Annotated in this window: 154 protein-coding genes, 1 tRNA gene and 1 pseudogene (2 of these 156 cut by a window edge); 102 read left to right on the top strand and 54 right to left on the bottom strand. The window is 57.3% G+C overall.

The features are described 5' to 3' along the window. Positions 1 to 576, top strand: partial view of a S8 family peptidase gene (locus tag AC0V6Q_RS08225; protein WP_486167908.1) — the 3' end only. 1,896 nt of this gene lie to the left of the window's left edge; the window shows 576 of its 2,472 coding nt (coding positions 1,897-2,472); its start codon lies off the left edge, out of view; its stop codon occupies positions 574 to 576. 21 nt (positions 577 to 597) lie between these two features. On the opposite strand, the gene AC0V6Q_RS08220 is transcribed toward AC0V6Q_RS08225, so the two are convergent. From AC0V6Q_RS08220 to AC0V6Q_RS08205, 4 genes are all read right to left on the bottom strand, one after another. Further along, positions 598 to 1,668, bottom strand: a complete 1,071-nt coding sequence (locus AC0V6Q_RS08220) for a phosphotransferase family protein (RefSeq protein ID WP_486167907.1) — start codon at positions 1,666 to 1,668, stop codon at positions 598 to 600. A gap of 71 nt (positions 1,669 to 1,739) precedes the next feature. After that, the gene (locus AC0V6Q_RS08215) at positions 1,740 to 3,074 is read right to left on the bottom strand and encodes an acyl-CoA dehydrogenase family protein (protein WP_034958554.1); all 1,335 of its coding nucleotides are present in this window, start codon (positions 3,072 to 3,074) and stop codon (positions 1,740 to 1,742) included. Between the two features lie 95 nt (positions 3,075 to 3,169). Continuing rightward, positions 3,170 to 4,609, bottom strand: a complete 1,440-nt coding sequence (locus AC0V6Q_RS08210) for an MFS transporter (protein ID WP_486167906.1) — start codon at positions 4,607 to 4,609, stop codon at positions 3,170 to 3,172. Next, the gene (locus tag AC0V6Q_RS08205) at positions 4,609 to 5,484 is read right to left on the bottom strand and encodes an SDR family NAD(P)-dependent oxidoreductase (protein ID WP_486167905.1); all 876 of its coding nucleotides are present in this window, start codon (positions 5,482 to 5,484) and stop codon (positions 4,609 to 4,611) included. Before AC0V6Q_RS08205 ends, AC0V6Q_RS08210 begins: the two co-directional genes overlap by 1 nt. 189 nt (positions 5,485 to 5,673) lie before the next feature. Between AC0V6Q_RS08205 and AC0V6Q_RS08200 the strand changes: the two genes are divergently transcribed. The 3 genes from AC0V6Q_RS08200 (at position 5,674) to AC0V6Q_RS08190 (ending at position 8,913) form a co-directional block, all read left to right on the top strand. After that, positions 5,674 to 6,867 carry an acyl-CoA dehydrogenase family protein gene (locus tag AC0V6Q_RS08200; RefSeq protein ID WP_486167904.1) on the top strand — a complete coding sequence of 398 codons (1,194 nt, stop codon included), beginning with the start codon at positions 5,674 to 5,676 and terminating at the stop codon, positions 6,865 to 6,867. 84 nt (positions 6,868 to 6,951) lie between these two features. Then, on the top strand, positions 6,952 to 8,091 hold the full coding sequence (locus tag AC0V6Q_RS08195; RefSeq protein WP_486167903.1) for an acyl-CoA dehydrogenase family protein: 1,140 nt from the start codon (positions 6,952 to 6,954) through the stop codon (positions 8,089 to 8,091). A gap of 15 nt (positions 8,092 to 8,106) precedes the next feature. Next, on the top strand, positions 8,107 to 8,913 hold the full coding sequence (locus AC0V6Q_RS08190; RefSeq protein WP_486167902.1) for an SDR family oxidoreductase: 807 nt from the start codon (positions 8,107 to 8,109) through the stop codon (positions 8,911 to 8,913). 76 nt (positions 8,914 to 8,989) lie between these two features. On the opposite strand, the gene AC0V6Q_RS08185 is transcribed toward AC0V6Q_RS08190, so the two are convergent. The 4 genes from AC0V6Q_RS08185 to AC0V6Q_RS08170 form a co-directional block, all read right to left on the bottom strand. Then, the gene (locus AC0V6Q_RS08185; RefSeq protein WP_486167901.1) at positions 8,990 to 9,385 is read right to left on the bottom strand and encodes a dihydroneopterin aldolase; all 396 of its coding nucleotides are present in this window, start codon (positions 9,383 to 9,385) and stop codon (positions 8,990 to 8,992) included. An 8-nt stretch (positions 9,386 to 9,393) separates the two neighbouring features. Further along, positions 9,394 to 10,038: a guanylate kinase gene (gene gmk, locus AC0V6Q_RS08180; RefSeq protein ID WP_486167900.1), complete on the bottom strand. Its 645-nt coding sequence runs from the start codon at positions 10,036 to 10,038 to the stop codon at positions 9,394 to 9,396. A 61-nt stretch (positions 10,039 to 10,099) separates the two neighbouring features. Beyond that, positions 10,100 to 10,459, bottom strand: coding sequence for a hypothetical protein (locus AC0V6Q_RS08175; protein WP_486167899.1), 360 nt, complete (start codon positions 10,457 to 10,459; stop codon positions 10,100 to 10,102). A 13-nt stretch (positions 10,460 to 10,472) separates the two neighbouring features. Then, complete coding sequence (locus tag AC0V6Q_RS08170; protein WP_486167898.1) at positions 10,473 to 11,003, bottom strand: SspB family protein; 531 nt, start codon at positions 11,001 to 11,003, stop codon at positions 10,473 to 10,475. Between the two features lie 150 nt (positions 11,004 to 11,153). Between AC0V6Q_RS08170 and hisB the strand changes: the two genes are divergently transcribed. The 13 genes from hisB to pal all read left to right on the top strand — a co-directional run bounded on the left by hisB (position 11,154) and on the right by pal (position 19,478). After that, positions 11,154 to 11,759 carry an imidazoleglycerol-phosphate dehydratase HisB gene (hisB, locus tag AC0V6Q_RS08165; protein WP_486167897.1) on the top strand — a complete coding sequence of 202 codons (606 nt, stop codon included), beginning with the start codon at positions 11,154 to 11,156 and terminating at the stop codon, positions 11,757 to 11,759. After that, on the top strand, positions 11,752 to 12,378 hold the full coding sequence (hisH, locus tag AC0V6Q_RS08160; RefSeq protein ID WP_486167896.1) for an imidazole glycerol phosphate synthase subunit HisH: 627 nt from the start codon (positions 11,752 to 11,754) through the stop codon (positions 12,376 to 12,378). The genes hisB and hisH overlap by 8 nt, the downstream gene beginning before the upstream one ends. Continuing rightward, positions 12,375 to 13,103: a 1-(5-phosphoribosyl)-5-[(5-phosphoribosylamino)methylideneamino]imidazole-4-carboxamide isomerase gene (gene hisA, locus AC0V6Q_RS08155; protein WP_486167895.1), complete on the top strand. Its 729-nt coding sequence runs from the start codon at positions 12,375 to 12,377 to the stop codon at positions 13,101 to 13,103. Before hisH ends, hisA begins: the two co-directional genes overlap by 4 nt. Positions 13,104 to 13,106: 3 nt before the next feature. Beyond that, the gene (locus AC0V6Q_RS08150; protein WP_486167894.1) at positions 13,107 to 13,412 is read left to right on the top strand and encodes a hypothetical protein; all 306 of its coding nucleotides are present in this window, start codon (positions 13,107 to 13,109) and stop codon (positions 13,410 to 13,412) included. After that, the gene (gene hisF / locus AC0V6Q_RS08145) at positions 13,409 to 14,209 is read left to right on the top strand and encodes an imidazole glycerol phosphate synthase subunit HisF (RefSeq protein WP_486167893.1); all 801 of its coding nucleotides are present in this window, start codon (positions 13,409 to 13,411) and stop codon (positions 14,207 to 14,209) included. The genes AC0V6Q_RS08150 and hisF overlap by 4 nt, the downstream gene beginning before the upstream one ends. 15 nt (positions 14,210 to 14,224) lie before the next feature. Next, entirely contained in the window at positions 14,225 to 14,539 is a 315-nt protein-coding gene (locus AC0V6Q_RS08140) for a phosphoribosyl-ATP diphosphatase (protein WP_486167892.1), read from the top strand. Positions 14,540 to 14,554: 15 nt separating this feature from the next. Then, positions 14,555 to 14,932, top strand: a complete 378-nt coding sequence (locus tag AC0V6Q_RS08135) for a histidine triad nucleotide-binding protein (protein WP_486167891.1) — start codon at positions 14,555 to 14,557, stop codon at positions 14,930 to 14,932. Between the two features lie 115 nt (positions 14,933 to 15,047). Continuing rightward, positions 15,048 to 15,503 (top strand): YbgC/FadM family acyl-CoA thioesterase, encoded by a 456-nt coding sequence (locus AC0V6Q_RS08130; RefSeq protein ID WP_486167890.1) that lies wholly within the window; start codon positions 15,048 to 15,050, stop codon positions 15,501 to 15,503. A gap of 7 nt (positions 15,504 to 15,510) precedes the next feature. After that, positions 15,511 to 16,227, top strand: a complete 717-nt coding sequence (tolQ, locus tag AC0V6Q_RS08125) for a protein TolQ (RefSeq protein ID WP_486169279.1) — start codon at positions 15,511 to 15,513, stop codon at positions 16,225 to 16,227. Next, the gene (locus AC0V6Q_RS08120; protein WP_486167889.1) at positions 16,227 to 16,673 is read left to right on the top strand and encodes an ExbD/TolR family protein; all 447 of its coding nucleotides are present in this window, start codon (positions 16,227 to 16,229) and stop codon (positions 16,671 to 16,673) included. Before tolQ ends, AC0V6Q_RS08120 begins: the two co-directional genes overlap by 1 nt. A 12-nt stretch (positions 16,674 to 16,685) precedes the next feature. Further along, positions 16,686 to 17,429 carry a hypothetical protein gene (locus AC0V6Q_RS08115; RefSeq protein ID WP_486167888.1) on the top strand — a complete coding sequence of 248 codons (744 nt, stop codon included), beginning with the start codon at positions 16,686 to 16,688 and terminating at the stop codon, positions 17,427 to 17,429. A 16-nt stretch (positions 17,430 to 17,445) separates the two neighbouring features. Then, positions 17,446 to 18,840 (top strand): Tol-Pal system beta propeller repeat protein TolB, encoded by a 1,395-nt coding sequence (gene tolB / locus AC0V6Q_RS08110; RefSeq protein WP_486167887.1) that lies wholly within the window; start codon positions 17,446 to 17,448, stop codon positions 18,838 to 18,840. 107 nt (positions 18,841 to 18,947) lie between these two features. Further along, the gene (pal, locus tag AC0V6Q_RS08105; RefSeq protein WP_486167886.1) at positions 18,948 to 19,478 is read left to right on the top strand and encodes a peptidoglycan-associated lipoprotein Pal; all 531 of its coding nucleotides are present in this window, start codon (positions 18,948 to 18,950) and stop codon (positions 19,476 to 19,478) included. A gap of 64 nt (positions 19,479 to 19,542) precedes the next feature. Here pal and AC0V6Q_RS08100 read toward each other — a convergent pair whose 3' ends face one another. Next, positions 19,543 to 19,698, bottom strand: a complete 156-nt coding sequence (locus AC0V6Q_RS08100; RefSeq protein WP_486167885.1) for a hypothetical protein — start codon at positions 19,696 to 19,698, stop codon at positions 19,543 to 19,545. Positions 19,699 to 19,894: 196 nt separating this feature from the next. On the opposite strand from AC0V6Q_RS08100, the gene AC0V6Q_RS08095 reads away from it, so the two are divergent. After that, the gene (locus tag AC0V6Q_RS08095; RefSeq protein WP_486167884.1) at positions 19,895 to 20,428 is read left to right on the top strand and encodes a J domain-containing protein; all 534 of its coding nucleotides are present in this window, start codon (positions 19,895 to 19,897) and stop codon (positions 20,426 to 20,428) included. A 5-nt stretch (positions 20,429 to 20,433) separates the two neighbouring features. Further along, entirely contained in the window at positions 20,434 to 20,964 is a 531-nt protein-coding gene (locus AC0V6Q_RS08090; protein WP_486167883.1) for an NADPH-dependent FMN reductase, read from the top strand. Positions 20,965 to 20,981: 17 nt separating this feature from the next. On the opposite strand, the gene AC0V6Q_RS08085 is transcribed toward AC0V6Q_RS08090, so the two are convergent. From AC0V6Q_RS08085 to AC0V6Q_RS08070, 4 genes are all read right to left on the bottom strand, one after another. After that, positions 20,982 to 22,967: a DUF1963 domain-containing protein gene (locus AC0V6Q_RS08085; protein WP_486167882.1), complete on the bottom strand. Its 1,986-nt coding sequence runs from the start codon at positions 22,965 to 22,967 to the stop codon at positions 20,982 to 20,984. A gap of 177 nt (positions 22,968 to 23,144) precedes the next feature. Next, positions 23,145 to 23,954, bottom strand: coding sequence for an SDR family NAD(P)-dependent oxidoreductase (locus tag AC0V6Q_RS08080; protein WP_486167881.1), 810 nt, complete (start codon positions 23,952 to 23,954; stop codon positions 23,145 to 23,147). 49 nt (positions 23,955 to 24,003) lie between these two features. Next, positions 24,004 to 25,320, bottom strand: coding sequence for a cystathionine gamma-synthase family protein (locus AC0V6Q_RS08075; RefSeq protein WP_486167880.1), 1,317 nt, complete (start codon positions 25,318 to 25,320; stop codon positions 24,004 to 24,006). A gap of 266 nt (positions 25,321 to 25,586) precedes the next feature. Next, positions 25,587 to 27,035 (bottom strand): SLC13 family permease, encoded by a 1,449-nt coding sequence (locus tag AC0V6Q_RS08070; RefSeq protein WP_486167879.1) that lies wholly within the window; start codon positions 27,033 to 27,035, stop codon positions 25,587 to 25,589. Positions 27,036 to 27,166: 131 nt separating this feature from the next. Between AC0V6Q_RS08070 and AC0V6Q_RS08065 the strand changes: the two genes are divergently transcribed. Beyond that, positions 27,167 to 27,769 carry a GNAT family N-acetyltransferase gene (locus AC0V6Q_RS08065; RefSeq protein WP_486167878.1) on the top strand — a complete coding sequence of 201 codons (603 nt, stop codon included), beginning with the start codon at positions 27,167 to 27,169 and terminating at the stop codon, positions 27,767 to 27,769. 3 nt (positions 27,770 to 27,772) lie between these two features. Here AC0V6Q_RS08065 and AC0V6Q_RS08060 read toward each other — a convergent pair whose 3' ends face one another. The 3 genes from AC0V6Q_RS08060 to pdeM all read right to left on the bottom strand — a co-directional run bounded on the left by AC0V6Q_RS08060 (position 27,773) and on the right by pdeM (position 29,625). Beyond that, positions 27,773 to 28,261, bottom strand: a complete 489-nt coding sequence (locus tag AC0V6Q_RS08060; RefSeq protein WP_486167877.1) for a hypothetical protein — start codon at positions 28,259 to 28,261, stop codon at positions 27,773 to 27,775. A gap of 8 nt (positions 28,262 to 28,269) precedes the next feature. Then, positions 28,270 to 28,788, bottom strand: coding sequence for a translation initiation factor IF-3 (infC, locus tag AC0V6Q_RS08055; RefSeq protein ID WP_486167876.1), 519 nt, complete (start codon positions 28,786 to 28,788; stop codon positions 28,270 to 28,272). Positions 28,789 to 28,887: 99 nt separating this feature from the next. Beyond that, on the bottom strand, positions 28,888 to 29,625 hold the full coding sequence (gene pdeM, locus AC0V6Q_RS08050; protein ID WP_486167875.1) for a ligase-associated DNA damage response endonuclease PdeM: 738 nt from the start codon (positions 29,623 to 29,625) through the stop codon (positions 28,888 to 28,890). 104 nt (positions 29,626 to 29,729) lie between these two features. On the opposite strand from pdeM, the gene hemF reads away from it, so the two are divergent. Continuing rightward, positions 29,730 to 30,587: an oxygen-dependent coproporphyrinogen oxidase gene (hemF, locus tag AC0V6Q_RS08045; RefSeq protein ID WP_486167874.1), complete on the top strand. Its 858-nt coding sequence runs from the start codon at positions 29,730 to 29,732 to the stop codon at positions 30,585 to 30,587. A 63-nt stretch (positions 30,588 to 30,650) separates the two neighbouring features. Here the strand turns inward: hemF and AC0V6Q_RS08040 are convergent, their stop codons facing one another. Continuing rightward, a complete protein-coding gene (locus AC0V6Q_RS08040; protein WP_486167873.1) occupies positions 30,651 to 30,869 on the bottom strand; it encodes a hypothetical protein in 219 nt (72 codons plus the stop codon). Positions 30,870 to 31,215: 346 nt separating this feature from the next. Between AC0V6Q_RS08040 and AC0V6Q_RS08035 the strand changes: the two genes are divergently transcribed. From AC0V6Q_RS08035 to AC0V6Q_RS08025, 3 genes are all read left to right on the top strand, one after another. Continuing rightward, positions 31,216 to 33,303 carry a RelA/SpoT family protein gene (locus tag AC0V6Q_RS08035; RefSeq protein ID WP_486167872.1) on the top strand — a complete coding sequence of 696 codons (2,088 nt, stop codon included), beginning with the start codon at positions 31,216 to 31,218 and terminating at the stop codon, positions 33,301 to 33,303. Further along, positions 33,303 to 33,662: a VOC family protein gene (locus tag AC0V6Q_RS08030; protein WP_486169278.1), complete on the top strand. Its 360-nt coding sequence runs from the start codon at positions 33,303 to 33,305 to the stop codon at positions 33,660 to 33,662. Before AC0V6Q_RS08035 ends, AC0V6Q_RS08030 begins: the two co-directional genes overlap by 1 nt. A gap of 182 nt (positions 33,663 to 33,844) precedes the next feature. After that, on the top strand, positions 33,845 to 35,632 hold the full coding sequence (locus AC0V6Q_RS08025) for a methyl-accepting chemotaxis protein (protein ID WP_486167871.1): 1,788 nt from the start codon (positions 33,845 to 33,847) through the stop codon (positions 35,630 to 35,632). Positions 35,633 to 35,642: 10 nt separating this feature from the next. On the opposite strand, the gene AC0V6Q_RS08020 is transcribed toward AC0V6Q_RS08025, so the two are convergent. Both AC0V6Q_RS08020 and AC0V6Q_RS08015 read right to left on the bottom strand, forming a co-directional pair. Then, a complete protein-coding gene (locus AC0V6Q_RS08020; protein ID WP_486167870.1) occupies positions 35,643 to 35,960 on the bottom strand; it encodes a DUF1905 domain-containing protein in 318 nt (105 codons plus the stop codon). After that, entirely contained in the window at positions 35,953 to 37,032 is a 1,080-nt protein-coding gene (locus AC0V6Q_RS08015) for a peptidylprolyl isomerase (RefSeq protein WP_486167869.1), read from the bottom strand. Before AC0V6Q_RS08015 ends, AC0V6Q_RS08020 begins: the two co-directional genes overlap by 8 nt. A 65-nt stretch (positions 37,033 to 37,097) precedes the next feature. Between AC0V6Q_RS08015 and AC0V6Q_RS08010 the strand changes: the two genes are divergently transcribed. Beyond that, positions 37,098 to 37,188: transfer RNA gene (locus AC0V6Q_RS08010), tRNA-Ser, on the top strand. Between the two features lie 398 nt (positions 37,189 to 37,586). Here the strand turns inward: AC0V6Q_RS08010 and AC0V6Q_RS08005 are convergent. Beyond that, positions 37,587 to 38,186, bottom strand: coding sequence for a TetR/AcrR family transcriptional regulator (locus AC0V6Q_RS08005; RefSeq protein ID WP_486167868.1), 600 nt, complete (start codon positions 38,184 to 38,186; stop codon positions 37,587 to 37,589). 105 nt (positions 38,187 to 38,291) lie between these two features. Between AC0V6Q_RS08005 and AC0V6Q_RS08000 the strand changes: the two genes are divergently transcribed. The 11 genes from AC0V6Q_RS08000 to AC0V6Q_RS07950 all read left to right on the top strand — a co-directional run bounded on the left by AC0V6Q_RS08000 (position 38,292) and on the right by AC0V6Q_RS07950 (position 69,954). After that, positions 38,292 to 41,345, top strand: coding sequence for a DUF2339 domain-containing protein (locus tag AC0V6Q_RS08000; RefSeq protein ID WP_486167867.1), 3,054 nt, complete (start codon positions 38,292 to 38,294; stop codon positions 41,343 to 41,345). Positions 41,346 to 41,674: 329 nt separating this feature from the next. After that, positions 41,675 to 42,352, top strand: a complete 678-nt coding sequence (locus tag AC0V6Q_RS07995; RefSeq protein ID WP_486167866.1) for a Fe2+-dependent dioxygenase — start codon at positions 41,675 to 41,677, stop codon at positions 42,350 to 42,352. Continuing rightward, complete coding sequence (locus tag AC0V6Q_RS07990) at positions 42,349 to 43,932, top strand: bifunctional AfsR/SARP family transcriptional regulator/alpha/beta hydrolase (RefSeq protein WP_486167865.1); 1,584 nt, start codon at positions 42,349 to 42,351, stop codon at positions 43,930 to 43,932. The genes AC0V6Q_RS07995 and AC0V6Q_RS07990 overlap by 4 nt, the downstream gene beginning before the upstream one ends. Before the next feature lie 150 nt (positions 43,933 to 44,082). Beyond that, a complete protein-coding gene (locus AC0V6Q_RS07985; RefSeq protein ID WP_486167864.1) occupies positions 44,083 to 45,309 on the top strand; it encodes a TIGR03032 family protein in 1,227 nt (408 codons plus the stop codon). Between the two features lie 105 nt (positions 45,310 to 45,414). Next, the gene (locus tag AC0V6Q_RS07980; protein ID WP_486167863.1) at positions 45,415 to 54,762 is read left to right on the top strand and encodes a hypothetical protein; all 9,348 of its coding nucleotides are present in this window, start codon (positions 45,415 to 45,417) and stop codon (positions 54,760 to 54,762) included. Between the two features lie 208 nt (positions 54,763 to 54,970). Next, positions 54,971 to 58,384, top strand: a complete 3,414-nt coding sequence (locus tag AC0V6Q_RS07975; protein WP_486167862.1) for a beta strand repeat-containing protein — start codon at positions 54,971 to 54,973, stop codon at positions 58,382 to 58,384. Between the two features lie 173 nt (positions 58,385 to 58,557). Next, entirely contained in the window at positions 58,558 to 62,214 is a 3,657-nt protein-coding gene (locus tag AC0V6Q_RS07970) for an autotransporter domain-containing protein (RefSeq protein ID WP_486167861.1), read from the top strand. Between the two features lie 541 nt (positions 62,215 to 62,755). Further along, entirely contained in the window at positions 62,756 to 63,727 is a 972-nt protein-coding gene (locus tag AC0V6Q_RS07965) for a LysR family transcriptional regulator (RefSeq protein ID WP_486167860.1), read from the top strand. A 183-nt stretch (positions 63,728 to 63,910) separates the two neighbouring features. Further along, complete coding sequence (locus AC0V6Q_RS07960) at positions 63,911 to 67,024, top strand: TonB-dependent receptor domain-containing protein (protein ID WP_486167859.1); 3,114 nt, start codon at positions 63,911 to 63,913, stop codon at positions 67,022 to 67,024. Between the two features lie 72 nt (positions 67,025 to 67,096). Beyond that, entirely contained in the window at positions 67,097 to 68,338 is a 1,242-nt protein-coding gene (locus AC0V6Q_RS07955; RefSeq protein ID WP_486167858.1) for a M14 family metallopeptidase, read from the top strand. After that, complete coding sequence (locus AC0V6Q_RS07950) at positions 68,335 to 69,954, top strand: N-acyl-D-amino-acid deacylase family protein (protein ID WP_486167857.1); 1,620 nt, start codon at positions 68,335 to 68,337, stop codon at positions 69,952 to 69,954. Before AC0V6Q_RS07955 ends, AC0V6Q_RS07950 begins: the two co-directional genes overlap by 4 nt. A gap of 39 nt (positions 69,955 to 69,993) precedes the next feature. Here the strand turns inward: AC0V6Q_RS07950 and AC0V6Q_RS07945 are convergent, their stop codons facing one another. After that, complete coding sequence (locus tag AC0V6Q_RS07945) at positions 69,994 to 71,202, bottom strand: FAD-dependent oxidoreductase (RefSeq protein ID WP_486167856.1); 1,209 nt, start codon at positions 71,200 to 71,202, stop codon at positions 69,994 to 69,996. A 218-nt stretch (positions 71,203 to 71,420) separates the two neighbouring features. On the opposite strand from AC0V6Q_RS07945, the gene AC0V6Q_RS07940 reads away from it, so the two are divergent. Next, complete coding sequence (locus tag AC0V6Q_RS07940; RefSeq protein ID WP_486167855.1) at positions 71,421 to 72,950, top strand: SLC13 family permease; 1,530 nt, start codon at positions 71,421 to 71,423, stop codon at positions 72,948 to 72,950. 12 nt (positions 72,951 to 72,962) lie between these two features. On the opposite strand, the gene AC0V6Q_RS07935 is transcribed toward AC0V6Q_RS07940, so the two are convergent. Together AC0V6Q_RS07935 and AC0V6Q_RS07930 are read right to left on the bottom strand one after the other, a co-directional pair. Then, the gene (locus AC0V6Q_RS07935; protein WP_486167854.1) at positions 72,963 to 73,904 is read right to left on the bottom strand and encodes an alpha/beta hydrolase family protein; all 942 of its coding nucleotides are present in this window, start codon (positions 73,902 to 73,904) and stop codon (positions 72,963 to 72,965) included. 22 nt (positions 73,905 to 73,926) lie between these two features. Next, positions 73,927 to 75,894 carry a hypothetical protein gene (locus AC0V6Q_RS07930; protein WP_486167853.1) on the bottom strand — a complete coding sequence of 656 codons (1,968 nt, stop codon included), beginning with the start codon at positions 75,892 to 75,894 and terminating at the stop codon, positions 73,927 to 73,929. Between the two features lie 126 nt (positions 75,895 to 76,020). Between AC0V6Q_RS07930 and AC0V6Q_RS07925 the strand changes: the two genes are divergently transcribed. Then, a complete protein-coding gene (locus AC0V6Q_RS07925) occupies positions 76,021 to 78,372 on the top strand; it encodes a trypsin-like serine protease (RefSeq protein WP_486167852.1) in 2,352 nt (783 codons plus the stop codon). An 83-nt stretch (positions 78,373 to 78,455) separates the two neighbouring features. On the opposite strand, the gene AC0V6Q_RS07920 is transcribed toward AC0V6Q_RS07925, so the two are convergent. Both AC0V6Q_RS07920 and AC0V6Q_RS07915 read right to left on the bottom strand, forming a co-directional pair. Next, the gene (locus AC0V6Q_RS07920) at positions 78,456 to 78,710 is read right to left on the bottom strand and encodes a hypothetical protein (protein WP_486167851.1); all 255 of its coding nucleotides are present in this window, start codon (positions 78,708 to 78,710) and stop codon (positions 78,456 to 78,458) included. A gap of 40 nt (positions 78,711 to 78,750) precedes the next feature. Continuing rightward, the gene (locus AC0V6Q_RS07915; protein WP_486167850.1) at positions 78,751 to 80,754 is read right to left on the bottom strand and encodes a TIR domain-containing protein; all 2,004 of its coding nucleotides are present in this window, start codon (positions 80,752 to 80,754) and stop codon (positions 78,751 to 78,753) included. Positions 80,755 to 80,995: 241 nt separating this feature from the next. On the opposite strand from AC0V6Q_RS07915, the gene AC0V6Q_RS07910 reads away from it, so the two are divergent. From AC0V6Q_RS07910 to AC0V6Q_RS07845, 14 genes and pseudogenes are all read left to right on the top strand, one after another. Next, the gene (locus tag AC0V6Q_RS07910) at positions 80,996 to 82,348 is read left to right on the top strand and encodes a glycosyltransferase family 4 protein (RefSeq protein ID WP_486167849.1); all 1,353 of its coding nucleotides are present in this window, start codon (positions 80,996 to 80,998) and stop codon (positions 82,346 to 82,348) included. Positions 82,349 to 82,425: 77 nt separating this feature from the next. Then, a complete protein-coding gene (locus AC0V6Q_RS07905; protein ID WP_486167848.1) occupies positions 82,426 to 83,796 on the top strand; it encodes a TolC family protein in 1,371 nt (456 codons plus the stop codon). An 11-nt stretch (positions 83,797 to 83,807) separates the two neighbouring features. Then, positions 83,808 to 85,922 carry an ATP-binding cassette domain-containing protein gene (locus AC0V6Q_RS07900; protein ID WP_486167847.1) on the top strand — a complete coding sequence of 705 codons (2,115 nt, stop codon included), beginning with the start codon at positions 83,808 to 83,810 and terminating at the stop codon, positions 85,920 to 85,922. Next, positions 85,919 to 87,073 carry a beta-barrel domain-containing protein gene (locus tag AC0V6Q_RS07895; RefSeq protein WP_486167846.1) on the top strand — a complete coding sequence of 385 codons (1,155 nt, stop codon included), beginning with the start codon at positions 85,919 to 85,921 and terminating at the stop codon, positions 87,071 to 87,073. The genes AC0V6Q_RS07900 and AC0V6Q_RS07895 overlap by 4 nt, the downstream gene beginning before the upstream one ends. Before the next feature lie 107 nt (positions 87,074 to 87,180). Next, on the top strand, positions 87,181 to 90,888 hold the full coding sequence (locus AC0V6Q_RS07890) for a beta strand repeat-containing protein (RefSeq protein ID WP_486167845.1): 3,708 nt from the start codon (positions 87,181 to 87,183) through the stop codon (positions 90,886 to 90,888). 115 nt (positions 90,889 to 91,003) lie between these two features. After that, positions 91,004 to 91,222: pseudogene (locus AC0V6Q_RS07885) on the top strand (transposase); the annotation flags it as partial. Positions 91,223 to 91,653: 431 nt separating this feature from the next. Beyond that, on the top strand, positions 91,654 to 93,981 hold the full coding sequence (locus AC0V6Q_RS07880; protein ID WP_486167844.1) for a hypothetical protein: 2,328 nt from the start codon (positions 91,654 to 91,656) through the stop codon (positions 93,979 to 93,981). Positions 93,982 to 94,078: 97 nt separating this feature from the next. Beyond that, entirely contained in the window at positions 94,079 to 96,304 is a 2,226-nt protein-coding gene (locus tag AC0V6Q_RS07875; protein WP_486167843.1) for a calcium-binding protein, read from the top strand. A 151-nt stretch (positions 96,305 to 96,455) separates the two neighbouring features. Further along, positions 96,456 to 102,311, top strand: coding sequence for a beta strand repeat-containing protein (locus AC0V6Q_RS07870; RefSeq protein WP_486167842.1), 5,856 nt, complete (start codon positions 96,456 to 96,458; stop codon positions 102,309 to 102,311). Between the two features lie 72 nt (positions 102,312 to 102,383). Further along, the gene (locus tag AC0V6Q_RS07865) at positions 102,384 to 103,484 is read left to right on the top strand and encodes a CaiB/BaiF CoA transferase family protein (protein WP_486167841.1); all 1,101 of its coding nucleotides are present in this window, start codon (positions 102,384 to 102,386) and stop codon (positions 103,482 to 103,484) included. Continuing rightward, positions 103,481 to 104,239 carry an enoyl-CoA hydratase/isomerase family protein gene (locus tag AC0V6Q_RS07860; protein WP_486167840.1) on the top strand — a complete coding sequence of 253 codons (759 nt, stop codon included), beginning with the start codon at positions 103,481 to 103,483 and terminating at the stop codon, positions 104,237 to 104,239. The genes AC0V6Q_RS07865 and AC0V6Q_RS07860 overlap by 4 nt, the downstream gene beginning before the upstream one ends. 110 nt (positions 104,240 to 104,349) lie before the next feature. After that, positions 104,350 to 106,287 (top strand): DUF3604 domain-containing protein, encoded by a 1,938-nt coding sequence (locus tag AC0V6Q_RS07855; RefSeq protein ID WP_486167839.1) that lies wholly within the window; start codon positions 104,350 to 104,352, stop codon positions 106,285 to 106,287. 13 nt (positions 106,288 to 106,300) lie between these two features. After that, positions 106,301 to 107,101 carry a peptidyl-prolyl cis-trans isomerase gene (locus AC0V6Q_RS07850; protein ID WP_486167838.1) on the top strand — a complete coding sequence of 267 codons (801 nt, stop codon included), beginning with the start codon at positions 106,301 to 106,303 and terminating at the stop codon, positions 107,099 to 107,101. Positions 107,102 to 107,106: 5 nt separating this feature from the next. Then, the gene (locus AC0V6Q_RS07845) at positions 107,107 to 108,099 is read left to right on the top strand and encodes a HupE/UreJ family protein (RefSeq protein WP_486167837.1); all 993 of its coding nucleotides are present in this window, start codon (positions 107,107 to 107,109) and stop codon (positions 108,097 to 108,099) included. Between the two features lie 6 nt (positions 108,100 to 108,105). On the opposite strand, the gene AC0V6Q_RS07840 is transcribed toward AC0V6Q_RS07845, so the two are convergent. Both AC0V6Q_RS07840 and AC0V6Q_RS07835 read right to left on the bottom strand, forming a co-directional pair. Then, the gene (locus AC0V6Q_RS07840) at positions 108,106 to 109,593 is read right to left on the bottom strand and encodes a tryptophan halogenase family protein (protein ID WP_486167836.1); all 1,488 of its coding nucleotides are present in this window, start codon (positions 109,591 to 109,593) and stop codon (positions 108,106 to 108,108) included. A gap of 9 nt (positions 109,594 to 109,602) precedes the next feature. Further along, positions 109,603 to 110,373, bottom strand: coding sequence for a DUF6445 family protein (locus AC0V6Q_RS07835; RefSeq protein WP_486167835.1), 771 nt, complete (start codon positions 110,371 to 110,373; stop codon positions 109,603 to 109,605). A gap of 328 nt (positions 110,374 to 110,701) precedes the next feature. Between AC0V6Q_RS07835 and AC0V6Q_RS07830 the strand changes: the two genes are divergently transcribed. After that, on the top strand, positions 110,702 to 113,494 hold the full coding sequence (locus AC0V6Q_RS07830; RefSeq protein WP_486167834.1) for a TonB-dependent receptor: 2,793 nt from the start codon (positions 110,702 to 110,704) through the stop codon (positions 113,492 to 113,494). 105 nt (positions 113,495 to 113,599) lie between these two features. Here AC0V6Q_RS07830 and AC0V6Q_RS07825 read toward each other — a convergent pair whose 3' ends face one another. Genes AC0V6Q_RS07825 through AC0V6Q_RS07810 form a run of 4 tightly spaced genes read right to left on the bottom strand, consistent with a single transcriptional unit; the run spans position 113,600 to position 119,687 of the window. After that, a complete protein-coding gene (locus AC0V6Q_RS07825) occupies positions 113,600 to 115,135 on the bottom strand; it encodes a tryptophan halogenase family protein (protein WP_486167833.1) in 1,536 nt (511 codons plus the stop codon). Position 115,136: 1 nt separating this feature from the next. Then, the gene (locus tag AC0V6Q_RS07820; protein WP_486167832.1) at positions 115,137 to 116,165 is read right to left on the bottom strand and encodes a LacI family DNA-binding transcriptional regulator; all 1,029 of its coding nucleotides are present in this window, start codon (positions 116,163 to 116,165) and stop codon (positions 115,137 to 115,139) included. Positions 116,166 to 116,169: 4 nt separating this feature from the next. Further along, positions 116,170 to 117,831, bottom strand: coding sequence for an alpha-glucosidase (locus tag AC0V6Q_RS07815; protein ID WP_486167831.1), 1,662 nt, complete (start codon positions 117,829 to 117,831; stop codon positions 116,170 to 116,172). After that, the gene (locus tag AC0V6Q_RS07810; RefSeq protein ID WP_486167830.1) at positions 117,828 to 119,687 is read right to left on the bottom strand and encodes an alpha-amylase family glycosyl hydrolase; all 1,860 of its coding nucleotides are present in this window, start codon (positions 119,685 to 119,687) and stop codon (positions 117,828 to 117,830) included. Before AC0V6Q_RS07810 ends, AC0V6Q_RS07815 begins: the two co-directional genes overlap by 4 nt. A 321-nt stretch (positions 119,688 to 120,008) precedes the next feature. On the opposite strand from AC0V6Q_RS07810, the gene AC0V6Q_RS07805 reads away from it, so the two are divergent. Next, a complete protein-coding gene (locus AC0V6Q_RS07805) occupies positions 120,009 to 121,628 on the top strand; it encodes an MFS transporter (RefSeq protein WP_486167829.1) in 1,620 nt (539 codons plus the stop codon). After that, complete coding sequence (locus tag AC0V6Q_RS07800; protein ID WP_486167828.1) at positions 121,625 to 123,001, top strand: alpha-amylase family glycosyl hydrolase; 1,377 nt, start codon at positions 121,625 to 121,627, stop codon at positions 122,999 to 123,001. Before AC0V6Q_RS07805 ends, AC0V6Q_RS07800 begins: the two co-directional genes overlap by 4 nt. Positions 123,002 to 123,010: 9 nt before the next feature. On the opposite strand, the gene AC0V6Q_RS07795 is transcribed toward AC0V6Q_RS07800, so the two are convergent. Beyond that, positions 123,011 to 124,699 carry a CRTAC1 family protein gene (locus AC0V6Q_RS07795; protein WP_486167827.1) on the bottom strand — a complete coding sequence of 563 codons (1,689 nt, stop codon included), beginning with the start codon at positions 124,697 to 124,699 and terminating at the stop codon, positions 123,011 to 123,013. Between the two features lie 156 nt (positions 124,700 to 124,855). On the opposite strand from AC0V6Q_RS07795, the gene AC0V6Q_RS07790 reads away from it, so the two are divergent. Next, a complete protein-coding gene (locus tag AC0V6Q_RS07790; protein WP_486167826.1) occupies positions 124,856 to 126,928 on the top strand; it encodes a glycoside hydrolase family 97 protein in 2,073 nt (690 codons plus the stop codon). 13 nt (positions 126,929 to 126,941) lie between these two features. On the opposite strand, the gene AC0V6Q_RS07785 is transcribed toward AC0V6Q_RS07790, so the two are convergent. The 5 genes from AC0V6Q_RS07785 to AC0V6Q_RS07765 form a co-directional block, all read right to left on the bottom strand. Further along, a complete protein-coding gene (locus tag AC0V6Q_RS07785; protein ID WP_486167825.1) occupies positions 126,942 to 127,847 on the bottom strand; it encodes an alpha/beta hydrolase in 906 nt (301 codons plus the stop codon). A gap of 53 nt (positions 127,848 to 127,900) precedes the next feature. Beyond that, positions 127,901 to 129,484, bottom strand: a complete 1,584-nt coding sequence (locus AC0V6Q_RS07780; protein WP_486167824.1) for a sodium/sugar symporter — start codon at positions 129,482 to 129,484, stop codon at positions 127,901 to 127,903. A gap of 54 nt (positions 129,485 to 129,538) precedes the next feature. Next, positions 129,539 to 131,932, bottom strand: coding sequence for a glycoside hydrolase family 3 protein (locus tag AC0V6Q_RS07775; protein WP_486167823.1), 2,394 nt, complete (start codon positions 131,930 to 131,932; stop codon positions 129,539 to 129,541). Positions 131,933 to 132,044: 112 nt separating this feature from the next. Next, positions 132,045 to 133,001, bottom strand: coding sequence for a glycoside hydrolase family 16 protein (locus AC0V6Q_RS07770; protein WP_486167822.1), 957 nt, complete (start codon positions 132,999 to 133,001; stop codon positions 132,045 to 132,047). 78 nt (positions 133,002 to 133,079) lie between these two features. Next, positions 133,080 to 135,866: a TonB-dependent receptor gene (locus AC0V6Q_RS07765; protein WP_486167821.1), complete on the bottom strand. Its 2,787-nt coding sequence runs from the start codon at positions 135,864 to 135,866 to the stop codon at positions 133,080 to 133,082. Between the two features lie 169 nt (positions 135,867 to 136,035). Here AC0V6Q_RS07765 and AC0V6Q_RS07760 point away from each other — a divergent pair, with 169 nt between their 5' ends. From AC0V6Q_RS07760 to AC0V6Q_RS07725, 8 genes are all read left to right on the top strand, one after another. Further along, positions 136,036 to 137,082, top strand: coding sequence for a LacI family DNA-binding transcriptional regulator (locus tag AC0V6Q_RS07760; RefSeq protein ID WP_486167820.1), 1,047 nt, complete (start codon positions 136,036 to 136,038; stop codon positions 137,080 to 137,082). A 19-nt stretch (positions 137,083 to 137,101) separates the two neighbouring features. Beyond that, positions 137,102 to 138,316, top strand: coding sequence for an MFS transporter (locus AC0V6Q_RS07755; RefSeq protein WP_486167819.1), 1,215 nt, complete (start codon positions 137,102 to 137,104; stop codon positions 138,314 to 138,316). A 213-nt stretch (positions 138,317 to 138,529) separates the two neighbouring features. Then, on the top strand, positions 138,530 to 141,289 hold the full coding sequence (locus tag AC0V6Q_RS07750) for a bifunctional aconitate hydratase 2/2-methylisocitrate dehydratase (RefSeq protein WP_486167818.1): 2,760 nt from the start codon (positions 138,530 to 138,532) through the stop codon (positions 141,287 to 141,289). Continuing rightward, on the top strand, positions 141,289 to 142,566 hold the full coding sequence (locus AC0V6Q_RS07745; protein WP_486167817.1) for an adenosylhomocysteinase: 1,278 nt from the start codon (positions 141,289 to 141,291) through the stop codon (positions 142,564 to 142,566). The genes AC0V6Q_RS07750 and AC0V6Q_RS07745 overlap by 1 nt, the downstream gene beginning before the upstream one ends. After that, positions 142,566 to 143,645, top strand: coding sequence for an NAD(P)-dependent oxidoreductase (locus AC0V6Q_RS07740; protein ID WP_486167816.1), 1,080 nt, complete (start codon positions 142,566 to 142,568; stop codon positions 143,643 to 143,645). Before AC0V6Q_RS07745 ends, AC0V6Q_RS07740 begins: the two co-directional genes overlap by 1 nt. Before the next feature lie 155 nt (positions 143,646 to 143,800). Beyond that, positions 143,801 to 145,066 (top strand): serine hydrolase domain-containing protein, encoded by a 1,266-nt coding sequence (locus AC0V6Q_RS07735; protein WP_486167815.1) that lies wholly within the window; start codon positions 143,801 to 143,803, stop codon positions 145,064 to 145,066. Then, positions 145,063 to 146,496: a metallophosphoesterase gene (locus AC0V6Q_RS07730; protein WP_486167814.1), complete on the top strand. Its 1,434-nt coding sequence runs from the start codon at positions 145,063 to 145,065 to the stop codon at positions 146,494 to 146,496. Before AC0V6Q_RS07735 ends, AC0V6Q_RS07730 begins: the two co-directional genes overlap by 4 nt. After that, positions 146,493 to 150,305 (top strand): GMC family oxidoreductase N-terminal domain-containing protein, encoded by a 3,813-nt coding sequence (locus AC0V6Q_RS07725; protein WP_486167813.1) that lies wholly within the window; start codon positions 146,493 to 146,495, stop codon positions 150,303 to 150,305. Before AC0V6Q_RS07730 ends, AC0V6Q_RS07725 begins: the two co-directional genes overlap by 4 nt. Here AC0V6Q_RS07725 and AC0V6Q_RS07720 read toward each other — a convergent pair. Continuing rightward, complete coding sequence (locus tag AC0V6Q_RS07720) at positions 150,302 to 152,221, bottom strand: autotransporter domain-containing protein (protein WP_486167812.1); 1,920 nt, start codon at positions 152,219 to 152,221, stop codon at positions 150,302 to 150,304. The two genes, AC0V6Q_RS07725 and AC0V6Q_RS07720, sit on opposite strands and share 4 nt — an antisense overlap. 183 nt (positions 152,222 to 152,404) lie before the next feature. Between AC0V6Q_RS07720 and phhA the strand changes: the two genes are divergently transcribed. The 5 genes from phhA to AC0V6Q_RS07695 all read left to right on the top strand — a co-directional run bounded on the left by phhA (position 152,405) and on the right by AC0V6Q_RS07695 (position 156,872). Then, on the top strand, positions 152,405 to 153,253 hold the full coding sequence (phhA, locus tag AC0V6Q_RS07715) for a phenylalanine 4-monooxygenase (protein ID WP_486167811.1): 849 nt from the start codon (positions 152,405 to 152,407) through the stop codon (positions 153,251 to 153,253). Then, positions 153,250 to 154,173 carry a tryptophan 2,3-dioxygenase gene (locus AC0V6Q_RS07710; RefSeq protein ID WP_486167810.1) on the top strand — a complete coding sequence of 308 codons (924 nt, stop codon included), beginning with the start codon at positions 153,250 to 153,252 and terminating at the stop codon, positions 154,171 to 154,173. The genes phhA and AC0V6Q_RS07710 overlap by 4 nt, the downstream gene beginning before the upstream one ends. Next, positions 154,163 to 154,798 (top strand): arylformamidase, encoded by a 636-nt coding sequence (gene kynB / locus AC0V6Q_RS07705; protein ID WP_486167809.1) that lies wholly within the window; start codon positions 154,163 to 154,165, stop codon positions 154,796 to 154,798. Before AC0V6Q_RS07710 ends, kynB begins: the two co-directional genes overlap by 11 nt. Next, positions 154,795 to 156,024, top strand: a complete 1,230-nt coding sequence (gene kynU, locus AC0V6Q_RS07700; protein WP_486167808.1) for a kynureninase — start codon at positions 154,795 to 154,797, stop codon at positions 156,022 to 156,024. Before kynB ends, kynU begins: the two co-directional genes overlap by 4 nt. Before the next feature lie 176 nt (positions 156,025 to 156,200). Then, positions 156,201 to 156,872 carry an SDR family oxidoreductase gene (locus tag AC0V6Q_RS07695; RefSeq protein WP_486167807.1) on the top strand — a complete coding sequence of 224 codons (672 nt, stop codon included), beginning with the start codon at positions 156,201 to 156,203 and terminating at the stop codon, positions 156,870 to 156,872. Here AC0V6Q_RS07695 and AC0V6Q_RS07690 read toward each other — a convergent pair. Beyond that, positions 156,869 to 157,330 (bottom strand): Lrp/AsnC family transcriptional regulator, encoded by a 462-nt coding sequence (locus tag AC0V6Q_RS07690; protein ID WP_486167806.1) that lies wholly within the window; start codon positions 157,328 to 157,330, stop codon positions 156,869 to 156,871. The two genes, AC0V6Q_RS07695 and AC0V6Q_RS07690, sit on opposite strands and share 4 nt — an antisense overlap. Positions 157,331 to 157,456: 126 nt before the next feature. Here AC0V6Q_RS07690 and ald point away from each other — a divergent pair, with 126 nt between their 5' ends. Then, positions 157,457 to 158,572, top strand: coding sequence for an alanine dehydrogenase (ald, locus tag AC0V6Q_RS07685; protein WP_486167805.1), 1,116 nt, complete (start codon positions 157,457 to 157,459; stop codon positions 158,570 to 158,572). A 20-nt stretch (positions 158,573 to 158,592) separates the two neighbouring features. Here ald and AC0V6Q_RS07680 read toward each other — a convergent pair whose 3' ends face one another. Then, positions 158,593 to 159,801, bottom strand: a complete 1,209-nt coding sequence (locus AC0V6Q_RS07680; protein WP_486167804.1) for a methyl-accepting chemotaxis protein — start codon at positions 159,799 to 159,801, stop codon at positions 158,593 to 158,595. Positions 159,802 to 160,748: 947 nt separating this feature from the next. On the opposite strand from AC0V6Q_RS07680, the gene AC0V6Q_RS07675 reads away from it, so the two are divergent. The 4 genes from AC0V6Q_RS07675 to AC0V6Q_RS07660 all read left to right on the top strand — a co-directional run bounded on the left by AC0V6Q_RS07675 (position 160,749) and on the right by AC0V6Q_RS07660 (position 179,431). Next, positions 160,749 to 162,980, top strand: a complete 2,232-nt coding sequence (locus tag AC0V6Q_RS07675) for a TonB-dependent receptor (RefSeq protein WP_486167803.1) — start codon at positions 160,749 to 160,751, stop codon at positions 162,978 to 162,980. Positions 162,981 to 163,356: 376 nt separating this feature from the next. Beyond that, a complete protein-coding gene (locus tag AC0V6Q_RS07670; protein ID WP_486167802.1) occupies positions 163,357 to 166,488 on the top strand; it encodes a CHAT domain-containing protein in 3,132 nt (1,043 codons plus the stop codon). Then, the gene (locus tag AC0V6Q_RS07665; protein ID WP_486167801.1) at positions 166,488 to 168,284 is read left to right on the top strand and encodes a ShlB/FhaC/HecB family hemolysin secretion/activation protein; all 1,797 of its coding nucleotides are present in this window, start codon (positions 166,488 to 166,490) and stop codon (positions 168,282 to 168,284) included. Before AC0V6Q_RS07670 ends, AC0V6Q_RS07665 begins: the two co-directional genes overlap by 1 nt. Positions 168,285 to 168,304: 20 nt before the next feature. Continuing rightward, positions 168,305 to 179,431 carry a hypothetical protein gene (locus tag AC0V6Q_RS07660; protein WP_486167800.1) on the top strand — a complete coding sequence of 3,709 codons (11,127 nt, stop codon included), beginning with the start codon at positions 168,305 to 168,307 and terminating at the stop codon, positions 179,429 to 179,431. A gap of 48 nt (positions 179,432 to 179,479) precedes the next feature. On the opposite strand, the gene AC0V6Q_RS07655 is transcribed toward AC0V6Q_RS07660, so the two are convergent. Then, positions 179,480 to 180,280, bottom strand: a complete 801-nt coding sequence (locus tag AC0V6Q_RS07655) for an SDR family oxidoreductase (RefSeq protein ID WP_486167799.1) — start codon at positions 180,278 to 180,280, stop codon at positions 179,480 to 179,482. Positions 180,281 to 180,464: 184 nt separating this feature from the next. On the opposite strand from AC0V6Q_RS07655, the gene AC0V6Q_RS07650 reads away from it, so the two are divergent. The 4 genes from AC0V6Q_RS07650 (at position 180,465) to AC0V6Q_RS07635 (ending at position 186,569) form a co-directional block, all read left to right on the top strand. Beyond that, positions 180,465 to 181,847, top strand: coding sequence for a hypothetical protein (locus AC0V6Q_RS07650; RefSeq protein ID WP_486167798.1), 1,383 nt, complete (start codon positions 180,465 to 180,467; stop codon positions 181,845 to 181,847). Positions 181,848 to 181,850: 3 nt separating this feature from the next. After that, the gene (locus AC0V6Q_RS07645) at positions 181,851 to 182,909 is read left to right on the top strand and encodes a hypothetical protein (protein ID WP_486167797.1); all 1,059 of its coding nucleotides are present in this window, start codon (positions 181,851 to 181,853) and stop codon (positions 182,907 to 182,909) included. A 133-nt stretch (positions 182,910 to 183,042) separates the two neighbouring features. Further along, positions 183,043 to 184,371 (top strand): FecR domain-containing protein, encoded by a 1,329-nt coding sequence (locus tag AC0V6Q_RS07640; protein WP_486167796.1) that lies wholly within the window; start codon positions 183,043 to 183,045, stop codon positions 184,369 to 184,371. 8 nt (positions 184,372 to 184,379) lie between these two features. Beyond that, positions 184,380 to 186,569 carry a CHASE2 domain-containing protein gene (locus AC0V6Q_RS07635; RefSeq protein ID WP_486167795.1) on the top strand — a complete coding sequence of 730 codons (2,190 nt, stop codon included), beginning with the start codon at positions 184,380 to 184,382 and terminating at the stop codon, positions 186,567 to 186,569. Positions 186,570 to 186,583: 14 nt separating this feature from the next. On the opposite strand, the gene AC0V6Q_RS07630 is transcribed toward AC0V6Q_RS07635, so the two are convergent. From AC0V6Q_RS07630 to AC0V6Q_RS07615, 4 genes are all read right to left on the bottom strand, one after another. Beyond that, on the bottom strand, positions 186,584 to 187,117 hold the full coding sequence (locus AC0V6Q_RS07630; RefSeq protein WP_486167794.1) for a hypothetical protein: 534 nt from the start codon (positions 187,115 to 187,117) through the stop codon (positions 186,584 to 186,586). Positions 187,118 to 187,161: 44 nt separating this feature from the next. Then, positions 187,162 to 187,863 (bottom strand): response regulator transcription factor, encoded by a 702-nt coding sequence (locus AC0V6Q_RS07625; RefSeq protein WP_486167793.1) that lies wholly within the window; start codon positions 187,861 to 187,863, stop codon positions 187,162 to 187,164. A gap of 285 nt (positions 187,864 to 188,148) precedes the next feature. Next, on the bottom strand, positions 188,149 to 188,334 hold the full coding sequence (locus tag AC0V6Q_RS07620) for a hypothetical protein (protein ID WP_486167792.1): 186 nt from the start codon (positions 188,332 to 188,334) through the stop codon (positions 188,149 to 188,151). Positions 188,335 to 188,441: 107 nt separating this feature from the next. Then, on the bottom strand, positions 188,442 to 189,074 hold the full coding sequence (locus AC0V6Q_RS07615) for an isochorismatase family protein (protein WP_486167791.1): 633 nt from the start codon (positions 189,072 to 189,074) through the stop codon (positions 188,442 to 188,444). A gap of 181 nt (positions 189,075 to 189,255) precedes the next feature. Between AC0V6Q_RS07615 and AC0V6Q_RS07610 the strand changes: the two genes are divergently transcribed. Then, the gene (locus AC0V6Q_RS07610) at positions 189,256 to 192,546 is read left to right on the top strand and encodes a glycosyl hydrolase (protein WP_486167790.1); all 3,291 of its coding nucleotides are present in this window, start codon (positions 189,256 to 189,258) and stop codon (positions 192,544 to 192,546) included. Positions 192,547 to 192,583: 37 nt separating this feature from the next. Here AC0V6Q_RS07610 and AC0V6Q_RS07605 read toward each other — a convergent pair whose 3' ends face one another. Together AC0V6Q_RS07605 and AC0V6Q_RS07600 are read right to left on the bottom strand one after the other, a co-directional pair. Continuing rightward, on the bottom strand, positions 192,584 to 194,182 hold the full coding sequence (locus AC0V6Q_RS07605; protein ID WP_486167789.1) for an alkaline phosphatase D family protein: 1,599 nt from the start codon (positions 194,180 to 194,182) through the stop codon (positions 192,584 to 192,586). A gap of 391 nt (positions 194,183 to 194,573) precedes the next feature. Then, positions 194,574 to 197,087 (bottom strand): TonB-dependent receptor, encoded by a 2,514-nt coding sequence (locus AC0V6Q_RS07600; RefSeq protein WP_486167788.1) that lies wholly within the window; start codon positions 197,085 to 197,087, stop codon positions 194,574 to 194,576. A 227-nt stretch (positions 197,088 to 197,314) separates the two neighbouring features. Here AC0V6Q_RS07600 and AC0V6Q_RS07595 point away from each other — a divergent pair, with 227 nt between their 5' ends. The 5 genes from AC0V6Q_RS07595 to AC0V6Q_RS07575 are packed head-to-tail and all read left to right on the top strand — an operon-like array spanning position 197,315 to position 204,075. Next, positions 197,315 to 197,983 carry a GntR family transcriptional regulator gene (locus tag AC0V6Q_RS07595; RefSeq protein ID WP_486167787.1) on the top strand — a complete coding sequence of 223 codons (669 nt, stop codon included), beginning with the start codon at positions 197,315 to 197,317 and terminating at the stop codon, positions 197,981 to 197,983. Beyond that, on the top strand, positions 197,983 to 198,921 hold the full coding sequence (locus AC0V6Q_RS07590; RefSeq protein ID WP_486167786.1) for a hydroxymethylglutaryl-CoA lyase: 939 nt from the start codon (positions 197,983 to 197,985) through the stop codon (positions 198,919 to 198,921). The genes AC0V6Q_RS07595 and AC0V6Q_RS07590 overlap by 1 nt, the downstream gene beginning before the upstream one ends. Beyond that, the gene (locus AC0V6Q_RS07585; protein ID WP_486167785.1) at positions 198,921 to 200,984 is read left to right on the top strand and encodes a hydantoinase/oxoprolinase family protein; all 2,064 of its coding nucleotides are present in this window, start codon (positions 198,921 to 198,923) and stop codon (positions 200,982 to 200,984) included. The genes AC0V6Q_RS07590 and AC0V6Q_RS07585 overlap by 1 nt, the downstream gene beginning before the upstream one ends. Positions 200,985 to 200,987: 3 nt before the next feature. After that, a complete protein-coding gene (locus tag AC0V6Q_RS07580; protein ID WP_486167784.1) occupies positions 200,988 to 202,871 on the top strand; it encodes a hydantoinase B/oxoprolinase family protein in 1,884 nt (627 codons plus the stop codon). Then, positions 202,864 to 204,075, top strand: a complete 1,212-nt coding sequence (locus AC0V6Q_RS07575) for a CaiB/BaiF CoA transferase family protein (RefSeq protein ID WP_486167783.1) — start codon at positions 202,864 to 202,866, stop codon at positions 204,073 to 204,075. The genes AC0V6Q_RS07580 and AC0V6Q_RS07575 overlap by 8 nt, the downstream gene beginning before the upstream one ends. Positions 204,076 to 204,105: 30 nt before the next feature. On the opposite strand, the gene AC0V6Q_RS07570 is transcribed toward AC0V6Q_RS07575, so the two are convergent. Beyond that, positions 204,106 to 204,864 carry a DUF2490 domain-containing protein gene (locus tag AC0V6Q_RS07570; protein ID WP_486167782.1) on the bottom strand — a complete coding sequence of 253 codons (759 nt, stop codon included), beginning with the start codon at positions 204,862 to 204,864 and terminating at the stop codon, positions 204,106 to 204,108. A gap of 209 nt (positions 204,865 to 205,073) precedes the next feature. On the opposite strand from AC0V6Q_RS07570, the gene AC0V6Q_RS07565 reads away from it, so the two are divergent. From AC0V6Q_RS07565 to AC0V6Q_RS07550, 4 genes are read left to right on the top strand one after another with little or no spacing between them, the layout of a single operon-like run. Continuing rightward, the gene (locus AC0V6Q_RS07565; protein ID WP_486167781.1) at positions 205,074 to 206,189 is read left to right on the top strand and encodes a sensor histidine kinase; all 1,116 of its coding nucleotides are present in this window, start codon (positions 205,074 to 205,076) and stop codon (positions 206,187 to 206,189) included. A gap of 16 nt (positions 206,190 to 206,205) precedes the next feature. Then, positions 206,206 to 206,871, top strand: a complete 666-nt coding sequence (locus AC0V6Q_RS07560; protein WP_486167780.1) for a response regulator — start codon at positions 206,206 to 206,208, stop codon at positions 206,869 to 206,871. Positions 206,872 to 206,878: 7 nt separating this feature from the next. Continuing rightward, positions 206,879 to 208,816 carry a sensor histidine kinase gene (locus tag AC0V6Q_RS07555; protein ID WP_486167779.1) on the top strand — a complete coding sequence of 646 codons (1,938 nt, stop codon included), beginning with the start codon at positions 206,879 to 206,881 and terminating at the stop codon, positions 208,814 to 208,816. Beyond that, complete coding sequence (locus tag AC0V6Q_RS07550) at positions 208,817 to 209,263, top strand: response regulator (protein ID WP_486167778.1); 447 nt, start codon at positions 208,817 to 208,819, stop codon at positions 209,261 to 209,263. It abuts the gene before it with no gap. An 8-nt stretch (positions 209,264 to 209,271) separates the two neighbouring features. Here AC0V6Q_RS07550 and eda read toward each other — a convergent pair whose 3' ends face one another. Beyond that, positions 209,272 to 209,907 (bottom strand): bifunctional 4-hydroxy-2-oxoglutarate aldolase/2-dehydro-3-deoxy-phosphogluconate aldolase, encoded by a 636-nt coding sequence (gene eda / locus AC0V6Q_RS07545; protein ID WP_486167777.1) that lies wholly within the window; start codon positions 209,905 to 209,907, stop codon positions 209,272 to 209,274. Between the two features lie 227 nt (positions 209,908 to 210,134). Between eda and AC0V6Q_RS07540 the strand changes: the two genes are divergently transcribed. The 7 genes from AC0V6Q_RS07540 to AC0V6Q_RS07510 are packed head-to-tail and all read left to right on the top strand — an operon-like array spanning position 210,135 to position 219,057. After that, positions 210,135 to 211,130 carry an NAD-dependent epimerase/dehydratase family protein gene (locus AC0V6Q_RS07540; RefSeq protein WP_486167776.1) on the top strand — a complete coding sequence of 332 codons (996 nt, stop codon included), beginning with the start codon at positions 210,135 to 210,137 and terminating at the stop codon, positions 211,128 to 211,130. 8 nt (positions 211,131 to 211,138) lie between these two features. Further along, complete coding sequence (locus tag AC0V6Q_RS07535; RefSeq protein ID WP_486167775.1) at positions 211,139 to 211,984, top strand: sugar phosphate isomerase/epimerase family protein; 846 nt, start codon at positions 211,139 to 211,141, stop codon at positions 211,982 to 211,984. After that, on the top strand, positions 211,977 to 213,026 hold the full coding sequence (locus tag AC0V6Q_RS07530) for a hypothetical protein (RefSeq protein WP_486167774.1): 1,050 nt from the start codon (positions 211,977 to 211,979) through the stop codon (positions 213,024 to 213,026). Before AC0V6Q_RS07535 ends, AC0V6Q_RS07530 begins: the two co-directional genes overlap by 8 nt. Further along, positions 213,026 to 214,198 carry an FAD-dependent oxidoreductase gene (locus AC0V6Q_RS07525; protein ID WP_486167773.1) on the top strand — a complete coding sequence of 391 codons (1,173 nt, stop codon included), beginning with the start codon at positions 213,026 to 213,028 and terminating at the stop codon, positions 214,196 to 214,198. Before AC0V6Q_RS07530 ends, AC0V6Q_RS07525 begins: the two co-directional genes overlap by 1 nt. Beyond that, positions 214,191 to 216,281 (top strand): hypothetical protein, encoded by a 2,091-nt coding sequence (locus AC0V6Q_RS07520; protein ID WP_486167772.1) that lies wholly within the window; start codon positions 214,191 to 214,193, stop codon positions 216,279 to 216,281. The genes AC0V6Q_RS07525 and AC0V6Q_RS07520 overlap by 8 nt, the downstream gene beginning before the upstream one ends. Continuing rightward, positions 216,278 to 216,679: a GtrA family protein gene (locus AC0V6Q_RS07515; protein ID WP_486167771.1), complete on the top strand. Its 402-nt coding sequence runs from the start codon at positions 216,278 to 216,280 to the stop codon at positions 216,677 to 216,679. Before AC0V6Q_RS07520 ends, AC0V6Q_RS07515 begins: the two co-directional genes overlap by 4 nt. Beyond that, complete coding sequence (locus tag AC0V6Q_RS07510; protein WP_486167770.1) at positions 216,676 to 219,057, top strand: glycosyltransferase family 2 protein; 2,382 nt, start codon at positions 216,676 to 216,678, stop codon at positions 219,055 to 219,057. Before AC0V6Q_RS07515 ends, AC0V6Q_RS07510 begins: the two co-directional genes overlap by 4 nt. 3 nt (positions 219,058 to 219,060) lie before the next feature. Here the strand turns inward: AC0V6Q_RS07510 and AC0V6Q_RS07505 are convergent, their stop codons facing one another. Next, positions 219,061 to 219,489, bottom strand: a complete 429-nt coding sequence (locus AC0V6Q_RS07505) for an ATP-binding protein (protein WP_486167769.1) — start codon at positions 219,487 to 219,489, stop codon at positions 219,061 to 219,063. A 37-nt stretch (positions 219,490 to 219,526) separates the two neighbouring features. On the opposite strand from AC0V6Q_RS07505, the gene AC0V6Q_RS07500 reads away from it, so the two are divergent. Both AC0V6Q_RS07500 and AC0V6Q_RS07495 read left to right on the top strand, forming a co-directional pair. Continuing rightward, positions 219,527 to 219,961 (top strand): FecR domain-containing protein, encoded by a 435-nt coding sequence (locus tag AC0V6Q_RS07500; RefSeq protein WP_486167768.1) that lies wholly within the window; start codon positions 219,527 to 219,529, stop codon positions 219,959 to 219,961. After that, the gene (locus AC0V6Q_RS07495) at positions 219,958 to 220,590 is read left to right on the top strand and encodes an OmpA family protein (protein ID WP_486167767.1); all 633 of its coding nucleotides are present in this window, start codon (positions 219,958 to 219,960) and stop codon (positions 220,588 to 220,590) included. Before AC0V6Q_RS07500 ends, AC0V6Q_RS07495 begins: the two co-directional genes overlap by 4 nt. Here the strand turns inward: AC0V6Q_RS07495 and AC0V6Q_RS07490 are convergent. Genes AC0V6Q_RS07490 through AC0V6Q_RS07480 form a run of 3 tightly spaced genes read right to left on the bottom strand, consistent with a single transcriptional unit; the run spans position 220,587 to position 224,130 of the window. Beyond that, complete coding sequence (locus AC0V6Q_RS07490) at positions 220,587 to 222,623, bottom strand: CHASE2 domain-containing protein (protein WP_486167766.1); 2,037 nt, start codon at positions 222,621 to 222,623, stop codon at positions 220,587 to 220,589. The two genes, AC0V6Q_RS07495 and AC0V6Q_RS07490, sit on opposite strands and share 4 nt — an antisense overlap. A gap of 20 nt (positions 222,624 to 222,643) precedes the next feature. Further along, positions 222,644 to 223,609, bottom strand: a complete 966-nt coding sequence (locus AC0V6Q_RS07485) for an MBL fold metallo-hydrolase (protein ID WP_486167765.1) — start codon at positions 223,607 to 223,609, stop codon at positions 222,644 to 222,646. A 20-nt stretch (positions 223,610 to 223,629) separates the two neighbouring features. Beyond that, positions 223,630 to 224,130, bottom strand: coding sequence for an STAS domain-containing protein (locus AC0V6Q_RS07480; RefSeq protein WP_486167764.1), 501 nt, complete (start codon positions 224,128 to 224,130; stop codon positions 223,630 to 223,632). Between the two features lie 214 nt (positions 224,131 to 224,344). Between AC0V6Q_RS07480 and AC0V6Q_RS07475 the strand changes: the two genes are divergently transcribed. The 5 genes from AC0V6Q_RS07475 to AC0V6Q_RS07455 all read left to right on the top strand — a co-directional run bounded on the left by AC0V6Q_RS07475 (position 224,345) and on the right by AC0V6Q_RS07455 (position 229,254). Next, a complete protein-coding gene (locus tag AC0V6Q_RS07475) occupies positions 224,345 to 226,453 on the top strand; it encodes a CHASE2 domain-containing protein (RefSeq protein WP_486167763.1) in 2,109 nt (702 codons plus the stop codon). After that, a complete protein-coding gene (locus AC0V6Q_RS07470; RefSeq protein ID WP_486167762.1) occupies positions 226,440 to 227,186 on the top strand; it encodes a hypothetical protein in 747 nt (248 codons plus the stop codon). The genes AC0V6Q_RS07475 and AC0V6Q_RS07470 overlap by 14 nt, the downstream gene beginning before the upstream one ends. Before the next feature lie 115 nt (positions 227,187 to 227,301). After that, complete coding sequence (locus tag AC0V6Q_RS07465; RefSeq protein WP_486169277.1) at positions 227,302 to 227,664, top strand: thiol-disulfide oxidoreductase DCC family protein; 363 nt, start codon at positions 227,302 to 227,304, stop codon at positions 227,662 to 227,664. 90 nt (positions 227,665 to 227,754) lie between these two features. Continuing rightward, on the top strand, positions 227,755 to 228,924 hold the full coding sequence (locus AC0V6Q_RS07460) for an alpha-hydroxy-acid oxidizing protein (protein ID WP_486167761.1): 1,170 nt from the start codon (positions 227,755 to 227,757) through the stop codon (positions 228,922 to 228,924). Between the two features lie 168 nt (positions 228,925 to 229,092). Continuing rightward, a complete protein-coding gene (locus AC0V6Q_RS07455; RefSeq protein ID WP_486167760.1) occupies positions 229,093 to 229,254 on the top strand; it encodes a hypothetical protein in 162 nt (53 codons plus the stop codon). Positions 229,255 to 229,294: 40 nt separating this feature from the next. On the opposite strand, the gene AC0V6Q_RS07450 is transcribed toward AC0V6Q_RS07455, so the two are convergent. Next, on the bottom strand, positions 229,295 to 230,686 hold the 3' portion of the coding sequence (locus tag AC0V6Q_RS07450) for an NAD-dependent succinate-semialdehyde dehydrogenase (protein WP_486167759.1). The gene runs 60 nt beyond the window's last position; the window shows 1,392 of its 1,452 coding nt (coding positions 61-1,452); its start codon lies beyond the right edge, outside the window — the gene reads right to left on this strand; its stop codon occupies positions 229,295 to 229,297.

Genomic DNA, 230,686 nt, shown 5'->3' with positions numbered 1-230,686 from the left:
GCGGATCGTCAATGGGCAGGATTTGACCTTAACGCTGGCGCGACGATCTTGCTCGAAGAAGACACGCTGCTTGGTGCGCACTTCAACCCGTTTCTGGGTCTTCAAGGCGCCCAAAGCGTGTTTCTCGACGGAAGAGTATCAAAGGTTCTGAGCGAGCATTGGCGGGTAGGAGCAAGCTACAGGTCCGGCTTTACCCGCCCACGAGGCGGCGCAGTGATCGGCGCAGGTTCTCAAATCAATACGGCAGGATGGTCATTCGACGTGACCCGCTTCGGGGTGTTCTCGAAGTCCGACGGCCTTGGTCTTCGCTTGAGCCAGCCTTTGCGGGTGAGCGGCGGCGCGCTGCAATTGGAGCTTCCGGTGGACTACGATTACGCCACTGAAAGCGCTGTTCTCGGGCGACAGGCATTGTCTTTGACCCCATCTGGCCGCGAGATCATTGGCGAGCTTGGCTGGAGCGGGCGTCTGCCTGTAGGTACGGTTTCGACCAGCATCTATTACCGCAATCAACCCGGCCACTTCCGCGACGCGCCAAGTGATATTGGCGCGCTTGTATCGGTTAGCTCATACTTCTGAAGACGACGAAGCGGCGATGATCTATTTGGGCATTCCGGCTTCAAGGGCGAATTGATACGCCCGGTCCACCAGCGGCGCGACGCGGTCGCTCATAGACTTGGCGTGGGCGGAGGATGCGGTTCCGTCAATGACGCGCTTCTTGATGCCCTGAATAATGCCTGCAAGCCGGAAGAGGTTGTACGCAAAATACCACTCCATCGGCGGCACCGGATAACCCGTGCGCGCGACATAGCGGTCAACCGCTTCTTTCACCGAAGGGATGCCTAGTGCCTCAAGATCAAGACCCAAGAGCCCCGCACGCCCGTCACCGGGCTGGAACCAGTTGAGCATGAGGTAGGAGAAATCGGCAATTGGATCGCCCAATGTCGACAACTCCCAATCGAGCACAGCGATGATGCGCGGCTCGGTCTTGTGGAAGATCACGTTGTCGAGACGGTAATCACCGTGAACAACGCTGCTTTCGTGCTGCGGTGGAATCGTCTGAGGCAGCCATTCGATCAGCCGCTCCATCTTGGGCATATGCTCTGTTTCAGAGAGCTTATATTGCTTTGACCAGCGCGCAATTTGCCGCGCGCAATAGTCGGTTGGTTTGCCATAGTCGCCAAGACCGATTTCCTCGGGCTTGTTGAGGTGCAGATCGGCCATTGTATCGATCAGAGCGTTGTAAAGCTCGCGCCGCTGCTCTGGCTCCATGCCCGGAAGCGAGCCATTCCAAAGCGAGCGTCCATCCGCCATGCTCATAACGAAGAATTTGGAGCCAATGACGTCTGTGTCCTCGCAAAGGCCATAGGTTTTGGGCACGGGGAAGCCGGTGGGGTGAAGCCCCGTCATCGCGGCATATTCGCGGTCCACGGCGTGCGCAGAAGGCAGCAATTTGCCAAAGGGTTGGCGGCGAAGGACGTAGTTGGTCGAGGGAGTTTCGATCTTATAGGTCGGGTTCGATTGGCCACCCTTGAACTTGGTGTAGCTGATCGGACCTTCGAACCCTTCGACATTGGCCTCAAACCAAGCGGTAAGAGCCTCAAGGTCGAGCTTGTCCTTGTCAGTCACCTCAACGGTGCCGACCATTTCCTTGTCGAAATCGATTTCCATCAGACGTCCCTGCTGTTTTTCATTACCGCTTGAGTGGGAGGCGTCGCCACGAATGGCGACGCCTCATCCAATCAGCGTGCTACGCCCATGTCGCCTGAGCTAAAGCTGCTTCCATCATTGGCAGCCTTTGCGCCGCCGCGAAGAGCGTTGGCAGTTGGCCCTTCATTGGGCGCGTGCTTGCCAAATTCCATCCGAGCGATGGAACGCGCGTGCACTTCATCAGGACCATCCGCGAGGCGCAGTGTGCGCTGATGCGCGTAAGCGTTGGCGAGGCCGTAGTCGTTTGACACACCGCCGCCGCCGTGGGCCTGGATCGCGTCATCAATGATCTTCAGGGCCATGTTCGGCGCTTGAACCTTGATCATGGCGATCTCTTGCTTGGCCGCTTTGTTGCCGACCTTGTCCATCATGTCCGCGGCTTTCAGGCACAGGAGACGGGTCATGTCGATGTCGATGCGGGCACGCGCAACGCGCTCTTCCCAAACCGAGTGCTTGTAGATCGGCTTGCCAAACGCTTCCCGCTCTTGCAGGCGCTTGCACATCTTCTCCAGCGCCTCTTCAGCAACGCCGATCGTGCGCATGCAGTGGTGGATACGGCCTGGACCAAGGCGCCCTTGAGCGATCTCGAACCCGCGACCTTCGCCAAGAAGCATATTGGTGACAGGAACGCGAACGTCCTTCATTTCCACTTCCATGTGGCCGTGCGGGGCATCGTCATAGCCAAAGACCGGCAGGTGACGGATGATGTTCACACCCGGCGCATCATTTGGCATGAGCAGCATGGATTGCTGAGCATGGCGACCAGCGGTCGGGTCGGTCTTACCCATCACGATTGACACTTTGCAGCGCGGATCGCCGAGGCCTGAAGACCACCATTTGCGGCCATTGATGACGTATTCGTCGCCATCGCGCTCAATGCGTGTTTCGATGTTAGTCGCGTCGGATGAAGCGGTGAAGGGCTCCGTCATAAGGAAGGCAGAACGGATTTCGCCGTTCATGATCGGACGCAGCCACTGTTCCTTTTGCTCAAGCGTACCGTAGCGGTGGAATACTTCCATATTACCGGTATCGGGTGCAGAGCAGTTGAACACTTCCGAAGCCCAGCCAATGCGGCCCATTTCTTCGGCACAAAGAGCATATTCGAGGTTGGTGAGGCCGGGACCTTCGAACTCGAACGTTTCTTCGACGTGATGGTGGCCGTCATTGCGCGGAGGCATAAAGAGGTTCCAAATACCCTCTTCCTTGGCGATAGCCTTCTTGTCTTCGATAATCTGGATGACTTTCCAACGGTCACCTTCGGCGTCCTGCGCTTTGTAGACATCCATGTTCGGGCGCACGTGCTTTTCGATGAAATTGCGTACGCGGTCGCGCCAATAGACCTGGCGTTCTGTGGGTTCAAAATCCATTTCGGGGTTACCTCTCTTGCCTCAATCGGTTTGTAGAAATTTGAATTTACCGTGGCATGGCTTTGCGCCTGCGCCAAGGGCTCTTTTGGTGTAATTTATGCAGCACTCTTGCTCAGCCGTTGAACACGCGCCTCGTGTTCTTGGCGGGTGATGGGGAAACGCCACAGCCAATAGGCCGAATTGGCCAGCAGAGCCGCCGTCCCAAGGGCATAGAACAGCACAAGATTGCCGATGACGGCTTCCGGCACTTCGCCCGGTTTTGCATCTGTTGCAAATTGGATGGCGGTCAAAAACTGTCCGGTGATGAAAATGCCAAGACCCGTTGCGCACTTTTGGACAAGCCAGTTACCCGAGTAAAATGCACCCTCTGCGCGGCGACCGGTGCGCTCCAGATAGGCTTCGACAATTTCGGCCAACATGGATGACGCCGAAATCAGGGTCACAATGGAAAGCGTATTGCCGACAAGCAGCATTGCATAAAGGATCGCGGCTGACACCAGTGTGTCGAGTGGTGGCCAAAATCCGAAATACAGCGCCATGTAGGGAAGCAGCGTAAAGATGGCCGTCCCAAGGGCGGCCAAAGCCGCGCTCACCGGTTTGCCATACCGTGCGTGCATCGGCCCCACGAGGAAGAACATCGCAAAGGCCGATATCGCAAGGATCAAAGGATACAGGCTGAGCGCGGTGATGCTTTCAGGCAGACCGGGAATGACCACCGTGTCCAGCCGCCAGATATATGCGGTCACGTAAGGGGTGAGCGAGAAGCTGATCCCTTGATTCACATAAGCGGTGAGCGCGCCTGCCGCAAAAATGAGGAAGGCGCGTTCTTTGAACGCTTCGGTGATTTCGCTGAAACAGGCTTTTAGTGTGAAAGGCTCTGGTTTTACCTCGGGCAAACGGGCAAGCACCTTGTGCTGTCCCAAAGCCGATCCGATGACCGAGACAACCATTAAGATGCCGCCGAAAATGGCGAAATCCTGATAGCCCTCGCGGTTGAGCTGTCCGTTCTCGCCCGCAAGAAAGATCGTATACGACAATGTCAGCATCAAAATTCCGCCCAGCCATCCTTCGATATAGCGGAAGCGGAAGAGCGTTGTGCGCTCGTCATAATCGGCGGTGATTTCCGGGATGAGCGAGGCAGAGGGCACTTCGCAGCAAGACAACAGCACACGGACGACCACAGCAATCCCGAGCAATTCCCAAAACGTTGGCACGCTGCCGCCCGGCGCTGACCATAACACCACCCAGGCAAAGGCGAGCGGGACGGGCGCTGCGTAAAGCCACGGCAATCGTCTGCCCCATTTGGTGTAAGTGCGGTCGGATAAATTGCCGAGGATGGGATCAACCACCGCGTCAATCAGTAGGGCGCAAAGCAGCGCCAGACTGACGAGAGAGGCATCCATGCCCATGACCTGGCTGTAATAGAACAGCAGGAAGAACTGGAACCCTATGTCTTTCACGCCAAAGGCGACAGCGCCGAAGCCGTGGATCAGCTTGAATTTTGTAGGAATGGGCCCCTGAATTGCGCTTTGCATCAGCTGGCTGCCGCTTCGCTCGCCTGCGCGGCAGCCTTGGCTTCCTCTTCCATCTTCTTAAGGCCCGCAAACAAAGTCTCTTCCTCTTCGTCCCAGCAATGGCGCGGTCCGATGGTGATGCCGCCATCTACGATAAGCGAGGTGCCGGTCACAAAGCCTGCCGCATCGCTGGCCAAATAGGCGACAGCCTCTGCGATATCGCTGGGCTGACCGCCGCGCTTTACCGGCTGCGCGTTGGAAGACATCTGCGCGATCATGCCTTTGGCAGCCGTTTTCATCTCTTCGGGCACTTCGATCGAGGCAGTAAAGATGTTGGTGTTGATGAAACCGGGTTGCACAGCATTCACGCGGATATTGTACCGCGCAAGGTCGGCTGCTGCGCATTTGGTGAGGTGCAGAACGCCGGCTTTTGCCACGGCATATGCGGTGGGCGAATATCCCGGACCAACCGCCGCAACGCTCGAAACATTGACGATAGAGGCGCCTTTGCGCCCCTTCATGTGCGGGGCCGCATAACGGATGCCAAAGGCGACAGAGCGAAGGACCAGGTCCATCGTCATATCCCATTCCTCAGGCTCGATCTCATCAATCGAGGGGCGTGCGCCGCCTGCGGCTGCATTGTTGAACACCACATCAATCCCGCCAGTTTCAGCAGCAGCGTGATCCATCAGCGCTTTGATCGATTGGGGGTCGGTCACATCACAATGAACGAAACGGACATCGCCTTGCGTTTCGGCGGCAAGTGTCTTCCCGCCTTCTTCATCAACATCACTGGCGAAAACCACTGCGCCTTCACGGGCAAAGAGCCGCGCACTTTCAGCGCCAATTCCTGACGCAGCGCCAGTGACGACTACGGTTCTCCCTGAGAATCGCATAATCCCATTTCCTCTCTCAATCTCGATTTGCAACCTAACGGGAAGCACAGGGCCGTCAACGCTCATGCAAGTGACGTTACGGAATGCCGATGTTTGCAAAATTCGCGCGTTTGGAAGCTTGCAGGCGACGCGCAAATGACCATAACGTAAGCGTCAACTAGGGATCAAATGAGAGAGGAGTCGGCCAACATGTCCGATCTTGAGAACTTCCGCGAAGAGACGAAGCGCTGGCTTGAAGCCAACTGCCCCGAAGAAATGCGCAAGCCTGTTCGCGATGATAGCGACGTTTACTGGGGTGGTCGTAACGCCACTTTCAAAAACGACGCGCAAAAGGCATGGTTCGAGGCTGCCCGCGACAAGGGTTACACCGTGCCATCATGGCCCAAGGAATATGGCGGCGCTGGACTCTCGCCCGCTGAAGCCAAAATCCTGCGCCAGGAAATGGCCGCGATTGGCGCGCGTCCTCCGCTCAGCTCTTTCGGCATCTGGATGCTCGGCCCGGCGCTTCTCAAATTTGGCACCGAGGGCCAGAAGAAGCGTTTTCTCAACGAAATCGCACGCGGCGAAATTCGCTGGTGTCAGGGCTATTCCGAGCCCGGCTCAGGCTCCGACCTTGTCTCGATGCAGACATACGGCGAAGATCAGGGCGATCACTGGGTGGTGAACGGCCAGAAAATCTGGACTTCTTATGCCGACAAGGCCGACTGGATTTTCTGCCTTGTACGCACCAACAAAGACGACAAATACAAGGGCATCACCTTCATGCTCTTCGACATGGCGGGTGAGGGTGTGACCACCAAGCCGATCCTGCTGATCAGCGGCAACAGCCCGTTTTGCGAGACCTTCTTTGACAATGTGAAAGTGCCCAAGTCTTACGGCGAAGACTGCCCCGGCTACGTCGGGGAAATCAATCGCGGTTGGGATGTGGCGAAGTACCTTCTTGGTCACGAGCGCGAGATGATTTCTGGCATGGGTGGCGGTGATCGCACCACCGCTATCGGCACCGCGATGAAGCGTCACGCTGGCAAGAACGGCGATGAACTCGATCCGATCCTGCGCAGCGAAATGGCTCTGTTTGATGTGGACGCGCTCGCCTTCACCGCGATGGCGGAAAAGTTCATGGACGAGATGAAAGCGGGCAAGGGCCACCCGGCACAGCCCAACATGATGAAATACGCCGGCACCGAGATCAACAAGCGCCGCCATGAGCTAATGATGAGCGCTGGCGGTTCGCGCAGCCTTGAATGGGAAAGCGAAGAAACGCGCGGCGGTAAGCCTTCGCGTGAGTGGCTTCGCACCAAGGCAAACTCGATTGAGGGCGGCACTTCGGAAGTGATGCTCAACGTCATTTCGAAGCGTATTCTTGAGCTGCCAGGCGGATAAAATACGCGGCTGAACGACGATAAAAAATGTACTGCCGCGCGCTTCGCTGCTCACGAGCGGGGCGGCGGTTTGGGAGAACAAACAATGCCTCTGTTCCTTGACGAAGATCAGGCGATGCTCGCCGACAGCGCCTCCGGCTTCATGGCCGAAGAAGGCAACATCAACAAACAATTGCGCCATTGGCGTGACCGCGATTGCAAAGACGGTTTTGGCCACGGGCTGTGGAAGCAAATGGCCGAAATGGGCTTTACCGGAATGCTGGTTGCCGAAGACGACGGCGGGCTTGGCATGGGCCATGTCGAAGCGGGGATCGTGCTCGAAGAGATCGGTCGCAATCTGACGCCTTCGCCGTTCCTGACCTCGTCTGTTCTTGCCGCAACCGCGCTTGGCCATGCATCATCCGACCTCAAAGGTCGCTACCTTCCAGGGCTCATTGAAGGGGACAGCGTCTTTGCGGTTGCCATCGATGAAACTGCCAAACACCGGCCAAGCCGCATTGCGACAAAGGCGGAAAAGTCTGGCAATGGCTTCAAGCTCACCGGCTCCAAAAGCTTCGTCATCCAAGGCGCAAGCTCGGACATGATCGTTGTCGCTGCTCGCACCAGCGGCTCGGATGAAGACGAGCACGGGATCACCCTCTTCGCCGTTCCGAAGGACGCGAACGGCATGAGCCAAAACCCGGTTCGTCTTGTCGACAGTTCCATGGCCAGCCACATCGCCTTCGACGGCGTAGAGCTTGATGGTGATGCTGTCATCGGCGAGGTCGATGGCGGACGTGAAGTCTTGAACGCCATGCTCGCCGCGGGCCGTGTGGGCGCTGCTGCCGAAGGCGTTGGCGTTGCCCAAGGGGCGATGGATATGACCGTCGATTACCTCAAGCAGCGCAAGCAGTTTGGCAAGATGATCGGTGAGTTCCAGGCGCTACAGCACCGTGCAGCCCACCTCTATTCCGAGGTTGAAATCGCTCGCGCTGCAACGATCAAGGCTCAGCAATTGCTCGACGAAGGCGCCCCATCTGCTGATCTTATGACATCCGTTGCCAAGGCAAAGGTTTCCAAAGCCGCTGGCCTTGCGGTCAAGGAAGGCGTCCAGATGCACGGCGGGATCGGCATGACCGACGAATACGACATTGGCCTCTACATGAAACGCGACCGGGCACTGCAGGAGTTCCTCGGCGATGCGTACTTCCATGCCAATCGCGTGGCTGAGCTTAGCGGCTACTAAGAGAGAGAATAACACATGGATATCAATTCACTTTTCAGCCTTGAGGGACGCGTTGCCCTTGTCACAGGCGGTTCGCGCGGCATTGGCAAAATGATTGTCGAAGGCCTCCTCGCAGCAGGTGCGGAGCGCGTTTACATCTGCGCACGGAAAAAAGAACAAGTCGACGCGACCACCGCCGAGCTTGGTGACAAAGTCATCGGACTTGTTGCCGACCTTAGCCAGATGGACGGCATTCAAGCGCTCGCCGACGAGATTGCTTCGCGCGAGGACAAGCTCGACATTCTCGTGAACAATGCCGGCGCTGCATGGGGTGAACCCTTCACCAAGTTCAGCGAAGCGGGCTGGCACCGCACGATGGATCTGAACGTCAAAACCCCGTTCTTCCTGACCCAGAAACTACACGGGCTTCTCAAAGCGGCTGGTACGGTTGAGCGCCCAGCAAAAGTGCTTATGATCGCTTCGATTGACGGTATGAAAACCAACCCTTGGCCGACCTACCCTTATCAGGCGTCGAAAGCCGGCCTTATCCATCTTACTCGCCGCATGGCAGCCGAGCTTGTAAATGATAATATCATTGTCAACGGCATTGGCCCGGGCGCCTTCCCAAGCGAAATGAACAAGGCAGCGCGCGACAACCAAGATATGGTCGAACGCGGCATTCCGTCAAAGCGCGTGGGCGATACGATGGATATGGCAGGCGGCGCGATTTACCTGCTCAGCCGCGCAGGCGATTATGTGGTGGGCACGACCCTTGCCATCGACGGCGGCGTGGTGAACGCCAATGTGGGGGCTGGCAATTTTGTCGACCCATCGGGCGAGTAATTCCGCCACCGCATTAAAACACAAAAGCCCCGCCTAACCAGCGGGGCTTTTTGGTGTGGAGATAGGGGCGGACGCTCTAGTTGAGGCTGTCCAACTCCGCGCGGTCAAGCGAAAGCGTCACGCCAAGAGTACCGGTCTTGCGGCCTTCGGGTCCAATGCGCACCGGGCGTTTGTAAAGCTTAAGCCAAATGGCCTGGATCGCAGGCTCGAGTGCGCACGCCTTCGCAATGCGCGAGAGCAGATATTCCTGCGTCTCGTAATGGCCATCGCGTGCCAGCGCCTCAATTGCAGCGATCAGCGGGTCGTAGTCGTAAATCCGCTCCATCGCGTCTTTATCAACCAGCACAAGAGCCGGGTCGATTGTAAGCGTCGCATCCAGTAAATGCGCCTCTGGCACTACGTCGCCGGGGGCATAGGTGCCAAGATCAAGCGGGAGCTCCAGCGCTTCAAGCACTATGGTGGCGTGAGCCATAAAAGGGTTCACCCCATCAATTCGCGCACAAACGGGATAAGCCCCGTTTGGCGCGTGCGGCGCATGCGTTCTGCGTCGAGTATCTTGCGCACCTGGGCAAAGCAGTCCCCCATATCGTCATTAACGACGACATAGTCATACTCTGCCCAGTGGCTGATTTCATCGCGCGCGCGCTGCATTCGGCCATCGATCACTTCGGCGGTGTCCTGTCCGCGGCTTTCAAGACGGCGGCGCAACTCGGTGAGGCTGGGGGGAAGAACAAAGACTGTGACGACGTCTTGGTCGTCCTTCTGCTTCAATTGCTGCGTGCCCTGCCAGTCAATGTCGAACAGATAATCCTGTCCGCGTTTCAGGCCCTCACGGATCGCACCCTTTGGCGTGCCATACCGGTGATCGAATACGGGCGCCCATTCGTAAAAGTCGTCTTCTTCGATCATGCGATCAAATTCTGCATCGGAGACGAAGTAGTAGTCCTTGCCATCGACCTCTCCGGGACGTGGAGGACGGGTGGTGGCGGAAACCGACAACTGGATGTCTTCATCCTGGGCAAGCAATTCGCGCGACAAGGTGGTTTTGCCCGCGCCAGAGGGCGAGGAAAGGATGAAGAGTAGCCCACGGCGGGCGAGTTTATCGGTGCTCTTGATATCGCTCATCGGCTGTGCCCTTGCGCGCGGCTGAGATTTAAATCAAGTGCCACGCAAAGGTTGCCAGCCTCTATCGCCCGCGTTTCGCGCGTCTTTCACGCACCGCCTTGCCTCTTTCATAGAGCGATTTTGCCAGAAGCCCGCCAGCAACAAGGCCAAGCCCTGCGCGCGACTTCGTAGCGAGGCGTGAAGCGCCATAAAGACCCACCGATGTCAGCAATGATCGGCCATCGACCGCATCGCGTACTCCCGTCTCGCGCTTTTGTTTGTCGACTGCCAAAAGGTCGGCATTAACGCGCCCGCGCATCCGGTCGGCGAGCCCGCGCAGCACGATCTCGGCAATGGCAAGGTTGACCGCTGTCCCTGTGGTGGGCGCAGGGGGAAGCTTGCTTTTCTTGGGTGTTTTAGCGGGCTTGGCAGATTTGCTCATGGGTTCACCGACCCTATTTCTTACGCCCGAAATCGACGGTCACAACATTCGAGCCGCCGTCCTCGCCGGAGCCCTCTTCGCCGCCAACTTGCGGGCTGACCTTGGCCGTTGCAGCGGCGGTCTCCCCATCGTTTTCGGCAAGGTCATGCTCTTCGGGTTGAAGCTCGTCACCGGAGGCTTGGAATTGCAGGCCGAAATCGACCGCCGGGTCCACAAATGCCGTGATTGCGGCAAAGGGAATGTCGAGCTTTGCCGGGATTTGGTTGAAGGAAAGACCAACACCAAATCCATCATCGCGCACTTCAAGCTCCCAGAATTTATTCTGGAGCACGATGGTCATTTCATCGGGGAAGCGTTCGCGCAGGTGGTCGGGGATCGATACGCCTGCCGCTCCTGTCTTGAAAGTGATGTAGAAGTGGTGATTGCCCGGAAGCTCGCTCCCGCTGGCGACAATTTCGCCGAGCACACGCCCAACAACGGCGCGAAGCGCTTCTTGTACGATCTCATCATAGGGGATGAGGCTGTCGGGTGTTTCATCAGTCATTACAGGATTTATTCGTGACGAGAGGCGCGCCCTTGGTCAAGCACTTCGTGCAAGAATGGCCGTCACATTTCATAAGCCAAGCAAATGCGCGACCAATTCTCCGGGTGTGAGCGCTTGCATGCGAGTGCAGCGGGTTTATAGGCTCTCACTATGAGCAATGCACCGCGCACAGGCAAAGTCGAGCGGAAAACCGCTGAGACGTCGATTCTGATCAATGTCGATCTGGACGGGACCGGGAAATATGATGTTTCCACCGGGATTGGCTTTCTGGATCATATGGTTGAGCAGTTTTCCAAGCATTCTCTCATTGATGTGACGATGAAGGTCGAAGGCGATTTGCATGTCGATCAGCATCACACGACCGAAGATTCGGCGATTGCTTTGGGGCAAGCTTTGACGCAGGCGCTTGGCGATAAGGCAGGTATTGGCCGTTATGGCAGTGCCTATTCGCCGATGGACGAGACATTGAGCCGCGTGGCGCTCGACATTTCCGGCCGGCCCTATTGCGTGTGGAACGCCAAGTTTTCTCAGGAGAAACTGGGCGAATGGGACACTGAGCTGATCCAGCACTGGTTTGAAAGCGTTGCGCAATCAGCGGGCCTGACGCTGCATCTGGAGCTACTCTACGGCACCAACAACCACCACATTTGTGAAAGCCTTTACAAGGGCTTTGCGCGCGCGATGAGAATTGCGGTTGAGCGCGACCCAAGGAAGGGCGAGGCAATCCCTAGCACCAAAGGGCAGCTTGGTGGGTAACACGGTTGCCCTGATCGACTACGGGGCAGGCAACCTCCATTCGGTGCACAACGCACTCAAAGCGGTGGGCGCGAATGTGCGCGTCACAGCGGATGCCGATTTGGTACGCAAAGCCGATCGCATTGTGCTTCCCGGTGTTGGCGCGTTCAAGGCGTGCGCGGATGGTCTTCGCGCTGTGCCTGGCATGGTTGAGGCGCTTGAAGAGCGGGTCAAGAACGGCGGCGCGCCTTTCCTTGGAATTTGTGTCGGCATGCAACTGCTTGCGGACCGTGGGCTTGAACATGGCAGCCACAAAGGGCTCGGCTGGATTCCCGGTGAGGTCAAGCTCATTACTCCGCACGATCCGGCGATCAAAATCCCGCATATGGGCTGGAATGATGTCGCGCTGATGCCCCATGCAAAACACCATGAGGTTGTGGAGGCGGGCGAGGCCTATTTCCTCCATTCCTATCATTTTGTCGCCGAAGACCCCTATCATGTAACGGCTCTGACCGATCACGGAGAAGGGCTTGTCGCGGCGGTAACGCGCGGCAATATTTGCGGGGTGCAATACCATCCTGAGAAAAGCCAAGATTTCGGGCTGGCGACCCTCGCACGTTTTCTGGAGTGGAAACCATGATCATATTCCCGGCCATCGACTTAAAAGGCGGTGAAGTCGTGCGGCTTGCCGAGGGCGATATGGACCGCGCCACAATCTATGGCGATGACCCGGCGGCCCAAGCGATGATCTTTGCAGAAAGCGGGGCAGAGCACCTGCATGTGGTTGACCTCGACGGTTCGTTCGCGGGCGAGGCGCGCAATGTCGAAGCGGTCAAAGCCATTATCGAGCAATTCCCCGGCTATGTGCAGCTTGGCGGAGGCATCCGCGATGCGAGCGCAGTGGAAGGTTGGTTCAACCTTGGCGTTGCCCGCATTGTTATGGGCTCAGCGGCGCTCAAAGACCCTGAATTCGTGAAAGAAATGGCCCGCGAATGGGAAGGCGGTATTGTCGTTGCCGTGGACGCGAAAGACGGCATGGTCGCAACCGAAGGCTGGGCTGAGGTGTCCGATGTGCCGGTGGTGGACCTTGCGCGCCGGTTTGAGGATGCAGGCGTTGCCTCGCTTCTCTTTACCGATATTGGCCGCGATGGCTTGCTCAAAGGCGTCAACATTGATGCGACAGTGGAGCTTGCCCAGCGCGTCGACATTCCCGTGATTGCCAGCGGCGGGGTGAAGGGCATTTCCGACATCCACATCCTCTCAATCCAAGCGCACCTTGGGATTGAAGGCGTGATCACGGGGCGAGCGCTCTATGAGGGCAAGCTTGATCTGGCCGCCGCAATCCAGATGGGCGCGCGGGCCTGACCCATGCGCTTGATCGGCTTCCTTTTTCTCATTTTTAGCGCCCTGGGTGGCTATACCGTTTCCGGCGGTTATTTTGAGGTGGCGCTGATTAATGCCGTTATCTTTCTGGTGCTGGCCTTATGTGTAGAGCGCTTTCTCGCTCCCAGGTTTGGCCAAAATGGAGTCGTTTACGGAATGGGTGGCGCCTTTTTCGTCAGCCTAATCTGGCCAATGGCGTTTATGCCTGTGATTGTGGGTCCAGCCTGCGCAGGCGAGGGCTGTTCAGAAAATGACGTGATGTCAGCAACATCAGGAGCACCAGCGCCGTGACCGTCCGTATCCGCGTCATCCCTTGCCTCGACGTCGCCGATGGGCGCGTTGTCAAAGGCGTCAACTTCGTCGATCTCAAAGACGCTGGCGATCCTGTTGAACAAGCGCGCGCCTATGATGCGGCAGGCGCAGATGAGCTGTGCTTCCTCGATATCTCTGCCAGCCACGAGGGACGCGGTACACTGCTCGATATCGTCAAGCGCACGGCAGAAGTGTGCTTTATGCCGCTGACCGTGGGCGGCGGGGTGCGCAGCGTCGAGGATGCGCGCGCGCTTTTGCTGGCGGGGGCAGATAAGGTTGCGATCAATTCGGCGGCGGTCGCTCGGCCAGAGCTGGTGAGCGAGATCGCCGAGAAATTCGGCAGCCAGTGCGTGGTCGCGAGTGTTGATGCGCGGCGGGTTGCGCCAAAGGTTCCCATGATGGGCGAAAAGCCCGAGGCGGGCCCTCGCTGGGAAATCTTCACTCACGGCGGGCGCAAACCCACCGGGATTGACGCGGTAGAATACGCCAAGAGGGTCGCAGAATTGGGCGCAGGCGAATTGCTTGTCACCTCCATGGACGGCGACGGGACGCAGGCAGGTTATGACTTGGAGCTTACCCGAACAATTGCGGACGCTGTCTCCATCCCCGTTGTCGCCAGTGGGGGCGTCGGCAATCTGCAACACCTTGTGGACGGCGTGACCAAAGGCGGGGCGAGCGCGGTTCTTGCTGCCTCCATCTTCCACTTCGGCACGCATTCCATCGCAGAGGCGCACGACGCTTTGCGACAAGCAGGCTTGCCTGCGCGCAGCACTTGAGGAAAGAGGGCGGATATGGACACACTCAAACGCCTTGAAGCCACGATTGCGGAGCGCATGGGCGCCTCACCGGACAGCTCTTACGTGGCGAAACTGAACGCCAAGGGCGTGAGCAAGATCGCCCAGAAGGTCGGCGAAGAGGCGACCGAAACAGTGATCGCGGCGGTTTCCGGCTCGAGCCAGGAACTGGTCAGCGAAAGCGCAGACCTCCTCTTCCACCTCCTCGTGCTGCTCAAGGCCAAAGGCGTGGGGCTGGACGAAGTGTGCGCAGAACTTGACCGTCGAGAAGGCCTGTCAGGGCTCGACGAAAAAGCTCAAAGAACTCAATGACGCGGAGCGACTAAGATGCCCATCGACCCAACGCTTCCCTATGATCCGAACAACATTTTCGCCAAAATCCTGCGCGGGGAAATCCCTTCGAATAAAGTCTATGAGGACGAGTGGGCCTATGCGTTTGAGGACATCAACCCTCAGGCCGAAGTGCACACACTGGTCATCCCCAAAGGCGAATATGTGAGCTGGGACGATTTCAGCACCAAAGCATCCGATGCGGAAATCGGCGGATTTGTGCGTGCCGTGGGCGCCGTTGCCCGGGCTAAAGGCTTGGTGGAGCCAGGTTATCGCCTGCTTGCCAATATCGGCGTACATAGTGGGCAAGAAGTCCCGCATCTGCACGTCCACATCTTTGGCGGGCAGCCCCTGGGGAGGATGATCGGCGCATGATCGCCTGATCGAGCGCTCGCCTTACCGTATGGGCGATTCATTCTGTCGACATTCATGTCAGTCCATGCAGTTGCGGCTGGAATGCTGGAACCACACGCGCTAACTCACTCGTCTTATGGTTAAACCAACTCTTCCGGGAGGTATCCTCGATGGACCGCGACACCTTTATGCGGTGCGCGTCTATTACGAGGACACAGATTTGTCCGGAATAACCTATCACGCCAACTACTTGCGCTGGTTTGAGCGGGCGCGTTCGGACTTGCTGCGGATGCTGGACATTGATCAGCGCGCCGCGATTGAAGCGGGGGAAGGCGCATGGGCTCTATCCGAGGTGAATCTCAAATATCTGCGTCCTGCACGGCTTGATGACGATGTTGTGATCGAAACCACCTGCACTGAGCTTGGCGCAGCGTCGTGCCGGATGCACCAGATCGCGCGGCGCAATGGCGAGGCGCTTTGCGAGGCAAACCTTCGCGTCGGCTTTATCTCTCTCGATGGCCGCCCCAAACGACAGCCAGCCGGATGGCGCGCGGCATTTCAGAATTTCATGGACCAGAAGGACAATTCATAGCGTGGATTTGAACCAACTAAGCGCTGTTGCAGCCGAGACCGCAGGCAATGTGGCGGGTGCGACCCGGCTCGATCCGGTGGAGCTGTTTCTTGACGCCGACATCGTAGTGCAGGCCGTGATGATCGGCCTGATCCTCGCCAGCATCTGGAGCTGGGCAATTATTGTCGCCTTCTTCCTGAGGCTCGGCAAACTGAACAGCGCATCGCGCGAATATGAAGGCGATTTCTGGTCGACCAATGACCGCGAGGGCGCTTTGTCCAAAAGCAAGCGCGCCTCTATCCCTTCCGCCCGTGTGGCAGGGGCCGGGCTGGATGAATGGAAGCGCTCGACCAAGAATGGCTCCCCTGACCGGGGTGCGGCGCGCGAACGCATCGGCCAAGCCATGGAAAGCCAGGTTGCCGAGGAGGCAGATGAACTTGCAGGCAAGCTCACCTTCCTTGCAACCACGGGTTCGGTCGCGCCCTTCGTTGGCCTGTTTGGAACCGTGTGGGGGATCATGAACAGCTTCTTCCAAATCGGTGAAACGCAATCCGCATCACTTGCAGTCGTTGCGCCTGGCATTGCCGAGGCGCTTTTTGCGACCGCAATCGGCCTTTTTGCAGCGATCCCGGCGGTCATTTTCTACAATCGCTTTTCAAATTCGGTGAACCAGTATGAGGCAAAGCTCCAACGCTTTGCCGACAAGGTTCACGCAGGGCTGAGCCGCGAACTGGATAAAGCGTAATGGGGATGGGCGTTGCCTCTTCCGGTCGCAGGCGGGGCAAACGCACCCGGCGCGACGCTATGGCCGAGATCAATGTCACGCCTCTGGTCGATGTGATGCTGGTGCTGCTCATCATCTTTATGGTGACCGTGACTCTGCCAGCGGTCGGCGTTCCGATCGAGCTTCCCGAAAGCCGCGCCAATCCGGTTGAGGAATTGCCCGATCAGGTGAACATCTCGGTCGACAATGCAGGGCGTATCTATGTCGAGGATGAGCCTGTGGTGGCAGGCGGTTTTGCCGATGCTCTGGCATCGATCCGCCGCGATGATGGCGAGCAGCCCGTGATCGTTCTTCGCGGTGATACGGCTCTAGATTACGGCAGAGTGATGGCTGTGATGGGCGAGCTGAACCGTGCAGGGTTCAAATCCATATCGTTGGTCACCGACGGTTCAGACGCAGCGCCATAGCGAACAGGAGCAATGACCCAAAGGACCTATCACAAAGAGGATGGAGCCGGCCTTGGTGTCGCTATCATCCTGCATGCTGCTCTCGCGGCGGTCCTTGTCATGCAATTTCAACAATCCAAACCGGTAACCTTCGGCGGAGACGGCGCGATTGCGGTCACGATCGAAGATGGCTTCGACGAAGCGGGCAGCTCAACCTCGCTTGGTATTCCCGATGCGCTTGATACGTTTGAGGAACCCACACCAGAAACGCCCGAAGTGGCCGAAGAGCCTTTGCCTGATGAAGCGCCAACCCGCGCAGATCCCGCGCCGCGTCCGCAGCCAACCCAGCGGGCCGAGAGAAATCCCTCTCAAACTTCTCGCGGGCAACAAACGGGCCAACGCGACAGCAACGGTGATACAGGCTTTTCCGACGCTTTTGGCGAAGGTGAAGGAACAGGCAGCGCAGAGGCGGTCAAGGCAGACATCAAGGTCAGCATCGGCCAGCAGGTTTCCCCGCAATGGAACCGCTGCCGTGTAACAGGGCTGGACATCGACAAGCTTAGCGCCACAGTCTCCTTCAGCATGGATCGCAGCGGCAAGATCACAAATATCGGTGAGCCCCGCGTGAGTGGCACCAACCCCAGCAATTCTGCGCAAGCCGGGCGATTTGGGGAATGTGCCGAGCGTGCGCTAAAACTGGTCGGAACTTTCCGCGGGCTTCCGCCCGAGCATTACGATTTGTGGCGCAATTACCAATTCAGATTTGTGAAGAAATAGGTTGAAACGGCAGAACATGAGAATTCTTCTTACCATTTCCGCACTCGTAGCGCTTGGCGCTGCACCGGCTTTGCATGCACAGGACGAGGGGACACCGTTCCCGGCAAGCGATGTCGCCGATGCGCAAAGTGACGATCAAGAGCCCATCGGCACGGAAACCGTTGTCGGTTCGCTTGACGGGGATGACTTGGAGATTGCGATTGCCGCTTTTGCGCCTGACCGCGATGTGGCGACTCCTGCCAATGCGAACGGGACCCGCGCTCTGGGTGTGGAATTGGCCCGTGTTATCACCGCAAACTTGCGCAATAATGGCCTGTTTCGGCCAACGGGTCCGGATGCTCTTCCGCGCCCTGAATTCGGGCAAATCCGCGCGCCCAGTTGGGGCGTTTGGACGCGCCGCGATAGCGAAATGCTGGTCCAGGGCTATGTACAGGCTCGCGATGACGGAAAGCTCGTGGTCGGCTGTTATCTGTTCGACGTGGCGCTTCAGGAAGAGTTGATCCGCGAAGGATACGTCGTTGTCCCTTCCGATTGGCGCCGCGCTGCGCACAAATGCTCCGACCTCATCTATGCGCGCCTGACCGGGGAAAGCCCGTTCTTCGACAGCCGAATCGCTTACATCGCTGAAACGGGTCCCAAGGATAACCGGGTAAAGCGTCTGGCTGTTATGGATTCAGACGGGGCAAACCACCGGTTCCTGACATTGGGCAGCGCAACCGCGCTAACCCCACGATATTCGCCTGATTATTCCAAGATCATGTATCTGTCCTACGTAGATGGGAACCCGCGCATCTATGTCTATGATATTGATAGCGGCAAGCAGACACTGGTGACAGAAAACCGCAACCCTACACTCGCGCCGCGATGGGCGCCTGATGGGGAGAGCATCCTGTATTCCATGGCTGTTGCAGGCAACACCGACATTTACCGCGTGTCCGTCAACGGAGGGCGGGCGACGCGCCTGACCGATACGCCTGGGATCGACATTGGCGGGTCCTATTCACCCGATGGCCGCCAGATCGTGTTTGAAAGCGACCGTTCCGGCACACAGCAATGCTATGTTATGAACGCCGACGGTTCCAACCAGCGCCGCATCAGCTTCTTCGGCGGCCGGTGCGCAACACCGGAGTGGAGCCCGCGCGGGGACCAGATTGCCTTCACGCGGATTGCCGGTGATTTCAATGTGGCTGTAATGACACCTTCTGGTGGTTCACTGCGCGTCCTGACCAACGGATGGCAGGACGAGGCACCGACCTGGGCTCCCAATGGTCGCATCATCCAATTCTTCCGGACTACGCGCAATTCAGGGCGTTCTTCGCTGTGGCAGGTTGATCTGACGGGCCGCAATGAACGGCGCTTGCCGACCCCTGTTGATGCATCCGACCCTGCGTGGGGGCCTATTCGTCCATAAACCTCACATAAATATACGCTTTGCTTATACCGTTGACCCTGTATCCTTGTGATCACTTACCCTTGCCCGCTCATCATTGCGCAGGCCAATAACCGGAGAGTAAACCTATGACCTTCTCTGCAAGCAAAACCGCCACTATTGTATTGATGACCTCTGCGCTCGCTCTTGGGGCCTGTGCAAAGAAGGCGCCTGAAGAGTTGCCTCCGGCACCTGTAACAGTTCCAACTCCAGCTCCAACGCAAACGGGGCCGACCGGACCTGTTGGCCCAACCGTTGGCACTCAAGGACATTTCGAACAGGCAGTGGGATCGTCAACGACGATCTTCTTCGACACCGACCGCTTTAACATTGACAGCACCGATGCCGCCGCTTTGCAGGCGCAGGCACAGTATTTCGCGCAATTCCCGCAAGTAACCTTCACCATCGAAGGACACACCGACGAGCGTGGGACACGCGAATACAACGTGGCTTTGGGTGAACGGCGCGCCAATTCGGCGAAGAACTATCTTGTCAGCCTTGGTGTCGACGCAAACCGCATTCGCACTGTCAGCTATGGCAAAGAACGCCCGGTAGCGCTCGCATCGAATGCGGCCGCTTGGGCGCAAAACCGCCGCGCGGCGAGCGTCATCATCAACTAGTCATTGGTGTTGAAAATTTGGCGCGCTCGCTCTCTTGTGGGGGCGGGCGCGTTTGTTTTGCGGCTTAGCGCACGTCTTCGATTTGGGAGAGGACTTGCAAAATCGAGCCTTCGCCGCTGCCAATGTGCAATTCGCGTTCGCTGCTCACGCGCGCGAACAGGCACAGGCAGACGAGCGCAAATACGCTAAACAGGCTGGAGATTTGCAATTGCTGGCTCATGAAACTGGCCTGATATCCCTTTGATCGAGCGAAGCTCTCTAACGAGCATAGGTGAACGAGTTATTGCAATGCAACATTTCGTTTCGCAACTTGTTCCCAAGGCGACTCACATATCTTCCCTTTATCCGCCAGAACCCCTAGATAGCCCGCGTGACTGATCCGACGAACGACTTGGTTGACCCTTGCGGGAAGCCTCATGCCTAAGGCGACGCGCTCAAACGACTGGGGGTTCCCCCGCTGGCGTGGTTATTCCGCATCGCGCGAGGCGACGAATGTGCGCATTTGCGATCGGCACGGTTGTGATGAACCGGGCGATTGTCCTGCTCCCAAGGCTCCTAACAGTCCTGACCGTTGGTATTTTTGTCAAAAGCATGCGGCCGAATACAATTCCAAATGGGATTATTTCGAAGGCCTCGACAAAGCCGAAAAGGCCGCGCGGGCCAAGGCGGAGCGGCAAGAGTCGGAGGGTTATGCCGAGGCTTCGCATTATGGCTGGACGGGGTCCGGCGATGGATCACGAAGCGCGGATGAGATGCGCGCGCTCGAACTGCTTGAGCTTGAAGTCGATGCCGATTTTGCCGCAATCAAAAAGGCCTACCGTGCCAAAGCAAAGCTGGTCCATCCCGATGTGAAGCCGGGTGACGAGGAAGCGGCGCAAGAATTTCAAAAGTTACAGGTCGCCTATGACGTGCTGCGAATTGCGGAAGAACGCCGCGAATGGAAAGGTTAGTTTCAATGCGTATCTTGGCTTTTGCCGCCAGTAATTCGAGCGTGTCCATCAACCAGCAATTGGCGCAATATGCAGCCAGCCTAGCCGAAGCCGCTGAGGTCGAAACTCTCGATATCCATGACTACGAAATGCCGATCTATCGCCACGACCGCGAAGAAGAGAACGGCATCCCCGAGCTAGCCCACGATTTCCTCGCTCGGATCGGGGAGGCCGATGCGCTGATTATCTCCTTCGCAGAACACAACAGCACTTATAGTGCTGCGTTCAAGAACCTGTTTGACTGGTGCAGCCGGGTAGATGGCGAAGTTTGGCAGGACAAGCCCATGCTTTTGCTGGCGACATCACCTGGAAAACGCGGCGCCCAAAGCGTGCTGGAGTTTGCTGTCAATTCTGCTCCGCGCTTTGGCGCAAATGTGGTTGGCAGTCTGTCTGTTCCAAGCTTCGGTGAGAATTTCGACAGCGATGCCGGACGTCTTACCAATGACGAGCTTGACGCTGAATTGCGCGAACTCGTCGGCAAGCTTGTGACCGCCTGATTGCGCCAAGCCTTGGGTCAATAGGCGCTGATTACGGACTTCACCTGATCGAAACGACCAGCGGCAAGGTCTTGTGGCGTAATCAGATACTGCAACACACCCTCACCGAAATTGTGCCCCGGTTCTGCCCCGCCGTGCAGCTCTAGCAACAGGACATGGTCGTCGATCAACTCGTCCACATAGCCTTGCACAAAGCTTGGCGGGCCGAATATGCGGGCAGGGGTTCCTGCAGAAACCTTGCGAACGCGGTCAAGTTTGCCCTCTTCTGAAAGCTTGAGATAGTCCTCGCGGCTGCCATGCTTGTCAGGATCGAAATCCTCATTGGACATATATTCGCGTGCAACAACGTGATTGCTCATCGCTTTTTCGATAAGATCAGCGGGGATTGCGCCAAGCGCTTCACTCCCGACACCAAGGCTTAGCTCGATGGATTGAGGAACGGTTTTGCCGTTGAACATGAGGTCGATCATGTCCTTGCGACCTTCGACCCATTGCCAGATGTCATCTGCGATCTGCTGCTCGACCGGGTGACCCAATGGCCGCTGTGTCCCGAGAAGATAGAGCTCCCTCGCTTCGCCTTTCCATGTCTCGAAAAGGGCGTCCAACTCCTCTTTGGAATGGTCAGGGAAGACCCTGTCCAGCTTGTACTTCGGTGGCCGCTGCAATGCTTTCAGCATCGTCGCTGCAAGAACGCGAATAGCTCCAAAATCGTGAGGGAAGGCGTCGAATGGTCGGGCAAATGGTTGGTGAGGCGTTTCGATATCGGAAATATCGCCCAATGCGTCTTTGCCGCTTTGTTGAACAGCCAGAAGCGCTTCTGCGGTTTGTTCCGCGTCGGACCAGAAACGGTCAGCGTCCGCGTCTTGATCTGGTCCGGCCATCGGATACTCAAAGGCAATCGGCTCAAACGGAAAGCGCGGCATCAGGCGCGGGACATAGTCTTTTGCGTTCTCGACCTCCGGAGTGCATCCGGTGACCCCCCATGGACCTTGTGACCCGAAAACTGGCGGTGCATCAGACGGGGGCGTGACCGGCGACCAGTCATCGGTCGGGCCGGAATGGTGGACAAATGCATGAGCGTGCTCAGAGCCGCCCTCGGCCCCCCAGTTTAGATTGATGAAGCAATAGAGCACTCCATCATCTGGAAGAAGGCCGGAAGCATCCTGGATGGATAGCTGCGTGCAGTCCCACTGCATCATAAAAGTGAGTGGAACTCCTCCTTGGCGAGGCCATTCAAAATCTGCAGGGCCTATTGGCTGGCCACCATAGAACGAGAGCCCATCTTCGGCAGGTGAATGCGGCATAAATTGCCGAAATACAATCGGGTTTGCCCTCGCAAGAGCGATTTCGGCAGGCAAAGATGTGTCTGGTTCGGAAGGTTCGGTGTGCTCCTCAACCGGGAATTGAGGGACTTTTGAGTCTTCTATTGCCGCCGCAGCAACCGAGGCCTCCGCAGTTTCGGGCAGTGCGGCTTCCTCGAACTCTGGCTCGAACTCTGGCTCGAACTCTGGCTCGAACTCGTGTTCAGATTCGGCATCGTATGCTTCGCCAAGGTCTTCTTGCGGCTCGATCTCGGAGAACTCTGCCTCAGACGCTCCGTCACTATCGCCTTGTTCGCCCTCAGCAGCGTCTTCCACCTGATCGTAATCGTCGAGAGGTTCCTGACCATCCGGCTCTTCGTCCGCTGCATCGTCCGCGCTCACTGAAACGCCTGCCGGGGTGCCGTTGTCGCGTTCTGCGCCGCCGACCAAGGATCTGCGCCGTCTGCCCTCGGGGACTGCGGGAGCTGGAGTTGAAGCGGGAGCATCAACGACTTCTGCAGTCGGGTTATCGAGTGCCTCTTGATCGACCACAGTTGGGCTTGGTGCGGGCTTTGAGAGCTTTTTGCGGCGCCAAAGCAGAACAGTGAGCCCTCCAACAGCAAGTACAAATCCGCCAATCATGAGCGCCAAAGCTGCGTATAGTCCCGGGTTGGACGTGGCGAGCAAAAGGTCAAAGCGCATTACAGCATCTCCATTGAGATCACCCAAAAATGACCCTGCGCACGGGCGCGAAGGACCCGAACCGGGCTATTAGTCTGTTTGCACCTAGTAAAAGTTGGTCAATTCCTGGTTAACGCAATTCCCCGCTAAGGCTATGGTTTGCGTAGTTTTACCAGGGTTTCGGTACTGGATGATGCGCTATTCCGGCTTGCGGGAACTGGTATTTATCGCAGGCGGGGGATTGTCATTCCACCAAGGAGCGTCGGTCCACGGACGCACATCAACCTCGAAGCTCCAACAGCTGCGATGCTGATGGGCAAGGTGCCAATAAGTCTCGGCGAGGGCTGCGGGGTCCACCACCCCGTCCTCGCCCTTGGACGCCTTGTAGGCCTCGAACTTGTCGCCCAGCAGCCGCCCGAGCGTGTCAGGCGCATCAACCGGTCCGTCGACCATAATATGGCTGATGTGGATGCCTTGGGGCGCAAATTCGGCGTTGAGCGTCTGGCACAGCATACGCCGACCCCCGATAGCCGCTGCGTGGCTGTGCTGTCCGGCATTGCCGCGCATTGCCGAGGTTGCCGATGTGACAAGCAAGACCCCGTGCCCGCGTTCCACCATCGCTGGAAGCATCGCTTGCCCCAAACGGAAAAGCGCGAAAGAGGTCATGCGCCAGCCCAGTTCGAACGCCTTGTGCGGTGTGTCGAAGAACTTCCGGTTGCCGATCTGCGCGCCAAGATTGAACAGGCAAACCTCGATCGGGCCAATGTTGCGTTCGGTCCGCTCTACCAACTCTTCGATTGTGCCGTCTTCGGCCGCATTGATGAGCACTCCGGTGGCGCTGCCGCCTTCCGCTTCAATCTGTGATACTAAATGGTTGAGGCCGTCTTCGTCAGAACGCCTTGCCAGCACTGCATGATAGCCGCCTTTGGCAAAGCGTTTTGCTGTGTTGCCGCCAATCCCAGCGCCCGCACCAAGGATCAAAACCACCGGTTTGCGACTATCATCCATCCAGACTTCCTCTCTCCCAATGGGTCCGGAAGAGAGGCTAGGCTGGAAATCAGACGTGGTCTAGCGCCTGTTCAAAGTCTGCAATCAGATCATCCGGGTCCTCGATCCCGATGCTGATCCGCACGAGGCTGTCCGAAATGCCGAGCGCGGCGCGGCGTTCTTCGGGGACCGACAGGTGCGTCATGGATGCCGGGTGGCTTGCCAGCGTCTCGGTACCGCCAAGGCTCACTGCGAGTTTGGCGATTTGCAGATTATCGAGGAAGCGGAAGCATTCCGCCTCGCCGCCCTTGATGAACACGCTGAAGGTGGAACCTGCGCCGAGGCAGTGGCGGTCGTAGATATCCTTTTGTCTCGCATCGTCGATCATGCCGAGATAGCCGAGGCCGGTGACCTTCGGGTGATCTTTCAGGAAAGCGCAGACCTTGGCCGCATTTTCGCCCGCGCGTTGCATCCGCAATTCGACTGTCTCAAGGCTGCGAAGGAGCATCCACGCAGTGTTGGGGTCGACAATCCCGCCCATGGTGTTTCTGAGAGCGCGGACCGGGTCCATCCATTTCTTCGCGCCCGCGATGCTACCCGCCACAAGGTCAGAATGGCCGCCCACGTACTTCGTAAGCGAATAAGCGACGATATCCGCGCCGTGATCGAGTGGGCGCTGCCACAATGGCCCAAGGAACGTGTTGTCGATCGCAATCGGGCAATCCCATTTGAGATTGGCGTCGCGCGCCTCTTTCACCGCTTCGATATCGACCAGAGCATTGGTCGGGTTACCGGGGCTTTCGAGGTAGATCATTGCGACCTTGCCGCCGTTCTCGCCAGCTTGCTTCTTGGCGCGCTTCAGAACCTCATCCAATTCCTCGCGGCTCGCGCCTGCTGGAAAGTCGATGTAGGTGACGCCGAATTTTGAGAGAACCTTGGCAACGAACCCTTCCGACGCCGCATAAAGCGGGCCGGAATGGACGATCACGTCGCCTTGGCTGACATAGGCCATCATCAGGATGCAGATTGCGGTCATGCCGCTTGAAAAGGTGAGCGCGTCTTCGGCCCCATCCCAGATCGCAAGTCGGTCTTCGAGGATTTCCTGGTTCGGCCCATTGAAGCGCGAATAGACAAGGCCTTCTGCCCCGCCTTCGCGTTTTCCGGTGATGCCTTCAAAATGGCGCTTGCCGTCTGCTGCGCTTGGGAAGGCAAAGGTAGAGGTGAGGAAGATCGGTGCTTTGAGCGAGCCTTCCGACAGGGTCGGATCATAGCCGTGCCCCATCATCAAGGTTGATGGTTTCAACGGGCGGCCAGCGATTTCGGTGCGCTCCGGTTTCGGCTTGCGGCGCGGTGTTGGGTTCTCGGTTGCGTCGATTGCATCGGTCATGATGCCGATCTCCTTCCAGCTATATGTCCCTAGGAAGGCAGGGACTTATGGTTTGGAAGAACCGATGGAGCCCCCGTTTCTAACCTCCGCAGAAACGCCTCTCCCCAGCGGCCATATGCTTTGGCCTGCAATATTGTGATCTGGTTTCATGTGCAACCGGTTTCATCCGTGCAATCCCCAAAGGGCCTAGGTTGAAATCCGATCTACAGATAAACTGCATCGGGGCAGGTCCTCAGGGAGAACCGTTAGGGCTTGTCCCTGTTGGCTCAAACGAGCGCGGCGATGCCCCAGACCATGCCTACGATCATGAAAATCCCAATAAGATCGAGGATCAGACCTGCCTGAACCAGTTTCTCGATCCGCAACCGGCCTGTGCCCCATGCAATCGCATTGGGTCCGGTGCCAGCGGGCAGGATGAAGCCCCAGCTTGCAGCGAGCGCGGCTGGCATCGCGATCAGGATCGCCGCTTCTCCAAGGCCAAGCCCTGCGGCAAGGCTGGCGACGACAGGGATAATTGCGCTTGCGGTTGCGACATTGCTGGCAAATTCCGTGACCAGAACGACCATCGCAACCACAGCCAGAGCAATGACGATGAGCGGGAATACTTCTAACGGCAGCAGCGATTGACCGAGCCAGTCGGCAAGCCCCGATGCCTGCATCCCTGCCGCAAGTGCAAGGCCGCCGCCAAACATCAAGATGACGCCCCAGGGCGCGCGGTCGGCCTCCTGCCAATTGAGCAATGCACGGGTCTTGCCATTCTCGCGTGTCCCATCAGGCAATAGGAAAAGCGACAGCGCCGCGATCACAGCGATAGTGCCGTCGGTCCAGCTACCCTCTGGCAGATAGGGCGCGACCCAGCGTTTGCTCATCCAAAGAAGGAAGGTGACCGCGACAATTGGCACCAGACGCTTTTCCGCAGAGGACCACGGCGCATGATCGTCAATCGCCGTGCGTGCAGCCCTCACATCAAATGGATGCGCGTCCACCCTTTGCACTTTAGCGATAATCAGACAGGCGATAGGCACGCTGACAAGAACAATAGGAAGACCAAACACCATCCACTGGGCAAACGAGATTTGCAGCCCGATCATATCGTCAAGCAGTTGAACCGCGATCCCGTTGGTGGGAGAGCCGACAATCGTTCCAAGCCCACCGATCGATGCGGCAAAGGCAATCCCCATCGGCAGCGCGCCATAGATACCGCTGGTCTGAGGTGCTTCGCCCTCCGCTGTTTGCAAAGAAGCCCCGCCGGCGAGCACCGCCAGAGCCATCGGCATCATAATCAGTGCGGTAGATGTGTTGGATATAAGCCCGGACAAGATCGCTGCACTGACCATAAAGGCAAGCAGCAAGCGCACTTGTCCCCCCTGGCTGCCAATCGCCTTTAATATCGCAAGGCTCAACCGCCGATGCAGTCCTGTTCGCTCAATCGCAAGGGCAATGAATGCGCCGCCCAGCAGGAGGAACAGGATCGGCGCATAATACGCGCTGGCCGTCTCGCGCGCGGTCATCACACCTGAAAGCGGCAGGCAGACAAAGGGCAGCAAAGCGGTCACCGCAAGCGGCACGGCTTCGGTCATCCACCATGCTGCCATCCAGATCACAAGCCCTGCAACGAGCCACGCCTCGCCGCTCATCCCTTGCGGAGCAGGGACAAGGGCCGTGATGGCAAAGGCGAGGGGGCCAAGAAGAAGACCAATCCGTTGCGCGGTCATGGGATGTTGCGGTTCCTCGCCTTACGAAGTTTCCCCTAGACTGCCAGCTTATCGGCTGAGCGCAAGGCGGACCGGAGCTGGCTTGTGGAACGATTGGCTTGAGCGTGAGAATGGGGCTAGGCTCTTCTTTCATGGACACAGACCGCCCCATCGACCTTGTCTCGCTCAGCGCGCCCCTTCGAGAGCTGACGCGCACTTTGGCAAATGCCTTTCAGGACGATCCGGCGCTCAGCTGGATTGTGCAGGACCAAGTCAAGCGGGCGAAGATGCTTCCGGGCTTTTTCAAGGTGATGGCCCAGCAATCGCGGCGTCATGGCGAGATATTGGCATCCCCTGACGCAGAAGCTGCGAGCCTGTGGTATCCGCCGGGCGAAGTGCGGGATAGCGTGATTGTCTCTATCTATGACAATCTTCGAATGCTCGCCGGTTTCGGGCTTACCCTTCCCAGAGGCCTCAAGGTTGCCGAGGAGATGTACAAGCGCCATCCATCCCCGCAACCCTATTCCTACCTGCGCTACGTCGGTGTTGCCCCGCAGGCCCAAGGCAAGGGTTGGGGCGGGGCGATTGTGCGAGCAGGTATCGCAAGGGCGGCGGAGCAGGGGCAGGGCGTGCTGCTAGAGACCGCGACGCCAGATAACGTTGCGATTTACACGCGGCTTGGTTTTGAGATTATTGAAGAGTGGAAGGTGCCGGGTGGTCCCAAGTTTTGGACGATGGTGCGCGAGTGCGACTGAGCGTCAAGGCCTGGCAACACTCGTCACGCAGGTTTGCTCTGCTTCCTCGTCGTGATCAGCGTCCCAATCGCCATTCGGGTCTTCAAAGTTGTCCCACAGCTCCTTTCGGGGATCGTAAAAACACGCGCGGCGTTCCATCAAAGTTCGGTCTATGAGATGCCATTTCCCGGTTAGGTCGCGCTGCGCCGACACCACGATGACGATACCTTCGATGTATGGACCATGTTGGATTACCCGGAAGGTCTGCCGGCCGATATTGGGAGAATTGCCAAGCGGCTGGATCGGATCGAGTGTCAAATCGAAAACCGAGTTCATGCAGATGTGCTCTGGCGGGCAAGGGGGGCTACCGACAAAGGCCATAGCCGCAACGCGAGCTGTGTAAACCGCTGTTGCGTCTTCATCCCATTCGATTGGCTCGCCTGCCTTTGCGTTTCCACCAAACAAAAGGGCGAGAGCGCTTAACGCTCCCGCCCCGAAATGTTTGATTGGCAAAGCCATTCCTATTTCGGCGCCAGAACCATCAGCATCTGCCGGCCTTCGAGGCGGGGGAATGCTTCGACCTTGGCGGTCTCTTCTACGTCTTCCTGCACGCGCTTGAGCAGATCCATGCCCAGATGCTGGTGCGCCATTTCGCGGCCTCGGAAACGAAGGGTGACTTTCACCTTGTCGCCATTGTTGATGAATTTGTTCACGTTGCGCATCTTCACGTCATAATCGTGCGTGTCGATGTTGGGACGCATTTTGACTTCTTTGATGTCCTGCGTTTTCTGCGTCTTGCGCGCAGCGTTGGCCTTTTTCTGGGCCTCAAAACGGTATTTGCCGACATCGAGGAATTTGCACACGGGCGGGTCCGCATTGGGGGACACTTCGACAAGGTTCAGGCCCTTGTCATTCGCTTGCTCCATCGCTTCGCGTGTAAACATCACACCAAGGTTTTCGCCTTCGTCATCAATGACGCGGACCTTGGGTACCTGAATAAACTGATCATATCGAGGGCCGCTTTTCGTTGGCGGGGCCATCTGACGCCGAGGTGGACGGGCTATGTGGGTTCTCCTGTTGTAGCCATACTGTGAGTCGTCGATATAGGCGCAAAGCCCTTAAGATACTAGGCGCGTGCGTCAAGCTGCGCGTCGATAAAGGGGGAATGTGACCAATTTGCCCTTTGCGGGCAGGATGGCGTCGATTTGACGCGCGGGGCTCAGCGCTTCGAGTATCTCTGGCGAGCCTGCGTCCATACCGCCGGTATATGCTCCGAATGCAGGCGCGATCATGCGATCCGCTCCTGCTGCCGAGCGGCTGATGACGGCACAAGGCCTTGCGATATGGCGGGTTCTTACAGCGACGCGCATTTTGGGGTGGTAGTGGCCCGATAGCTCTGGACGTGTCTCTCCCGACTGTGCCTCATGGCGCAGGATTACGCCGGACACCTCAAGCTCGCCGAAGCTCTCTGCCCCAAAAGTACGGGGCATTTCTTCGTCATGATTGCCCTTCACCCAGACCCAATCAAGGCTCCGGATCAGACCCTCGAGCATTCCGGCCGCGTAAGGTTCCAACCGGCAGGTGCCCGCATCATCGTGGAAGTTGTCTCCAAGAGTGATCACCCGGCGTGCGCCGAACGCCTTGATCGTGTCGGCCAATCGTTCAAGCGTTTCGCGGCTGTCATAAGGCGGGAGCATTTGCCCGCGCGCTGCATACCAGCTGCCTTTTTCCAAATGCAGGTCAGCGACCAAAAGCGTGCGCTCTCTAGGCCAGTAAAGCGCGTGTGATTTGGTCAGCACCAATTCCTCGCCCGCGAAACCAAGCGGAGCGCCAGAATCGCGCTTATCCGAATTGGGAGGGAACGAAACGGGAACCATACGGCCTTCTGGCCTGCTTGCCTCTAATTGGCAAGTGTCAAAACGGGTGGACACTTTTCATGTCATGGGGCACATGTGAGGCAGACTATGGACGAGGGAAATTTATGAGCGATTGGGCTGGCCGCACTGCAAAAGCAAAGACTTGGTTTGAAAGTCTTCGCGATCAGATTTGTGCAGCGTTCGAAAGCATTGAACGCGATGCGGGCTCTAACGCCAGTTTTGAATACACCCCCTGGACGCGCGAAGAAGAGGGAAATGAAGACCCGGGCGGAGGTGTCCAGGGCCTGATGAAGGGCAGAGTGTTCGAAAAGGTCGGCGTCAATGTCTCGACCGTGCGAGGGAGTTTTTCAGAAGCCTTCGCTGATCAGGTAAATGGGGCCAGCGCGGAGCATCCGGGGTTCACCGCGACCGGCATCAGTCTGGTCGCGCATATGCACAACCCGCATGTGCCAGCGGTTCATATGAACACCCGGTTCCTGACCACGCAATCGGCTTGGTTCGGGGGAGGGGCCGATCTTAACCCGCCGATCCCGTATGAAGAGGACACGCAAGAGTTTCACGCCTCAATGCGGGCTGCCTGCATGGCGCATAACCCGACCTATTACGAAAAATACAAAAAGTGGGCGGATGACTATTTCTACATCCCCCACCGCGAAGTGCACCGCGGCGTCGGCGGAATTTTCTATGACCATTTGGCGTGCGATGATGATCCCAGTTTCGACCGCAATTTCGCCTTCACACAGGATGTGGGCAAGGCGTTTCTCGATATCTATCCCAAGCTCGTGCGCAAGCGGATGGAAAGCGATTTCAACGATGCGGATGTGGCGCAGCAGCTTGAGTATCGCGGGCGCTATGCGGAGTTTAACCTGGTCTATGACCGTGGGACGATTTTCGGGTTGAAGACCGGCGGTAACATCGATGCAATTTTGATGAGCCTGCCGCCAAGGGCAACTTGGAGTTGATGCAAGGCGCGTAAAGCCGGAACTGGCAGGCGGCCCCTGTCAGCCTGCCAGTTTGCGATAGGATTAAAAGCCCAAGCCGCCGCCAAGATCATCTGCAAAACAGATTTCTTGAGTGGTGTTACTGAGCTCATTGTCGACAACGATACAAGTGATCAGGGTGCAAACACCTAAGTTGCATTCGTAGTAAGAATACGAGTTTCCTTCTGCATGTGCCGCACTACTTGCAACAAGTGCAGCAATACCTGCTGCTGGAACGGCGATCTTTTTCTTAAGATTTTTCATTGAGACTTCTCCGTTATTTGAAATGCCATCTCCCGATAGGCATTTTCACTATTGTTTGTCACGAACTCATATTCAATCTCTAGTCTTTTATCTGTTCATGGCATTGGGCAGGTAGAGGCAAGTGTGCTGCGATTACGATGGATTGAGGGGAGACCAGTATCTTCCAGAGCAACGCGCTATACGCGCGCAGGTCTGCATTGGTCGCGGTGACAGGCGCCCTGGCATCTTGTGGCTAGTAGAAGCATTGAGGTAAAAACGGCGCACACCTTGCGGTTTGCCACTCCCGTTGCCTTGAACAGCGTATTTTGACTTGCAGCTTTCCCCATCGCCACGCACATTGACGTCAATGCTGCGCCAATACGAACTTGTGGAACGGGTCCTGGAGTATGACCCTGAAGCCGATGAGGCGCTGCTTAACCGTGCCTATGTCTACACCGTGCAAAAGCACGGGACCCAAAAGCGCGCGAGCGGGGATCCGTATTTTTCGCATCCGGTCGAAGTGGCCGGGCTCATGACCGACCTGCAGCTTGATCAAGAGACCATTATCACGGCGCTCTTGCACGATACCGTCGAAGACACTCTGGCAACGATCGAGGACATCGAAGCCAATTTCGGCTCCGATGTTGCGAGGCTCGTCGATGGGGTGACCAAGCTCTCCAAGATCGAGACCATGCCCGAAAACGAACGGGCGGCCGAAAATTTGCGCAAATTCCTGCTTGCGATGTCAGAGGACATTCGCGTGCTGTTGGTCAAGCTTGCGGACCGTCTGCACAATATGCGCACGCTTCATTTCATCAAGAAGCCGGAAAAGCGGCAACGCATCGCGCGCGAGACGATGGATATCTACGCGCCGCTGGCCGAGCGTGTGGGCATGTACGAATATATGCGCGAAATGCAGGCGCTTGCCTTTCAGCAGCTCGAGCCGGAAGCCTACGCCACAATCAATGACCGCCTCGAAGCCTTGCGCGGGCAAGACAGCGGTCAAGTCGATGCAATCGCGCTTACTATCAAACAGGCCCTGGCTGAGGCGGGCCTTTCGGTCGAGGTGACGGGCCGCGAAAAGCACCCTTATTCGATCTGGCAAAAGATGTCAGAGCGCCATGTGAGCTTTGAACAAGTCACCGACATCATGGCGTTCCGGGTGATTACGGACAATGTCGCTGACAGCTATGCCGCTATGGGCGTGCTCCATACCACCTGGCAGTTTTTGCCAGGTAAGTTCAAAGACTACATCTCGACACCGAAAACCAATGGCTATCGATCGATCCACACCAGTTTGATGTATGAAAACTCGATGCGGGTAGAGGTGCAAATTCGTACCCGCGAAATGCATCACCGCAATGAATTCGGCCTCGCGGCGCATTGGGCCTATAAACAGCATGACAAATCCGACGGGCAAGTGGGCTGGCTGCGCGATCTTATCGAGATTGTCGATGCGAGCCATGACGCCGAGGAGTTGTTAGAGCACACGCGGTTGGCGATTTATCAGGACCGCATCTTTGCCTTCACCCCCAAGGGCGCGCTGTTCCAGTTGCCAAAGGGATCAACGGCGGTCGATTTTGCCTTTGCCGTCCACACCGATCTTGGCCTGTCAACAGTCGGGGTGAAGATCAACGGGCGGCACATGCCGCTGCGCACCCAGCTTTCTAATGGCGACGTTGTTGAGATCATCAAAGGCGGCGATGCTGGTCCGCAATTGTCGTGGCTGGGCTTTGTCGTGACCGGAAAAGCGCGCGCTTCGATCCGGCGGGCAGTGCGCCTGAAAGAGCGCGACGAGGTTGCCGAAATTGGTGCCAAGCTGTTTGACGAAATTGCAGCGCGAGTCCCTGCCAAGATCGGCAAAAAAGCAATCCGGGCCGCGATCGAGCGGCTCGGTATGGAAGAGCCCGATGACCTTATGTTCGCGATAGGTGCAGGCAAGATTAGCGACCGCGAAGTGATGGAAGCGCTTGTTCCGGGCTGCACATCCGAATTTGAGGAAGAGGAATGGAAGACGCGCGACCGTCAGATTTCTATTCGCGGCCTGACCCCCGGTGTCGCATTTGAACTGGCTGATTGCTGTCACCCCGTGCCCGGAGACCGGATTGTCGGGCTGAGGCGCAAAGGGGAACGGGTGATCGTTCACACGATTGACTGCCTTGAACTTGCCAACGGGGTCGATAGCGACTGGCTCGACCTGAACTGGGGTAAACGCTCGCATGGGGCGGTAGGGCGGTTTGCGGTCACGCTCTATGATCGTCCGGGAACTCTGGCAGAGATGGCGGGCGTTTTCGCTCAAAACAAAATCAATGTGACCAATCTCACGCAGACCCATCTGGATATGCCATTTGTCACTTACGAGATTGATGCCGAGGTCAACGATGTCGCGCATTTGTCGCGCATTCTCTCCGCCTTGCGCGCCAGTGATGCAGTGGCACAGGCTGACCGGATTTGATGACCGTTATCGGGCTTGATCATATTCAATTGGCCATTCCTGAAGGTGGTGAAGAAAAGGCCCGGGAATTTTATGGCGATCTGCTCGGCATGCGAGAGGTTGCAAAGCCCTCCAGCCTCTCCCGCAAAGGTTGTTGGTTTGCGTCAGGCTCGCTCAACTTACACATCGGCGTTGATCCAAACTTCCAGCCAGCCTCAAAGGCGCACCCGGCACTACTAGTTGACGACCTTGTTCGGCTCAAAGCCGCCATTGATAAAGCGGGTTATCCGGTCGTGGCAGACAAACCCATCGCCGGTTATGTTCGGTTTTTCACCAATGACCCTTTTGGCAATCGCATCGAGATAATGCAAAAGACCTGAGCACGCTCGTTATCATGGTTAAATTTGGGTTTACGATACCTTAAGTCTTCCTCCGTAAGTCTCTTCCCATCCGGTTGTCCTCCACGGGCGCCGCAGGAAAGGGAAAAGGCGCAGTGACTTCGCTAAATCACGACTTCGTCAAAGCAGGAAATGCTGAAGGCCCGTTGACAGGGGACTTGGAAATGGAAGGCGAAATTGCGTCGACCCAATCACCTTTTTCCGCCTACCCCTCGAGGATGCAAACAGTGCCGAGAGGCCTGTCGATCATGCGCAAGCTCAGCCTTGCTGTATTTGCCAACACAATTTGCCTTTTTGTGCTTGCTCTGGTCACAATTATAGGCGCAGCATCACTCAGCGGTTCGGGCCGCGATCAGATCATTCTGGCCTCAATCGAGGTTCGCACGAACAATGCGGCAATCGCGCTTGATGATGCGTCCGAAGTGCTTGCCAGCGCGAATGCTACCGCCAATGCAGGGTATCAGACTTCAGTATTGACCCATTTTGATGCCGCTATCGAGGCGCTTAATGATCCCATTGATTTTGCCGGCGAAGATTTGCCCACTGACCTGGGATCGCCTGTGATCGCTTTCCGTAATCGTGCGGTCGCTTTGCGTGCCGAGGTGGCTTCAGGTCAGCTAGAAAGTGAGCGCCGCGTGAACCTTGCGCTGGAAACCGAAAACCTGTCCAATGACCTTGGCCAGTTTGCTGTCGAAATCCATCCCTACATTTCTCGAAAAGCGGGAGAATTGTACAACACAATTAGCACGTTCTTGATCGGGTTCTGCCTCTTGGCTGCCCTCATCATGATTGGTGTTCTTGTCGGTTCAAGAAGTGTGGTGCGCGAAATCGTCGGAAAACTCCGCGGCGTTACCAAAGCCATGGAAAAAGTGGCGAATGGCGAGCACGATGCTCCAATTCCGGGGGCTGAACGCGGTGACGAAATTGGCGATATGGCCCGCGCTTTGACGGTTTTCCGTCAGAACGCACTGGAACTCGGCGCAGTCAATGATCAGCGCGCAAAAGACGCCGAAATGCGGCTGGAACAGCAAAAAATCTCGTCTGAAGAGATGCGCGTTCTCAAGCTTGAAAAAAGCCGCATGTTGGAAAATCTGGCGGACGGTTTTGAGGTTTCCGTGGGAGAACTCATCACTTCTGTCTCTGCCGCGTCCGAACAGTTGAAGGCGACGTCTGCGCAAATGGTCAAAGTGGCTGAAGGCTCAAACGATCAGGCCGACGGTGCAAGCGCTGCCATGCACAAGGCCTCTTCCAATGTGACCGCGGCTGCGGCTGCGACCGACGAATTCGCTTTGTCGATCCATGAAATTAGCCAGCAGGCAACCGCCTCTGCCACTCTGGCGCGAGATGCAACGAGCCTTGTCGCGAGCGCCAATACGCGCATGGACGACCTGTCGACCGCTGCCGAGGAAGTTGGCGAGATTGCAGGGCTTATCCAGACGATTGCCAAGCGTACCAATCTGCTTGCCCTGAATGCCTCTATCGAAGCGGCCCGCGGAGGCGAGGCAGGGCGCGGCTTTGCGGTGGTGGCAAGCGAGGTCAAAGAGCTCGCCATGCAAACATCGGCTGCGACCAGTTCTGTGGCTGAAAAGATTACGGCAATGCAGGACTCCACCCGGTCCAGCGCCAGCGATCTCACATCGATCTACGACCAGATTGGCGAGCTTGAGAAAGTGGCGGTTGTGATTGCGACGGCTGTCGATCAACAGTCCGTCTCTGGCGAAGAGCTTGCGCGCAATATCGACACCGTCGCCGAAGGGTCACGTCAGGTTGGCGAGCGTCTAGTCGCGCTTCGCGAGGCGAGCGAGGAAACCGGCATCGCGGCGAGCGATGTGGTGGCAAGTGCCAATGCGCTTGGCAATCACGCCAATGATCTGCGCGAGAAAGCGGGCCGGTTTATTGCCGATGTGCGCCGTTCTGCTCGCGAACTCGAAGCGGATGAAAAAGCTGCCTAGATATGGTGTTTTAATGCGGCGTCAAAACGAGTGCGATTTCATCGCCTTCAACCAGGTTTTCCGCTTTCCGGATCGCAGCCTTGACCGGCAGCAGCCAACCGCGCGTTTTGTCGGGAAAGACGCTTGTGTCCCAGCTGCTTTCACCGATCTGGACACGCACTTTCAGCGAGCCAAAGCCTGCCCTTCGACCAAATTCGAGCCTGCGCATCAAAGCACATTCCTTCAGCGCTTCGCCCGCTTCGCCGTCGATTGTGATAAAGTGCCAGCTGCCTTTTTCCTGCGCGCGCCACACCCATATGGTGCCGGTATGACGCAAGGTTTCATCCACGGCTGACCGCCCGAACCGGTACAGGGATATTGCAGATATCCGCGCCGCCTGCTGGCACGATGAAGAACGGATCGCGTCGATTGGCGCGTGCCTCGGCGTAGCTGGCGAAGGTTTCGGTTTCGGTCGAGAGATATTCGAATACTGGGCGCTCCGCCTCGGGTAAGTCTGAGGCGACCCGGATTGAGACAATTGGCGTGCGTTTGTCGGCCTCTTCCTCCGTGTAGAAACCCAAGACGCCCGAGCCACGGGGAAGGGAAGAGAGATGCTCCGTCCCGCTGATTATCCGGCCTGCGAGCGCGATATTGCGATCAAGGTGGCGCGGTGCATGGCCAATGACGGTGTAAAGCTCTGCGTCAGAGCCTGTGTCGGGTGAGTAGTTTCGCCCCACACCGACCATGCCGTAGCAGTGGACGGGCCAGACTCCTTCTTCGAGTGACAGTCCCAAAGGCCAACCACGCCCGATCATAGCTGCGGGGGTATATCGGTCTTTCATATACAAGTCGTCGACATCAACAGAGCCATCGGGGAAATTGTTTGGATCAAGTCCTCCCGCAATTGCTCCGTTGTAAAAGGCCCATTTGAACTGCTCAGCAATCGGAAATGCGTCCTTGATCGAACTGGCGTACTTATCCTCTCCCATCACATTCAGCCCATCAGGCAGAGGCTTGGTCTCCACATCATCGCTCTCAGGATTATCATGTCCCGGATCGCCCCATTGGACGACGTAATTGTCCTGCACGCGGTTAACCGAGATCCCGTCATACCATTTGGCGCGGGCAAGAGTGCGGATGTTCTCCACCCAACCCTGGCTAAAAGGCGCTGGCATCAGTTGGATCACGACTTGGCGGGGCTTCCCGTCGCGGGAAGCCTGCCCCGGACCCCGATCCGGGGGTGCCAGCGTCATCACCAGCAAATCTTCAGCCGGTATCGCGACCCATTCGCTATCCGGCGCAGCGTCCACGATCTCATTGGGGGAAGGGGCAGTTGCTGCCTCTTCTTGCGCTGAAAGCGGTGCAGAAACGGGCGATGCAAGAGCGATCAAAGCGGCGGCTGGGGCAAGAGTGTGTTTCATCGGGACTTTCATGACATTACAGCGCTTGCACCTCAAGCCCGCTGCGTTTAGGGGGCTTTCCCAACGGAGACGTGGCCGAGTGGTCGAAGGCGCACGCCTGGAAAGTGTGTATACGGTAACCCCGTATCGTGGGTTCGAATCCCACCGTCTCCGCCATTTATGTCTGAAAATATTAGAAGTTTCTGATCTTCTTCTTTTAGTTACCATAACCGCTCCCCGATAGAGGCAGTGCTTGACTTTACAGGAGCCTTTGCGCCGGAATTTACTTTGGGTCCGGCGCGCGGCGCACTCACCAATCCGCGTAGTGATCTCTCCGAAGCCAACGGATGAAGCGACAAGACTGGGCTACCCTTGCCAATTCCAGCATATGACCACCGTCGAGTTGCGGATTTAGCAGGAGAAATTGCAGCTAGTGCTCTGCGGAAGGAATTGGGCAGAAACTGACTGTCCGCTTCGGGGGTTGCAGTGTTTTAAAAAAACCCGCTTGAAAGCTTCAGGTTCTAAGCTCGGGATGTGGTTAGAAATCAATCTGCTCGCACCCGTGATCCAATTGCTCAAGCGTCCAACTTGTGCAGCCTGATTGATTCGCGCACCCGGTCCAGCGCGCTTCCGACCGGGTCTGTTTCATGGAGCAGAGCAAAGGTCCCGCTCACCACATAGCTGCAATGACCATGCACCGTCGCAATCAGCGATCGCGCATAGCGCGGCACATCAAGCTGAGTGTTGTCTGGCAACGCCGTCCTCACCTCTCGCTCGACGATCTGGGTCAAGACACCTCGGCCCTCAAGATCAGCCTCTGAGAGGCCTTGGCCTTCGGGCACCCTGTGTTCATAGATCGCGGACCAGGTGAGGGGATTGTCCAATGCGAAGGCGAAATACCCCTCAACAAGGCACGCGATGCGATCCTCACCGCTCTGGTCGAGCCGGCGCTGCAATTCTGCCGCCCAGAGGATGAATGTCCGCGTGTTGATCGCTGCGAGCAAGCCTTCGAGCGAGCCGAAGACATTGTAGATTGTGCCAACCGAATAGCCCGCGCGCCGCGCAGCCTCACGCCCAGAAAACTGCGCATAGCCGACCTCAGCCATCAATTCGTGGCCCTTGTGAACCAAGAGTTCGCGCAACTGCTCGGGGGTATGATCTGATCGCCTGCCCATCGCTGACCTCTTTGACAAATAAATTGAACGCTGTCTAATTTTTATATTGAACAGTGTTCAATTACGCATTAGAGGCCTTCTCCATTGAAATTGGAGGGATGTCTGGTGAGTTTCCTGCTGACGATCATTTTTGCCGGTGCGCTTATCTACTTGTGGCGCAAGTTTGATGCGCTTGAGGCGAAGATGCAGTACTTGGATCAAGCCTTGGATGGTGTGCAGTTTCAACTCTCCCGAGAGGTTAAGCCGGCTTCCGCGCCCTCACCTACGCCCGCGCCCGCTCGCGATGCGAAGACCGCGCCTGAGCAAGCGCTTCCAGCCGAACCAGCGCCGCCGCAGCTGACCGAACCTGTCGATGAACCTCTACAAGCCCAGGAAGAACCCGATGTGGAAGTTGAGGTCGCACCAGCGCCCAAAGCGATTCCCGCGAGGCGGCTCGATCCTGCTGAAACGCTGGACTCTGAGCCAGTTGAGTCTGAGCCGGTCGAAGCTAAACCCGCTGAGTTGGAATCAGACGAGCCCGAAGTGTACGACGAAGAGCCTGAGCCATCCGGGTTCTCATTCGACTTCGAAGATTTCTTTGGCCGTCTGCTCCCGATCTGGGCCGGCGGCATTGCGCTTGCCGTCGCGGGTTTTTTCCTTGTGCGCTATTCGATTGAGCAGGGCTTTCTTGGTCCGCAGGTTCGCGTTGCACTCGGCTTTCTCTTCGGCACCGCTCTGTTGGGCGGCGCAGAAATTGCCTATCGACAGGAACACCGAATCTCGGATCCGCGCGTGCGGCAGGCGCTGTCAGGGGCAGGGCTCGCCACACTTTATGCCAGTTTCTATTTCGCGGGCAGCCAATATGGGCTGATCGCAAGCGCCGTTGCCTTTCTTGGCCTTGCCGGTGTCACATGCGCTGCGATCACGCTGTCATTCCGCTTCGGATTGCCCAGCGCAATCCTTGGGCTTGTTGGCGGTTTTGCCGCACCTTTGCTGGTCACAAGCGATAGCCCCAACTTGCCACTCCTCGCGCTCTACCTCGCGCTTGTGACGAGCGGGCTGACCTATGCGGGCAATCGTCAAGGCCGCAGTTGGCTTGCGCTCGGCGCACTCGCCGGAGGCCTCGGCTGGGGCGTTCTGATGCTGCTCTCGGGCGTCACCGGATATGCCAGCATCCTTGCCTTCGGCGCTTACATCGTAGTGCTGGGCGCGATCCTGCCTGTTTTTGCAAAGGTCGATACTGACGAAGGCCTCGAGTCCTCGATTGTCCTACGCCTTGTCGCGGCGGCGCTTGCTGCGATCCAGATGGGCGTTATGATTGGGCAGGTCGGTTTCAGCCTGCTCGCTTGGGGTCTTTATGCCCTGCTTGCAGCAGCGCTGGCATTCTTTACATGGCGCGAACCTCGCCTGCGCGAAGCAACCGCATTTGCAGCGACGCTTGGGCTGGTGATGCTCGGCATCTGGCCCGACCCATCGATCCAAGAATTCCTGATTGTTGGCTGCGCTCTTATCGCGATCTTTGGCGTCGTCCCGCTCGCCAACATCTGGCGGGGCATGCATCGCAAGATCGACACCTATCAGTTGACCGGATTCGCGCTTGGATTGATCGCAGTTTCGATTGAGACGCTGTATTGGGACGTGTCCGATTTGGTGCTGGCAGGCATGGTCTTGGCGATATCTGGCTTGCCCGCTTTGGCTAGCTGGAAACAGTGGCCAGCGCGTCAAAACCCTCTTCCAACCGAAACAATGGTCACGGTGACAGCCGCAGCAATCGGGATCACGCTTGCGGGTCTGATCGCGGCACCGATTTGGGCAGCGCCTCTGGTCATAGGGTCCGTCGCGTTGGGATTGATTGCCCTTGGCTGGCACCGGGAAGAGCGAGATTTGACGGCCCTCTTATGGGGGACCTCTATCATCGCTGTCTTGTCCATGGCAGCAACCAGGGCTTCTATCGCAGAGTTTGGCCTTTTGTTTGGCATTGAGGGTGACATCGATATCGCCAGGGCCTTGCTGCGCTGGACCGCGATTTCGCTGCCATTCATCGCTTTGGCGCTTAAGAATGAGGGTTCGCAGGAGAGGAAGGGCTCGCAGGCAATCGCGGCGCTGCTGATCTACGGTGCCTTTGCGCAATTCGTGCCAGCCGATGCACTCGCTTGGACCGCCGCTGGTCTTTCGATCATCGCCTGTTTCATCAAATTCAACGCCATAAGCGCTCGGCTGACACTTGGCCTTGTTGCCTTCGCTTGGTCGCTGAAGCCACTCCTGATCTGGAGTGTCAATGGGCTTGCCGCTGCTGGCGCAGCGCAGCCGATGATGATTGCGAATGCGATCGACCTTGGCGAAATTGGTCTGCGGATACTCCCAGTGCTTGCGGTCGCTTTGTCATTGCTTCTGCGACCGGCCGCGGCCTTGCGAGACGTGCCAGCGGCAATCGCCGTGCCTGCAGGACTGATCGCCGCAATCGCTGCGCATATCGGATTCAAGCACATCTTTGCGATCGAGACGGCCGAGCAATTTGTGGCACTCGGCATGGCGGAACGCACGCTCTGGCAGGCGCTGCTATTCGGAGCCGGGCTGGGCGTTGCTAGGCTGCTCGTAGACAAGAATTGGTCGAGAACCGTCAGCATGGCGCTCTGCGGAGCAGCGCTTGCGCACTTCGGGCTCTTCACTCTGTTCTGGCACAACCCGCTATGGGCTAATCAGGCAGTGGGGAGCATCCCGCTCTTGAACTTGCTCTTGCCTGCGTATGGCGTAGCCGTTGGTGCGACTGTACTGCTCAAGCGCTCGCTGACGTCTTATTATGAGCTTCCCAGCTGGCCGTTTGACGCGGTGATCATGGGCCTCATTTCGCTCTTGGCCTTTTCAGAATTGCGCCAAGTTTTTGCGGGCACGATCCTTTCGGACGGCATGGTTGGCTCGACAGAAGACTTGCTGCGATCAGTCCTGGGTATCCTGCTTGCGATCGGCTTCCTGATGTGGGGCGCGCGCATGGGCAGCCGCAGCTGGCGCGTGGGGTCACTTGTGCTGATGTTGGCTGCCGTGCTCAAAGTCTTCGTCTTTGACGCGAGCGGGCTTGATGGCTTGATGCGGGTCGCCTCGTTCATCGCGCTTGGCCTCAGCCTTATTGGCATCGGCTGGTTCTACACCCGCCAATTGGCCGGTATGAGGAGGCTCTTGTGACGATCTCGACCTGTCCATCGTTCGCAGCATTTCGAGGCGATCGTTGGTAATAGAAGGCTGGAGTAATTCTGTTTTTGGGCCGTAAGCGGACCGTCCACTTTTCACCTTATATTACCAAGAAGCCGACACTGCGCTCATGTCTCGGTTTCGAACGCTGCACCAACCACACTTCTCGCAATGCCTGTGAGGACATGCAGTCGTTATGGCACATGATTAGGCGTGTGTATGTTGCGCAATTCTTAGCAAAGCCTTGTGCTCATGCGGACAATTGGCGATAACTGGTACGAGGGTTTCAGGAATTTAGGTTCCAAACAGAAAGTTCAAATCGAATGATCATAGAGGTCAAGTCGATCGATAACGCGGGCGCCCTTGCCGCATTGCGCACACAGATCGCTAGTCTCGAATGGCGCGATGGCTCTGAAACCGCTGGAAAAACCGCCAAAGCCGTTAAACGTAATCTCCAAGCAGCGCTTGACAAAGGAGAGGGACCGGCAGTGCGCGAGGCGATCGTGCCTTACATCATCGAAAATGCGCTCTTGAAGATGGCGGCAAGACCAAGGCGCTTTTCCAACATCATGCTCAGCAAGACCGGGGGTGGCGGGTTTTATGGTCCCCATGTCGACAACGCCTTGATGGGCGAAGGCGGGGCGCGGATGCGGTCGGACCTCTCCTTCACCTTGTTCCTGAGTGAGCCAGACGAGTACGAAGGCGGCGAATTGATCGTGCATGGCCCATCGGTTTCGCATTCGATCAAGGCGCGCGCCGGCCAGCTTGTCCTCTACCCTTCCTCGAGCATCCACGAGGTAAAGCCGGTTACAAAAGGGGAGAGGCTTGTTTGTGTCGGCTGGATTGAGAGCATGATCGTCGACGGTGAAAAACGCGGGGTTCTGTTTGATCTGGACCATGCGCGCAGTGACCTTCGCCAGCTAAACAATTGTGACCCGGCTGTCTTGCTTCGGCTTGATAAGACCATCGCCAATCTGACGCGTATGTGGAGCATGCCATGAGCGCGGTGACCGCGCCCCTTCTCAGGATTAGAACCATCGGTCCATTGTCGTTGCATTTCGATGGGGAAGAGCTGGAGCTGCCTTCTTCGCTGAAGACGCGCGCGCTTCTTGCTTATTTGGTGCTTTGCGATGATCCCCATACCCGTCAGTCCCTATGCGATTTGCTCTGGGAGAATGTCGATGATCCTCTCGCTGGGCTTCGTTGGTCGCTTTCGAAATTGAGGCCGCTCGCCAATATCGGAGGCACCGAGAGACTAAAATCTGACCGCAAGCTCATCAAATTTGAACCTGGTGCTACTGAGATTGACGCCTCTCAACTCAGCCACTGTGTGAGCGGGGAAGGCGTCACTGAGGTGCAGGCAGACACCGTGTGGCATCAGACATCGGGTGTTCTCCTGAGCGACTGCGAGCTTCCCAACGTCAAACCGTTTATGGCGTGGCTTGAAGGGCAGAGGAATGATCTGGCTATGCAGCGCGCCCGGTTGGCACGGCGCTTTGCGCTTGATCGCCAACTCAGCTGGACCGCCCGCGCAAATTGGGCAAGGCGTTGGAGAAGTGTTGAACCGTTCTCGCGCGAAGCAGCAAAGACAGCCGTTCGCACAGCGCACAATGCCTTTGGTCAGGAAGCGGCGTCCACCCTTACTGATGAAATACGGCAAGTGTTTGAGAAAGCTGGTATAGCTGTGCCTGAGATGCAGCTTGAACAAGAGCCCAAGAAGGACGTGTCTCCACCGCCAGTCGCCCAAGAAATCCGCTTTGTTGCGGCCAAGGACGGGGTTTCGATTGCCTGGGCAAGTGTCGGCGAGCCGTCAGCGCCGCCATTGGTGAAAGCCGCCAATTGGCTCAGCCATTTAGAGCTCGATTGGGATTCCCCCATTTGGAGCCCCTTGTTTCGCGAGCTGTCGAGTGGGCACAGGGTGATCCGCTATGATGAGCGGGGATGCGGTCTTTCTGACTGGGACGTTGATCACATCACATTCAACGATTTTGTTGAGGATTTAGAGCAGGTCGTAGAGGCGAGTGGGGTGGAGCGTTTCCCCTTGCTTGGCATCAGTCAAGGCGCAGCGGTGTCGATTGAATACGCCTCTCGCCATCCAGAACGCGTTTCAAAACTCATCCTATTCGGGGCCTATGACGCTGGGTGGCGTCTCACGGCAAGTCAGAAAGAGGCGCGCGAGCGCGAGGCCGTTATGGTTCTGACAGAAACCGGCTGGGGCAGCGACAACCCTGCGTACCGCCACCTTTTCTCACGCACCTTCATGCCTGAGGCGAATGCTGAGGAGCTCGAATGGTTTGACGATTTCCAGCGGCAAACCACGTCCTCTGAAAACGCTGTGCGCTTTCTCGAAGCCTTTTCGAGCATTGATGTGCGGGACCGGTTGGTGCAGGTGCAATGTCCGACTCTGGTGGTGCATTCTCGCGGCGATATGCGCATTCCGCTTTCCGTTGCGCGAGGCATTGCAGCGCGTATTCCCAACGCCCGGTTTGCGGGGGTTGGGAGCTCAAATCACCTTTTGCTTGGGCGTGAGCAAGCCTCGGACGAGTTCTTGACCCTCGTTCGTGAGTTTTTGGACAAATAGGCACAAGCTGCGCAATTTTGCGCAGTTTCATCGCAATTCCAGCGCAATTACAACGCACCCTACAACGCTGGCTCAAACGCTCCTTTGGCAAGACTCAGATCGTCTGGAAGGGGATGCACCCACGCATCCTCAAAATTGAGGGTCTTCACTATGCCAACGGCGCAAGACGTCGCGCAGCAGGCCGCTGAAACAGCTGCCTCGAGCGCATCCAAATCATCACAGCCAACCAAAGCAATGGCCAACGCTCAACAGAAAGTGGCCGCGAGCCAAGCGTCTGCTACTACAGGCCGCGCGGAATACTCTATGTCCGGCGGGCTTATCCGGCGCTTGTCGGAAATGAACGCCTCGCTGGCCTTCACATCCTATCAGTCTGGATTTCTCTACATGCTGGGCAGCAATGCCCAAGGCAAAGCGCAACTCCATCAATCGGGCATGCCAAAGCCGATGGGCCTAAGCCGCGATGCGCTGGGCGGTTTAGTCCTCGCAGCAGGCGCGCAGATCATCCGCTTTGCCAATGTGCTGGAGCCCGATCAGCGGATCAATCAAACCTATGACGCGTGCTTTATGCCGCGCACAACGCATCTCACGGGTCAAGTGGATGCGCATGACATCGGTGAGGCAGCCGATGGCGAGCTTGTCTTCGTCAACACCCGCTACAATTGTCTAGCAACCACCAGTAATCGCCACTCTTTTGACTTCGTGTGGAAGCCCGATTTTATCAGCGACATTGTTGATGAAGACCGCTGCCACTTAAACGGCATGGCGATGAAAGACGGGGTGCCAGCTTATGCCACGGCCGTCTCGCGTTCGGACACGATCGACGGCTGGCGCGATCGGCGTGCAGATGGCGGCGTTGTGATCGACATCGCCGCAAACACCATCGTGTGCGACGGTCTTTCGATGCCGCATTCGCCACGCTGGCACGATGGCAAGCTATGGCTGCTCAATTCTGGCACGGGTGAGGTTGGCTTTGTCGAATTCCCAGAGGCTCCAAAGGGTAGAAACGCGAAGGACAAGGCGACAAAGAAGGGCAAGTTCAAGCCCATCGCCTTTTGCCCCGGCTTTGTGCGCGGCCTTTCGTTTCATGGAAAGTTCGCTTTCGTTGGCCTCTCGCGCCCGCGCTACAAACGCTTTGAGGGGCTCGCCCTCGATCAGCGGCTCAAGGACACCGACAGCGAGCCGTGGTGCGGCGTACAGGTGATCGACACTGAGACCGGCGCATGCGTCGACTGGCTGCGCATCGATGGCGAAATCGGCGAGCTGTTCGATGTCCAGCTGATCGAGGGTTTCCGCTGTCCGATGACGGTTTCGCCCACCTCGGTGGACGCCTCGACCCTGATCACTTTCGTCCAACCCGAACCCGATCAATCCGCTTGATACCCCCTAGCGGATGAACGCTTGGCCTGCCCCAGTACCTCCTTCCCCTTGCTGGGGTGGGCCGAGCGAAACCACTATAAAACAGACAGTTAGATGAGAGCTCAAATGGCTAAGTACATTCAATCGCAGTCCCAATCTGTTTCCCTCACAGCGCAGACGCGCGGGGCAGACAATTTCTTGCGATGGAGCCGTTCTGCCATGCTTCGCGGTGGCCGGGTCACCAAGTTCAAGGGGGTGGCGGCAAGCTACTCACCTGAACTTGGGCTCGAAACTGATGGAGCAGGGCTTGGCCTCGCAGCAGGCGGTGGGCTGGCCTTCCAGACCCTCGGCACAGTTCGCCGTCTGCTGCGTTGGTCGGTGGCGCCCATAGCCCTGCTTGTGTCGATGACGCCAGCTTTCGCGCCTGTTCATGCGCAAGCACAGGATGAATGCGTTCAGGGCGAGGGCGGCGAGTTTGTCTGCGAGGATAATGGTGATCCAGCGACAACTACACAGGTGCTGGGAGGCCTCGACCGGACGTTGGTTGAAGGCGAGATCGAAGACGGCTTTGATGTCGATACCACTGGCACAGGCACGCGGGGCGTCGAGATCATCAACGCTGAGGGCATCACGATTACGCTGGCCGATGGCGCAAGCAGCACGATCATTGGCGACACCGATGGCGTCCGCCTCGACAACGAGGATGACGGCGCGATCAATGCGGTTCTTGGCAATGTTACCGGCGTAAACGGCGATGGAGTCTCCATTCTCAACACCGCGTCGCGAGGCGGAGGCGTCGCGCTTGATACCACTGCTGGCGATGTCATCGGTGGCGAGAACGGTGTCGATGTCCGCACGTCGGGAGCGGGTGATGTCACCATCATCACCGGCGATGTCGATGGTGAAGGCGGCGACGGGATCAACGTCGACAAAGGTGCTGCTGCCGGCGATGTGGTGGTCGATACGATCGCTGGCGCCGTGGCCTCCTTCAATTACGGCATTGACGTTAGCCATGACGGCAATGGCGACATTTCGATCACCACCGGCGACGTTACCTCTCAATATTCTGCCGGCATCCGTGCTACCGGCGATGGTGGCAATATCGCTGTCGATAGCACCGCTGGAACCGTTGATGGAGGACAAGGCAGCATCATCGTGGCAAACTACGCTGCAACGGGGAACATCTCCGTCTCCACAGCGGATGTGGTGAGCACCTCTTACGATACCGACGCGATCTATGTCTCGCAAAATGGTGGGAACGTCTCGGTAGATACAACTGCGGGCGCAGTGAATGGAGCGGCTGGCGGCATCGAAGTGCGCAATCGCGGCACCGGCGATACGATTATCACGACAGGCGCGGTGAACAGCAGTCGCGGATATGGCATCGAGGGCGTGAACTCGGCAGGCTCGGGCGACCTGACGATCGACACCAGCGCGGGCGCTGTCGTCGGAAGATTCGGCGGGATCAGTGCCTCCAATCAGGGGACGGGAAACACCTCGATCACGACCGCCGATGTCGATGGGTATGGCGAGCTCGGCGTCGGGATCGACGTGCGAAACGGCCGTAGCGCGAGCGATCTAACTATCGATAGTTCCGCAGGCTCGGTCGCAGGACAGGATGAGGGTATCGACGCTCTCAACCAGGGCAGCGGCATAGTAAGTGTGGTGACAGGCAATGTCACTGGCCAGGATGGCGATGGTGTTCGGGTTGGCGGCAATGCCAATGTGAGCGCAATCCTGGTCGACACCAGCGCCGGCGCGGTCAGCGGCGCGCAATATGGGGTCGTCGTCAATAACTTTGGCTATGGAGCCACCACCGTGATTACCGGCGATGTCTATGCCACCAATCGCGACGGGATCGATGTCGACGATGACGGAGAAAACGGCGCTGGCCTTGATGGCACGGATATCACCATCGACAGCTCGGCCGGTTCGGTAACGGGCGGCGAAAAAGGGATTCATGCCCGCAATTTCGATACCGGCGATCTGACGATCATTACGGGCGATGTCACCGGGCTTTCAAGCGAAGGTATCAATGCTTCTAACGCCAGTGGCACGGGCAATCTCACAATCGACACCACCCTCGGGACCGTGACGAGTAACGGCCCTTCGGACAACGGCATATTTGTGAACAATGCGGGTTCAGGCGCGATTTCAATCACGACTGCAGATGTTACGGGCTATAGCGCTGGAGTTGGAGGGAACAATTCTGGTACCGACTTTATAGTTGATACCACCGCTGGCGCGGTCCTGGCCGAAGAATTCGGGCTCGAAATTGATAACTTTGGCTCGGGCATCACCTCGATCACAAGCGCCAATGTTACAGGCATCGCCGATTTCGGGATTTCTGTGCGCCACTATGGCACTGATCTGATCATCAACAGCACCGCCGGTACCGTTTCCGGAGGTGGCAGTGGAATTGATTCGAGCAATCGCGGCACCGGCGACACGACCATCACGACCGGTGATGTCGAGGCTGTAGATGACGATGGCATCAATGCTGAAAACCGCATCGACGCTGGCGATCTTTCAATCGATAGCAGCGCTGGAGATGTCACAGGCGGCACCAACGGTATCTTCGCACGCAACAATGGCACCGGTTCGGTCACCATCGTTACAGCATCAGTTACCGGGCAAACTGGCAATGGCGTTGATATCATCAACGATATCATTGGCGGAGAGCTTGTCCTCGACACCAGCGCTGGCCCTGTAGAGGGCGCTCAAAACGGCATTCGCGCACGCAATTATGGCGATGATCAGAACGCGACCATCACGACCGCTGATGTCATAGGTTTGGGCGCCGACGGCATCAACGTGCGCGATGATGGTGAGCTCGGCAACGGCGCAGACATCTCAATTGATAGCACACTTGGCGATGTGATCGGCGCGCAGGACGGTATTGATGCATTTAACTTCGACACCGGGGATCTTTCGATCACAACTGCCAATGTCGATGGTGAAGCTGGCGATGGGATCTACGCGACCAACGTTGGGCTGGGCACTGGTGATCTAACCATCGACAGCAGCGCCGGCAGTGTGACCGGTGCCACTTCCGGCATCCGCGCAATCAATGAAGGCCCCGGCAGCACCACTATAACCACAGCCGATGTCAGTTCCTATGGCGAAGGCGGCGCTGCGATTGAAATGGTGAACGAAGGTGAAAACCTTGTCCTCGATACAACGGCAGGCCGGGTGTACGCCTATGATGCTACAGGGATTTTGGCGACCAACACTGGCACTGGCATCACCACCATCACCACAGGCGAGGTCTATTCTCAAACAGGCGGCACCGCGATCCGCGTCAGCCACTCAGGCAGCGATGTAGCGGTCAACACCACCGCCGGTTCGGTCACTGCTGGCGGGCGAAATTCAGCCGGTATCGTTGTCACGAATTCTGGCAGTGGCAACACTATCATCACCACCGGCGATGTATCGGGTGGAGACATTGATGGCCCTGCGCCTGGCTACGCTCAAGGGATCAATGCCACAAATCAGGCAACCTCTGGCGACCTTACCATCGACAGTACCTCCGGCGATGTGGCGGGTGAAAACGAAGGCATCCGGGCCACCAACAATGGCACGGGTGATACGATGATCCGGACCGCCAATGTTAGCGGCGGCAGCGTCGGTGTCGTTGTCGTAAACAGCAACTCCAACGCGAATTCAGGCAACCTAGCCATAGACAGCTCGGCTGGGATTGTGAGCGGGAGCTATCGGGGGATCTCGGTCGATCATTATGGTACCGGAGACATCTCGGTCATTACAGCTGATGTGTCAGCCACGGACGGCGACGCCGTCAATGTTAACGACAGTGGTGAGGAAGGCGCTGGCGTTGACGTCACCATCGACACCGCTCAGGGCACCGTCACAGGTGGTCGCAATGGCATCTATGCCGCGAACTTTGGCACTGGCGACCTCTCGATCACAACCGCAGATGTCGTAAGTGAAACGGGCACTGGCATTGCGGCTACCAATAACGGGCTGGGCACCGGCGACCTCACAATCGACACCAGCGCTGGCGCAATCACCGGAACGGCGGGGGCCGCAATTTTTGCTACTAACGAGGGAACTGGCAGCACCACTGTCACGACCGGTGACCTGTCAAGCGCGGTGGTCGCTCAGGAGTTTGATAACGGTACTATTCTTACGACATTTTTCAATGGCCTTACTGCGGTCAATGAAGAGACCGCTCAGGACATAACCATCGATACATCTGTTGGGGCGATCGATGCTGGAGGCACCGGTGTCTCCGCGCGTAACGACGGAAGCGGCGCGATTCGCATAACGACTGGCGATATTGTTGCGGGCGTAGACGGGATCAGAGCCATCAATGATGGGACTGACATCTTCATTGATGCAAGCGGTGGCCTCATCAATAGCTCAACTGAAGGTCTCTCCAGTGCAGGCATAAGAGCTAACAATGATGGCAGCGGTGTCATCAATATCGTTGCAGCCGGAATAACGTCCGGGGATGCCGGGATCAGAGCCCAAAACTCCGCCTCCGCTACGGACATCATTATCGACACCACTCTGGGCCCCGTGACCAGCGATGATGACGGTGTGGTGGCTGTCAATGAAGGGACGGGCGAGACCATTGTCAGAACCGCAGATGTCACCTCGATGTCCGCTACGGGTATTGTTGCAACGAACGAAGCGACAGCTAATGACCTCACCATAGATTCCAGCGCGGGCTCTGTCATGGGTGCTGCTGGGATCGTCGCCACCAACTATGGATCAGGCGCGCTGTCTGTGACTACGGGCGATGTCACAGGTCTCACCAACGTCGCCATCAACGCTCGCAATGAAGGCACCGACCTTTTGATTGATACGTCGGCGGGCGCTGTGATTGCCGATGAAGATGGCATCTTGGCGCGTAATGACGGCACCGGCGACGCGACGGTTGTGACGGGCGATGTCTTGGGTGCGATCGGCAGCGGTGTTAGCGTTTCTGGAGGAGAGGATTCCGGAAACCTCACCATCAATACGTCAGCCGGTTCCGTCCGGGGTCAGGGCTATGGCGTCTCCGGCTTCCAGAATGGCAGCGGCGATCTCAGCATAACCACCGCTGATGTGACCAGCACGGATAGTTCCGGGATCAACGCGTTGGCCCAAGCGGGGCAAAACATCGCTGTGGACAGCAACGCCGGTGACGTGACCGGCCAAGAGTCCGGCATTCTGGCGACGGGCAACGGCATCTCTGGTTCAATCTCAGTCATTGCAGCCAATGTTACCGGTCAAACGGACTATGGCATCCGGGCTGAAAACCAGAGCGGCGCTGAGTCGATTACCATCGATAGCAGTGCAGGCAGTGTGACCGGATCGCGAGCTGGCATTCTTGTTCGAAGCCTCGGCTCTGGCGAGGTCTCGATCACCAGTGGTGATGTCGAAAGTCTAAACGCTGACGCGATCAACCTTGTCCAGTCCGGCAGCGCTGATGTCAGTATTGATACATCAGCAGGTGCCGTTCGCGGCCAGCAAGACGGTATCCAAGCCAGCATTTATGGTGGCGCAGGCGTGTCGATCACGGCTGGCGATGTCGTGAGCGAGACTGGATATGGCATTGACGTTGCGGTCGGCGAAGGCGGCGGCGGTGTTGAAATCGATACCAGTGCGGGATCGGTTGTCGCCGGGCCTTATTCCTATTCCCATGGTATTCGCGTTGTGAACGTGGGTCTTGAAGATACCAGCATCATCACCGCCGACGTCACTTCCGGCGATGGCTCAGGCGAAGGCGGCGCGGGTATCTTTGTCTCGAACTTTGGAGCCACGGGTAACCTGACCATCGACAGCAGCGCTGGCACCGTGACCGGCGACACTTCGGGCATCGAAGCAAACCATGACGGCCGAGGCGCGGCGAGTGTCACAACCGCCAATGTGACGGGTTTGACCGGCGATGGTGTGGACTTTGTGACGGGTGCCGACTCCGGTGCGCTCGACATCGACACCAGCGACGGCGCGACCGTTGGCGCCAATCGAGGGATATATGCAAACCATGGTGGCTCGGGTAATCTGACCATCACGGTTGGCAATGTCACGGGTCAAGGCGCGGAAGGTATCCTTGCTTCAACCACACAGGGCAGCGCCAACATTATCCTCACCGGAGGCGCTGGCGTTGAAAGCAATGTAGTCGGCGCGACGACTGGTATCGCTTTGAGCACTGGAGGCGGGGACATTACCGTCAGCGGCCTCGACAGTGTGACGGGCCAGGCAGGTGATGCGCTGAACCTTGTCTCGAACGGCGGCAATATTGCGGTGAGCGATATCGGCACCATCACAGGGCTTGGCGGCAATGGCATCTTCGCTAATGCCGACAGCGGTAATATCACGATTGATAACGTCGGGCTTATTGGCGGGATCACGGCTACCGGCGGTGTGGGCATTGCAGCCTATGCTGACAATGGCGGCACGATCACCATCGGCACCTCTGGCGATGTCTCGGGTGAGACTTACGGCGTCAATGGTGAACTTGGAAACACCGGCGACATCACGATAAACACCGTCAACTACGGCGTGAACGCGGCCGTAGGTATCAGCGCGGTCAATTCTGGCGACGGCGATGTGAACATCACCACCGCTGATGTCACCGGCTCTGGCGGTCTTGGCATTCTGGCGAGCGCGTCGGGCGGCGATGTGAGCGTTGATACCACAGCGGGCACGGTCTCCGGCGTCACCGGAGGGATTGCGGTCGAGAGCCTTGGAACAGGTGCCCTTGATCTTGTGACCGGCGATGTGTCTGGCGCTACCCTCAACGGCATCGAAGCCACCACCGGTAATGCGGCAGGCGAAGTCGCTATTGATGCTGTGGCAGGCACGGTCAGCGGCGGCGCGAACGGCGTCTATCTACGCCACAATGGCTCAGGCAGCGCCGCGATCACTACGGCTGATGTGACGGGCGCAATGCTTTACGGTATTGATGCTGAGACCTTTGGCGCGAATGCCACAGACCTTACCGTCGACACCACCGCAGGCACGGTCGAAGGCGGACGCAATGGTGTGCGCGCACGCAACAATGGCTCTGGCATTCTTGCTGTGACAACAGCCGATGTGACGAGCGCAAGCGACCGAGCAATCCGCGCCTTTGGCGGGGGCAGCGACCTTATCGTTGATACAACCTCTGGCACGATCACAGGGGCGACCGATGCGATCCGCGCGGTCAATGAAGGAACCGGGTCCAGCACGATCACAACGGGGGATGTGGTGGCACAGGACGGCGATGCTGTCTCTGTCTTGACGCAAGCAAGCTCAACCGATCTGGCGATTGATACGAGTGCGGGCGCTATCACCGGCTCTGCCCAAGGCATCTTTGTTACTCATCGCGGTTCAGGCGTTGCGCAGATCACCACTGCCGATGTGACTGGTGAGACCAGCGCTGGCATTGCGGCGACGAGCACAAACGGCGCGCTCTCAATTGATAGCACCGCGGGCTCTGTAACCGGCAACACCGCTGGCATCTTAGCCGGTCAGCAGTCTGGTGAAACCCTTGATGTAGTCGTCAATCAAGTGACCGGCGCGATTGGTGTCGATACGCAGGCGACGAGCGGCGCGACGACGATCACGCTCTCCTCAACGGCGGTGGTCAATGGCACGGGAAGCTTTGGTGTCGAGGCAAGCTCAACCGGAGGCGATATCACTATCCAGGGCTCGTCCGGCACAGTCACAGGCGCAAGCGATGCGATCAGTGTGAGCTCTGCTGGCGGTGACATCACCGTCGCGTCAATCGAGAGCATCACAGGCTCTAGCGGCAGCGGCATTCGAGCCGATGCAGGTGGCGGCAATATCGCGATTTCCGGCAATGGTGACATCACTGGTACTGGCTCAGGCGTAACCGCCACGACGACTGGCGATGGTACGATTTCCATTGCGCTTGATGCGGCAACTTCGGGCGATGTGAACGGCGTAGAGGTCTCATCAGCGGGCGGCGCGGTTGCTATCACCAACACTGGTGCTCTCACCGGCGGCGAGTTCGCGGTGTTCGCATTGAGCGATGCGACTGGGCCCATCACACTTGCCAATGAAGGCACAATCGCCAGCGCAGTTCAGCTTGGCGGGTCAGATGACAGCTTCACAAACTCCGGCACCTTCGACGCCCTTGGGGCCAGCGATTTTGGAGAGGGCAGCGATACCTTCCTCAACACCGGCACATTGTCGGCGGTCGGTGCTGTTCAGTTTGACCGCTTGGAGACCTTCCAGTCCGGCGGCCTCTTGTCGTTGGCCAATGAGAGTGCAGGCGACACTTTCACCACGTCCGGCGACTTTGTCGGAGATGGCGGCACAGTCGTCCTCGATGTGAACTTTGCAAACGGCCTCCTCGACCAACTCAATATCGGCGGTGCGGCCACGGGCTCATCCACCATCGTGCTCAACCGACTGGGCGCGGGGATGGTCTTCGATCAACCCTTCACTCTGGTTCAGGCGGGCGCTGGCACTGAGGCAACGGCCTTTGTCCTTGACGGCGGCAATCAGGCGATCACGGCGTTTGTCGATGCCGAGCTTGGGTTCGATGCGGCAAACAACAGCTTCTTCTTTGAGCTGGGCTTTAATGACCGCGTGTTTGAAGGGGCAAAACTGGTAGAGAGCGCACAAGCGCTCTGGTATCAAAGCAGCGATGTCTGGGCCGATGCGCGAAGCTTCGCGCGGACGAATTCAGGTGAGAGCTCGCCAGTATGGGCGGTCGCTTACGGCAAGTCTGCAAGCCGCGATGAAACCTTCAATGATACCGCAGGAATTACCCGCGACGGGCCAGCAGTGCTCGATTATTCGCAGGATTTCTTTGGCATTCAGGTTGGGACTGACTTTGCACTCAGCGAGGCTTTGAGCATCGGGATCACAGGTGGTTATCTGAACTCCAACGCGCGTCAGGATGTAAGCGGTCAGGGTGTGAACTTTGACGTACTGAACATCGGTGTGTCGGCAAGTTTTGAAGCAGGTGGCTTCTTTGCCGATGTGCTGGCGAAGGTGGACACCATTTCGGGCAATCTGACCGACCCTGCAGGCAATGGCTTTAGCGGATCGCTCGATGGCACGGCTTACGGTGTCAGCGCCATTGCAGGTTTCCGCATTGGCAGCGATGCCTTCTTTGTCGAACCGCGCGCCGGATTTGACCTGCAAAATACCGATCTTGATGACCTAGCGGTTGAGGGCCAAGTCTTTGCATTCGACAATATCAAAGGCGCGCGTGGACACGCAGGCCTTCGTATTGGCGGCGCGGCAACGACCACGGGCGAGGCCACAATTGGCTATTACCTCGAAGCAAACGCAGTGCATGAATTCGACGGCGAGGCCGATGTAAGCTTCCGGGTTGGAAATGCGCTGGCCCAGTTCCAGAACAACCCAATCGGGACCTTCGCCAATGTGCAGGCCGGTGTATCGATCGACAATGGCGGGCCGCTCTCCGGTTTCGTGGAAGCGCAAGGCGATTTGTCGAGCGAGTACGAGAGCTTTGGCGCCAAGGTCGGCGTATCGCTTAAGTTCTGATGTGCGGACTGTTCAACGTGCTGGTGGCGCCAATTCCCGATAGGTGATTTGGCCTCACCAGCTCTAAAACCAGTACCAAATTTGCACTGCCTAAATAACGCGTAAGATGATGCCTGATTCCCCTTGCGAATCGCTTCCTAGGGGGTAATACTTAAGCCACAAGGACGCCAGATTTTGGCGTGGGTCTACACACATAGGGGTAACCCCAATGAAAAAGACTGCGATGCTCGGTGTGAGCATTCTCGCCTTGACTACGGCTGCTTCGGCCGTGGCTCAAAACCAAAGCACAGTTTCTCAAACAGGGTCAGGCAACGAGGCGGTGATAACGCAGCCGGGCACTGACAATGAATCTGTTCTTACACAGGACGGCACAGCCACCGGTACCGATGGCATCGCCAATGAAGCGACTATTTTGCAGGAAGGCTCAGGCGGCGTTTCGGAAGCAACGCAGACCGGCGACAACCAGCTGACCGTGACGCAGGGCGCGCTCAGCGATGGGATGAACTCCGAAGTTGTGCAAGTGAACGCAGGCGGCGGCATCAGCAACTCAGCCACCGTTACGCAGGACGGTATCGGCTCTGGTTTTGGTTCGGGCACCGGCTCATTCATTGACCAATCGGGCACCAACGGCAGCGTTGTTGTCACTCAGGAAGCCGCGACCACAGACGCAGTGAGCCTCGTCGATCAGAGCGGCGAAGACAACATCGCCAATGTCACGCAAAGCGCCGGGGTGAATGTCCAATCCTTCATAGCGCAAGAGGAAGAGCGTCAGACCGCTACGGTTCAGCAATCGGGTGACGACAATTTCTCTGATATTTCACAGTCTCAAAACGACAACACCGCATTGCTTGTTCAGACCGCAGCGAACAATAGCTCGACCATCATTCAGGATGGTGAGGAAAGCTTGGCGGACGTCAATCAGTCCGGCACGGGCAATACGAGCTTCGTTGATCAAGACAACAATGACGACCGGGGCCAAGCTCTCATTACGCAAAGCGGCGACGACAACCAATCGACCACGTTCCAGGACGATGACGATTCGGTGATTACTCACACCCAAACGGGTGACCGCAACGTTGCAAACACGGAACAACAATCCGAAGACAGCTTCAGCACGATCATTCAGAACGGCGATGACAACTTAGCAACCGTTTCGCAGGGCAATGTCTCGGACAACCAGACGAGCACCATCCTTCAAGATGGCAGCCGCAACACGGCGCTCGTCCTTAATCAGGGGGTTGATGAAAGCGGCCCTTCGGATGACTTCAACACCAGCACGATCACTCAAAGCGGCGATGACAACTTTGGTAGCGTCAACCAGCTCAGCGAGAACAGCACGCACACGTTGACGCAGTCAGGCAACAACAACTCCAGCACAACAACGCAAGGGGTGTTCGATCTTGGCGATGTGCCCGGCGACAACACCGCAACCATCCTTCAGGTGGGTGAGTTTGATAGCTCGTCCATCGAGCAGACTGGTGAGAACAACACCGCGATAGTCACTCAAGAAGGCTTCGACCTTGATGGCAGTTTGGCGGCTAACAGCAGCACGGTGCTGCAATCTGGCGATGACAATTCGGCCGACGTCAATCAGGTTGGCGACAACAACAGCTCCTTCATCGCGCAAAGCGGCACAATAAGCACCGCCTCGCTTATCACAGGCGGCGTTGGCAACTCCTCTGGCATCACGCAAAGCGGCACCGATGTAACCGCGACCGTATCCCAAGATGGTGATGCAAACTCATCGACTGTCACTCAGGCTGACAGCTTGAGCGATGTGACCGTCACTCAAAATGGCGATGAGGACACCTCAATCGTTGCGCAATCCGGCACCGATCAACAGGCCGTTGTCTTGCAAGCCGGCCTCAACGGGCGCAGCGAAGTGACGCAGAGCGGTGACAGCAACTTTGCCGATGTGGATCAGAGCGGAGCGGGAAACACCAGCTTCATCACCCAAAACGGCACCGACGGCAATGTGGACCTTGACCAGACAGGTGACGACAACTTCTCAAACGCTGTACAAACCGGCTTTGAAGAAGATGCAATCGTCAATCAAAGCGGCGATGCGAACAGCTCCATCATCAGCCAGCAAGGCGATGCGACCAGCTTCAACTTTGCGAGCGTCAATCAATCAGGAAGCGAAAACGCTTCCACTGTGACGCAGTTCCAAAACGGTAACGTCGCCGACGTGCTGCAAAGCGCGGATGGCAACACCTCGTTTGTCACACAAACGGGCGCAGGCGAGAACGCTGATGTCGATCAAATCGGCGAAGGTGCAAGCTCGACCGTAAATCAAGGCGGCACGGGCAATATTGCTGTTGTCAGCCAGGAAGGCTTCGACTTCGATGTCTCTGGCGCAACTGATACCAGCACGATTGCGCAAACGGGCACTGGGCAAAGCGCGACGCTGACGCAGGTTGGTGATGAAAACTCGTCAACCATTGTTCAGAACAACGCCGACAATACGGCAACAGTCCTGACCGCCGGCGTGGGCAACACATCGGCCATTTTCCAAAACGGCACCGATGGCGAGGCAACCCTCGACCAGCAAGGCGATGGCAACAGCTCGGAGATTGTCCAGAACGGCACGCAAGGCCTTGCAACCGTCAGCCAGCAGTCGGACAATAGCTCGTCTACAGTGATCCAGACCGGTGAGCTAAACTTTGCGACGATCAACCAGTCAGGCGACAACCAAACCTCGTTTGTGACGCAGTCCAGTGCTGGTTTTGTCGACAATGCGCCATTCCTAGGCACTGCCATCGTTGACCAATCCGGCGCAGACAATGTCTCGACCATTGATCAAAGCGGCGGTGACCTCGGCTTTGACGGATCGTTTGGCGGAGTTGATGGCATTTTTGGTTTCGAAGGCGCACCTGAGGCGGATGTTGATCAATCTGGCATCGGCAACAGCTCGCTTGTGTCGCAACCCGGCAATAACGCGCTAGCTTTCATCGACCAAGACGGTGATCGCAACGCCTCGACGGTCAATCAGAGCGGCCAATCAAACATTGCTCAGGTGGTGCAGACCGGGGACGACAATATCTCGAACATCACGCAAACCGGTGTGCACATCAACAATGGGTTCAGAGCGGGCTCGGCACCCGCCAACTTTGTCACCCAAACCGGCAATCGCAACACATCGAACCTGACGCAAAGCGGGACTGATGAATTCCAAGGCTTTAACGCTGACGGAACAAATGAGTTTACCGTGACGCAAACCGGCGATGACAACACGTCCACCGGCACGCAAGCCGGAGTTCGCAATGGCGCGATTGTCTCGCAGCTCAGCAATGGCGGCATCAGCACGGTCAACCAGGACGGCACTGATAACCGTATCTTTGTGGACCAGATCGGCGATGGGAACACTTCGATAGTCACACAGGCTGCGGGTAGCCTCAACAGCTCTGCCGACATCAACCAAGATGGCCTCAATGGCTCATCCGAGCTCACGCAAAGCGGCGACAGCCAATTTGCAGAGTTGTTCCAAACCGGTGATCTCAACACCAGCGTGATTGCGCAGAGCGGCGCGAGCAACATCGCGACCGTCACTCAGGTAAGCGACGGAAACTTCTCAGGTGTGACCCAGACCGGTGTGGGCAATACGGCGACGGTTACGCAATAGCCGTCCGCAAAGTAGATGAAAAAAGGGGGCGGGAGAGCATATGCTTTCTCGCCCCATTTCGTCTGCTGGATGTACCCAAAGCACGGCGTGACCAGAACCCCTTAGGGTCCTTGCAAAAATGACTGTTCATTGTAAGACGGTGTGTGAGGGTCTCCAATATTTTGGAGCTTTCCGTGAGCCATCACTTCAAAGCCAGCTCAGGCTTGGCCGCCCTCACCTTTGCACTTCTTGCAAACCCTGTTCTTGCCAATGAGAATAACGCCGATCGCGCTGCGTCGGATTTGCGCGTTACAGTGCAAGGGCCTTCCTCTCAAACGGACGCTGACAAGCAGGAGCCCACGGCAATTCTGATTGATCGTCCGGAGCCTCGCTTAGCCGATTTGAGCACATTCATTCAGGCTTATGCCCTATTGGCCGAAACAAGGTTCAGGCTTGATGAGCCCACCTTTGCTCCCTTTGATCCAGCAATTGTAGGGCCTCGCCTTCACACGTTTGAGACACGCACGACGGCCGAGTTTCTCGAAGCTGATCTCACCTCTGGGCTGGCCGTCGCTGAAAATGGATTGGTCGCCTCCCAAATCATCAATCGACCCACCATCATTGGTCTTGATGAAGTGGGCATAGAGGGCCTGGTCGATGTGAACGACACGCAGCCATCGGTTGTTCGGATGCTGATCCAGGATAATTCGACTGGGGATCGCTCGGTCATCTTTCCCAATTGCACAGGGACACTCATCAATCCGCGAACCGTCATCACAGCCGCGCACTGTGTCGATAATTTCGGAACTGAAAACTACGGTCAACCCGGCGATACGGGTTTCTCGATCCTCATTTCGACCGGAGTGGACTCTGAGGTTCGCCTAGACGAATATATCGAGACGGGCGCGGGCTATGCCGATGGCGGTGTCGCGATCAGCACAGATTTAATCCTCCATCCGTCAACCGATCCAGACGCGGGCGGTCTGCCTTTCCCTTGGGCAGATGTTGCGCTGATCGCGCTTGATGCCCCCATCACTGATGTCCCTTCCATGCCGATCCTACTCAGCCCGATCACGCAAGCGACGCATGTAGTGCAGGTCGGCTTTGGCCGGTTTGGTGTGCTTGATGGTCTTGATCAAAACCCCAGCGCTGGAGAACGCGAGGTCAGCACATTGCGCCGGATTGGTGAGAATATGCTGGACGCGGTTGGATCATATGCAGATTTTTTCGATATCGTATTTCCGGAACTCGCCCCGACCGCTGAGAACTTCCAGCAGGCGACGCAGCCCTATTACTTCACCGACTTCGACAATCCCGACCGAACACCTGAAGAGATCGCAGGTTGCCGGTTTAGCGAGCCGGGCAATTTTGTTTGCGATACGCCCGAAGCGGTCGCCGCGATTGACTTTCTGGGCGGCGACGCGCTGCCGAACGAAGTGACCATTGGCGGCGGTGATAGCGGAGCCCCGCTGATCGTCGATGAGCTCTACGACTTTGATGTCGTCATTGGTGTTGCCTCCGGAGTGATCGGCGGAGCTTTCGGGTTTGACAGTCCCGTATTCTCACTGGTGAACACGTTCAACCCGCTCTACCCCTTCTTTGAGTTCATCACCGAAAACACACCGTACAAATATGTCTCTGCCAAAGATGGAGGAGGTTTGTGGTCCGACCCTGATTATTGGACACAGGATTTGGATCCGGGTTTCTTCATCGATGACGGGAACGGCAATCTCGTCAATGGTTTACCGCAAGGGAGCGAGCCGGGTGTTTTTGCCGAAGGGTCAAATTTTGGATCAGTGCTTGGCTTTGATCTTGCTGATCGCCCCAGCACTCCATCGCCGATTTTGCCGCCCAGCGACACGCCCGATTTTGGATCGAACATACCGGAAAGCTCGGTTCTGATCGGCCCGGGATCGACGGGGTTTATCCCGCAAAACACGGACGGCGTTACAGGGGCCCTGTTTGTCAATCCGGCGCAGTATTTCGAGGTTCATCTGAACCGGCCGGGCGTCACCACCGCGGACATTGATGTGGAGATCGACAAGCTTGTTATCGCCAACCGCGCTGCCGCGATCATTGTGCCAGAAGCGAGAACCTTCACCAGCCTCATCGGCGTTGAACAATTGGACGGACGCGCACGGATCGATGGCACGCTGAGCACACCGATTTACACCCTGGCTAGAGGCGCGCTTACTGGCGATGGGGGCACGCTCAGCGCCAATGCCCTCTTCAATATCAACGGGCTCGTGAATGCAGGTCTTGGGGCCGGGTTTGGGACGCTCAACATTGATGGCAACTATGTTCAGTCGAGCGGCGGCACCTTGTGGGCTGACTTCTCAGTTGGCCGCCGCGGGGCCGTCACTACCGACTTTTACGATATCACGGGAGCTGCTGTCCTTGATGGCAACCTTGTGGTTTCAAACAATGACCGGCGGGTGCGATTTGGGACCGAGTTTACGGTGCTGAGCGCTGATGCAATTGATGGCGATTTCTCTCAGGTCACATTCCTTAGCCGTTCTCCAACCCTGAATGCTGTGCACCGGGTCGAGGGCAACAACATTGTGGTTGAAATCACCGCCCGCTCGCTTCGATCAATACTCAGCGAGAACAGCCAGTTTGGGGCGCTCGGTGTGGCATTGGATGACATTAGAGCAACGCGTTTCACTGCGTTCGCGCCAATATTCGATATCGTCGATAACAGCACCCTCAGTACTCTTGGTACAGCGCTCACATCGCTTGCACCGTTAAACGCTTTTACGCAGACATTTACAGCGAACGCCTTCAACCAGCGTTTTGTCGGACAGCTTTCGCAAAGAAGCCTTGCCCTGCGAGGTGGTTCTCGGCCTCAAAGCACATTCTCAATTGTGGGGCCAGCGGGTCAAAGTCTGGCTGATAACGCTCAAAGAGACGGTTCAGGCCTTGCCTTTTTCGGATCGGCCTCAGGCACGTTTCTTGCCAGTAACAGCCCGGCAAACCTCATCGGTCATCAAGCGGCACGCTTTGCTCCAGATGATGCAGGTCCCGGGCATCTTGTCGCGAACAATCTAGGCGAAACGCAGCCATTCTCTTTCGCAGAGGCGGGGGAGATTACGGTGGGTGCTGACGTGAGTATCGACTTGGGTGCAGCCGATGGCCTTCACATCGGTGTTGCGATCTCAAGCGTTCATATCAGTCAGTTGTCGGGCGGGCCCCTCCACGCACAGCAAAACCAAAGCACATCGCTCGGGGTTTTTGCCTCTTATTCAGCGGGCCTGGCCTTCGCGGATGCCTATGCTGGTACAGCATGGCAGGAGTTTGGCGTTAGCCGCGATGCGCAAGGCGGATTTGAGGCGCTTTTCGACAATGCGGTCAGCGATGCTGCGGGCCGCCAATCCTTCGGCGGGCTTCGTGTTGGCTATGACCTAGTGAATTCGCAGGCACTTGAGATTGGCCCGATGGTGAGCCTTGATTATGCCCGCAGCGATATTGGTGGATATGACGAGCTTGGCGCAAGTGCGTTGGGTCTTCGGATCGAAGACCGCAGCTTTACATCGCTGAGCGCCAAAGCCGGCGCGATCGCAAGCGCTGACTTTTCACTTGGCCGCCGGGGCCGATTGCGTGCGTTCGGCGCTTTCGCCCTTGCCCGGGAGCTTGCCGACACCGCCGATGTGGTCACAGCCTCATTTGCAGGCGCAAGGGACCTGCCATTTACGATTGAGAACGCGATTGATCCAAGCTGGATTGCGGTCAATGCTGGCTTGGAGCTCACAATCGGCGGGGGCTTCCAAACTTCGCTTTCATTCTCCTCAGACATGGGGCGCGGTGTCCTTACCGACAGGCAAGGTCGGGTAGGCATAGGGTGGCGCTTTTGATCAAGTAGCTGCCCGGCATCGAGAGACAGAGCACCCATGTGAAAACACCGATGCTCTGCTTCTTGCAAGCACACGCGCTGCGAACGAGGCGATATGCCTTTTGCTGTGTGATTGTCGCTCGGGTTCTGATCTATGGACCATTCACCAGACGGAGGTCTTGTCAGATTAAACGTACCTGATTGAGGCTCTCCGCTGGTCGGGTAGGACAAAGCCTAAGCCCAGACGCAAGAAACCGGCCGGCCCATTCCGATATTTCAAGTCTTCGCCGGAAGTCATCCGCATCGAAGTTTTGCTGTATGTTCGTTTTTCCGCTTTCGCTTCGAAACGTGGAAGGTCTGCTCTTCGATCGTCAATCTTTCAAAGAGAGCCGCTCCGCTGCTTTGGCTAAGTGGCAGCTTTTTGCTGCTTGAACCACCCGACCTTGCTTTAGCTCTGCCAATCAGAGACGAGTTGCAGTTAGTCTGACAGCGGCGCCATTTATGTCTGATATAGTTGAGTGCTTTGGTAAGTTTCTCCTCCGGGTGGATACTCGCTGACCGACTTGACGCTTGAGAAAAAGGCAGGCGTGACGTTCATCAGCTTCAACACGGTCGGCTCTGATGGCGAATTGTATGAAAGCGTGTATTGTACCGCGATGCGATTGCGCCATATCGAAGTCTTCTATCATGTCTATCGCGAGGGTTCGATCAGCGCCGCTGCGCGCAATCTCTTCGTTTCGCAACCCTCGGTCAGCAAGGTTTTGCGACACGCCGAAGACCAGCTTGGTTTTGCTTTGTTCGACCGGCGCAAAGGTCGGCTTTACCCGACCGATGCGGCAAAGGAGTTGTTTCGCGAAGTCTCGCATATTTACGACCGTGTCGGGGCGCTGGACCGCACAGCAGGCAACATTCGCAGCCGCCGTGGTGGACACTTGCGGATCGGGGTTTTGCCATCGCTTGGATTTGCAATCGTGCCGCCTCTTGTTGCTGCGTTGCGCGCTGCTGACCCTGATCTCAGCTTTGACCTTGCGACGCTTCACAGCGATGAAGTGACATCAAACCTGCTCGAAAAGCGGTTTGACCTGTGTATCGGTTTCGATGACGATTTCGATGCGCGCATTCGTTGCCGGACGATCAACTCGGTCAGTCTCACCTTGCTCGCACAAGCCGGCGAGTTTGGCGAAGGCACGCAAGAAGTAGAACCACAGGCAATCGACGGGCGCGAGATGGTCGGATTGCGCGACAGCGGTCCGGTTGCTGACCGGATAGAAAGCTATCTAGAGCAGGCTGGGGTCGAGCCGCTGATTTCGGTGTCGGCGCAGACATATTATGTTGCTGCCGAGCTGGTGAAGCTGGGCGTAGGTCTTGCGATTGTGGATGGATTTACGGCGCGGCGTTTTGTCAGTGATGAGGTGCAATCTTTCGCGCTTAGGGACGCGCCGACGCTGCCGTTTGTCGCTCTGACGCTTGCCGAACAAGAGGATAGCAAGCCGGTCGAGCACGCGCTTGCCATGCTGCAGGATTTGTTCGGCTGACCATCCGTCCGCTGTCAAAGCACGCTGATCGAGCCGGTGTTGCCATAACGCAAGGCTATGGCATATTCGCGTCTTGTTCTTGCAATTGTGTTGCGCCAGCTTGCTTATTGGCGTTTATTTGTAATGCGAGGGATGCACTCCGTTGGGGAACGGAGAGGGTTTAAAAAACTAGGAGGGGCTCATATGAAACTCGGATCACGGATTACCGCATTTGCCGGCGCATCGATTGTCGCCTTGGCAAGCGCCAATGCCAGTGCGCAGGACACAAACACCGATCCGGTCGCTGGTCAGACCGAAGATGATGGTCCGGTTATTGTGGTCACAGGGACGCAGATCCGCGGCGCGCAGGTCGATGACGTCCTTCCTGTCACTGTTGTTGATGAGGATCTGATTGACGCAATTGATCCTGCATCAGGTGACGAGCTTTTCCGGGCCATCCCGCAAGCAGGCTCAGTCGAATTCAACGAGCAGAGCACCGCAGGGGGCGTCAATGGCGCGCGCGGTGATATCGCTTCGATCAACCTGCGCGGGCTGGGTACCGGTAATACACTGTTGCTGATCAATGGTCGCAGAATGCTTCTGAACCCGGGTTTCCAGACCGAACTGTTTGTGCCCGTCGTTTCTCCCGATACCAATACGATTGCTCCGGGCAGTGTGCGCCGGGTGGAGGTTTTGCGCGATGGCGCTTCGGCGGTCTATGGCGCCGATGCGGTTGCAGGCGTGGTCAATACGATCCTGCGCGGTGGGCGCGAAGGCGGATTTGTGCAGGCCAACTATCGCCTTTCTGATGGGACGGGTCTTTATAATTTCAGCTTGAATGGCGGACTGGGTTTCGACTTTGCCGACGGTCGGGGCAACCTCACCGTGTATGGCGGTTATTTCCACGAGAATGGCCTCAGAGCCACAGCGCGCGATTACTCCGCATCCAGCGACCTGCGCGATTTTCTCGTTGGTACATCTTTTGAAGGCGATACGCAGTTCGACAACCGGTCGATTAACTCGCCATGGGGAGCGTTTGATATTCAGGGTTCGAGGGCGACCTCATCGAACACTACCGCGCTTCGTGACGACGATTTCCATCTGCAGCCGTGTTCGCTGTTCGGGCCCAACGGTGCGGCGGACAGCGACGGACGTGTGATTGACCTTGGCAATGGGATCTGCGCCGACAATGGTGGTACGATTGACCGGGTTCTTCGCTATAATATCGGAGGAGACCGTTTCCTTTACTCCCAAAAAGATCGCTACAACGCGCAAGCTTTGCTCAGTTATGAATTGAGCAACAGCGCAGAGCTTTATTTCGAGGGGTCATACTACCGGTCCGAGAATTTCCGCGAGCGCGAGCAAAGCACTATGCTGAGCGCAGTGCCATTGGGAATTGAGGCCACCGCGTTCTACAACCCGCTCGGGGCGGCGCTTCTTCCCGATGGTTCGCCCAATCCGAACCGCGTCGACAACGGAATCGGATCAGGCGTCACCGATGCTGGCCGCGCATTGCTGATGGAGGATTACCGCTTCATCGATGCAGGTCCACGTCGCGGAATGGTGACCAAAGACGAATATCGTCTTGTGCTCGGCCTGCGCGGTGATTTCGGCGGATGGGATTATGACACCGGCTTCGTCTATGCGAAGGCGAACACCACCGACCTTACCGAGAACCGTATTTCGAGCACGCTTGCGCAGGAAGCGATCAATCGCACCGATGCGAGCGCTTACAACCCGTTCAATGGCGGATGTCTGCCAGAGGACGTGACCACCGGGCCCGGCAGGGATTGTACGCCTAACCCGCAGTCGGTAATCGATGCGATCACAATCGATGTGTTCCGCAAAGGCGAGACAACGCTCGCTCTGGCCGATTTCAAAGTGTCCCGCCCGGACCTGTTCGAAGTGCCAGCGGGCGCCGTTGGTGTTGCCGCTGGCGTTGAGTACCGGCGCGAGACTTTCAAAGATGATCGTGATCCGCGTCTTGATGGCACGATCACCTTCACCAATGCGGTCAATGGTGACTTCTTCGGCAGCGATGTTCTGGGGTCCAGCCCATCGCCAGACACCAGCGGCAATCGCGAGGTCTATTCAGCCTTTGCCGAAGCTTTGGTTCCGCTTATCTCGCCCGATATGAATGTGCCTCTGTTCAATGAGCTAGAGCTGCAACTTGCGGCCCGGTTTGAAGAGTTTTCTGATTCAACCAGCGCCTTTGTACCGCGTGCTGCTTTGGCCTGGCGGCCGGTTGAACCGATCCTCCTACGCGGCGCATGGTCGCAGGGCTTTCGCGCACCGAACCTTGTGCAGATCAACGATCAGGGCACAACCCGTTCCAACTCGGTTATTCGCGCTGTCGAATGTGTCGCCGAGATCATTCAGGGGCTTGAGGACGATGTTCCTGATTGCGGAACACAAGGCACAATCGACTTTCGTCAAGGCGGACCACAGCTTGAACCGGAGGACACCGAAAGCATCAACTTTGGCGTCGTTCTGACCCCGGGCTTTATCCCGGGACTGACAATCACGGCGGATTATTGGGAAGTGAAGCAGGAAGGCTTGGTCGGCATTTTCGGTAACCAGAACAACCTGTTGCTTGATCTCTTGCTGCGCCTTCAGGGCAGCTCCAACCCGAATGTCGTGCGCGATGCACCAACGCAGGACGACATTGATCTGTATGCCGGCACTGGGATTAACCCTGCTGGCGAATTACAGCAAATCCTGAACCCGTACACAAACCTTGACCAACGGACTTCTGAAGGCGTCGATTTCAGTGTGATGTACAATTTCGACACCAGCTTTGGTGAGTTCGATTTTCAGGTGAACGCGGCGCGGTTGATCGGGTTTGAACAGCAGGCTGGACCGCTTGCGGATCAGCTCTTTACCGAGCTTACACCGCTTCTCCAGCAGATTCCGGAGCTTTCAACAGGCGATGTTGCAGCGCTTCAGCCATTTGGCTTTGGCGAGTTGATCGAGATCGATGGCCGTCCGAAATGGCGGGTCAGCGGCTCGGCGGCCTTTGAAAGCGGGCCAGTGCGGGTCAACTTGTTTGGACGTTATGTCGGCATGGTCTTCGACCCTGGCGCACAGCAAGATGACACTGCCGAGTTCTTCCCGGTCGATGACTGGTTCACGCTCAACCTGGGTATCAGCTACACGATAGACAACGATACCGGTCTTGACGGAACCCGTTTGCGGTTTGGTGTGAACAATATCTTCAACGAAGATCCGCCGCTCGCTGATGAAAGCTTTGGCTATTACGGCAGTTTGCACAGCGGGCGGGGACGCCAGTTCTCGTTCGATATTCGCAAGAATTTCTGATCATGACCGTCCAGCTGCGGGGCGATTGCCTTGCTGCGGGACGGCAAGATATTGTCTAAAAGGGAGCATGACATGATGTCACTGCCAGCCTTGAAACGCGCCCTTATGGCTGCTTTTACGCTTGCGATAGCGGGTCTGCACGTCCCCGCACAGGCCGACAGCCATCCCCGCGTTTCCCGCGACGATCTTTCATGCGAGACTGAGGCTGCACAGATCGATCAGAACTTTCCTACCGGCGCGTTTTCAAGCTGCGAGACTTCTGGCGAGAAGCATTTTGCGCTCACAATCGCGCCAGAGGATGAAGGCGATATCAACTGCAGCGCCTGGTATGCATTTCGTGTCACGCCCGCACGCCGCACGCGCATCACAATTGATTTGGACTATGAGACCTGCGGTCATCGCTATTGGCCCAAGACCAGCACAGACGGCGTGAATTGGACCCCCATGTCGCCCCGCCGGGTTGAGGTAAAGGGCGAACGCGGTGAGCGAACCGCGCGCCTGTCGCTGCGCATCAAGGACAAACCCGTCTTCGTCGCAGCGCAAGAGATAATGCCACCATCGGTCTATGATGCCTGGTTCGACCGTCAGGAAGGCAAGCCGTTTGCAAGCCGCAGCCTACTTGGAAAGTCGGCTGAAGGGCGATTGATCGAATTGCTCAGAATTGGTGAACCTGAGGCAGGGCAAAAGGAAACTGTTGTACTTGTCGGAAGGCAGCATCCGCCCGAGGTGACCGGTGCGCTCGCGATGCTCCCGTTTCTCGACACGATCCTCGGCGATAGCGATCTCGCCAAGGCGTACCGCGCCCGGTTTGAGACCCTGGCCGTGCCGCTCCTTAATCCGGACGGTGTGGTCCACGGACATTGGCGATACAATACAGGCGGGGTTGACCTCAACCGCGACTGGGGGCCGTTCACGCAGCCCGAAACCGCTTTGATGAAGGGCTTGCTGGACGCACTCCACGAGGACCCCGCGCGCGATCTGCGTGTTCTGATCGATTTCCATTCAACCAACCGTGATGTGTTCTACACAATCCCCGACGAGCTTCCGACCGACCCTGTGCTCTTCACCCGCAACTGGCTGGCGCTCTATCAGGATCGAATGGAAGGCTATGAGGTAGAACGCGATGCCCGTCACACGGCGGGGCGTCCCATATCGAAAGCCTACGTCTTTGACACCTACGCGGTGCCCGGCATCACATTCGAGATTGGCGATAACACCGACCGCGATCTGATCCAGAGGATTGGCCGGGAGTCGGCGATTGCGATGATGACCACCATGCTTGAGACGCCGCCACCTGTTCAGGCAGAGGAATGAGACATTCTTCGGCCCGGTTACCGCCGGTCGCGGTAGCGTTGTTGTTGGCCATTACCGGATGCCAATCGCATTCGCAGCAATCGCCTGCCATCCAATCGCGTGCGCTTGAGAAAGTGGATCTGATCCTAAGCGGTGGCACGGTGTTCGATGGTACCGGTGCTGCTGGAAAAGACCTCGATGTCGCGATCCGCGACGATGTGATTGTCTATGTTGGCGAGGATGCGGGGTCTGCACTCTTGGCCGAACGTATTCTCGATGTATCCGGCTTAATCGTCGCACCCGGCTTTATTGATCCGCATACCCATGCCGGCTCCGACCTCTCCTCTGACGACCTTGGCCGAAGAGCCAACCTCCCGTTTGCCTTTCAGGGTGTGACCACCGTGGTCACTGGCAATGACGGTTTCGGCAGCTTCGACATCGCAGGCATGGCCAGCGCGGCAAGCAAGCAGGGAATTGGCACAAATGTCGCATACCTTGTCGGCTTTGGATCGGTGCGCAGGCAAGTGCTGGGAACACAAAACCGTGCTCCTGATGAGGCCGAGTTGTCGGTTATGGGTTCGCTCACCCGGCAAGCCATGTGCGAGGGCGCATGGGGTCTGTCGGCGGGTCTCTATTACGTCCCGCAAAGCTATTCCGAGACATCGGAAGTCATCGCGCTTGCCCGGATCGCAGGGCAGTTGGGCGGTTATTACGACACGCATATGCGCGATGAAAGCACCTATAATGTGACGGTCGAAGGTGCACTTTCAGAGGCAATACGCATTGGGCAAGAGGCCGAAATCCCGGTTCATATCGCGCATATCAAGGCTCTTGGGCCAGAGGTCTGGGGCCACAGTACGCGCATGATCGCCATGGTCGAAAAGGCACGTGCATCGGGCCTGCGGGTAACAGCCGACCAATATCCCTGGGAGGCGTCGGGCACGCGCATCTCCAATGCGTTGGTCCCGCGTTGGGCGCTCGAAGGTGGCCTTGGTGCTTTGAGAGAGAGGCTGAAGGACAAGAACGACGCCGCGAAAATTCGCGAAGGGATCACCGCCGGTCTGGCGCGGCGCGGGGGTGCGGATCGGCTGCTGATAACGGGCCGTCTTGGCGATGCAGTGGTGCCGGTGGGAGTGACGTTGGCCGACTTTGCAGCCTTGAACGATCTCTCCCCTGTTGAAGCTGCAATCGCAATCCTGAACCAGGGCGATGCGCGATTGGCGTCTTTCAACATGGACCCGCGCGACATCCTCGCTTTTGCGCAGCGGGACTGGGTGGTGACAGGGTCTGACGGCTCTACCGGCCATCCGCGCAAATACGCGAGCTTCCCCAAGGCTTACCGCGATCTTGTCATAGGCGAGCCGAAAATGGATCTGGCAAGGTTCATTCATCGCAGCTCGGGCCAAACGGCCCGGATTGTGGGACTGGATCGGCGCGGGTTCCTGAAGGAGGGGCATTTCGCGGATGTTCTGGTGTTTGATCCCGGCACATTCGCGCCCAATGCAACCTACGCATCGCCGCGCGAGCTTTCGAGCGGTGTGGTTCATCTGTTTGTAAATGGCGAAGCTGTGATTTCCGGCGGAAAATACACCGGTTCTGTTCCCGGGCGCCCCCTTTTAAAGGATACGCCATGCTAAAGGGTTGGACTTCGACCGAGCTGTGGCCACAGACGATTTCTAGGCCGCATCGAAAAGGCGAGCCAGGCGTTCGCCAGAGCCCATAGCCAGTGTCCATCCCAATGCGCCGTGCCCGGCGTTGATGGCGAGTGTTTTGCTGGCGCGCTGTATCACCGGAAATGTATCCGGAGTTGTTGGACGAAGGCCGGTCCAGAAACTTGCCGCTTTGGAATAGTCGCCCGCATCGGGCAGGCATTCCATCGCTGCCTTCAGCGTCCAGTCAATGCGCGTCCGGTCAATTTCGTGCGAACCGTTTCCAAGCTCGGCAATCCCAGCCACGCGTATCTGTTTGCCCAGATTGGTGAAAACGATCCGGCGTTTACCGTCTGTCACGGATATGCGCGGTGAAGTCGAAGTCGCAGGTATTTCAAAGGAATATCCCTTCATCGGTTGAATGAGTGCGCGGTGCCCCAAAGGCGCAAGCAAAGCGTTACTGGCGCTCCCGGCAGCGACGACGGCTAAATCAAAGCGCATTTCCTCGCCTGAGCGCAGGGCAATGACGCTTTCGTTACCACTATCGCGAACAGCACGAACCGGGCTGTCGAAGGCGGCTTTCACTCCATAATCCCGGACCAGAATGCGAAGCAGGCTCTGGCAGAACAGAAAGGCATCGCCAACGACCTCTGATGGAGTGGAAATCGCACCCGTCACATCCGGGTCGAGTGTTCGTAATCCCGGGTCGAGAGCGCAAAGGTCTTCGCGCCCGAGAAGGACCTGATCGCAGCCCGCATCGGCCTTGATTGCTTGCAATCTGATCGCGCGCTCGCGTTCCTTGGCGGTATAAATCAGGTTGATTTTGCCTGCGGTACGGTGATGAAATTCAAGCGCGTGCCGGCTGCACAATTCATCCATCGCACAGCGCGATTCCTGTGCAAGTTGCAGCACTCTGAGCGTGTTCTCCCTGAAGCGGGCGAAAGTGCAATTGCGGGCGAATGAAGCGAGCCATTGAAGGTAATGCGGGTCCAGTCCAAGACCGAACTTCACCCCGCCATCGCCGAAGACGAGCCGGGGCAGGGCGGACATGGTCCACGGACTGCCAAGCGCGTCGGTGTAGCAATAGCTCAGCTGTGCTCCATTCGCGTGGCTTGCCCCCATTGCGGGGCCGTCCGCTGCATCGATCAGTGTAACGTCCCATCCTCTGCGAGCGAGCGCATAGGACGTCGCAACGCCGATGACGCCAGAGCCAATAATGCCCACTGTTCGTGCCAAATCCGGCCCTCCTGCCTTTCGTATGCCAACCTTACGCATAACTGTGCGGGGTTTGAGGTCCATCCGCCATGAACGATTGACGCCGCAGCCATAAATGCGGTTTATGGAGTGATGGGGCGATATTCCAGGTTTCTGACGATACGCGGCGCAACGATGCGCGCGACTGGCGCTTGCGCGAGCCTGCTCTCCAGTCCGGCAATGGGCAAAGGGGCAAGACGGTGACGGATACCGATACCATCCGACCCGCAACGCTCATCTGGGGCTTCCGCATTGGCGGCGTCGTTCTGGCCACCTTGGTTTACGTCTTGCTCGGCAGTGCGGAAATGTCGGGTGATGCCCGAATTGTGGCCGCAATCGCCACGCTGATGGCGGTCTGGTGGATGTCAGAGGCGATCCCGCTCGCAGCTACATCGCTCCTTCCGATTGTGCTGATCCCGGCGCTGACCCAGCGTTCTGTCGCAGAGACGACCGCATCTTATGCAAGCCCTATCGTTTTTCTCTTCCTTGGCGGTTTCCTGATTGCGATCGCGATGGAAAAATGGGGTCTGCACAAACGCATTGCGCTCCAAACGCTTCGCAAGGTTGGTGTCTCTCCTCACCGGATTGTGCTCGGCATGATGTTGGCAACGGGCTTTCTCTCGATGTGGGTGTCGAACACAGCGACGACCTTGATGATGTTGCCTATCGGGTTTTCCGTGCTTGCGCTTGTCTCTGGCAAGGGAATGGCGGGCGCTGGCAGCGCTTCTCAGACAGATACTTCGTCAGACCCGCAGGTCGAGGCATTCGGACTTTGCCTTGTGCTCGCGATTGCTTGGGCGGCGAGCATGGGCGGTCTTGGAACGCTCCTTGGAAGCCCGCCCAATGCAATCATCGCGGGCTATGCGAGCGATAAGCTGGGATTCGACATCGGATTTGTTGACTGGATGATGCTCGGAGTGCCGATTGCGCTTGTTTTCATACTGATCGCCTGGGTGCTTATGACGCGCCTGCTTTACCGCTTCGAGCTTGATGAGATCCCCGGCGGTAAGGATCTGATCGAGCGCGAGATTGCGAAGCTTGGCAGTATGAACGGCGGCGAGCGGATGGTGGCGCTGGTCTTTGCCGGTGCTGCCTTTTTCTGGATCGTGCCGGGACTGCTTTCTGAACTCCCTGCGATAAGCGAGGCTGCCCCTTGGCTTGGTGGTCTTAACGATACAGCGATTGCGATTGCCGCCGGTCTTGCGCTCTTCATCCTGCCTGCCGGGGAAGGTAACCGGATGGTCCTTAACTGGAAAGATGCAGAAAAGGGGCTGCCTTGGGGCGTGCTTTTACTGTTTGGAGGAGGGTTGAGCCTTGCAGGCGCTGTCGCTGGAACCGGCCTTGATGACTGGTTCGGTCAGCAGGTCTCGGGCCTCGCGGCACTGCCGACTGTGTTCTTGATTGCCTGTGTGGTTGCCATTGTGCTGTTTCTGACAGAGGTCACAAGCAACACAGCAACCGCTGCGACGTTTATTCCGGTGCTCGGCGGGGTGGCGATTGGCATCGGTGTCGACCCGATGGGGCTGTTGGTGCCAGCCGCATTTGCTGCGACCTGCGCCTTCATGCTGCCAGTTGGCACACCGCCCAATGCGATCGCATTCAGCACCGGTGCGGTCACGATCGCACAGATGGCTCGCGGGGGATTGGTCCTGAACCTGATCGGGATCGCGTTGATTACAGGCTTTGTCTATCTGCTGGGCGGTGCAACGTTGGGCCTGGTTTTCGGATAATTGGCGGCCGATTTATTCGACGAATTGCGCAGCTGTTGCAGCCATCCCTGCGTTCGAATGCGCGACACTTTCTACCGTCTCCAAAGACCAGCCAAACGCCCAGCCGTTTTTCTGCGCAAATTCGCGCGCCGCGTTGTAAAATGATTGCCCGCGCGCAAAACGATGGGGGCCTTGCTGCATCGCGCCCTCGCTTCGGTTGAGCGATCTGTGGTTGGGATCCGTGTCGCGCGTTCCCAAAAGCACCACAACATCTTTTTCAAGAGCCGCGCGCAAAGCCTCCTGTGTCACAGGAAGCCCGCCAAGCCCGAACGGAAAATCGATGTCACGATCGGCAAAGGTGTACCATCCGGCATTGGCGGCAATAAAGCGTTTTACCCGCGCATCCGGTTTAAAGAACAAGTAGCGATGAACAAACTGCGATCCGGCCGAGTGGCCATAGATTGTGTACCGCGTCTGATCGCTGTCGAGCCTCGTTACGACATCGTCGAACAAAGGCTCGATTGCTGAAAAAGACCAAAGTTCCTCCTCGCGCCATTCACCCGTGTCCAGGTCCAAAGCGCCGCCGAGGTTGTAGTTACGCGATCGCGGAAAGCTTTCTTGCGAAAATTCTGGCGCAATGACGATGAATTGTCCGAGTGTAGCGTGCTCGACCCACTGATCGCGGTAGCGTTGCGGGTCGCGACGTGCGCCGTGCATGACAAACACAATCGGACTGTGCTTGCGGTCACTGCCTTCGGGGATGAATGTCCAGACGGGCATGTCCGGCCCGCGCCAATCGGTAAACACAAACGAGCCATTTCCATCGGGCAGCTCTTGCTGCTTTCCCTCTTGGGCCTGCGCTCCTGAGAATTGAAAAAGGGCAAGAAGAGACGCGATGCCAAGGAAAAAGGCTGCTCTAAGACGGAACGGAGGAAAGCCGCGCGATGGCCAGCTATCCCAGCTATCTGTTTTCATCCGCTTTCCCCTAACGCTGCGCTTAGGCTGGGAGCGACAGGTGCTTTGCACCAAAGACCGACTGCCAGCTCGCGATCTCTTCGATCACTGTTTCATCGACCAGTCTTACCACGTCGCTTGCGGCTCTGTAAGTGAGCCGTTCACCGTCTCCTGAAAGAAGCAGAGCGACACGGTTTTCGATATTGGCGAGCTTTTTGGCGGTCACGTTGGAAATCGAGGAGAAACGCTCGAAATCTCCGAAATACCGCATACCGGCAAGGTTTGCGCCTAATGTCGGGAGCGCTACGCCCAGAAAGGTGAAGGCCTTGGCAACCTGATAGGGCAGGTCGGCGGGTAGCCAACCCACTGCCGCGCCCAACTCGATTGCGAGATAGATCGACACTGAAATGAAAGCGGCGAGGAAACAGGCATCGGCTGATCCGTCAATGCGGTCATGCGCGCGTTTTAGCTGCTTGGATTTTGCTTCGTGGTAAAGCCGCTGTCCGCGAAGTTGGGGCAAAACGACCTGCGCGAGCGCCTTGCGCAGATAATCGCGGTCGACCTCGACATTGGGAAGTCCGGCAGCGCGCAAGGCATCCCGGCTGTATTTCTCGGGCCAGTCGGTAACCTCCCCGCTGGGCCAGCGGCCTGCGGGACGTGAGACACCGGTTATGAACAAAGTGGGGCTGTGACGCAGATATTCGGCCACCCGCCGGGTTTGAAACCACCTGCGATGCCATCCTCTGCGCGAACCCACAAATGTGATAAGCAAGATTGCAAACAGAAGGCCGAGCTCGACCGAAGCAAAGATCCATTTATGGCTCGCAAGGTCAAACGGCAGATAGGCGATCCCGGCGATAATCGCGAAGGCAGACAAAGCGAAATTGATCACCATGCCGCTGCGATAGGCATCGGACAGGCGGCTGGAGACCCCGTCGAACCATGCGAAGGTCGGCAACAGGTTTTCACGAATTGTTTGGGTCTTTGCAGCCTTCGGACCCAACAAATCCGTGGCCGTATAGACCAAATCCGCGGCGCTGCCTTGTGCGATCTGTTCAGGCTGTTCGTATTCGGAACTTAATGTGCCAGAACTGACGGTACGCCCGCCAAACACCGTTTCTGTCAAACGATAAATACCGCTGCCAAAAAAGCTTTTGGGCCGCCACTTCTCTCTTTCCAAAGCCTTGCGCCCGTCTGCCGACGGCGTGACGGCCTGTTCGACGATAGTGCGAAGCTTGGTCAAGTCTTTTGGGGATGTGTCAGCGCTCGCCTGATGCCCCAACTCTTCTGGCAGGGTCAGGATCGACCAAGTGTTCTGTGCCGAGATGTCGATCAAAAGGACGGGAATTCCATGAGACAGCGCGGTTGCAATGGTGTGCCCGGTCCCGCCTTCCAGACTTGAATGTTTGCGATCCCAAACGGCGATCAGCAGATCTGACCGCTCGATCATGATCTGCCCGGTCAGAGCGACATTGTCTGAAATCAACGCCTGCAACCGGTCCTTGCTGTGCGTATCGGCCGGGTCGTCGAGGGAATGGGCGAGAAGACTTGCGATCTCCTCGTCCTGATCTGCAATCGCGAAGGTGTCAGCCTTTGCATAAAGGCTGCGAATTTGCTCTGCCTTTTTCTCGACAGTCTTGTCCGATGCAGCTCGTCCATTGCGCACGGCGTCAACATCGCCACTGGTCGATGCGTCGGCATTGATCGCCAGATTCAGTCCGAGTCCGAAGGGAAGGGGCGCCACCAATTGCCAATTCTTGTCGATGGCCGCCTGCGCTGCGATTTGATCAATTCCCGGTGCCAAAAGGCTGTGGAAGCGAACAGTATCCGCGCCATCCGTCGTCTCATCGCCCGATGCTTCACGGCAAATTGTGTCAATCGTGTCCAGGACCGCCACCACAGCTTTGGTGATGCTAGTCTCATTGGCGCTGAAGATCGGATTGTCAGGCCGATGCCCGGTTATGCCCAGCGCAAGATGCGGTTTCCAAGAGGCGAAGATTTTTTCAGACATGGGTGATATGATCTATCTCTTCGCGTTCCGGTGTTTTTGGAGCATAGTCACCGCAAGGGTAAGGACACAAGCCTGCCGGTGATACCTGCTAAAGCTTTGGTGTGCTTGCATTTGGGGGATTGTGCAATGGCGATTTTCAGAGGCCGCAGACCGACACACTTGTCAGGTGCAATGGGCCTGTCCCTGCCCGTGTCGCTGTGCCTTTCGGTGTCCCTGTCGTTTGCCTTAGCTGTCGTCTCCAATGCCGCGTTGGCGCAGGTGGGGGAAACGGAGCGTGCCGAAACTTCTTCGGGCGCGGCAGATTATCAAACCTACGACCCAATCGGGACAACTCGTGCAGGCAAGGAAAAGCCGGCGGATGTTATTGCGCGCGAACAGGCCGAGTTTGACCGGAATGAGACGGCATGCGCGCAAGGCGATCAATCCGCCTGCACAAAACTGGGCGAGGCGTATGAATATGGCCGTGGCGTTGCGCAGGTTCGCCCGGTCTCGAACATCCTCTACAGTGAGGCTTGCGAAAACGATTTCGCCGACGGGTGCTACCAGCTGGGCAGATTGAACAGAGTCGTCTTTGAGGTCGAGGACCGTCCCGCGGCCACGAGCAGTTTCGAGCGTGCGTGTAGTCTTGGCTCGATGGATGGTTGCCTGCAACTCGCAATTGCGAGAGCGGAAGGCAACGGGATCGAGAGCGACACCGTAGAAGCAGAAAGACTGTTCCGTTTGTCTTGCGAACGCGGTGCGCAAGACGCGTGCCTGGGCCTCGCCCGGTTTCTGCTTTACACCGATCGAGGCGGACCCGCGATCAGCGAAGCGGTCGCCTTGTTGATCAGGGAATGCGAGGCCGGTGATGCCGAGGCTTGCATATCTCTTAACCGATTGGCCTATTCGGATGAGGCCCCCCCGGGCCTGCCTCATCCGGCGCGTGTGCTCTATCTTGGGTGCGAGGCAGGGGAGACTGCCTATTGCGAAGACCTTGGCAATAAAGCGATGCTGGGCGAAGGCATCGTCGAAGATCAGGCCTACGCTCTGGCGATGTATGACCGGGCCTGCAGCCTCAATGAAAGATACTGTGAGGCAGGGGAAAACGCTCGAAACCTGCCGATCCTGACCGAACGCTGCAACGAGGGAGACTTTGCTTCATGCACCGAAGTTGGGGCAATCTACCTGACCGGGAAAACGGTATTCTCAAGCAATCAATCTGCTTTCAATTTCCTCGCCTATGCGTGCGAGAACGGACAAGCCGATGCCTGTCAGCGGGCAGGGGTCGCTGCCAATACGCTCTTTTATGCCGGGTCTTCGCAAATGTGGGGCAGGGCCCAGCCTTTGCTCGAGACAGGGTGCGAACAGGGCGAGAAAGATGCATGCCGCTCGCTCGCCGATGGTTTGAGGCAAGGCGATACCATGCCACAGAACACGCCGCGCGCATATGAGCTTTACGCCAGGCTATGCGACGAGGGTAATGACCGGGATACATGCGATATCCTGGAAACTGCATCGATGCAGGAGGCGGATATACCCCTTGCTATTGCAGGAGCGGTTTATGAGCCGCCGCTCACCGAAGAAGAAGAGGAGGCGTTACGAAGACAATTGCTTGCAGAGCAAGCCGCTCAAGAGGAAGCGCTGTGCGATACAAATTCCGTTGAGTTTCGCGGAGAAGTCTATTCCGACACCATCTGCGGTTCCACCGGTTATGTACGCAATGGCTATAAATTGAGGCCAGGTCAGGCCCCTTGGCAGGCCTTGTTATGGCGGCCCGAACGGGTTCGCGGCATTCCCCGACCATTGCAAGCACATGAGCGCGTTTTGTGCGGTGGTTCAATCATCAAGAGCGGATGGATTTTGACCGCAGCGCACTGTCTAAGAGACCGGGGCGCATCAATTGAAGGGCGGGGTTACCGTGTGCGCCTTGGCGTTCACAATCCGCGAGAGGACGAAGGCATGAGCTTTCCGATCCTGTCGGTTCATGTACACAACAGATACAAGCCTTCGATCCATAAATTTGGCTTCGATATTGGTCTGATCCGGTATGATGCATCACGCGGAGAACAACTGGGACCCACCAATGCCGTGACCCGCATTGCGTTAGACAATGTGCCCGTGGGCCGGCGTTCGATACCGCGCGGAATGCCCGCCTATGTCTATGGCTGGGGTCTTACAGGGTATCGGACGGGCACCACGACAGATACATTGCTCGGGGCAAAGCTGCAGGTCTACCCTCTGGATGAGTGCACCGATTCCACCAACTACAGAGGTGCTTACCTCAATTCAGCGCTATGCGCTGCGGGTCGGAACGGACAGCAGGCATGCACAGGGGACAGCGGAGGTCCGCTAATCTACTATGGCGATGCAGATGGCAGGCCGCGGGTGATCGGCGTGGTAAGTTCCGGTTTCAGTTGTGGTGAGACCGGGAAGGCGAGCCGTTACACCCGTGTTGCCGCGGCGCTTGATTGGATCAATCGAGTGATCGGCGGTCGGTAATTGCGACCGAACCCAAACGGTCGGGAAATAAGCCGGTTTGCCAATCCGCGGACTGGCGGTGGACAAACCGGCCAAATCACGAATTATTCTTCGCCAGGAGCGGCCATTGGACCGATCGGGTTGCTAGTGCCTTCTTCTTCGTCGTCGCCAGCGGCATCGCTCGCAGTTTCTGCTGTCGCCTCTTCAGCGCCACTTTCGGGCGCTTCAACTTCGGCAGTCTCTGCCACTTCGGTTGCTTCGGCTTCAAGCGATTCTGTTGCCTCTTCTGCTTCGCCTGCACACGCAGCGAGCGCCAGAGCGGCTGACCCCAGAATAAAGCTCGATGGAATGAATTTCATAGTTCCCCCCTTAAAGGATTTTTGGACCGAGTATGAGCTATCATATGGTCAAGTCCAATAGCAACGCTTCAAAACGAGGGTTTGTCCGCAGCGGATCAAGCAGAGGATCATTGCGTGCCAGCAAAAGGCCAGGGTCCTTCGCTTCGACCGCCCTTTCGAAAGCGTTGAGCGCGGATGGAACATCGCCCCATCCAGCGTAGACTTGTGCATGTTGGTAGAGGCTTGCATCGCCGTATTGCGCGACCAAGGCATCAAATTCTTCGCGTGCCAGCTTTGTATCTCCCAACTTGTGCCTGACTATCGCCAACCCAACTAAACGGAACACCGGCACAGTTTCCTTGGCAAACGCATTTTCAGCGGCTTGAAGGTCGCCTTTCATCAACCATGCTGTGCCCGCTGCGTAGTTGACACTCGCGAAGTTGGGATTGATCGCCAGCGCTTCGTTTGCACGGGTGATGGTTGCTTCATAATTGCGGGCCAGCAATTCGACGAAGCTCGCGGTTCGAAACGCTCTGGCATTGAGCGGGTCAAGCTCGATGACCTTGTCGATCATTTGCGTCGCAAGGTCCTGCTTGTCCCCGTAGGCGTAGAAGATTGCCACTGATCGCTGAACATCTGCATCGCCGGGCGCTAGTTGTTCTGCCTGTTGATAGTGTGGCGCTGCGCTTGCGCGGTCCAGTTTGCCGTTATTGAGAATAAAGCCGAGCGCCAAATGGCCTGAAGCAAGCGCTGGCTCCAGTTCAATTGACCTCTCGGCTGCTTCTAAAGCTTGGTCGAACAAACGCGTGATCTCGCCTGCATCGGGCGTGGCGTTTGCAATCCCGGCCAGTTGATTGGCGCGCATTGCATATGCTTTTGCGTAGGATGGGTCCGAAGCGATTGCAGCATCAAATTGTGCAAGCGCTGCGCGGTCGCTTTCGACCCCGGAAGAAAGCTCGGCCAAGGCCATGCCCCGCAGAAATGCTTCGTAGGCGCGAATGTCATTGGTTCCGCCGACATCTTCCTGATCGATGAGAGACCTTTCGGCCTCACGCTCGCTTGCGATTTGGGCGACTAAGCTAAGAGCAACCGTTTGTGCGATCTCGGTCTGGATTGAAAACACATCGGAAAATGCCCGATCATAGCTCTCAGCCCAACGCACAACTCCATCGGCGATCTGTATAAGCTCGGCACTGATGCGCACAATGCCGTCGGCAAGCTGCACGCTGCCGCGCAAGATGTAGGGCACGCCCAAAGCTCGCCCGATCTCGAATTCGTCCTCTCCTTCAAGCGCGGTCGAAGAAGTCGGGGCCGAGACCTTCAACCGCGGATTGCGCGCCAAAACTTGTCGAAGCTCGTTCGAGAGCCCGTCGCTAAACCATGCCTGCTCTTCATCCCCGTTGAGGTTCGAAAACCGCAAGACCGCCATCGCGACCACGGCATCACCGGCTGTGCCAGACGGTAGAAGGTCGAATTGCCATGCAGCAAGGCCAGCCCCGACCACCGCGATGGATGCACCACCAAGAATAAGGTTTCGGCGAGATATCGCCCCGCCGTCTGTTCCGACTGTGGTGGCCGGACGATTTGCACTGGTGTGCGCAGGCGAATCTGCACGTGGAGCGTCTCCATCATGCAAGGCGATCAGTCCGTTGATAGCCGTGATAACGCTCTGCATTTCAGCGGCTTTTGGATCGCCCTTCCAACTGCTGATGTCGAGAAGCTGTATCTGTCTAAAGCCTAATGGCGACATCGTCCCGTCAAGCGAAACGGGAACCAGTCTGCCGCGCTCACGCCCGCTTTGCGCTTCGTCGCGGACCCAGTTGGAATCAACCGAAAGCTTTGACCAGAGCACCACCACGCAGTCCGCGTTTTCAAGAGCGGCTTCGGTTGTGGGCAGATAGTTTACCCCGCCTTCAAGAAGGCCATCCCACCACACGTCAAAGCCGGCATCTTCCAGAATGGAGATGATCGGGCGAGCAGCGTCAATATCGGCACGGGTGTAGCTTAAGAACAGGCGCGGCTTTGGTCGCTCGTTCGCCGCCTCTAAATTGTTGCCGTCTGCCATTTGCACCCCCGTGGCGATCACGTTGTAACATGGATAGTGGCAAGCTATCCAACTGGCTAGGCCTTACGCGAGTTTAGACAGGGTCGAGCAGATGTGTGGTGTTCATCGGCGACTTTGGTGCCTCCAGATAGAGGTTCTTTGCGCAATTGGCCTTTCTGCAAAGTCATTTCACCTCAATACTGAGCAAATACTCTTTTTGGATGATCTTCTGTTTGATTGGAGCAACGCCGCCCTCTAGACGTTGCGGCGATTTTCAACTCCCGCATTTTTAAGGAATAGCGTCTTGTCCAGAATTTTGATCGACGGATACAATTTGGGATTGGAGAAGGGCACTGGGGTTGCAACCTATGCGCGCAATCTAAGCTATGAAATCCATGCGCTCGGGCACGAGATTGATGTGCTTTACGGCAACCGGATGAGCGCGTCGAAAAATGACCTGATGAGCGAGATTCACTTCTTTGATTTAGGCGAGGATGAGAGAAACAAGTTTTTCCGGATACTGGAGCAGGCCCAGCAAGCGGTCCATGCGCCATTTACATTTCGGGCCAAGCGTATCCCCGTCACGGGCAAGGTCGTCACAAAGACATTCAAATCACGCCTTCCTGCGTTTGATCGCCTGTTCAACTCGCGTGATCTGTTCATTCGTTCCCAAAGCGCGTTCAAACTTTGGCAGCGCCCTTCGGCCATCCGGATCGATGAAAAGCCCGATCTGGTGCACTGGACTTATCCTATTCCGATTTGGCTAAAGGGGCAGCCAAACCTCTACACATTGCACGATATTGTGCCCTTGCGGCTTCCCTATACGACGCTTGATCACAAACGCCGTTACCTCAAGCTCCTGCAAAAGCTTGATAAAAAGGCGGAGCATTTTGTGACCGTCTCCGAAAATTCGAAACGCGATTTGGTCGAACTGGTCGGCATTTCACCGGACCGGATTACCAACACATATCAATCGGTCAGCATCCCGGACAAATACGCAAACAAGCCCGAGGATCAGGTCGCTCGCGAAGTCGAAGGCCTGACCGGCATGGATTACAAAGGGTATTTCCTGTTCTGGGGTTCGTTAGAGCCAAAAAAGAACATCGGCAGGATGATCGAGGCCTATCTTTCATCGCAGGTCGATACTCCGCTTGTGATCGTCGGTGCGCAGGCGTGGAAGGCCGATCAGGAGCTCAAGCTTTTGGGTGATACATCATCCTATTACGGCGGGGTTGAGCGCCAGCGCGGCGCAAGAAAACGCATTGTGCAAATGCCTTATGCCCCGTTCCCGCTTCTGGTCAGCCTGATCAGGGGTGCAAAGGCTGCGGTTTTTCCATCTCTTTACGAAGGGTTTGGCCTACCAGCGCTCGAAGCCATGCTGCTCGGGACACCGGTGATTTGTTCAAACACGTCTTCGCTTCCCGAGGTGACCGGCGATGCCGCCTATGCAGTTGACCCATACGACACCAGCGCCATCACAAAGGCTATCAGGGCGATTGATGCTGACGCGGATTTACGGGCAGATTTGGCTGAGCGAGGCAAACTACAGGCGGCTCTATACAGCCCCGAGAAGTACCGTGCGCGCTTGAAAGACGTGTACGACCGCTACCTCTAACCTCGCTTCTTTGCGACACACACGGGACTATAAACTGGTCAACTGGCGTCCGGGATGGCAAGACATCTTTGAGACTTATGGGACTTACGATCAAAATGCTTAGGGCGCGCGGTGTTTTTTGGGGCTCCACTTTCGTGGTCTCGGCAAAGCGCGCTGCCTTGAAGACAGGCGGCGCTGCGGTGGTTGCTACCGTACTCGCTGGTGTATCAGTGCCAACTGCCGCCCAGACCTATGGGCCAGAAGACACCGGAAGTTCCAGCCGCGCTCCGATAGATCAGCCGGACCTTCCGCAACCATTGCTCGATGCGGTCGAAACCTCCCTTAGCCAGAACCCGCAGGTTCTTGCAGGATTGGCCGAATTAGCAGCGCTCAACAGCGATTTGCGCGGCGCAAAGTGGCAACGGTTCCCCAATTTGAGCGCTGAAATCCTTGCAACGACCGGCGGGTCCAATGCGGCCGACGTCGATGGTTTGGCAGTCAACCTTGCGCTGGAGCAGCCGATCTGGACAGCGGGCCGGATCAACAATTCGATTGAGGTTGCACGGACCAGCCGCAACATCGGTCGCACGGCCTTGCGCGAAATCCGCTTCGATATCCTGCTTGCTATCACAAATTCCTATTATGAGGCGCTGCTGGCGTTCGAGCGGGTCGAAGCGCTGGAGACCGGCCTTGCAGAAATGCGCCTGCTTGCTGAATCGATTGAGCGGCGTGTTGCACGCGAAGTGTCTCCGGCGGCGGACCTCAGATTGGCTCGCTCGCGCCTGACACAGCTTGAGGTGGAGATCACCTCCGCCCGCGAGATCGGCGAGAATGCCATGCTTCGACTTGAGGAGTTGGTGGGCGGCCCCGTTCCAAAGCCGGTGTTTCCAACGCACAACCTAGCCCTTGGCCTTCCTGTTCAGGAGATCGGCTTGCGCGAAGCGATGAGCTGTTCTCCTCTGTTGGAGCGTCTGCGCGGCGAGATTGATCTTGCTGATGCGCAAAGAAAGGTCACCCGCAGCGGCCTGTTCCCGCAGCTGCTTGTCCAGCTTTCCCAGAATGAGCTGACGGGTGCGCGCGCCGCGCTCGCACTGCGTTGGCAAACCGGCAACGGGCTATCCCAGCTTTCAGCGACCCGCAGCGCGGAGGCGCGGGTTGAGCGGGCGATTGCACTATTGGGACAAGCGGATCAGGAAATGCGGCGCGTTGCCAGCAGCGAGTATGTTGCCCTGCGATCAAGCCAACGGCGCGAAGAGGCGGGGCAGATGGCGCTCGATGCAGCGACAGAATTGCTTGCCAGCTATCGGCGCCAATTCGTTGCCGGGCGGCGCAGTTGGCTCGATGTGATGAATGCCGCGCGTGAAAAGACTTTTGCGAGTGTCTCTTACCGTGATGCGCGGGTGAATGTGGCTGGCTCCGCAACGCGTATTCTGGCGCTATCGTGCTATTGGCGGCCACAGGGCATATAGTGCACAAACCGATGGCCAAACATGATCTTCTAAGGGCGCTTGAAACCTTTGCGCAGGCAAGCGGTGCTTCATTGCCACCCGGTTGGGAAGCAGAGCTTGGCGAGGACACCCTTGGCGAAGGTGCTGACAGTCTTGAGGCTGTGCGGACCAAGATGGGTTGGAATGCGCCGCAAGTGATTGAGGGCCGACCCCAGCCAGACCAGTTCCCGCTTCTTGTACATGATCCGGCGCGCGGTTGGCTTGTCGCACGGCAGTGGATTGGTGAAGAGCAGATGGCAGTTATTGCCAGTTCTGAGGCGTTGATTTGGGACCAGGGGCAATCGTTCTTTGCCCTGACAATTCCCGACCCCTTGCGCGAAAACCCGACATCTGCGTTTGGCATTTTCGCCAAGGCCATAAAACGCCGCAGTCGCGTGCTTATGATTGCAGGGTTTGCGACGATTTTTGCCAATATCCTGACGCTTGCAACCTCGCTTTATGCCATGCAGCTTTACGATCGCGTCATTCCACTGGCGAGCTTTGAGACGTTGTTTGTGCTGACAGCGGGCGTGCTGTTTGCGCTGGTCCTAGACCTTGCGTTGAGAAGCCTTCGCGCGGTTTTGATCGAGGCCGAGGCGCAAAATATCGACAAGGAAGTCTCCGAATTTTTCTTCGCAAGGGCGCAGGCCATTCGCCTTGACGCCCGGCCCAAAGGGATCGGCACAATGGCCGCGCAAATTCAGGGGCAAGAGCAGATCCGGCAGGTCATGTCGTCGAGCTCACTGTTCGTCTTTGCCGATTTGCCATTTGCTATACTGTTCATCGGCGTGATCGGGTGGATCGGTGGGAGCGTCGCCCTGGTGCCAATCATCAGCCTTCCGTTCGCACTGCTGCTCGCCTGGTTCTTTGCGCGGATTATTCGCAAAGGGGCCGAACGGGCGCAGGTCACTGGCAATCAGAAAAACGGCCTGTTGGTCGAGATGTTGGATGCGACCGAAACGATCAAAGCCAATCGCGGTTCGTGGCAAATGATCGGCCAGTGGAACAAGCTCATCCGCCAGATCCACCACTACGAAGTGCCGGTGAAGCGTGCCTCGGCGGTCTCGGGGTCATTGTTCTCGACGGTCCAGCAAACGAGCTATGTCGCGGTCATGGGCTATGGCGCCTATCTTGCGGCCACGGGTCAGATTACGACCGGCGGACTTCTGGCTTGTTCGATTATTGTTGGGCGCATCAATGGCCCGTTGATTGCGCAATTGCCCAATTTAATTGTTCAATGGGGCTATGCACGCTCATCGCTCAAAGCGCTAGATGCCTTGTTGGAACACCCCGTTGAACGCACTGTGGCAAGTGCCAGCTTGAAACCATCGTCCATGGTCGGACCTGTCACGGTGAGCGATGTCTCCTTCGCTTATGGCGAGGGGCCGCCAGTCGTCGAGATTGAGCGCCTGGAGTTCAAGCCGGGTGAAAGGGTGGCTCTTGTCGGCGGAGTGGGTGCGGGCAAATCCACTCTGCTCAAACTGCTGGCGGGCCTGTATTCGCCGCAATCAGGCGCGATTTCTCTGGCCGGTTATGACCTCAACTTTCTCTCTGAAGATGCGGTTAGGGGGCATGTCGGATATCTCTCGCAAAGCTCGCGGCTGGTTCGGGGGACATTGCGCGATAGCCTCTCCATGGGGTTGTCCGATGTTCCCGACGAAACCTTGATCCAGACAGCATGCGCGACCGGGCTCAAGGCCCTGTTCGGGGAGCAAAAGCCGGGTCTTGATGGCGTAGTTCAAGAGGGTGGTGCAGGTCTTTCAGGCGGCCAACGTTCCTTGATCGGGCTAAACCGGCTGATTCACCAATCGCCCAATGTTTGGTTGCTGGATGAACCCACGGCGGCGCTTGATGTAAATACGGAAAAAGCGGTTCTCGACGCGGTGATGGATGCATGCGGTCCAAAAGGCATCTTCATCATGGCGACGCACAAGAAGGAACTCCTTACGCGCTGCACTCGCTTTGTCGCTTTGGAGAATGGCAAGGTCATTCATGACCAGCCTCTAAAAGGCGCTCCGAAAAAGCCGCCAGTCGGCGGTAGCGGGAGCGGTGCGAGGAAGCCGGAAGGCTTGGTGACGACCCGATTGGATATGAAGAAACCCAAATGAACAAGCTCATCCGTCCGGCCTCTTTGATCATCATCACGATCGGTCTTGCCGTCGCCATCTTCATTGCTTGGGCGCAGTGGGCGGAGCTTGACCAGGTGACGCGTGCGCCGGGCAAAGTGGTGCCATTTTCGCGCATTCAGATTGTTCAGAGCGAACAGGACGGGGCGATTTCGGATATTGCCGTGCGCGAGGGTGAGACAGTCATCGCTGGACAAATGCTTGTGGCACTGGACATGGTCCAACTCGAAGCAGCGGTCCGCGAAGCGCGCGTCAAAGTGGCTGCGCTTGAAAGCCGCATGGCGCGCATCAATGCCGAACTATACGACCGCCCGCTGACCTTTCCCAGCTCCATTGAGGGCTATGATGAATTCATGTCCAACCAGCGCCAATTGTACAGGCGTCGGCGTGCAGCCTTCACCGAAGAGGTGCGCACGCTTCAGGAACTGGCCAGCCTCCAGCAGCAGGAACTCGATCTGAGCGCACCGCTTTTGGACACGGGCGATGTCGCAAGGTCCGAGATAATCCGTATGCAGCGAGAGGTGGTCGAGACCAGAGGCCGTATCTCGATGGTCCGGTCCGATTACAGCCGCGACCTGCAAAACGAATTTGCGCAAACGGATGAGGAACTCGCAGCCTCTCGCGAAATCCTTGCCCGGGCCGAAGATAGCCTCAGAGCTGCGACCCTGCGCGCGCCCACTGCCGGAGTGGTCAAGAACGTGCGGTTCAATACCATTGGCGGCTTTGTTCGCGCCGGTGAAGAAGTGCTCCAGATTGTGCCTGTGGGCGAGAAGCTGATCGTGGAATCCCGCGTTCCCCCACGCGACATTGCCTTTGTGAAGCTCAACCAAAAAGCGCGGGTGAACTTTGATGCCTATGACAATGCGATCTATGGCTCGGCAGACGGCAAGGTTGTCTTTATCAGTCCCGATACTTTAACCGAGCAGGCGCAGGACGGGTCAAGCGAGACTTATTACCGCGTCAATCTGGAAGTCGACACGGCGTCAATGCGCGAAGTGCCCGGGCGCGATCTGATCAGCCTGCAACCCGGCATGATCGCAACAGCGGAAATTTTAACCGGAGAAACAACCGTCTGGGCCTATCTGACGAAACCGATCCTGAAAACGGTTTCTGATAGCCTTCAGGAGCAGTAGTCGGATTAGCCGGGTACTATTGAGAAGTATCCAAACGGCCTTGGCTCAAAGTCAACTTTGCTTATAACTATCAAACAGAAAAACAGACTTCATAGCAAAGGAAGAAGATGTCTGAACCAGACTTGAGTGGCCCTGGATACGACGTATTCAATCTGGTCGATGTTGGTGCATACAGCTCTCAGCTGAGCCCTGATGAAACAAAGATTTTTGTATCGACCACCAGCGGCGATATTCTGGTGTTTGATGTCGCGACACGCGCATTGCTTCAAACAATCAATGTCGCAGCCGAGCTCTTTACGATGGCGATCTCGGACGATGCCTCGATAGCCTATGTGATTGGCGCGCAGACCAGCGGAGGGACGACCGCGATATATGAGGTGAATCTCGCGACCGGTGCGTCAACGATTTTGCCGAATACATCTGGCCTGAATGCAAGAGACGTGGAGACGATTGACGGCAACCAGCTGCTCGTTTCGGGACCGCAGACATATATCTATGATCTGGATACGCAGCAGGCATCCACCTCGTTCAATCCCGGCTTTGGTACGAACACCATTTTCTTCGAAAGCGACGGGTTTGTTTTGATCGGAGATATCGACATCTCCAACGCAGCCCTCCAGCTTTACGATCTCTCGCAAGGACGCGTGGTTTCTTCGGGCGACAACTTTATCGGGCCGGGCCCAATTGGCCCTAGCAATGGTGTATTCGCAGTCTCGCGAGAAGCCGGATTGATCGCTCAGTACATCGCTGGCGAGGGATTGAAGGTTTACGATCTCGACTTCAACTTTGTCTATGCAGAGCGTTTCTGGGGCTTCTTCGATGATGGATTCGGCTTCAGCGATGACGGATCATTTCTGCTCGCCTTGTCAGGGGCAACTCTGACAGCTTTTGACACAACAACCTGGACTGCCCGACAGGTTTTCAGTCTGGCGGGAGTTGGCACTGGCAGGCCATTCGATAGCGGCGATAATGGTGATGCGATCCGGGTCACATCCGATGATCGGACCATCATCGTCACGAGCACTTTCGGCGGTTTCGTCAATATCATCTCGCTGGATGAACCAATTGGAACCGACCCAGGGGTATTCGGCACAGAGGGTAACGACAATCTGGAAGCGGTCGTAGGGCAGGACGTTGACGGTCTTGGCGGCACCGACCGGCTGGAAATCAACTTCAGTTCTGCGACCGAGGGTGTGACCGCAGATTTTCGCGGGCTTGAAACCGGGCCTGTGACGATTGCGGGCGGGACCATCTCCAACATTGAAAACATTCAATTGATCCAAGGCAGCGAGTTCAACGATTTTCTTGCGATCTATCAGGATTTCCCGATCGGCAATGCGATCATCAACGGCAATGGCGGTGATGACGAGATCATAATAAGCATGTCGGTTGGCAGTTTTGGTCCGCAAGTCTCTGGCGGTGCCGGCGATGACCTGATTGATGCGCGCGGCACCTTTAATGGCGGAAGCTATTTCGGCGGCAGTGGAAACGACACAATTTACACCGGTCAAAGTTTCCGGTCATCGGCAAGCGGCGGTGATGGCGATGACATCATCGAAACCTACGGCTCAGCAGATGGCGGCGCGGGCAACGATACGATTACCCTGTTTGAGCCTGGTGATGTCACATCGACAACTTTGACCGGCTTTGGGGGCGACGGGGACGATACGATCACGGTTGATCTCTCTGACCGATTTGGTGACCCACCACAGGCCGATCTTGCAGGCGGTGCGGGGGCGGATATGTTGATCGGCGGCAACGGCAACGACTTTATCTCTTCAGGCGATTTTGATGGCAATCGTATCGCTGCGCCTGACAACGGGACTGAGCAGGACACGCTAATCGGCGGTCTTGGCGGTGACCAACTGGCCGCAGGTATTGGCGACAATGTTGATGGCGGCGAAGGGTTTGACAGACTTACACTGTCATTTGGCGGTTCAAGCACCGGCATCACTCTCAACACCGATGACCTGATCAGCGGTTCGTCGACAATTGTTGGCGGAGGGACGATCCAGAATATCGAAGCGGTCGCTCGTATCTTCGGGACCGATTTCGCCGACAATATCACCGTGGGGCCGGGCAGTGCCCCTCCTTCGTCCCGCACTCAGGTGCAAGGTGGGGGCGGCGATGACGTCTTCACCAATAACGGCGGTGCAGCTACCTTCGCAGGTGAAAGCGGCAATGACCGCTTCATTGTTACCGACAATGCGGGCTCGGGTTCATTTTTCGGTGGTGATGGGATCGACACTTTCGATCTAACCCAAAATACAACCGGCCTGACCGTCACTTTGTCCGACAACCCACAAAGTGTTTTTGGCTCAAGCAGCGTGAACGAGCAGCTTGGAGAGGTGGAGAATGTCGAAGGCGGCTCTGGCGATGACATCATCCTTGGCTCGGTGCTAGACAACGTCCTGAACGGCAATGGTGGCAATGACATTATTGATGGCGGCTTTGGCAATAACACGTTGAACGGGGGCGCGGGCGTTGATGAACTGCGCTTCCTCCACGCCAACGTATCGGTCACAGTCGACCTGAGGCTCAGCCAGCAGCAGGTGGGCACCGGTTTCATCACGATCAGCGGCTTTGAAAACCTTGGTGGTTCCAATTCGGGCGACACATTGATCGGCAATGCGGCGGCCAATGTCATTCAAGGCTTTGACGGCAATGACGTCATTGATGGCGGCGGAGGGAATGATGATCTGCGCGGCGGCGCGGGCACAGACCAATTGCGCTTCGACAGCGCGAATAACGGCGTTTCGGTCAATCTTTCGCTGACGACCGCGCAGAATACGGGTGTTGGGCTCGTCACCTTGAGCGGTTTCGAGAATGTCACCGGCACAAGATTTGACGACACGATCACCGGTTCGACCGGCAACAACATCATCACTGGCGGCGCTGGCAATGACACCATTGACGGCGGCGTCGGTCTTGACCGGGCGGTCTTTGCCGGAAACTTCGAGCAGTTCAACGTTCGTGAGACCTCGCAAGGGCTTTACTCTGTTAACGGGCAAGGTGCCGACAGCGTGACCAATATCGAAGTGCTCCGTTTCGATGATATCGACGTGTTGCTCGACCTTGGCGACGGGCTGGCGATTGATCCGGGCAGTGACGATCCCGATACCTTCATGGTCAACATCCGCGACTTTGGCGGCAATGATTTTGGCGGGGCTGCGAATTGGGTGCGGATTGGTGAGGCCGATGCCAACCTTGATGGCAGTGTCGACTACATTTTTGTGAACCGCCGGATTGGCCGTTTTGCCGAAGTGGGTGTGGATGCCGATGGTCTGGTACAGTTCGATAACCACGGCCAGGGCGGCGACACGCGTGTTGTTGGCATTTACATCGACCCGCTGGTGCAAAGCGGTGATGTTGAAGCAGGTGGTCCATTCGACAGCCAGACCCGGTTCCAGAATGACCTCTTCATCGGCAATATCTCAACGGTTCTTGGTTCTCAGGATTATGACGGTGATGGGCTTGCCGAAATCTACTTCGCTCTAACCGATGGCACAGCCTATCTTCGCGCGCTGATGCACGCGGATGGCAATATTCGGTATGCCAATTATCAATCGGAACAGCAGGTGCGTGACTACCTGACCGCCAATGGCTTTGGAGAAGAGACGTTCGGCGATTGGTTCCCGAGTGTGCCTAGCGGCCAGAGCGCTCAGGACAAAGCGAGCGCGTTGGAACCGATCACTGAGCTCGGCCCACACTTTGCACTTGTGAGCGACCCGTTTGCGAGTGGCGACATATCGCTTGAGGCGGCGTCCTTGTGGCAAGGGCAGTATCGCGAGTTTCCGACCGAGTTCTTTGGGTGAGATCGGCATTTTACTTGTACTAGCCCCTCCCTGTCGGCAAAAGCACTTCAGGGATTCCCATGAGGCTCATTCAATGATTTAAGTCTGCCTTTTGCAAGGGTAGTAATGGCACGCGCTGATTGGTCCGCTGTTGCCATCTGAGCGTGGGCGCTGGGCACGGCCATCACAGGATAACAGGCGCTTTCTTAATGGTATGCTGCACGTGCCGCGCGTCGCTTGCCCTTGGCAGGACATGCACGAGCGATACGGAAAGTGAAACTCGGTCTATGTCCGCTTCCGGCCATGGGCCGAGCAAGGCGTTTGGGACGCGCTCTTCCAAATGTTGGTCGATATGAATCCCGATTGTCATCGTTATCGTGACCGCAAACGCGTTGAGAGAATGCATAACGAACTCAAACAATTGCACCGCACCGCAACCCGCTAGGACAACACCGCTCTATCCTTTCAAAGCTTTTTAAGCCTCACCAGCGCACGCCTCTAAAATAAATCTCATGTCAACAGAACGTAGTTGTAAATTCTGCCATTGCCGATTTGCAATTCTGTTACTTATTGCTATCGGCCGAATTCATAGATCTATGGAAAATATATTATGATCGCGCAATCGAGTTATTGCGTCTGAAATCAATTTAAATCATAGGGCAGCTCTCTCAAAGTCAGTTTATGAAAAAACTTTTAATCAGTTTCTCATTTGGACAGTCATTATCGGTTGGGACCTCAAATGACTTCGAAAATCTTTCCCCGACTCCGCAACATTCAGGCTTGGTAATGGGCCTAGACTTCGGCAGTGCTCAAATAAACGCGCGCGGATTTCGCGGTGAAGCGGTTAGGACCGAAGATTTCAATGGATTTATTGATCTGGTCGAAGCAGACCGCGAAACGCCTGCTTCGGGGATGCTCAATCAGATAGTTGATCGCTATATTGCGGATGGTCTCGCCCCTCCTTCGATCGTACATTTTCACGCTGGTCATGGCGGTCGGTCAATCGTCGAATTGCTCACGAGCTCCTCTGATATTTATGCCACGACCGCAGATGCGCTCGCGCTTGTCGAAGATGGTATGCATTTCGCGGTTGAGCAGGATGACGGTTCTCTGGCCCATTACATCAATAATGGCGGCGAAGCCGTTTTCACGCGCAGTAGCCCTGGCGGGACGGTGTATTTCGACAATCTGGTAACACAGCTCGAACTCACGGTGCAAACTGCGTTGGAGCAAGGTTACGAAATAGAGCCGAGCGTGGTCCTCAACTGGATACAGGGCCAATCCGATGTCAATCTCGCCCGCCTTGAGACGTTCAACTACGAATATCACCTTAATCTGTTGCTCGACAAGATAAGTGCTGTGATCCAAGAGGTTGTAGCGCCCGATGCCAATCTGGTCGCATCCATTTCTCAATTTCGCGGGACCGGCCTCAGAGCGACTCCGATTCAGGCGCTAGAGGTGATCAATGACCGCGATGTTGCGCATTTGGGGATCGTTGAATACGCCTTTCAAGCGTTCGAGCCAGCAGTAGTTGGGGCCGATTACACCCATCTAAGCGGTGAGGGCTATTACAGGGCGGGCCGCCTGCTTGGTGACCGGATTTACGACGTTCTGTCCGGCAATGAGAATTTGCCAATTCTGATCGAAAGGGTTGATCAACTTGCAACCAATGAGTTGCTTGTCACCTTTTCCGGAGTTGAAACAGGTCTGGTCGATGACCCTTCGATTTACCGTGCCGATGCCGGGTTTTCGGCGCCTCAGCATTTTGGCTTTGGCCTCTATTTGCCAGACGGGTTAGCGGGCCGAAACCTGCCAAGCATTACCGCAAGTGAAATCGTGGGTGCCAATCAGGTCCGTCTCACTTTTGACCAGCCGGTCAACAACGACTTTCTCCTTTATCTGGGGCGGACAGGCGAAAACCTCATCGACCCGTCGGTGTCACCAACAAGGGGACGAGATTTTGGAGGAACAACTCTACGCGACGCATTTGAGAGGTTGGCTCCCGAACCCACTTCGCTGCGGCCACTGGATGATAACGCAATCTCGGAATATGCCCCCGTACAGGCCGCGCCAATAGCAGCGTGGGATGTCTTCGGCAGCGATGAAGGGGAGCCATTGCTTGGTACGGCGGTTAACGACAGGCTGGCAGGTAATGGTGGACAAGACTTTATTCTTGGAAGCACGGGCGATGACTACATCTCTGGCGGCAGCAATGTCGACACGGCGGTGTTTAGCGGTGACTTTGCCGACTATACGATCACGCAGACTTCGACCGGTGTGTTCGAAGTTGTCGGAGCAGACGGGACGGATACGCTGACGACGGTAGAATTCGCGCAGTTTGATGATCAAACAGTCCGGCTCCTCAGCGGCGAGGGGGTTAGCGTCAACTTCGAGACAAGTGACCCGTCCGTGTATCAGCAAGCTTTGAGCGGCCTTCGTGATTTTGGTGGCAATGATCTTGGCGGCGATGGCGCTTGGCTTCGCATTGGTGCAGCGGATGTGAACGGTGATGGCGATGTCGATCAAATCCTTGTGAACGACGCCATTGGGCGCTTTGCAACGGTGGGCACCGCGCCGGACGGCCTTGTGTATTTCGATGATCACAGCTGGGCGGGAGAAACCCGTGTGGCTGGCATCTATATTGACCCGTTTGTCGCCAATGGTAGCGTTGAACAGGGAGGCCCATTTGACAGCCAGGCCCGCTTCCAAAACGACTTGAGGATTGAGAATATCAACCGCGTTCTTGGTTCTGACGACTATAACAATGATGGGGTGTGGGAGGTGTACCTCGCGCTCACGGACGGCACCGCGTACCTCCAGGCTTTGATGCACGCAGATGGGAACATCCGCTTTGCCAATTACCAATCCGAAGAACAGGTGCGCGAGTATTTGACCGCCAATGGCTTTGGCGAGGAGACCTTTGGCGATTGGTTCCCTAATGATCAAAATGCTCAAAGCGCACAGGGAACATCAAACGAGGTAAAACCGCAAAGTGAGCTAAGCGCGCCTTTCGGGCTGCCGAGCGATCCCTTTGCTATTAACGACGTAACGCTCGAGGCAGCATCGCTTTGGCAAGGGCAATATCGGGAGTTCCCTTCTGAATTCTTTGGGTAGGATTGCGTAGAGCGCTGGTTGGCATCAGTAACCATAACCGATCTATGGGAAACCAAGCGAACTGCTTACCTATCACCCCTTCAGATCGGCGGTACCAATGCTAATTTTCGATGAAGCTGACGAGACTTTCGTTAATGACGGGACGATCGAAGAAGATGTCTTGATCCGTGCCTCGGGTGTGACTTTCACCAATACCGCTGAGGGGCGCATCAACGGCCAGTTTATCTTCGAGGTCGGTGGATCGACATTGATCCACGAAGCGGGTGCAGTCATCAACGCACCGTTTGACCCTGATCTGGGGCAGCTGCCTGCGGTGATCGGCTCGGCTGGTGTTGATACCGTGATCGCGGACGGCGTGTTGGTTGGATCCGTCGATCTTGGTGCAGGCGATGACCTGTTCAGCATCGGCGGCGTTCGTGGTCCTCAAGGAGGGGACTTTGACCTGAATACAGATGGCGGAGAGGGTGTCGACACTCTCGAAATCCGTTCTTTCGAAGGCACGTCTATCAGCTCCATTTCGGTTGAAGCAAACGAATTGGCAGGCTTCGAGGTTCTCTCTCTTGGATGGCAGGAATTTGGCGGAAACTACATTGGCTTAAGCGGTTTTGAGCAGATCGTGAGCGCCCCTGATGCTTCGCAAAACTTCCTTGATAGCCAAAACCCCGAGGTCGATCTCAATCTGAATGAGGGCCGTTGGAGTTTCGCCCGAGGTTCCACAATCGGATCGATTACCGGCACCGATGCGGGCGAGTTTCTGGGCCTTAGCGACGACAGCCAGGTCATTGGCACGATTGACCTTGGCGGTGGAAGCGACATTCTCCATCTTGAAGGCGGCCTTCAGGATCAGGCAACACGGGGCCAGATCTTTGGCGGCGATGGCAATGTCGATCAGCTCTTCTTCAATCTCACGAGCCTTGAAACCGACTTGAACGCAGAAGGGATCGCAGGTTTTGAGACACTCGACATCAGAAACCTGCTGCGCCCAAGCGTTGAGCTGGTCGAAGCCACCCTCACAAACGCATCGGGTTTTCAATCTATCACGCTAAGCGGCATTGATCTGGCGGTGTCGAGTGGCGACTATTCTTCGACCGTCTTCCGCACGATTTTTAGTTCCAGTACCATCCTCTTTGCTGAAGGCCTGACTATTGCAGGGTATGATGGATTGGACTTCGCTGACGAAGGTTCAGACATCATTCGCAGCGTAACCAACCATGCGACATTCACAGGCGATGTCACTTTTGGTGCGGGCGGTGATTTCTATGATGGCCAAATGGGATGCGTCCTAGGTGCAGTTTTTGGCAATGCTGGCGATGATGAGATCATCGGGGGAGCGTTGGGAGAGACATTCTTTGGCGGCTCAGGGAATGACACATTGCGCGGCAATGGCGGCGGTGACCGGTTAGCAGGCGGGCTTGGTGACGACGCAATCTATGGCGGCGAAAATGTGGATACGGCGGTCTTTTCAGGTAACCGCGCGGATTACATGATCACACAAACCGATTTGGGCGTTTTCGAGGTGGCAGGGCTGGACGGAACCGACACCCTGTCCACGATCGAATTTGCCCAGTTTGACGATGAAACCGTCCGCCTTTTGCGCGGAACCGGCGTCAGTGTGAATTTCGAGACCGATGACCCCAGTGTCTATCAAGACGCGCTGATTGCCCTTCGCGATTTCGATGGCAATCAACTTGGCGGCAATGGATCATGGCTCCGCATTGGGTCGGCTGATGTGAACGGCGATGGAGACATCGACCAGATCCTCGTAAATGATGAGATTGGACGGTTTGCAACCATTGGCACGGCAGACGATGGGCTCATCTATTTCGATGATCATGGATGGGCAGGAGAAACTCGGGTCGCAGGCATCTACATCGACCCCCTCGTGATCAGCGGGGATGTTGTGCAAGGCAGCGATCAAGACAGCCAGCGACGCTTTCAAAACGACCTAAGGATTGAAAACATCAATCAGGTTCTGGGCGCCGATGATTACGATGGTGATGGTCTGCAGGACGTCTATTTTGCACTTACCGATGGTACGGCATATCTTCGCGCCGTGATGGAGAGCGATGGCAACATCCGTTACGCGAACTATCAATCCGAGCAGCAGGTTATCAACTTTCTGAATGCCAATGGTTTTGGCGAAGAAACCTATGGCGACTGGTTCCCAAGCAGCCAAAGCGGCCAAGTCGAAAAGTCTCAGGCAAGCGCTTTCGAACCCTTGGTGAGCGTCGATCCACAGCCTGCGCTGGGAGCTTTTTCCCGTGAGGAGGCGTCCGTGTGGCAGGGGAGCTACACGGAATTCCCGACCGAATTTTTCGGCTGATCCCGCCTATGGTGCGCAGCATCGCACGCGCTAAATTGTGTATATTGTTCTCAGGCGTCTCTGTTTGAGCGCCCATAATGGACTGGTATTTTCTTCTTCCCGCCGTTAGGTCTATTCGCCATATCGGGTTGATTGATTGGGGCGAATTTCGATGCTGGGTCCATTTTTTCGTTTGCACAGTGCTGCAAACCTTTCTGACATCGAACTGCGGTTCAATGGTCCAGAACGTCTCAGTGCATCTCCACTCGATCCGGTTCTACCGTTTGATGGTCCGGCTAACCCCTATCTTGGCGGGTTTAAAGGCTTTCTTGGCACCGGCTTTTTCGCAGGTCCGGTCGGGCCAACGCCTGAAAACAATGTGATAAATGGCACTGACGGTGACGACGTTCTTGAGGGCACCGAAGGAGCCGACACTATTAACGGCGGGGCAGGCGCCGATAGTATCGAGGGCCGGGGCGGCGACGACATCGTCATTGGCGGTGATGATGGCGACTCCATCGATGGTGGCGAGGGCAACGACCAGCTGTTCGGCGATGGCGGCGATGACTTTATCGGTGGCGGCTTTGGCGATGATTTGATCGAAGGTGGAGCCGGCGATGATCAACTCGGCGGCGCCGATGGCAACGACACGATCAGAGGCGGCGATGGTGCCGACAACATCTCTGGCGGCTTTGGCAACGACCAGCTGTTTGGCGACGAAGGCGACGACTCTATTCGCAGTTCTTTTGGCTCTGACACGATCGATGGCGGAGCGGGCAATGATTATATCGACCTGCGCCGTGATTTCGATCTGGGTACTGTCGTTGTCGATGCGGGAATTGGAAATGACATCGTAGAGGTGGGCGGATTCTTTGATTCAAGCTTCGACCCTTTCAGCGTCACAGTCGATCTCGGGGCTGGCAATGACGCGCTAGACATTACGAATTTCCCGACAACCTTCGTTGCCACGCTTGGCGATGGCGTTGATCGTGTGCGTTTCTTCGACTTCGGTGATCTGGTTGATAGGCTGGGTCCTGGCAGCTTGCGCATCACGGATTTTCAACTTGGCGAAGGCGGAGACATAATCGAGATCCGCACGCTCGCTCAAAACTTCCTCTCAAACGGCGGCGATTCTGTTGAGTGGGTGGATATCGGCGATGATATGGCGCTGCGGTTCACCGACCTTTCCGCCGGAGAGGTTTTTGACGTTGTCATTCTTGAAGGATTGCAGTTTGACGATCTGCCTGATGCCAACAGCGACCTTGGCATGGCTCAAGAAGCAACAAACGTCCGCGGAACAAGCGGCAACGACGAATTCATCGGCTCTGACTTCAACGACACATTCACCGATGGCGGTGGCGGCAATGATACCTTTATTGGCAATGGCGGCGATGATCGGTTCACGATCCAGCGCTTTGCCGGCGTCAACAACAATGTGACCGTCGATGGCGGAGCGGGTAACGATTCGCTCTTTATCGATGCGAGCGTTGGCGGGTTCTTCACCATCGATATGGGCGCAGGTGACGACTTTATCGCTCTGTCGCGCGATCCTAGCTTTACAACCGCCATTACGCTTGGCTCTGGCTCTGACAGGATACTGCAAGAGAGCACGGCGACGGCGACGATCCTCGACTTTGAAACAGGCGATGGCGGCGACATCTTTGATCTCGACATCAGTCAGTCGATCGTCGACAGCAATGGTGACCCATTTGGCACGGGCGAATTGCTTCTGTTTCAGGATGGCGCGGACACTGTCCTTCATCGCGTGTCGCAATTCACCGATCAGACCGTGACAACGCTCGCGGTGTTCCAGAACACCAACGTCGATGATTTCACCTCGTTCAACTTTGGCGGGATCATCAATCCAGCGACCGGACAGCCCGGTGACACGTTCAACGGGACAGAGAACGCGGATAACTACGCGGGGACTGTCGGTGCAGATACGATCAATGGCAATGGCGGCGATGACACGCTTGATGGCGCAGAAGGTGGTGACACCATCGACGGCGGCGCTGGTAACGACACGATCACCGGCGGTTTTGGCGATGACATCATCCGGGGCGGTGACGGCGATGACGTGATCAATGAAGCCTTTGGCACCAACATGATCTTTGGTGATGATGGCAATGACACCATTAACATCACCGGTTATTTTGGCAGCTCCTTTTCCCTTGATCCGGACCAGATTTTTGGCGGGAATGGGAACGACACAGTCAACTTCTTCCGCTCTTCCAGCGATGCGATTATTGTTGATCTGGGTGCGGGCGAAGATCGGATCGTCTTGAATAGTCAGCCAATCTTTAACGAGATTACGCTTGGCGCAGGGTCCGACGTGGTCGATATGAACGCGCTTGGCCAAGGCAGCTTTTTGACATCGCGGCCCATCATCATCACCGATTTCCAAACAGGGGATGGCGGTGACATTCTTGAATGGGATACTTTTATCCGGCTTCGAACCGACAATGTCGATACGCCGAATTTCAATCCGTTCGCGATTAGAGAAACCGTCCTCACGCAAGTGGGCGATGATGTGCAGCTTGAGTTTGCGTTCAGCAATCTGGGAGATGGCCCGCAATTTGTGATCTTCCAGAATACGCGGGTCGAAGATTTCACAGCCTTCAACCTTCAATTTGATCCGCAGGCGCCCCTTGCTCCGGGCGCTGACTTCACCGGAACGGCGGGAGATGACAACTTCACCGGGACCAATGTGAACGACGCTGCTCTTGGCCTTGGCGGAAGGGACCGTCTTAACGGGCGCGCTGGCGATGACGATCTTGACGGCGGGCCTGGCGATGACTCCGTCAACGGTGGCCAAGGCAATGACACACTTGCTGGTGGTGCAGGTAATGACCTCATCACTGGTGGAACCGGCGCCGACAACATATCGGGCGGTGACGGCAACGACACTATCGATGCAGGGTTGGGCGACGGTTCGATTGACATTATCGATGCGGGAGCCGGTGATGATGAAATCGCCTTCTCAGGCTCAAACGACACCTACATCGGCGGCGATGGGAACGACACGCTTTCCTTCAACGTCTTTGGAACACTCTCTGAAGCCATCGTTATAGACTTTACCAATTTCATCGATCAGGGCACATTTTTGCTCGGCGGCCAGCTCATCACCGACATTGAGAACGTGTTCTACTTCAATGATACGAGCAATTTCGATGACACGGTGATTTATGGTTCGGCCTATACCTTTGGGCAGACCTTGAATGGGGGCGGCGGAAACGACTTCCTGACCGGGACGTCTGAAGGCGACTTCATCAATGGTGAAAGCGGCGATGATACGCTGATTGGCCTTGGCGGCGATGACTTTATCACTGATTTGTCCGGCGACAATCGCCTCGAGGGCGGGGACGGTAACGACGAACTTACCGCAGGCGCGGGCGATGACACGATCCTTGGCGGCGATGGTAATGATACGATCACTCCGGGTGCAGGCGTCGATATCGTTGATGCAGGCGAGGGCGATGACCGCGTTGTCATAACTGCCTTGGAAGCGGGTGAGACGATCGACGGCGGCGCTGGCACCGACATTTTGCAAGTCGGCAGTTTTGAAACCGCATTGAATTTTGATTTCGCCGAATTGGGAAGCGGGAATCAGACGGTTGTCAATTTTGAAGAATTTGACTTCGTATTCAGCTTTCTTAGCGATACACTAATTCTAGGCGAAACCTTCACAACTGCGATTGATGTCAGGGCCGATGGTGGGAATGACATCGTTACCGGCGGTGCGGGCGATGATGTGATCTTCGGAGGCTCTGGCACAGACATCCTTAGAGGTGGTTCGGGCAATGACGAACTTCGCGGAAACGACTTTAGTGACGGGACCGATCTCGACGAGCTTTATGGCGAGGACGGAGACGACCAATTGTTCGGCATGGGTTTGCTCGACGGTGGCGCAGGCAATGATTTTGTGTCCGGCGAGGGCGAACTGTTCGGTGGCGCTGGTAACGATGCGATTGTCAGTTTTGGCACGGGCGACATTATCCGCGGCGGTGCAGGTGTGGACAACATCTTCTTGCGCGGTGCAGGGGCTCTTGTCCTGCTTGAGGCGGGGCTAAACCGTGACCGTATCGATGGATTTGCCGTGGCAGACGGTGCCAGGGTCGAGGCAACGGCCGACAATACCCAGCTTCAATGGACCGATTTAAGAGAGGGCACCACTGACCAAATCGTGGTGATCGTAGAGCGCGTCGGGGTCGTATCGGACGGCGGTTTTGCAGGGTTCCAAATCGTTGGAACCGATCTCAACGACCAATTCAGCCTGTCTGGCGGGTTTGCCGAAGTCGCTGTCACCATCGAGGGTTCGGCACCCATCTTTGGCTTGGGTGGTGATGACGATATCACGGGCTCGCTTTCCGATGACACCATCTTTGGCGGCACCGGCAACGACATCCTGCGCAGCAGCGCAGGCACTGACATTCTGAACGGTGGCTCAGGCGATGATACGTACATCATCACGAGCGGCACTCACACCCTCGTTGAAAGCGCAGGCGGCGGCAACGACCGGGTGATTTCCTCGGTCGACATCGCGCTTGGCGCCAATATCGAAACTCTGGAACTTCGCGACAATGCCCAGTTCGGTACGGGCAACGGGCTCAACAATTTGCTCATCGGGACCGATGGCGACAACGAGCTTTCAGGCCTTGCTGGCGATGACCTTATTCAAGGAGGCTTGGGCAACGACACTTTGCGTGGAGGAAACGGCGCAGACCTTCTGGATGGAAGTTTTGGTCGGGACATCCTCTTTGGTGGCCAAGGCCGCGACACCTTGCGCGGCGGGGATGAGGTCGATGTTCTCGAGGGTGGCCCGGGCGATGATGCGCTCTTTGGCGACAGCGGGGATGATATCCTTCGCGGCGGTGACAATGCCGACTTTCTCGATGGTGGTTTAGGCAATGACGTGCTCGACGGTGGTGCGGCTGATGATACGGTTGATTATCGTAACGCCTTTGGACCGGTTCGCATCGACCTGACGATTGAAACAGCCCAAGACACAGGCGCATACGGGATCGACACGTTGATCAGTATCGAACGCGTGCTTGGCAGTAACTCAGATGACGTCATTATCGGTAATAACGCCGTCAATATCTTCACCGGCGGTTTTGGTGATGATGAGCTGGCAGGCGGTTCTAACGTCGACACGGCGATATTCGCGGGTGACTTGTCGGAATATACCGTGGTCCAGTTTACCGATCGCTCTTTTGGCGTCTCGGGCCCTGATGGGAATGACCTTCTTGTCGGGATCGAGTTTGCCCAGTTTGATGATCAGACCCTGCGCCTTCGTCCAGGCCTTGGTGTAAGTGTCAATTTCGAAACGTCCGACCCGTCTGTCTATCAGGCGGCGATGAACAACATCCGCGACTTTGGTGGCAACGCGCTTGGCGGCGATGGCAACTGGCTGCGCATTGGCGCGGCGGACATCAATGGTGACGGCGATATCGACCAGATCCTCGTCAATGATGCCATCGGTCGCTTCGCAACTGTCGGAACCGATGAGCAAGGCCTCGTCTATTTCGAAGACTTTTCATGGGCCGGAGAAACCCGTGTCGCGGGCATCTATATTGATCCACTGGTGCAAGCCGGGATAGTCGAACGCTTCAGCCCCAATGACAGCCAGCAGCGCTTCCAGAACGATCTGCGGATTGAGAACATCAATCAGGTGCTGGGCGCAGATGATTACGATGGCGACGGTCTGCAGGACGTCTATTTCGCGCTCAACGATGGTACAGCCTACCTGCGCGCGATTATGGAGGCAGACGGGAACATCCGCTACGCCAACTATCAGTCGGAAGAACAGGTCATCAGGTTCCTGAACGCCAATGGCTTTGGCGAAGAAACCTATGGCGATTGGTTCGACAATGGGTCCGAGGCGGCGTCTGGTGGCGCTGCAGTTCTGTTTGCGAGCGTCGAAGTCCCGGACATTGCGCAACCTGTTCCGCTGGACGATATCGGAGACGATTTCACGCTTGCAGCGCCGCTTTTGACCGATGATCTGATGAGCGAATTTTACGGCTAGGACTATTGTTCATGCTGGTTCATTAGTGCGTGTCGATCAAACCGGATATCTAACGGAAGAACACACGCATTTATGGGCAAGCTTTCCGGCATTCGCGTAGTGGACCTGTCGCAGTTTCTGCCAGGCCCGATGATGAGCGTCATGATGGCCGATCAGGGCGCGGACGTTATCAAGGTCGAACCGCCGCATGGCGATCCGGCACGCGAACAGGCCCCGTTTGACAGCTATGGCGGTGAAGAACATTCGGTCTGGTTCGCCAATCTCAACCGCGGCAAAAAGAGCGTCGCACTCGACCTGAAATCGGACGAGGGCAAGGCGCAGCTTCGCGAACTTATCGTGCACGCTGACATATTTGTGGAAGGGTTCAGGCCGGGCGTGATGAAGCGGCTGGGCTTTGATTACGACAGCGTCAAGGCGATCAAGGCCGACATCATCTATTGCTCGATCTCTGCCTTTGGCCAAGAGGGCGCGCTTGCCCATCACCCGGCCCACGATATGGCGGTGCAAGCCCTTGCGGGCTTTCTGGCGGTCAATGATGGCCCGGATGGAACACCCGTTGTCCCAGGGGCGGCGAGCGCCGATCTGGCGTCGGGTCTGACCGCATTGTCAGCGGTGCTTATGGCGCTCGTCGGGCGGGACCGGACAGGTGAGGGCGCCTATATCGATTGCGCGATGTTTGACAGCCTCCTGCCATGGTGCGCGCATACCGCCGGCAGCGCGATTGCCGGCGGGGAAAGCCCGCAATCGCAGTCGCAACGCTCGCTTGGCGGGGCGGGATTTTATCAGATTTACACCACGCAAGACGCGAAGCACGTCGCCTTGGGCGGGCGCGAGATCAAGTTTGCGAAGAACCTGCTCACGGCGCTTGACCGGCTGGACCTGCTGCCACTTGCCGAGGCGCCTGCGGGTGAACAGGGCGAGCTGATCGCGTTCTTGAGGGAAACCTTCGCGACCAAAACGCGTGCCCAATGGGTGGAGTGGTTTGCCGATAAGGACGTTGCGTTTTCGCCTGTCCTGAACTTTCGCGAGGCGTTCGATGAGCCTCATATCGCAGAGCGAGGATTGCTTATCGAAGCCGAGGGCGGCGGCAATCACATCGCGCCCGCGATCCGCTTTGCAGGGGAGCAATGGACACCCGGGCGTGTTCCCAAAATGGGTGAGCATAACTCATGACCCTCCGGCTCGAAATCGATGGGGCCGTTGGCCATTTGCTGATCGACCGGTTAGACCAACGCAATGCGTTCAACCTCGATATGTGGAGCGCAATGCCAGCTTTGCTAGAGGAGGCCGAAAGCAATCGGGACCTGCGCGTGCTGGTCATCCGCTCTGCCAAGGCAGGGTCGGCGTTTTGTGCTGGCGCCGATATCAAGGAACTGCTCGCCAACAAGGATGATGCGCAGTGGCGCAGCGCCAATCAGGAGGCCATCAATAAAGTTCAATACAAGCTTGCGCGGCTAGACCTGCCCACTTTGGCCTTCGTTGAAGGCGATTGCATTGGCGGGGGATGCGGTCTTGCGTTGGCGTGTGATTTGCGTGTGGCGACGGCTGCTGCGCGCTTCGGGATTACGCCTGCAAAGCTGGGCCTTGTCTATCCCTTCCACGACGTGAAATTGCTCACCAATCTTGTCGGTCCGGGACAGGCAAAACGTATCTTGTTTACCGGCGGCTTGCTCGATTTAGATGAGGCTTTGCGCATCGGTCTGGTCGAGTTGATCAGCGACGATCCTACACAGACTATTCGCGAATTGCAGGCGGTAAGCCCGCATTCAGTCCGCGAAAACAAGAAGTTCGTGCGCCGTGTACTGGACGGTCAGGAAGCCGATGATGCAGACACGCTGCGCATTTTTGCGCAAGGGTTCGAAGGCGCAGACTTTGTCGAAGGCACCACAGCCTTCGTGGAAAAGCGAAAACCCCGCTTCGGCGTCTGACGATCCCAATCCTCCCCCCTGCAATTGGCTTTGACCCACGCCTCCGCTTGACGTGGCATTGATACAAAGCAATGCTCTTTATTGGGAGAAAACAATAAGGGGAGGGTCCGATGCGCAAATTCGGAGCGAAAAGGACATGGGCGACGCTTGCAAGTGCGAGCATTCTGGCGGTCGGCGTAGCGGGATGCTCGGACAGTGAACCCGAAGCGAGCGCGCAAGCATCGGGCGATGGCACCAACACTATCGAGCTCGCAGAATTCCCCGACCGGCCTTATTGGGGCGACACCCACCTGCACACAGACAATTCCGTCGATGCTTTTGGCTTTGGCACACGGCTTGGTCCCGAAGCGGCTTTGCGGTTTGCGCGCGGGGAAACGGTAACAGCAACCACCGGGGCCGAGACGCAACTGTCACGGCCGCTCGATTTTCTGGTGATCGCGGACCACTCCGATGCACTTGGCGCGACGCGCCGCCTGTATGATGCCCCGCGCTGGTATGTGAATTGGGTAATCGGCGATGAAACCGTGCTTCGCTGGTATGACATGATGCACGAAAGCCCCGAGCAATCGACGCGCGCCATCGGCGAGCTTATCGCAGCAGCGGCAGAAGACCGCGTGCCAGAGGCCATGGCCGATCCGGAAGCGGCGGCAGAGGCGACCAAGGACATCTGGAACACGCAGCTTTCCATCCTTGATCGTTACAATGAACCCGGCGTCTTCACCGCGCTTGCGGGGTATGAGTGGACTGCCATGCCCAATGGCAACAATCTGCACCGTGTTGTCATGTACCGCGACGGGTCTGATAAGACCCGCCAGACCGTTCCCTTTCCCGGCCTTCAGACCACGGCGCCGCAGCTTTGGGAATATATGAAGAATTATGAGAAAGAAACGGGTGGGCGCGTGCTGGCCATTCCGCATAATCCTAACCTTTCCAATGGTTTGATGTTCCAGATGACTATGGAGGATGGCTCTCCCATGACGCCTGAGTATGCCGCTCTTCGCGCTTGGGCAGAACCGGTGATCGAGGCGACCCAGATCAAGGGTGACAGCGAGACGCACCCCTATCTCTCACCCAATGACGAAATGGCAGGGTTCGGGGTTCAAGGCTGGGACTTTGGCAACCTCAGCTTGAGCGAGAAGACCGAGCCTTCGATGTATGCCGGCTCCTATGCGCGGTCCGCTTTGCTGCGGGGCCTTACGCTGGAACAACAGATGGGGGTCAATCCGTACGCCTTTGGCATGATCGGTGCGACCGACAGCCACACCTCGCTTGCAACGGGTGATGAGGACAATTTCTGGGGCAAGCACACCGGAAACGAGCAATCCTACACCCAGCGCGCGATGCAGGGCCAAAACCTTGGCACACGCGAAGGGCGCTTTGGTTGGCACTATCTTGCAGGCGGCTATGCCGCGGCATGGGCTCGCGGTAACACGCGCGCTGAGATTTTCGATGCTTTTGCACGGCGCGAGGTTTACGCGACCACCGGTCCGCGCATGAGCGTGCGTGTCTTTGGCGGCTTTGGCTTTAGCGCCGCTGACTGGGACGGTGACTGGGTTCGCAAGGGCTATACCAGCGGCGTGCCTATGGGAGGCGAGCTTGACGATCAGGGCGATGCACCAAGCTTCCTGATCAGCGCGATGAAAGACCCGGACGGTGCAAACCTTGACCGGGTGCAGGTGATCAAAGGCTGGCTCGATGCCTCAGGCGCGATGCAAGAGCAGGTCTATGATGTCGTGTGGAGCGATATGGATACCCGCCGCAGAACAGGGGGTAAGGTGGCGCCTGTTGGCGATACGGTGAACCGTGAGGACGCGACCTATACTAACGATATTGGCGCTGCAGAACTGCGCACCACCTGGACCGATCCCGATTACCGTGAAGGGCAGCGCGCATTCTACTATGTCCGCGTGCTGGAAATCCCGACCCCGCGCTGGACCTTGTTTGATGCAGTGCGTTTCGGGGTGACCTTGTCGGATGAAGCGATGGCAGACGCAGTGGCTCAGGAACGCGCTTACACTTCACCGATCTGGCTCAAACCAAAAAGCTAAGGGCACTGCACAAATGAAGTTACCCGATTGGACGCGCGAGCCGCTCGTTCACTTCACGGCCTTGGGCGCTGTTCTTTACGTGGCGCTTACATGGGGCGGATCGCCGCCTGACCCTGCCTCGCGCGTGATCAAAGTCGGCTCTGCAGAAGAACAAAGAATCGCTGAAAGCTGGACGCTCACCATGGGCCGCGCGCCTACGGACGCGGAGCTTGATCTGGCGGTCGATGCCTTTGTGCGTGAAGAAGTGCTCTACCGCGAGGCTTTGCGTCTGGGCTTTGATGAAGGCGATGCGATTGTCCGGCGAAGACTCGTTTCCAAGATGGATTTGTCTGCCAGTCTGGCCGCGGAAACGGCGGAACCATCAGAAGAAACCCTGCGCGCGTTTCTGGCCGATAATTCCGAGCTTTATGCAAACGAAGCATCCGCCAACGCCAGTGTCACCCTTGATCAGGCGGTGTTTTCCAGCGAAGCAAGCGCCCGTGCCGCATTAGGCAGCGCGCAGGTCAGCGGGGATGCAACAAGCTTGCCCCGCAACCTCTCTGCAACCCCCATGCGCGATATCGAGGCCCGGTTTGGCCAGCAGTTTGCTGCAGGGGTAAGAGCGCTCGAAACTGGCGACAAATGGCAAGGGCCCATTGCGTCGGGCTTTGGCTGGCATCTTGTCCGCCTGACAGCTCGCGAAGTGCCTGAACCCGATTTCGAGACCTTGCGCGCCACTCTTGCGAACGATTGGCGCAGCGCCGAAATCGAGGCCCGCAAGGCCCGCGCCTATGAAACTCTGCAAAGCGCATATCGCATCGATATCGACCGGTGACAGGCATGATCCGTTGGCTGCTCGGGCTTTTTGCCATCGTGTTGGCATTTCCGCTGAGCGCGCATGAACTGCGCCCGTCGGTCGTGGAAATGCGCGAGGTGGAGACCGGCGAATACATCTTCGATTGGAAGGTCACGCTTGCCGCGGGCAGTGCAGGGGTTCTGGCCAGCAGGCTGGAGCCGGTGATCCCCGACAATTGCGCCATTCAGGGGGATATGGTGCAGCGTCTCCAATCCGCCGCACTCATGGGCCGGGCCAGCATTATGTGCGATGGTGATCCGGCAGGGGGGCAATTTGGCCTCAGCGAACTTTTGGGCAAATCCGATGCAATCGCGCGGTTTGTCCCGATCGATGCACCCACACAAAGCTATCGCCTGACCGCTAATGAACCTGTGACCACGATCCTTGCAGAGCCATCTGCCTTAAGCGTGCTCGTCGATTATTTTGTGATCGGTGCAGAGCACATCATCTTTGGTTGGGACCATCTGCTTTTCGTGATCGCGCTTGTGCTCTTGGTGCGAAATCCCTGGCCGGTGGTCAAAGCCGCAACCGCCTTCACGATAGCGCATTCGATAACCCTTGTGGCGACCATCCTTGGCTATTCCGGCTTGCCCGGCAGGCCGGTGGAGGCGTTAATTGCGCTTTCCATCGTGTTCCTCGCGGTTGAGGTGGCACTGGTTCTGCGCGATCCGGAGTGGCAAACACTGACACGGCGTTTCCCGTGGGCGGTCGCGTTCGCTTTCGGGCTTATTCACGGCTTTGGCTTTGCAGGCGCGCTTGCCGATATCGGTCTGCCCCAAACACAGCTGGCCGCTGCCCTATTCGCCTTCAATGTAGGCGTTGAAGCAGGGCAGCTTCTGGTGGTCGCACTCACGATGATCGTGCTAGCTGGCCTTGCCCGTGTGTCTTTGAGCACGCAGAGCCTGATCCTTAAGACAAGCACCTATGCGATTGGCACAATCGGCAGCTTTTGGCTCATCGAAAGGATCATCGGTTAGGCAGCGTTATTGCGCCAGAAATGCCTCGTGCTGAGGCAGGGTTCCAACAGCGCGCTCAACCACTGTACGCACATTGCCAAGAAATTCGGTGAGCTGTTCGTCCGTCAAACCGTTTGCCATCGGGTCATACCCACGCGGCATCATCCCCTGGCCAAGCATCACCTGAACCCAGCTTGCCTCGCGGAAGAGGTCGTCCGCATCGCGCCCAACTCTGCCGCTGGATGCAAAAAGCTCCATCTTGTGGGTCAGGCTGTCTGGCACATCCATGTTCTTGCAATAGCGCCAGAATTCGGAATCCTCACGGTCCGTCCGGTGATAGTGCAGGATCAGGAAGTCGCGGATCTGCTCGAACTCGTTGGCACAGCGGCGGTTGTACTCCTCGCGTTCCTTTGTTGCGTCCTTGCCGTGCGGGAAGAGCTGTAAAAGGCGGCTCACATGCGATTGGATGAGGTGGATACTGGTCGATTCAAGCGGCTCGAGAAATCCGCTTGCAAGCCCGATTGCCACACAATTGTGAGACCAGAACTGTTCGCGCCGTCCGGTGGTAAAGCGGATGGGACGCGGGTCCGCCAAAGGCTTCGTATCAAGCCCCTCGAGCAGAACCTCGCCTGCTTCTTCGTCGGAGATAAAATCGCTGCAATAGACGTGGCCATTGCCTGTGCGATGCTGCAGCGGAATACGCCATTGCCAGCCCGCCTGTTTTGCGGTCGCCCTTGTGTAGGGGACAATCGTGTCGAGGCGTTCGCTCGGCAGGGCCTGCGCGCTGTTGCATGGGAGCCATTTGGACCAGTCCTGATAACCGACACCCAATTCCTGGCCCAGCAAGAGCGCGCGAAATCCGGTGCAGTCGATAAAGAAGTCGCCGCTAACCTCTTGACCGTTATCTAGAGTGATGGAGGTGATGTCGCCGCTTTGCCCATCGCGCGCGACGGTGTTCACAATCCCTTCGGTGCGGGTGACGCCGCGCTCTTCGGAAAATGCACGGAGGGAAGCCGCATAGAGACTTGCGTCGAAATGATAGGCGTAGGCGAGGCCGGTCATGGAGGTGTTGCCCACGCGGTCGAGCTTGCCAAATTTGGCCTGATCGGCGGCGACCTGATGCAAGGAATAGTGCCAAAGGTCCTTGTCGTGACCTGATGCGGCTGCGCGGCTCCAATATTGGTGGAAGGGGACGCTGGCCAGGTTCATTCCGGCATCGCCAAAGGTGTGAAGGTATTTGGAGCCCAGCTTGCCCCAATTTACAAATTCAATGCCCAGCTTGAACGTCCCGTTCGTTTTCTGGATGAAATCGCGTTCATCAAGGCCAAGGATCGTGTTCAAGCGAATGATCTGGGGGATGGTCGCCTCGCCAACGCCAACGGTGCCGATGGCATCGGATTCGACCAGTTCGATCTCAATCGTCTTTCCCATCAGCCGCGCAAAGGCTGCTGCGCAAATCCAACCGGCGGTGCCCCCGCCGACAATCACAAGTTTGGATGGTTTGGTATCGCTCACTGTTCTCTCTTACACCTTAGATGCCGGGCGGAAAAATGCGTTGATGGTCAATCGGCCTTTTGCGGGGTCTGCGGATAATTCTGCCGAGTTGTTGATGATGCCTGAGTGCAGGACATTGCCACGATAGAAGATCGCTTCATTGAATGCTCCCTCGCTTTTGTGGATGCGTTCAAAATACGGCGCACCGTCGGTAACATATGCAGGATCCGGCAGACCTGAAGCCTGCACATCGGCTTGCAGCGCCTCGCGGTAGGCAGGAAAATTCGCGTCGGTGAGCGTTTCGAACCCTGTTGAGCGATGCCTGAAGAAGCCGGTTCCCCCGTGATCGGTATCGTGCAGATAGAGCATCATCGCGAGTCGATCGGGTTCGGTTCCATCAACATGGGGAAAGCGCTGCATAGGAATGAGCTCTTCCGGCTTTGCTGTCACGAGCGAGAACCAGGCCTGGATTTCCCAGCCATTTTCAGCCGCGCCGAACACTTTATCGAGCATTGGCGACAGTTGTTCGAGCCAAGCCAAAGCAACATCTTCAGGGAGCGGCGCACGCACGCCGGGATATTGCGGTGTGATCCTTGCAAAATTTTGCAAAGATGCAAAATCAATCGCCGTCTGAGGCGAGGTCATGAACTGCTCGATCCGAACATAGTCATGATTTAATTGAGAAAAATGCGAAGCCTCTGCATCACTTACCGATATTGCCCAATTGTCCATAAGTCTGAGGTACTCCGGTTGGGCCTGCATGGCTTTGCCGAGACTATCAAATCCTTTACTGATCGACAAAGAGACTTATTAGAGCATTGATAATGTGACGAAAAAAGTAAAACTCGTTGAGTGAAGCAGGGTACGGTGTGGCGGACTATCGCGATTTTCGCGGCCAATGGACGCAAGAGTGTGACTAACCCGCCACACTTATAGGGCAGATACCATGGATTTGCCTGACATGCCTCCGTGTGGATATCCTAAACATCTGTAATAAAACTGAAAAAAATTGCGGTCTTGCTCCGTGGATTGTGCAAAAATTCCTGTTTTACGTCGGAGAGAATCTCCGCTATGAAAAAAAATGCAAATTACGCAAAAAGTCGTGATGCGAATTGGAGAGGACTGAAAAATGGGATTGAAGCGTTTCACCGCTAATGCTCGCTTGCTGTCAGGGGCAGCGACCGGGCTTGCGCTTGTCGCTATGGCGGCTCCGGCTGCGGCACAGGATGGTAACACTACAGAAGTTGCCGAAGATGAAGGCAATGCAATTGTCGTAACAGGTCTGCGCGGCGCGATTGAGAATTCGCTCCAGACAAAGCGCGATGCGACTTCGATCGTTGAGGTTATCTCGGCAGAAGATCTCGGGCAGCTCCCCGATCTTTCGATCGCTGACTCGCTCGCACGCCTCCCAGGCGTTACCGCGCAGCGTGTGCGTGGTCGCTCGCAGCAGATTTCGATCCGTGGCCTTGGCCCCGACTTCTCGCTTGCTCTTCTCAACGGCCGCGAAGTTGTTTCAGCTGGTAACAACCGCGGCATCGAGTTTGACCAATTCCCGTCAGAGCTCATCGGTCAGGGTATCGTTTACAAGACGGGCGATGCGCAGCTTGCTTCCATCGGTATTGCTGGCGCGGTCGATCTGCGCACTGTGCGCCCGCTCGACTTCAATGACCGCCAGCTGACCGTTTCAGGCACATTTGTTCACAACGACAGCGGCTCGCGCAACCCTGATTTTTCAGAGAACGGCTACCGTTTCTTTGCGTCCTACATCGACCAGAATGCCGCCGGCACTGTCGGTTGGTCGCTTGGCGCAACGGTTCAATCGAACCCGACCCACTTCATCTCGCGTGAGCTTAAGACGGACGAACGGTCGGGTCAGATTTCACGCGATGCAAGCGGTCTGATTTACCCGTCGGACAACCCGCGTCAGGGCGCTGTCAGCCGTGAGTTTGAGCGCACCTCAATTGCCGGTTCGCTTCAATTCGAGCCTACCGATGACTTTTCGTTGATGTTTGATGCGTTTTATACCGATACGCAGGATTCAGGTATCTTTCGCGGTACTGAAACACCGCTCGCATCCTGGAGCGGGGCCCAGTTTGAGGGCGCGACAGGGGCCGGTCCTTTCGCGGACAGCGCCAGCTATTCCGCGGTTGTTCCAATCATTCGCACCGATACCGAAGGCAACGAAGCGCAGATCTTCGCGCTTGGCGCAAACCTCGACTTCGGGGTCACCGACAGTCTGAGCTTTATGGTCGATTATGGTTTCTCGACCCTCGACCGCGACGACATCGATTATGAGAGCTACGCGGGCACCGGTCCGGGCCGTTCGGGTGCACAAGACACTTTGAACTTCACCTTCCCGCAAAACGGCGAATACTCGATTGACGGTCTGCTGGACTACACCGATCCGGCCAACGTTTTGTTGACTGACCCGGGAGGCTGGGGCCAGGTTGGCTTTATCAAGCGTCCCATGATCAACGACGAACTTCACCAGCTCCGCGCAGAGGCGACTTACGAGTTTGGTGGCGGATTCATCGATAACATCCAGTTTGGCTGGCTCTACACCGACCGTAAGAAAGACTTCGATTCAAACGAAGCTTTCCTTCGCGCATCGCCCGCATTCGTGGGAGGCTCTCTGGCTGTCCCGCAAAGCGCGATTGTCGGCCAGACTGACACAGGCGATCTGGGCCAGAACATTCTGGCTTATGACCCATCATCATTCCTGACCGATGGCACCTATGTGGTTGAACCAGCGAACTTTGGCGTTCGCTGGGTCGTGGGTGAAGAAGTTCACAACTTCTATGCTCAGGTCAATCTCAATGGCGATCTGGGTACCATTCCGGTGCGCGGCAATATCGGTCTTCGCTATGCTGATACCAGCCAAAGCTCGACCGGTACTTTGACCAGTGGTCAGCTGAACTCGGTTGACTTCAGCTATGATGACTGGCTGCCAAGCGCGAACCTTTCTTTCGAGGTCGCAACAGACACATTCATCCGTCTGGCATTTGCCAAATCGATCACGCGGGCCCGTCTGGACGAGCTTGCCGCGAACCAGGCGTTGGGTACCAACCCTGCAAGCTGTGAAGATACTGATGGCGATCAATTCGTAGATACGCTGAATGGTTTTAACCCTCCAGGCCTGGTCTGCTTCTCGACAGATGGCGGCAACCCGTTCTTGCAACCTTATGGCTCAACTTCTTATGATATCTCGTTTGAGAAATACTTCTCGGCGGGGTCGGCCATTATCGTTGCAGGCTTCCACAAAGAGCTGACCGACTGGATTGTGAACGCAAGTTCGCTCCAGGATATCAGCCAACCGATTATTGCTGGTGGCAATGGTTCGTTCCTTCAGGCGAACCCGCAAACAGCAATCGGTATTGTGAGCGGCCCGACTAACTTTGCGGACGGTTCGATCACAGGTATTGAAGGCACGGTCCGTGTCGACTTTGCCGATTTCGCTGACGCGCTAGAGGGCTTTGGTGCTTTCTTCAGCTACACCTATGCGGACGCTGAAATCGAGGACGAGATCAACGGTGTGAGCCCGATCCCCGGATATTCGGAGAACACTTGGTCGGGCGACATCTTCTATGAGAAAGATGGCTTCCGCACGAAGATCGCAGCGCGCCATCGCAGCGGCTTCCGTTCAGAGATTCAGAACTTTGACGGCGGGCTGAGCGGTGCTGACGCTCAAAGCGAGACCATCATCGATGCCCAGATCGGTTACACCTTCCAGAATGACAGCGGGGCTCTCAAAGACCTCGGCATTCTGTTTGAGGTCTTCAACCTTACGAACGAACCCTTCGTGACGCAGAATGATCTGTTTGATGGGACAGGCACGGGTGCTGCCAATGTGATCGGCGCATTCCCGAGCCGTCATGAAATCTACGGGCGCACGTTCAACCTGACGCTTCGTAAAAACTTCTGATCTCCACAGGGTCGCAACCCCAAGAGAAAGGCCCGCTGGTGACAGCGGGCCTTTTTTGTTGGGTTTGGAATACGAAGTGGGCGCCAGGTCGCGAAGGTGGCCAGCTTAAACCGCGAGCGGTGAAGGGCAGTGCTCGGCCAGAAATTCTGCGTGTGTTGGCATTTCTGCAACCGCGCTTTGCATGGCAGATGCGACCATGCCCATACGTTCTGCCACGGGTACACCTTCGCGCATTTCAGTGATCGCAGGCGCGCGTTTGGGGGTGATATCCTGCCCCAGATACACCGCGATCCAGCTGGGATTGGCGAAGAGCTCACGCTCGTCCGACACCAGCATGCCATATTCGCGGAAGTGATCCATCTTGTACTGGAGACTGTCGGGTATCTCCATCGCGCTGCAATACCGCCAAAGCTGCGTATCGTCGCGCGATGTGGCTTTGTAATGCAGGATCAAGAAGTCGCGGATGCGTTCATATTCGCTGACCGTCTGGCGGTTGTATTCGCGCGCCAACAGGGGCGACATCGCGCTATCGGGGAGCAATGCCAGCAGCCGCAAAATACCATATTGGATAAGGTGCAGGCTGGTCGATTCCAGCGGCTCCATAAAGCCGGCGGACAGACCGATTGCAACACAGTTCTTGTCCCAGAACTTGCGCCGCATACCTGTTACAAAGCGAAGAGTGCGCGGGTCTGCCTCCGGCTCGCCATCAAGCGATGCCAAAAGCGTCGCGGTCGCTTCATCCTCGCTGATAAACTCGCTGCAATGAACGTAGCCATTGCCGGTGCGGTGTTGGAGCGGGATGCGCCATTGCCAGCCTGCTTCCTTGGCGGTTGAGCGGGTGTAAGGCGTGATCTCGTCCTGCTTTGCGCAAGGGACCGCGACTGCGCGATCGCAAGGCAGGTACTGCTGCCAGTTTTCATAACCCGCTTCGAGTGTTCCCTCGATCAAAAGCCCGCGAAAACCACTGCAATCGATGAAGAGTTCGCCGTCTACGATCGTGCCATTGTCGAGGGTTACGCTCTCGATAAAGCCGTCTTCGCTGCGCTGGGTCACATCGGTGACGCGCCCTTCGATCCGGGTGACACCGCGCGCTTCGGACAGGCGCCTCAAGAACGCGGCATAAAGCCCTGCGTCAAAGTGATAGGCGTAATCGAAGGTCGACTGGATTTTGCGGCGGTCGGGAACGGGATGGGAAAATTTGCCCGCCTTCGCCATCGCCCAGCACATGGAGAAATCGTCAATCGGCCCCTCGATCTGCCCGGCCAGTTTCTGGCGCATCCAATAGTGATAAAACGGGACCTTATCGAACTCCGCGCCATATTGGCCGAAGGGATGGAAATAGCTGTGCCCTTTGCGCGACCAGTCAACGAATTGGATGCCCAGCTTGTAGGAACCAGCGGTTTCCTTGACGAAGGTTGCCTCGTCGATGCCGATGCGTTGATTGAAGGTGCGGATCGGCGGGATTGTGGCCTCTCCCACTCCGACAGTGCCGATTGCTTCGGATTCGATAAGGGTGATTTCGCAAGATTTGCCCAGCGCATCAGACATGGCCGCCGCTGTCATCCAGCCCGCACTGCCACCACCGACGATCACGATTTTTTGAAGCGGCCTGGGCTCGCCAGCACCCTTATCCGAAACCACCTTATCCTCCACAACTCTCTCTGATCAGAAGGCTCGTCTCGAGCCGTTCCGAGATCGCTTTCCCGCCCTGGGTGTCGATCAGTTTAGATACGAGCATACGGCCTGCAAGGTTGGTGTCCTGATCAATGGTCGTAAGGCGCGGGGTGACGAGGCGCGCGGCCGGGATATTGTCATACCCGACAACCGCGACATCGTCCGGCACCGTGCGTCCGGACAGGCTAAGGGCGCGCATCGCGCCGATTGCGATAAGGTCACTGGCCGCAAAGATCGCATCGAACTTTATCCCGCGCTCAATCGCAGATCGGGTAGCGGACTCGCCTGATTGCACGTCGAAATGGGCCGGTATCACGAGGCCATCGTCAATATCGCGGCCCGCTTGCTCCAATGCCATGCGATAACCACGATAGCGCTGTTCTGCTTCTGGCGCTTCGGTGTCGCCAAGGAACAGAATGCGTTCGCGGCCCAATCGTACAAGGTGCGATGTCGCCCGCCTGCCGCCTGCAACATTGTCCGAACCCACTGTGCAATAAAGCGCATCGGCAAAGTCGGCGCCCCACACCACAAAGCGATCATCGCGATCGATCAATTCGTTGAAACCGTCATGAAGCGAGCTTTGGCCGATGAAGATCATCCCTTTCGCGCGGCTTGTGGTCATCGCAAACTCGAGGTCTTCGACCGTTCGCGGGAAGATGTGGCTGATTACCAGATCAACTTTGCGGTCGCGCGCAGCCTCCGCAATTCCGGCGAGCAATTCGAGGAAGAAGGGATCTGATACCCGAGTCTCGCGCGCCTGCGGGGCAGGGACAATGACGGCAATTGTTGCGTCCGCGCCAATCGGCCCGTTGGGCATGGTCGAGCGAAAGTCATAATCGTGCTCGCGCGCGATGCGCCAGACTTCCTGTTTGGTGCGGCGATTGACGGCAGGGCTGTCATTGAGCGCTCTGGATACGGTCGAGATCGATACGCCGGCCTGACGCGCAATATCTTCCAATCTGGCATTTTTGCCGGCCTTACCTGAGCCCCCAGCCATCGCTCTATTCGCCTTTTCGAACTGCCCAATATCCGCTTCTCGGGGCCATAACCCCTGAAACCTTACCGTGCTCATCGCCTATTGCATCGCTTGCGACAACCTCTGCATCGCAAAACTCTGGGGGCGGTGACCAATCGATGGGATGGTCGCTCAAATTGTATGCACAAAGGGTTGCCTCATCACCCGAACGCCGCACGAAGGCGACTATTTCGGCAGGGGCATCGAGTATCGCGCTTGAACCTGTCAAAAGCGATGGAAGTGACTTGCGTAGGCGCAGCAAATGCCGGGTGTAATTGAGCGTCGACCCACGGTCATCGGCTTGCGTGTCCACCGCCCGGTCTGCATGCGCCGGATCGACCTTGAGCCAAGTCTGGTTCGCGTTTGAAAAGCCTGCCTGAGGCTGCTTCGAGGCCCAAGGGAAGGGCGTGCGCGCCCCGTCACGGCCCAGAGTGTGAGGCCAGTTGGCGATGGCTTCGGGGTCGAGCAGGTCCTCGAATGCAACCTCGCCCTGTGGCAAGGCCAGCTCTTCCCCCTGATAGATGATCGGATTGCCGCGCAAGGACAGCAAGATCATCATCGATAGCCGCGCCATTTGTTCATAATTGGCACCGCCTCGCGACCAGCGCGTGGTGGAGCGGGGCGCATCATGGTTGGAAAACGCCCACGAAGGCCAGCCTTCATCGGCTGTCCCGTCCCAATTGCCAAGCGAGGCCTTGATCCGCTCTGCAGTAAGATCAGGCGCATACAGAAAGTCGAAATTATACGCGGAATCGAGCCGTTTGCCGTCCGCTGTAAAGGCCTTCATCTCCGCCAGAGGATCAGGGCCACCGACTTCTGCGACGGTGAAGCGGTCGGGGTATTCCTCGATCACCTCGCGGATACGTTCAAGGAAAGCCGGAATGTCATCATGGCTTTGATTGAACTTCTTGATCTGCATATCAAAGGGGCGCGTAATCTGTTCCAACGGCGCGTGTGATGGCGGATTGTCGCGCATCTGCGGGTCATGCATTGTGAAATTCAACGCATCCAGCCGGAACCCGTCAACACCCCGGTCGAGCCAGAAGCGCGCGGCATCCAGCACTGCGTCTTGCACATCGCGGTTATGCACGTTGAGATCAGGCTGACTGCTCAGGAAGTTGTGCAAATAATACTGCTTGCGTGGGCCATCCCACTGCCACGCCGAACCGCCAAAGACCGATTGCCAGTTGGATGGCGGCGATCCGTCGGGTTTCGCATCGGCCCAGACATACCAATCCGATTTGTCGTTGGTGCGGTCCTTGCGGCTTTCCTGAAACCACGCATGTTCGTCTGAGGTGTGGGAATAGACCTGATCGATAATGACTTTGAGGCCAAGCGCATGGGCGCGCTCGATGATCGCGTCAAAGTCGTCAAAGGTGCCAAAGCTTGGATCGATGCCGCAGTAATCGGCGACATCATAACCGAAATCTTTCATCGGCGATGTGAAGAAAGGCGATATCCAGATGCCGTCCACGCCAAGCGATGCAACGTAATCGAGATTGTCGGCGATGCCTTTCAGGTCACCGACGCCATCGCCATTCGTGTCGCGAAAACTGCGCGGATAAATCTGGTAGATGACCGCACCGCGCCACCATTCGCGCGTTGCCGCGCCGCCGGATGCGGCAAGAATATCGACCTGTCGGTTCATTGCACCTGAGCCCTTGTTTCGCCTACCAACTCGCACACGGCATAGCCCAGAGCCGGGAGAGTGACAGTCACAGAGCCCGGTGCTGCGACAGCGGCAGGGCAGCTTCCGGCAAGCGTGTTGAGTGTGCGCGAGGCATAGTCAACCGGCACGTTCACCTCAATTGCTTCAGAAGACGTGTTGTAGGCGAGCAGGACCTTCTGCCCGCTTGCCGGATCATGGCGGGTGAGAGCAAAGATGCCAGGCTCATCGCGGTAGGCACGCATGGTTTGCAGGCCCCGCCTCAAGGCCGGGTTCCTGTTGCGGATACGGGCCATCTCGCCAATCAGGCGATAAAGCGGGTGACCGGTGTCGTAATTTTCGCTCGCCGTTGTTGCATCTGTTCCGATAAGATCATTGTCGTTGTAGCTATCGGTCAGGCTCGCGAACATGTCTTCGCGCGCGGCCTGATCGTTGCCGTCCCCGACAAAGCCTTGCTCTGATCCGGAATAGATCGTGGGAGACCCCCTGAGCGTCATCATCATGACATGGCCCAGCATAACCCGGTCGAGCAATTCCTGCTGAGTGATGCCGGGATTGGCCCCGCGCACAAAGGTAGAGAAACGCCCGACATCGTGGTTGCCAAGGAAGGTTGGCATAGTCAGGGCTGTCTCCTCGCCGCCTTCGTAAAGCACATCGCCGTCAAACATTTCTGCAATTTTCACAGTGCCTTGGCCTTGCGCGATCGTTTCGACCATTGCGGCCTGAAAGGCAAAATCGAGGACCGTGGGAAGCGTATCGCGACGGGTGTATTGCGCGATATATCCATTGTCCGAACCATCGCGGTAAACCTCGCCGAAGATATGGAAGTTGGGAATGCCCTCTTCGCGTGCGGTTTCCAGCATGGCCGGGATAAAAGTCTGCCAAAACTCAGGGTTCACGTGGCGCGCGGTATCAATGCGAAAACCGTCGATGCCGGTTTCCTTGATCCAGGTTGCATAGATGTCGATCATCCCTTCGAGCACGCGCGGGTGTTCGGTAAACACGTCATCCAGGCCCACGAAATCGCCGTGGCGGCTGCTTTCTTCGCGGAAGGTCGTGTCGCCGCGGTTGTGGTAATAGATCGGATTGTTGAGCCACGCGGGCGCTTTCACGTCGCGCTCGTCCTCTGGCACAACCGGCGTGTAGGCGTAGGACGGATCGGTTAGCTTCGCGAAGTTTTCTTCGGTCCGAACCTCATCACCCAGAAACCCTTCATTGATAGGCTCGCCGCCAATTCCGCCCTTGCGCGAATAGGGAAAATCACCCTTGCTGCGATAGACATAGCCGGTCTCGTCCCCTTCGGCATAGCGGATCACATCGGCGGTGTGGTTGGTGATGATGTCCATATAGACCTTCATCCCGCGCGCATGCGCCGCATCGACGAATGCCTTGAACTCTTCATTGGTGCCAAAATGGGGATCGATGCTGGTGAAGTCGGTCACCCAATAGCCGTGGTAGCCTGCGCTTTCTTGCCCCTGAGGACCTTGAACGGGCTTATTCTTGAACACCGGCGCAAACCAAACAGCCGTGACGCCCATGCCCTGAATGTAATCGAGCTTTGCGGTAAGGCCAGCGAGGTCGCCGCCGTGGTAAAACCCTTTGTGGGCGGGGTTGAACCCATGATCGAGAGCCTCGCCCTCGATCCCGCCTTTATCATTTGACGGATCACCATTGGCGAAGCGGTCGGGGAGCACGAAATAGATAACTTCGTCCTCAGGCGGGCGTTCGCGCAAAGCGCTTTCCGCTTCGGGCGGACCATCCATCGCGGATACGGTGCCGCCCAACACTGCCCCCAACACTGCCAACGCGGCCAAGCCCGCAACCCAGATTCGTCTCATGCTCATGTCTCCCAAGCGCTAATTGCCACTATCTGAAAAAATTTGCAAATCTTTGTGTGAGCAAATCTGATGTGCAGGAGATTCAGCTAAATATCGGAAAATAAGTAATATAACTCTGAGGTATTTCCGAATTTGCGTGATTGTCCCGGATCAATTCACAAAGAAACTTGCAAAATTTTGCAAGGCAGGCAAATTGTCTTCCGGGAGCAGGCTTGCGAGAGGCAAGGCTGGCAATTGCGGCGATATTGTCGCTGCAGGGCAAAGTTTGAGGCCAGAGCGCAGTCCGTGTTAGCAGATGCGGCGGTGCAAGGGAGAGCAATAATGGCGACAATTGAGACCCAGGGATCGGGTCGCAAGCCTGCTATGAATGCAGGTCAGATCTGGAACATGAGCTTCGGCTTCTTGGGCATCCAGATCGGCTTTGACCTGCAAAACGGCAATGTCAGCCGGATATTCCAGACGCTTGGCGCCGAAGTGAACGAGCTGGCGATCCTCTGGATCGCAGCGCCCATGACGGGTCTCTTGATCCAGCCGATTGTGGGTCACCTTTCCGATAACACTTGGGCCAAATTTGGGGGCAACTTTGGCCGACGCCGTCCTTACTTCCTAATCGGTGCAATCCTTGCGAGTCTTGCGCTTTTCATCATGCCCAATTCGCCAACGCTTTGGGTGGCGGCGGGGATGCTGTGGATCATGGATGCGTCCTTGAACATCACGATGGAACCGTTCCGCGCCTTTGTTGGTGACAATCTGCCCGATAGGCAGCGGACCAAGGGCTATGCGATGCAGAGCTTCTTCATCGGTGTGGGGGCAGTGATCGCCGGGGCGCTGCCGTGGATCATGACCAATTGGATGGGGCTGTCCAACGTCGCGCCCGAAGGCGAGATTCCCGAAACGGTCCAATGGGCATTCTACATCGGCGGTGCGGCCTTGTTTGCTGCGGTCGCATGGACGGTATTCAAGACGAAAGAGTATTCACCCGATGAACTGGCCGGGTTCGAGGCGGCGCGCAACGAAGCGCTGGGCATTGCGGGCGATGCCGGCGACACCGTTCAGCGCACAAGCGGTCAGTTCAACACCGGTGGCCTCGTCTGGCTGGCCTTGGGGCTGGTGTTCGCAGGTCTGGTATTTGCGGGGCGCGGGGATGCGCGGCCTGAATGGCTTGGCGAATTGGAAATCGCGCAAGAGCTTTATGTGCTCGCCGGCCTCATCGCTGCCTTTGGCGTGATCCAATTGGTCGCCGGGATGATGCGTTCTGGCGGCAAGGACCAGAACGGATTTATGGAAGTCGTGAACGATCTGTTCGCCATGCCCAAAACCATGCGCCAGCTGGCGGTGGTTCAGTTTTTCAGCTGGTTTGCGATGTTCTCCATGTGGATTTACGGGACGCCCGCCGTGGCGGAATTTCATTTCATGTCGCCCGATCCTGCGACCCAGGGGTATCAGGATGCAGCTGACTGGTGGAGCCTTCTGGGATCGGTGCGGAACGGCGTTGCAGCTGCTGCCGCGCTTGGCTTTATCATAATTGCCGCAAAGATGAATCGCACGCACCTTCACGCGGCCAATTTGGCGATTGGCGCGGCTGGCTTTGCCAGCATGCTGATGATCCGCGACCCTGATCTTCTGTGGCTTCCGATGGTGGCTGTCGGCATTGCCTGGGCGTCGATTGTATCGCTTCCTTACGCCATTTTGGCGGGATCTGTTCCGGCGAAAAAGATGGGCATCTACATGGGGATATTCAACATCTTCATTGTGGTGCCTCAGCTGATCGCAGCAACGCTTCTGGGCTTCTTGCTCACAACATTCTTCGACGGCGAACCGATTTACGCGATGGCTATTTCGGCGACGTCATTCACCCTCGCTGCGCTCGCCACGTTCTTTGTGACCGATGGGACCAGCGCAGCACTTGAAGCGCGCAAAGGCGCATCGGCACCGGCATGACAATGATGAGAACCCTTGTTTTCGCAGCCGCCGCGCTCGCCCTCGTCGGCTGTGATACGGCGGCGACGACCACCTCTTATGAGCCGGGCGATGTTGTGCAGGTCCAATCCGCCGATTGGGTTGCCGATGCGGTGATCTATCAGATGAACACGCGCCAGTTCACGAGCGAGGGGACATTCAAGGCGGCGCAAAAGCAATTGCCGCGCCTTGCCGAGATGGGCGTCGATATCATCTGGTTGATGCCGATCCACCCCATTGGCGAGGAGAAGCGCAAAGGGAGCATGGGCAGCCCCTATGCCGTCAAAGACTACCGCGCGGTCAATCCGGACCTTGGCACCGAAGAAGAGTTCCGCGCCTTCGTCGATGCAGCCCATGAGGCTGGCCTTAAGGTGATCCTCGACTGGGTGGCGAACCATTCGGCGTGGGATAATCCGCTGACCATCGAGCATCCGGAGTGGTATTCTCGAAACCCCGAAGCTGAGATGATGCCGCCAGAGGGCACCGATTGGTCTGATGTTGTCGACTTCGATTATTCCAACGCGGATCTGCGCGAATATATGACCGGAAGCCTTACCTATTGGGTGCGCGAATTTGATGTGGACGGATACCGCGCCGATGTTGCCGGTTTTGTCCCGCTCGATTTCTGGGAGACGGCGCGTGCGGAATTGGACGCGATCAAGCCGGTCTTCATGCTCGCCGAATGGGAGCAGCGCGACCTTCACATCAACGCGTTCGATGCGACCTACGGCTGGGGCTGGAAAGAGGCGATGCAAGAGCTTGTCGCCGATGGAAGCGGGGCGGGCGCGATGCGTGGATATTACCTGTCGCAAAAGACGACATGGCCGCATGCCGCGATGCGTATGGTCTACACCGATAACCACGATCAGAATTCATGGGACGGTGTGGCTTCGCAAATATATGGCCCCGCTTACGAAACCGCGATTGCGCTCAGCTTTGTCGGGCCCGGCATGCCGCTCATTTACAACGGGCAGGAGGCTGATCTCGACCGCCAGCTTGCCTTTTTCGAGAAGGACGAGATCGAGTGGCGCGATGGCCAATACGCGCGCCTGTTCAAGCGTCTGATCGCGTTGAAGACCGGGGAGCCTGCACTGCATAACGGGCGTCACGGCGCGCCCTTTGTGGAGGTTCCGAATTCTGCTCAAAGCGACGTGCTGAGCTTTGTTCGCGGCGAAGGGGAAGCCCGCGTGTTTGCAGCTTTCAACCTGTCACCGCGCTGGCAGGATGTGAGCTTTGAGCTCGCCCGCCACCACGGTGAGTTTACCGACGCGATCAGCGATGATGAGGCGGTATTCGATGCGCAAAGCACGCTGTCGCTGGGCCCATGGGACTACCGCATCTACACCGCTAACTAGGCCGTGATACTAGGGCTGCTCGATCACCAATGTCTCGCCCGCAGCGATATCGGGGCGGATCGTCTCGGTTCCGTCTGGCCAGATAATGCGCAGATCTCCACTGGTGTTGGGGCCAAGGCCGAAAATCTGATCGGTCGAATTGTGCGATGTGAAATTGCTGTTCGCAGCCACCATGCGGGTCTGCCTGGTGTCTGAGACGCTTAGCTCCACAATCGCGCCAACGGCAAAAGTGTTCGGGGCCTTGCCGCGCAGGCGCACTTTGATCGCATTCGCGCCCGACATCTGGTTTTCCCAGAAATAGGCGGCCCCGCTTGCCTCTGCGGTCAGCAACAGCACATCGACATCGCCGTCATTGTCAAAGTCGTCGCAGACCACGCCGCGGCCTTGATCGGTCTCAGCGATGGAAGAAACATCGGCAGCATCTGCGAAGGTGCCATCGCCCCCGTTCATCCAAAGCCGCGTTACATCATTGACGTAATTGGAGGCAGACGGGTCCTTGCCCGCTTCCCAGCCGTTGGTCTGATAAATGTCGAGCCATCCGTCTGCGTTGAAATCGGCAAAGCACGATCCCCAACCCCAACCGCCCGGTTCGACGCCGGAGGCCCCTTGGCGGGTGAAGCTGCCATTGCCCGCGTTTTGAAATAGGCGGTTCCCGTTGATGGAGGACACGAACCAGTCGAAGTCGCCATCATTGTCATAATCCCCGATCGCGGCTCCCATGCCGTTTTCATCATCGGGGGTGAAGGCGCTGGCGCTAAAGGTTCCATTTCCATTGTTGATAAGCACTTTGGACCCGCGAAAATCGGAAACCATCAAAATGTCGAGATCGCGGTCGCCGTCGATATCGGCAAAGCCGGGCGCAAAGGTGTAATCGAAATTGGGGCCAAGGACGCCTTGGGGAAGGTCGAACGCGAGAAGGGCAGATATCCCGCTGGTGTTGCTGACAGGGGTGAAAGACATTGCGCCGCCCGCGCTATCATTGCGCCACAATGTCTCGGTCTCGCCAGGTATATCGGGATTTCGCGGCGTGCCCCAATGCGCCATCAACACATCAAGATCGCCATCTGCATCATAATCGCCAAGCGCGATGGAAATGGTGTGGTCAGAGCTGGCAAGGTCAAAGCCGGACCCTGCGCTCACATCGCTGAACTTGCCCGTCCCGTCATTGGCAAACAGCTTGATCGGACCGCCTTCAAGGCCGCCCATGACAAGATCAAGATCGCCATCGCCGTCCAGATCGCCAAAGGTCGGACCAGAGTGGCGGCCATTGGTGGTGCCCTGTGTCATGGCAACGCCAGCGCTCGCCGCGCTTTCAACAAAGCTCCCGCCCTGATTCATGAAAAGGAGGTTTGGCCCGCTGTCACCGCGCGTCACAAACACATCAAGATCACCGTCATTGTCGATGTCGCCCGATGCCGCGCCGCCTGCGAACTGGGCGACCATGGGGTTGAGGCCGGGACCAAACCCGAAGCCGAAGGAAAATCCGAAAGCGTCGGCGCGATTGACGAAGCTTGTGGCCTCACCTGCGGGCAGTGTCGCGCTTGCCGGGGACCCGATCCCTGTTGGCGGAGGTGTGGTTGCTGTTCCTGTGCCGGGCGTGCTGCTTGAGCCGGAGCTTCCGCCTCCGCCGCCGCAAGCAGAAAGAGCCGCCGCAAGAGCAGCTGTGGCCAGTAAATGAAGCTTGGTCTTGTGTGTCATCCCGATCCTCTCCCCAAGGATATGCAAAAAATTGCATAAAAATTGCTTGGACAAAAGCCATAAATTCGAGATAACCGCATTTCATCGTCGGAAATTTGCAAGTTTTTGCATAAATTTGCACCGCAGAACGAAAATGCCTTGCAGTGGGAGAGTTTGATGCCGGGCCTTTGGATGAAATGTGTTGCCGCTTTGACGGTTACCTTTGCGATTGCTTCGCCTGCTCAGGCAGAGGAGATTTCCGCAACATCACCCGATGGCAACATCGTTCTGACCGTTTCGGATAAGGGCGGGCACGCCAGCTATTCGGTCAGTTATGATGGCAAAGAGGCTGTGACGACATCGCGCCTTGGCATGCTCTTTCGCGACCATCACGGGTTTGAGGATGGCCTATCCATTGCGGGCTTTGCCACCGAGAGCCACGATGCGATGTGGGAGCAACCTTGGGGCGAGCGCCGCATGGTGCGCGACGAACATGAAGAGCTTTCTGTCACCTTTGCCGCCGAAGAGGGGCCCGCGCGCCAGATCACAGTGCGCTTCCGCGTGTTCGATACAGGTGTGGGTTTCCGCTATGAACTTGCCGAGCAAGACGCTTTTCAAGGCCCGATCGCGATCACCGACGAGCTAACCCAGTTTTCAATTGGCGACAAAGCGGACGCATGGTGGACGCCAAGCCGCCAGTTCAACCGCTACGAATACATCTATCGCACGGGCAAAGCCGGCGTGGTCGATGATGCGCACACCCCTGTGACATTTCGCAAGGAAAACGGCGTTCATCTCAGCATCCACGAGGCGGCCCTGGTGGACTATTCTGCAATGTCGCTATTGGCGCTGCGTCCGGGCTCGTTCGAGGCGGCTCTACGCCCCGGTTCTGACGGAGTGAAGGTGCACACCACGGCGCCTTTCAAAAGTCCGTGGCGCACCATTCAAATCGCGCCCGATGCGGTGGGCCTCATCAATTCCGACATCATCCTCAACCTCAACGAGCCGAACAAGCTGGGCGATGTGTCATGGGTAGAGCCGGGCAAATATGTTGGTGTCTGGTGGGAAATGCACATTCGCGACCGCACATGGGGCAATGACGGCATCCACGGCGCGAACAACGCCGATGTGATCCGCCACATCGACTTTGCCGCAAAGCATGGCTTTAAAGGTGTTCTCGTCGAAGGCTGGAACACCGGATGGGACGGCGACTGGTTCAACAATGGCGCTTTGTTCAGCTTCACCGAGACATACCCCGATTTCGACCTGCCGATGCTGAGCAAATATGCCGCTGACAAGGGCGTGCGCCTGATCGGCCACCACGAGACAAGCGGCAATGTCGCCAATTACGAAGCGCAAATGACCGACGCCTTCGCGCTTTATCAGGCAAACGGCATTCGCGAGGTCAAAACGGGCTATGTCGCCGATGCAGGCGATATTGTGCGCTATGACGAAAACGGCGTGAAGCAGTACGAATGGCACGACAGCCAGTTTATGGTCGGCCACCATTTGCGCGTGTTGGAAGAGGCGGCAAAGCACCGCATCTCGATCAACGCGCATGAGCCGGTGAAGGACACTGGCCTGCGCCGCACCTATCCCAACTGGATGACCAGAGAGGGCGCGCGGGGCATGGAGTTCAACGCCTGGGGAACGCCGCCCAATCCGCCAGAGCACATCTCGATCCTTGCTTTTACGCGGATGCTTTCAGGGCCGATGGATTTCACGCCCGGCATCTTTGATTTGAGGCCCAATGAGAAGCCCCCGTTGCGCGAAGATATGCAGCGAGGTGACCCGTCAAACCGCCCCCAGACGACGCTCGCCAAGCAATTGGCGCTTTATGTTGTGCTCTATTCCCCGCTGCAAATGGCGGCCGATCTGCCCGAGAATTACGAAGCGCGCATGGACGCCTTCCAGTTCATTAAGGACGTCGAGGCCGATTGGGAAGAAAGCGTCGCTGTCGCGGGCGAAGTGGGCGAATATGTTGCGATTGCACGCAAGGGCCGGGCAGGGGGCGAGTGGTTCCTTGGCGCTGTTACCGATGCCGAGGAACGCGAGCTTTCCATCCCGCTGACATTCCTGGACGCGGGCAAAAGCTACACCGCGCAAGTTTACCGCGACGGCGCCAATGCACATTGGGATCGCAATCCGTATGACATCGTGATCGAAGAGATCGAAGTCACGGGCGGCGAGGACATGACAGCCAAGCTCGCTTCATCGGGCGGGATCGCGGTTCGTTTTATCGAAAAGTGAGCTAGCCCAGAACTTAAGTCAGCACCCAGCCAAGCACCTCTGGAAGGCGCAAGCCCCAAGCGTTTTCCTCGTGTTCGGCGCCGGGATAAACGCGGCTTTCCCAGTGGGTGCCGCGTTCCCAGCCGCTTAGCCTCATCACCCTGTCAACTTCCCGTTGATAGGACGGATAAGAGGCGTCCAAAGTGGCGGTGCCGTGGTCGAACCATAGCTTGCGGCCAAATGGTGCCCCAAGCTTGCGGACGAGCAGTTTCTTCCAGATATCGCGCATCTCCACATCAGCTCCTTTGACCGACTGCGGCGCAATTGCGGGCCAATGTGTGCTCACGCACCCGGCGCGGCCAAAAATGCTGGGAAACTCGAGAAAGGCGTAAAGACTGATCAACCCGCCCATACTTGAGCCGATGATGGCTGTATCAGTGGGACCTGATTTCGTCCGCAAATGACGGTCGGCCCATGGCTTCAGCACGCTAGCGATCCAGTTGATGTAGGCGCGTGAGACGATGGGCTTGCCATTGCCAAACTCGTCCATCTTTGCGCGCAAAAACGGGCTCGCCGCGTCATAGGCGGGCTGCGGCATATATTGGCGATACCGGTCCGCACCTGGTGACCAGATGCCAACAATAATCCACGGGTCTGTGCCCGTTGCCTCCGCATGGCCAAGCATCGCTCTATCCGCTGCCCACACCTTGTTGAAATTGGAGAGCGCGGGATCAAACAGGTTCTGCGCATCGTGCATGTAGAGGACGCGGTAACGCTTGGTGTTCGTGTCATAGCCCGGCGGCAGCCAGATCGAGAGCCGCTGCTCTGGCAGGCCGAGCGCTTTGACACCGGAATATTCGAGCATTCGCCCACCGGCTTGGCTAGCGATCAATCCCTGAGGCAGGCTCGCCAGTACACCGGTCGCAGCGATAGTTTTCAAGGTGGAGCGCCGGGTCTGCATCGGTGTGAACCTAATACATCACCGGCAGTTCGTCACCACAGCCAGACATAAAGTCCAATCAACATCGCCACCGTGATCGCGGCCAGCGTGTTGAATAGGGTGCTCGTCGCAAACGCGATATCCGACAGCTTGACGGTGCGCTCTTCATCCGGTGCAGCGGTCATGCGCGACACTACCGCTGCTGCGACCAGTGCTCCCAAGAAGACGAACCAGATGCGGATGATGAAAGGCACGTCCGGCATACCGAATTTCAGCGCGATATTGACCACCAGCGAGCCGATAAGCGCGGTAAAGGCGCCTGCTGCATTGGTCTTTTTATCGAAGAAGCCGAGTAGGAACACCACGACGATCCCCGGCGCGATAAAGCCGGTGTATTCCTGAACGGTTTGGAATCCGCTTTCAAACCCGCCGATAAATGGGCGCGCGAGCACAAGGGCGATTGCCATTGCGCTAAACGCTGCGATCCGGCCTACGGTTACATAGTGTTGGTCATCGCGTTCAGGGCGCGCTGCCTTGTAAAGGTCCATGGTGAAGATCGTTGAGATCGAGTTCATCATCGAGGCAAGCGATGAAACCACCGCCGCGATAAGGGCGGCAAAGACAAGCCCGCGAAGACCAGCAGGCGCGAAGGCCATCAACTCGCCATAGGTGCGGTCCGATTTCTCAGCCAAAGCCGCGCCATCTAGCATGCCTTGCTGAGCCAGGATCACAGCCGCGATGCCGGGCACCACAACGATGAACGGTACAAGGATCTTGAGGAAGGCTGCAAAGGCGAGGCCCTTTTGCGCTTCGCCAAGGTTCTCTGCGCCAAGGGCACGCTGAATGATGTACTGGTTGAAACCCCAATAGCTGAAATGCAGTACCCACAGTCCGCCGAGCAACGTCCAGATACCCGGCAGATCGTTATAGGCAGGGTGGTCTGGTTCAAGGATCATCTCGAAATGACCCGGCATCTCGCCCATGAGATAACCAAAGCCTGCAAGTGCGCCATCAGCAGGCAGTGCGTCAAGCGCAAACCATGTGATCGCAAGCCCGCCGATAATCAGAATAACGACCTGAATGATATCGGTAAGGGCAACCGCTTTGAGACCGCCGTAAAGCGAATAGAACGCTGCAAATCCAGCCAGAGCCATCATGCAATACATGATCCCCCAACCGGTGAGCGATTGTACCGCAAGTCCGCCCAGCCAAAGCACTGTGGTAAGGTTTACAGCGGTGTAGAGCGCGACCCAGAAGACGCTCATCAGGTTCTTGACGCCTTCGCCATACCGCTGCTCCAGGAACTGCGGCATGGTGTAGATTTTGCGTTTGAGGAAGATGGGCAAGAAGAACTTCGCAACGATAATCAGGACAATCGCCGCCTGCCATTCATAGGCCGCAATCGCGACGCCAACGGCAAAACCTTGGCCTGATTGGCCGATGATTTGTTCAGCGGAGATGTTGGAGGCAATCAATGAGGCCCCGATTGCCCACCACGGCAAAGCGCGGCCGGCCAGGAAGTAATCCTCAGTGTTCTTTTCGTGACCCGCAGGCTCCCGGCTGACCATCAAGGCGATGCCGAGCAATGCAATCGCATAGCCCACAATGATCACAATATCGATTGTCTCCAGCGTCACACGCGCTCTCCCCGTATTATTTTCTTTGCAGTGCTTATGCTTTCAGGGCGAGCCCTAGAACGAACACTGTGTCCCCTCAGAGTCTTCCAATGCGATCGAAGCGATCCGGATTTCAAATGGTGCCTCAGACGCGATCGTTAGTGCGTTACTTAGCCCCTCAAGGCAATCCCGCGTCAGCAACATTTCCCGCCATCCTTTGCCTTCGGCAACCGACAGGTTTTGCGTGATGTCGAGCGTGCTTCCCCCGCTCGACAGAACAACTGGTCCGGAAGGGCGCTGTGCCACTTGATATTCGATCCGGTAGGCGTTGCCCCCTTGCGGCCCGCTGAAATCAAGAGCGGTGCCGGGACCGAACGCGATTGTGCGTGCGTCTTCCTGCGCATTTCGATCAAGCCCGCGAACGACAACGCCGCCCGCGCTGCCGCGAAAATCGGGCAGCTCGTTGCCTTTGGACAAAACCTTGACCCTTTCGGTCAATCGCCCAGCCGCAAACCATTGCGAACTGCCGCCAGCAGTCAGGACAGCGCAGGTTTCATCAAGGTAGGCAATCTCGCTCGCCGCGCCGTAATCGAGGCCGAACCCCAACGGGAAGAGGGATCCTTGCGGGCCATTTACCGGATTGCCGTCGCACGCCATAGGCCAGCTGAAGGAAAGCCGTCCAGTCGGGGAACGGCTGCCGAACAGCACGTCGGCCACCCCTGCGCCTTCGCTTCCCGGGAGCCATGCTGCGACAAAAGCGTCAGCGGCGTTGATTTCGCGGTTCATCCACATGGGGCGACCCGAAAGGAAAACAGCGACCGTTTTGACGCCTTGCTCGCGATAGGAGCGCAGAAGCTTCAGCCCTTCTTCATCGCGGAAGACCATGTCTTTGCGATCACCGACAAATTCGGCGTAAGGCTTTTCGCCAAAAACCACGATTGCAACATCGGCTGCGCCTGCCGTGGGCACGCCGCCCTCTGCCAAGAGGGTCGCATTGCCACCAGAGGCTTTGGCCGCCTCTGAAATGCCGGCGAAGATGGATGTTGCGCCGGGGAAGTGTTCCGCCGTCAGCTCTCCGCCGCCCTGCCAGGTGACCGACCAGCCGCCTGCTTGCTGCGGAATGTTATCAGCAGCGGTGCCGGCCACAACGATGTTGGCCCCTTCCTTGAGCGGAAGAACACCCGAATTCTTGAGAAGCACAAGCGATTTTGCCACCGCCTCACGCGCTATGTTGCGGTGCGTGTCCGAACCCAGCAAATCCCATTTCCCGGCATTGGCGCGTTCAGACGGGCGCACTTCGGTCGAGAACATGCCAAGCTGGTCTTTCATACGAAGAACCCGCAAAACCGCCTCGTTCAAGCGTTCCATCGGGACAGTGCCGTCCTTCACTTGCGCGAGGAGCGTTTCGTAGAGGCCCTTCCAGTCTTCGGGAACCATATAGACATCGAGCCCGGCAAGGAGGGCCTGAGGACAATCGGTGTTGGTGCACCCTTTGACTTGCCCGTGGCCGTTCCAGTCGCCGACAACGAGGCCTTCAAAGCCAAGGTTGCCGCGCAGTTCATCGTTCAAGAGCGGGCCATTGCCGTGCATCTTGCTGCCGTTGATCGAGTTAAAGCTTGCCATGACGCTGGCAACGCCCGCCTCGATCGCAGCGGGGTAGGGCGCGGCGTGGATAGCCATCAGTTCAGCCAGATCGCCGTTTACATCACCCTGATCGACGCCTTGTTCGGTGCCGCCATCACCAAAGAAGTGCTTGGCAGTGGCTGCCACGCGTCCTTCGCCAAGGAAATCGGGATCGCCGGGCCGTCCTTGAAGCCCTTCGATCATAGCAGCGCCCATGGCCGAGACCAGAGCGGGGTCTTCGGAATAACTCTCGTAAGTGCGGCCCCAGCGATCATCGCGGGCAACCGCGACGGTTGGTGCAAAAGTCCACTCGATCCCGGTGGCTTCGATCTCGATAGCAGTGGCATGGCCGATGCGGCGGATGAGGTCGGTATCGCCGGTTGCGCCAAGGCCGATATTGTGCGGAAAGACCGTCGCGCCGATGATATTGGCATGACCGTGCACCGCGTCCGTTCCCCAAAGCACAGGGATAATCGGTTCGCCATCAGGCAAAGGTTGCACCGAGGCGTCCCAATATGCGTCCGCCAACTCCAGCCATTCGGGCGCAGGCGCCAGATCATTGTTGTTTGGCCCCGAATTGCCACCATTCAGCACGGTACCAAACCGGTATTTCGCCACGTCTTCGGGCGTGATCGAACCGATATCGGGCATGATGAGCTGAGCGACCTTGCGTTCCACGCTCATGCGCGAGACGAGATCCGCGATCCGCGCTTCTCCGGTCAAGGGAGCCTCCACCGATGATGCCGAAACCACAGGTCGGGTATCGCCGGAAACATTCGCCGAACAGGCCGTCAGCATTGTGCCACAAGCAAGCGCAGCAAGCGGCGATAGTGCGAAGCGTTTCATCGTCCTGTTTCTCTCATCTTAAATCAAGAAGGGTGGGCAGTGCATCCCGGGGCTCACGCTCCGGAAATCGGGGCTTCAAAGCGATTGTGACATGCCTTGAAGTGTGGCCGGATCATTGGCTTGATCCCTGCCTTTCGGCTTCGATCAGGCTCGAGGGGCGATAGACCCTGACATAATCCACTTCCATTCGCGCCGGGAACGCGTTGGGATCAATACCTTTTTGGCCGCCCCAAGTGCCGCCTACGGCGAGGTTCAGGAGAAGGTGTTGAGGTTTGTCGAAAGGCCAGCGTGTCTGCTTGTCGCTCTCTTTGCGGAAAAGGAACTTGGGCGCATCATCGACCGCAAACATCAGCAATTGAGGAGCCCATAACAATTGGTATTTGTGCATGGCATCGCACGCGGTGGGCACTTCATGCTGGCTCGTTTTCTGCGTGCCGCGAGAGAAGTTGAAGGCGGTGGTGTGAATGGAATGATGGATTACACCCGGCTCGAAACCGACGTGCTCCATAATATCGATCTCGCCGCCTGCAGGCCAAACCACATCGGGGTCTGATGGCAGGGTCCAGATCGCAGGCCATGTTCCCGTGCCACACGGCAGTTTAGCGCGAATTTCAAAAAAGCCATATGTCCAGTCGCCCAAACCCTGGGTGATGAGGCGGGCCGAACTGTATTCCTGTCCGCCCCAATCAGCCAAACCGGCAGGTGCCAGATCTTCTTTGTGCGCCTCGATAACAAGGTTGCCATTCTCGACACGCGAGTTCTCTAGGCGCCCGGCTGCATAGTACTGTTTTTCGTTGTTGTACCAGCCCTGCTCGTTGCGATGGGTGTCGTATTTCCATTTTGTTGGATCGGGCAGTCCTGGCTGATCAAATTCATCGGACCAGACAAGTTCGAAGCCTGCGGGCACCTTGGTTTCGACGCTGCTTGACGGCACGTGTTCAGCGGAAGATTGCGACGCTTGTGTCGCTGCGGATGCCGGGCCGCTCTCCTGGGCTGCGACGCCTGCCATGCCCATAAGGCAGGTAAGCCCGATCCCGGCAGCAAAGCTCGTGAAAACGATGCGTGTCATCTGTCCAATCCCATCTTGTCAATCGAGGCGGGAGGCGCGCCATATTTGGCTCCGCCTCCCGGCGATTGTATGACCGCTTTAGAACCTTGCGCGGATGCGCACACCATAGGTCCGTGGGCGGATGAAGAAGCGGGTGTTATCAAACTGCGTGATGATAATCGCTGCTTCTTCCTGTGCGTTGAGGACGTTGTTACCATAGACTTCAAAGCGATACTTGCCTTCGTCATCGATGGTCCAGCCTGCGCCAATGTCGAGGGTGAAGTAGCCGCCAATACGGTCGAGCAAACGACCGTCTGTGACTTCACCGATCGGCTCACCTGTCACATCGTCGAATTCCTGACTGTTGAAGATCGTATGGAATTGCGATGAACGATAGCCGAGCGATGCCACCCAATCGACCTGACCGGTGGGAAGATCAATGGCTTGGCTCAGCTTACCGTTAAGCTGCCAGCGTGGTGTACGCTGGAAACGGAAACCGTTAACATTGCGGAAGAAGCTCACGCCGCCGTTCACATCCGCCTGGAAACGGAAATCAGGGATCGGATCGGCGTCTTTGATCTGGGCCTCAAGCCAAAGGGCAGAGAAGTCAAAGTTGATATTGCCCGGAAGGCCAAACCCGCCTTCGATTTGCGCACCGTAAATCTCAGAGTTAGCCGCGTTATAGCTGAACGAAACAACCAGATCGGTGTTGGTGCCGTCGGGAATAGGAACATCCTGACCCAGAATGCCAATCGCCGTTTCAGCAGCGGTTGCGACACTCAGGAGGCCCGTGAACACCTGATCGGTGTAGTCATTGTAGAAGAGCGACGCGTTCAGATATGCGCGGCGTCCGCCAATATCGAACTCGTTCTTCGAGCCCAATTCGTACAAGATAACCTGCTCGGTGCCATAGGTCGGCGACACACCATTGTTACCAAGGTTATCGTTGAACCCGCCCGATTTGTGACCGTTGGCAATCAGAGCATAGAGCAGATTGTCAGGCGTTACGTCGAGCTCAGCGCGAAGGCGCCAGTCGATGAAGTCATCCTGAAACTGGCCATCTTGCTGGAAGATTTGCCCCTGGAACGGCACAGCGAAAGTGAACTGGCTGTTGAAGAAAGGATCACCTCTGGTGAAGCCGTCGCAGAACAGGCCGTCAAAGCTGATTGTGTCGAGACACTCTGGCGCACCGGGGCGCTCAAACACATCGCCGGGCAGCGGGCCAAAGTCCAGAATGTCGTCAAGGTTATCGCGTGCGCCGGGCGTAGCGATGCCGTTGCGGTGGAAGGCGAAAATTTCAGCTTCGGAAATCGCGCCATCGCCATCGGTGTCAGGATCGATGATCGTGCGATCAAACGCTGCGAACTCGAACCCTTCGGTACCGACGCGAACACCCAGACAGCACTCAAAGCTACCGCCACCAATTGCCAAGCCATAGCGCGCAGCCACACCGGTGCGTTCCTTGCTGTCATCGGTGTAGCGAAGACCAGCAGTCAGGCGGATGTTCTCTGCAACCTCAAAGGTCGCATCACCGTAGATTGCGTATGAATCGGTTTCGGTTTGCGTGTTGAACTCAACCCCCTGGAAGAAGGTCCCCCGGTCACCCGTTGAGCCGAGGAAAGAGCGCTGATCTTCATTGATGTAGAGACCACCAAGACTCCAGATGAACGGCCCTTCCGAGTTATAGATACGCAGTTCATGGAAGTGCGAACGCGAGTCCGAGATAATCCGGAAGCGAGAGAAATTGTCGAGGTTCTCTTGAAGGATGATCGGGTCATTGATCACATCGCCGGGTTCTGGCGTGAAGATATTGTCGCGCTCTGACAAACGATCCAGCACGCCGGGGAAGGCAGGCGAAATCGGCGTCGTGGCCTCATAGTCGTACACTGCATCGCGGTAGCTGCCTGTGTATTCGACGTTAAAGCCGTCACCTTCGTATTCAATTGTTGTGCGAATGCCCCAGTGATCGGTGTTTAACTGAGGTGTAATGCCGCGTGCGATCACGTCGCGTGGGTCGATATTGTCGAATTGCTCTTGCGTGATGTCGCCATCTTCAAGCGCACCCAAAGCCAATGCGTAGTTGGAACCGGTGTAGCCCGTGCCGTTTTCAGCGATGTAGTCGCCTGCAACAAGGATGGTCAGACGGTCGGTAGGCTCCCACAGGACCTGCGCGCGGCCAGACCAATTGTCCTGAGCTTCCGCCACATCGATGCCCTCAACCGGCCCGACGTTGTTGTAATAGGAATCGTTCGCCTGATGGAGGCCGGAGAAACGCACAGCAACGGTATCAGACAGCGGGATATTCAGAACCCCGCGAAAAGCGCGTTGGTTGAAGTTACCGTATTCTGCCTCAACCATTCCATCGAAACCACCAAGTCCGGGACGGAAGCTGATTGCGTTGATCGAGCCGGCGGTCGCGTTACGCCCACGAAGCGTCCCTTGAGGGCCAACATTGACTTCAACACGCTGAATATCGTGGAAAGCAGAACCGATGCCCGAAGGGCGAGGGATATTCACACCGTCAAAGTGGAATGCGGCGGCCGGATCGCCCAATTCTGTGTTGTTGGATGAACCGATACCGCGAATGTAAACTTCGACATTGCCCTGATTGTTGGCAATCGAGAGGCCCGGAACCTGGTTCTGCAGATCGGTTACGTTTTGTACGCCAAGGGCTTTCAGGTCGTCACCAGTGAAAGCGAACGCAGTTCCGGCAAAATCCTGCAAGGTTTGTTCCCGGCGATCAGCTGTCACGATGATGGTATTGGCATCATCGCTTGCTTCCACAGTTTGTTGATCTTGTTCGGCACTTTCATCCTGCGCCATGGCCGGCGTGGATAGTGCGATAGCGGATGCCCCAAACGCAAGGGCAGCGGTAAAACGACGCATTTATGAACTCTCCCAAATCCCAGAATCGCCCTCTTCCGGAACGATACCCAGTCTTTCGCTAACCCGATTTGTGACCGGTCACAAGAGAAAAATGTGACCGGTCACAGTAACCCTTGAATTGTGTTTCAAAATACGGTCTTATGCCTCCGGGATCAAAGGACGGTTAGACGTGGGTACGAAGCAACCCGTTACAATCAGGGACGTTGCAGCAGACGTTGGCGTTTCGCGCCAGACGGTTTCGCGCGTCCTGAATAAGGGGCCGAACGTGAAGCCCGCTGTACGTGCGCGGGTCGAGGAATTGATCGAGCGATTGGGCTATGTTCCCAACATCTCTGCACGCCGGATGCGCGGGTCGCGCTCTTACCTTATTCTTGCGATTAACGATCGACAGCGCACCTATGAAAACTGGCGTGCGGGCCGCGGCAATGACTGGGTTGACCAGATGCTTTTCGGTGGGATGACCGAGTGCGAACGGCAGGGCTATCACCTTGTGTTCGAGCTGATCGACACTCAGCCAGAAAAAGCGCAAGGACAGCTTTCCAAAGTCATCTCGGAGCTTCGACCTGATGGTGTGATCCTTACACCTCCCCACAGCGACAATGCGACGCTGACCGATCTGCTTGAGGAATTTGGCATTGCATGTGCGCGCATTGGCCGGCGTGACGGCGGCGCTTTTGTCGATGTGTGTATGGACGAGGCGGGAGCAGGCTTTGAGGCAGCGCGCCATCTGGCCGATCTGGATCACACCCGGATCGCTTATCTGGCGGGGTCGCCTTATTACGGAAACTCCTTGATGCGGGTGGACGGGTATCGCGATCTGCTTTGCGAGCGGGGCCTTCCTTACAAGGAGGACTGGATCGGCAAAGGCGAGTTCAATTTCGACACCGCGATCCCTGTGGTTCAAGCGTGGCTGGAACAAGAAGAGCGCCCTACAGCGATTATCGCGGATAATGACCAGATGGCATTTGCGGTGCTCCATGTGGCAGACCGCCTTGGGATCGGCATTCCGCAGGACCTTTCTTTGGTGAGCCTCGAAGACACCCCCGGTGTTCGCCTGAGCGTGCCGCCAATGACGGCCATCCGGCAACCGACAGCGGCGATGATCGCAAAGGCGTGCAGCGGCCTGATTTCAGAAAGTTCCGGCTCATCGGCTGGCGGCCGGTATGAATTGCCGTTTGAGCTTGTCCGGCGTGAGAGCACAGCTCGCCTCAAGTAGGCGAGCGAGCCTGGCTGTGATGTTCCCCCGCTCAGCATTCTGGAGCTACGGGCTTGCGTTTCTGGGGGCGCACCTTGCCTTTATGCCCCTGCTCGTGCTGCTTTTGCCAAGGCGGGTCGAGGCGCTTTTCCCTGACGATGCGGCGGTTGTCCTGAGCCTTCTCTTGCTGACCGGAGGGGCGGTCGCCGGGCTTTCCCATATCGTTGCAGGCGCGTTGAGCGACCGATGGATGAGGCGGTACGGCAATCGAAGAGGGCTGATTGCAATCGGCGCAGGGCTGCTCTTTTTGGCCTATATCGGCTTTGCCCTTGCAGACAGCAAAGAGACGCTTCTTGCTGCGATTGTCTATTTCCAGACTGCACTCAATTGCTGTTTTGCCCCCTTGGGCGTGCTGTTGGCTGACCATTTCCCGGATGAGGTGAAGGGGCGGTTGAGCGGGCTCAGCAACGCAGCTTTGCCAACCGCGACCCTTCTGGTTGCTCCGGTCGCCTGGTTGTTTCCCGAAGACGATTTTCGCGCCTTTATTCTGATCGGCGCTGTTGCCGTTTTATGCATGATGCCTTTGTTGCTGTTCTGGAAATTGGGCGATGCAATCGGAAATGATGCGTCTGCAAGCAAGCAAGGCAGGGCTTTCACACCAAGGCTGAAAGTGGACTTTACCCTTGCCTGGACATCGCGCTTGCTTGTGCAGACGGGCGCAGCTTTCGCCATTGGCTATATCTACCTCTACATAACGGAAACGGGGATCGGCAAAGGAGCATGGCAAGAAGCGGGGGCAAGCGAGATACTTGCCGCGCTAACCGCGCCTGCCGCAGGGCTTGCGATTGTTGCGACGCTTCTTGGTGGCGCGATTTCGGACCTAAAGGCGATGCGAAGGGTGCCTTTGTTCGTGTCCGCATGCGTGTTCGGGCTTGGCATGGCAATGCTGGCCATTTTGCCGCAACTGGGCTGGTTCTTTATCGCTTATGGCCTTTTGCAGATCGGCCTTTCCGCCTTTCTTTCGGTCGATACAGCTATGGTCGCCCAACTTGTGGGTGCCAGTTCAAGGCGCGGGCTGTGGCTTGGCGTGATGAACCTGTCCAACACTCTCCCGTCCATTATCGCGCCCTCGATAGCGCTTGTGGCTTTGTCCGCCGAGGATGTAGCAAGCGCGCTTGCTCACCTGTTTGCGGGCTTCGCGATTGCGGCTTTTGTCTCGGGCTTTTTGATGCTGTTGATCCGAACGGTGCGATAAACAGCCCGAAACTGGCCCCGAAACTGGGCCAAAATCTCGCCGTGCCGCAGGGTCAACCTGCGTCATTGATGGACGCCCTTTACAGTCGCAGTGCAAAATTGCTTGCGCCACTTGCCTGTCTTGAATACCCGCTCACGCTGGACGTCACGCGCACGCTCGATGCTTTATCAGCCGTCGATGCCGCGCAATCACTTTAGAGAATTGGGATCTGCCATGAGCCTTTACGCATCATACCTCGACGAGATTGAAACCCGCAAAATCCAGGGCCTTTCGCCAAAGCCGATTGACGACGGCGCTTTGGTTGCGGAACTGATAGCGCAGATCAAGGACAAGAGCCACGAGCACCGTGCGGACTCGCTCAATCACCTGATCTACAACACGCTTCCCGGCACGACTAGCGCGGCGGGCGTCAAAGCGGCGTTCTTGAAAGAGATCATTTTGGGCAAAGAGGTTGTGGCTGAGATCACACCGGATTTTGCCTTCGAGCTTCTCTCCCACATGAAAGGCGGCCCATCGGTTGAGTATTTGCTCGACCTCGCGCTTGGCGCAGATGCAGCCATTGCGGCGCAAGCAGCGGACGTTTTGAAGACGCAGGTGTTCCTTTACGACGCGGACACCGATCGGTTGGCGGCAGCGCATAAAGACGGAAACGCGGTCGCGACCGAAATCCTTGAAAGCTATGCCAAGGCAGAGTTTTTCACCAAGCTTCCCGAGATCGACGAAGAGATCAAAGTCGTCACCTATATCGCAGGCGAGGGCGATATCTCGACCGATCTTTTGTCTCCCGGCAACCAAGCGCACTCGCGCTCTGACCGCGAACTTCACGGCAAATGCCTGATTTCACCAGAAGCGCAGGCGGAAATCACCGCGCTTAAGGAGAAGCACCCTGATGCGCGCGTGATGTTGATCGCGGAAAAAGGCACGATGGGCGTGGGCTCCAGCCGTATGTCCGGCGTCAACAACGTCGCGCTTTGGGCGGGTAAGCAGGCGAGCCCTTATGTGCCGTTCGTCAACATTGCGCCGGTTGTGGCAGGCACCAATGGCATTTCGCCAATCTTCCTCACCACTGTCGGCGTGACCGGCGGCATTGGATTGGACCTCAAAAACTGGGTCAAAAAGGTCGATGAGAACGGCGAGGTTGTGAAGGATGGCTATGGCGACCCGATCCTCGAGCAGGCCTATTCGGTCGAAACCGGCAAGGTCCTGACCATCAACACCAAGACCAAAAAGCTTTATGAAGGTGACGAAGAGCTCGCCGATGTATCGAGCGCTTTCACCGCGCAAAAGATGGAGTTTATGAAGGCGGGCGGTTCTTACGCCGTGGTCTTTGGCAAGAAGCTTCAGACCTTTGCGCAGACGACCTTGGGCTTGCCGCTCAAATCGTCTTACGCGCCCAATCGCGAGATCAGCCACGAGGGCCAAGGCCTCACCGCGGTCGAGAAAATCTTCAACCGCAATGCTGTGGGTGTTGCCGAGGGCCAAATACTCCACGCTGGCTCTGATGTGCGCGTAGGCGTCAACATCGTGGGTTCGCAGGACACCACCGGCCTGATGACCAGCCAAGAGTTGGAAGCGATGGCCGCGACTGTGATCTCGCCAACGGTGGACGGCGCGTATCAGTCTGGCTGTCACACGGCGTCGGTTTGGGACAAGAAAGCCCAGACCAACATCCCCAAACTGATGAGCTTCATGAACAAGTTTGGCCTCATCACCGCGCGCGACCCGAACGATCAATATCCGGCGATGACCGATGTGATCCACAAGGTGCTGAACGACCTCACAATCGACGACCGCGCGGTTATTGTCGGCGGCGACAGCCACACTCGTATGTCCAAAGGTGTCGCTTTTGGTGCGGACTCCGGCACTGTGGCTCTGGCGCTCGCCACGGGCGAAGCAACCATGCCGATCCCCGAAAGCGTCAAAGTGACCTTCAAGGGCACACTCAAGGACCACATGGATTTCCGCGATGTGGTTCACGCGACACAGGCCCAGATGCTGAAGCAATTCGGAGACAACGTCTTCCAGGGCCGCGTAATCGAAGTGCACATCGGCACACTCCTGTCCGATCAGGCCTTCACCTTCACCGACTGGACCGCAGAGATGAAGGCGAAGGCCTCGATCTGTATTTCCGAAGACGAGACCCTGATTGAATCGCTGGAAATCGCGAAAGGCCGCATCCAGATCATGATCGACAAGGGCATGGACAATGCCAAAGGCGTTCTGGCTGGTCTGATCGCAAAAGCGGACAAGCGGATTGCCGAAATCCGCTCTGGCGAAGTGCCTGCGCTGCGCCCTGATGCCGATGCGAAATATGCTGCTGAAGTCGTGGTGGACCTCGACATTATCAATGAACCCATGATCGCTGATCCGGATGTCAACAATAACGATATTTCAAAGCGTTACACTCACGACACCATTCGTCCGATCTCCTACTATGGCGGCGAGAAGAAGGTCGATCTGGGCTTCATCGGGTCGTGCATGGTGCACAAGGGCGATATGAAAATCCTGTCCGAAATGCTCCAGAACCTTGAGAAGCAAAACGGCAAGGTCGAATTCAAGGCGCCTCTCGTGGTGGCCCCCCCGACCTACAACATCGTCGATGAGCTGAAGGCGGAAGGCGATTGGGATTTGCTTGCGAAGTACGCAGGTTTCCAGTTCGATGACACCAATCCAAAGAACGCCGCGCGCACCGATTATGAGAACATGCTCTATCTTGAGCGTCCCGGCTGTAACCTGTGCATGGGCAACCAGGAGAAGGCGGCCAAGGGCGACACGGTGATGGCAACATCAACCCGTCTTTTCCAAGGCCGCGTTGTTGAGGATGCCGCCGACAAGAAAGGTGAGAGCCTTCTGTCATCGACGCCGGTTGTGGTGCTTTCAACGATCCTTGGCCGCACGCCAACGATTGAAGAATACACTGCTGCCGTTGAAGGCATCAACCTCACCAAATACGCCCCGCCCGTCGCTGCCTAGTGGTAGCGCCCGGCGACAGCACCTTTGGTGACAACGGGCCAGATCACCAATCCATCGTTGACGATGGAGCCTCGCGCATTGACTGGGTGGAGCAGCACTCCCCCGTCATGCGCGGCATGGTCCGCGACCGGCTTTCCGATGGCTCGCTAAAAGGCAAGCGCATTGCGGTTGTCGTCCATCTGGAGGCGAAGACCGCCTATCTCGCGCTGCTGTTGGCGGAGGCGGGCGCAGAGGTCATTGCGGCGGGAAGCAATCCTTCGACCACGCATGGTTCGGTGGTGGCGGCTCTGCGCGATCGTGGCATTCGCGTTGTGTCGGAGGCTGGCGGCGACCACGCCTCTTGGGAGCAAGAACTCCTCGCCGCAGCGGACCTTGAGCCGGAATACATCATCGATGATGGCGCAGAGCTTACCATGCGGATCGCCATGCACCGGCCGCAAGCTTTCAAACGCCTCAAAGGTGTATCGGAGGAGACCACCACCGGCACCGCGCGCCTCCATGCTTTGCATAGGGCGGGAAAGCTGCCATTTCCGGCGCTCACCGCCAATGATGCGCGGTGCAAACATCTGTTCGACAACCGTTATGGCACCGGACAGACCACGATGCAGGCGCTGTTGGCGCTCACGGGGCGCAAAGTTGCGGGGAGCCGCGTTGTCGTGGTCGGATACGGCTATGTCGGGCGCGGGATTGCCGAATATGCGCATGCCATGAATGCGGCGGTCAGTGTGATCGAGATGGACCCGGTGCGGGCGCTTGAGGCGCATATGGACGGTATGCGGGTCGGCACGGCGGCAGATGTGCTCCCCGATGCGCAGTTCGTTGTAACGGCAACCGGCGGTATGCGCGCTCTTGGTGAGCCGGAATTTGCACACCTCTCCCACGATGTAATCCTCGCCAATGCGGGGCACCACGATCTGGAGATTGATGTGGATCGGCTGGGCGAGATGGCCGATGCTGAAACGGTCTCCGGACCCGGCATTCACACCTTTAACCTTGGTGCGCGCGATATCCATGTCCTGTCACGCGGGGCGCTCGTCAATATCGCTGGCGGTAGCGGGCATCCGGTTGAGATCATGGATCTGACCTTCGCGGTTCAAGGTCTGGGCGCGCATCATTTGATCAACACCCCGATGGAGCCGGGCGTGCATATCCTGCCCAAGGCCGTCGATGATGCTATCGCTGAGGCAAAGCTCACATCGCTTGGGATCGGCCTTACCAAGGCGCGCGAAGAGCAGGCGGATGACCTGACCGGCTGGGTGGACAGGATGCCCTATTGATGAGCCCCGACACCGCCCACACCAACACCGAAGAAGGCAAAGCACAGATAGCCTGGGCGCGCCGCTTTATGCCGTTGAGCGCTGCGGCCATGAAAAGCATTACTGCGGGGAAGGGGGCGCATATCGGCATTGCCCTTCCGCTCGATCTAGCGACTGCAAGCCTCACCCAATGGCTCATGCAAGCGGGGCTTGAGGTCAGTATTCTGTTCGGTTCACCCGCCGATAACGCTGCCCATTTGCTCGCCGCGCTTGACGAGGTCGGGGCCCATATTTGCGAGACCCGCGACGCCTTTTTGCATTGCGGCTGTGATATTGTGCTGAGCGATCAGGGCGATCTGTTGCCGCACGGGATTTCAGGAGCGGTACTCACCAATGCAAATCCCGCAGAGCAACCGGCTGTGCCCGTTATCGACCTCAACGCATCGCCCTTGTTCCAGATGGCCTTCAGCCACGGCACGGGACAGGCTTGCGTGTCCGGTTTTCTCGATATCACCAATCTGCAAATCGCAGGCAGCAACGTGCTTGTCATCGGCTACGGCGGCGCTGGCCAAGGCGTCGCGAGATATGCCCGAAGCTTCGGCGCGCGGGTCATTATCAGCGAGCAGGATCCTGTAAGAGCGGTCAGGGCGAAACTGGACGGGCACGATGTGCAAGATGTCGACGCCGCCCTTCCCAATTCCGCAGTGGTGTTCCACGCCTCGCAAGCAGAACCCAGCCTTACCTTGCCGCAAATCGCAGAGCTGCCAAACGGAGCATTCCTGTGCAATGCAACGCGGAATGAAAATGCGTTTCCGCTTGCGGAGATGGAGGCGTCCGGACGGGGCAAAACGATCCGTGATCACGTGATACAGTTTGATCTCGCACGCGGCATCAATTTCAAACTGGTGTGCGATGGCAGGGCCATTCACGCTCGCGCAGGCACGGGTCTGCCACTAGAATTTGCCGATCTACAGGTCGCCGCACTCTTGCATTCCATCGCCGGGCTTACCGGTTCGTCTTGCGATTTTGGACCCGGCCTTCATGCGCTTCCCGCAAATATTGAAAAAGACCTTGCCCGGGCATTTCTTCTGAAAGACTGATTGCGCCTAGTACGTGCTTTGACCACCAAAAGGTTCAACGAATACTTGCGAAGTACAAGTTAAGGAGGCGCCCCTAACCCGGTCTTAACCAAACTACCCTAGCCCCTTCGAACGACCATGCGGCCCTTCGCCTCATGCGATGGCGGGGTTATTCGATGCAATCACACTCAAGTTTGCCTTTGCAAGAAGGCGTGTCACAGGCCGGGTCCTCAAAAACGGGACCTTGCGAAGGCGCGAGGGGATTTGTCGCGAAAGGGTTCGAGCCGGTCGCTCACGCTTTTGCAGCAGTTGTTTTGTCAGGCGAGGCGCTGGGCGCGGCTTGCACGATCATCCATAATGATGAGGTTCTGGTCGACCTTTATGGCGGGTGGAAAGACAAGGCCGCCACGCAAGAGTGGGCCGAGGACGATATCACCCTCGTCTATTCGCTGACCAAGGGCCTCACCGGTATGGCGGGCGCGGTTGCGGTGTCGCGCGGGCTGTTTTCTTACGAAGACAAAGTCGCCGACATCTGGCCCGAATTTGCCGCTCATGGCAAAGGTGATGTGACCGTTGGTGAGGCATTGTCAGAGCAAGCCGGTCTTGCCGCGATCGACTTTAAACTCAGCCTCAAGAACCTTGGCGATGAAGAGGCGATCTGCGCTGCCATTGCCGCGCAAAAGCCCAATTGGACCCCGGGAGCCCACTCGGGCAACCACGCCTACACGCTGGGTTGGATTGCAAGCGAGCTGATCCACCGCCGCGATCCCGATGGCCGGCGCTTGCCGCAATTCTTTGCCGAAGAGATTGCGGGCCCACTCGGGCTCGATGTGTTTGTCGGACTGCCGCAGAGCTTTGACCGGTCACGTATCGCGCGGATCAAGGGCTTTGGGATGGAGGATCTTTTCATCCATCACACGACGATGCCCTGGGCGCTGACGTTCAGGATGTGCCTGCCGGGCACTTTGCAATTCCGCACGCTCAACAATCCGCTTGTGCTCGAAGGGCCGGGGGCTCTCGATAATGAAGACTTTTGGAAGGTCGGGCAGGGGGCCGCTGGCGGCATGGCGTCTGCGCGCGGCCTCGCGTATGCTTACAATGCCTTTGCGCAAGGCGGCGAGAAACTGGGCATCACCCCCGAGGTTATGGCGATCCTCAAAACTGGGCATCCTTACCCGCACAAGGGCATCATAGACCAAGTCCTGACCGCAGACATGTACTATTCCTACGGCTTCGAAAAACCGTTTGAGCAATGGGAATTTGCCCGCACGCCTAGCGCCTTTGGCAGTTTCGCGGTCGGCGGAAGCCTCGCGTTCTGCGACCCCGAAGACGGCGTTTCCTATGCCTGGATCACCAATCAGCTCGGCACCGGCAAGTGGGACGACCCCCGCGAAAAAATGGTGCGCGATGCCTTCTACAACTGTCTGGAGAACCGCTCATGAGTATCGCCCATGTAATCCTGTCCGATATTCACCTCGGCGCGCGCGACAGCATTATGACGCACCTTGGCGGCCATGAGGAGATCGTGGATGGCCCATCCGAAGTGATGAGCGCCTTTGCCCAAGGCATGCGCGCGACTTTGGGCGATACCCGGCCGCAATTGGTGCTCCTCGGCGATGCGCTTGATCTGGGGCTTTCCCCTTTTGGCGATGTTTCAAAGAGCTTCTTACAGCTGCTTGATGCGTTTTTCCCAGCGGATGGCGAAGACCTGTTCGCCCGTGAGATTATCTATATCGCTGGCAATCACGACCACCATTTGTGGCGCATTGCGCAGGACCAGGGGTTCTTGGACGCAGTTGAAACTGGCGAGATTCCCGGAGACCTTGCGTCCACAAGTCGGATATTCGGGACTCCATCGCGCCGTTGTCGTTTGATGGAAAGCCTGCTGCGTCACCGTCCGCATCTCGCCGATGCAAGCGTGCGCATTGCTTATCCGAACTGGGGCATCGCAAGCGAAGAGCTGAACCGCGCTGTGGTCATGCACCACGGGCACTACCTCGACGGAATGTACCGCGCTCTGTCAAATATGCGCGGGTTTCTGGGGGGCACTGAGCCGCGCCCTGCGACCATGCAACAATTGGAGCAAGAGAACGGGCCTTGGATCGACTTTCTGTGGTCAGACCTCGGCTCTGCTGGCGAAGTCGGCAATGAGGTGGGCTCGCTTTATGAGACCATGCTCAGCGCTGGTGCCAGCCACGATTTTGCAGAGAGCCTAGGCCGCAGGATTACCGGTGGTCTGCACTCCAAGCTTGGCATCAATCCAAAGATGGAGCTGAAATACGGCATTACCCTCGACAATTTGATCAAGGCTGGCGTGGATTTGACAGCTGGACGCGCAGCGGAGCGTCAACGTGACGGCCATGGACACGTACTTGGGGCAGACGAGGTCGATGATCTTGGCTGGTATCTGGGCGGACCTGTTGCTCTGGAGATGGAGCAGGAACTGAGTTTCATACCTCGTGAGGTGAATTTCATTTTCGGCCACACGCACAAACCGTTTCAGGACGAGTTGATGGTCGATGGCTTCGATCTGCCTGTAGGCATCTTTAACACCGGCGGTTGGGTGCTCGACGAACCGACGCTGATGCCGGTGCAAGGCTGTGCTGCGATACTGGTTTCCGATGATCTGGAAGTGGCGTCCTTGCGCCTTTTCAACGATCCAACAGATGGCACGATGGCGCCGGTCCGCGTCGAGGGCAGCGGGCGCAAAGCCAAGTTGGTCGATGAGGCTTCGGCAGCCGTTGAAGCGGCGAGCGCCGCGTGGGCCGACTTCTCAGCAATCGTGCACCAGCGCATCATTGAGGAGGCCGACAAGCGTGTCGCCAAGCTCCTTGAAGCATCCAATGCAGAACTTCGGGAGGCAGCAGAATGAGCATTCAGCAGACCCCATTTGGGCAAAAACGCATCGCTAAGGCTCTGAGTGAAGCCAAATCTCACTACACCGTTCTCGTCGTCGGCTCGGGCTATGGCGCGGGCGTTGCTGCCTCGCGTCTCGCGCGCGCTGGACAAGATGTTTGCGTGCTTGAGCGCGGCAAAGAGATGTTGCCGGGCGAATACCCCAACAAGATAGCCGATGCGCAAGACGCGATGCAGTTCAACGTCAAAGGCGGCCGCATCGGCGCGCCTGACGCGATGTTCGAAGTGCATGTGAACGATGATCAATATGCGCTCGTCGGTTGCGGCCTTGGTGGGACTTCGCTTATCAACGCAAACGTCTCTCTGGAGCTCGACAAGCGCCTGCTTGACCAAGCGCACTGGCCCCAAGCATTCCGCGATGATCCGCATATGGTCGACGCTTACTATGAGCGCGCCCGCGAAATGCTGAGCCCCAATGCGTACCCGGATACGCACCCTAAATTGGGCAAGTTGGAGGCGCTGGAGCACTCGGCCAAGACAATGGGGGAGCGCTTCTACAAGACCCCGATCAACGTCAATTTTGAGGACAAGACCAACAAGTTTGGCGTGCCTCAACCGGCTTGCAACAACTGCGGGGATTGCACCTCGGGCTGTAATGTGGGCGCGAAAAACACCACGCTTATGAATTACTTGCCCGATGCGGTGAACCACGGGGCGGAAATCTTCACACAGGCGAGGGTGAGCCATGTGGAGCGCGTTGGCGATGTCTGGCACGTCCATGTCGAGCACAACGATGGCGGTGAGAACCGCGCTCCGGTCGTCATCACCGCTGACCACGTGGTGCTGGGCGCTGGAACCCTGGGTTCGACTGAAATCCTGTTGCGCTCACGTGAGAAGGGTCTCGCGCTCTCAGACCGCCTTGGCGCGAGTTTCTCTGGCAATGGAGATGCGCTGGGCTTCGCCTATGACAGCTATTTCAAGTCCGAAAAGAAGGACGATGAGGTCCACGCAGAGCCCTTCTATGCAATCGGTGTGGGCGCAAATGACGTGGCGAAAGAGGCCTATCCCGGCCCGTGCATCACCGGCGTTATCGACATGCGCGACAACGCTGACCCGACCAAAGGCCTTGTAATCGAAGAGGGTGTTGCCCCCGGCATTCTCGCCGCTGGACTTGGCCCGGCGTTCTTCTTTGGAGAGGCATTGGCAGACGGTTTTACCCGCTTTGGCTTTGACCAGGTCAAACCGCGTTTGATGGATGCAAAAGCCATGGGCGAGGCGGTGCAGACCGATCCCGGCTCCATCGCAGACCTCGCGTTCAAAGGCCCCATGGCGCGCACGCTCACGTACCTTGTGATGAGCGTTGACGACTCTGGTGGTCAGCTCAAACTCGAGGACGACCGTCTCACCATCGAGTGGAAGCAAGCCGGCGAGCAGCGCACCTTCCGCCGCGACGATAACAAGATGCGTGAGGCCGCAGAGGCGATCCAAGCGCAATACTTTTCTGATCCTTTGTGGTCAGAGCCAATGGGACAAAAGCTTATCACAGTGCACCCGATTGGTGGCTGCGCTATGGGTGATGATGCGCAAACCGGCGTTGTCGATGACAGCTGCCGTGTGTTCGCTGGCACCTCGGGCACTGACGTGCACGAAGGGCTGTATGTGTGCGATGGCGCGGCAATACCGGGCGCGGTGGGTGTGAACCCGCTGCTCACCATCACCGCCGTTGCAGAACGCGCGATCGAAAAGCTGGCGCAGCGTCAGGGTTGGCAGATCGACTATTCGCTTGGCAGCGAAGGCCCGCTGCCAGAACCTATTGAGGCAGAGGAAGTCGAAGTCGAAGCCCAAAAGGTCCCGCACAAGGAACACCTCAAACTCGGCATCGCCAAATGGGTGGCGGGGCACGCGCTTGGCCGTTTTGCCGACAAGATCACCGCTGCTGCGGAGCATTTCAAAGCGGGCTCAATCGAGGAGGGCAAGGCAGCGATCCGCAACCTTGTGAAAGAGCATCCCGAAGCGATGAGCCCGGGCATGGACTTCACGGAAACGATGGCGGGATACATCTCCGCCACCGGCTGTCACCACCGCCCATGGGGCCATGTGGAGCGCATCCGCGATGACTATGAGAACGGTGCGGCTTGGGGCCAGTCGGAAAAGAGCCTGTGCTCCTTCAAATTGACCGTTGCGACCGACAATCTCCACCGCATGATCGAGGATAAGCAACACCGCTCACGGATTACGGGTGAGGTGTTGATCACTGACATTTCACCAGAACCACTGAAGGTTCGCGAGGGTGAATTCAAATTGCTGGTCACCAATCCTGACCGCGCGGAAAGCTGGACCATGAATTACACCATGGTGCTCGACGGGCCGGAAGGTCCGATCCATTTCCACGGTCACAAAACCTTGGAGCAGCGTGGGAAATCCGACCCTTGGACGGACCTCACCACCCTGTTTGTGGCCCTGCGTCATGGCGATGAGGATGGCGAGCTTATCGGGCGCGGCGTGCTCAAGCTCGGTATTGATGAGTTTATGCGCCAGCTAACCACCATCACCGTGCACGACAGCGACACGCTGGTGGGGCATGTGGTGAACCTGATCCCGAAAGCCAAAAAGGCCATCGAGACCTATTTCATGGCGAAATATGCAGGCTTTTTCGCGATGAATGTGTTCCGTGCCTATGGTGGGATGCTGGCAACGCTCAACGATTTTCCCACCAAGGATGCCGGGAACCTCGTGCTGCGTGAGCTACATCTGCCCAAGGCTGAGCGCTATACTGTTCCCACCGATGACGGCGTGAATGTGGGGCTCACCCGCTATCGTGGTGGCACTCGCGGGCCGATAATGCTGGCTCCCGGTTTCTCGGTTAAAGCCTCCAGCTTTGCAACGCCCACGGTCGAGAAGAACCTTACCGAAAGCCTTGTCGAAGAAGGCTATGACGTGTGGCTGTTCGACTACCGCGCCAGTGCGGATTCCGGCAACGACCAAGTCAAACCGCCTGAGTTCTGCATCGACGATATCGCGAGGCTCGACTGGCCAGCGGCCATCGCCAAAGTGCGGAGTGTCTCGGGCGCGGACAGCGTCCAAGCGCTTGCTCACTGTGTGGGGTCAATGAGCCTTCTGATGGGCATAGGCGCTGGTTGGGTGAGCGATGTGCGCTCGCTCATCAGCTCGCAATTGACGCTCCACCCGGTGACCGATTGGCTCAACTACATGAAGTCGGACCTCGGCATTGCGGGCGCGCTTGGCGAAGTTTCCTTGCTCGACGGGCATATGGATTTCGTCAGCCAAGGCACTGATGCCGACAATCAGATCGATGCGGTCATGTACCAGGTGCCGATGCCCGAGGGGCAGGAATGCAAAAGCCCGACCGTGCGCCGTGTGTTTGGCGTGTTCGGGCCAAGCTGGGACATTCGCCAGCTGGGGCATGACACATACCTGGCGCTGGGCTCCATGTTCAGCCGCGTGTCACTATCACCGTTCGAGCATTTGCAGGATATCATGCGCAAGGGCCTTGCGGTGAACAGCCAAGGCGATGCGGTCTACACCACCGAAGATGCGGCGCGCCGTCTCGCCTTGCCGATCACCTTCCTGTCAGGGGCGACCAACCAGATATTCTACCCCGAGAGCGGGCAGAGAACGCGGGTCTGGCTGGGCCAGCACAATGGCAAGGACTTCTATTCGCAAGCCATTATTCCCGATTACGGCCATATGGACCTGTTTATCGGCCGCAATGCGAGCAAAGAAGTAACGCCGCTGCTTCTGGAAGAGCTGGAAAAGCTCGACCAAAAGACTGGAGGGGCAAAAGCTGCGCGTCGATCTGCTTAGAACGAGACAGTCACATTGGCATTCCCGCCAATGTGGCTGAACTCGCTGTCGGCGAAGGTCGCGGTTCCGTTTACGCCGATTTGCACTTTGCCAAAGGTCTTGGAAAGGCCGCCTTCGACCCGTCCGTAATTGCGGTCGCCTGCGCGCGCGACCGCGCTGCGGGTAAAGTCGGGGATGGTGACAAGCGCGGAATTCACTTGCTGTGACCCGCCACCCAAACGCACGTGGTAAAAACCTGATAGGTGGGCATCAATTCCGGCAAACTCTGCTTGCGCGCGCGCTCCAACCTCTGCGAATGTCTTGTCCAGCGTCAGGTCTGAGACCACTTGCGAAAGGCCCGTCGCGCCGCTCTCGGTGAAGCCATCCACATCGCTCTCTGAATAGCCCACGCGCAAGGTCGGGCGGATCGTGATCACAGGAGCCGGCGCGATCGAGCGCGAGGCTTCAAAGACCACCGCCATGCTGTCACCTTCGGTCTCTCCGACAGACGTTTGCCCTGCCACATTGGTGACGCGGGCAAGGTTCTCGATATCGTCAGAGCCGTAGCTGATGGCGGCTGACAGATCGGCGAAAGGCGTTTCGACCGTGGCAAAACCGCTGAAATGCAAGGAGCGTTTGTCGAACCCTCCGCCAACAAAATCGAAGTCCACATCGGTGTCGGAATACCCCAGCGCTACGCCCACGGTGAAGCTGTCGAGCAGGGTGTAGCCAAGGGCGATTTGTGCGCCCGGACCATCGGCCTCATACCCCACCGCATAGGTGTCGCGGGTGCGGCGCATGCGGTTGTATCCCACGCGTCCTGCGACCCACAGACCATCGCCCTCAAGCCGAAGGAGCGAGCGCGCTTGTTCTTCGGTGGCAAAGCGGCTGAATTCGGTAAGCGCTGGCAAAGTGCGCGGCGCGTTGATCGTATCGGCAAGGAATGCGGCGGAAATCTCATGGCCGCGCGCGGTCGGGAAGAACGCGTCCCAGAACAGGAACTGATCCTGCACAGATCGGTCGGCATTGACGCAGGTGGGCACGAGCGAGCACGGGTTGCTCACGTCGCTAAACCCGTACTTCGCAGGGTTGGCTGCGATATCATTGGTAAGCGTGAATGTATCAGCAAGGAGCAAAGTGCCATCGCCGGTGTTGAGCCCCGATAGCGAGGTCGCCAGCCCCTGGTTGGTGGTGGTTGAGAACAGCGTTGCCAGCTGCACTCCCGATAGCCCGCCAGCGCGCGCGGCCGGCGTCTGCCCGATGTTGGGAAGGTTTGAGACAAGCACTGTCCCAGCGCCTGCATCAAGCAATCTTTGCGCCGAGGCGGCAGTGTTCACAGCGTTTGCCTGAGCCCCTGAAATCGCAAGCTGTGCGGCCTGATCAGGGGGCGCCATGGTGAGGGCCGCCGTGTTCAAAGCCAGGGCTGCGTCATTGCCCGAGGCATAAAGAAGCATCACGTCGCCTTCGCCAAGGCTGCCAACGCGGGCGAGGTAATTGTCGACCTGGCTCGCAATATCGGTGTCGTTGAGTGATGCAAGGCCGCGCCCGATGGGGCCGGGAATAGAGCTGCCATTGCCAAGCAAAATGCCGCCTGCAAGGCTCACCGGAAGCTTGTCTGAAAACGCATTGCCGACCGCTTCATTGCTGATGTCAGCCAGATTGAAATCAAGCAGCTCGGGCAGGATCTCTGCCGCTGTGCGCCCGTTGGAAAAACGGTTGCCAAATCCGGGAGGTGAGGGCGGGAAGTTGGGATCATCATTGGTCCCGTTCGCCTGATTGCCCGCCTCGATAATCTCAGGAATGTTCCCCGGATCAGCGATATTGTCGCCGAAAGAGCCATAGCTTTGCGCAAATGCGCCTTGCGACATGCAGGCGGCAAGAGAGGCCAGCGAGACGCCAACCCACCTTGCCTGAGCGAGCTTTGATAAACCGATCATATTTCCCCCTTAAGGCCCCTAGTGTGCACTGCACCGGCCTGATCTGGAGCGCTTCTAGGGGACGTGGTATTTGCGTTCGGTGATGTGCGTCACACATTGCGGCGATCTGGCGTCACACACGGTTTGCCTTGCGAGGTTAAAGGCCCCATATGCGCAGCGATTGCCGATGAAGGAGCCGCAAACATGGGTGCCGCCCACGTTTTTGAAACGCCGCCGGAAGGTGTGGCCGATGACTGGAGCATGCCCCAGAACTGGGAGCAATTCTCCAAGAGCGATCACGCGCGGTGGAGCGAGTTTGCCGCAAAGCAGACCAAGGCGCTCGAAGGGCTTGCCTCTGACACCTTTATCGAAGGGGTGCGCGCGCTTGAGCTTGATAAAATGGGTGTGCCGGAGTTTGACCGCTGGAACGAACGTCTGCGCGATGTGACCGGCTGGGAAGTGGTCGCGGTGCCCGGTGTGATCCCGAACGAACCGTTCTTCAAAATGCTAAGCGAGCGCAAGTTTCCGGTCGCCAATTTCCTTCGTCAGGGGCCTTCGTTTGAGTACAGCGATGAGCCGGACCTGTTCCACGATGTGTACGGCCATATGCCGATGTTTCTGGACCCGACTTTTGGCGAATTCATGACCGCCTATGGCCGCGCCGGTTTGCGCGCCGAAAGGCAAGGCATGTCCGATTGGCTGGGACGGCTATATCTGCACACGGTGGAGTTTGGGCTCATTCAGGACGGCGGGAGCTTGCGGGCCTATGGCGCGGGCCTCATGTCGAGTTTTGCCGAAACCGTGCACGCGCTCAAAAGCGATGCGCCGCGCCGTCTGCAGTTTGATCTGCCCCGTTTGATGCGCACCGATTGGCCGTTTGACGAATTTCAGCCGACGTATTTCGTGATCGAAAGCTTCGACGCTCTGCTTGAAGAGATGGAGACGACCAGCCTTAAACAGGTCTATGCCGAGGTCGCCGACTTGCCGCTGATCCCTATTGGCGAGAGCGTGCCTGGGGATCGGCCATACGAGGGGGCTGGCGCAAACGCATGAGCATCAAGAAGACAATCGTGGACGGGGTGGAGACGTTCGAGGCCGAGATTGATGGCGAGACGATCCAGTGGGATCGCGGGCTTTCTTACGCGCGGCACCTGCAAACAGAGGCGCTCTTAAACAGCCAGGTTCCTGTGTCGGACAAGCCGGACGAGATGCTCTTCATCATCATGCACCAGACGATGGAATTGTGGATCAAACTTTGTATCCATGAGGCGGATCAAGCGATGGAGGCTTTGCGCGGGGATGAGCTTGGCAAGGCGGAGAAAACGCTCGACCGGATTGCGACGATCTTGCGCCATATGATCCATTCGTGGGAGGTGCTCGCAACGCTTTCCCCGCATGATTTTCTCACCTTTCGCGGGTTTCTTCGCAAGGCGTCCGGCTTTCAATCGCACCAATACCGCGCGCTGGAATTCTGCCTTGGGCTAAAGCGCGCAGACCTTGTGCTGGTGCACAATGATGTTGCGGAAAAGCGGGCGGAACTGGAGCGGGTGCTCCATGCGCCGTCGCTTTATGATGAGCTTTTGCGGCTCCTTTCGCGGCGCGGCTTTGATATTCCGGCGGACACGTTGGAGCGCGATTTCTCGCAACGGTATGAGCCGTCAGACGCGGTGGAAGACGCCTGGCTCGCGATCTACACCAACCCACAGGACAACTGGGACCTCTACACCCTCGCCGAAAAGGTGACGGCGGTGGAGTATTATTTTCAGGAATGGCGCTTCAAGCACATGAAGACCGTCAGCCGCGTGATCGGGCACAAAACTGGCACGGGTGGATCATCTGGCGTGAACTATCTGGTGAAGGCGTTGGACCTGCCGTTCTTCCCCGAATTGTGGGCGATGCGCACGCGGATGAGCGCTCCTAAAGAGGGCGGGAATTACGCCAATGACGGGGAGGGCTGTCCCCTTGGCCACTAGGATTTGGGATATCACTCAGCGCCTCGGCAAGCGCACGCCCCTGTGGCCGGGGGAGCCCGATCTGGTGGTTCAGCGCAATGTCGATCTTGGCCCGGATTGTCCGGTCAACATCGGTCAACTCACCGCGCCCCTGCACGCAGGCACCCATGCCGATGCGCCGCTGCATTACTCGAACGAGGGCGTTGATAGCGCGGGCTCCTCGCTCGAGCCTTATATCGGTCCATGCGTCGTTGTTGACATGCGGCACGCGGGTAAGCGGGTCGAAGTCGAGGATTGCGATTGGGAGGCGCTGGAAGGCGCGGCGCGTGTTCTCTTTCGCACCTATGAGACATTCCCGCATGATGCCTGGGACGAGGATTTCAAAGCCATTGCGCCAGAGGTGATCGAGCGGCTCAGGGTTGGGCGCACCGTCTTGATCGGGGTCGATACCCCCTCGCTTGACCCGCAAAATTCCAAGACGATGGACGCTCATCACGAAGTCCTCGCCGGAGATATGCGCATTCTCGAAGGGCTTGTCCTCGATGATGTGCCGCCGGGCGAATATGAACTGATCGCGCTGCCTTTGCCGCTTGAAGGGGCCGATGCGAGCCCGGTTCGCGCTATCTTGAGAGAGCTTCCCCGATGACGATTACGCCGCAGCATATCGCCGAGATGGACGCCGCTGACCCGCTCGCACACTTCCGCGATGAATTCGCGATCCGCGAGGGGCTGATCTACCTTGACGGCAATTCGCTGGGCTGCCTGCCCAAACGCACCGTGGCGCGCATGAACCGCGCCGTGACGCAGGAGTGGGCAGAGGGGCTCATCACCAGCTGGCTGGGCGCGGATTGGGTCAATTCTCCCACCCGCATTGGCGACAAGCTCGGCAAGCTTTTGGGCGCGCAAGCCGGAGAGGTGATCGCGGGCGAAAGCACCTCTATCAACATCTTCAAGGCCCTAACGGCTGCACTGTCCCTGCAAAAAGGGCGGCGCGTTCTCCTTACCGAGACCGGTAACTTCCCGACGGATAATTACATGATGCAGGGCCTTGCGCGCTTTGGCGATCTGGAATGCCGCGAGGTGGAGCCTGACGCTGTGATTGATGCGCTCGATGAAGACGTGGCGGTGCTGCTCCTCACACAGGTGCATTACAAGACCGCGCGCATCCGTGACATGGCGCAGGTCACTGCCAAAGCGCATGAAAAAGGCGTACTGGTCGTCTGGGACCTCAGCCATTCGGCAGGCGCGATCGAGGTTGATCTGAACGCAAGCAAAGCCGATTTCGCGGTAGGCTGCGGCTACAAATTCCTGAACGGTGGCCCCGGCGCGCCGGCCTTCCTGTTCGCGGCCAAGCGTCACCATCATGCGGACCCCGTTCTCTCCGGCTGGTTCGGCCATGCGCGGCCGTTTGATTTCGACGGGCAGTTTGAGCCTGCGCAAGGCATCGATCGCTTCCAATGCGGCACGCCGCCTGTACTCGGCATGAGCGCATTGGAAGAGGGCGTCGATTTGATGCTGGAGGCTGACATGGGCGCTCTGAGGCAAAAATCCATCGCCCTGTCCGAGCTGTTTATTGACCTGATGGATCAACGCTGCGGCGAGTACGGGTTTGAATTCGTCTGCCCCGAAAACAGCGCCGAGCGCGGCAGTCAGGTCGCCTTTGCCCATCCACAAGCCTACGCCATGATGCAGGCGTTAAAGGCGCGCGATGTAATCGGTGATTTTCGCGCGCCTGACATCATGCGTTTTGGCATCACCCCGCTATATTTGAGCTTTGCCGACATTGCGGAAGGCGTGGAGCGGCTGCGCACCATTTGCCAATCCCGCGAATGGGACCGCGCAGAATACCGGACGCGCGCGGCGGTCACGTGATTTCCTACTTGGGGCCGGTTTGCTATTGCACTTCAAATGGTATCAAACACCGCCTTTATCCGCCCGAAAGTTCAATCGGATTTTTCGATAATCGGGCCAGTTATTGATCGAACGGTTTTTGATCCCTGGACAGTGTGTCAAGTGTGTCAAAAATGGCTTTTTGAGGAATAAATACAATGGCATCGGTACTTGTCACAGGCGCTTGTGGAATTGTAGGCGCGGTTGTCTGGGAAACACTTGTTCGCAAAGGCTATCACGTGATCGGCGTTGATCTGGCCGACAGCCTGCCGTTCGAGAACACCAGCGTCGATTTTCGCGGAGGTCTAGACCTGACCAGCGAGGAGGCGGTGCAGACACTATCCGATACTCTCAAAGCAGAAGGGCGCACGCTGGCGGGCCTTGTGAATATCGCAGGCGGCTTCGTGTGGGAGGAAATGCTCTCTGGCCCTGAGGACACGTGGTCGCGCATGTTTCAGATGAATGTGATGACAACGCTGAACTCGTGCCGCGCGTTCGCGCCGCTGCTCGAAAACCCGGCGAGCGTCATCAACATTGGCGCAGCGGCAGCGGATAAGGCGGGGCTTGGCATGGGCGCTTATGCGGCGTCCAAGTCGGGCGTGATCAAGCTTTCCGAGGCGCTGAACGAGGAGCTTCGCGGCCAAGGCGTGCGGGTCAACGTGATCTCGCCCACGATTGTCGATACGCCCACAAACCGCGCCGATATGCCGGATGCGGACTTTACCGATTGGGTTGCGCCTTCACAAATTGCCGAGCTTGCGGCGTTCCTGCTCTCTGACAAATCCTCCGCTATCAACGGCGAGAATGTGCGGATCAAGGGCAGGGTCTAATCGCCCAAAACCGGATAGCCCCGCCACGGCTTGACCTCGCGGATGGAGAAGCTGCTTTTCATGGTCGCAACACCGGGCAATTTGGCAAGAGCCTTGCGGTGGATGCGGTCGAAATGGTCAAGGTCCTTTGCCGCGATCCGCAGCATATAGTCGGCATCGCCCGACAGGAGGTGACACGAAAGGATCTCTTCAAAGCCCAGCGCGGCCTCTTCAAAGCGGTCCATCGCTTCTTGTCCCTGATTGGCAAGGGTGATCTCGACAAAGGCCTGCATTTTGAGGCCCAGTTTCCGGGGATCAAGCCTCGCGGCATAGCCCTGGATCGTGCCGTCTTCCTCAAGGGCGCGCATTTTGCGGTGGGCAGCAGAGCTGGACATGCCAACCTCGCTGGCAAGTTCAGCGATGGAGCGGCTGGAATCGGTCTGGAGCTCGCGCAAAAGGCGGGTTTCGGGGTTTGGCAAAATGTCCCTCCAAATGGGATAATTCGGGAGATTGTACCGCTACACAATATTGAAAGGGCGCAATAGGGGGAATTTCCCGATGCTTTGGTGATATTATCCGCCCTGTATTTGAGAGGAGATGTTCCAATGCGTGTCGGTTGCCCCAAAGAAATCAAGAACCATGAATACCGCGTTGGCCTCACGCCAGAGAGCGCGCGCGAGCTTGTCACACATGGCCACGAGGTCTGGATCGAAAGCGGCGCCGGCCTTGGCATTGGTGCCTCGGATGAAAGCTATATCGAAGCAGGCGCAAAGATCACCGACGGGCCTGATCCGATCTTTGCCGAATGCGAAATGGTGGTGAAGGTCAAAGAACCGCAAGCGGTCGAACGCGCCAAACTGCGTGAAGGTCAGGTGCTCTACACCTACCTCCACCTCGCGCCCGATCCCGAGCAGACGAGCGACCTCGTGAAATCAGACGTCACCGCGATTGCGTATGAAACTGTGACAGGCGCGGAAGGGTCGCTTCCCCTGCTCAAACCGATGAGCCAGGTTGCAGGCCGGATGAGCGTGCAAGCAGGCGCGACAGCTCTTGAAAAGGCGCATGGCGGCCGCGGCGTTCTGCTTGGCGGTGTACCCGGCGTAATGCCTGCGAAAGTCACCGTCATTGGCGGCGGTGTTGTTGGCTTTAATGCAGCGCAGATGGCATCTGGCCTTGGCGCAGATGTGACGATCCTTGATCGCAATCCGGAAGTGCTCGAAAAGCTTGCCATGCACTTTAAATCGCGGGCCAAAACGCGGTTCTCCAACCTTGCGAACCTTCAAGAGGCGGTGTGCGAGGCGGACTTAGTGATCGGCGCTGTCCTGATCCCCGGTGCTGCGGCGCCAAAGCTGGTTTCCCGCGATCTCCTCAAGCAGATGCAACCGGGCGCGGTGCTGGTCGATGTTGCCATTGACCAGGGGGGGTGCTTTGAAACCTCGAAAGCCACCACTCACGCGCAGCCCACCTATGTGGTTGATGATGTCGTTCACTACTGCGTTGCGAACATGCCCGGTGCGGTGGCTCGCACGAGCACCTATGCACTCAACAATGTGACCTTGCCCCATGCATTGCGCATTGCTGATCTGGGTTGGAAGGAGGCTCTACGCAGCGACCCGCATCTGGCAGAGGGGCTTAACGTTCACGCCGGGTCAGTGGTGTATAAAGCGGTCGCAGATGAGCTTGGCTATGACTACGTGCCGGTTGCCGATGTGTTGAATTGAGACTGGTGCGAGGTCAGGGCCTAGTCCTGATCCTGGCGGATCTGGTGAAGAAAATCGGCGACTTTGCGTTTCAGCAGTTCCGCCTGCTGATTGAGGTGGTTCGAGGCGGTCATCAGTTCTGATGACACTTCGCCCACGGTGGTTGCGGTGCTGCGCAGCCCCTGCGTTGTTGCAGAGACATCGGCGGCTCCCGTGGCGGCAAGGTCGATACTCTCGGCGAGGCTTCTGCTGGCTTGAGACTGCTGGTTCATCGCTGCGGCAATATTGGTCGCGGATGCTTCGAGGGCGTCGATCTGCTCGCGAATTTCGGCAAGTTCCTTTGCGCTTGCCCGTGTTCGGCGCTGCATATCTTCGATGTTGTCCGAGACATCGCCTGTGGCTCTGCTGGTCTGGCTTGCCAATTCCTTCACTTCGCTTGCCACGACCGCAAAGCCGCGCCCTGCCTCGCCGCCGCGTGCAGCTTCGATAGAGGCGTTGATCGCAAGAAGACGGGTGCGACCCGCAATGGAATTGATAAGATTGGCAATGTCGCCAATCCCCTCTGCGCGGTCGGTCAGATGGGCCACGGTTGCATCAGTCGCGGTTGCCATTTCATTGGTGAAACGTGCAAGCCGGGCCGCTGTCTCTGCTTGCCCTGATACATTGTCGATCGAGATCGCAAACTCGTCCGATGCTGCTGCTGCTGCTGTGCTGCCTCGCGCTACCTGTTCCATTGCCTCTGCGATTTGTTCAATCTGGGCAAGCGCTTCGGACGCCTTATGCGACATCGCTTTTGCGGTTAGGTTGGATTGACGAGCAGCTGAGGCCACGGTTTCGGACACTTCGCCAATGGTTTCTTCAAATTGTGTGGCAAGGTCGAGAAGCTCTGTCTTGCGAGCCTCGTTCTTGCGGATGCGTCGCTGCTCATCACGCAGGCGCTCTTCTTCTTGTGCATTTATCAGCTGTCGTTCGGCTTCATGCCGCGATTCGATTGCTTTGCGCTTCTCCGCTTCGCTTGCCTCAAGTTCAGCTGCGCCGCTGACTTGCTGCAGCGCGTTGGTAGCCAGGCGTAATATCCTCAAATAGACAAGGAGCACCAATAAAACCCAAGAGCCGATGTAATACCCGCTAATGGTCTGGTCTGGAGCTAGACTTCCAATCGCTGCTCCTCCTGCCACGATTAGCATGTAAGACAGCGACAAAAACGGGAAGGCTGAGCAACCGATTGCGCCCATCGCAATGACAGCCACTATTGTTCCAACAGAAAGGCCGAGCCACTCGTCTGGAAGGTACACCATTGTTGTGTAGGCAAAAATCGCCCAGCTGAACGCTATACCCAACATGACAGCAAAGGTGGCATACGAGCCAGTCCTGGCGCTCCTATACTTTAAGATGCATGTCCGCGAACCAGGCATGAATGCAAAGCTCCCGGCAAGGAACAGGGTGTTCAGAATCAGGGCAAGATGGATAAGCCAAGTCTTTTCGCCAGCGCCAACGTAAAAGCCGACTAATGCGATTACCAGAACCCCGGACCAGCCCGCCTCTCTTACATATGTTGCAACGGTGTCATTCTGGTATTCTCGCTGCAGTTTTTCCCAGCGCGGATCATAGGCTGGAATGCCAAACAACCTCGACACTTTGCTGACTAAGCTGGTCTTTTGTGAAGTAGGAGCAAAGGATTCATCTGTTGTTGGCAGCGTTTGGCCATCAATGCAAAAGCCATCGCTGGTATGGTCGTCTTGCGCTGCCTTTAATCTGATTATTGGTTCTGAGCTTATTGCATTCATCGTTTGCCGCCTTTGGGCGTGGTTCTAGTTTTGGCCGATTGAAGACGGCTTAACCCTGTTTTGCGGGTTTGCCACGCATCCCGGCTTCGTCACTCAATGGTGGTTACGTCTTTGGCGGTTCTGGCGAGCTCCCGCATGCAAAAGTGTTGCATAAAATCAGCCCTTGAAACCTGAGTCGGCTGACCGCTTCACAGCCGTTTGACACCCTCAATCGACATCCGTAGCTCCTGCCCGCTGTACCAGCATAAAAATAAACTGACTTTGGGATGGGCTGGTTCGCGCGCAGATGGTCATGCGATTGATGGTGCGAGCCAAGGCTTGGGTTAGGTGTTGTTTTTACCATTAACGGGAGTTCGTTAGCCGTGGTCAAGAAAAGTGTATTGTTAAGTTCTGCTGCGCTCGGCACATTTATGTTTAGTGGCCAAGCTCTGGCCCAAACCGCCGATGCAGAGAGCGCTGAAGAATCCAGCCGCAACACCATCATCGTTACCGCGCAGCGCCGCGAGCAGGACTTGCAAGACGTTCCTGCATCGATCGGTGTTTTGTCCGGTGCATCGTTGGAAAACGCACTCTCGGGTGTTGAGGACGTGCTCGGCCTGAACGGCCGCGTTCCCGGCCTCGCGGTTGAAAGCTCCAACGGTCGTCAATCGCCTCGCTTTTACATTCGCGGCCTTGGTAATACCGACTTTGATACCGCTGCATCGCAGCCGGTTTCGGTGATTCTCGATGACGTCGTGCTCGAAAACGTCACGCTCAAAGGCTTCCCGATGTTCGACATCGAACAGGTCGAAGTCCTGCGTGGTCCGCAAGGCACTCTGTTTGGTCGCAACACACCAGCAGGGATCGTCAAATTTGATACGCGAAAGCCTACTCACACGTTCGAGGGATCGTTCAATGTCAACTACGGCAACTTCAATACGGTGAACGCAGAGGCCGCGATTGGCGGACCTTTGATCGAAGATATCCTGAACTTCCGTCTGTCTGGTATTTATCAGCGTCAGGACGACTGGGTCGACAACGCCTTCACCGGTGAGGAAGACTTTGCAGGCGGTTTTTACGAAGCGGCAGCGCGTTTCCAGCTTGAGTTCACACAACCGGGCTTCGACGCACTTTTGATGGCAAGTTATGCGGACTCCGACTCCACCACGAGCTTCTTCCGCGCAAACGTTCTCACGCCGGGCAGCAATCAGCTGAACAACAACTTTGACCGCGATGTGGTCGCCTATGATGGCGGTGGCGGCAACCAGGGCGAGCGGGACATCTTCCTCTCGTCCTTGCGTCTCAGCATCGATCTTTCTGACAGCGTGACGCTCACCTCGATCACCAGCTATAGCGACCTGAACCGTTCGGGCCGAGGTGATATTGACGGCGGCGCGATTGACTTTGCAGGCACATTCGGAGGCGTCGCACCGCCACCATTCTCCGGCGGCACCAGCGCATTTACGGGGGGAACATTCTCCTTCCCTGGCAATATCCCGTTCCCATCGGACACTGGCGGTCGCTCAGACAGCCAACAGTTCACGCAGGAAATCCGCGTAGCCAGTGACACCTCAAGCCGGTTCAACTGGCAGGTTGGCGCGTTCTATTTCGATAACAGCCTCCTTGATTCCACTTTCCTTGGCGGTGCGCCTACCCCTGCGACCACGTGGGAATCTGAAGCAGAAAGCTGGGCAGTGTTTGGTCAGGTCGGCTTTGAGGTTAGCGATCAGCTCACCCTCACCGGCGGTCTTCGCTACACTGACGATGAAAAAACCTTCCAGGTTATCGTTCTTCCGAACCCGAACTTCACACTCGACAATGGATCGCTGCGCACCTTCATTGATGATGGTCAGATCAGCTGGGATTTGAGTGCGGTTTATGAAGTGAACCCGGATGTGAACCTGTTTGCCCGTGTTGCACGCGGTTTCAGGGGCCCATCGATCCAGGGTCGCAGCATCGCCTTTAATGTGCCGACCTCGCAGGCACAGTCTGAAACGGTTATCTCTTATGAGACCGGCTTCAAGACGACGCTTCTGGATGACACGCTTCGCCTTAATGGTGCGCTCTTCTATTACGAAGTCGACGATATCCAGCTGACCGCTGTCGGCGGCGCGGGTAACTTCATCTCGCTTATCAATGCTGAAAACGCAGAAGGTAAGGGCTTCGAAATCGACCTCGACTGGAACCCGTCCGACTACTTCTTCCTGCGCGCAGGTTTTGCCTTTGTCGACACAGAGATCAAGGACGACGACCTTGCCGTGGCAGTCTGCTTCGCTTGTACCGTCACCGATGATTTGAACGCCAACGGCCTTGCCCTGATCGATGGCAATCCATTGCCACAGGCGCCGCGCACCAACTTCAACATCGAAGCGCAGTTCACATTGCCGATCGGCGATAACGAGCTGTACTTCAATGCAGACTGGTTCATTCAGGGTCGCACGAACATCTTCCTTTATGAGAGCCTCGAGTTCAATCACTCGGGCAATCACGAGCTGGGTGTCCGGGTCGGCTACATCTTTGGCGATGGGCAGTATGAAGTGGGCGCTTTTGCGAGGAACCTCACCGATGAAGAGAACCTTATCGGGGCCATCGACTTCAACAACAACACAGGCTTTGTGAACCAACCACGCATTTATGGCGTAAGCTTGCGAGGTAGTTTCTAAGCCGAGCAAACTCCTGAAAATCGAGCACCGGCAGCGCTTTAAGACGCTTGCCGGTGCTTTTCTTTGTGCGGCCCGGAAACTGGCTCATCCACAATCTGAGCAAAACGTGATTTCCATCACTGAATTACCCTTAAAGACGCATTAAAGGCCCTCCCAATCAAGGATTGGATTGGCCAAGATTGGTGTCTTGGAGCGAAACAAGCTAGAGGTTGTTCGTTAGGGAATTTGGCGAGTCTGAAGCTTGCCGTGTTCTTACAATGTAGATGCACAAAGCATCTCTAAGGTGCGACAACGCAATGAGGGGGGAGCCTTCCTTTTCCAGCTGTTAGGGCAGTGTCGGGGAGTGGGGTGTGGGGCTCCCAAAAAGGGGGTAAATGTGGGGCGTTTTTCCACAAAGATTTCAGCTATCTGCGCCGTGCTTGCAGTATCGATGACTGGTGCCTCGGCGCAAACAGGCTCGGTTCTGACAGCGGACAGTTTTCCGATCGGCGATAGCGATGGCATCTTGTGCCAGGTTCAAGATCGCAGTGTGAACAATCCGGCCAAGCAATCGATCTTCGACCGCCGCTGGGCCATTGTATGCCGCGACAGCCCGCGCCCGATCGCCGAGGTGTTTGCATTTGAAAACTTCGATGCTGAGGCACGCCAGGCAGTCCAGGCGATGCGCCGTTTCGGCGTTGATTGCCCTGCAGGCTCTGCAACAACACCGGGCCCGGTTGCCGGATCACGCAAACAGGTATGTACCGTTCGCGAGACGCAGCTTGAATGGAGCCAGTTCACAAGCGATGCAAATGGGCTGACATATTACGCCGAAGGGTTCAGCGCCTATGATGGCGCAACCGTTCTGGCCCTGCGTTCCGTGCTCGACAATGCTGTGGCGGAAGGCACAATTGATGTTGCCTCAACCAGCGTGTCCGACCCGCTTTCCTTTGCCCGTGTGCAAGCGGAAACCCTAAAGCCGGAGCAGGCTTTGGCCGAAGGGTATCGCCGCAATCTGGCTGGAGAATATGCGGAGGCAGCGGCCTATTTTGAAACGCTGCAAAAGCGACTTCAGGATGACCGCGATGCTGCGATCAATCCGGGCGAATTTTTCGTCAATCGTGCCCTTCAGAAAAGCAATCTTGGCGAATTTGCGATCGCGAACAAACTGTTCGAAGAGGCGCGCGAATATGGCGGTGATGATCCGCTTACGGCGCGCCTGTTGCGCAATTTTGAAGCGATCCATCTCCTCAACCAGGGGTTTGGCGACGCTGCAATCGAACGTTTGACGCAGACCCTTCCGCCGAGCGCGGTTGGCGCAAGCACGGCTGATGGTGATCTGTCGATTACAGTGCCCATTTCCGAACGCCTGAACCGCGAACAGCGCGGTGGATATCTGTTCGGTATTGTCGATGAGCTTAGCCTTACCGCCGAAGAGCGCGCGCAGATTGTGGATGCACAGGCGCTCCAGATTCGCGGGACTGCAAAGCGGCTTGGCGGTGACCCCGAGGGTGCGCGCGAAGATCTGATTACCGCCTACCGCCAGGCTTTGGCAGTGCGCGATGGGCGGGTAACTTCGATCACGCGTTTCCGTTCGCAAATTCTGGGTGACCTTGCCCTGATCGCTGAGCGGCAAGGCAATTCCGGCGCTGCAGAGGATTATCTGCGCAACGCCCTCGCTTTGGTTCGTGCGCAGTTTCCCGAACGCCGCACAGTCAGCGCATCCGAAGCGCGTCTTGCCTCTTTCCTCCTTCGTCAAAATCGCGAAACAGAGGCTTTGGAGCTATACAGCAAGGTGATTGATCGCGCGCTGGGTAAGCGCAATGCGATCATCGGTTTTGCGAACCAGTTGAACCCTTATTACGAGCTTCTTGCGAGCCGGGTATCGAGCGATCCCGACGCGGCAAATGCCTTCTTTAAGGCGAGCCAGGTTCTGATCCGTCCCGGCGTTGCGGAGACGCAGGCGGTGCTTGCGCGGCGTCTCAGCTCAAAATCTGATGAGGCATCGCGGCTGTTCCGTCAGTCAACCGATCTTAGCCGCGAGATCGAACGGTCCCGTATCCGTTTTGAAGCTTTGAGTGCGCAGCCTGAAACGGCAGATACGAGGGCACGCGCACAAGAATTGTCGGCGCAGATCGAGCGGTTGGAAACAGCCCAGATTCGAACACAGGTCCAGCTGAACGCCTTCCCGCAATACCGTGTTGTTGCGCAGTCCTCGCTGGAGCTCGACGAATTTCGTGCGATTATGAAACCGGGCGAAGTCTATGCCCGCGTCGCTCTGGTCAGCGATGATGTCTTTGTCTTTTATGCCGACCGCCAGAATGCGTCTGCGTACCGCGTGGATATGACCGCAGATGAGCTGGAAACGCAGGTGGATATTATCCGCGAATCCATTTCGCTTTTTGATGGCGGACAAAACGTCACATTCCCGTTCGAGATTACAACAGCGCGCGATTTGTACGGTAAGCTTTTCGGCCCGATTGCACAGAACCTCGAAGGGGCTGAGCACATCATTTTTGAACCCGATGGAGCTTTGCTGCGCCTGCCGATTGATTTGCTTGTCACTGACGATGCATCGGTGCAGCGCTATCAAAACCAGCTCGCCGGACCCGAGGGCGACGAATACGATTTTCGCGGTGTAAGCTGGCTTGCTCGCGGTCGCACGATCAGCACTGCTGTTTCAGCCGAGGCGTTTGTCCAATCGCGCCGTTCGCAAAATTCGCGGGCGACACGCGAATATGTCGGCTTTGGCGAGAATGCTCCTGTTGGCGCAAGTTTCCCTGCAAGCTTTACCTCTGACCCGGCACAAACGCCGCTCGATTGTTTCTGGCCTGCTGGCCAGTGGAATGAACCCATCAGCGCAAATGAATTGCGCACGGCCGCCGGCCTGATCGGGTCGGACCTCGCGCAGGTTGTTACACAAGAAAGCTTTACCGACGACAGCATCAAAACGCGCAGCGATCTTGATGATTTCCGCGTGTTGCATTTTGCTACTCACGGTCTGGTGACAGCGCCCAATCCCAATTGCCCGGCCAAGCCTGCGCTTGTGACCTCCTTTGGCGGTGCAGGGTCAGATGGGCTGCTCAGCTTTGAAGAGATTTTCGAGCTCAACCTTGATGCCGATCTCATCATCCTCTCGGCCTGCGACACAGCAGGTTCGGCGAGCATTGAGGCAACGCTTGCCGCTGGTATCCAGTCGGGCGGTGGCTCCGAGCTTGAAGGGCTTGTGCGTGCCTTTGTCGGCGCAGGTGCGCGTGCGGTTATGGCGAGCCATTGGCCGGTGCCAGATGACTTCAATTCGACCGAGCGATTAATGACCGAGATGTTCCGAAGGGGACAGAACCAGACCATCGGGCAAGCGCTTGGCCAATCGCGCAGCCTGTTGATGGATGATGCAGCGACGTCTCACCCGTTTTACTGGTCGGCTTTTGCCGTGATCGGGGATGCCGCGCGGCCTTTGCTTTCTGGTTCAGGCCCTGACCGGAGCCTTGATATCGCCATGCTGGAAGCGCGTGGAGGAGCCCAATAATGCGCAGTTCTGTTTGGAAAATCGCTGGCGTTGCGGCGCTCGGCATGACTGCTGTTGCTCCTGGCACTGTGTCTGCGCAGGTGCAACCGCAAGGGCCGATCGCGCCGACGCGTGAAGAAATCGACCGGCGCGGACTTGAAGCAGAACTTCGCGGGGAGACCAATCCGGTCTCTGTCGAAGGTGAAATTGAACGTGCACCTTGCCCCCTTGCGTCGGACCAGTTTGCTGATCTCAGCTTCACATTCAGCGCGCCACAGTTTGCGGGGCTCGAAGGTATTGACCCGGAAGTGCTAAGGCCTGCTTACGCCGAATATGTCGGACGCGAGATCCCGGTCGCTACCATCTGCGACATCCGCGACCGTGCAGCGACCATCTTGCGCGCCAGGGGATATCTCGCGGCGGTTCAGGTTCCTGTCCAAACCATTGGCGAAGGTACCGTAAAATTTGACGTTTTGCTGGCCAAGATGCGCTCTGTGCAGGTGCGCGGCGATGCGGGCAGGTCGGGCAAGGCGTTGCAGCCTATCCTTGACAAGCTTGCCAGCAAGCCGGTTTTCAATGCCAATGAGGCCGAGCGTTATCTGCTTCTGGCGCGCGATATTCCCGGACTTGATGTTCGTTTGACATTGCAGCCGCTGACCGCAGAGCAGGGCGGTGCTCCGGGCGATGTCGTTGGCGTTTTTGACGTTGTGAACACGCCGATGATCATCGACGCGAATTTTCAGAACTTTGGCTCCAAGCAAATCGGGCGCTTTGGCGGTCTTGCCCGTGTGCGCTTTAACGGCATCACCGGGCTCGGCGATGAAACCATGATCAGCGCCTATTCGACCCATGATTTCGACGAGCAGATCGTCGCATCGGCGTATCACGAGTTTAAGGTAGGCTCAGAAGGTCTGACACTTGGTCTTTCGGGTACCAAGGCATGGTCAGAGCCCGATGTGCCCGGCCCCAATGTGTTCGATACCGATACCTTGGTCATTTCTGCCTATGCGCGCTATCCATTGATCCGTTCGCAGGCGACAAACCTGAGCCTTACGGTTGGTGGTGATTTCATCAATCAGAGCGTGGACTTCACCAATCTCGATTTCAGCGAGGATGAATTGCGTGTCGCATTCGTTCGGCTGGACGCGTCGGGAAGCGACAAAAACAGCATCAACGGGCTTGGCGGTTACACTGTGTTTGAGCCCAGATTTGCTTACCAGACGTCTTTGGAAGTTCGCCAAGGGCTCGATGTGCTGGGAGCCAGCCCCGATTGCGGCACAGGCTTTGCCGTGTGCCTTGCGCCAGGAGTGGTCCCGCCAAGCCGGCTTGACGGTGATGCATCAGGCTTTGCTGTGCGCGGAGACATAAGCGCGACGTTCCGACCCACGCCCAATTTCGGGCTAACAGCACGTTCGCGCTTTCAATGGTCGCCTGACGCTTTGCTTGGATACGAACAATATTCAGGCGGTAACTTCACGGTCGGGCGCGGGTATGATCCCGGCGCTATCATCGGTGACGAAGGTGTTGGCTTCCAGCTTGAAGCCTTTGCCGGTTCTCTAATCCCTGAGACCCCTGACGGCATTGCTGTTCAGCCTTTCGCTTTCGTGGACTACGCCACAGTCTCGGTGAACAACATCGCAGGCGACAGCGACACCCTGACCTCGGTCGGCGGAGGGGTCCGCACGGCGATCGGGCGTCAGGCCCTTTTCGACTTGTTCGTAGCCGTTCCTTTGGATCGACCTGATTTCGCCGCGAGCCGGGGGGATGCCCGGATCTTGGGTACGCTTACAGTGCAACTGAAGCCCTGGTTCAATTGAGCCGGTGGGAGGATAATATCATGAGCAACACCAATCCAACCCGCCCCGATGTGATCCAGCAGCGCCCTTTGCGTCTGAAGTGGATGCGCAGCGCTTCGATCCTTGCAGCGGCGTCAGCCATGGTCGCAGGCGGTATGCCCGCCCACGCTCAGGCCGGACCCGGTGCAAGAGGTCCAAATGCCGCATCCATGGCCTCGCGCTTGCCTAAAGGGGCTTCGGAGCTTCGTGTACCTTCGCAAGCGCAGGTGCGTTCTCCCGTTCGCATTATCAATGCTCCCACGACAGGTGCGCCAACAGTCAATGTGCCAACCGTCAACACCCGGGTTGTGCCAGCTGCGCCTGATGCTGCGAACCTGACATTCTCGAGACAAAATCCGGTTGCGCCGCCCGTTCGTGCGCCCATGTCGATCAATCCTGTGGCGGGCAATCCGTCCACCAACGTAACAACCACGCCGCCTCCGGTACCCGTTCCAACTCCAGCAAACGGACCTACTGCGCCTGGATCGACTCCGACTTCGGTGTCGGGTCCTCTTTCCAGTGGCCCAACGCCGCCGACACCAAGGGCAGCCACGAGCGCAAATGGCATTTCGGTCAATGCAAGCGCTGCCTTTGACGATGCGCAGGTCAGGTTCACGCCATCTTCGACTGGCGACACCGTGGAGGTCTTTGGTACATCGGCAATTCTTGACTGGACCACCTTTGACGCGGGCGGCGGTTCTGCCGTTACGTTCCTGGGTGCAGGACAGAACCTCCTCTTCACCTCCGACAATAGCGATTACACAGTCCTGAATCGTATCGCCACGCCTGGCGTGGACACAGCCATTCGGATTGATGGCAATGTGGTATCCCTGAGCAACGGCGGTTCGAGCATCGGCGGGAACATCTGGTTTTCCAGTGCAGGGGGGATCATTCTCGGATCCACTGCGACCTTTAACATCGGCAGCCTTCTGCTCACCTCAAGTCAGGTTGATCCAAACGATGTGGTCGGCGGCGCATCTGCGATAAATCTTCTGGGCGTTTCGGACACCGCATCCACGGTAACTATTGAGAGCGGCGCATCTATCAATGCGCTCAATAACGATTCCTATGTCGCGATGGTCGCCCCCCGGATCGTTCAGAACGGCACTGTGAACGTCAATGGTTCGGTTGCTTATGTGGCTGCTGAAGAAGCCACTTTGACCATTCAAAACAATCTCTTCGACATCACTGTCAACGTCGGCAGCGAGGATGGCGAAGGCATTTTGCACACCGGAACAACCACAGGCCCGTCATCATTGGGTGTGACTGACGAACAGGCCATCTATTTTGTGGCCGTGCCCAAGAATGATGCTCTGACCATGCTTCTGGGCGGTGATATCGGTTATGCGCAAGCAGGATCGGCCACGATCGAGAATGGCAACATCATTCTGAGCACCGGTAGCCGGGTTGTTCGAAATGAACGTACCGAACGTATTAACGGCCAGAACGTCGAAGTGTCTTCCAATACTCTCGATACATCGGTCGATGGCGGCGCGGCGGGCGGCATCGAACTCCAGAACCTTGAGCTCACATCCGATACTCAAGTGTTCGCGGAAAGCAGCGTTGATCTGACGGCTTTTTCCACTTTGGATGATGGCGATTTTGACATCATTGCCGGTAGTGCAACCAATCTGGTTGACCTCGATATAACTGCCGGAAGCGCTATCAATCTGGAAGTCAGCGAAGTGGCTTTGATCGATGTCAGCGGCTCGCTTACGCTTACCTCCGGCGACGGGATGGGCACTGGTGGTGATATCAACGTTGATGTCGATTTTGCCGATGGTTTCAGTTCGCCAGACGGCGGGACACTCACCGTTGGCGGCAACCTGACGATTGATGCGCGTGGCCGCGGGCTCGATGATAATGGCAATTTCCGCAATAATGGCGGTCAGGGTATCGGTGGTGACGCAGTGGGCGGTGACATCAGCGTCACGATCGGCCAATCTGCCGGGATCAGTGTCGGCGGTGGACTCACAATACAATCGTCTGCCAACGGCGGGAGTGGAGAAATCCGACATGGTTCTGCACAGGCGGGATCAATCTCTTTAACGCTCAATGACGGTTTCCTCGACGTGGGTGGCAACACCTTCATCCGCGCTGATGGCAATCAGGCCGGGACGGAGATCGGCGCGCCATTGGAAAGCGCTGAAGGCAGCAACTCAGCTGCCGGTGATGTTTCCATCGAGATAAACGGTGGCGGCGTTGACGTGGATGGTTTCTTCGTCACCGCTTTGGCTGAGGCGACAGAAGGCGAAGATGCCTCTATTGTTCAGTCGAATGACGCGAGCGGGGGTTCGATTTCATTTGATATCGCGGGCGGCGCCCATTTCTTCGGTGCCATCAGCATGGAGACACAAGCCGAGGCAGCGCAGTCATTCGACAGCTCCGGTCAAACGATCAACGGGCTCGTTGATCGCGGTACTGCGTCGATGTCCATTTCCGGACCAGACACGCTTGTCGATGTGGCACGCGGGATTTCGATTGATACGAGCACCAGAGGCGGGGTGAGCGCACCAGCGGGACCCACCGTCTCCCTGGTTGTGCAAGACACCGGATTCAACACGGGCGCGGGTCTTACCCTGGGCGGCGACCTTTCCATCGAGACGAGAGCTCGCGAAGGCGCGCCGGGCGGTCTTACGCAGGCGGGTGACATCCTGATTGATGTTTCGGGCTCGCAACTATTCGCCAACAACTTCTTTTTTGATGCCGACGCAGGAAACTCTTTCATTGACGTTGGCGAGGCGAGTGATCGTTTTCAGGGCGGTAACATTGATATCGTCTCGCGCGACGGAGCAATCCTTCAAGTGTTCGGATTTAGCTCAATAAGTGCCAACGGAACGGGTCTTCCCGACCCGGATAACCCTGCATCGGGCATTGGTCTTGGTGGTGCGATCACACTTCTGGCAAGTGACGGAACGCTCCTTTTCGATGGCGATTTGTTCGTTGATGCCAACGGTTTTGCCACCCAGGGCCCTGGCACAGGCGATACTTCGGGTGAAGGCATTGGCGGGACAGTGAATATCACTGTTCAGGGCAGTGACGGATTTCTCGGTTTTGCAGATCTGTTTGCCGGAACCGATGGCACATTTGCATTTGACGGCGAAACTCAGCCGACAGGGTATGAAGGAAATGGCAGCCTTGGCTCGGGTGGTCTGACTGAATTTAATGTGCTTGGCGGCACCCTTTTGGCCGGTGACATCAACGTTTCGGCAGACGGCATTGGTGGACCCGGCGGCGAGTTCGCCAACGGTACAGTCAATCTTCTTAACGGACTGCAGAATACGGGCAACGGTGGGGACGGTGTCGGCGGGCAAGTTGTGTTCAACCTTGATGGCGGGTCAGCGACGATTGCCAATCTGTCGGTCACCTCTAACGGTCGTGGCGGCCAGGGAGCGTTTGGAAACATCTCGAACGGAACCAATGCAGGAGATGGCGGTGACGCGACAGGCGGTTCTGCGATCTTCAACGCATCTTCCGGAGACCTGACAGTTGTCAATGTCCTCACCGTTGAAGCCACAGGTAACACCGAATTCAACGGCATTAACGTTGGCGGCGATGGGGGTGATGCGCGCGGATCAATTGGTGGCGACGGCGGGGACTCATTTGGTGGTTCCGCTGTGTTCAATCTGGACGGCACAGCCACGGTCACCGCCACAGGCGTTGTAGTTACCACACAAGCGTTTGGCGGCGATGGCGGCGACAGCCGGGCACAATCGAGCGCGGAACCTGACCAAGGCGGCGGCGATGGCGGCGACAGCGTCGGTGGATCTGCTGTATTCAATGACATCGCGGGCAATCTGACCTTTGAATCGCTTACCGTGAACGCAAGCGGGCGCGGTGGTCTTGGCGGTGATAGCAACGGTGGTTTTACTGGGCTTCCAGCGCAAGCGGCAGGCGGTGCAGGCGGTAGCGGTACCGGTGGCAGCGCTCTTGTTGCTCTTAGTCAGGACGACACAGCGCCCAAGACTTACTCGGTCCTTTCGCTCGGAATCGGGGCCGCGGGTGGTAGCGGTGCATTTGCCGGTAATGGCGGCGCAGGTATTGGCGGCGCGGCTGAACTGGCTATCAACGATGTGTCGGTCGTATTCGAATTGCTCAACATTGATGCATCAGCGACTGGCGGAATGGCTGGCGATGTCATCGGTCAACAGTCCGCTGATGGCGCGGATGGCGGCGATGCCCAAGGCGGCGATGCGCTTCTGCTGGTTTCTGGCAGCAATGCCGATTTCCAGGCAAACAACTCCATTTCAATCACGGCAGGGGCAACAGGTGCGCAAGGTGGCGCCGGTTTCCTTAGCACCAATGATAATGATGAAAGCGGTAGCGGCGGCGATGGCGGCGATGCAGCTGGTGGTTCAGCGATCATTGCGGTCGAAGATGGTGCGATTATCACCATCGATACAGCTGACTTCCGCCTCGACACTGACAGTTTTGGCGGCGCAGGTGCGGATGGCCAGGAACAGCTTTTGGGCCTTCGCGCAGGCGATGGCGGCAATGGCGGTGACGGGATCGGCGGCACCGTCGGGATTACAGCTTCAACTGGCGGCGAAGTCACGATCATTGATGGATCGGGTGTCTTTGCGCTTTCAAGCGAAGGCACAGGCGGGGACGCTGGTGCTGGCGGCAATGGCAACGGTACAAATCCCACGACAGGGCCAAACGCTGGGGGAGCGGGCACAGGTGGCGATGGCGTCGGCGGTTCGCCTCTGCTCAGCGCGGTTGGCGGAACCATCATCTCAGGCGACGTTTTGCTTCTGGCATCCGGTCAGGGCGGCGACGGCGCGCCAGGCGGTCTGGACATCAGCAATCCTGTCGACACAATCGCAGTGGGGGCAGGCGCCGGTATCGGCGGCAGTCCGCGGATCGAAGCCATCGAGGGAAGCCCCGGCATCATTTCGCTTGGCGATGTGACGATCATTGCGACCGGCAATAGCGGTGATGGTTTTGGCTCAAGCCCAAGTCTTGGCGGGCAGGTGACTATTGTCGACGTATCGACCTCTCCTACAGGGCTGATCACTTTTGACGATTTGATCATTGATGCAACCGGCGATGCGGGCACCTTTGCGGGGCTTATCTCAATCTCTTCGAACAGTGGCCCGATCACGGTCAACGAGGCACTCGACCTTGATGTGTCGGGCACGATCGACATCGCGATGGAAAATGACGGGCAACTGGTCGTCAATCCGGGCGGCAGTGCTCTCAATCAAACAACCCTCAACGCGAGCGGCGATATCCTCATCAGTCACCTGAACCCTGCTCAAGGAACCAGCGCGATTGATGTGGGATCAGACTTTATCGCGACCTCGACAGGCGGCACCTTTGATGCCTCCGATCTGGGTGATATCGTTGCGGGCACCAATGTCACAATCACCGCACCTGATATTGCCTACAATTCGATCACAACCCCGCGCGCGGTCTCTCTGACAGCGACCACCGGTTCGATCACGGGCACGGTAGATGGTGTGATTACAGGGTCCAGCGTAATTGATGCGATCGACCTTGATGCTGCGCAAGACATCACATTCGGAACACTGTTCAGCCAAAACGACGGCAGGATCACCGTTAATGCAGGCCGCGACATTGATGGCGCAGTAATCGACGGGATCGAAATCGTTGATGTCAACACCGACGTGATTGGCACAATCAACATTGACGTCATTGATACAACGCGGGCTGTCACCGGACTCGGTCAGGTGAGCGTCGATGGCGGGGCGATGAGCATTGGCACTCTTGATGCCAATGGCATTATCAATCTGACGACGACAGCGGGAGCTATTTCGGTCGATAACCTCTTTGGTTCGACAAGCGCGGCGCTGAATTCAGTTGATGCCATTGATCTGGGTACAGCGGTTGTGGGTGCCTTCACAGGCAATGCTGCTACCGACTTCACTGCGGTAGGCCTTACGACAACCGGCGGGTTTGGCGATCTGCGGATCACCGCAGGCGATACGGCAGATGTTGGCACGCTCGATTCCAACCGGCTTGTCAACGTTCGGGCGACCAGTATCCTTGGCGATAATGTCACAGCAGACGCCATCGATCTGGGGGCTGCAAACTCGATCGATGTTGGCGATCTTACAACTACGCGGGCAGGCAATGTTATCCTGTCAACCGATGTTGGAGATATCGTTACCGGACAAGTCACCACCGTTCAGGGCCTCGTCTCAATCGGTGCAGGCGGGGGCGGAGATATCGCAGGGATTGTCTCATCGGCGAGCGCCTCTGTCACAACTGCAAGCGATCTGATCATCGGGGATGTGGATGCAGGCACCAACCTTACGGTCAATGTAGGCGGCGCGCTTAGCGCGGGCGCGCTGTTCGCAGGCACGACCAGCCCTGGGCTGCAGGTCACAGCCGGCGGCGACGCGGACATTCAAGGTGCGAGCACCAACGGTCTTCTTGATCTGAATATTGGTGGCGATCTGACAGGCGGTGATTTCCTGGGCCAAGGCGCTGGCAGCCTCGTGACCATTGATGCAGCATCGGTCGATGTTGGTCTGGTGGAATCCACCAACCAGCGCGTAACGGTAGCATCGCCAGGCGCTGTTTCGATTGCCGATCTGGTCGCCAATGTCAGCTCCACCGTGACAGGCGCATCGGTCAATCTTGACAGCGGTAACGTTACAAACAGCCTGACAGTCACATCAACCACTGGCGATATCACGGGTCTTGGCTCGATCTTCGTCGGCAATGCTGCAACCTTTGACTCGGCCGCCAATATCGCAATCGGTACTTTGGAAGCGGGAGCAATTTCGCTGACCAGCGCCGGTGACCTTCGCTTTAACGGCCTTATCTCGCCTGCCGCGATCTCGCTTTCGGCGGTCAACGGTACGATTGGCGCGACCACTCCGGGTGAAGGCGACATCGTCAGCGGCGGTGACGTGGACCTCATTGCGCAAGCGATTGATATGGGCGACATCACCAGCGCAGGGGCAATCTCTGCCACGACAAGCGCGGGTGATGCGAGCTTCGGAGCGCTTGATGCGGGCACCACGATTGATATCATTGCGTCTGGCAACCCAAGTCTTGAGAGCATTACCAGCGGTAGCAATGTCAACATCGCGGGCCTTGCCATCGCGCTGAATGGCGGTGATGTGGGCGGCGACTTGTTCCTCGAAGCACTCGGCGGTGACATAGAACTGGCATTTGATGGCACCGAGCAATTGCTGGTGGCAGGTTCCGCCACATTCAGTGCGCTCAGTGGCAATATGAACGTCACTCACACCAACAATGCCGCCGATACAATTTCGGTAGACGTGGGCAGCGTGATCAGCGTCAACGTAGCGCGGTCGTTCACTTCGGAAGCCGGATCAATCATCAACAGCGGCGTTCAAACCACACTGATCGCTAGCGACGATATTACAGCCAATGACTTGCGCTCAGTGGAGGCAATTTTGCTGCAGGCTGGCGGCAATGTGACGCTGAACGATGCTAGCGTGACGGGCCCTCAAAATGTCAGCAACCTGCGCGGCATCGTCATTGAAGCGGGCAATCTTGACCCCTTCAGCACACCGTTCTTCAACCCGGGTGCGGATGCAACGATCACAGGTACAGTCACAAGTTATGACGACATCAGGATCACAGCTGGACGCAATGTAGTCTTCGCCAGTGGCTCTAACACGGCCGCTGATGTGGCTTTGACCGTAGAGACTGGTGACGACATTATCCTTGAGGCAGGAGCCGCCATTTCCAGCGATAACAATGCCGCCACTGGAGTTATGTCGAACGTATCGCTTAACGCGGGCGGCATCTCAGGGCTGCTTGCCTCATCTCCTGCAAGTCCTATCGCTTCGATCATCCTTGATGGTACGATCAACGCAAACAGCGCGGAAATACTGCTAAATGGCAACGCGATCGAGGGGCTCGATAGCACTCTAATTGCCGGATCGGTCGAAGCCGACGTGCGCGATGCGCCCGATCCCGGGATTGCCTTGAGCGATGATGACGGATTGCTGAGCGGCCCATGTCTTGAAGGCATCATTTGTCTTGGCGACATGGATGTCATCAGAAGCATCCAGATCGGCGTCAACAGCAACAATGACGCAATTCAGCTTTTCATTGAACAGGCTCAGATCGACGCAACCGACATATCTATCGTCACTCGCAATGACATTGTGATGGGCACAAACGGGATCAACACCGAACTCAATGCGACCGGCAGTTTCTCTGCTGAAAGCACGACTGGAAATGTTGAGCTAAACGATGCGTCCATCAGTGCTGACAGGATTTTCGTTTCTGCTGCGGGCAGTGTTGTCGGTACAGGTAGCCTCACGAGCTCGAATGATGTGCAAGTCATCGTAGGCGACTCGATTATTCTGGGCTCTATCGTCACCGATGGACAGCTTTTCAGCACTTTGCTTGATACCGGCAATCCGCCTGAAACCTACATCTTGCAAGGCGACTTTGATGTTGGTTTCTACTCCCAAGGCGGTGCGCCGATTGACATACGTGCAGAGGGTTCGGTCGCGATCGGTGAAGCTGTCTCGCCGTCTGACGTGATCCTCTCCGCTGGTGGCGATGTTTCTCTTATCTCCGCAAGCGTAAGCGGCAGCATCGTCCTTGACGGTGCAAACATCGACTACGGCTTCCTGGATGGCAGCGATATCTCGATAAACGGTTTTGGCGCGGTCAATGGCGGTGACGCAATCGGCGGAAGCGTCAGCATTGATGGCGAATTGGTTGATGTGGGCAATATCAATTCTGCGACTGTCGCCTCGGTCAGTGGCGGATCGATTGCGGTACGCGATGTGACCGCCGACGAAATCGACTTCTCAAGCGGGTCCGATATTTTCTTCGACCGGCTCGATTCCACGAACTCGATCAACCTTGATGCAAGCAGCGGCTCAATCGCCTCGAACGGCGGAAATGCCGACATCCTGAGTGATGGTGATGTGACACTGGATGCGCTGGATATTGCGATCGGTGACGTGACTTCTGGCGGCTTTGTCACTGCCAACGCGACAGTCGGTGATGCAAGCTTCGGCTTGGTCGATGCCCAGACCGATATCACAATCGACGCAGCCGGCGCGCCAACTCTGGCGGGTGCGATCAGCGGCGGGGATACCTCGATCACTGGTAGCTTGGTGGCAATCGACTTGATCAACGCCGGCGGTAATGTGGATGTGACCTCTACCGGAGGCGGCGTCAGCATTACCAACACACTTTCTGGCGGAGACATCACGATTTCTTCGGCAGGTGACATCGACGTCGATCACGCCGAAGCTGATGGTAACTTCACCGCCACAGGCGATGGCAGCATCACAACCGGCCTCAATTCGATCATCACAGGCGGCGATATTGTCATCGACGTCACGGATGCCGCCGACCTTGGCAATTCAAGCGCTGGCGGGCTTGTCGATATCTCTGCGCTCTCGATCGAGTTTGTATCATTGGTCGCAGGTTCCACGGTCGATATGATCGCAGAAACCTTCGTTCAGGGCACAACGCTCACCGCTGGCGGTGCTGTTGATGTGGTCGCTGGCTCTGCTGGCGGAACTGGCGGCGGCACAGGCGGGCCCGTTACCATCGGTGGTAACGGTCAGATCGACCTCGGCACTCTCACAGCGCCAGAAGCAAGCCTGCTGGCCAATGGTGGCCCGGTAACGGTTGCAGATGCCATCATCGATGGCCTCCTCACAGCCGAAGGGACCGCGATTGATATCGCCTCGAGCGCCAGCCTTACTGTTGAGGCACTTGCGAACGATGGTGATGTGTTGGTCTCTACCCAAGGTGATCTTGAGGCAGTGATCGCAAGCGCAACAAGGGATGTTACCCTCGAAAGCGCGAACGGCGATATTCTTGTCAACGATGCGCAAGGCTCGAATGTGACAATAGCGGCTGCCGGCTCAGTCACAATCGAAGGAAGCGCTGACGCAGGCACGTTCCTGGATATCGAGGCTGGCGGTCTTTTTGATGCGGTAAATGGCACGGCACTTGGCGAGGCGATAAACGTGCTTTCCGGCGATGTAGCGCTCGGCAACGACAGCATCATTGGGAACACATCGCGCACGTTCTCCATCCAATTCCAGACCTTCGGTGAAATGAACATTGGTGGCGGCGCAAACGACCTATTGCCCTATCAGATCGACAATACCGAACTCACCAGAATCTCTTCTGGCGGAAGCCTGGCCTTCACTGCATTTGCCAATGGCAGCGGGCTTGACGCGCTTTTAACGCTGGATCAGCTCGATGTGACAGCCGGAGGAGGCCAGGGAAGCCCCAACCAGAACTTTGGCCAGTCCAGCACGCTCAGCTTCACTTCTGAAGGTGATATCGAAGTTATTGGCAATGTGAATGTGTCGGACTCTCTCGCTGATACTTCGGTGTCGTTTGATGCGGCGAACCTAATCCGGATCGATACGGCGAACGGCGGGGTCTTTGTGCTGGATGCCAATGGCGGCCTTGCAGGGAACCTCTCTTTCCTCTCGACCGTCTTCTTCGCGCTGACAGATCAGGCGTTGATCGACATTGTTGGCCTGAGCCTTGCTGAAATCGACCTGCGGCTCGAGGACAGCGACGGCGTGGACCGCCCCGACGGGATCATTCGCGCCAACAATCTGAGCATCGAAACCACGGCTAGCGATGTATTCGTCCAGAATACGTCTTTGGGCACCGATTTTGATGAACGGCGCGGGATTGAGGCAAACTCGCTTACGATCTCGACCGGAGGATCGACTGATCAACCGATTGTTATCAACGGGATCGTTGCGGGCGAGACCGGGATCGAGGCGATTTCTGTGACCGACATTACAAGCACACCTGCTGCGGCTTCGACGATCAATGGTTGTCTGATTGCTGATCCGGCGTCGTGTGCGACGGTCACCACTCCGCCAACAACACCGCCTACGACGCCGCCAACCACTCCGCCAACAACGCCACCAACAACTCCTCCATCACAGGACGACGGCCCGATCGGAGAGATTGAGACGCGTGATCTGATCGATGATGGTCTCACGCCGCCTGATGTGCAGGCCGAGGGGCTGCTGCAAGGCGGGCTTATCGACCTCACGCCGGACGCAAGCTTCAGCGATGATCCTCTCATCGATGATCCTGTAACCGGCGCCGGGAACGAAGATTTCTGGATCGACGAGGAAGAAGAATGCGCAGAAGGCGAGGATTGCGGCACTTAAGAGTGCGGCACCCTCGCCAAAGCGCGAGACGCATCAGAGATCGGTGCCCTATTTCCGCTGCGGCGGGTTGAGGCAGTCGGTGCTCGCATCGCCTGCGTAAAGCCCGCCATCGACATAGACCACCTGACCATTCACATATCGCGCTGCATCCGAGCTCAGGAATTTCGCCATGTCGGCGATTTCATCGACTGTTCCAAGGCGCTTTGAAGGGATGCGATTGATCGCTTCATCGAATTTTGCAGGGTCTTTGCTCAGGAATTGCACGCCTACTGTATCGGCGATGCCGCCTGGCGAGATGATGTTCGCACGCACGCCTGCTGGTCCCCATTCGACCGCACACACTTTCGTCAATTGGTTGACCCCGGCCTTTGCCGCGCAGGCGTGGGCCTGCATCGCGCTTGCTCGGTCAGCTTGGCCTGCAGAGATCGCAATCAGGGAAGCGCCCGGCTTTTTGAGATAGGGATAACTTGCCCGGAAGGCGTTGAAGGTTCCAAACAGGTCAATGTCGACAACGGTGCGAAAGGCATTGGGCGACATGCCCAAGAGCGGCGCGTAAAAATTGCCCGCAGCGCCGGCGACAAGCACATCGATCAACCCGAATTCTTCGGCAACTTTGGCAAGCGCTGCCTCGACTGCATCATAGTTGCGCACATCGCAGGAAAAGCCCATCGCATCGCCGCCTTGGGTGCATTCTGCCTTGATTTCGGCTTGCGCATTAGCGGCGCGCTCCGGGTCTCGGCCGATGACTGCCACTTTTGCGCCTTCACGTGCGAACCCTTTGGCAATGCCAAGGTTAATCCCGCTTGTCCCGCCGGTAATAAAAACGGTCTTGCCTGCGTGTTCACTCATCTCTGAAACCTCTTTTAGAACCTTTTGAACCGAACGAATGCATCGGCTTGCTGTTCCGTAAAACTGCAATCGAAGCTTCGCCGCCACGATGGCGCTCTCAGGCTAACGGTTAGCAAGTTTACGCTAAAGTCACCTTGCGCCTTTAAGGCCGCCTGCAACGGTCATTTCAACTTTGGCAAAACTGATGCAAATCTCGCGCAGAAAATTTCTTGCCGGCAGCGTGGTGGGTGCAGGTGCCCTCGGTCTGGCGGGCTGTTCCACTGCCTCTTTCGGCTCGCACTCGAGCTACCTTACGAACATCGTCAAGCCGCAGCACCACAACACGGTTTACCACTGGGTCGACATCGTTTTGCAACAGGTGCGCGATCAACGTGTCGCGCCGCCGCGTGCCGCTTACAATTTTGCAGCGCCCATGGTCGCAGGATTCGTCGCAGCCAATGGTATCATCGGTCGCTATGCTGACCAATATGGGCTGGGTTGGGGGCCGCAAGGTGCCGATCCGGAGGTTGCTTATGGAGTTGCTTTCGCAACCGCTGCCTCGGAAACTTTTCGTCAGCCATTCTTGTGGGAACGCAATGCCTTTGTGGACAGCTTCCCGAATAGCGAGGCCAAGACGCTAGGCATCCAATGGGGCCGCCAGGTAGGCATTGCGATCAACAAAATGCGAACGGGCGATGGCTCTGAACCGCATAGCGTCAATTTCTATCATGGCCGCTATCCGCGCCGCAAAGATACCCTGAAATGGACACCAACAGGACCAGCCTATGCGGCAAGGCCGGGCCCCGCGGTGGGCGCATACGAACGCGGATTGTTCCCGGGGCATGGCAAGATTACGCCCTGGACCATGACCCGCTCGGACCAGTTCCGGGCTGCCGATTTTCCCGATGTTCGCAGTCCCGAGTTTGCGCATGAGTTTGAGCAAGTCTGGTCTCTTGGCGGTAAAGACAGCACGTCGCGCAGCGAGGATCAGGCCGAGATCGCTCTGTTCTGGGAGGATGGTCCCTGGGGCATCACGCCTCCTGGACACTTTCTCTACATCGCGGTTCAGGTGATGCAGGATCGCGGGTTTGATTTCCTTGATATGGCGCGCAATTTCGCTCTGCTCGGGGCAACGCAGGCCGATGCCTCGATCAGCAGCTGGGACAGCAAATATCACCACGATATCCTTCGGCCCGAAACCGCGATCTGCCTTCGCGCTGACCAGCTTGGCACAACCGATCCGCGGGTCCAGAAGGATCGCAAATGGGAAAGCTATATCCCCACGCCCAACTTCCCCGCTTACACATCGGGCCACTCGACCTTTGGTGGTGCCGGGATCGAGATGACAAAGCTTTTGATTGGAACAGACGCCGTCAACTTTGCCCATGAATCTCCCGATCAGGTGCTTTGGCCAACTCTGACAGGCAAAACGCGCTATTTCACCAGCCTCGATCAAGCCCGCGTTGAAAACGGCATGAGCCGCATTTACGGCGGCGTTCACTGGATGTCGGACCACAATGCGGCCGATGATGCGGGCAACAAAATCGCGCGTCAGGCCTTTGCCACCATGTTCCAGCGGCGGGTCTGAACCATGCGAAAGATCAAATTTTTCAGCGGCTTTTCCGCTGGTGTCCTGATCGCAGGCATTTTCAATGCTGCCCCGGCGCAGGCTCAAATTGTTGACCTGAACTACGATCGCCTTTCTTCGCTGGAAGAGCCGATCGCCTATGAATTGGCCAACATTACCTTTGAGGTGAGCGGGGTGGCGGACGTGCCGGTTCTGGCCGAGTACAACAATGTAACCGGCGGCGATCAACCCACAATCGAGGTGGAATTTGTCGGCAACTTTCAGGTTTCGGCCGAGACGCAGCTTGCCAATCGTTGGGAAGTGGGGGTTTCCTATTTCGGGCAATATTCGACAGACCCCGGCAGTCTCTTCCTTGGCGGGCCTATGGGTCAGTACGACTATAACGATAATGTCGCAGGGTTTGTGCGCACTAGCTTTGGCACATTCATTGGCGGCAACACCGGCCAGCAAGTCCGCGAGCTAACCCGTCGCCAGCGCGGCGTTGGTAATGGCTTTCTCGCCTTTGACGATTTCTATGGTCAATTGTCGCGTTGGGGCGGCGCCTATGTTGGCCGCTTTGGCCCGAGCCAGCTTGGCGTGGCAGTCGATGAGAATGGCGACTTTGAAGTGGGAACAGTGTTCCAGCGCCCGATCAGGCAGCGCGATTTGCGCTTCTCTGGCCGGGTAAGGCGGGCTGCTTTCACTTCGGCGGATGGTACAACCGACTTTGACACATTGGGTGCAGGCGTGGTTGGCGAGCTTGTTTACGGCAGCACGATCTATGACCTTGGCGCAGGGTACGAGAACATCGACGGGCCCATTACCGACTTTGACCGGTGGTTCGTATCAGGCGGCGCGCAAACGCAGTTTGGCGGGTTAAGGCTCTCAACCGAACTCCACTATGGTCAGGCTGCCGGACAACCCGAATATGCGGCAAGCGTTGGCGCAGGCTATGACATTGCGCGCGGGTTTTCGCTCAATCTGGGGCTTAACGCTGAAGAGGCGCGGATCACATCGGACGGTGTGCAGATTGTAGAGACCGATCAGGTCTCGGCTGTCGCATCGGCGCGATACAGCTTTTAGGGCGACTGCCGAGGGCATTTTGCTGGCAAAATCTTGTAAAATGCGGGGCTTTGTTCTCAAGGTTTTTGGCGTCTAGTCGCGAATGCGCTAAAGCTGGGCCGGTTGAGATTTCTATAGAATTGCGAACGGATTTATGGCGCTTCATATCTTCGGTAAGAAAAGCCGCACAGTTTTTGTCGCTGCAATTGCGGGCGGGCTTGCTTTTTCAGCTCCCCTCGCGGCGCAAGAGGACGGCTTGGTCCAATACCGGATGCAGGCTGGCGATACATTGTACGACCTCGCGCGCGAGTATTTCGTGTCCGAGCAGGCCGCTTTGCAGGTTCAACGCATCAACCGCATTTCAAACGCGCGCAAGATACCGGTTGGCGCGCTGGTCAATGTGCCTCGCTCCTTGCTCAAATGGGACCCGGTGACCTTGCAAGTCGCCGCATTTGCCGGCGATGTCAGTATTGAACGTGGCGGCTCCAACATCGCTCCGCGCGCTGGGCAAGCCATTGGCCGCAACACCATCGTATCGACCGGGGCGCGCTCGTTTATTTCGCTTCAAGGGGAGGGGCGCACAGCGGTTTCGCTTCCTTCCAATTCTCGGGTTCAGATCAGGCGCGCGCGCCGGTACCGTATCGACAATTCGCTCGACGTCGACTTGCGCGTTTTGCGGGGACGCGGCGAGATTACAGCTCCCAAATTGAAAGAGGGTGAGCGTTTCAGGACCGGCACGCCTTTGGCAGTGACAGCGGTGCGCGGCACGCAGTTCCGGGTGGGTTATGACGACGAAAGCGCGTTGGCTCTTACCGAAGTTACCGAAGGCTTGGTTGAAATCTCCACTGACAGCGCAGCGGTTTCCGCGGCGCAAGGGTTTGGAGTTGCAAGCAACCCTGCGGGTCTTGGCGAACCGGAAGACTTGCTGATAGCGCCGCGGGTCACAGACAGAAGCGCCACGCAAACCGGCGAAGCGTTGGAATTTGCGATTACACCTGTTGAAGGCGCCGTTGCATACCGCACGCAAATCGCTCGCGATGTGACCTTCACCGACGTGGTGGACGAGCTTGTTTCATCCGATGTCGAGATCGAGTTTTCCGGCATCGAAGACGGGCGCTTCTCCGTCAGGACGAGAGCAATTGCGGGAAGCGGGCTGGAAGGTTTCTGGCAAAGTGAAGATGCATCGTTCCGCCGAAAACGGGTGGGGACATCTGCCGCAGCCGAGCCCGCTCCGTTTGCCGATGCTTACAAATTCGCTTGGGTTTCCGCAGGGTCCGGCCCCGCTTACACCGCCTTCCAGATGTGGCGCAAAGACGCGCCCGAGACACTGATCGTGGATGAGGTCGGCCTTGATGCACCGGGCCTTTACATCAGCGATGTGATGCCTGGCGTATACAGCTGGCGCGTTGCGACATCCGTGATCGACGAAGGCGAGGTAATCAAGGTGTGGAGCGAGCCGCGCGACCTTACGGTCAGCGAATAGACCTCATTTTGTTTGGGGGGACGAACCTGCTTAAGTCACGGCTGATCGCGGAATGGTCGATCCTGTTCCTTGCGATGCTGGCGCTGCTTGTGGCGGCTCATCAGCGTGGGTGGACGGAGCGGTTTGACCTGTTTCTTCTCGACCTTGAAGGTCAGGTAAACACCCCTGAAACTGATCCCTCGATCATCCTTCTGAAGATTGATGACCGCTCGCTTGACGCGGTGGGCGCGTGGCCTTGGGACCGCGCGGTCCATGCTGAACTTATCGAGAAGATTACGTCATACGGTCCGCGTGCGATTGCGTACGACGTGTTGTTTGTTGAGCCTGGCGATGAAGCCAGCGACGCCGCGCTTGCGCAAGCTATAAGCGATAGTGGCAAGGTCGCTTTGCCTCACACCTTCACGAATAAGCCCAACACGGCGGGTGACCAGATCCCGTTCTACCCCATTGAAATACTTCGCGAAAATGCGAGAGACCTCGGTCATGTCGCACTTGCTCCTGAAGAGGACGGAGTGGCAAGGCAGTTTGACCTCATGTTCAATATTGAAGATGAGAGCTTTCCCCATTTGATGGTTTCAACTCTCGCGATTGCCGGTGCAAGCCCGTGGCCGGATGCGCAGCCCCCGAATACCGCATTTGTGCGCTATGGCCCGCGCGGCGAAATACGCGAGGCATCGGCAAACACGGTTCTGGATGGCACCGCTCTGCCCGAATATTTCAGGGACGCGATCGTTCTTGTCGGGGCAACATCGCAAGGGCTGGGAGACCGTTATTCGGTGCCTTCCTATGCAGGTGGCATTCTCCCCGGACTAGAGATGCAAGGGGCTCTTGCCAATGCGATCCTGACGGACAATTTGATCGAGCGCGCGCCGGTTGTCTGGACGCTTGGCGTGCAAATTGTCGCGATTGTCCTGCTATTTGCCAGCTTTTGGCGATTGTCACCGCGCGCAAGCCTGATCGCAGCGATAGCGCTTGTTGCGGGGCTTTTCGGTGTTTTCTTCGTTACGCTCATTGCGCTCAATATCTGGCTGCCGGTGGGAGGGGCGCTGCTTGCCATTGTGATCTCTTACCCCTTGTGGGGATGGCGAAGGCTGGCTTCTGTGAGCCGCTTTCTCGAAAGCGAGGCGGCAGAACTGCGCGGCCTTGCCAGCCTTCCCAATTCCGAAAACTCGGAAGGGTTTGACGTCGTGGCGCAGCAGGTGGCCTTGCTCAAACGGCTTACCAAAGGTGTCTCTGGCAATCTTACTCTTATTCAGGATGTCATAAATGCATCGCCTGATGCAATGTTGGTCACCGATGGTGAGGGAGCGATTTCGATGGGGAATTTCGCAGCCCAGGACCTGTTTGGACCCATAAGCCAGATACAGGGGTTTGCGCTCACGCGGTTGCTTGATGAAGCCGACGGGCAGATCAACGAAAAGCGCGACGAGCTTGCCCTTGGTGATGGGCGCACCTTTTGGCTCGCATCGGCGGATTTGGACGCAGATGTGGGTTCAAAAGTGCTGTCCTTGCGCGAGGTAACCGAGATCAAAGAGGCGGAAAGGCAACGGCGCGAGACGCTCGAGTTCCTGTCGCACGATATGCGTTCACCTCAAGTCGCGATCATCAGCCTTGCACAGCAAAAGGATGCCGCATTGGAGGCGCCAGACCGGTTTGGGCGGATCGAGGATCAGGCCCGCCGCACACTCAAGCTGACCGAGGATTTTGTGCAGATCGCGCGGATATCCAATGAAGGGCTGGAGCGTGAGGAGACCGAGATGAATTCGGTCCTGCAAGAGGCCGCGGACCGTGCCTTTCCGTTGGCTCATAAAAAGCGGATCAAAGTGGTGTTTGAACCCGATGAAGAGCCCATGTTCGTCAAGCTTGATCCGTTTGCGATTGCGCGAATGCTCGACAATTTGATCAGCAATGCGGTCAAATTCTCGCCCGAGGGCTCACAAGTAAGCCTTGGTCTGGGAACTGGCGCAAATGGCCGCGATCTTGTGCTCAGCGTTGCAGATGAAGGCCCCGGCCTATCGCAAGAGCGGCGCGCAGACCCCTTCGCCAGATTTGGCGCACGTGACACCAGTGCAGGGCCAAGCTCGGGTCTGGGGCTTGCCTACGTCAAGCAAGTGGTCGACCTTCATAACGGCGAGATTGCGATTGAAAAGGTAGCCAGTGGCGGGACCAGATTTGTAATCACTCTTCCCACCGATTGACCTTTACCAAATGCTCAATTGGTGAGGATGCGGTCCACCAGAATCTTTGCAAGATCATCCAGTTGCGCCAAATCCCCGGGGCAAGCGAGAAACTCACCCGACGACTTCGCTTCAACCGCGCCGTTGGCCCGCGCATAGACGACCAGACTGGCGCTTACCCGATTGGGTTTGCACTTGTGATACCAGCGACCTTTGAAACCCGGTTCAATTGGCTGGGCTGCCGCCTCTTCGGATTGTGACACCGATTGCAAGCCAAGCTGAGCGCTGCGCTCGGACACGGCGAAATCGGCCACGAAATCAGCGTCAGATCCAAGCGTCACACCGCGCGCGGCAAGCTGCTGTGAAAGCTCATCATGAAATCGTGTCCGAAGGCCTGCCCTTGGTCCATCGTCACCGCTTTCGGTGAGCAATTGAACGCTCGTGATCCGTTGCGAGCTACCTTGCGCCGAGGTGATAGTGGCAGGAGTGGCAATCGCGCAGGCCGAAAGAAGCAATGATGCCAGCACCGCGAGCACCATTTTCATGACGTAGGGTTGTCCCTGTTTCATCGCGGCCTCGTGGCTCCTTTCCCGTTTGCATCACTTCACAGCGATCACTCGGGCAAAGCATCCACCTCAAAGCGATCCATGCGGTAACCAAAGCCAAAAACGGTCCTGATCACAATACCTGATTCAGGCGTAAGTCCAAGTTTTGAACGAAGACGCGAGATATGCATGTCGATTGTGCGCGTTTCGACCGCGATATTGCCGCCCCAAACACGCGAGAACAAATAGCTCCGCGACAAAGGGCGGTCGATGTTTTCGAACAATAGTACCGCAAGATCATATTCTTTTGCGGTAAGCGTGATCGCTTCGCCATCGCGTGAGATGCTGCGGGCGCTGTGATTGACCGTAAACGGGCCGAATTCGGCGGTATCGCGGACTTCTTTGACAGCTGTGCGCCGTCCAGCGGCTTCGATCCGGGCGCGGATGACTTCTTCACTCTCCGGCTTGACGATGTAATCAACAGCGCCTGCCTCAAGCCCTGCGACCACGTCGCTTTTTTCCTGCCTGCTTGTTAGCAGAATGAAGGGCGGGGGAAATTCGATGTTCTCCGTAGCCCATTCAAGCACCTGAAAACCGGTGCGGCCAGGCATGTTCCAGTCGAGCAGAACGACATCGTAAGTGTCGCGCTGCAAGGCTTTTTGCACATCCAGTCCATTGGTGAATTCGTCGACAACATGGCCCGCTTTTTTAACCATGGCCGAAACCTGGTCGCGGATATCACGGTCATCGTCTGCCAGCGCTATACGCATCTCCAGGTCCTCCTTACTCTCACTTGTAACATGAAAGACGTGTTACATTTGCAGGGCCATCAATCCAGCCTTCGCAGCGGCAGAATAGGCAAATATTACATCTTTTTACGTAAGTGAAACAGCCTCAGGGGATCAGATTGCCTGTTTTGCAAAAAGAAAGAGGCGAGCCCCGGGGGGTGGGATGGGGCCCGCCTCAAACGTGTGACTTGGCAATTGGACTGTCTTCACCCGAAAGGCCCAGCCCAACGCCCATGTCAAACGTCAAATCATTAATTTTTCAGTCGCTTAATCAGCCGAACTGGCTGACACTTCGAGGGCTTGCGCTTCCACCGCACCGGCTTCACCCTTCGCGCTGGCACTCGCAAAATAGATCGCCATAAGAAATGAGGCCAAGACCGAAAACCCGCCGACCCCGATCGCAAGCCACAAAGTGCTTGCGCTGGGTGTTTGGCTATCTGCCTTGTGATCCATCCTTTGGCTCCCCCGCTGACGACTCTCGCATGACCCTATACGCGCCATTTCACGGGCGCGCCTGTAAACACTTGCAAATTGTCTCGCTGGAGTAGGCGGTTTACGCTCTATCGCGCAGACAAGGTTCCAAGATGGGCGATGATGTCATCCTCCGATACGACGTCGGCATATTTGGCCTGCATGTCGAACAGATTGGCTTCATGCGGGGCATCATGCCGGTCGCCGCAGGCTTCGCGCACGACGGTTGTGATAAATCCGTGGCTCATCGCATCGACGCATGATGCGCGCACGCACCCGCTGGTCGTGAGGCCGGTCAGGATGACATTGTCGACGCCAAGGCTTGTGAGGGTCGAGGCAAGCGAGGTCCCGAAAAAGGCGCTCGGGTATTGCTTTGAGATAACCAACTCGTCCTCGGTGGGCTCCAATCCTTTGGGCCAATCTCCCATCGGACTGCCTTCGAGAAAGAAACGCAAGGGCGTGGCTTTTTCGAAGAAGCGGCCGCCATTTATGGCTTTGGGATGGTAGACGACATTGGTCAGGATCACCGGGATACCCGCTTTGTGTGCCGCCTCCCTTACGCGTAGGGCCGAGGCAAGCGCATCATCAACATTGGCATACAGATCGCAGGATTTGTCAAAATACCCCTCGACAAAGTCAATGAGGATCAGAGCAGGTGATTTCCCAAATCCCGCCTTGCCGTCATATGCCTTGGCATAGTTTTGATCCAAACCGTCTGTCATCGCATCGCCTCTGTTCTTAGGAATTCTTCGTTCAACCAGCGCGGGGCCATGGTCAAGCGGCAAGCTTGCCTTCCTGGACCAATTCGAAAGGGTTGGCGTACAGATTGTAACGCGTTGCGAAGTTTCGTTTCTTGGCTAATGTCGAGCTCAAGAGAGTCGTCAAAGGGGAGGCCACTTGGCAATGAGACACGTTTTCCAATCCGCCGCACGCACGCTTGCATTTGTTGCGCTTGTCATGGGCTTTGGCCTTGGCACGCCTGCAATGGCGCAAGACGATGAAGGCAGTGCGCTTTCCTCGCTTCCCTTGCGGCTGATTGGTCCGTCTTATGTCTCGGGGCGGATTTCGGATTTCGCTTTCTTCAAAGGCGGGTCGCACCACTATATCGTCGCGACGGCCTCTGGCGGGCTTTGGGTGACCAAGGATGCGGGCACGACCTGGACCCCTATCTTTGACCGCGAAGGCACATATTCCATCGGCGTTGTCGAAATCGCTCCCAGCGATGAGAACACGATCTGGGTCGGCACGGGTGAGAACAATGCGCAGCGTTCCGTTGCCTTTGGTGACGGCGTTTACAAGTCGACCGATGGTGGCAAATCGTGGAAGAACATGGGGCTCAAAGACTCCGGTCACATCGGCCAGATCTGGATCAACCCCGAAGATGCAAACCACGTTTTGGTCGCGGCGCAAGGGCCGCTTTGGTCCGAGGGTGGTGATCGCGGGCTTTATAAGACGACCGATGGCGGAGAGAGCTGGGAACTGATCCTTGAAGTGGATGAGCACACCGGCATCAACGAATTTGTGGTCCATCCCGACAATTACGACCTGATCACGGCGTCCTCTTATCAGCGCCGCCGGCATGTGTGGGTTCTGATCAATGGCGGGCCCGGCTCTGCCATTCACCGTTCAAGCGATGGCGGCGAGAGTTGGAACAAGGTTTCTGCGGGACTGCCGGGAAAAGACGATTTGGGCCGCATTGGCCTTGCGATGGCACCTTCTGAGCCGAACACGCTTTATGCGATCATTGAGGCACAGCCAGATGAACAAGGTGTTTTTCGCTCGAGTGACTTTGGCCAGAGTTGGGAAAAGCGTTCGAGTCACATGACGACGAGCCCGCAGTACTACAATGAGATTGTGGTTGATCCCAAGGACCCCAACGTCCTCTACTCGCTCGACACTTTTTCAAAGCGTTCCACTGATGGCGGCAAGACATTCTCTGACCTCAGCAACGCCACGCGCCACGTGGACGACCATGCGCTTTGGATTGATGAGAACAACACGAACCACATGATCATCGGCGGCGATGGCGGTGTTTATGAAAGCTGGGACGGCGGGCAGAAATGGCGGCATTTCCCGAACCTGCCGATTGTGCAGTTTTACAGGATCCAGCCCGACAATGCGTCACCGTTTTACAACGTGTGCGGGGGCACGCAGGACAACAATTCGCTATGCGGTCCATCGCGCACGACGCTGGTTCACGGTATCACCAATTCCGATTGGCACATTGTGCTGGGCGGGGACGGTTACAAGCCACAAATCGACCCGCGCGACCCTAACCTTGTGTACACGCAATATCAGTATGGCGGCCTCGCGCGCTACGATCGCCGGACTCAGGAGCGTGTTTTCCTGACCCCGCAACCAGAGCCGGGCGAGCCCGCTTACAAGTGGAACTGGAACACGCCGCTCTTGATCAGCCCGCACAATCCTGACCGGATTTACTATGCAGCAGAGTACCTCTTTGCCTCCAATGACCAAGGCAATTCGTGGGAGAAGATCAGCCCCGACTTGACCCGCCAGATTGACCGCAATTCTCTGGAAGTCATGGGCCGTGTGTGGAGCGTTGATGCGATTGCGAAGAACGATTCCACGTCGATTTACGGCGCAGCGATTGCTCTGTCCGAGAGCCCGCTGGTCGAGGGGCTTATTTACGTGGGCACCGATGACGGTGTGATTTCGGTTACTGAAAACAACGGTGCAAGCTGGCGGCGTCTGGAGAGTGTTCGCGGTGTTCCTGATATGACTCTGGTGGAGGATATCATCACCTCCAATCACAGCGCCGATGTTGCCTATGCTGTGTTCGACAACCACAAGCGCGGCGATCACAAGCCTTACGTCTACCGCTCCGGCGACCGTGGCCGGACATGGCAATCCATCGCTGGCAATCTGCCTGTTGGTGGCTCTGTCCACACGATTGCAGAGGATCACGTTGATCCAAACCTGTTGTTTGTTGGTACGGAGTTCGGCCTTTTCTATTCGCAGAATGGCGGGGGCAATTGGCAGCAGTTGAAGACCAACTTCCCAACCATCGACGTGCGCGATATCGAGATCCAACGCCGTGAGAACGACCTTGTCGTTGGCACCTTCGGGCGCGGTATTTATGTGCTCGACGACTATTCGGCCCTTCGCACAAGCGCCTCTACCGTTGCATCGAGCGAAGCCACGCTTTTCCCTGTCCGCGATCCATGGATGTATATCGAAGGCGACCTTTGGGGTACCTATGGCGGCGCGCAGGCGTCGAATGGTGACAACTTCTGGTATGCCGAGAACCCGCCCTATGGCGCGGTCTTTACCTACACGCTTCGCGACGGACTTGAGACGCGCGCCCAAAGCCGCCGCAAGTCCGAGCGCGCGGTCGAGAAGACCGGCGGCGATACGCCGTACCCATCGTGGGAGACGCTTCGCCAAGAGGACCGCGAGGATGAGCCTGCGATCATCTTCACCATCACGGATAGCCAGGGCCAGATCGTGCGCCGTATGACCGGGCCCAAGTCCAAGGGTCTTCACCGTGTCGCATGGGATTTGCGCTATCCAGCGCCTGATCCCGCCCGGATTTCGGCGGGCCAGGTCAGCATCTTTGGCAGTCCTCCAACCGGACCGTTCGTGGTGCCAGGTGAGTACACGGTCAGCATGGGCAAGCGGATCAATGGCGTAGTCACGCCTTTGGGTTCGCCTCAAACCTTCACCGTGAAGCCGCTTGAGAACAGCCCCGAGCTTGCCACTGACCGGGCCGCTGTCCTTGCTTTCCAGCAAGAGACCGCCGACCTGTCGCGCGCCGTCTCGGGTGCTGGCGTAGCCTCGCGTGAACTGCGCAATCGCGTGGCTCATATGAAGGTTGCAGTCGAGGCTTTGACCCAGCCCAATGAGGCCCAGCGCACCACCATCCAGCAGATCGAGGCCATCCTTGATTCTTCCGACATGGCCCTCTTCGGAGACCGCTCTGTTGCGAGCCGGAATGAGCCTGTGCCGTTCTCCATCGCCCAGCGTGTGGGCCAGATCGAGGGCTGGGGCTGGAACCATCAGTCGCCTGTGACCGGCTCTGACAAGACCGCGCTTGAGATCGCCAAGAGCGACTTTGCCGGTGTGCTTGCCCAGCTTCGCGATGCGGAGCTTCGGGTGGATGCGCTCGAAACCGAGCTTGCGAGCCTTGGCGCGCCGTACACTCCGGGAAGCGGTGTTCCCAGCTACCCGCAATAAGGAAGGGCAATCTAAGGCAGGACAATCTGGACGGGGTTTAGGCCTCGGCCAGTGACCCCGGTGCGCCTGCCGCCACAGCCATGCGTTTGCGAGTCTTGATCGTCCCGCCGCGTTTTGACACGTAATCCATCGTTTTGAATTCGGTGGTCCACTGGTCGCGGGTCACTTCGCACATGACATAGCCGCGCTGGGCATTGTGCCATTTGAGGCACTCGTTCTCTTTCTGGATCTCGACCGTATCGGAGCGCTTGTCGACCCCGTCTCCGCTCGACGTGATCGAGGTGGAGACAAATTCTGTCGCTATCGGCTTTGCGCCAGGACGCTGACCGTCAAGGTGCAGTTCGCCTGCATAGTTCTGATGCTCGTCTCCCGTCAGAACGATCACGCTATTTTTGCCAAGCTCTTTCACCTGAGCCAGCACACGGTCGCGCGGGGTCTCATAACCGCCCCAACTGTCGAGATTGCGGCCTTCGCCATCGCCAATCCGGCGATCGAGGTCCATCATCATGATTTGCTGGGCCAGAACCTGCCACTGCGCCTTGGACGAACCGAGCTTTTCATAAAGCCAGTCCTCCTGTTGCTTGCCCAGAACCTGCGCGGCGCGGTCGTCAACACCGTCGCAATACTGCGCCCAGCGGTCGTCGCACGGCTGATCGGTGCGATACTGGCGCGTGTCGAGCAGGTTCAGATCGAGCAAATCGCCAAAGCGTTGTTGACGGTAAATCTGCATCCGGTTGCCCAGCGGCATAGAGGAGGCGCGCAAAGGCATATGTTCGTAATAAGCCTGCATCGCCATCTGCTGACGCAGGGCAAAGATGGCCGCTGGCGTGCCGTCCTGATCGATATCGCCAACCCAGTTGTTGTCGATCTCGTGATCGTCCCACGTCACAAACCATGGGGCAGAGGCGTGCGCCGCCTGCAGGTCGGTATCCATCTTGTACTGCGCATAACGGCGGCGGTAGTCCTCGATGGTGTGGATTTCCTGGCCAAAGTGGGGCCGCACGTTCTCTTCAACCCCGCCGTGCCATTTGGCGCGCATGCGATCGCCGCGATATTCGTAGATGTAATCGCCGTAGCAGTAGATGAAGTCCGCCTCTTCCGCCGCCAGATAGCGGTGCGCGGTGTAATAGCCTTCTTCGTAATTCTGGCAGCCCGCAACACCAAAACGCAGACCCTCAATCGGTTGCCCGATGGCAGGCGTTGTCTTTGCACGGCCCACTCCGCTGCGTTCGCGCCCTGAATAGAAGCGGTAGAAATAGGGGCGATTGGGTTCGAGACCTGCAACTTCGACATGCACTGCATGGCCAAGCTCGGGCCGGGCGATTGCCGTCCCTTCGGCGACCCGGTTCTGCATCCGCTCATCGCTGGCGACTTCCCAGCGCACCTCGACCGGAGCAGGCAGCATACCATAACCGATTTCGAACGGATCGGGAGCAAGGCGCGTCCATATGACAAAGCCATCGGGTTCAGGCTCCCCGCTCGCGATGCCAAGCTGGAACGGATATTGCCGGAAAACAGGGGACGCGATTGCTCCGCTTGCGGTGACCAGCGAAAGGCCGGCAATCGCCGATGCGCCAAAACTTTTGAGAGCAAAGCGCCTGCTAAGCTCTATCCGCCGGGATCGCTTATCGGTCATAAGATCGGTTTCCTGTCATCATTGCGTGGCCCAATTCGGCCTTGCATCGTTCCGGTGTTTGGCCTGTTCGTGTTGCAGTAGTGTTGCAACGCTTAGCCATTGATTCATCGCGTAAATCGGCGCTTTTTGACACACTTGACACACTGTCCAGGGGCAAAAAACCTCTCGATCCGTTTCGGGCGATTTGATCGGTCGAACCGATTGAGCAAAAAAGCGGGCAATTGGGCATCGGACATGAGTTAGCGCAGTGCGTTGGTGTAGGAAATATCGGCCATGCACAAGACCCATTCACGAGGTCCATTCAAAAGTTTGGCTCACAATAGAAAGGGCGGGCGAGCTTTTGCCCATCCCGCCCTCTAGCGACGCCCGAAGCGCTCTTTATCTATTGCTTTTAGAAGCTGTAACCGACTTCCATACCGATCAGGCGGCGCGCGCCCGGCGAGATGAACGAACCGCCAAACTCAATCGCAGGAATGACCTCGTTCAGATATTCGCGGTTGAGGGCATTCTCGGCGAAGATCGCGGCGGAAAAGTCTCCGATCTCAACGCCTGCGCGAAGGTTCAGGACACCAAACGCTTCACGCTGGGCCACGCTGTAATCCGCATCACCAACAAAAGCAGGCAGAGCGAGCGCAGAGCCTGGCAGAAGACCAGAGAACAGCGTTGGCGCGGTTTGATCCTGGAAGGAGTGGAACCAGGTTGGCCCAGTGATGCGATAATCGGCCCGCACGATAAGGTCGACAGTGTCGCTCATCGGAGTGTCGATTTCGGTGCCGAGGTTGATCGTGTAATCAGCCGTGTACGGGCTTTCATTGCCTATGGTCGAAGGACGCGAGCTGTTCGCCTTGATCTCGCTTTCGGTCACATTGACAGATCCGAAGAATTTCCAGCCTTCGATGATTTCAACGCTTGAGTTGAATTCAAGGCCGTAAACCTCGACCTCGTCGATGTTGGAAACCACACGTAAGAGGCCGAAGGAACCAACGAAAAACTCGAAGAACTGCATGTCGTCGACTTCGGTGTAGTATCCGGCAAGATCGAAGGTGAGCCGCCCGTTCAGAAGCTGGCCTTTGACCCCTGCTTCAAACGCGGAAGAGACCTCTTTGTCGTAAACGTCATTGATGGTCACATCTGCGCCGATGAACTGGACAAAGTTGGCATCAATAATCGCCGAGGAACCCTGATTGTTAAAGCCGCCGGACTTAAACCCGATGCCCCAGTTGGCATAAAGGTTGAGGTCGGGGCTGGGCTGATAGCTGATGCTTAGCTTCGGCTGCAGCTGTTTGAACGTCTCGCTCACGGGGCTGAATGCGCCAAAGGCAAGGCCGGGATTTATCGGGCCGCCGGTGAACGGGTCAAGCGCGTCAGCAGGGACAAGGCTTTCCGAAGAACGATCTTCGACGTCATACCGGAGAGCCAGGCCGATTGTGAGATCATCCCACGCATATTCCGCATTGCCGAACACGGCATAGACGGTGGTGTCGAATTCATCGTTCAAAAGGAGGCTGGTCGGGTTTGAACTGTCCGGAGCATTGAACAATTCGCGGCTGACGCCGGCACCCGTATCGCCGCCGATGGAAACGCCGGTTTCACGGTCGATGTTGAGGAAATAGGCACCGATCTGCCAGCTCAAAGCATCGCCGCCATTGGAGGCGAGGCGGATCTCTGCGCTGATGTCGGATTGTTCGCGGATTTGCAGCTGTGTGCCATCGCACGTCGTCGGGCTGTATGCGCCAAAGGTGGAGCCATTGGCGGGCGCAAATATGAACGGCACAGGGATTTGCCCGATGAAGCCGGGCTGGGCCACAGGAAAGCCGGTGAGCTGCGCGGTGGTGGCAAAACAGCTGTCGACCACGCCTTGGGCGGCCGGGTCTGCTGCATTGATGAAGCGGGCAAAATCAGCGCTGGTGCCATCTGCCGTCAGAAGCTGGTCAACGTCTGAATACAGGCCCCAGGCGGTCAGCGTCATGTCGCCGAAATCATGCTCGATCTTGGCAGAGATGTCGAAGCTGTCCTGCTCGTTGGTCGGGCGGATATTGCCGTTGTAAACGAAGGGATGCTCGTTCACGTCTTCGAAGAACGCCGGGTTGGTGGCTCCGAATGCAGGGATGTGGAAAGAGGAATTGAAGTTGATCGACGCTCCGCGCAGTTGCGAGTAGCGCGCCTTCACGTCAAGTTCGGTTGATGGCCCAAGGTCCGCGACTAGACGCCCATCGACCGACCACACTTCCTGATCGTCAACCACGTCTGCATTCAAAAAGCCGTTGCGGAAGAAACCGTCGGTGGTCCGGTAATAGCCTGATGCTACGATGCCGATGTTTTCGCCAAGGGGGCTGGAGATGAAGGCGGTGCCTTCGAATGTGTTTTCATTGGCATAAGAAGCGCGCACACCGCCCTCTACAAAGTCACCGGGCTTCACGGTTTGTAGGACAATCGCGCCAGCCGCCGCGTTGCGGCCATAAAGCGCGCCTTGCGGGCCTTTCAGGATTTCAACCTGTCGCAGCGTGCCTTGGTTCTGGTTCAATTGCGCAGTGTTGGTCTTGAGAATGCCGTCAACGACCAGTGCAACCGAGCTTTCCGCATCGCGCGCGCCGTTGATGCCGCGGATGTTGATCTGGGTGTCGCCTGCCTCCGCGGTTCCTGTAACGATGGTCACGCCGGGGGTGAGCTGCGAGAAGTCGGATGCGTTTTGTGCGCCGGTCTTTTCCAGAGCATCTGCGGTCAGGACGGACACAGACGCCGGTACATCTTGCAAGCGTTCGTTCTGGCGGCGCGCGGTCACGATGATCGCGCCATCGTCTTCTTCGGCTGCTGTATCGGGAGTGGAGGTGCTTTGTGCGGCCGCCGGTGCAGCGATCGCCAGGCTTATGAACGAGGCTGCGGTGAGAAGTTGAAACTGACGCATTTGTATATTCTCCTTCAATCGCCCCGCTTCCCCGGAACGATCGCGTGACACGTTTGTTCTTTTGGCACCTGGCCATCAGGGCCCCGAGCACGGGGGATGGCCAAAGCGGATCCCGCCACTTTCGAAGGCGGTTTGAACAGACCGCCTTGCGTATCACAGGCTTTATTGTATACAATTGGCCGAAGTCAAGTTCCTTAGTCCCTTGTCCGTGAGCCGAGAATTCCTCCATGACCAAAGCGTCAGACCGCGCCTATGATGCCATTCGCGGCATGATATTGTCGGGCGAATTATCGTCAGGCGATCCGCTGCGTGAAGAGGCCTTGGCGCAAGCTTGCGGTGTTTCAAGAACGCCTATTCGAGAGGCTCTTCGCCAGCTGGAGGCCGACCTTCTCGTTCGCCGGACCGAGTCGCAAAGAAGCTATGTGGCGGATTGGTCGCTTGACGATGTGGCCGATGCGTTCGAGCTTCGCGCGATGCTAGAAGGACACGCGGCACGGCGAGCTGCAGAGCGGATCACCGATGACGTGATTTGTGATTTAAAGCGTTATAATAATGCGATATTTACTGCCATTTCGAAATCCCAGCCTGATGTTGCGGCCTTCCTTGATCAGAACCGCGAATTTCATGCGCTAATCCTCGATACGGCCGGGTCGCCGCGGCTCAAGAACCTTTTGACAGCTCTTATCGAGCAGCCTGTCGTCTGGCGTACGGCGCACAATTACGACCCCAAAGCGTTTGAATGTTCTCACAGTGAGCACGCCGATCTGATCGCTGCGTTCGAGCGGCGCGATGGCCCCTGGGCTGAAAGCATTATGGCGGGACATATCCGGCGGGCGTTCCATGCCTATTGCGATGCTCACAAGGGTATGAAGCGGCTCGAGAGGGGTGCGGCGTAATGGCAACAGTGTATACAAAAAGTGTCGAGATCGTCGAAGTGAGCCCGCGCGATGGTCTCCAGAACGAGAAAACCGCTGTCACAACGCAAGACAAATTGCGTCTGATTTCCCGCGCGATTGATGCAGGCGCACGGCGCATTGAAGTCACAAGCTTTGTCAATCCGCGCGCGGTCCCTCAGATGGCCGATGCAGACGCAGTGTGCGCTGGCCTGCCGGACCGTGATGATGTGACGTATATTGGTCTGGTTATGAATCAGCGCGGGGCCGACCGCGCTTTGGCCACGGGCCGGATCGACCAATTGGGCGCGGTGTGCGTGGCCACCGATACCTTTGCGATGCGCAACCAGGGCCAGACCAGCGATGGTTCGGTAGAGGCAGCGATGGCGATAATTGAAAGCGCCAAGGCCGCTGGCAAAACCGCGCAGGCGACGATTGCGGCAAGTTTCGGCTGCCCCTTTGAAGGCGAGGTCGCCGAGCAGCGCGTGATCGAGATGGCCAAAGCTGTTGCCGAAGCAGGACCGGTCGAGATTGCGCTTGCCGACACCATTGGTGTTGGGAACCCTGCGCATGTGACGCGCCTTATCGAAGGGGTGAAAGAGGTCCTCGGCGATCTTCCTATCCGCATGCATTTTCACAACACACGCGGAACCGGCCTTGCCAATGTGTGGGCCGCTATCGAAACGGGGGCTGCGACCATCGACGCCTCCATCGGCGGGCTGGGCGGTTGTCCCTTTGCGCCGGGCGCTGCGGGCAATGTCGCCACCGAGGACGTCCAATATATGCTGGAGCGAGCCGGGATAGAGACCGGGCTTGATCTTCAAAAACTCATTGAAACCAACGCTTGGCTTGCGCCCATTATGGGCAAGGAGCTTCCTGCGATGGTTGCCAAATCTGGCGGTTTTCCGGCCGCTGGTCCCAAAGAAAAGGAAATCGCCTGATGCGCTATCGTCTGGGTGTGGATGTGGGTGGCACGTTCACCGACCTATTGTTGTTCGACCAGGATTCCGGAGCGTTCTGGCGGCACAAAACGCCATCGACCCCGCATGACAGCTCGGAAGGGATTTTGAACGGAGTGCTTGCGATCACTGCCGAGGCAGATGTTGCTCCGGGCGATATCGAGTTCTTCCTCCACGGCACGACGGTCGCGACCAATGCGGTGCTGCAAAACAAGGGCGCGCGCGTCGGTTTGATCACCACAGAGGGTTACCGCGACATCATGCAGATCGCGCGCAGCTTTGTGCCCGGAGGTCTAGCCGCGTGGATCGTGTGGCCCAAACCGCAACCTTTGGCGGCGCTAGAAGATACGCTCACCGTGGGTGGCCGCATGGATGCCGACGGCAATGAAGTGCGTCCCGTTGACGAAGCAGGCGCGCGCGCGGTGTGCGAGCAATTGAAAGCGCAAGGGGTTGAGGCAATTACGGTCAGCCTCATAAACGCCTATGTGAACGGCGCGCATGAGACGCGCATCGGCGAAATTGCGGAAGAGGTTTTTGGCGGCGCGGTGCCCATCTCGCTCTCCCATGAAGTGCTTCCTGAAATGCAGGAATATGAGCGCACGCTCTCCACCGTTGCCAATGCGGCAGTGCGTCCGATTGTCGGCAATTACATATCGAACCTTCGCGACAAGCTGGTTCAGGCTGGCGTGAAGGGCAAGCTTTCGCTGCTGCGTTCCGACGGCGGCTTGATGAGCAGCCAGAAGGCCGAAGAGCATCCCGTAAACATCCTCATGTCGGGTCCTGCCGGCGGGGTGACGGGCGCGGTTTGGGTAGCGAAGAACGCTGGCCTCAAAAACATTCTCACCCTCGATGTGGGCGGGACTTCGACCGACGTTGCGCTAATCGAAAACCTTGAGCCGCGCCGGGTGCGCACCACGGAAGTGGGCCATTTGTCGGTGCGCGCATCGGCGCTTGATGTGAAGACCGTGGGAGCGGGCGGCGGCTCTATCGCTCACGTGCCGGAATTGACCGGCGCGCTTCGGGTGGGTCCCGAAAGCGCAGGCGCTGTGCCGGGGCCGGTGGCTTATTCCAAGGGCGGCGAACTGCCGACGGTGACCGATGCCAATGTGGTGCTGGGGTACTTGCCCGAAGACCTGCTGGGCGGATCGTTCAAGCTCGACCGTGAGGGCGCGAAAAAGGCGGTGCAGACCATCGCCGATGCGCTTGGCGTGAGCCTGATGGATGCGGCGCGCGGGATCATTGATATCGTCAATGAAAACATGTTCGGCGCTCTGAGAATGATCAGCGTTCAGCAAGGCTATGACCCGCGCCACTTTGCCCTGATGGGTTTTGGCGGGGCAGGGCCTTTGCATGTGAACGCTGTTGCGAAACTCATGGGTTCTTGGCCTGCGGTCTCGCCCGTTTCGCCCGGTGTTCTGTGCGCGCTTGGCGATGCGACCACGCGGATGCGGACCGAGACGGCACGCTCTTTCAGCAAGCTTGCCGATCAGACCGATGTGGCTGACCTCATCGCGCTGCTCGACGAGATGGCGGCCCAAACGCGTGCTGAATTGGAAGCCGATGGCATTCCTTCAGACAGTATCACCAGCGAGTTCGAAGTCGATGTGCGCTATGCTGGGCAAGCCTTTGAAGTTCCGCTCACAATCGACCAAGCGACTTTGCGCGAGAAAGGTATCGAAGGCATTCTTGCCCGCTTCGACGAAGAGCACCACCGGCTCTTCACCTTTAACATGGATACCCCGCATGAGATCGTGAACCTTCGCGCTGTGGCGCTGGGAGAATCGCTGGAGTTGGAAGCGCAGGAGCTTCCCAAAGGCAATGGCGATCCATCAGCTGCAAAGATCAAAGATCACACTCTCTGGATGGACGGGCAGGAACGCCAAGCGGTCATCTACGACCGCGCGAAACTGCTCCAAGGCGACACCATTCCGGGCCCAGCGATCATTACCGAGATGGATTCCACCACGCTTGTCGAACACGATTGCACCGCTTCAATCGATGCGGTGGGCAATATCCTCATCAACCCTACGAAAGCGGAGGGCTAAACGATGCCAGCACAAATCATCGAAACCAACACCACGCCCTTTAACAAGCTCGACCTTGATCCGGTGACGCTCGACATTATCGAGAATGCTCTGAGGAACGCCCGGATCGAGATGGATGCGACGCTTGTGCGCACCGCCATGAGCCCCGGTATTCGCGAGCAAGGCGATGCCTTCCCCTTGATCGCTGACACATCGGGCAAGATGATCGTCGGCCAGTTCGGGAGCTTTATCGGGGGTTTCCTCAAAAGCTTTGAGGGCACGATTGAGGACGGAGACATGATCTTCCTGTCCGACCCTTACAGTTGCGAAGGCGCGATCAGCCACTCGAACGACTGGCTTGTCATGCTGCCGGTGTTCAAGGACGGGCGCCTGATCGCCTACACCGCCATGTTTGGTCACCAGTCCGATATTGGCGGTATGGTGCCCGGCTCCATGCCGATCGAGGCGACCTCGATTTTCCAGGAAGGCGTGCGAATTCCGCCCGTTAAGATCTGGAAAAAAGGTGAATATAATGACGACCTGATGAAGCTCGTCATGCACCAAACGCGCAAACCCGATTGGTGTCAGGCTGACCTCAATGCTCTTATCGCCAGCTGCCGCGTGGCCTCCAACCGCCTTGTAGAAATGGCAGAGCGTTTTGGTGATGACGTGTACTACTCCGCTACGCAGGAACTGCTGGCGCGCAACCACCGCGCGATGAAGGCTCTGATCAGTCAGGCGATCCCAGAGGCCAAGGCGAGCTTTGAGGATTTCATCTGCGATGATGGCAAGGGCTATGGTCCCTATAAGATCAAATGCACCATGTGGCGCGATGGCGATAAGGTGATCTTGGACTTCGACGGCACCGACCCGCAGTCTGCTGCCTCGATCAATTTCTACCTCAACGAGAACATGTTCAAGATGTTCTTTGGCATCTACATGATCATGGTCTTCGACCCGCAGATTCTGTTCAACGACGGGTTCTATGACCTTATCGAGGTCCGCATTCCGGAAGGCTCGCTGCTCAAACCAAAGTTCCCCGCAGCATTGTCAGGGCGCACCCACGCATTGGGCCGGATTTTCGATATTCTTGGGGGCCTGCTCGGCCAAGGCACGCCGGAATTCCTGAACGCCGCTGGCTTCTCCTCTTCGCCGCACCTGTTCTATTCGGGCTGGGATAACCGCGAGGGCAAGAAGGCCGACTGGTTCCAGCTGTTCCAGATCGGCTTTGGCGGTATTCCGGGACGACCTCTGGGTGATGGGCCAGACGGACACTCGCTCTGGCCGGGCTTCACCAACGTACCTAATGAATTCCTCGAGCGGTATTTCCCACTTCGGATCGAACGGTATGAGACCGAGAAAGATAGCGGCGGCGCAGGGCTTCACCGGGGCGGCAATGGCATTCACATGACCTATCGCTTTCTCGCCGATGGCGCGATTGCGATCCACGATGACCGCTGGTTCGTGCCCCCATGGGGCGTCAACGGCGGCCATCCGGGCAAACGCGCGACCAAGCTGATCGAGCGGCTCGATGGCACCACCGAAATCGTCGGCAACAAGGTCGAAGATGTCGAGGTGAAAGCGGGCGAGCAATTGCACTTCATCACATGGGGCGGCGGAGGCTGGGGCGACCCGCTTGAGCGTAATCCTGAACTTGTCGCGCTAGAGGTCCGCCAAGGTCTCGTGACGCCAGAAGGCGCGCGCGACTATGGCGTGGTCATCGCGGATGATCACACAGTGGACGCCGCCGCAACCGACGCCCTGCGCACCGAGATGAAAGAGGGACGCGGCGAGCTTTCCCTCTTCGACTATGGGCCCGGCATCGAAACCCTTCGCGCACGTTGCGAGGAAGAAACCGGGCTAAAAGCCCCAATCCAACCCTCATGGGATGCGCAACGTCATGGGTAAGCCGCTCGACACCAATCTTGGCGCAGGCGCGCTTGCCGGCCTTCGCGTGGTCGAGATGGGCCAGCTTTTGGCGGGTCCATTCTGCGGCCAATTGCTCGGCGATATGGGCGCAGACGTGATCAAGTTGGAGCCGCCGGGAAAAGGCGATCCGATGCGCGTCTGGGGGCAGGGCGAGGAAAAGGTCCAGTGGGAAGTGATCGCGCGCAATAAGCGCTCTGTCACCTGCAATTTGCGCGTGCCTGAGGGGCAGGACATTGCCCGCCAGCTGATCGAAAAGGCCGATATTCTGATCGAGAATTTCAAGCCCGGAACGCTTGAGAAATGGGGCCTTGCGCCAGAGGAACTGCACAAACTCAACCCCGGTCTCATTATCGCGCGCATGTCGGGTTATGGCCAGACGGGACCATACTCCACGCGGGCCGGATTTGGCGGCATTGGCGAGGCGATGGGCGGTTGGCGCTACATCGTGGGCGAACCCGACCGCGCGCCTGCACGCATGGGCATTTCCATCGGCGATACGCTGTGCGCGACATATGGCACAATGGGCGTTCTCGCCGCGCTCCATCACCGTGAGAAAACTGGTGAGGGGCAGGTGATCGATACCGCCCTTTACGAAGCAGTCTTGCAAGTCATGGAAGGGCTGGTCCCCGAATATGACTATAACGGCTTTATCCGCGAGCGCTCCGGTTCAATCCTGCCCGGTATCGCGCCCAGCAATGTGTATTCATGCAGTGACGGCCCGTTCATGATCGGCGCTAACAATGACGCGATATTTTCGCGTCTGTGCGAAGCGATGGAGCGGCCGGAATTGGCGAGCGATGAGCGCTACGCCACCCATCTGGCGCGCGGGCAGAACCAGACCGAGCTTGATGATCTTATCAACGAATGGACTGCGACTTTGACAGTGGAGGAGCTCGACAATCTGATGATCAAGCATTCCATCCCCGCAGGCCGCGTTTATACCGCGAAGGACATGCTCGAAGACCCGCATTTCCAGGACCGCGAGGCCATTATCGAGGTGGAAACCGAAGGGCACGGCAAGCTGAAGATGCAAAACGCCTTCCCCCGTTTTTCCAAAACGCAAAGCGGGGTGCGCAGGACCGCGCCGGTCACGCCGGGTCAGCACAATCTGGAAGTGATGCGTGAGCTTTTGGGATGGGATGCCGAAGACATCGAGGAAAAGGCCGAGCGCGGGTTAATGTAACCCCCGCGCCCGGCCCTTTCGGGGTAAAGCCTAGAAATTCATAAAGATGTTTACATTGGCGACGTGATCCATCCGGTCCTCGCCATCGCGAAACACCGTCTGGTTAAGGTAGCCGGGCACCATTTCCACGCCATCGGCAATCGGCACCGAAACGCCGGCGAAATTACGCCATACGCTGAGGCCGCCGCGCTGAACCTGCGTGTCGTTGAGTTCAATAAACGGCTCGGTGTAGGCAACGAATTTGTTGCTCTCGGAAATCGGCACTTTCAGCTGTACGAAGTTGCGGAAACGCCACGAGGTGCCGCTGGTCTCTTCAAAAGTGCGTTGTTCAAGGCGGGTGCGCGAATCCAGTGTCACTCCGTCCCGGTCGATCAGGCGCACATTCAGTTCTTGATAGAAGCGGTGCTCGTTCAGCTCTGGCGGGCCAGCGGGATCGGTCAGGATATAGGCGTAACCACCGCCGAAATTGACCTTATCGGTGATGCGATAACCAACGAAAGAGCGCAGCAACAATTGTCCCAATCGGTCTGCGTCGTCGGTGAAACGTTCCTGCGCCTCGCCGCGGATGAACCAGTCGCTGTCTTCGCCAAGGTCGATGGTGATAAACTGGCCGGTCCAGATGTTGAAATCATCTTCGGTTGCCGCCGCAGGGGAAGCAAATGTCACCGCGCAGGCCGCGCCAATCGCGGCAAGAGTACCTGTGCGCATACCGTTGAGGCGGCGCGATGATTTCCTGGCTGTTTTGGAAGACGGGGTTTGAAAATCGGATTGTGTAACTGTGGTGTTCATCTGAATTCCCTGTAGGCGGTGCCCCCCTTTCATGGGAGGGTTGGGAGGATAAAAAGGAGGCACCGCTCCAGTTATACCGGTGCTTCGGGTAACGCCGGTTTGATCGGTCTATCCGTAGTGTTGCAGGCAAAAATCAGCCGGTTGGCACTCTTCCCGGCGTAGGCTGTCTGGCCTATGCACTTTTGTTTGACCGCTGTATGATGGAGTTCATGCAAGAACCGATTTCTGTCCTTCCCAGTGATGGCGAAACCATCGCCGAACTGCGCGAGTTATACCGCGCGGCGGAATCGCGTTCGGCCCGTCTAAGGCTGCTTTCCGTGTCCGCGCGCGAATTGGCCGAGGCAACCAGCATCTCGCTTGATACGGCGGTGGATCGCTGTGCCCAGAGGCTTGCCTTCTTTGTCGGGTGTCGCAGCGGCTCTGTTACGCGAAGGTTAGACGCGGCCCCAGGACAGGCCGTTGATGCAGGTGCCATTCCGATCAAGGCACCGGGCGGCGGCGGTGAGGCGATTGCCTGGCTTACAATTGACGGGCTCGAGGGGCTGGATGCGATCAGCGATCATGAGGACCGCGAGGTCTTGCGCATGGAACTTGATCTGATTGGTCTAACGATTGACCGTATCACAAAAGAGCGCGAGCGCGCCGGGCTGGTTGCAAAGCTTCAGGAGCGCGAGAGGACGCTTGGCTATCTTCTCGAGCAGATTTTCACAGCGCAAGAAGAAGAGCGCCGCCGGGTCAGCCATGAATTGCATGATGGCGTTGCGCAAACGGCGACCGCTTTGGTCCGGATCCTGGAAACTCCCGGCGCCGGAGGCGAAGGCGAGGGCAAAGACGCTATCAAGCCTGCCGAAGTGGCGCGTTCGCTCGTTTCGGAATTGCGGCGCGTGATTGCAGGCTTGCGCCCCACATTGCTGGACGATCTGGGGCTTGTTCCCGCGCTTCAGGCACTGGCGGAAAGCCTTGAGAAAGATGGATTCTCGGTCTCTCAAGTGTTCAGCCGTGGCCAGCTGCGTTTGTCGCCCGTTATTGAAACGGCGGTGTTCCGTGTGGCTCAGGAAGCTGTGACCAATATCCGCAAGCACGCAGGCGGACCATGCGATGTGACAATCCATGCCCTGTTTGATGCCGACCCGCTGGTTCTGAAAATTCACGACAATGGGGCAGGCCCGTCCGAGGCAACCCGCACGGCTGGCGGGATTAGCGGGAACAATGTTGGCATTGAAGTCATGAAAGAGCGTATGGCCGCGATTGGTGGCTCGCTTGAATGGGGCGCAGGGCCAGAGTGCGGCGTAATTGTCGAAGCGCGTTTCCCCGCTAACGTTTAATTCGCCGGAGCCTCTGATGCCATCTTCCGATACCCCGCCCAGCATTCTGATCGTGGACGATCACCAATTGGCGCGAGAGGGTCTGCGTGCGGTGCTTTCCGGCGACAATTTCGACGAGATTTACCTTGCCAGCACCGGTGAGGAAGCGATCGAGGTGGTGCGCGAGAAAGTGCCCGACATCGTCTTGATGGATGTGCGTTTGGGCGACGGGATTGACGGGCTGGAAGCCACGCGCCGCATTGCTGCACTCAAACTGCCGACCAGGGTCATCATGCTCACGCTGCACGATATGCCGGGCTATGTCCGGACCGCGCTTTCGGCAGGCGCTGCGGGTTATGTCCTGAAAGACACCGAAATCGGCGACCTTCGCAGCGCGATCGCTCAGGTGATGGATGGCCGCTCAGCTGTGCCGCTTGATCTGGTAAACGCTGCGATGAGTAGCGATGCGGAAATCAGCGTTTCGGGCGATCTTGCAAGCATTCTCACCGGGCGCGAACAGGAAGTTGTTGAACTTGTCGCTGAAGGCCTCACCAACAAGGAAATCGCCCGCAAGCTCGAAATCAGCCCTGCGACGGTGAAGGTCCATGTCGAACGCCTGATCGCCAAACTGGGGGTCGCTGACCGGACACAGGCGGCGGTGCTCGCGACCAAGCTCAAGTCTGCCAAAGACCTGCGCATTTGAGAGGGTTTTGATCAAGACCTCCCTTCGGATTTGGACGGACCGTCCGCTTGCCTTCAAGGGGTTGGTGGTTGTTGCCTTGCCTCTGGCTGTCCTGCTGGGGGCGCTTGTCTCGCTCTATCTGGCATCCAGCGCAGAAACCCGGGCAGAAGACGATGTGCGCCGCGCCTTCGCAATTCAGCGCGATGTCTATCAGGTCCACGCTCTCCTGGCCGAAGCGGCAGCAGGGGTGCGCGGATATGCGCTGACGCGCGAGGACCGGTTTCTTGCGCCCTATTACACGGCAGAGCAGGATTTGCCCGCAACGCTGAGCCGTCTGGACGAGGCGATCGAAGATGAAACGGTTCGCCCTCGTTTTATTGAGCTGTTGCAAGTGACGCAGGCAAAGCGCGACGGGCTTCGCACCACAATCGCTTTGACGCAAACGTCTCAGCAGCCAACCGCGCAAGAGATCGAGCGCGCATTGGTCGCAAACAAGCTTGCGCTTGATGCTGTGCGTGCGGAAATTGACAATATTCAACGGCTCGAAGGCATCGTCCTAGATCGCAGGCGAGGGCTGGTTGACGATGTGCGAACGCGCTTTCTGACGCTTACCGCAGTCAGTGCATTGGTCGGACTTCTGGGCAGTCTGGCAGCGGTTTATCTGTTCTCGACGGGGATCGTACGCCGCGTCAGCAAGCTTGAAGGCGATGCGGAATTGCTTGCGCGCGGGGAGCGATTGGAGACGCCGCCCGAAGAGGCAGACGAGCTAGGCCGCCTGGCTCAGCGGCTTGGCAGGGCAAGCGCCCTTTTGCGCAAGCGCGAGGATGATCTTCGCGCAAGTGAAGAGCGGTTCCGTCTGGTGATCGAACAGGTGCGGGATTACGGCATTTTTGCCCTCAATGAAGAGGGCATCGTGACCAGCTGGAACATGGGCGCAGAACGGATCAAGGGGTGGCGCACCGACGAAATCGTTGGGGAACATTTCAGCCGGTTTTATCCGCCCGAGACACGCGACTATCTGCCAAGCGACATGCTCGAACGTGCGCGCATCGAAGGCACCGCCGAAGACGAGGGCTGGCGCATTCGCAAGGATGGAACACAGTTCTGGGCCAACGTTGTGATTACGGCCCTTCGCGACGACAACGGAAATTTGCAAGGTTTCGCCAAAGTCACCCGCGACATGACGGAGCGCCGCCGCAGCGAAGAGGACTTGCGCCTCGCTCAGGAAGAGGCGGTGGCAGCAAACCTTGCAAAAAGCGAGTTCCTCTCACGCACAAGTCACGAGCTGCGCACCCCTCTGAATGCCATCCTCGGCTTTGGTCAGCTGCTTGAAATTGATGAAGAAGATTTCTCGAAACCGCACCGTGATGCAATCAACCAGATCACCAAAGCCGGGCGACATCTGCTTGCCCTGATCAATGACCTTCTCAACATTTCGAGCATCGAGGCAGGCGCGGAAGAGATCGAGATCGAGCCGGTCAATGTCGCGCAATTGCTGGAAGAAGTGCGCGCCTTTGCCGATCCGATTGTAAAGGCGGGGGGGCTGCGCTTCGATATCGACTTGCCAGCGGGCGACACGATTGTTCAGGCCGACAGGCGCCGCACCACGCAGGTCATCCTCAACCTTGTCAGCAATGCGGCAAAGTACAACACGCAAGGAACCTTCGTGCGACTTGGCGCGCAGGCGAAGGGCGAAGAGGTCACCATTTTTGTCGAGGATGACGGGCCCGGCGTCGATCCGGCCAATACCTCACGCTTGTTCACCGCATTCGACCGGCTTGGACAGCAAAATATATCGCATCGCGAGGGAACCGGGCTTGGTCTTGCGCTTTCAAAAAGCCTGGTGGAATCGATGGGCGGAAAAATCGATTACTCACCGCTCGACCCCGGAGCCCGTTTCTGGTTCACACTTTCGCACGGTCCCGTTTCATCAGACGCGCCGATTGCCGCAAAACAGGTCACATAAATGCCAGCCCAACTGATCGACCCGCAGGAAATACTTGCCCGCCGAATTCTGGTGATCGACGACGAAGAGGCCAACGTGCTGCTGCTGCGCAACCTGTTGCAGCGAGAGGGGTATCAGGACGTCCATTGCCTGACCCAGTCAACGAAGGCGCTTGCATCCTACATCGATCTTGAGCCTGACCTTGTTCTGCTTGATCTCATGATGCCCGAAGTCGACGGTTTTCAGCTGCTTGAGGCGTTTTCGCGCCATGATGCGGCCGATGAATTTCGCCCTGTTTTGGTGCTGACCGCTGACACCACCATTCAGGCGCGGCGCAAAGCGCTCTCCCTTGGGGCAAAGGATTTTGTCGCCAAACCCTTCGATGTGATCGAAGTGGGGCTCAGGATTTCCAATCTGCTTGAAACGCGCCTGCTTTATGAGCGGTTGCGTTCGTCCGCCGCCGACTAAGCGGCAGATTATCTGGCGAAGGCGGCCGCTTCGCTTGCGCGGCTTTTGATCTCGTCCAGATCAGCGCCCTCCGGCACGATCCAGCTGCCACCGACACACAGAACATTCTTCAATGCCAGCCATTCGGGCGCGGTTTTGGCAGAGATACCGCCGGTCGGGCAGAACAGACATTGGCCAAATGGGCCTGAGAGCGCTTTCAACGCAGGAATGCCGCCTGCCGCCATGGCGGGAAAGAATTTGAAATGGTTAAGGCCAAGGTCCAGCCCGCGCATAATGTCGCCTGCATTGGCGATACCGGGAAGGAAGGGAAGCCCGCTTGTAAGGGCCGCTTCGCCAAGGCTTTGGGTCAGGCCGGGTGAAACGATAAACTCGCTTCCGGCACCGCGCGCTTCTTCCAATTGGCGGGCGTTGGTTACGGTGCCTGCGCCAACAATTGCGCCGGGCACAAGGTTCATCCGCTTGATCGCTTCCAATGCGTCTGGTGTGCGAAGCGTCACCTCAAGCACTTTGAGACCGCCTTCGACCAGAGCCTCTGCCTGCTCGCGCGCTTTGCCGACGTCTTTTACCACCAGAACCGGGATCACGGGCGCGGCTTTCATCACGCGTTCGATTTCGCTTGGATCGTAACTTTGTGTGTCGCTCATTGGGTGTGCCCTTTGTCCCTCGCAATGTGTTGGCGGGTATAGATAAATCCCCCTGTTTTCGCGAGCGAAAATGGCAGGGCCGAATTCGTATTCAAATGGCTCACCGGTTGGGGTCACCGTTGGCCGGAGTTTGGCTGGCGTGATTAACAGAATTGATAGCAATCTGGGTTAGGTCCCGTGGTGAATTTTCCGTTCACTCAACCAAGGGCCTTTGCGCAAGCTATTCCATGACCAGGTCAGCATCAGCAACAGATGGCACATGCCTGCTCGGCGCGACCGGGTTTGTGGGGTCGGCATTGCTGCGCCAGACGCAGTTCGATACGCTCTGCAACAGCCGCAATATCGCCGATATCGAGGGCCGCGCGTTCTCGCATGTCGTATGCGCCGCAGCGCCAGGCTCGATGCTTGAGGCGAACACCGCGCCGGAGCGTGACCGCGCGTTAATGCACGGGTTGATGGAGCGTCTTTCCAAGATCGAGGCGAAGCGGTTTACGCTGATCTCGTCCATTGCAGTGCTTTCCGATTTTGCGGGACAGCACGTTGAAAGCACGCAGGATTTTCAAGAGACCCTCGCTTACGGACGCCACCGGCGCGAGCTTGAGGCGTTTGTGGAAAATCACTTTGAAAACAGCCTGATCGTCAGGCTTCCGGCTCTGTTCGGCAAAGGTCTTCGCAAGAATTTCATCTTCGACTTGCTCAATCCCGTGCCGTCGATGCTGACGAGGGACAGGTTGGAGGCTGTTTGCGGAGCGCTGTCTGGGGGCCTCGATGATTGGGTGCGAGAGCTTTATCGCGAAGACCCGGCAACGGGCATGGTGAAGCTTGACCGCGATGCTCTGAATGCCGATGCCCGGCGCGGTGCGCTGGAGAATGCGGTGGACGAGCTCGGGTTCTCCGCGACCCAGTTTCACAATCGTGAGACGACGTACCAATATTACGAGATTGACCGGCTGTGGCGCGATGTTGCCACCGCGACCCGGGCGGGACTTTCGCATCTCCACCTCGCCTCCGAACCTGTCGCAGCCAAGGTGATCCACAAACATGTGACCGGCCGCGATATGCCCGAAACCGGTGCGCGCCTCCACAAGGAGGATATGCATTCGGCGCACGGCGCATTGTGGGAGCGGGAAGGGCCCTATCTGTTTGGGGCTGAGGCCACTCTCGAGCGGCTTGGCGCATTCTTCGCAAGTGAAAAATCGCGGCAAGAACAGGTGCCGGCATGAGGTTGTCCATGTCGAATATTGCCTGGGCTCCCGAAGAGAGGCTGGACGCTTACGCCGCAATGGCACAGGCTGGCTTTACCGGCCTCGAGATCGCGCCGGGGCTTTTCTTCCATGGGGCCGATGATCCGTTCGTGCCCGGTGACCCGCAAGCGCGCGAAGCCTTGGCGGAAATGCACGATCACGGGCTTTCGCTGGTCTCGATGCAATCGCTTCTTTTCGGCGTGCAAGGCGCTGGTCTTTTCGACGGAGATGGCGCGCGCGCGGCACTCGTCAAAGGAATGGAGCGGGCGATTGATCTGGCGGGCCGCTTTGGCATTCCCAACCTCGTCTTCGGCACGCCCGCACAGCGCCGCGTTCCAGATGGCATGGAGATGGAGCGAGCAATCAGCGATGCTGCGCAAGTCTTCCGCGTTCTGGGCGATCGGGCGGTTCAAGCAGGCACCACCATAACCGTGGAACCCAATCCTGCGGCCTATGGAACAAACTTTCTGAACACGCTTGAAGAAGCTGCTGACTTTGTTGGTAAAGTCGACCATGGGGCGATCAGGATGATCCTTGATCTGGGCGCAATGCATATGAACGAGACGTTTGATGCGGTGCCCCGCCATATTGAAACTCTCGCCCCGATACTGGGCCATGTGCATGTGAGCGAGCCCGAGCTTGCACCTGCCCCTGCGGATGCAGCGGCCTTGGTGCCTGTTCTCGTTGGCTTAAAACAGCACGGCTATTCCAAGGCCGTCTCGATCGAGATGCGCCGTGATGAAAGCGGCTTGGACGCGGTCAAATCCTCTATCGCAGCGCTCGCCAATGCCGCGCTTGCAGCAGGGGTATATGGGGAGAAATCCCATGCATGAACCCGCAGCAAAGACCTTCACTAAACAACGCGAAGATACGGTTGTATCTGTCTGTTTTGCAACGCCTCCTGCGAATGAAAAGACATTCGAGACGATCCGCAATATCGCCGCGACCCTCGATGAAGTGTACCGTTTCCGCGAGATCATTCTCGTGGTCGAAGATCATCAGCGCGATGCCTTCCTGCCTCTGGTCGAAGAGGTCAGCGATGTGCGCCTGTTCGTGGTGCGCAAGGGCACGGAATATTACGAACGCCGCGTGATCGCAGCGGAAGAGGCGATAGGCGATCTGGTCCTCATCGCGCAGGAAGACGAGATCGCGCAAATGGATGTGCGCGCTTTCCTTGATCACGCGGAAAGCGAAAACGCCATCGCGCTCGCCAATTGCGGCAAGCGTCAACCGGTCAAATCGTTTCTAAGCTGGCCCTTTATCGCGCTGGGCAGGCTTGCGGGCTTTGCCGTTTACCCCAGCGATTTCCAGTCGATTGCTATGCCGCGAACGCTGCTCAACCACATCCTTGCCCATGACGAGCCGCGCCTCGCACTACGCTACCCCCCGCGCGATCCGCGCCTGCCTACATCGGCCTACAAAGCACCCAGCGAAGTCTCTTCAAGAGGCGCTTTCAAAGACATCGGGCGGCGTATGCAATTGCTGCAAACGCTGCTGGTTTATCTAACCCCGATCATCCTTTCTGTCGTGGCGATTTCCTCGACGATCCTGACGCTCGTCGGCTTTGCCTATGCGGCTTGGATCATTGGCGCTGTGCTGCTCGTCGATAGCCTCGCGCCCGGGTGGCTGACGACCAACACGATGCTTGCGGTGAGCGCGGTCTTTATGGGCGTATCGACCTTGGGACTGAGCCTTGGGTTGCAGCATTTGTTGCGCGTACAGGCCCGTGACAAGGGCGAGCGCGTATCCGAAGAAGTGAACCGCATCGACCTGTTCGGCAAAGTGGCGGTTGACCTCAATGTCGAGCTTGAGAGCGAGAATTGGGACCGCACCAAGGCCCCCTTTGCTCCTCATAAAAAGCGCGAAGATGGCTGATGGTCCGGCCGCTGCCTACCACATATGATTATGTCGTTATTGGCGGCGGTTTTTATGGCTGCTGCCTTGCGCTGTACCTACGCTCAATCTCCGACAAGGTATTGCTGGTGGAGGCATCGGACGCACTGATGACGCGCGCAAGCCGGGTGAATCAGGCGCGCGTGCACACCGGTTTCCACTATCCGCGCTCGGCAGTCACAGCGGTCAAATCCATGCTCTTGCATCGCAAATTCCTCGAAGATTTCCCCGAGGCAATCGTCGATGAATTCCAGATGCTTTACGCCATTGCGAAACGGCGATCCAAGGTAACGGCCAAGAAATTCCACCGCATGTTTGGCGATATGGGCGCGCCGATTGAGGTCGCTTCGCCCAATGACCGCGCGCTGTTCAATGACGATATGGTGGAGCAGGTTTTCGCCTGCTTTGAAACGGCGTTCGACTATTCCGTGCTCGCGGGCCAGATGGCAAAGCGGCTTGATGCAGCGGGCATTGAACTGCGCTTGTCGACCAAGGTTGAGGCCCTTGAGGCGCGCCGTGATGGTGTTGTCGTGGGGCTTGGCGATGGCAGCGAAGTCACCGCCCGCTATGCTTTCAACATCACCTATGCTCAGATCAACAAGGTGCTTGAAACGGCAAACCTGCCCAAAGCGCGGTTGAAATATGAGGTCGCAGAGCTTGCCCTGATCGAGCCACCTGCCGAGCTTCAGACGCGCGGGATTACCGTTATGGACGGCCCGTTTTTCTCGACCATGCCATACCCGTCCGCCTCGCTCTATTCGCTCACCCATGTGCGTTACACGCCGCATGAAAGCTGGAGCGATGAAGCAGGGCCCGGAGATTCAAGCGTGAGCGATCCTTACCGCCATTTCGCAGAGCGGCAGTACGAAACGCGCTATGCCTTTATGCTCCGCGATGCCCAGCGGTATCTGCCGTGTTTGGGGGAATCGACCTATCATCGCTCGATCTACGATGTGAAAACGGTTCTGGTGAAGAACGAGCAGGATGACGGTCGCCCGATCCTTTACCACCAATCGCCGGGCGCAGGCCGAGTAATCTCCATCCTAGGCGGCAAGATCGACAATATTTACGACCTGTTCGAGGCGGTGAAAAGCACAGCTCCCGAGTTTGGAAAGCTGCATTCGGGCTATGTGCTGGGGGCGCAATATGCCTGAGGTGTCTGGGCTCCGGGGCCCGCTCGCTTCTTTCACAAAGGAGCGGCGCGGATGGCTGTTTCTCGCAGGTCTGGGTTTCGTGCTGGTCGCCTTGCGGGGGGCGACGCTGCTTTTCGACCACAGCCTCCATTCCATCGACGGTGCGATGCAAACATGGTTTGCGGCGGACAATTTTGCCGACGGGGCAAAGCTGGGGGAGGGGTTCCAATCCTATCTCGGGATCACAATGATCCTGGCGCTTTTGCCGGGGTTTATCGCCTTTGGTGAAACGCTGTGGGCCTCCACTTTTTCAGCCTATGCAATGGTGATGGCGGGGTGTTTTGCGGGCGCCTATGCGATCATCTGGATGCTGCGGCCGGTCCCGCAAAAGCAGCGGTGGCTTTGGGCCATACTGCTGATTTTTGTGTTTTATTATGCAGGGACAATGGTGGCGCGGGCGATTGGCCTTCCCTATCCTGCGACCTTTGATCCGGGCGTATCGCTTCGGCCCTTGCGCGGGGCGTTGCCGTTCTTTGTGTTGCCGGTGTTCGTCTGGGCTGTGCGCAGCATTCAATCGACACGGCGCGTGCGCGCTGTCTTTGCATTCGGGCTTGCAGCAGGGCTTGGCCTGTTGTGGTCAAACGATGCTGGCATTCCATTGGTTATCGCGAGCTGTATCGGCCTTTGCGCGGCGCTTTTTCGCGAGGCATGGCTTCTCGCAAAATCGCTTGTTCTCTTCGCTGTGGGCGTAGTTTTATCCGCCGGTGCGGTGCTTTTCCTGGTCACGCATGGAGATCCGTCGGGCTGGCTCCAATACAATTTCGTCGATGTGCCGAGCGACCAATATTGGTATTTCGCCCCGTGGAACCGCGAGGCGCGGGTGTTGGGCATCACCGATCTGCCCGGCATCTTTATGCAAGGGCAATTGCTCTCGACGCTAAGCCTGATCGTTCTCACCCTCAGCGTGATAATCGCAGGCGTAAGGCGGATTATGGGACGCGGGTCGCTCTTGCGGACAAGCGCCTTTATCTATGTGGGCGCGAGCATCGTTGGCACCGCTTTGATCCCGCAAATCGGCGGTCATATCGGCGCAGAATATAATGCGATCACCTTTGTCCTTGGCATATGTGCGCCGCTTATCGTGTTTCAGGATGCGCTGTTTGCCCGCGCGAAGCCTGCGATACGCGCGCTACCAAAGCTAGGAGTTCCTGTGGCCGCCGGCGTCGCAGCGACCGCGATGCTTGCCCTTGATGCAGGCCATTTGGTGCAGGCCACCCAACAGACCGACCGCACGGTTTATGCTGATAACTTGGGCTTTTACGTCACGCCGCAAACGGCCGAAGACCTGGCCGCGATGGAGCGGTTTTCCAATGTTCTCGAAGCCCGCGGCTTTCCCGAAAACGAACGCCTTTTGTCGGTTTACACCTCGGCGCTCGATATTGCGGCGGGCACAAAAAGCCCCGCGCCTGTCGGTTCGCTCATCCACGCCTTGGGTGAGCAAAACCGCATCAATTATGTCGAGGCGCTGACCGGAAAAGCGGTGGCAGCGACCACGATCGCGCCTGACTACACCGGCTGGGCGGGATGGAACGAGAGGGCCAATTGGTCCTTCTTTAGAAACTTGCGCGATCTTTATCGCCCTGTTGCCCGCAATGATCAGCATGTCTTGTGGGTGCGTTCAGGCGATGTATCCCGCCCGCAAGAGGGGCGCTGCGAAATCACCGATTGGAGTTTTGCGCGGCTGGAAATGGTCATTACCAGCCCTGTTTCCGGTATTGCATCGGTCTATTTCGAACGCGAAGGCTTTGACGCACAAGCGCGCACCGCCCTGCTTACCGTTACCGAAGATTCGCCATTTACACGCTCGGTCAAAGAGCCGCAGTGGAGCGATTTTCCCCGCTATGGCATCGCCAACGCGCGCATTACCGAAGTGTCCGCCCCCGTCGAAACCGGAGAGGAAACGCGCCTTTCGTTTGAAGTGCTGGACGGATCATCCATCGGCTGGGGCGAGTGCTTTGTGCGCATTTACGAGCCTGTCGATTATGCAGCTTTGCCAAGCCTTTCAGACGGTATCGACCGCTTGATCGAGGAGGCGGGGCAATGAGCGAGATGCTGCGCTTTTTCACTGTCACCGTGCTTGGCGTGGTGCTTGATATTGGTATCGCTTACGGCCTTCACGAGCTTGGCGGCGTGCCCTTGGCGTGGGCGGCTGTCATCGGTTTTGTTTGCGCGGCGAGCGCGAATTATGTGCTGCACCAACTGTGGAGTTTTCAGGAGGGCACGCGCCAATTGTCTCTCGCAAGGGCGGGCAAATATGCAGGGGTCGCAGGTATAACGCTCGCAGCGCGTGTGGCCGTTGTCGCGGTTCTCGCCAATTGGACGGGCGGCGGATATGCGCTCCTTATCCTCATCTGCGGGGCGGGGGTGTCGTTCTTCGTCAACTTCACCTTGAGCAAGTTCTTTGTCTTCGCAGCGCAGCCATCGCAAGAGGGTGCATCATGACGGCTGCGGTCACCTTTGACGACACAGGTTGGGAAGTGCCCTCCCACGAGGCCGCGACCTATGCCGAAAAGGCGCACAAATACGCGCTTGTGATCCCCGTCATAAACGAAGGTGAGCGTATTCGGGGCCAGCTTAGCCGCATCAAAGACGCCAGCCTTCCGGTTGATGTAATCATTGCCGATGGCGGTTCATCGGACGGTTCACTCGACGCGGATTTTGTGGGACCCATTGGTGTGCGCGGCGTCCTGACCAAGACCGGGCCGGGCAAGCTCAGCGCGCAACTTCGCATGGCCTACGCATGGTGCCTGCGCGAAGGGTATGAGGGTATTGTCACCATTGATGGCAATGGCAAGGACGGGGTGGAGGCGGTCGCCGATTTCGTCGCCAAGCTCGATCAGGGCTGCGACTATGTTCAGGGATCGCGTTATCTTCCCGGTGGCGAGGCAGAGAACACACCGTTTGAGCGCACAATCGCCAACCGGTTGATCCATGCGCCTGTCTTGAGCCTCGCTGGAAGGCACTTTTTCACCGACACCACCAACGGTTTCAGAGCCTATTCCGCACACTATTTGACCCACCCGCAAGTTCGCCCGTTTCGCGGCGAATTCGAGGTTTACAACCTCCTTTTCTACCTCACGGTGCGGGCGGGGCAGCTGGGCCTGAAGGTCGATCATGTGCCGGTCATCCGCCGCTATCCTGAAAGCGGCAAGGTCCCCACCAAAATCGGCGGCTTTGCCTCCAAACTGGCGCTGCTTGGCGAGACGGTGACCGCTGCGACCGGCGGATACACGCCCGATAGCGCATCGAAGCCGGTATCCTCGCTCGGCTGGCCCGCACTGATCGCAGCGCTGGTGCTTTTGCCGCTCTTGCTCAGCGTGATTGCTGCGCCTGATTACTCGCCCGACAGTTGGGCTTTGTATGAACTTGGCAAGACGGTTTTTGCCGACTTCTACCGCTTCAGCCATTTTCGCAGCTTTACCAGCGCGTCCGAATATTCGAGCGCGTTTGCGCCGCTTTGGCCAAGCCTTATCGCACTGGTCGATGGCGCATTGGGGACAGGCGCGCGCACGGGGCTCTATCTCGCTTTTGCGAGCTATTTCGCATTCGCTTTGGTATCGGAACAGATCGGCCGAAAACTGACCGGTGCGCGCTGGATCGGGCTTGCGATGGCTCTGGTCCTTTTGCTTGGCCCCAATATGGTTTGGGACGAGATCGAGGCAGGGCGCACGATACCTTTTCAGCTTCTGCTGTATGCTCTGGTCTTGAGGGGCCTGATGGCGTGCGACGAGATGAGTCTGTTGCGGGCAGCGGGCATCGGGCTTGTCGCAGGTCTCGCGCTTATGAACCGCTTTGATGCAGCGCTTTTGCCGGTTCTTGTGGCTCTTTTGATCCTGTGGGCAACGCGCAGTCCTTCACGAATGTTCGCAGCCCTCGTAGCGTCCATTGTCGCCATATCTCCATGGATCGCATACTCGCTCACGACCTTTGGTACGGTGTTCGCGACAGACAATTCATCCGTCGCAACAACGCTCGATGCCAAGGCTTTTGTGACCGACTGGTGGCCGGAGCCACAGCCCGATTGGTCCGATGACCCTGCCGCGTGGCTCTACAAAGTCCTTGGCCATATGGGTCAGTGGTTGGTCAACGGTGTCTCGCTCGTATTCACCCCGCTGGGTGCGGTGTTTGGTCTCGCGGTGGCAAGCGTCGGCGCAATACAGGCCTTGTGCAGCAAAGCGCCCGTTTCGCCAGCCAGGGAAGCCCGCGTAGGCACAAAGACCTCGGAGCAATTCCGGTTGCTGATCCTCTTCGTGCTTGCCCTTGTGTGCATGATGGTGCCGCAGATCGTGACCGGCTATCTGGAATATCGCTATTACTCCGCGCTTTTCTGGGCAGTGTTTCTGGGGCTTGCCTCTTGGCAAATTGCCTTTGGTCGAACAGAGGCCCAGCGCCAGTTTTTTGCCAATTGCTTTGCCGGTATCGCCGCGCTCGGGATCGCAGGGTTTGTGGTCTTGCAAGTCACCGGTTCGATTTCAGCGCAGACTTCGGCCGAGGCCAAGTGGGAGGAATTCGACGCGCCCGGCGACATTGCCGCTTTGAAGAAATGCCTTGGCGAAAAGAGCGATGCGCGCGTCTTGGTCACGGGCGACGATGCATTTGCGGCCAAAGCAGGCGCGCTTGCGTCCCTTCGCACCATGATGGAGCCGCGCAATATGGCCGAGGGGCGTCTGGACGAGAGTGGCCGGGCTCAATTCCTCAAGGAGTGGGATGTGAAATTCGTCCTCATTCGCGGTGAGCAAGGCGCGGCTGCGTCATCGGGTTTCCCGGGCTTTGAGCCAGTCCCGGCCTGTCGTGAGCGTTTGTTGAAACGGGTGCGCTAGGGATTAGCCCGCCAATCCCTGACGCAAAGTCAGCTTCAGCGTGTTGAACCCTGCCTCGCGCGAGTGCACGCCATCTTCGCCCCATGCATTGACGATGGCAAGCCCGATCCCGCCTCCGGTTGTTGGATCAGGGCCAGCGACAGGCGGCGCGGCCAGCGGATCAAATGCCGGGCCATCATCGACCATCTCAAGGGTAATCGCCTCTTCCCCACCTTCAAGGACCAGCAGCAGGGCAAGGTCTTGCGATTTCCCGCCATGGCGCAGCGCGTTTGCGACAAGCTCCTCAACCAGAATGACCAGTTTGATTTTCAGGCGCGGTTCGTAGTCGCGCCCTTCCAGAAAATTGCGAGCAAATTGGAGGGAGTGCGCGATTGCAGGCGCGCAATTGCTATCTTTTGTAACAAACGCGGAAAATCGTCTCCATTGCCCCATATTTGTATGCTAACACAGCTTGAACGGGGGAGGATATATGCGAAATCTAATTTTACTTCTGACCGCAATTTTTGCGATTGCCGCGCACCCTGCGGCTGCGCAAGAGATCGGTCGGATCAAGAATGTGACGCAAGGCGGCATCGAAGTCGTGCGCGACGGCAGCAAGCTTAAAGGCACATCGGGATTTCGTCTGCGCGAGGGCGACATTGTCGTGACCCGCGCAGGCCAAAGAGCAGGTATCACCTTTGTCGACAATACGCGCATGGTGATCGCGCCGAAGAGCCGGATGATCATCTCGCGCTATCGTTTTGACCGCGCACGGCGCACCGGCGAATCCCGGATGCAGATCGATCGCGGCGCTGTGGGTGTTGATTCTGGAGAATTGGCGCGTTCTGGCCGGATGAAATTCAGAACGCCGACTTCGACGCTGGGTGTTCGGGGGACCACTTTTGTGATCGAGGTGGATGAATGATGCGCCCTTCTTTCGCAATTTTCGCATGTGCCAGCGCTCTCGCATTGGCGGGGTGCTCGGTCTCTAAAGAGCGCGTGACGCTGCTTTCTCCTGCACAAGATGGCAAGGATATCGGCGGCGTCGTCATCGAATATGATGATGGCCGCGAAGCCTATCTTGGCTTCAACAGCCAGCAGGCAAAGCTCAGAGGTGAAAAGGTCCCCTACCTCGTCAGGCAATATGACGAGGGCGATCCCTATTACTCTGATCTGGCGACCGATCTCCCGAAGGAAGCCGTGCGCGAGTATTTCTACTTTGCTCTTGGTGAAAACAAACTTTCCCCGTCAGAATTGGACCGGTTGCAGGCGTTCCTGAATGAGAACATTCAAAACCGCCCCGGGCTTTCGATCGAGATTGCCGCTCACACGGATGTGTCAGGCGGCGAGACATTGAACACTGAACTGGCGATCAAGCGAGCGGCCGAAGTGCGAGCGCAGGTCGATGAAAGGATCAATGCTGGCCAGATCGACGTAAGCAAGGAAGACATTGAAGAGCTTCCCGGATCGTTGTGGTGGGCACAATCGATCCTCGATTCAGGTCAGGAATATGTGGCTCGCGATTACCGCGTCGCCGTGGTGACTATCCGCTAATCACCTGTGTCATTGCCCAAGTAACGCAGGGCGAGAATTGTCAGATCATCGGCGGGGTCCGTGCCGCGTTCAAATGCACGGACCTTGCTGGCGATTGCCTTGGCCTGGTCAGACGCAGATTTTCCGCTGCCAGAGCCAAGCGCATCCATCACCCGCGCCAATCCAAAACGGTCTTCTTTGATGTTCATGGCATCGGTCGCGCCATCGGTGATAATCACCAGAGTTTCGCCCGCCTGAAGCTGGATCGTCTCGACGCTGTAGGGGAAATCATCAAGGGTGCGAAGTCGCAGGCCCCCGCGCATTTTGACGGCTTCGACACTGCCATCGGTTTTGACCAGCATGGGGTCTTCATGCCCCGCATTGACCATCTCGATTTGGCCGGTCGAACAATCAATGACGCCCACCAACATGGTAAGGTCCATCTCTTCGTCTTCTTCGGCCATGAGGTCGGCGTTGACCTGACGAACGGCCGCCTCAAGATCGCCGCTTGATCGCAGGAGGTTGTTCTTCGACACAGATTTCGACAGCGCCATGAATAAGGCCGCGCGAAGGCCTTTACCGCTTACGTCACCCACGAGAAATGCGAGCCGGTTGCCTTCCAATTCCATCGCGTCGTAAAAATCGCCGCCAACCGATTTGGCAGGCTCCAGCACTGCGCCGATTTCTGTGCGCGTACCAAGCTTTGCAAGCCTAGCGGCGCTTGGCACCATGGTCAGTTGAAGCTTGCGCGCGCTTTCGTTTTCTTTCTCCTGCTCGGCGGTGACTATGCGTTTCTCGACCAGTTCGGCGAACGTTAGCGCATAGCGCACCAGCACCAGAGCAATCCCTGCACAAAGGGCGATGATAAGCGGACGCGCAGGGTCGATCAGCAAGCCTGCGCTGTCATAGGCGACGAAGGATCCGACGGGCAGGGCCGCTGCGAGCGCGCCTGCTGGCACAAACAGCCATTTTGCAAGGCCAAGCCCCGCGGCCAAAAGCATGGCGACGAGGGCAAAGGCAAATGCGAATTCCAGCTCCTGAGCCCAGCCAGGACGCGACAGCCAGTGTCCGTTCAAAATCGCATCGACGGCCTGTGCCTGTACCAAAGTGCCCTGCATTTCGCTCGCGACGGGCGTTGCGACAATGTCCGTTGTGCCCGTTGCGCCAAAGCCGACGATGACGGCCTTGCCTTGCATTTCTTCAACGTTGAACTTGCCGTTCAATACATCGAGCGCGGTGATGACATTTGCGTCCCACTCAGGTGTCATCTTGAACTCAAGGTTCGCAGATGTGTCAGAAGGGATGATTGTCTCGCCAAGCTTGAGACCATCTTCGGTCCACTCAGGCGTATCGCTCCCGCTTGTCATACCAGCGATCTGCAGGGCAAATCCGGCGATTGTCGTCTCGCCCGCGATGATCGAGAGGGGAACTCTGCGAACTATACCATCTGCATCGGGCGGGCCATCGATCACCCCTCTTGCAGGCGCGGCGTCGTCGAAGAGCTTTATGCTTGTGAGCAGATAGTCAGCCTTCGCAATACCTTCTGGCGGCTGGCCTTCGATGCTTTCAAAGGTGAGCCCGCCTAGGCCGCGTTTCGCATCAGTGGTGGTCACACGGGCAAGGACGGTTGGCGCTTCTTCGATAACACTGGCGAGATATTGATCACCGCCCGGCAATTCGAGCACTCTGTCACGCGTTGCAGGCGCCAATGCATCCTCGTTGTAAAGCGCGAGGAAATTTTCAGGGTCCAGCCGGTCTGGCTCTACAAAGAAGATGTCGATGCCAATCGCGGCAGGCTGAGCAATGGCGATGTTTTCGATGAGGGCCGCCACATCGGTGCGTCGCCACGGCCATTGGCCTTTGGCCTCGACGCTGGCATCATCGATCATCACGACGACAACATCGTCGCTTGCCGCATCGCGCGGGGCCCATTGTTGCCAGTTGTCAAACACAAGGCGGCGCTGAAACTCTGCGCCAAACACGCTTATCAGAACGCCGACAAGAGCGCCCGCAAGGACCGCAGCGGTGATCGTTCTTTTGGTTTTTGGTCGCATAAACCTATCGCGCTTGGCTCTTAAAGCTCAACGCAAAACCCGTCATAGGAACACAATACTTCCAATGGCTCGCCTTCGCGCACCAGCTCTTCATAGCGCACGGTTTCCGCGTGCATCCGGCTGATATCGGCATCGGAATAGGTGGGCTCATGATGGAACAGGGCAAGGCGTTTGGCCTTTGCCTGATGGCAGAGATCGACTGCGACAATGTTGGAGGAATGGCCCCAGTCTTCCTTCATCGAAACGCTATCGGCGAGGGAATACATGGTGTCGGCAATGACCAGATCCGCGCCCGACATGAAATCGGCCATGTCGTCTTCTTCGTCCATCTTGTCGATCTTGTATTCGGCATCGGTGGAATAGACCGCGCTGCGGCCCTTTTCGTCGGTAAAGCGATAGCCATAGCTGTCATGGCTGTGTTCCTGACGGGTCAAAGCGACGGTCAGCTCACCGATCTGGTATTGTTTGCCGGTTTCCAAGGTGCGGAATTCGATATCGGCTTTGAGCCAGTCAAAAGGGACGGGAAAGGAGATTTCCTCTTGCTGGCGGCGCAATGCCGTTTCGGCGTCGGTATGCCCTGCGTGAATAATGACCTTTGCGCCTTCCACGAACGCGGGCACAAAAAACGGGAAGCCCATGATGTGGTCCCAGTGGAGGTGCGACAGGAAGAAATGCCATTCCTTGGGGCGGTGCCCGTCTGACAAGCGCCTTAGCGTATCAAGCCCAAGCTCGCGCAGTCCCGATCCCATGTCGCAGATAACAAACGCGCCTTCGCCCACGTCGATTTCGACGCAGCTTGTCGCGCCGCCATATCCCTGGCCCACTGCAAATTCGAGTTCATTATTGGCAAAATCGAGGGCGGCCTGTTTGTCGGAAAAGGTCCTGCCATTGGCATGGATCAGCGCGTCGGCCACCTTGTCAGCAATAGCCGCCGCCTTCGGCGCAACCGGCAGCGAGCCGCGCGTTCCCCAAAACCGGACCTGCATATTCCCCCCTAACTTTTGCGCTAATTCCCGCTCTGATCCTCGCCCTGAGCCTTCGTCGCGTCCTCAATCGTATCAGCCACCCTGAAGACCATATCATAACGGCTAATGGCCAGAATCTCGCGCATCGTATCATTCGGGCGGGCCAGTACAATGGTGGTGCCGCTTTCATTGGCTGCACGCTGCGCCAGGGTCAGGCCGCGCAGACCGCGCGATGACATATATTCGATGCCGGACAAGTCGATGATCGCGGTTTCCAGCTCAGTCCCGACCGCATCCACAAGGTATTCTTTGAACGCATCTGCGCTGGTTTCATCAACGCGACCGCTGGGGGAAAGCACCAGAGCGCTTCCCAATTCCTTGCTTGTCCATTGCAACACATCAGCCGACATTTGCTTTGCATAGCGTGAGTTAACGCAGATGCCAAACGATCTGCCCGCAATTGGCGGTGTCGCCATGACGGGCGGAAGCGGGTTCCGGTCGTATGCGCCAAGAATGGGCGCGATTTGCGCAAGATTGTTCATAAGCGGCCTGATTGGTTTTCTATGCGCACCATGAAACCACCAGAGTGTGAATTTTTTCCTATTCTGTTCCTGTCGTCTAATCTCATAAGCATTCCCGTAAGCGAGGCGCAAAACTGCATCTTGGGCAGGCTCAGCCCTTGCCCGTTCGCGGTAAACCTGCTTTTCAAGCCGTCATGGCAGAGCTTTTCCTGTCGGGGGCTTAGGGGGATCGGCAATGGCGGATGACGCCACCAGGAAGAAACGCATCGGTGCATTCGCGCGCAATGTTCGCGGGCTTCGCGAAGCGGGCACGGTGCAGATCATCAGCATGCTGGTCTTCGTGGCTTTTGCGATCTTCATCGCACGGTTCAGCTGGGCTTTGCCCGGCGGCGGAGAGCCGACACCTCTTACCAATGACGCAGAACGCGCTCTTTACGATACACGCGCTTATCTTGCCGCAGACCTCGTCGAACAGGATGATCGTATCGTGCTTGTCGTTTATGACGATGAGGCGCTGATCAATCTGGAAAAGCGTTCGCCATTGCCACGCGACGCATTGGCTGAAGCTTTGCGCAATCTCGACGCGATGGGGGCAAAGGCAATCGGGATCGATATCCTGTTCGACCAACCTCAGGCCGAAGACATCGAACTTGTCGACACTTTGCGCAGCATGCAAACGCCGACGTCTGTTGCCTATGCGACGCTTGCGACGAATGAGGCGGACATAGTCTATCGGCAACAAGAGTTCCTTGATGAATTTATGGCCGCAATCGAGGACGGCGACACCAACGCAAGGCGCGCCAGCATTCGCCTTGATGACGAATTTGGCGCGACGCGGGTTTGGCCCGATATCATCCCCGACCTGCCGCCCCTCCTTGGCCGAGCGATGCTCGAAGACGCAGGCGGGCCGTATGAGGAATTCGAGGGGTATGAAGGCGCAATCGAATATCGCCGCGCATTGAGAGCCGACTTTGCCGATGATGTCGACCCCGAAGCGCCGGTGGAGGGGCAGGTCGAGGAGCCTTTGTTCTTCTCACCTTCAATCGAATTGTTCTTGGATTTAGACCCTGAAGTGGCCGAATTCGTGGCACAGGAAATAGAAGGCAAATACGTCCTCATCGGCGGCGATATCCTTGATTACGATCGGGTGGCCACGCCGTTCACATCCTGGACCGGGTTTGAACCGTCCGGATTATCAGTCCACGGCGAACTGATCGCACAAATGCTCGACGGGAAGCGACTTACGCAAATTCCGGCGTGGACCATCTGGGTTATGGCCTTTGTCGTTGTGGGAAGCGCGATTGTCGTCGCTCTTCTGGAGTGGTCTGCACCAAAGCTGGTCCCGCTGTTGCTGGGACTGGGGGCGATCTATGTCGGCCTGCCCTTCGTGCTCCATTTTAACGAGGTGGACACCTACGGGCTGCCCGCCGTGGGTTGGTTGGTCGCCTGGATCATCACCTTCACCGTCGTGACCGCCGCTTCGCGTTCGGCAGGCGCAGCGCAGCGGTCCTTTGCGCAAGGGGCGCTTGGCAAATACATCCCGCGCGATATCGCAGAGGCGATTATTGACGAACCCGATCTCCTCTCGCTTGGCGGGGAGAAGCGCGAGATTTACGTGATGTTCTCCGACCTTGAGGGTTTCACCAAGATGAGCCACGCGATCGAACCGGAAATGGTCGCAAAACTGCTCAACCGCTACCTCGAAATGCTTAGCAAGGTCGTGCTCGACCATGGCGGGGTGATCGATAAATATGTCGGCGATGCAGTTGTCGCGTTCTGGGGCGCTCCTATTGCCCGCGAAGACGATGCGGAGCGCGCTCTTAAGGCAGGTCATGCCATCTGGCAGGCGGGCGAGGATTTCCGCGAAGAGGTCGCTGCGATGGACCCCGATCTGCCCAAGATCGGCAAGACCCGCGTTGGGCTACACTTTGGTGAAGCGGTCGTGGGGAATTTTGGCGGGGAAACCCGTATCCAATACACCGCGCTTGGCGATTCCATGAACACCGCAGCACGGCTTGAGGCGGCGAACAAGCCGCTAAAATCCAGCGTCTCTGCAAGCCGCGAGATCATCGAGAAAGCCAAACCGGATTGGTGGGTGCCGATGGGGCGCATTGTCCTTCGCGGGCGGGCCCAGCCGGTCGATATCTATCAACCCAAACCCGGTTTTCCTGAAGAAGACCGTCGCAAACTTGAAGAAGCCGTTCAGGTTTCAGATAGCAATCATGAACTAGCAGTGGAGCTAATTGATCAAGTGGTCGCTGGTCATCCCGAGGATTCGGCGCTAGAAAACTACGCAGCACGAATTCGTAATTTGAACGATGGGGGAGCATATGTTCTCGGTTAAATTCAAGGCCCGCGCATTGGGCCTCGCGCTTGCGGGCGCATGTTTGTCAGTGTCAGGGGCGGCCGCCGCTGGCGTAGTGGTAAAATCCACCGGACCTTCGGCGGGAACCTATCCCGTGGGTAAGAAGGTCGCGGACACATCAACGATCACTCTTCGCGCAGGCGACAAGATCACTGTGCTGGTCAATGGCGGCACGAAAGTGATGCAGGGGCCAGGCACCTTCCGCGTCGGAGAGGGCGCGACCAAGACGCGCGCACGATTTGCTCGCCTTACCCGTCAAGGTGCATCAAGCCGGGCTCGCACCGGGGCAGTGCGGGGCGGAGTAAGAGGCCCTGTCGGCATGCCTAACCTGTGGCTCGTCAATGTGGCCGCATCGGGCACCACTTGCCTTTATGATCTGGAAAATGTCCAGCTCTGGCGTCCCACCGCCGATGAGCGTGCAACCTACACAATCGCGGAAAAAGGAACTGATGCTCAGGTAGAGGTCAGCTTCGTTACAACCGAACCGGACCGTGCGCTTGATCCTGAAGGATTGAAACTCGCCGATGGTGCGACATACACGATCACTGGTCCCGCGAGCGGGGAAGCAGTGAGCGAGTCGGTCGATGTGAAGATCGTCGCTTTGACAGAAACCTATCGTCAGCCTGATGCGCTGGCGGCGGCTCTTGCCGAAAACGGATGCATGGGACAGCTCGCAGCGCTCGGCGATATTGCCGAAGCCGAGGCGTCCTAACAAGCCAATCTACCTAGCAATCAAGAGCGCCGGGTGTTTCACACCTGGCGTTTTTGCTTTTGGGACACATGGGATCCCCTTGAATAGCGGGTGGTCAGACCACACCTTGTTCCGCATGGAAGTCTCCGCCAATTCCCGCACAAAAGTCTGGTTCGATGGAGCTTGCCCGCTTTGCCTGCGCGAGATCGCTGTGATGAAGCGGCTTGATCGGGGCGGGGCGATTGATTTCGTCGATGTATCGGGCAGCGGTGACCCCAGCTGTCCCATTGACCAGTCGCAATTGCTCGCGCGTTTCCATGCTGAGGAAGACGGTAAGGTTCTGAGCGGTGCAGCGGCTTTTGCCGCCATGTGGCGCGCGATCCCCATGCTGCGCCCGTTGGGAGTGATCGCCAAGAACCGCGTCGTTCTCGCGCTGCTGGAAAAGCTGTATCTTGTGTTCCTGAAGGTGCGGCCGCGCTTGCAAAAAATGCTGCGTTAATCCTTCCCGCTTTTTCTCACGAAAAGACTTGCCCCGCTCGCACGCATGGGGTCAATCTCTTAGCCAAAGGATAATGGAGAGAGAACGCCCATGGAAAACTTTGGCGGGATGCAGAACGAGATTTACAATGCGGGGCTGCAAGGGCTCCTTCCCGATTACCCGGTTGATTTTGCAACGTTGGAAAAGCGCGGGCAGGAAGCCCTGGGCGAGATGCTCACCAATTATGTCGCCGGAGGTTGCGGGGACGAGCATACCCAGAACAGCAATTCAGGCGCTTTCCACCACTGGGGTATGGTCCCGCGCATGATGGTCGATTGCACCGAGCGTGACCTTTCTATCGATCTGTTCGGAATGAAGCTCAAAAACCCGCTCTTCATGGCGCCGATTGGCCTTAACGGAGAGGCAACGCAGGATCGTCACGGCGATATGGCTGCGGCGCGCGCCTCTGCCGAAACGGGCGTGCCGTTTTGCGTTTCGACCCTCGGCAATGATCCGATGGAGGATGTGTTTGAAGCATGCGGCGATACGCCAGCTTTCTTTCAACTCTACACTCCGCGCAATCGCGAGCTTGCGACAAGCCTTATCAAACGCGCCGAAGCGTCAGGGGCAAAGGCGATCGTCGTCACTCTCGACACATGGCTCACCGGTTGGCGTCCGCGCGATCTTAACGCCTCCAACTTCCCGCAACTGCGCGGCAAGGTCATGCAAAACTATTTCACCGATCCGGTCTTCCGGGGGATGCTTGAAAAGCCGCCGGAGGAAGATCCCAAGGCGGCAATCATGCTGTTCGCAGGCATTTTTGGCCAAGTGCTGACGTGGGACGATATGGAGTGGTTCAAGTCTGTGACCGACCTTCCCATCGTGCTCAAAGGCATCTGTCATCCTGATGATGCGCGCCGCGCGGTCGATCACGGGGCGGATGCGGTCTACTGCTCAAACCATGGCGGGCGTCAGGCCAATGGCGGCATCGCAACGATCGACCTGCTTGCCGATGTGGTGAAAGCAAGTGGCGACACGCCCGTGCTGTTTGACAGCGGCGTTCGTTCAGGCAGCGATGCTGTCAAGGCTTTGGCCCTTGGCGCGACTGCTGTGGGTGTCGGGCGTCCTTATACCTACGGTCTTGCCATTGGCGGGGCGAAGGGAGCGGCATGGGTTTTGCGCTCTATACTCGCCGAGGCCGACCTGCTGATGGCTGTCAATGGCTATCCCGATCTGGCGGCGGTTCGCGAGGCCGGCGCCATACGGACGGACCGAGCGTGATCACAATTGTGTGACGGTTTCAATCCCCTAGGGCGGCGTCCCTATGTGGATGAAACGGGATATTAATTGTAAAACCCTATTACCGGACTCGAATTTCGACTCAGTTTTCCACAGGAACGCTGTTAGCCTTTGGTTAACGATAAAAATCAATTCGGGGACGCGACAAGAATGGAACGACCAACGATCATCTCATCTGGTCCAGACGCAATGGGCCGCACCGTCTGCTTCGGCAACGAAAGCTCGCGCCGCGCGCGCTATGGCCGAATTCAACCGATGCCGACGAAAAAGCCGCTTGCGAAACTGATCTCGGGCCTTTTCCGCTTGCGTTAAGCAGCGCCCGCCAATCCGAACCTATGGAATAAAACCGCTCTCACGGTGCCGATTTGGCGACTGTGACCAGTTTTGTTTCGGTGTATCCGAGATAACCCTCAACCCCGCTTTCAGAGCCAAATCCGCTGTCACCGACCCCGCCAAACGGTGTTTCGGGTGACCCCACCGCGAAGTGGTTGATCGCGACCATGCCAGCACGAAGCGAATTGCCAAGATAATGGCTTTCATCGAGCGAGGCCGTGAAAGCGTAAGCGGATAGTCCGTAGCGAAGAGAGTTCGCAATCTCGACCGCTTCTTCAATCGTATCATACGGCACGATGCCAGCCACAGGGCCGAAGGGTTCCTCTGTCATGAACTGGCTTTTGAGCGATGGACCCGCGATGACCGTCGGCGTGAAGAAATGCCCTGGCCCTTCCAACGCCTTCCCGCCGCTGACGATTTCACCTTCATCTGCCTCCATTGATGCGACCAATTGCTGCATCGCTTCCAAGCGGCCTTTATGCGCCAGAGGGCCCATGTCCACGCTGTCATCCACGCTCGCATCGCCAATCTTGAGCTTTTGCGAACGCGCGGCGAATTCTGCGACGAATTTGTCGTAGATCCCGCGCGCGACAAGGAACCGTGTAGGCGAGACGCACACTTGCCCCGCATTGCGGAACTTTGTCGCAGCGCAGGCCGCAACAGTGCGTTCAAAATCGGCGCTTTCGCCGATTACCACCGGGGCATGGCCGCCAAGCTCCGAGGTGTAGCGCTTGAGGCCTTTGGCCGCCAAAGCTCCCAATTGCCTGCCTACTGCGGTCGAGCCGGTGAAGCTGACTTTGCGGGTGATGTCGGCGGTGATGAGATGCTCTGAAATCATCGCCGGATCGCCATAAACGATATTGAGCACGCCTGATGGAAGCCCTGCGTCAACGAAGCATTCTGCGAGCATTTGCGCTGTGCCCGGAGTTGTTTCGGCCGGCTTCAGAATAGCGCTGCATCCGGCGGCAAGCGCGCCTGCGATTTTCTTGGCTGGCAGATTGATCGGGAAGTTCCAAGGCGTGAACAGCATGGCCGGACCAACCGGCTCCTGTGTCACGCGCTGTTCAAGCAGATTGTGGCTGCGCACCGGCACAAGACGGCCACCCTGACGCTTTGCCTCTTCGGCAAGGAAGTCGATCAGATCAGCAGCACCTGCGGTTTCCCCCTTCGCCTGTGCATGGGGTTTGCCCATCTCAAGCGTCATCACACGCGCGATGGTCTCGGTCCGCTCGCGCAAGAGGTCAGCCGCTTTACGCAGGATGCGGAAACGCTCGATTGCCGGGGTTTTCGACCAGATTTTGAAGGCATCGTCCGCCGCCGAAAGAGCGGCATCCAACTGTTCCTTGGAGGCTTTGGGAGCGCGGCCGATTTCCTTTTCGGTTGCGGGGTTGATGACCGCCATCGAGCCATC

This window comes from Erythrobacter sp. S227 (genome assembly GCF_057364925.1).
The sequence above is the reverse complement of the archived record's forward strand: the minus strand, read 5'-3'. Positions and strand labels throughout refer to the sequence as shown.

What these genes read in the sequence shown, in the direction of transcription:
- AC0V6Q_RS08220 (WP_486167907.1), bottom strand. Translation starts at nt 1,668, where the DNA reads ATGGAAATCGATTTCGACAAGGAAATGGTCGGCACCGTTGAGGTGACT.
- AC0V6Q_RS08215 (WP_034958554.1), bottom strand. Translation starts at nt 3,074, where the DNA reads ATGGATTTTGAACCCACAGAACGCCAGGTCTATTGGCGCGACCGCGTA.
- AC0V6Q_RS08210 (WP_486167906.1), bottom strand. Translation starts at nt 4,609, where the DNA reads ATGCAAAGCGCAATTCAGGGGCCCATTCCTACAAAATTCAAGCTGATC.
- AC0V6Q_RS08205 (WP_486167905.1), bottom strand. Translation starts at nt 5,484, where the DNA reads ATGCGATTCTCAGGGAGAACCGTAGTCGTCACTGGCGCTGCGTCAGGA.
- AC0V6Q_RS08200 (WP_486167904.1), top strand. Translation starts at nt 5,674, where the DNA reads ATGTCCGATCTTGAGAACTTCCGCGAAGAGACGAAGCGCTGGCTTGAA.
- AC0V6Q_RS08195 (WP_486167903.1), top strand. Translation starts at nt 6,952, where the DNA reads ATGCCTCTGTTCCTTGACGAAGATCAGGCGATGCTCGCCGACAGCGCC.
- AC0V6Q_RS08190 (WP_486167902.1), top strand. Translation starts at nt 8,107, where the DNA reads ATGGATATCAATTCACTTTTCAGCCTTGAGGGACGCGTTGCCCTTGTC.
- AC0V6Q_RS08185 (WP_486167901.1), bottom strand. Translation starts at nt 9,385, where the DNA reads ATGGCTCACGCCACCATAGTGCTTGAAGCGCTGGAGCTCCCGCTTGAT.
- gmk (WP_486167900.1), bottom strand. Translation starts at nt 10,038, where the DNA reads ATGAGCGATATCAAGAGCACCGATAAACTCGCCCGCCGTGGGCTACTC.
- AC0V6Q_RS08175 (WP_486167899.1), bottom strand. Translation starts at nt 10,459, where the DNA reads ATGAGCAAATCTGCCAAGCCCGCTAAAACACCCAAGAAAAGCAAGCTT.
- AC0V6Q_RS08170 (WP_486167898.1), bottom strand. Translation starts at nt 11,003, where the DNA reads ATGACTGATGAAACACCCGACAGCCTCATCCCCTATGATGAGATCGTA.
- hisB (WP_486167897.1), top strand. Translation starts at nt 11,154, where the DNA reads ATGAGCAATGCACCGCGCACAGGCAAAGTCGAGCGGAAAACCGCTGAG.
- hisA (WP_486167895.1), top strand. Translation starts at nt 12,375, where the DNA reads ATGATCATATTCCCGGCCATCGACTTAAAAGGCGGTGAAGTCGTGCGG.
- AC0V6Q_RS08150 (WP_486167894.1), top strand. Translation starts at nt 13,107, where the DNA reads ATGCGCTTGATCGGCTTCCTTTTTCTCATTTTTAGCGCCCTGGGTGGC.
- AC0V6Q_RS08140 (WP_486167892.1), top strand. Translation starts at nt 14,225, where the DNA reads ATGGACACACTCAAACGCCTTGAAGCCACGATTGCGGAGCGCATGGGC.
- AC0V6Q_RS08135 (WP_486167891.1), top strand. Translation starts at nt 14,555, where the DNA reads ATGCCCATCGACCCAACGCTTCCCTATGATCCGAACAACATTTTCGCC.
- AC0V6Q_RS08130 (WP_486167890.1), top strand. Translation starts at nt 15,048, where the DNA reads ATGGTTAAACCAACTCTTCCGGGAGGTATCCTCGATGGACCGCGACAC.
- AC0V6Q_RS08120 (WP_486167889.1), top strand. Translation starts at nt 16,227, where the DNA reads ATGGGGATGGGCGTTGCCTCTTCCGGTCGCAGGCGGGGCAAACGCACC.
- AC0V6Q_RS08115 (WP_486167888.1), top strand. Translation starts at nt 16,686, where the DNA reads ATGACCCAAAGGACCTATCACAAAGAGGATGGAGCCGGCCTTGGTGTC.
- tolB (WP_486167887.1), top strand. Translation starts at nt 17,446, where the DNA reads ATGAGAATTCTTCTTACCATTTCCGCACTCGTAGCGCTTGGCGCTGCA.
- pal (WP_486167886.1), top strand. Translation starts at nt 18,948, where the DNA reads ATGACCTTCTCTGCAAGCAAAACCGCCACTATTGTATTGATGACCTCT.
- AC0V6Q_RS08100 (WP_486167885.1), bottom strand. Translation starts at nt 19,698, where the DNA reads ATGAGCCAGCAATTGCAAATCTCCAGCCTGTTTAGCGTATTTGCGCTC.
- AC0V6Q_RS08095 (WP_486167884.1), top strand. Translation starts at nt 19,895, where the DNA reads ATGCCTAAGGCGACGCGCTCAAACGACTGGGGGTTCCCCCGCTGGCGT.
- AC0V6Q_RS08090 (WP_486167883.1), top strand. Translation starts at nt 20,434, where the DNA reads ATGCGTATCTTGGCTTTTGCCGCCAGTAATTCGAGCGTGTCCATCAAC.
- AC0V6Q_RS08085 (WP_486167882.1), bottom strand. Translation starts at nt 22,967, where the DNA reads ATGCGCTTTGACCTTTTGCTCGCCACGTCCAACCCGGGACTATACGCA.
- AC0V6Q_RS08080 (WP_486167881.1), bottom strand. Translation starts at nt 23,954, where the DNA reads ATGGATGATAGTCGCAAACCGGTGGTTTTGATCCTTGGTGCGGGCGCT.
- AC0V6Q_RS08075 (WP_486167880.1), bottom strand. Translation starts at nt 25,320, where the DNA reads ATGACCGATGCAATCGACGCAACCGAGAACCCAACACCGCGCCGCAAG.
- AC0V6Q_RS08070 (WP_486167879.1), bottom strand. Translation starts at nt 27,035, where the DNA reads ATGACCGCGCAACGGATTGGTCTTCTTCTTGGCCCCCTCGCCTTTGCC.
- AC0V6Q_RS08065 (WP_486167878.1), top strand. Translation starts at nt 27,167, where the DNA reads ATGGACACAGACCGCCCCATCGACCTTGTCTCGCTCAGCGCGCCCCTT.
- infC (WP_486167876.1), bottom strand. Translation starts at nt 28,788, where the DNA reads ATGGCCCCGCCAACGAAAAGCGGCCCTCGATATGATCAGTTTATTCAG.
- pdeM (WP_486167875.1), bottom strand. Translation starts at nt 29,625, where the DNA reads ATGGTTCCCGTTTCGTTCCCTCCCAATTCGGATAAGCGCGATTCTGGC.
- hemF (WP_486167874.1), top strand. Translation starts at nt 29,730, where the DNA reads ATGAGCGATTGGGCTGGCCGCACTGCAAAAGCAAAGACTTGGTTTGAA.
- AC0V6Q_RS08040 (WP_486167873.1), bottom strand. Translation starts at nt 30,869, where the DNA reads ATGAAAAATCTTAAGAAAAAGATCGCCGTTCCAGCAGCAGGTATTGCT.
- AC0V6Q_RS08035 (WP_486167872.1), top strand. Translation starts at nt 31,216, where the DNA reads ATGCTGCGCCAATACGAACTTGTGGAACGGGTCCTGGAGTATGACCCT.
- AC0V6Q_RS08030 (WP_486169278.1), top strand. Translation starts at nt 33,303, where the DNA reads ATGACCGTTATCGGGCTTGATCATATTCAATTGGCCATTCCTGAAGGT.
- AC0V6Q_RS08025 (WP_486167871.1), top strand. Translation starts at nt 33,845, where the DNA reads ATGGAAGGCGAAATTGCGTCGACCCAATCACCTTTTTCCGCCTACCCC.
- AC0V6Q_RS08015 (WP_486167869.1), bottom strand. Translation starts at nt 37,032, where the DNA reads ATGAAACACACTCTTGCCCCAGCCGCCGCTTTGATCGCTCTTGCATCG.
- AC0V6Q_RS08005 (WP_486167868.1), bottom strand. Translation starts at nt 38,186, where the DNA reads ATGGGCAGGCGATCAGATCATACCCCCGAGCAGTTGCGCGAACTCTTG.
- AC0V6Q_RS07995 (WP_486167866.1), top strand. Translation starts at nt 41,675, where the DNA reads ATGATCATAGAGGTCAAGTCGATCGATAACGCGGGCGCCCTTGCCGCA.
- AC0V6Q_RS07990 (WP_486167865.1), top strand. Translation starts at nt 42,349, where the DNA reads ATGAGCGCGGTGACCGCGCCCCTTCTCAGGATTAGAACCATCGGTCCA.
- AC0V6Q_RS07985 (WP_486167864.1), top strand. Translation starts at nt 44,083, where the DNA reads ATGCCAACGGCGCAAGACGTCGCGCAGCAGGCCGCTGAAACAGCTGCC.
- AC0V6Q_RS07980 (WP_486167863.1), top strand. Translation starts at nt 45,415, where the DNA reads ATGGCTAAGTACATTCAATCGCAGTCCCAATCTGTTTCCCTCACAGCG.
- AC0V6Q_RS07975 (WP_486167862.1), top strand. Translation starts at nt 54,971, where the DNA reads ATGAAAAAGACTGCGATGCTCGGTGTGAGCATTCTCGCCTTGACTACG.
- AC0V6Q_RS07960 (WP_486167859.1), top strand. Translation starts at nt 63,911, where the DNA reads ATGAAACTCGGATCACGGATTACCGCATTTGCCGGCGCATCGATTGTC.
- AC0V6Q_RS07955 (WP_486167858.1), top strand. Translation starts at nt 67,097, where the DNA reads ATGATGTCACTGCCAGCCTTGAAACGCGCCCTTATGGCTGCTTTTACG.
- AC0V6Q_RS07950 (WP_486167857.1), top strand. Translation starts at nt 68,335, where the DNA reads ATGAGACATTCTTCGGCCCGGTTACCGCCGGTCGCGGTAGCGTTGTTG.
- AC0V6Q_RS07935 (WP_486167854.1), bottom strand. Translation starts at nt 73,904, where the DNA reads ATGAAAACAGATAGCTGGGATAGCTGGCCATCGCGCGGCTTTCCTCCG.
- AC0V6Q_RS07930 (WP_486167853.1), bottom strand. Translation starts at nt 75,894, where the DNA reads ATGTCTGAAAAAATCTTCGCCTCTTGGAAACCGCATCTTGCGCTGGGC.
- AC0V6Q_RS07925 (WP_486167852.1), top strand. Translation starts at nt 76,021, where the DNA reads ATGGCGATTTTCAGAGGCCGCAGACCGACACACTTGTCAGGTGCAATG.
- AC0V6Q_RS07920 (WP_486167851.1), bottom strand. Translation starts at nt 78,710, where the DNA reads ATGAAATTCATTCCATCGAGCTTTATTCTGGGGTCAGCCGCTCTGGCG.
- AC0V6Q_RS07915 (WP_486167850.1), bottom strand. Translation starts at nt 80,754, where the DNA reads ATGGCAGACGGCAACAATTTAGAGGCGGCGAACGAGCGACCAAAGCCG.
- AC0V6Q_RS07905 (WP_486167848.1), top strand. Translation starts at nt 82,426, where the DNA reads ATGGGACTTACGATCAAAATGCTTAGGGCGCGCGGTGTTTTTTGGGGC.
- AC0V6Q_RS07900 (WP_486167847.1), top strand. Translation starts at nt 83,808, where the DNA reads ATGGCCAAACATGATCTTCTAAGGGCGCTTGAAACCTTTGCGCAGGCA.
- AC0V6Q_RS07895 (WP_486167846.1), top strand. Translation starts at nt 85,919, where the DNA reads ATGAACAAGCTCATCCGTCCGGCCTCTTTGATCATCATCACGATCGGT.
- AC0V6Q_RS07890 (WP_486167845.1), top strand. Translation starts at nt 87,181, where the DNA reads ATGTCTGAACCAGACTTGAGTGGCCCTGGATACGACGTATTCAATCTG.
- AC0V6Q_RS07880 (WP_486167844.1), top strand. Translation starts at nt 91,654, where the DNA reads ATGGGCCTAGACTTCGGCAGTGCTCAAATAAACGCGCGCGGATTTCGC.
- AC0V6Q_RS07875 (WP_486167843.1), top strand. Translation starts at nt 94,079, where the DNA reads ATGCTAATTTTCGATGAAGCTGACGAGACTTTCGTTAATGACGGGACG.
- AC0V6Q_RS07870 (WP_486167842.1), top strand. Translation starts at nt 96,456, where the DNA reads ATGCTGGGTCCATTTTTTCGTTTGCACAGTGCTGCAAACCTTTCTGAC.
- AC0V6Q_RS07865 (WP_486167841.1), top strand. Translation starts at nt 102,384, where the DNA reads ATGGGCAAGCTTTCCGGCATTCGCGTAGTGGACCTGTCGCAGTTTCTG.
- AC0V6Q_RS07860 (WP_486167840.1), top strand. Translation starts at nt 103,481, where the DNA reads ATGACCCTCCGGCTCGAAATCGATGGGGCCGTTGGCCATTTGCTGATC.
- AC0V6Q_RS07855 (WP_486167839.1), top strand. Translation starts at nt 104,350, where the DNA reads ATGCGCAAATTCGGAGCGAAAAGGACATGGGCGACGCTTGCAAGTGCG.
- AC0V6Q_RS07850 (WP_486167838.1), top strand. Translation starts at nt 106,301, where the DNA reads ATGAAGTTACCCGATTGGACGCGCGAGCCGCTCGTTCACTTCACGGCC.
- AC0V6Q_RS07845 (WP_486167837.1), top strand. Translation starts at nt 107,107, where the DNA reads ATGATCCGTTGGCTGCTCGGGCTTTTTGCCATCGTGTTGGCATTTCCG.
- AC0V6Q_RS07830 (WP_486167834.1), top strand. Translation starts at nt 110,702, where the DNA reads ATGGGATTGAAGCGTTTCACCGCTAATGCTCGCTTGCTGTCAGGGGCA.
- AC0V6Q_RS07820 (WP_486167832.1), bottom strand. Translation starts at nt 116,165, where the DNA reads ATGGCTGGGGGCTCAGGTAAGGCCGGCAAAAATGCCAGATTGGAAGAT.
- AC0V6Q_RS07815 (WP_486167831.1), bottom strand. Translation starts at nt 117,831, where the DNA reads ATGAACCGACAGGTCGATATTCTTGCCGCATCCGGCGGCGCGGCAACG.
- AC0V6Q_RS07810 (WP_486167830.1), bottom strand. Translation starts at nt 119,687, where the DNA reads ATGAGACGAATCTGGGTTGCGGGCTTGGCCGCGTTGGCAGTGTTGGGG.
- AC0V6Q_RS07805 (WP_486167829.1), top strand. Translation starts at nt 120,009, where the DNA reads ATGGCGACAATTGAGACCCAGGGATCGGGTCGCAAGCCTGCTATGAAT.
- AC0V6Q_RS07800 (WP_486167828.1), top strand. Translation starts at nt 121,625, where the DNA reads ATGACAATGATGAGAACCCTTGTTTTCGCAGCCGCCGCGCTCGCCCTC.
- AC0V6Q_RS07795 (WP_486167827.1), bottom strand. Translation starts at nt 124,699, where the DNA reads ATGACACACAAGACCAAGCTTCATTTACTGGCCACAGCTGCTCTTGCG.
- AC0V6Q_RS07790 (WP_486167826.1), top strand. Translation starts at nt 124,856, where the DNA reads ATGCCGGGCCTTTGGATGAAATGTGTTGCCGCTTTGACGGTTACCTTT.
- AC0V6Q_RS07775 (WP_486167823.1), bottom strand. Translation starts at nt 131,932, where the DNA reads ATGAAACGCTTCGCACTATCGCCGCTTGCTGCGCTTGCTTGTGGCACA.
- AC0V6Q_RS07770 (WP_486167822.1), bottom strand. Translation starts at nt 133,001, where the DNA reads ATGACACGCATCGTTTTCACGAGCTTTGCTGCCGGGATCGGGCTTACC.
- AC0V6Q_RS07765 (WP_486167821.1), bottom strand. Translation starts at nt 135,866, where the DNA reads ATGCGTCGTTTTACCGCTGCCCTTGCGTTTGGGGCATCCGCTATCGCA.
- AC0V6Q_RS07755 (WP_486167819.1), top strand. Translation starts at nt 137,102, where the DNA reads ATGTTCCCCCGCTCAGCATTCTGGAGCTACGGGCTTGCGTTTCTGGGG.
- AC0V6Q_RS07750 (WP_486167818.1), top strand. Translation starts at nt 138,530, where the DNA reads ATGAGCCTTTACGCATCATACCTCGACGAGATTGAAACCCGCAAAATC.
- AC0V6Q_RS07740 (WP_486167816.1), top strand. Translation starts at nt 142,566, where the DNA reads ATGAGCCCCGACACCGCCCACACCAACACCGAAGAAGGCAAAGCACAG.
- AC0V6Q_RS07735 (WP_486167815.1), top strand. Translation starts at nt 143,801, where the DNA reads ATGCAATCACACTCAAGTTTGCCTTTGCAAGAAGGCGTGTCACAGGCC.
- AC0V6Q_RS07730 (WP_486167814.1), top strand. Translation starts at nt 145,063, where the DNA reads ATGAGTATCGCCCATGTAATCCTGTCCGATATTCACCTCGGCGCGCGC.
- AC0V6Q_RS07725 (WP_486167813.1), top strand. Translation starts at nt 146,493, where the DNA reads ATGAGCATTCAGCAGACCCCATTTGGGCAAAAACGCATCGCTAAGGCT.
- AC0V6Q_RS07720 (WP_486167812.1), bottom strand. Translation starts at nt 152,221, where the DNA reads ATGATCGGTTTATCAAAGCTCGCTCAGGCAAGGTGGGTTGGCGTCTCG.
- phhA (WP_486167811.1), top strand. Translation starts at nt 152,405, where the DNA reads ATGGGTGCCGCCCACGTTTTTGAAACGCCGCCGGAAGGTGTGGCCGAT.
- AC0V6Q_RS07710 (WP_486167810.1), top strand. Translation starts at nt 153,250, where the DNA reads ATGAGCATCAAGAAGACAATCGTGGACGGGGTGGAGACGTTCGAGGCC.
- kynU (WP_486167808.1), top strand. Translation starts at nt 154,795, where the DNA reads ATGACGATTACGCCGCAGCATATCGCCGAGATGGACGCCGCTGACCCG.
- AC0V6Q_RS07695 (WP_486167807.1), top strand. Translation starts at nt 156,201, where the DNA reads ATGGCATCGGTACTTGTCACAGGCGCTTGTGGAATTGTAGGCGCGGTT.
- ald (WP_486167805.1), top strand. Translation starts at nt 157,457, where the DNA reads ATGCGTGTCGGTTGCCCCAAAGAAATCAAGAACCATGAATACCGCGTT.
- AC0V6Q_RS07675 (WP_486167803.1), top strand. Translation starts at nt 160,749, where the DNA reads ATGTTTAGTGGCCAAGCTCTGGCCCAAACCGCCGATGCAGAGAGCGCT.
- AC0V6Q_RS07665 (WP_486167801.1), top strand. Translation starts at nt 166,488, where the DNA reads ATGCGCAGTTCTGTTTGGAAAATCGCTGGCGTTGCGGCGCTCGGCATG.
- AC0V6Q_RS07660 (WP_486167800.1), top strand. Translation starts at nt 168,305, where the DNA reads ATGAGCAACACCAATCCAACCCGCCCCGATGTGATCCAGCAGCGCCCT.
- AC0V6Q_RS07655 (WP_486167799.1), bottom strand. Translation starts at nt 180,280, where the DNA reads ATGAGTGAACACGCAGGCAAGACCGTTTTTATTACCGGCGGGACAAGC.
- AC0V6Q_RS07650 (WP_486167798.1), top strand. Translation starts at nt 180,465, where the DNA reads ATGCAAATCTCGCGCAGAAAATTTCTTGCCGGCAGCGTGGTGGGTGCA.
- AC0V6Q_RS07645 (WP_486167797.1), top strand. Translation starts at nt 181,851, where the DNA reads ATGCGAAAGATCAAATTTTTCAGCGGCTTTTCCGCTGGTGTCCTGATC.
- AC0V6Q_RS07640 (WP_486167796.1), top strand. Translation starts at nt 183,043, where the DNA reads ATGGCGCTTCATATCTTCGGTAAGAAAAGCCGCACAGTTTTTGTCGCT.
- AC0V6Q_RS07630 (WP_486167794.1), bottom strand. Translation starts at nt 187,117, where the DNA reads ATGAAACAGGGACAACCCTACGTCATGAAAATGGTGCTCGCGGTGCTG.
- AC0V6Q_RS07625 (WP_486167793.1), bottom strand. Translation starts at nt 187,863, where the DNA reads ATGCGTATAGCGCTGGCAGACGATGACCGTGATATCCGCGACCAGGTT.
- AC0V6Q_RS07620 (WP_486167792.1), bottom strand. Translation starts at nt 188,334, where the DNA reads ATGGATCACAAGGCAGATAGCCAAACACCCAGCGCAAGCACTTTGTGG.
- AC0V6Q_RS07615 (WP_486167791.1), bottom strand. Translation starts at nt 189,074, where the DNA reads ATGACAGACGGTTTGGATCAAAACTATGCCAAGGCATATGACGGCAAG.
- AC0V6Q_RS07610 (WP_486167790.1), top strand. Translation starts at nt 189,256, where the DNA reads ATGAGACACGTTTTCCAATCCGCCGCACGCACGCTTGCATTTGTTGCG.
- AC0V6Q_RS07605 (WP_486167789.1), bottom strand. Translation starts at nt 194,182, where the DNA reads ATGACCGATAAGCGATCCCGGCGGATAGAGCTTAGCAGGCGCTTTGCT.
- AC0V6Q_RS07600 (WP_486167788.1), bottom strand. Translation starts at nt 197,087, where the DNA reads ATGCGTCAGTTTCAACTTCTCACCGCAGCCTCGTTCATAAGCCTGGCG.
- AC0V6Q_RS07595 (WP_486167787.1), top strand. Translation starts at nt 197,315, where the DNA reads ATGACCAAAGCGTCAGACCGCGCCTATGATGCCATTCGCGGCATGATA.
- AC0V6Q_RS07590 (WP_486167786.1), top strand. Translation starts at nt 197,983, where the DNA reads ATGGCAACAGTGTATACAAAAAGTGTCGAGATCGTCGAAGTGAGCCCG.
- AC0V6Q_RS07585 (WP_486167785.1), top strand. Translation starts at nt 198,921, where the DNA reads ATGCGCTATCGTCTGGGTGTGGATGTGGGTGGCACGTTCACCGACCTA.
- AC0V6Q_RS07580 (WP_486167784.1), top strand. Translation starts at nt 200,988, where the DNA reads ATGCCAGCACAAATCATCGAAACCAACACCACGCCCTTTAACAAGCTC.
- AC0V6Q_RS07575 (WP_486167783.1), top strand. Translation starts at nt 202,864, where the DNA reads ATGGGTAAGCCGCTCGACACCAATCTTGGCGCAGGCGCGCTTGCCGGC.
- AC0V6Q_RS07570 (WP_486167782.1), bottom strand. Translation starts at nt 204,864, where the DNA reads ATGAACACCACAGTTACACAATCCGATTTTCAAACCCCGTCTTCCAAA.
- AC0V6Q_RS07565 (WP_486167781.1), top strand. Translation starts at nt 205,074, where the DNA reads ATGCAAGAACCGATTTCTGTCCTTCCCAGTGATGGCGAAACCATCGCC.
- AC0V6Q_RS07560 (WP_486167780.1), top strand. Translation starts at nt 206,206, where the DNA reads ATGCCATCTTCCGATACCCCGCCCAGCATTCTGATCGTGGACGATCAC.
- AC0V6Q_RS07550 (WP_486167778.1), top strand. Translation starts at nt 208,817, where the DNA reads ATGCCAGCCCAACTGATCGACCCGCAGGAAATACTTGCCCGCCGAATT.
- eda (WP_486167777.1), bottom strand. Translation starts at nt 209,907, where the DNA reads ATGAGCGACACACAAAGTTACGATCCAAGCGAAATCGAACGCGTGATG.
- AC0V6Q_RS07540 (WP_486167776.1), top strand. Translation starts at nt 210,135, where the DNA reads ATGACCAGGTCAGCATCAGCAACAGATGGCACATGCCTGCTCGGCGCG.
- AC0V6Q_RS07535 (WP_486167775.1), top strand. Translation starts at nt 211,139, where the DNA reads ATGTCGAATATTGCCTGGGCTCCCGAAGAGAGGCTGGACGCTTACGCC.
- AC0V6Q_RS07530 (WP_486167774.1), top strand. Translation starts at nt 211,977, where the DNA reads ATGCATGAACCCGCAGCAAAGACCTTCACTAAACAACGCGAAGATACG.
- AC0V6Q_RS07525 (WP_486167773.1), top strand. Translation starts at nt 213,026, where the DNA reads ATGGTCCGGCCGCTGCCTACCACATATGATTATGTCGTTATTGGCGGC.
- AC0V6Q_RS07520 (WP_486167772.1), top strand. Translation starts at nt 214,191, where the DNA reads ATGCCTGAGGTGTCTGGGCTCCGGGGCCCGCTCGCTTCTTTCACAAAG.
- AC0V6Q_RS07515 (WP_486167771.1), top strand. Translation starts at nt 216,278, where the DNA reads ATGAGCGAGATGCTGCGCTTTTTCACTGTCACCGTGCTTGGCGTGGTG.
- AC0V6Q_RS07510 (WP_486167770.1), top strand. Translation starts at nt 216,676, where the DNA reads ATGACGGCTGCGGTCACCTTTGACGACACAGGTTGGGAAGTGCCCTCC.
- AC0V6Q_RS07505 (WP_486167769.1), bottom strand. Translation starts at nt 219,489, where the DNA reads ATGGGGCAATGGAGACGATTTTCCGCGTTTGTTACAAAAGATAGCAAT.
- AC0V6Q_RS07500 (WP_486167768.1), top strand. Translation starts at nt 219,527, where the DNA reads ATGCGAAATCTAATTTTACTTCTGACCGCAATTTTTGCGATTGCCGCG.
- AC0V6Q_RS07495 (WP_486167767.1), top strand. Translation starts at nt 219,958, where the DNA reads ATGATGCGCCCTTCTTTCGCAATTTTCGCATGTGCCAGCGCTCTCGCA.
- AC0V6Q_RS07490 (WP_486167766.1), bottom strand. Translation starts at nt 222,623, where the DNA reads ATGCGACCAAAAACCAAAAGAACGATCACCGCTGCGGTCCTTGCGGGC.
- AC0V6Q_RS07485 (WP_486167765.1), bottom strand. Translation starts at nt 223,609, where the DNA reads ATGCAGGTCCGGTTTTGGGGAACGCGCGGCTCGCTGCCGGTTGCGCCG.
- AC0V6Q_RS07480 (WP_486167764.1), bottom strand. Translation starts at nt 224,130, where the DNA reads ATGAACAATCTTGCGCAAATCGCGCCCATTCTTGGCGCATACGACCGG.
- AC0V6Q_RS07475 (WP_486167763.1), top strand. Translation starts at nt 224,345, where the DNA reads ATGGCGGATGACGCCACCAGGAAGAAACGCATCGGTGCATTCGCGCGC.
- AC0V6Q_RS07470 (WP_486167762.1), top strand. Translation starts at nt 226,440, where the DNA reads ATGTTCTCGGTTAAATTCAAGGCCCGCGCATTGGGCCTCGCGCTTGCG.
- AC0V6Q_RS07465 (WP_486169277.1), top strand. Translation starts at nt 227,302, where the DNA reads ATGGAAGTCTCCGCCAATTCCCGCACAAAAGTCTGGTTCGATGGAGCT.
- AC0V6Q_RS07460 (WP_486167761.1), top strand. Translation starts at nt 227,755, where the DNA reads ATGGAAAACTTTGGCGGGATGCAGAACGAGATTTACAATGCGGGGCTG.
- AC0V6Q_RS07455 (WP_486167760.1), top strand. Translation starts at nt 229,093, where the DNA reads ATGGAACGACCAACGATCATCTCATCTGGTCCAGACGCAATGGGCCGC.